The 230,686-nt window shown below is 32.2% G+C and carries 229 protein-coding genes, 20 pseudogenes, 2 riboswitches and 1 other annotated feature (2 of these 252 only partly in view); of the genes and pseudogenes, 192 read left to right on the top strand and 57 right to left on the bottom strand.

The window, feature by feature from the left end; all coding sequences use genetic code 11:
- On the top strand, positions 1–476 hold the 3' portion of the coding sequence (gene hlyIIR, locus AC0L0O_RS12100; protein WP_042511262.1) for a hemolysin II regulator HlyIIR. The gene continues 130 nt to the left of window position 1, outside the view; 476 of the gene's 606 nt are visible here — the last part of the coding sequence; the start codon falls outside the window, past its left edge; it ends in the stop codon at positions 474–476.
- Between the two features lie 141 nt (positions 477–617).
- Here the strand turns inward: hlyIIR and AC0L0O_RS12095 are convergent, their stop codons facing one another.
- Entirely contained in the window at positions 618–2,096 is a 1,479-nt protein-coding gene (locus tag AC0L0O_RS12095) for an Lsa family ABC-F type ribosomal protection protein (protein ID WP_000061781.1), read from the bottom strand.
- A 1,010-nt stretch (positions 2,097–3,106) separates the two neighbouring features.
- On the opposite strand from AC0L0O_RS12095, the gene AC0L0O_RS12090 reads away from it, so the two are divergent.
- Together AC0L0O_RS12090 and AC0L0O_RS12085 are read left to right on the top strand one after the other, a co-directional pair.
- Positions 3,107–5,836 (top strand): EAL domain-containing protein, encoded by a 2,730-nt coding sequence (locus AC0L0O_RS12090; protein WP_375361067.1) that lies wholly within the window; start codon positions 3,107–3,109, stop codon positions 5,834–5,836.
- Positions 5,837–6,591: 755 nt separating this feature from the next.
- Positions 6,592–6,921: pseudogene (locus AC0L0O_RS12085) on the top strand (hypothetical protein); the annotation flags it as partial.
- A 54-nt stretch (positions 6,922–6,975) separates the two neighbouring features.
- Here the strand turns inward: AC0L0O_RS12085 and AC0L0O_RS12080 are convergent.
- A pseudogene (locus AC0L0O_RS12080) lies at positions 6,976–7,098 on the bottom strand (YolD-like family protein); the annotation flags it as partial.
- On the opposite strand from AC0L0O_RS12080, the pseudogene AC0L0O_RS12075 reads away from it, so the two are divergent.
- From AC0L0O_RS12075 to AC0L0O_RS12035, 9 genes and pseudogenes are all read left to right on the top strand, one after another.
- A pseudogene (locus tag AC0L0O_RS12075) lies at positions 7,098–7,280 on the top strand (Gfo/Idh/MocA family oxidoreductase); the annotation flags it as partial. The pseudogenes AC0L0O_RS12080 and AC0L0O_RS12075 overlap by 1 nt on opposite strands.
- A gap of 138 nt (positions 7,281–7,418) precedes the next feature.
- Positions 7,419–7,545: pseudogene (locus tag AC0L0O_RS12070) on the top strand (M4 family metallopeptidase); the annotation flags it as partial.
- Between the two features lie 576 nt (positions 7,546–8,121).
- Positions 8,122–9,321 carry an FAD/NAD(P)-binding oxidoreductase gene (locus tag AC0L0O_RS12065; protein WP_000857331.1) on the top strand — a complete coding sequence of 400 codons (1,200 nt, stop codon included), beginning with the start codon at positions 8,122–8,124 and terminating at the stop codon, positions 9,319–9,321.
- Between the two features lie 66 nt (positions 9,322–9,387).
- A complete protein-coding gene (locus AC0L0O_RS12060) occupies positions 9,388–10,824 on the top strand; it encodes an MBL fold metallo-hydrolase (protein ID WP_000925308.1) in 1,437 nt (478 codons plus the stop codon).
- Positions 10,825–10,931: 107 nt separating this feature from the next.
- Positions 10,932–11,171, top strand: a pseudogene (locus AC0L0O_RS12055) (metallophosphoesterase); the annotation flags it as partial.
- A gap of 209 nt (positions 11,172–11,380) precedes the next feature.
- The gene (locus AC0L0O_RS12050) at positions 11,381–11,632 is read left to right on the top strand and encodes a hypothetical protein (protein WP_000548621.1); all 252 of its coding nucleotides are present in this window, start codon (positions 11,381–11,383) and stop codon (positions 11,630–11,632) included.
- Positions 11,633–11,816: 184 nt separating this feature from the next.
- Positions 11,817–12,542, top strand: coding sequence for an ABC transporter ATP-binding protein (locus tag AC0L0O_RS12045; RefSeq protein WP_134189159.1), 726 nt, complete (start codon positions 11,817–11,819; stop codon positions 12,540–12,542).
- Complete coding sequence (locus AC0L0O_RS12040) at positions 12,539–13,558, top strand: ABC transporter permease (protein WP_428888796.1); 1,020 nt, start codon at positions 12,539–12,541, stop codon at positions 13,556–13,558. Before AC0L0O_RS12045 ends, AC0L0O_RS12040 begins: the two co-directional genes overlap by 4 nt.
- A 24-nt stretch (positions 13,559–13,582) precedes the next feature.
- Positions 13,583–14,236, top strand: coding sequence for a TetR/AcrR family transcriptional regulator (locus tag AC0L0O_RS12035; protein ID WP_000711168.1), 654 nt, complete (start codon positions 13,583–13,585; stop codon positions 14,234–14,236).
- A gap of 121 nt (positions 14,237–14,357) precedes the next feature.
- Here the strand turns inward: AC0L0O_RS12035 and AC0L0O_RS12030 are convergent, their stop codons facing one another.
- Positions 14,358–14,657: a WGxxGxxG family protein gene (locus tag AC0L0O_RS12030; protein WP_000728162.1), complete on the bottom strand. Its 300-nt coding sequence runs from the start codon at positions 14,655–14,657 to the stop codon at positions 14,358–14,360.
- A 232-nt stretch (positions 14,658–14,889) separates the two neighbouring features.
- Between AC0L0O_RS12030 and AC0L0O_RS12025 the strand changes: the two genes are divergently transcribed.
- The 13 genes from AC0L0O_RS12025 (at position 14,890) to AC0L0O_RS11965 (ending at position 27,042) form a co-directional block, all read left to right on the top strand.
- Positions 14,890–15,858, top strand: coding sequence for a YbgA family protein (locus AC0L0O_RS12025; RefSeq protein ID WP_001248630.1), 969 nt, complete (start codon positions 14,890–14,892; stop codon positions 15,856–15,858).
- Positions 15,859–16,074: 216 nt separating this feature from the next.
- The gene (locus AC0L0O_RS12020; protein WP_000397269.1) at positions 16,075–17,220 is read left to right on the top strand and encodes an acyl-CoA dehydrogenase; all 1,146 of its coding nucleotides are present in this window, start codon (positions 16,075–16,077) and stop codon (positions 17,218–17,220) included.
- A gap of 15 nt (positions 17,221–17,235) precedes the next feature.
- Positions 17,236–18,573 carry an acetyl-CoA carboxylase biotin carboxylase subunit gene (locus AC0L0O_RS12015; RefSeq protein ID WP_473785762.1) on the top strand — a complete coding sequence of 446 codons (1,338 nt, stop codon included), beginning with the start codon at positions 17,236–17,238 and terminating at the stop codon, positions 18,571–18,573.
- A gap of 26 nt (positions 18,574–18,599) precedes the next feature.
- On the top strand, positions 18,600–18,815 hold the full coding sequence (locus AC0L0O_RS12010) for an acetyl-CoA carboxylase biotin carboxyl carrier protein subunit (protein ID WP_001985297.1): 216 nt from the start codon (positions 18,600–18,602) through the stop codon (positions 18,813–18,815).
- A 21-nt stretch (positions 18,816–18,836) separates the two neighbouring features.
- A complete protein-coding gene (mvaB, locus tag AC0L0O_RS12005; RefSeq protein WP_000775424.1) occupies positions 18,837–19,748 on the top strand; it encodes a hydroxymethylglutaryl-CoA lyase in 912 nt (303 codons plus the stop codon).
- A gap of 4 nt (positions 19,749–19,752) precedes the next feature.
- Complete coding sequence (locus AC0L0O_RS12000; RefSeq protein WP_000939785.1) at positions 19,753–20,541, top strand: enoyl-CoA hydratase; 789 nt, start codon at positions 19,753–19,755, stop codon at positions 20,539–20,541.
- 2 nt (positions 20,542–20,543) lie between these two features.
- Positions 20,544–22,085 carry an acyl-CoA carboxylase subunit beta gene (locus AC0L0O_RS11995; protein WP_473785761.1) on the top strand — a complete coding sequence of 514 codons (1,542 nt, stop codon included), beginning with the start codon at positions 20,544–20,546 and terminating at the stop codon, positions 22,083–22,085.
- A 49-nt stretch (positions 22,086–22,134) separates the two neighbouring features.
- A complete protein-coding gene (locus AC0L0O_RS11990; RefSeq protein WP_000806491.1) occupies positions 22,135–24,075 on the top strand; it encodes an AMP-binding protein in 1,941 nt (646 codons plus the stop codon).
- Positions 24,076–24,244: 169 nt separating this feature from the next.
- A complete protein-coding gene (exsK, locus tag AC0L0O_RS11985; RefSeq protein ID WP_000535710.1) occupies positions 24,245–24,574 on the top strand; it encodes an exosporium protein ExsK in 330 nt (109 codons plus the stop codon).
- Between the two features lie 120 nt (positions 24,575–24,694).
- On the top strand, positions 24,695–25,237 hold the full coding sequence (locus tag AC0L0O_RS11980; RefSeq protein ID WP_002036363.1) for a GNAT family N-acetyltransferase: 543 nt from the start codon (positions 24,695–24,697) through the stop codon (positions 25,235–25,237).
- 68 nt (positions 25,238–25,305) lie between these two features.
- Positions 25,306–25,848: a nucleoside/nucleotide kinase family protein gene (locus AC0L0O_RS11975; RefSeq protein WP_088125846.1), complete on the top strand. Its 543-nt coding sequence runs from the start codon at positions 25,306–25,308 to the stop codon at positions 25,846–25,848.
- Complete coding sequence (locus AC0L0O_RS11970) at positions 25,841–26,581, top strand: alpha/beta hydrolase (protein WP_428888800.1); 741 nt, start codon at positions 25,841–25,843, stop codon at positions 26,579–26,581. The genes AC0L0O_RS11975 and AC0L0O_RS11970 overlap by 8 nt, the downstream gene beginning before the upstream one ends.
- A 2-nt stretch (positions 26,582–26,583) precedes the next feature.
- Positions 26,584–27,042: a DinB family protein gene (locus tag AC0L0O_RS11965; RefSeq protein WP_000288267.1), complete on the top strand. Its 459-nt coding sequence runs from the start codon at positions 26,584–26,586 to the stop codon at positions 27,040–27,042.
- A gap of 58 nt (positions 27,043–27,100) precedes the next feature.
- On the opposite strand, the gene AC0L0O_RS11960 is transcribed toward AC0L0O_RS11965, so the two are convergent.
- The 3 genes from AC0L0O_RS11960 to AC0L0O_RS11950 form a co-directional block, all read right to left on the bottom strand.
- A complete protein-coding gene (locus AC0L0O_RS11960; RefSeq protein WP_375361060.1) occupies positions 27,101–28,117 on the bottom strand; it encodes a D-alanyl-D-alanine carboxypeptidase family protein in 1,017 nt (338 codons plus the stop codon).
- 181 nt (positions 28,118–28,298) lie between these two features.
- The gene (locus AC0L0O_RS11955) at positions 28,299–29,456 is read right to left on the bottom strand and encodes a sensor histidine kinase (protein WP_001243299.1); all 1,158 of its coding nucleotides are present in this window, start codon (positions 29,454–29,456) and stop codon (positions 28,299–28,301) included.
- Positions 29,446–30,141: a response regulator transcription factor gene (locus tag AC0L0O_RS11950; RefSeq protein ID WP_428888802.1), complete on the bottom strand. Its 696-nt coding sequence runs from the start codon at positions 30,139–30,141 to the stop codon at positions 29,446–29,448. The genes AC0L0O_RS11955 and AC0L0O_RS11950 overlap by 11 nt, the downstream gene beginning before the upstream one ends.
- A 191-nt stretch (positions 30,142–30,332) precedes the next feature.
- Here AC0L0O_RS11950 and yqeK point away from each other — a divergent pair, with 191 nt between their 5' ends.
- From yqeK to AC0L0O_RS11915, 7 genes and pseudogenes are all read left to right on the top strand, one after another.
- Positions 30,333–30,941 carry a bis(5'-nucleosyl)-tetraphosphatase (symmetrical) YqeK gene (gene yqeK, locus AC0L0O_RS11945; protein ID WP_000965869.1) on the top strand — a complete coding sequence of 203 codons (609 nt, stop codon included), beginning with the start codon at positions 30,333–30,335 and terminating at the stop codon, positions 30,939–30,941.
- A gap of 12 nt (positions 30,942–30,953) precedes the next feature.
- A pseudogene (locus AC0L0O_RS11940) lies at positions 30,954–31,515 on the top strand (DUF3885 domain-containing protein).
- Positions 31,512–32,249, top strand: coding sequence for a 5'-methylthioadenosine/S-adenosylhomocysteine nucleosidase (gene mtnN, locus AC0L0O_RS11935; protein ID WP_000218299.1), 738 nt, complete (start codon positions 31,512–31,514; stop codon positions 32,247–32,249). Before AC0L0O_RS11940 ends, mtnN begins: the two are co-directional and overlap by 4 nt.
- A gap of 16 nt (positions 32,250–32,265) precedes the next feature.
- The gene (locus AC0L0O_RS11930) at positions 32,266–32,901 is read left to right on the top strand and encodes an SDR family oxidoreductase (protein ID WP_000446319.1); all 636 of its coding nucleotides are present in this window, start codon (positions 32,266–32,268) and stop codon (positions 32,899–32,901) included.
- A gap of 93 nt (positions 32,902–32,994) precedes the next feature.
- A complete protein-coding gene (locus AC0L0O_RS11925; protein WP_131370474.1) occupies positions 32,995–33,843 on the top strand; it encodes a GNAT family N-acetyltransferase in 849 nt (282 codons plus the stop codon).
- 107 nt (positions 33,844–33,950) lie between these two features.
- Positions 33,951–34,325: a hypothetical protein gene (locus tag AC0L0O_RS11920; RefSeq protein ID WP_001059015.1), complete on the top strand. Its 375-nt coding sequence runs from the start codon at positions 33,951–33,953 to the stop codon at positions 34,323–34,325.
- A 170-nt stretch (positions 34,326–34,495) separates the two neighbouring features.
- Positions 34,496–37,177 (top strand): M4 family metallopeptidase, encoded by a 2,682-nt coding sequence (locus AC0L0O_RS11915; protein WP_428888803.1) that lies wholly within the window; start codon positions 34,496–34,498, stop codon positions 37,175–37,177.
- 292 nt (positions 37,178–37,469) lie between these two features.
- Here the strand turns inward: AC0L0O_RS11915 and AC0L0O_RS11910 are convergent, their stop codons facing one another.
- Positions 37,470–38,696: an AraC family transcriptional regulator gene (locus tag AC0L0O_RS11910; protein WP_042511250.1), complete on the bottom strand. Its 1,227-nt coding sequence runs from the start codon at positions 38,694–38,696 to the stop codon at positions 37,470–37,472.
- A gap of 572 nt (positions 38,697–39,268) precedes the next feature.
- On the opposite strand from AC0L0O_RS11910, the gene AC0L0O_RS11905 reads away from it, so the two are divergent.
- The 10 genes and pseudogenes from AC0L0O_RS11905 (at position 39,269) to AC0L0O_RS11860 (ending at position 52,420) form a co-directional block, all read left to right on the top strand.
- Positions 39,269–40,930, top strand: coding sequence for a SpaA isopeptide-forming pilin-related protein (locus AC0L0O_RS11905; RefSeq protein WP_080773592.1), 1,662 nt, complete (start codon positions 39,269–39,271; stop codon positions 40,928–40,930).
- Positions 40,931–41,022: 92 nt separating this feature from the next.
- The gene (locus AC0L0O_RS11900) at positions 41,023–41,826 is read left to right on the top strand and encodes a class C sortase (protein ID WP_080773652.1); all 804 of its coding nucleotides are present in this window, start codon (positions 41,023–41,025) and stop codon (positions 41,824–41,826) included.
- Positions 41,827–41,979: 153 nt separating this feature from the next.
- Positions 41,980–44,214 carry a SpaA isopeptide-forming pilin-related protein gene (locus AC0L0O_RS11895; protein WP_473785760.1) on the top strand — a complete coding sequence of 745 codons (2,235 nt, stop codon included), beginning with the start codon at positions 41,980–41,982 and terminating at the stop codon, positions 44,212–44,214.
- Positions 44,215–44,444: 230 nt separating this feature from the next.
- A pseudogene (locus AC0L0O_RS11890) lies at positions 44,445–44,896 on the top strand (class I SAM-dependent methyltransferase).
- Positions 44,897–45,075: 179 nt separating this feature from the next.
- Positions 45,076–45,555 carry an SRPBCC family protein gene (locus AC0L0O_RS11885; protein ID WP_042511245.1) on the top strand — a complete coding sequence of 160 codons (480 nt, stop codon included), beginning with the start codon at positions 45,076–45,078 and terminating at the stop codon, positions 45,553–45,555.
- Positions 45,556–45,634: 79 nt separating this feature from the next.
- Positions 45,635–48,805, top strand: a complete 3,171-nt coding sequence (locus AC0L0O_RS11880; RefSeq protein ID WP_042511243.1) for an ATP-binding cassette domain-containing protein — start codon at positions 45,635–45,637, stop codon at positions 48,803–48,805.
- A 389-nt stretch (positions 48,806–49,194) separates the two neighbouring features.
- Positions 49,195–49,536, top strand: a complete 342-nt coding sequence (locus AC0L0O_RS11875) for a PadR family transcriptional regulator (RefSeq protein WP_016087774.1) — start codon at positions 49,195–49,197, stop codon at positions 49,534–49,536.
- On the top strand, positions 49,533–50,063 hold the full coding sequence (locus AC0L0O_RS11870; protein WP_001246003.1) for a DUF1700 domain-containing protein: 531 nt from the start codon (positions 49,533–49,535) through the stop codon (positions 50,061–50,063). Before AC0L0O_RS11875 ends, AC0L0O_RS11870 begins: the two co-directional genes overlap by 4 nt.
- Complete coding sequence (locus AC0L0O_RS11865) at positions 50,044–51,489, top strand: serine hydrolase (RefSeq protein ID WP_000786168.1); 1,446 nt, start codon at positions 50,044–50,046, stop codon at positions 51,487–51,489. Before AC0L0O_RS11870 ends, AC0L0O_RS11865 begins: the two co-directional genes overlap by 20 nt.
- A gap of 121 nt (positions 51,490–51,610) precedes the next feature.
- Entirely contained in the window at positions 51,611–52,420 is an 810-nt protein-coding gene (locus AC0L0O_RS11860) for a MerR family transcriptional regulator (protein WP_000472607.1), read from the top strand.
- 96 nt (positions 52,421–52,516) lie between these two features.
- On the opposite strand, the gene AC0L0O_RS11855 is transcribed toward AC0L0O_RS11860, so the two are convergent.
- Entirely contained in the window at positions 52,517–53,743 is a 1,227-nt protein-coding gene (locus tag AC0L0O_RS11855) for an MFS transporter (protein WP_000767282.1), read from the bottom strand.
- Between the two features lie 510 nt (positions 53,744–54,253).
- Between AC0L0O_RS11855 and AC0L0O_RS11850 the strand changes: the two genes are divergently transcribed.
- The 4 genes from AC0L0O_RS11850 (at position 54,254) to AC0L0O_RS11835 (ending at position 57,154) form a co-directional block, all read left to right on the top strand.
- Positions 54,254–54,496 (top strand): hypothetical protein, encoded by a 243-nt coding sequence (locus tag AC0L0O_RS11850; RefSeq protein ID WP_001985306.1) that lies wholly within the window; start codon positions 54,254–54,256, stop codon positions 54,494–54,496.
- The gene (locus tag AC0L0O_RS11845; RefSeq protein WP_428888807.1) at positions 54,493–55,245 is read left to right on the top strand and encodes a class I SAM-dependent methyltransferase; all 753 of its coding nucleotides are present in this window, start codon (positions 54,493–54,495) and stop codon (positions 55,243–55,245) included. The genes AC0L0O_RS11850 and AC0L0O_RS11845 overlap by 4 nt, the downstream gene beginning before the upstream one ends.
- Before the next feature lie 248 nt (positions 55,246–55,493).
- Complete coding sequence (locus AC0L0O_RS11840; RefSeq protein WP_042511233.1) at positions 55,494–56,288, top strand: VOC family protein; 795 nt, start codon at positions 55,494–55,496, stop codon at positions 56,286–56,288.
- Positions 56,289–56,404: 116 nt separating this feature from the next.
- Positions 56,405–57,154, top strand: coding sequence for an aminoglycoside phosphotransferase family protein (locus AC0L0O_RS11835; protein WP_042511232.1), 750 nt, complete (start codon positions 56,405–56,407; stop codon positions 57,152–57,154).
- 82 nt (positions 57,155–57,236) lie between these two features.
- Here the strand turns inward: AC0L0O_RS11835 and AC0L0O_RS11830 are convergent, their stop codons facing one another.
- Entirely contained in the window at positions 57,237–58,184 is a 948-nt protein-coding gene (locus AC0L0O_RS11830; protein ID WP_428888808.1) for a phosphotransferase enzyme family protein, read from the bottom strand.
- Between the two features lie 321 nt (positions 58,185–58,505).
- Here AC0L0O_RS11830 and AC0L0O_RS11825 point away from each other — a divergent pair, with 321 nt between their 5' ends.
- Positions 58,506–59,600: a helix-turn-helix domain-containing protein gene (locus AC0L0O_RS11825; RefSeq protein WP_428888809.1), complete on the top strand. Its 1,095-nt coding sequence runs from the start codon at positions 58,506–58,508 to the stop codon at positions 59,598–59,600.
- 14 nt (positions 59,601–59,614) lie between these two features.
- Here AC0L0O_RS11825 and AC0L0O_RS11820 read toward each other — a convergent pair whose 3' ends face one another.
- Positions 59,615–61,306, bottom strand: coding sequence for a M3 family oligoendopeptidase (locus tag AC0L0O_RS11820; RefSeq protein WP_042511228.1), 1,692 nt, complete (start codon positions 61,304–61,306; stop codon positions 59,615–59,617).
- 161 nt (positions 61,307–61,467) lie between these two features.
- Here AC0L0O_RS11820 and AC0L0O_RS11815 point away from each other — a divergent pair.
- The 3 genes and pseudogenes from AC0L0O_RS11815 to AC0L0O_RS11805 form a co-directional block, all read left to right on the top strand.
- Positions 61,468–62,060: pseudogene (locus AC0L0O_RS11815) on the top strand (DUF4030 domain-containing protein).
- Positions 62,061–62,130: 70 nt separating this feature from the next.
- Complete coding sequence (locus AC0L0O_RS11810; protein ID WP_042511227.1) at positions 62,131–63,501, top strand: aminotransferase-like domain-containing protein; 1,371 nt, start codon at positions 62,131–62,133, stop codon at positions 63,499–63,501.
- Positions 63,502–63,521: 20 nt separating this feature from the next.
- Positions 63,522–63,776, top strand: a pseudogene (locus AC0L0O_RS11805) (carboxypeptidase regulatory-like domain-containing protein); the annotation flags it as partial.
- A gap of 105 nt (positions 63,777–63,881) precedes the next feature.
- Here AC0L0O_RS11805 and AC0L0O_RS11800 read toward each other — a convergent pair.
- Entirely contained in the window at positions 63,882–65,561 is a 1,680-nt protein-coding gene (locus AC0L0O_RS11800; protein WP_473785759.1) for a DUF6044 family protein, read from the bottom strand.
- Between the two features lie 697 nt (positions 65,562–66,258).
- On the opposite strand from AC0L0O_RS11800, the gene AC0L0O_RS11795 reads away from it, so the two are divergent.
- Complete coding sequence (locus AC0L0O_RS11795; RefSeq protein WP_041185069.1) at positions 66,259–66,462, top strand: hypothetical protein; 204 nt, start codon at positions 66,259–66,261, stop codon at positions 66,460–66,462.
- Positions 66,463–66,489: 27 nt separating this feature from the next.
- Here AC0L0O_RS11795 and AC0L0O_RS11790 read toward each other — a convergent pair whose 3' ends face one another.
- Positions 66,490–66,732, bottom strand: coding sequence for a hypothetical protein (locus AC0L0O_RS11790; protein WP_000582703.1), 243 nt, complete (start codon positions 66,730–66,732; stop codon positions 66,490–66,492).
- Between the two features lie 111 nt (positions 66,733–66,843).
- On the opposite strand from AC0L0O_RS11790, the gene AC0L0O_RS11785 reads away from it, so the two are divergent.
- The 4 genes from AC0L0O_RS11785 (at position 66,844) to AC0L0O_RS11770 (ending at position 70,927) form a co-directional block, all read left to right on the top strand.
- Positions 66,844–67,770, top strand: coding sequence for a zinc-binding dehydrogenase (locus AC0L0O_RS11785; RefSeq protein ID WP_000437345.1), 927 nt, complete (start codon positions 66,844–66,846; stop codon positions 67,768–67,770).
- 219 nt (positions 67,771–67,989) lie between these two features.
- A complete protein-coding gene (locus AC0L0O_RS11780) occupies positions 67,990–68,157 on the top strand; it encodes a hypothetical protein (protein WP_000344134.1) in 168 nt (55 codons plus the stop codon).
- Positions 68,158–68,545: 388 nt separating this feature from the next.
- Positions 68,546–69,175: a class I SAM-dependent methyltransferase gene (locus AC0L0O_RS11775; protein ID WP_000397604.1), complete on the top strand. Its 630-nt coding sequence runs from the start codon at positions 68,546–68,548 to the stop codon at positions 69,173–69,175.
- A 273-nt stretch (positions 69,176–69,448) separates the two neighbouring features.
- On the top strand, positions 69,449–70,927 hold the full coding sequence (locus tag AC0L0O_RS11770; RefSeq protein WP_000768123.1) for a UDP-N-acetylmuramoyl-L-alanyl-D-glutamate--2,6-diaminopimelate ligase: 1,479 nt from the start codon (positions 69,449–69,451) through the stop codon (positions 70,925–70,927).
- 144 nt (positions 70,928–71,071) lie between these two features.
- Here AC0L0O_RS11770 and AC0L0O_RS11765 read toward each other — a convergent pair whose 3' ends face one another.
- Positions 71,072–71,773, bottom strand: a complete 702-nt coding sequence (locus tag AC0L0O_RS11765; RefSeq protein WP_001079463.1) for a class I SAM-dependent methyltransferase — start codon at positions 71,771–71,773, stop codon at positions 71,072–71,074.
- A 196-nt stretch (positions 71,774–71,969) separates the two neighbouring features.
- Here AC0L0O_RS11765 and AC0L0O_RS11760 point away from each other — a divergent pair, with 196 nt between their 5' ends.
- The gene (locus AC0L0O_RS11760) at positions 71,970–72,140 is read left to right on the top strand and encodes a DUF2197 domain-containing protein (RefSeq protein WP_000551046.1); all 171 of its coding nucleotides are present in this window, start codon (positions 71,970–71,972) and stop codon (positions 72,138–72,140) included.
- Positions 72,141–72,259: 119 nt separating this feature from the next.
- On the opposite strand, the gene AC0L0O_RS11755 is transcribed toward AC0L0O_RS11760, so the two are convergent.
- The gene (locus AC0L0O_RS11755) at positions 72,260–72,688 is read right to left on the bottom strand and encodes a cell wall hydrolase (protein WP_001128411.1); all 429 of its coding nucleotides are present in this window, start codon (positions 72,686–72,688) and stop codon (positions 72,260–72,262) included.
- Positions 72,689–72,833: 145 nt separating this feature from the next.
- On the opposite strand from AC0L0O_RS11755, the gene AC0L0O_RS11750 reads away from it, so the two are divergent.
- The 3 genes from AC0L0O_RS11750 to AC0L0O_RS11740 all read left to right on the top strand — a co-directional run bounded on the left by AC0L0O_RS11750 (position 72,834) and on the right by AC0L0O_RS11740 (position 75,562).
- The gene (locus AC0L0O_RS11750; RefSeq protein ID WP_473785758.1) at positions 72,834–73,745 is read left to right on the top strand and encodes an acetamidase/formamidase family protein; all 912 of its coding nucleotides are present in this window, start codon (positions 72,834–72,836) and stop codon (positions 73,743–73,745) included.
- A 129-nt stretch (positions 73,746–73,874) separates the two neighbouring features.
- Complete coding sequence (locus tag AC0L0O_RS11745) at positions 73,875–74,582, top strand: response regulator transcription factor (protein WP_000238981.1); 708 nt, start codon at positions 73,875–73,877, stop codon at positions 74,580–74,582.
- Entirely contained in the window at positions 74,579–75,562 is a 984-nt protein-coding gene (locus AC0L0O_RS11740) for a sensor histidine kinase (RefSeq protein WP_000620169.1), read from the top strand. Before AC0L0O_RS11745 ends, AC0L0O_RS11740 begins: the two co-directional genes overlap by 4 nt.
- Before the next feature lie 302 nt (positions 75,563–75,864).
- Here AC0L0O_RS11740 and AC0L0O_RS11735 read toward each other — a convergent pair whose 3' ends face one another.
- Complete coding sequence (locus AC0L0O_RS11735) at positions 75,865–76,491, bottom strand: DUF6518 family protein (RefSeq protein ID WP_428888812.1); 627 nt, start codon at positions 76,489–76,491, stop codon at positions 75,865–75,867.
- A 543-nt stretch (positions 76,492–77,034) separates the two neighbouring features.
- Here AC0L0O_RS11735 and abc-f point away from each other — a divergent pair.
- From abc-f to AC0L0O_RS11705, 6 genes are all read left to right on the top strand, one after another.
- The gene (gene abc-f / locus AC0L0O_RS11730) at positions 77,035–78,663 is read left to right on the top strand and encodes a ribosomal protection-like ABC-F family protein (protein WP_033681190.1); all 1,629 of its coding nucleotides are present in this window, start codon (positions 77,035–77,037) and stop codon (positions 78,661–78,663) included.
- A 9-nt stretch (positions 78,664–78,672) separates the two neighbouring features.
- Entirely contained in the window at positions 78,673–79,266 is a 594-nt protein-coding gene (locus AC0L0O_RS11725) for a GNAT family N-acetyltransferase (protein WP_072181116.1), read from the top strand.
- Positions 79,267–79,650: 384 nt separating this feature from the next.
- Complete coding sequence (locus AC0L0O_RS11720) at positions 79,651–80,187, top strand: DUF3267 domain-containing protein (RefSeq protein WP_000469926.1); 537 nt, start codon at positions 79,651–79,653, stop codon at positions 80,185–80,187.
- Between the two features lie 313 nt (positions 80,188–80,500).
- The gene (locus tag AC0L0O_RS11715; protein ID WP_001982451.1) at positions 80,501–81,271 is read left to right on the top strand and encodes an ABC transporter ATP-binding protein; all 771 of its coding nucleotides are present in this window, start codon (positions 80,501–80,503) and stop codon (positions 81,269–81,271) included.
- The gene (locus tag AC0L0O_RS11710; protein ID WP_000144187.1) at positions 81,246–83,177 is read left to right on the top strand and encodes an ABC transporter permease; all 1,932 of its coding nucleotides are present in this window, start codon (positions 81,246–81,248) and stop codon (positions 83,175–83,177) included. The genes AC0L0O_RS11715 and AC0L0O_RS11710 overlap by 26 nt, the downstream gene beginning before the upstream one ends.
- 67 nt (positions 83,178–83,244) lie before the next feature.
- Positions 83,245–83,913: a lipoprotein BA_5634 family protein gene (locus AC0L0O_RS11705; RefSeq protein WP_000831676.1), complete on the top strand. Its 669-nt coding sequence runs from the start codon at positions 83,245–83,247 to the stop codon at positions 83,911–83,913.
- A 76-nt stretch (positions 83,914–83,989) separates the two neighbouring features.
- Here AC0L0O_RS11705 and AC0L0O_RS11700 read toward each other — a convergent pair whose 3' ends face one another.
- The gene (locus AC0L0O_RS11700) at positions 83,990–84,316 is read right to left on the bottom strand and encodes a DUF3914 domain-containing protein (protein WP_001165506.1); all 327 of its coding nucleotides are present in this window, start codon (positions 84,314–84,316) and stop codon (positions 83,990–83,992) included.
- A 253-nt stretch (positions 84,317–84,569) separates the two neighbouring features.
- Here AC0L0O_RS11700 and AC0L0O_RS11695 point away from each other — a divergent pair, with 253 nt between their 5' ends.
- From AC0L0O_RS11695 to AC0L0O_RS11655, 9 genes are all read left to right on the top strand, one after another.
- The gene (locus AC0L0O_RS11695; protein ID WP_000517037.1) at positions 84,570–85,811 is read left to right on the top strand and encodes an esterase/lipase family protein; all 1,242 of its coding nucleotides are present in this window, start codon (positions 84,570–84,572) and stop codon (positions 85,809–85,811) included.
- An 87-nt stretch (positions 85,812–85,898) separates the two neighbouring features.
- Complete coding sequence (locus AC0L0O_RS11690; protein WP_473785757.1) at positions 85,899–86,942, top strand: homoserine dehydrogenase; 1,044 nt, start codon at positions 85,899–85,901, stop codon at positions 86,940–86,942.
- 121 nt (positions 86,943–87,063) lie between these two features.
- Positions 87,064–88,512: a MocR-like pyridoxine biosynthesis transcription factor PdxR gene (gene pdxR / locus AC0L0O_RS11685; protein WP_000471625.1), complete on the top strand. Its 1,449-nt coding sequence runs from the start codon at positions 87,064–87,066 to the stop codon at positions 88,510–88,512.
- A gap of 4 nt (positions 88,513–88,516) precedes the next feature.
- Entirely contained in the window at positions 88,517–89,431 is a 915-nt protein-coding gene (gene ddlB / locus AC0L0O_RS11680; protein ID WP_001982146.1) for a D-alanine--D-alanine ligase, read from the top strand.
- Between the two features lie 72 nt (positions 89,432–89,503).
- Positions 89,504–89,609, top strand: a riboswitch (TPP riboswitch).
- Positions 89,610–89,732: 123 nt separating this feature from the next.
- Positions 89,733–90,422 carry a thiaminase II gene (tenA, locus tag AC0L0O_RS11675; protein ID WP_000144491.1) on the top strand — a complete coding sequence of 230 codons (690 nt, stop codon included), beginning with the start codon at positions 89,733–89,735 and terminating at the stop codon, positions 90,420–90,422.
- A 193-nt stretch (positions 90,423–90,615) separates the two neighbouring features.
- On the top strand, positions 90,616–91,077 hold the full coding sequence (locus AC0L0O_RS11670) for a hypothetical protein (RefSeq protein ID WP_001982105.1): 462 nt from the start codon (positions 90,616–90,618) through the stop codon (positions 91,075–91,077).
- Positions 91,038–91,268: a hypothetical protein gene (locus tag AC0L0O_RS11665; protein ID WP_000381010.1), complete on the top strand. Its 231-nt coding sequence runs from the start codon at positions 91,038–91,040 to the stop codon at positions 91,266–91,268. The genes AC0L0O_RS11670 and AC0L0O_RS11665 overlap by 40 nt, the downstream gene beginning before the upstream one ends.
- Before the next feature lie 377 nt (positions 91,269–91,645).
- Positions 91,646–91,810, top strand: coding sequence for a hypothetical protein (locus tag AC0L0O_RS11660; RefSeq protein ID WP_001099235.1), 165 nt, complete (start codon positions 91,646–91,648; stop codon positions 91,808–91,810).
- A gap of 83 nt (positions 91,811–91,893) precedes the next feature.
- Complete coding sequence (locus AC0L0O_RS11655) at positions 91,894–92,106, top strand: hypothetical protein (protein WP_001148160.1); 213 nt, start codon at positions 91,894–91,896, stop codon at positions 92,104–92,106.
- A 172-nt stretch (positions 92,107–92,278) separates the two neighbouring features.
- Here AC0L0O_RS11655 and AC0L0O_RS11650 read toward each other — a convergent pair whose 3' ends face one another.
- The 3 genes from AC0L0O_RS11650 to AC0L0O_RS11640 all read right to left on the bottom strand — a co-directional run bounded on the left by AC0L0O_RS11650 (position 92,279) and on the right by AC0L0O_RS11640 (position 93,840).
- Positions 92,279–92,485, bottom strand: coding sequence for a hypothetical protein (locus AC0L0O_RS11650; protein WP_000437061.1), 207 nt, complete (start codon positions 92,483–92,485; stop codon positions 92,279–92,281).
- Between the two features lie 647 nt (positions 92,486–93,132).
- Positions 93,133–93,597 (bottom strand): hypothetical protein, encoded by a 465-nt coding sequence (locus tag AC0L0O_RS11645; RefSeq protein WP_000796386.1) that lies wholly within the window; start codon positions 93,595–93,597, stop codon positions 93,133–93,135.
- Between the two features lie 108 nt (positions 93,598–93,705).
- On the bottom strand, positions 93,706–93,840 hold the full coding sequence (locus AC0L0O_RS11640) for a hypothetical protein (RefSeq protein ID WP_001051664.1): 135 nt from the start codon (positions 93,838–93,840) through the stop codon (positions 93,706–93,708).
- A gap of 337 nt (positions 93,841–94,177) precedes the next feature.
- Here AC0L0O_RS11640 and AC0L0O_RS11635 point away from each other — a divergent pair.
- Positions 94,178–94,834, top strand: a pseudogene (locus tag AC0L0O_RS11635) (pPIWI_RE module domain-containing protein); the annotation flags it as partial.
- An 83-nt stretch (positions 94,835–94,917) separates the two neighbouring features.
- Here the strand turns inward: AC0L0O_RS11635 and AC0L0O_RS11630 are convergent.
- Positions 94,918–96,027: a site-specific integrase gene (locus tag AC0L0O_RS11630; protein WP_000675872.1), complete on the bottom strand. Its 1,110-nt coding sequence runs from the start codon at positions 96,025–96,027 to the stop codon at positions 94,918–94,920.
- Between the two features lie 545 nt (positions 96,028–96,572).
- Between AC0L0O_RS11630 and AC0L0O_RS11625 the strand changes: the two genes are divergently transcribed.
- From AC0L0O_RS11625 to AC0L0O_RS11615, 3 genes are all read left to right on the top strand, one after another.
- Entirely contained in the window at positions 96,573–97,724 is a 1,152-nt protein-coding gene (locus AC0L0O_RS11625; protein ID WP_000265315.1) for an AimR family lysis-lysogeny pheromone receptor, read from the top strand.
- A 37-nt stretch (positions 97,725–97,761) separates the two neighbouring features.
- The gene (locus tag AC0L0O_RS11620; protein WP_000720287.1) at positions 97,762–97,908 is read left to right on the top strand and encodes a hypothetical protein; all 147 of its coding nucleotides are present in this window, start codon (positions 97,762–97,764) and stop codon (positions 97,906–97,908) included.
- 154 nt (positions 97,909–98,062) lie between these two features.
- Positions 98,063–98,191, top strand: a complete 129-nt coding sequence (locus AC0L0O_RS11615; protein ID WP_000836785.1) for a hypothetical protein — start codon at positions 98,063–98,065, stop codon at positions 98,189–98,191.
- Between the two features lie 35 nt (positions 98,192–98,226).
- Here the strand turns inward: AC0L0O_RS11615 and AC0L0O_RS11610 are convergent, their stop codons facing one another.
- Positions 98,227–98,580: a helix-turn-helix domain-containing protein gene (locus tag AC0L0O_RS11610; protein ID WP_000491234.1), complete on the bottom strand. Its 354-nt coding sequence runs from the start codon at positions 98,578–98,580 to the stop codon at positions 98,227–98,229.
- 199 nt (positions 98,581–98,779) lie between these two features.
- On the opposite strand from AC0L0O_RS11610, the gene AC0L0O_RS11605 reads away from it, so the two are divergent.
- From AC0L0O_RS11605 to AC0L0O_RS11535, 15 genes and pseudogenes are all read left to right on the top strand, one after another.
- Positions 98,780–98,971 carry a helix-turn-helix domain-containing protein gene (locus AC0L0O_RS11605; RefSeq protein WP_000854271.1) on the top strand — a complete coding sequence of 64 codons (192 nt, stop codon included), beginning with the start codon at positions 98,780–98,782 and terminating at the stop codon, positions 98,969–98,971.
- Positions 98,972–99,027: 56 nt separating this feature from the next.
- Positions 99,028–99,294: a helix-turn-helix domain-containing protein gene (locus tag AC0L0O_RS11600; RefSeq protein WP_000522028.1), complete on the top strand. Its 267-nt coding sequence runs from the start codon at positions 99,028–99,030 to the stop codon at positions 99,292–99,294.
- On the top strand, positions 99,294–99,458 hold the full coding sequence (locus AC0L0O_RS11595) for a hypothetical protein (protein ID WP_000390289.1): 165 nt from the start codon (positions 99,294–99,296) through the stop codon (positions 99,456–99,458). The genes AC0L0O_RS11600 and AC0L0O_RS11595 overlap by 1 nt, the downstream gene beginning before the upstream one ends.
- 29 nt (positions 99,459–99,487) lie before the next feature.
- Complete coding sequence (locus AC0L0O_RS11590; protein WP_001241124.1) at positions 99,488–99,664, top strand: hypothetical protein; 177 nt, start codon at positions 99,488–99,490, stop codon at positions 99,662–99,664.
- Positions 99,665–99,670: 6 nt separating this feature from the next.
- Positions 99,671–100,546, top strand: coding sequence for a DnaD domain protein (locus AC0L0O_RS11585; RefSeq protein ID WP_000024614.1), 876 nt, complete (start codon positions 99,671–99,673; stop codon positions 100,544–100,546).
- On the top strand, positions 100,515–101,318 hold the full coding sequence (locus tag AC0L0O_RS11580; protein ID WP_042988683.1) for an ATP-binding protein: 804 nt from the start codon (positions 100,515–100,517) through the stop codon (positions 101,316–101,318). The genes AC0L0O_RS11585 and AC0L0O_RS11580 overlap by 32 nt, the downstream gene beginning before the upstream one ends.
- A gap of 15 nt (positions 101,319–101,333) precedes the next feature.
- Complete coding sequence (locus AC0L0O_RS11575; RefSeq protein WP_000332454.1) at positions 101,334–101,528, top strand: hypothetical protein; 195 nt, start codon at positions 101,334–101,336, stop codon at positions 101,526–101,528.
- A 25-nt stretch (positions 101,529–101,553) separates the two neighbouring features.
- A complete protein-coding gene (locus tag AC0L0O_RS11570; RefSeq protein WP_000805161.1) occupies positions 101,554–101,727 on the top strand; it encodes a DUF3954 domain-containing protein in 174 nt (57 codons plus the stop codon).
- Between the two features lie 14 nt (positions 101,728–101,741).
- A complete protein-coding gene (locus tag AC0L0O_RS11565; RefSeq protein WP_000811867.1) occupies positions 101,742–101,996 on the top strand; it encodes a hypothetical protein in 255 nt (84 codons plus the stop codon).
- A gap of 12 nt (positions 101,997–102,008) precedes the next feature.
- A pseudogene (locus tag AC0L0O_RS11560) lies at positions 102,009–102,427 on the top strand (hypothetical protein).
- A gap of 15 nt (positions 102,428–102,442) precedes the next feature.
- A complete protein-coding gene (locus AC0L0O_RS11555; protein ID WP_042988685.1) occupies positions 102,443–102,937 on the top strand; it encodes a nucleoside triphosphate pyrophosphohydrolase family protein in 495 nt (164 codons plus the stop codon).
- An 18-nt stretch (positions 102,938–102,955) separates the two neighbouring features.
- Positions 102,956–103,246 (top strand): hypothetical protein, encoded by a 291-nt coding sequence (locus tag AC0L0O_RS11550; RefSeq protein ID WP_473785756.1) that lies wholly within the window; start codon positions 102,956–102,958, stop codon positions 103,244–103,246.
- Between the two features lie 62 nt (positions 103,247–103,308).
- Complete coding sequence (locus tag AC0L0O_RS11545; RefSeq protein ID WP_001047563.1) at positions 103,309–104,049, top strand: hypothetical protein; 741 nt, start codon at positions 103,309–103,311, stop codon at positions 104,047–104,049.
- A gap of 301 nt (positions 104,050–104,350) precedes the next feature.
- Entirely contained in the window at positions 104,351–104,662 is a 312-nt protein-coding gene (locus AC0L0O_RS11540; protein WP_000402045.1) for a hypothetical protein, read from the top strand.
- A 116-nt stretch (positions 104,663–104,778) separates the two neighbouring features.
- On the top strand, positions 104,779–105,051 hold the full coding sequence (locus AC0L0O_RS11535) for a DUF3947 family protein (RefSeq protein ID WP_003291232.1): 273 nt from the start codon (positions 104,779–104,781) through the stop codon (positions 105,049–105,051).
- Between the two features lie 421 nt (positions 105,052–105,472).
- Here AC0L0O_RS11535 and AC0L0O_RS11530 read toward each other — a convergent pair whose 3' ends face one another.
- Positions 105,473–106,042 carry a cupin domain-containing protein gene (locus tag AC0L0O_RS11530; protein ID WP_001199849.1) on the bottom strand — a complete coding sequence of 190 codons (570 nt, stop codon included), beginning with the start codon at positions 106,040–106,042 and terminating at the stop codon, positions 105,473–105,475.
- A 1,758-nt stretch (positions 106,043–107,800) separates the two neighbouring features.
- Here AC0L0O_RS11530 and AC0L0O_RS11525 point away from each other — a divergent pair.
- From AC0L0O_RS11525 to AC0L0O_RS11500, 6 genes are all read left to right on the top strand, one after another.
- Complete coding sequence (locus AC0L0O_RS11525) at positions 107,801–107,923, top strand: DUF3983 domain-containing protein (protein WP_000803282.1); 123 nt, start codon at positions 107,801–107,803, stop codon at positions 107,921–107,923.
- A gap of 116 nt (positions 107,924–108,039) precedes the next feature.
- Entirely contained in the window at positions 108,040–108,210 is a 171-nt protein-coding gene (locus tag AC0L0O_RS11520) for a hypothetical protein (RefSeq protein WP_000866170.1), read from the top strand.
- A 27-nt stretch (positions 108,211–108,237) separates the two neighbouring features.
- Entirely contained in the window at positions 108,238–108,720 is a 483-nt protein-coding gene (locus tag AC0L0O_RS11515) for an ArpU family phage packaging/lysis transcriptional regulator (RefSeq protein WP_473785755.1), read from the top strand.
- Positions 108,721–109,263 carry a site-specific integrase gene (locus AC0L0O_RS11510; protein WP_001012118.1) on the top strand — a complete coding sequence of 181 codons (543 nt, stop codon included), beginning with the start codon at positions 108,721–108,723 and terminating at the stop codon, positions 109,261–109,263.
- A gap of 213 nt (positions 109,264–109,476) precedes the next feature.
- The gene (locus AC0L0O_RS11505) at positions 109,477–110,427 is read left to right on the top strand and encodes a nucleoside hydrolase (protein ID WP_001170291.1); all 951 of its coding nucleotides are present in this window, start codon (positions 109,477–109,479) and stop codon (positions 110,425–110,427) included.
- 394 nt (positions 110,428–110,821) lie between these two features.
- Positions 110,822–111,040, top strand: a complete 219-nt coding sequence (locus AC0L0O_RS11500; RefSeq protein ID WP_000930961.1) for a hypothetical protein — start codon at positions 110,822–110,824, stop codon at positions 111,038–111,040.
- A gap of 558 nt (positions 111,041–111,598) precedes the next feature.
- On the opposite strand, the gene AC0L0O_RS11495 is transcribed toward AC0L0O_RS11500, so the two are convergent.
- A complete protein-coding gene (locus AC0L0O_RS11495; protein WP_319611325.1) occupies positions 111,599–112,873 on the bottom strand; it encodes a hypothetical protein in 1,275 nt (424 codons plus the stop codon).
- Between the two features lie 410 nt (positions 112,874–113,283).
- Between AC0L0O_RS11495 and AC0L0O_RS11490 the strand changes: the two genes are divergently transcribed.
- The 26 genes and pseudogenes from AC0L0O_RS11490 (at position 113,284) to AC0L0O_RS11365 (ending at position 136,251) form a co-directional block, all read left to right on the top strand.
- Positions 113,284–113,496, top strand: a complete 213-nt coding sequence (locus AC0L0O_RS11490) for a DNA translocase FtsK (RefSeq protein WP_319611324.1) — start codon at positions 113,284–113,286, stop codon at positions 113,494–113,496.
- Between the two features lie 40 nt (positions 113,497–113,536).
- Entirely contained in the window at positions 113,537–113,929 is a 393-nt protein-coding gene (locus AC0L0O_RS11485) for a hypothetical protein (RefSeq protein ID WP_000003259.1), read from the top strand.
- The gene (locus tag AC0L0O_RS11480) at positions 113,916–114,128 is read left to right on the top strand and encodes a hypothetical protein (protein ID WP_000773605.1); all 213 of its coding nucleotides are present in this window, start codon (positions 113,916–113,918) and stop codon (positions 114,126–114,128) included. The genes AC0L0O_RS11485 and AC0L0O_RS11480 overlap by 14 nt, the downstream gene beginning before the upstream one ends.
- A 133-nt stretch (positions 114,129–114,261) precedes the next feature.
- On the top strand, positions 114,262–114,516 hold the full coding sequence (locus AC0L0O_RS11475; RefSeq protein ID WP_001198484.1) for a hypothetical protein: 255 nt from the start codon (positions 114,262–114,264) through the stop codon (positions 114,514–114,516).
- Positions 114,506–114,883: an HNH endonuclease gene (locus AC0L0O_RS11470; RefSeq protein ID WP_001139457.1), complete on the top strand. Its 378-nt coding sequence runs from the start codon at positions 114,506–114,508 to the stop codon at positions 114,881–114,883. The genes AC0L0O_RS11475 and AC0L0O_RS11470 overlap by 11 nt, the downstream gene beginning before the upstream one ends.
- A gap of 128 nt (positions 114,884–115,011) precedes the next feature.
- Positions 115,012–115,515 carry a phage terminase small subunit P27 family gene (locus AC0L0O_RS11465; RefSeq protein WP_000242933.1) on the top strand — a complete coding sequence of 168 codons (504 nt, stop codon included), beginning with the start codon at positions 115,012–115,014 and terminating at the stop codon, positions 115,513–115,515.
- Between the two features lies 1 nt (position 115,516).
- On the top strand, positions 115,517–117,211 hold the full coding sequence (locus AC0L0O_RS11460; protein ID WP_000621129.1) for a terminase large subunit: 1,695 nt from the start codon (positions 115,517–115,519) through the stop codon (positions 117,209–117,211).
- A 188-nt stretch (positions 117,212–117,399) separates the two neighbouring features.
- Positions 117,400–118,653: a phage portal protein gene (locus AC0L0O_RS11455; RefSeq protein ID WP_000577482.1), complete on the top strand. Its 1,254-nt coding sequence runs from the start codon at positions 117,400–117,402 to the stop codon at positions 118,651–118,653.
- Positions 118,640–119,350: a head maturation protease, ClpP-related gene (locus AC0L0O_RS11450; protein ID WP_001259162.1), complete on the top strand. Its 711-nt coding sequence runs from the start codon at positions 118,640–118,642 to the stop codon at positions 119,348–119,350. The genes AC0L0O_RS11455 and AC0L0O_RS11450 overlap by 14 nt, the downstream gene beginning before the upstream one ends.
- A gap of 37 nt (positions 119,351–119,387) precedes the next feature.
- Positions 119,388–120,560 carry a phage major capsid protein gene (locus AC0L0O_RS11445; protein WP_000361133.1) on the top strand — a complete coding sequence of 391 codons (1,173 nt, stop codon included), beginning with the start codon at positions 119,388–119,390 and terminating at the stop codon, positions 120,558–120,560.
- A gap of 20 nt (positions 120,561–120,580) precedes the next feature.
- The gene (locus tag AC0L0O_RS11440; RefSeq protein ID WP_000244596.1) at positions 120,581–120,859 is read left to right on the top strand and encodes a head-tail connector protein; all 279 of its coding nucleotides are present in this window, start codon (positions 120,581–120,583) and stop codon (positions 120,857–120,859) included.
- Positions 120,856–121,179: a phage head closure protein gene (locus AC0L0O_RS11435; RefSeq protein ID WP_001068018.1), complete on the top strand. Its 324-nt coding sequence runs from the start codon at positions 120,856–120,858 to the stop codon at positions 121,177–121,179. Before AC0L0O_RS11440 ends, AC0L0O_RS11435 begins: the two co-directional genes overlap by 4 nt.
- Positions 121,172–121,609: an HK97-gp10 family putative phage morphogenesis protein gene (locus tag AC0L0O_RS11430; RefSeq protein WP_000763222.1), complete on the top strand. Its 438-nt coding sequence runs from the start codon at positions 121,172–121,174 to the stop codon at positions 121,607–121,609. Before AC0L0O_RS11435 ends, AC0L0O_RS11430 begins: the two co-directional genes overlap by 8 nt.
- Positions 121,606–121,965: a tail completion protein gp17 gene (gp17, locus tag AC0L0O_RS11425; RefSeq protein ID WP_000609198.1), complete on the top strand. Its 360-nt coding sequence runs from the start codon at positions 121,606–121,608 to the stop codon at positions 121,963–121,965. The genes AC0L0O_RS11430 and gp17 overlap by 4 nt, the downstream gene beginning before the upstream one ends.
- Complete coding sequence (locus AC0L0O_RS11420) at positions 121,966–122,574, top strand: major tail protein (RefSeq protein WP_000896774.1); 609 nt, start codon at positions 121,966–121,968, stop codon at positions 122,572–122,574. It begins immediately after the preceding gene.
- 49 nt (positions 122,575–122,623) lie between these two features.
- On the top strand, positions 122,624–122,941 hold the full coding sequence (gpG, locus tag AC0L0O_RS11415; protein WP_000779130.1) for a phage tail assembly chaperone G: 318 nt from the start codon (positions 122,624–122,626) through the stop codon (positions 122,939–122,941).
- A gap of 29 nt (positions 122,942–122,970) precedes the next feature.
- Positions 122,971–123,147: a hypothetical protein gene (locus tag AC0L0O_RS11410; RefSeq protein WP_000344045.1), complete on the top strand. Its 177-nt coding sequence runs from the start codon at positions 122,971–122,973 to the stop codon at positions 123,145–123,147.
- Between the two features lie 15 nt (positions 123,148–123,162).
- Positions 123,163–124,443, top strand: a pseudogene (locus AC0L0O_RS11405) (phage tail tape measure protein); the annotation flags it as partial.
- Between the two features lie 260 nt (positions 124,444–124,703).
- A pseudogene (locus AC0L0O_RS11400) lies at positions 124,704–127,274 on the top strand (phage tail tape measure protein); the annotation flags it as partial.
- A gap of 13 nt (positions 127,275–127,287) precedes the next feature.
- Positions 127,288–128,778: a distal tail protein Dit gene (locus AC0L0O_RS11395; RefSeq protein ID WP_000517329.1), complete on the top strand. Its 1,491-nt coding sequence runs from the start codon at positions 127,288–127,290 to the stop codon at positions 128,776–128,778.
- Positions 128,775–132,641, top strand: coding sequence for a phage tail spike protein (locus AC0L0O_RS11390; RefSeq protein WP_473785754.1), 3,867 nt, complete (start codon positions 128,775–128,777; stop codon positions 132,639–132,641). Before AC0L0O_RS11395 ends, AC0L0O_RS11390 begins: the two co-directional genes overlap by 4 nt.
- 93 nt (positions 132,642–132,734) lie before the next feature.
- Positions 132,735–132,971, top strand: coding sequence for a hemolysin XhlA family protein (locus AC0L0O_RS11385; protein WP_071735835.1), 237 nt, complete (start codon positions 132,735–132,737; stop codon positions 132,969–132,971).
- Entirely contained in the window at positions 132,971–133,210 is a 240-nt protein-coding gene (locus tag AC0L0O_RS11380) for a holin (protein ID WP_071735836.1), read from the top strand. Before AC0L0O_RS11385 ends, AC0L0O_RS11380 begins: the two co-directional genes overlap by 1 nt.
- Positions 133,207–134,271 carry an N-acetylmuramoyl-L-alanine amidase gene (locus AC0L0O_RS11375; RefSeq protein ID WP_087963737.1) on the top strand — a complete coding sequence of 355 codons (1,065 nt, stop codon included), beginning with the start codon at positions 133,207–133,209 and terminating at the stop codon, positions 134,269–134,271. The genes AC0L0O_RS11380 and AC0L0O_RS11375 overlap by 4 nt, the downstream gene beginning before the upstream one ends.
- 335 nt (positions 134,272–134,606) lie before the next feature.
- Complete coding sequence (locus AC0L0O_RS11370; RefSeq protein ID WP_001030730.1) at positions 134,607–135,395, top strand: sulfotransferase family 2 domain-containing protein; 789 nt, start codon at positions 134,607–134,609, stop codon at positions 135,393–135,395.
- Positions 135,396–135,480: 85 nt separating this feature from the next.
- The gene (locus AC0L0O_RS11365) at positions 135,481–136,251 is read left to right on the top strand and encodes a sulfite exporter TauE/SafE family protein (protein ID WP_001026996.1); all 771 of its coding nucleotides are present in this window, start codon (positions 135,481–135,483) and stop codon (positions 136,249–136,251) included.
- A 39-nt stretch (positions 136,252–136,290) separates the two neighbouring features.
- Here AC0L0O_RS11365 and AC0L0O_RS11360 read toward each other — a convergent pair whose 3' ends face one another.
- The gene (locus AC0L0O_RS11360) at positions 136,291–136,968 is read right to left on the bottom strand and encodes a sulfotransferase family protein (RefSeq protein WP_254905615.1); all 678 of its coding nucleotides are present in this window, start codon (positions 136,966–136,968) and stop codon (positions 136,291–136,293) included.
- Positions 136,969–137,299: 331 nt separating this feature from the next.
- Between AC0L0O_RS11360 and AC0L0O_RS11355 the strand changes: the two genes are divergently transcribed.
- The 4 genes from AC0L0O_RS11355 (at position 137,300) to AC0L0O_RS11340 (ending at position 140,857) form a co-directional block, all read left to right on the top strand.
- Positions 137,300–138,988, top strand: a complete 1,689-nt coding sequence (locus tag AC0L0O_RS11355) for an RNaseH domain-containing protein (RefSeq protein WP_134188706.1) — start codon at positions 137,300–137,302, stop codon at positions 138,986–138,988.
- A 208-nt stretch (positions 138,989–139,196) separates the two neighbouring features.
- Entirely contained in the window at positions 139,197–139,970 is a 774-nt protein-coding gene (locus tag AC0L0O_RS11350; protein WP_000732202.1) for a DUF3959 family protein, read from the top strand.
- A 126-nt stretch (positions 139,971–140,096) separates the two neighbouring features.
- Complete coding sequence (locus tag AC0L0O_RS11345; protein ID WP_001982159.1) at positions 140,097–140,513, top strand: DUF3995 domain-containing protein; 417 nt, start codon at positions 140,097–140,099, stop codon at positions 140,511–140,513.
- A gap of 140 nt (positions 140,514–140,653) precedes the next feature.
- Entirely contained in the window at positions 140,654–140,857 is a 204-nt protein-coding gene (locus AC0L0O_RS11340; RefSeq protein WP_000878365.1) for a hypothetical protein, read from the top strand.
- Between the two features lie 297 nt (positions 140,858–141,154).
- Here the strand turns inward: AC0L0O_RS11340 and AC0L0O_RS11335 are convergent, their stop codons facing one another.
- On the bottom strand, positions 141,155–141,367 hold the full coding sequence (locus tag AC0L0O_RS11335) for a hypothetical protein (protein WP_000416830.1): 213 nt from the start codon (positions 141,365–141,367) through the stop codon (positions 141,155–141,157).
- Positions 141,368–141,661: 294 nt separating this feature from the next.
- Here AC0L0O_RS11335 and AC0L0O_RS11330 point away from each other — a divergent pair, with 294 nt between their 5' ends.
- From AC0L0O_RS11330 to AC0L0O_RS11305, 6 genes are all read left to right on the top strand, one after another.
- On the top strand, positions 141,662–142,666 hold the full coding sequence (locus AC0L0O_RS11330; protein ID WP_000565704.1) for a DUF1835 domain-containing protein: 1,005 nt from the start codon (positions 141,662–141,664) through the stop codon (positions 142,664–142,666).
- A 146-nt stretch (positions 142,667–142,812) separates the two neighbouring features.
- Positions 142,813–143,217 (top strand): hypothetical protein, encoded by a 405-nt coding sequence (locus tag AC0L0O_RS11325; protein WP_000282678.1) that lies wholly within the window; start codon positions 142,813–142,815, stop codon positions 143,215–143,217.
- 159 nt (positions 143,218–143,376) lie between these two features.
- A complete protein-coding gene (gene cypA, locus AC0L0O_RS11320) occupies positions 143,377–144,612 on the top strand; it encodes a cytochrome P450 (RefSeq protein WP_001240952.1) in 1,236 nt (411 codons plus the stop codon).
- Between the two features lie 268 nt (positions 144,613–144,880).
- Positions 144,881–146,164, top strand: coding sequence for an MFS transporter (locus AC0L0O_RS11315; protein WP_000106372.1), 1,284 nt, complete (start codon positions 144,881–144,883; stop codon positions 146,162–146,164).
- Complete coding sequence (locus tag AC0L0O_RS11310; protein ID WP_001069232.1) at positions 146,154–146,786, top strand: Vat family streptogramin A O-acetyltransferase; 633 nt, start codon at positions 146,154–146,156, stop codon at positions 146,784–146,786. The genes AC0L0O_RS11315 and AC0L0O_RS11310 overlap by 11 nt, the downstream gene beginning before the upstream one ends.
- A 70-nt stretch (positions 146,787–146,856) precedes the next feature.
- Positions 146,857–147,012, top strand: coding sequence for a DUF1540 domain-containing protein (locus AC0L0O_RS11305; RefSeq protein ID WP_000046091.1), 156 nt, complete (start codon positions 146,857–146,859; stop codon positions 147,010–147,012).
- Between the two features lie 101 nt (positions 147,013–147,113).
- Here AC0L0O_RS11305 and AC0L0O_RS11300 read toward each other — a convergent pair whose 3' ends face one another.
- Positions 147,114–147,611: a PadR family transcriptional regulator gene (locus AC0L0O_RS11300; RefSeq protein WP_000289109.1), complete on the bottom strand. Its 498-nt coding sequence runs from the start codon at positions 147,609–147,611 to the stop codon at positions 147,114–147,116.
- Positions 147,612–147,751: 140 nt separating this feature from the next.
- Between AC0L0O_RS11300 and AC0L0O_RS11295 the strand changes: the two genes are divergently transcribed.
- The 6 genes from AC0L0O_RS11295 (at position 147,752) to AC0L0O_RS11270 (ending at position 156,815) form a co-directional block, all read left to right on the top strand.
- Positions 147,752–148,966, top strand: a complete 1,215-nt coding sequence (locus AC0L0O_RS11295; RefSeq protein ID WP_001982498.1) for a cytochrome P450 — start codon at positions 147,752–147,754, stop codon at positions 148,964–148,966.
- Between the two features lie 113 nt (positions 148,967–149,079).
- Positions 149,080–149,658, top strand: coding sequence for a cysteine dioxygenase family protein (locus tag AC0L0O_RS11290; protein WP_000954461.1), 579 nt, complete (start codon positions 149,080–149,082; stop codon positions 149,656–149,658).
- Between the two features lie 177 nt (positions 149,659–149,835).
- Complete coding sequence (locus AC0L0O_RS11285; RefSeq protein WP_000766366.1) at positions 149,836–150,687, top strand: Cof-type HAD-IIB family hydrolase; 852 nt, start codon at positions 149,836–149,838, stop codon at positions 150,685–150,687.
- Between the two features lie 476 nt (positions 150,688–151,163).
- Positions 151,164–152,951 carry a PAS domain-containing sensor histidine kinase gene (locus AC0L0O_RS11280; RefSeq protein ID WP_000994077.1) on the top strand — a complete coding sequence of 596 codons (1,788 nt, stop codon included), beginning with the start codon at positions 151,164–151,166 and terminating at the stop codon, positions 152,949–152,951.
- A gap of 222 nt (positions 152,952–153,173) precedes the next feature.
- Entirely contained in the window at positions 153,174–155,300 is a 2,127-nt protein-coding gene (locus AC0L0O_RS11275; RefSeq protein ID WP_087963738.1) for a peptidoglycan D,D-transpeptidase FtsI family protein, read from the top strand.
- A 336-nt stretch (positions 155,301–155,636) separates the two neighbouring features.
- On the top strand, positions 155,637–156,815 hold the full coding sequence (locus tag AC0L0O_RS11270; RefSeq protein ID WP_000932126.1) for a macrolide family glycosyltransferase: 1,179 nt from the start codon (positions 155,637–155,639) through the stop codon (positions 156,813–156,815).
- 49 nt (positions 156,816–156,864) lie between these two features.
- On the opposite strand, the gene AC0L0O_RS11265 is transcribed toward AC0L0O_RS11270, so the two are convergent.
- A complete protein-coding gene (locus AC0L0O_RS11265) occupies positions 156,865–157,545 on the bottom strand; it encodes an aspartate/glutamate racemase family protein (protein ID WP_000864377.1) in 681 nt (226 codons plus the stop codon).
- Between the two features lie 153 nt (positions 157,546–157,698).
- Positions 157,699–157,814, top strand: a riboswitch (SAM riboswitch).
- Between the two features lie 139 nt (positions 157,815–157,953).
- Here AC0L0O_RS11265 and AC0L0O_RS11260 point away from each other — a divergent pair.
- The 4 genes from AC0L0O_RS11260 (at position 157,954) to AC0L0O_RS11245 (ending at position 161,249) form a co-directional block, all read left to right on the top strand.
- A complete protein-coding gene (locus AC0L0O_RS11260) occupies positions 157,954–158,502 on the top strand; it encodes an ECF-type riboflavin transporter substrate-binding protein (RefSeq protein WP_001081091.1) in 549 nt (182 codons plus the stop codon).
- A 10-nt stretch (positions 158,503–158,512) separates the two neighbouring features.
- Complete coding sequence (locus AC0L0O_RS11255; RefSeq protein ID WP_087963739.1) at positions 158,513–160,213, top strand: ABC transporter ATP-binding protein; 1,701 nt, start codon at positions 158,513–158,515, stop codon at positions 160,211–160,213.
- On the top strand, positions 160,206–161,006 hold the full coding sequence (locus AC0L0O_RS11250; RefSeq protein ID WP_000282898.1) for an energy-coupling factor transporter transmembrane component T family protein: 801 nt from the start codon (positions 160,206–160,208) through the stop codon (positions 161,004–161,006). Before AC0L0O_RS11255 ends, AC0L0O_RS11250 begins: the two co-directional genes overlap by 8 nt.
- Before the next feature lie 135 nt (positions 161,007–161,141).
- On the top strand, positions 161,142–161,249 hold the full coding sequence (locus tag AC0L0O_RS11245) for a YjcZ family sporulation protein (RefSeq protein WP_000120182.1): 108 nt from the start codon (positions 161,142–161,144) through the stop codon (positions 161,247–161,249).
- Positions 161,250–161,341: 92 nt separating this feature from the next.
- Here AC0L0O_RS11245 and AC0L0O_RS11240 read toward each other — a convergent pair whose 3' ends face one another.
- Together AC0L0O_RS11240 and AC0L0O_RS11235 are read right to left on the bottom strand one after the other, a co-directional pair.
- Positions 161,342–162,610 (bottom strand): sensor histidine kinase, encoded by a 1,269-nt coding sequence (locus AC0L0O_RS11240; protein ID WP_001012261.1) that lies wholly within the window; start codon positions 162,608–162,610, stop codon positions 161,342–161,344.
- A gap of 87 nt (positions 162,611–162,697) precedes the next feature.
- Positions 162,698–163,579, bottom strand: coding sequence for a serine/threonine protein kinase (locus tag AC0L0O_RS11235; protein WP_000651943.1), 882 nt, complete (start codon positions 163,577–163,579; stop codon positions 162,698–162,700).
- Between the two features lie 127 nt (positions 163,580–163,706).
- Here AC0L0O_RS11235 and AC0L0O_RS11230 point away from each other — a divergent pair, with 127 nt between their 5' ends.
- The 9 genes from AC0L0O_RS11230 to AC0L0O_RS11190 all read left to right on the top strand — a co-directional run bounded on the left by AC0L0O_RS11230 (position 163,707) and on the right by AC0L0O_RS11190 (position 173,911).
- A complete protein-coding gene (locus AC0L0O_RS11230; protein WP_000437679.1) occupies positions 163,707–164,219 on the top strand; it encodes a GrpB family protein in 513 nt (170 codons plus the stop codon).
- A 170-nt stretch (positions 164,220–164,389) separates the two neighbouring features.
- Positions 164,390–165,379: a zinc-binding dehydrogenase gene (locus AC0L0O_RS11225; protein ID WP_000644533.1), complete on the top strand. Its 990-nt coding sequence runs from the start codon at positions 164,390–164,392 to the stop codon at positions 165,377–165,379.
- A 261-nt stretch (positions 165,380–165,640) separates the two neighbouring features.
- Positions 165,641–166,240, top strand: coding sequence for an undecaprenyl-diphosphatase (locus AC0L0O_RS11220; RefSeq protein WP_001110150.1), 600 nt, complete (start codon positions 165,641–165,643; stop codon positions 166,238–166,240).
- A 316-nt stretch (positions 166,241–166,556) separates the two neighbouring features.
- Positions 166,557–168,695 carry a penicillin-binding protein gene (locus AC0L0O_RS11215; protein ID WP_000549346.1) on the top strand — a complete coding sequence of 713 codons (2,139 nt, stop codon included), beginning with the start codon at positions 166,557–166,559 and terminating at the stop codon, positions 168,693–168,695.
- A 210-nt stretch (positions 168,696–168,905) separates the two neighbouring features.
- Positions 168,906–169,164: a binding site (T-box leader), on the top strand.
- A gap of 65 nt (positions 169,165–169,229) precedes the next feature.
- On the top strand, positions 169,230–170,468 hold the full coding sequence (locus AC0L0O_RS11210; protein ID WP_000793324.1) for an MFS transporter: 1,239 nt from the start codon (positions 169,230–169,232) through the stop codon (positions 170,466–170,468).
- Positions 170,469–170,578: 110 nt separating this feature from the next.
- Complete coding sequence (locus AC0L0O_RS11205; protein WP_003297624.1) at positions 170,579–171,601, top strand: serine hydrolase domain-containing protein; 1,023 nt, start codon at positions 170,579–170,581, stop codon at positions 171,599–171,601.
- Positions 171,602–171,605: 4 nt separating this feature from the next.
- Entirely contained in the window at positions 171,606–172,199 is a 594-nt protein-coding gene (locus AC0L0O_RS11200) for a GNAT family N-acetyltransferase (protein WP_000350629.1), read from the top strand.
- Between the two features lie 199 nt (positions 172,200–172,398).
- Entirely contained in the window at positions 172,399–172,905 is a 507-nt protein-coding gene (locus AC0L0O_RS11195) for a DUF3189 family protein (RefSeq protein ID WP_000576325.1), read from the top strand.
- 199 nt (positions 172,906–173,104) lie between these two features.
- Positions 173,105–173,911: a DegV family protein gene (locus AC0L0O_RS11190; protein ID WP_000831945.1), complete on the top strand. Its 807-nt coding sequence runs from the start codon at positions 173,105–173,107 to the stop codon at positions 173,909–173,911.
- A 119-nt stretch (positions 173,912–174,030) separates the two neighbouring features.
- Here AC0L0O_RS11190 and AC0L0O_RS11185 read toward each other — a convergent pair whose 3' ends face one another.
- On the bottom strand, positions 174,031–174,603 hold the full coding sequence (locus AC0L0O_RS11185; RefSeq protein ID WP_000684430.1) for a DJ-1/PfpI family protein: 573 nt from the start codon (positions 174,601–174,603) through the stop codon (positions 174,031–174,033).
- A 606-nt stretch (positions 174,604–175,209) separates the two neighbouring features.
- Between AC0L0O_RS11185 and AC0L0O_RS11180 the strand changes: the two are divergent.
- The 4 genes and pseudogenes from AC0L0O_RS11180 to AC0L0O_RS11165 all read left to right on the top strand — a co-directional run.
- Positions 175,210–175,562 (top strand): annotated as a pseudogene (locus AC0L0O_RS11180) (helix-turn-helix domain-containing protein); the annotation flags it as partial.
- Between the two features lie 96 nt (positions 175,563–175,658).
- Positions 175,659–176,621, top strand: a complete 963-nt coding sequence (locus AC0L0O_RS11175) for a helix-turn-helix transcriptional regulator (RefSeq protein ID WP_001124134.1) — start codon at positions 175,659–175,661, stop codon at positions 176,619–176,621.
- A 74-nt stretch (positions 176,622–176,695) separates the two neighbouring features.
- On the top strand, positions 176,696–177,328 hold the full coding sequence (locus tag AC0L0O_RS11170) for a type 1 glutamine amidotransferase family protein (RefSeq protein ID WP_001193570.1): 633 nt from the start codon (positions 176,696–176,698) through the stop codon (positions 177,326–177,328).
- A gap of 357 nt (positions 177,329–177,685) precedes the next feature.
- The gene (locus AC0L0O_RS11165; RefSeq protein WP_000197717.1) at positions 177,686–178,444 is read left to right on the top strand and encodes a DUF975 family protein; all 759 of its coding nucleotides are present in this window, start codon (positions 177,686–177,688) and stop codon (positions 178,442–178,444) included.
- Positions 178,445–178,776: 332 nt separating this feature from the next.
- Here the strand turns inward: AC0L0O_RS11165 and AC0L0O_RS11160 are convergent, their stop codons facing one another.
- On the bottom strand, positions 178,777–179,082 hold the full coding sequence (locus AC0L0O_RS11160) for a hypothetical protein (RefSeq protein ID WP_000836223.1): 306 nt from the start codon (positions 179,080–179,082) through the stop codon (positions 178,777–178,779).
- 660 nt (positions 179,083–179,742) lie between these two features.
- Here AC0L0O_RS11160 and AC0L0O_RS11155 point away from each other — a divergent pair.
- From AC0L0O_RS11155 to AC0L0O_RS11140, 4 genes and pseudogenes are all read left to right on the top strand, one after another.
- A pseudogene (locus AC0L0O_RS11155) lies at positions 179,743–180,910 on the top strand (serine hydrolase domain-containing protein).
- Between the two features lie 305 nt (positions 180,911–181,215).
- A pseudogene (locus AC0L0O_RS11150) lies at positions 181,216–181,621 on the top strand (IS4 family transposase); the annotation flags it as partial.
- A gap of 424 nt (positions 181,622–182,045) precedes the next feature.
- The gene (locus AC0L0O_RS11145; protein ID WP_000690166.1) at positions 182,046–183,269 is read left to right on the top strand and encodes a methyltransferase domain-containing protein; all 1,224 of its coding nucleotides are present in this window, start codon (positions 182,046–182,048) and stop codon (positions 183,267–183,269) included.
- Positions 183,270–183,381: 112 nt separating this feature from the next.
- The gene (locus AC0L0O_RS11140) at positions 183,382–184,686 is read left to right on the top strand and encodes an MFS transporter (RefSeq protein ID WP_000157720.1); all 1,305 of its coding nucleotides are present in this window, start codon (positions 183,382–183,384) and stop codon (positions 184,684–184,686) included.
- Between the two features lie 40 nt (positions 184,687–184,726).
- On the opposite strand, the gene AC0L0O_RS11135 is transcribed toward AC0L0O_RS11140, so the two are convergent.
- Positions 184,727–185,425 carry a hypothetical protein gene (locus AC0L0O_RS11135; RefSeq protein ID WP_000035795.1) on the bottom strand — a complete coding sequence of 233 codons (699 nt, stop codon included), beginning with the start codon at positions 185,423–185,425 and terminating at the stop codon, positions 184,727–184,729.
- 507 nt (positions 185,426–185,932) lie between these two features.
- Between AC0L0O_RS11135 and AC0L0O_RS11130 the strand changes: the two genes are divergently transcribed.
- Entirely contained in the window at positions 185,933–186,733 is an 801-nt protein-coding gene (locus AC0L0O_RS11130; RefSeq protein WP_149283166.1) for a GNAT family N-acetyltransferase, read from the top strand.
- A 45-nt stretch (positions 186,734–186,778) separates the two neighbouring features.
- A pseudogene (locus tag AC0L0O_RS11125) lies at positions 186,779–187,207 on the top strand (glycerophosphodiester phosphodiesterase family protein); the annotation flags it as partial.
- Positions 187,208–187,376: 169 nt separating this feature from the next.
- Here AC0L0O_RS11125 and AC0L0O_RS11120 read toward each other — a convergent pair.
- Positions 187,377–187,838, bottom strand: coding sequence for a DUF2306 domain-containing protein (locus AC0L0O_RS11120; RefSeq protein ID WP_000021731.1), 462 nt, complete (start codon positions 187,836–187,838; stop codon positions 187,377–187,379).
- A gap of 102 nt (positions 187,839–187,940) precedes the next feature.
- Between AC0L0O_RS11120 and AC0L0O_RS11115 the strand changes: the two genes are divergently transcribed.
- A complete protein-coding gene (locus tag AC0L0O_RS11115; RefSeq protein WP_000495188.1) occupies positions 187,941–188,471 on the top strand; it encodes a DUF4269 domain-containing protein in 531 nt (176 codons plus the stop codon).
- Between the two features lie 44 nt (positions 188,472–188,515).
- Here AC0L0O_RS11115 and norG read toward each other — a convergent pair whose 3' ends face one another.
- Complete coding sequence (gene norG / locus AC0L0O_RS11110) at positions 188,516–189,952, bottom strand: efflux pump transcription regulator NorG (RefSeq protein ID WP_473785753.1); 1,437 nt, start codon at positions 189,950–189,952, stop codon at positions 188,516–188,518.
- Between the two features lie 145 nt (positions 189,953–190,097).
- Between norG and AC0L0O_RS11105 the strand changes: the two genes are divergently transcribed.
- The 16 genes and pseudogenes from AC0L0O_RS11105 (at position 190,098) to AC0L0O_RS11030 (ending at position 202,658) form a co-directional block, all read left to right on the top strand.
- Positions 190,098–191,012 carry a DMT family transporter gene (locus tag AC0L0O_RS11105; RefSeq protein WP_001106998.1) on the top strand — a complete coding sequence of 305 codons (915 nt, stop codon included), beginning with the start codon at positions 190,098–190,100 and terminating at the stop codon, positions 191,010–191,012.
- Between the two features lie 138 nt (positions 191,013–191,150).
- Positions 191,151–192,512, top strand: coding sequence for a family 8 glycosyl hydrolase (locus tag AC0L0O_RS11100; protein WP_428889055.1), 1,362 nt, complete (start codon positions 191,151–191,153; stop codon positions 192,510–192,512).
- Between the two features lie 54 nt (positions 192,513–192,566).
- Positions 192,567–192,793 (top strand): annotated as a pseudogene (locus AC0L0O_RS11095) (nucleoside hydrolase); the annotation flags it as partial.
- 75 nt (positions 192,794–192,868) lie between these two features.
- Positions 192,869–193,327 carry a GNAT family N-acetyltransferase gene (locus AC0L0O_RS11090; RefSeq protein WP_001025603.1) on the top strand — a complete coding sequence of 153 codons (459 nt, stop codon included), beginning with the start codon at positions 192,869–192,871 and terminating at the stop codon, positions 193,325–193,327.
- A 22-nt stretch (positions 193,328–193,349) separates the two neighbouring features.
- Positions 193,350–193,796: an NUDIX domain-containing protein gene (locus AC0L0O_RS11085; RefSeq protein WP_000790759.1), complete on the top strand. Its 447-nt coding sequence runs from the start codon at positions 193,350–193,352 to the stop codon at positions 193,794–193,796.
- 202 nt (positions 193,797–193,998) lie between these two features.
- A complete protein-coding gene (locus AC0L0O_RS11080; RefSeq protein ID WP_001071381.1) occupies positions 193,999–194,265 on the top strand; it encodes a heterocycloanthracin/sonorensin family bacteriocin in 267 nt (88 codons plus the stop codon).
- 101 nt (positions 194,266–194,366) lie between these two features.
- Positions 194,367–195,383, top strand: a complete 1,017-nt coding sequence (locus AC0L0O_RS11075; RefSeq protein ID WP_428889058.1) for a serine hydrolase domain-containing protein — start codon at positions 194,367–194,369, stop codon at positions 195,381–195,383.
- 31 nt (positions 195,384–195,414) lie between these two features.
- Positions 195,415–195,558, top strand: coding sequence for a hypothetical protein (locus AC0L0O_RS11070; protein ID WP_070172649.1), 144 nt, complete (start codon positions 195,415–195,417; stop codon positions 195,556–195,558).
- A 284-nt stretch (positions 195,559–195,842) separates the two neighbouring features.
- Positions 195,843–197,051, top strand: coding sequence for an L-lactate MFS transporter (locus AC0L0O_RS11065; RefSeq protein WP_000815146.1), 1,209 nt, complete (start codon positions 195,843–195,845; stop codon positions 197,049–197,051).
- Between the two features lie 273 nt (positions 197,052–197,324).
- Positions 197,325–197,942: a cadmium resistance transporter gene (locus AC0L0O_RS11060; RefSeq protein WP_428889059.1), complete on the top strand. Its 618-nt coding sequence runs from the start codon at positions 197,325–197,327 to the stop codon at positions 197,940–197,942.
- A gap of 200 nt (positions 197,943–198,142) precedes the next feature.
- Positions 198,143–198,361 (top strand): annotated as a pseudogene (locus tag AC0L0O_RS11055) (GNAT family N-acetyltransferase); the annotation flags it as partial.
- 214 nt (positions 198,362–198,575) lie between these two features.
- The gene (locus AC0L0O_RS11050) at positions 198,576–199,019 is read left to right on the top strand and encodes an NUDIX hydrolase (RefSeq protein ID WP_000757635.1); all 444 of its coding nucleotides are present in this window, start codon (positions 198,576–198,578) and stop codon (positions 199,017–199,019) included.
- Between the two features lie 31 nt (positions 199,020–199,050).
- Positions 199,051–200,181, top strand: a complete 1,131-nt coding sequence (gene dnaN / locus AC0L0O_RS11045; protein ID WP_000394439.1) for a DNA polymerase III subunit beta — start codon at positions 199,051–199,053, stop codon at positions 200,179–200,181.
- Between the two features lie 22 nt (positions 200,182–200,203).
- Complete coding sequence (locus AC0L0O_RS11040; RefSeq protein WP_000276540.1) at positions 200,204–200,716, top strand: NUDIX hydrolase; 513 nt, start codon at positions 200,204–200,206, stop codon at positions 200,714–200,716.
- A 97-nt stretch (positions 200,717–200,813) separates the two neighbouring features.
- A complete protein-coding gene (locus AC0L0O_RS11035; RefSeq protein WP_001242967.1) occupies positions 200,814–201,752 on the top strand; it encodes a hypothetical protein in 939 nt (312 codons plus the stop codon).
- 72 nt (positions 201,753–201,824) lie between these two features.
- Positions 201,825–202,658, top strand: coding sequence for an alpha/beta fold hydrolase (locus tag AC0L0O_RS11030; RefSeq protein WP_098639174.1), 834 nt, complete (start codon positions 201,825–201,827; stop codon positions 202,656–202,658).
- 54 nt (positions 202,659–202,712) lie between these two features.
- Here the strand turns inward: AC0L0O_RS11030 and AC0L0O_RS11025 are convergent, their stop codons facing one another.
- Positions 202,713–203,675 carry an MBL fold metallo-hydrolase gene (locus AC0L0O_RS11025; protein ID WP_075395966.1) on the bottom strand — a complete coding sequence of 321 codons (963 nt, stop codon included), beginning with the start codon at positions 203,673–203,675 and terminating at the stop codon, positions 202,713–202,715.
- Positions 203,676–203,971: 296 nt separating this feature from the next.
- Between AC0L0O_RS11025 and AC0L0O_RS11020 the strand changes: the two genes are divergently transcribed.
- The 3 genes from AC0L0O_RS11020 (at position 203,972) to AC0L0O_RS11010 (ending at position 206,684) form a co-directional block, all read left to right on the top strand.
- Positions 203,972–204,949, top strand: a complete 978-nt coding sequence (locus tag AC0L0O_RS11020; RefSeq protein WP_095842876.1) for an LAGLIDADG family homing endonuclease — start codon at positions 203,972–203,974, stop codon at positions 204,947–204,949.
- A gap of 135 nt (positions 204,950–205,084) precedes the next feature.
- Positions 205,085–206,170: a hypothetical protein gene (locus tag AC0L0O_RS11015; protein WP_000494905.1), complete on the top strand. Its 1,086-nt coding sequence runs from the start codon at positions 205,085–205,087 to the stop codon at positions 206,168–206,170.
- 118 nt (positions 206,171–206,288) lie between these two features.
- Positions 206,289–206,684 (top strand): RidA family protein, encoded by a 396-nt coding sequence (locus tag AC0L0O_RS11010; RefSeq protein WP_001169722.1) that lies wholly within the window; start codon positions 206,289–206,291, stop codon positions 206,682–206,684.
- A gap of 721 nt (positions 206,685–207,405) precedes the next feature.
- On the opposite strand, the pseudogene AC0L0O_RS11005 reads toward AC0L0O_RS11010, so the two are convergent.
- From AC0L0O_RS11005 to AC0L0O_RS10985, 5 genes and pseudogenes are all read right to left on the bottom strand, one after another.
- Positions 207,406–208,220 (bottom strand): annotated as a pseudogene (locus tag AC0L0O_RS11005) (YwqG family protein).
- 78 nt (positions 208,221–208,298) lie between these two features.
- Positions 208,299–209,924 carry a DnaJ family domain-containing protein gene (locus AC0L0O_RS11000; RefSeq protein ID WP_375361387.1) on the bottom strand — a complete coding sequence of 542 codons (1,626 nt, stop codon included), beginning with the start codon at positions 209,922–209,924 and terminating at the stop codon, positions 208,299–208,301.
- Between the two features lie 88 nt (positions 209,925–210,012).
- A complete protein-coding gene (locus AC0L0O_RS10995) occupies positions 210,013–210,378 on the bottom strand; it encodes a hypothetical protein (RefSeq protein ID WP_000432679.1) in 366 nt (121 codons plus the stop codon).
- A 265-nt stretch (positions 210,379–210,643) separates the two neighbouring features.
- Positions 210,644–211,015, bottom strand: a complete 372-nt coding sequence (locus AC0L0O_RS10990; RefSeq protein ID WP_000765923.1) for a YxiJ-like family protein — start codon at positions 211,013–211,015, stop codon at positions 210,644–210,646.
- A 12-nt stretch (positions 211,016–211,027) separates the two neighbouring features.
- Positions 211,028–211,879: a patatin-like phospholipase family protein gene (locus tag AC0L0O_RS10985; RefSeq protein WP_000789270.1), complete on the bottom strand. Its 852-nt coding sequence runs from the start codon at positions 211,877–211,879 to the stop codon at positions 211,028–211,030.
- 179 nt (positions 211,880–212,058) lie between these two features.
- Between AC0L0O_RS10985 and AC0L0O_RS10980 the strand changes: the two genes are divergently transcribed.
- On the top strand, positions 212,059–212,436 hold the full coding sequence (locus tag AC0L0O_RS10980) for a PH domain-containing protein (RefSeq protein WP_000522465.1): 378 nt from the start codon (positions 212,059–212,061) through the stop codon (positions 212,434–212,436).
- A gap of 121 nt (positions 212,437–212,557) precedes the next feature.
- Here AC0L0O_RS10980 and AC0L0O_RS10975 read toward each other — a convergent pair whose 3' ends face one another.
- The 5 genes from AC0L0O_RS10975 to AC0L0O_RS10955 all read right to left on the bottom strand — a co-directional run bounded on the left by AC0L0O_RS10975 (position 212,558) and on the right by AC0L0O_RS10955 (position 216,346).
- Entirely contained in the window at positions 212,558–213,031 is a 474-nt protein-coding gene (locus tag AC0L0O_RS10975) for a GNAT family N-acetyltransferase (RefSeq protein WP_375361386.1), read from the bottom strand.
- Position 213,032: 1 nt separating this feature from the next.
- On the bottom strand, positions 213,033–213,554 hold the full coding sequence (locus AC0L0O_RS10970) for a YfiT family bacillithiol transferase (protein ID WP_000999077.1): 522 nt from the start codon (positions 213,552–213,554) through the stop codon (positions 213,033–213,035).
- 16 nt (positions 213,555–213,570) lie between these two features.
- A complete protein-coding gene (locus AC0L0O_RS10965; RefSeq protein WP_375361385.1) occupies positions 213,571–214,098 on the bottom strand; it encodes a GNAT family N-acetyltransferase in 528 nt (175 codons plus the stop codon).
- Between the two features lie 63 nt (positions 214,099–214,161).
- On the bottom strand, positions 214,162–215,484 hold the full coding sequence (locus tag AC0L0O_RS10960) for an FAD-dependent monooxygenase family protein (protein ID WP_473785752.1): 1,323 nt from the start codon (positions 215,482–215,484) through the stop codon (positions 214,162–214,164).
- Positions 215,485–215,566: 82 nt separating this feature from the next.
- Entirely contained in the window at positions 215,567–216,346 is a 780-nt protein-coding gene (locus AC0L0O_RS10955) for an undecaprenyl-diphosphate phosphatase (RefSeq protein ID WP_001104269.1), read from the bottom strand.
- A 132-nt stretch (positions 216,347–216,478) separates the two neighbouring features.
- Between AC0L0O_RS10955 and AC0L0O_RS10950 the strand changes: the two genes are divergently transcribed.
- Positions 216,479–216,685, top strand: coding sequence for a hypothetical protein (locus tag AC0L0O_RS10950; protein ID WP_000265467.1), 207 nt, complete (start codon positions 216,479–216,481; stop codon positions 216,683–216,685).
- A gap of 53 nt (positions 216,686–216,738) precedes the next feature.
- Here the strand turns inward: AC0L0O_RS10950 and AC0L0O_RS10945 are convergent, their stop codons facing one another.
- The 4 genes from AC0L0O_RS10945 to AC0L0O_RS10930 form a co-directional block, all read right to left on the bottom strand.
- Positions 216,739–217,119, bottom strand: a complete 381-nt coding sequence (locus AC0L0O_RS10945; RefSeq protein WP_001048950.1) for a nucleotide excision repair endonuclease — start codon at positions 217,117–217,119, stop codon at positions 216,739–216,741.
- A 77-nt stretch (positions 217,120–217,196) separates the two neighbouring features.
- Positions 217,197–217,760 (bottom strand): GNAT family N-acetyltransferase, encoded by a 564-nt coding sequence (locus AC0L0O_RS10940; protein WP_000282933.1) that lies wholly within the window; start codon positions 217,758–217,760, stop codon positions 217,197–217,199.
- A 27-nt stretch (positions 217,761–217,787) separates the two neighbouring features.
- Positions 217,788–218,360 (bottom strand): hypothetical protein, encoded by a 573-nt coding sequence (locus AC0L0O_RS10935; protein ID WP_428889062.1) that lies wholly within the window; start codon positions 218,358–218,360, stop codon positions 217,788–217,790.
- A 181-nt stretch (positions 218,361–218,541) separates the two neighbouring features.
- Positions 218,542–219,972, bottom strand: coding sequence for a PQQ-dependent sugar dehydrogenase (locus AC0L0O_RS10930; RefSeq protein ID WP_375361383.1), 1,431 nt, complete (start codon positions 219,970–219,972; stop codon positions 218,542–218,544).
- A gap of 137 nt (positions 219,973–220,109) precedes the next feature.
- Between AC0L0O_RS10930 and AC0L0O_RS10925 the strand changes: the two genes are divergently transcribed.
- Complete coding sequence (locus AC0L0O_RS10925) at positions 220,110–220,367, top strand: hypothetical protein (RefSeq protein ID WP_000173562.1); 258 nt, start codon at positions 220,110–220,112, stop codon at positions 220,365–220,367.
- A gap of 91 nt (positions 220,368–220,458) precedes the next feature.
- A complete protein-coding gene (locus AC0L0O_RS10920; RefSeq protein ID WP_000026329.1) occupies positions 220,459–220,638 on the top strand; it encodes a hypothetical protein in 180 nt (59 codons plus the stop codon).
- 112 nt (positions 220,639–220,750) lie between these two features.
- Here AC0L0O_RS10920 and AC0L0O_RS10915 read toward each other — a convergent pair whose 3' ends face one another.
- The 8 genes from AC0L0O_RS10915 to AC0L0O_RS10880 form a co-directional block, all read right to left on the bottom strand.
- Positions 220,751–221,413, bottom strand: coding sequence for a protein kinase family protein (locus AC0L0O_RS10915; protein ID WP_428889149.1), 663 nt, complete (start codon positions 221,411–221,413; stop codon positions 220,751–220,753).
- Between the two features lie 307 nt (positions 221,414–221,720).
- Entirely contained in the window at positions 221,721–222,158 is a 438-nt protein-coding gene (locus AC0L0O_RS10910; protein WP_001202584.1) for an NUDIX hydrolase, read from the bottom strand.
- Between the two features lie 202 nt (positions 222,159–222,360).
- Positions 222,361–223,476 carry an NAD(P)/FAD-dependent oxidoreductase gene (locus AC0L0O_RS10905; RefSeq protein WP_000844366.1) on the bottom strand — a complete coding sequence of 372 codons (1,116 nt, stop codon included), beginning with the start codon at positions 223,474–223,476 and terminating at the stop codon, positions 222,361–222,363.
- 125 nt (positions 223,477–223,601) lie between these two features.
- Positions 223,602–224,255 (bottom strand): YdeI/OmpD-associated family protein, encoded by a 654-nt coding sequence (locus AC0L0O_RS10900; protein WP_000022235.1) that lies wholly within the window; start codon positions 224,253–224,255, stop codon positions 223,602–223,604.
- Between the two features lie 147 nt (positions 224,256–224,402).
- Positions 224,403–225,170, bottom strand: coding sequence for an arylamine N-acetyltransferase family protein (locus AC0L0O_RS10895; protein ID WP_000202767.1), 768 nt, complete (start codon positions 225,168–225,170; stop codon positions 224,403–224,405).
- 138 nt (positions 225,171–225,308) lie between these two features.
- Positions 225,309–225,812: a MepB family protein gene (locus AC0L0O_RS10890; protein WP_001058773.1), complete on the bottom strand. Its 504-nt coding sequence runs from the start codon at positions 225,810–225,812 to the stop codon at positions 225,309–225,311.
- A 108-nt stretch (positions 225,813–225,920) separates the two neighbouring features.
- The gene (locus AC0L0O_RS10885) at positions 225,921–226,289 is read right to left on the bottom strand and encodes a DUF4180 domain-containing protein (RefSeq protein WP_000403460.1); all 369 of its coding nucleotides are present in this window, start codon (positions 226,287–226,289) and stop codon (positions 225,921–225,923) included.
- 136 nt (positions 226,290–226,425) lie between these two features.
- A complete protein-coding gene (locus tag AC0L0O_RS10880; RefSeq protein WP_001982103.1) occupies positions 226,426–227,118 on the bottom strand; it encodes an HAD family hydrolase in 693 nt (230 codons plus the stop codon).
- A 261-nt stretch (positions 227,119–227,379) separates the two neighbouring features.
- Between AC0L0O_RS10880 and AC0L0O_RS10875 the strand changes: the two genes are divergently transcribed.
- From AC0L0O_RS10875 to AC0L0O_RS10860, 4 genes are all read left to right on the top strand, one after another.
- Entirely contained in the window at positions 227,380–227,916 is a 537-nt protein-coding gene (locus tag AC0L0O_RS10875) for a DinB family protein (protein WP_001167109.1), read from the top strand.
- A 201-nt stretch (positions 227,917–228,117) separates the two neighbouring features.
- Positions 228,118–228,300, top strand: a complete 183-nt coding sequence (locus AC0L0O_RS10870) for a hypothetical protein (protein ID WP_000273223.1) — start codon at positions 228,118–228,120, stop codon at positions 228,298–228,300.
- A 453-nt stretch (positions 228,301–228,753) separates the two neighbouring features.
- Positions 228,754–229,755 (top strand): alpha/beta hydrolase, encoded by a 1,002-nt coding sequence (locus AC0L0O_RS10865; protein ID WP_001982446.1) that lies wholly within the window; start codon positions 228,754–228,756, stop codon positions 229,753–229,755.
- Between the two features lie 631 nt (positions 229,756–230,386).
- On the top strand, positions 230,387–230,686 hold the 5' end (the start) of the coding sequence (locus AC0L0O_RS10860; RefSeq protein ID WP_000857933.1) for an alpha/beta hydrolase. The gene runs 657 nt beyond the window's last position; 300 of the gene's 957 nt are visible here — the first part of the coding sequence; its start codon is at positions 230,387–230,389; its stop codon lies off the right edge, out of view.

The following is a 230,686-nucleotide window of genomic DNA, read 5'->3' as shown; positions in this document are numbered from 1 at the left end:
CTTCATACTATTTTAATGGGAAAGAAAACCTGTATTATGAGGTATTTAAGAAATATGGCCTTGCTAATGAGTTACCTAATTTTCTTGAGAAGAATCAATTTAATCCTATTAATGCTCTAAAAGAATATTTAACAGTCTTTACTACACATATAAAAGAAAATCCTGAAATTGGCACATTGGCATATGAGGAGATTATTAAGGAAAGTGCAAGATTAGAAAAGATTAAACCGTATTTTATAGGTAGTTTTGAACAGTTAAAAGAAATATTGCAGGAAGGGGAAAAACAAGGAGTATTTCATTTCTTTTCTATAAATCATACGATACATTGGATCACTTCTATTGTTTTATTTCCAAAGTTTAAAAAGTTCATTGATTCTTTAGGAACAAATGAAACGAATGATACAAATCATGAATGGATGCCAGAAGATTTGGTGAGCAGGATTATTTCTGCTTTAACAGATAAGCCTAATATATGAATTGCTCAGTGTTTATGAATCCTAATTTTCCTATTAAAAAGCCTAATTTCTCAATGTATTGTAGAGAAATTAGGCTTTTTCGACATTTCATTCAAATACTTTATAAACTAATGGCTTGATTTATTAATGATTCGAGTGAAGTCACATAGATATAGTTTTAGTTGCAACTGTTTGTTGAAATGCCTTATCATGCTCAACAATAACCATTGTAGGATTAAATTGTTGAATCAGCTCTTCAATTTGCATACGTGAGTAAATATCTATAAAATTTAGCGGTTCGTCCCAAATATATAAATGAGCTTTTTCACATAAACTTTTAGCGATAAGCAGTTTTTTCTTTTGTCCACCAGAATAATGAGATATATCTTTTTCAAATTGAATTCGGTCAAAGTCCATCTTTCGTAAGATGGATTTAAATAACGTCTCATCAATTTTTTGCTCTTCAATATAGTCTGATAGTGATCCCTTCAAATGAGAGGTATCTTGTTGGACATAGGAAATGGTGAGTCCTGTACCTAAAGTAACTAAGCCTGTATACTGTATCGATTGCCCTAGAATTAGTTTTAGGATACTACTTTTCCCGCTCCCATTCTTGCCATCAAGTACAATTCGGTCATCTTGTTCAACTATGAAGCTAATCGGCTCATTCACAACTTGGTCATCGTACTTAACAGACACGTCAGCCAAAATAACCAATTCATTTGACTTAAACTTCAATGCTTCTAATTTTAATGACTCAGTTTTCTCCACATTTTTTAGTAATTTTGACTTTTCTTCAATAACTTTTTGCTGCCTTGATTCGAGGTTTTTTGCTCTTTTCATCATCTTAGCTGCTTTATGTCCTACAAATCCCTTATCCAACTTAGAACCTGAATTCCTTGTTCCATTTTTTGAAGCTTCTACATCGTGAGACCAACTTGCTGAACGCTTGGAAGACTGTTTTAATCTTCCTATGTCTTTTTGTAGACGATCATTTGTAGCTTGTTCGTGCTCTTGCTGTCTATCAAAATTTAATTTCCAAGAAGAATAGTTCCCGCTTTGAACTTCAATATTCGCTCTATTTATAGATAAGATATGGTCAACGCATCCATCTAAAAAGATTCTGTCATGTGAAATTAAAATAAACCCTTTTTTCTTCCTTAGATAATCAGAGACTATTTTTCTTGCATCAGTGTCTAGGTGGTTTGTTGGTTCATCAATTAATAGAAATTGGCCCTCATTTAAAAACAGTGCAGCAAGCAACACCTTTGTTTGTTCTCCATTTGATAAAGTTTTAAACGGTCTGTACATGACCTCGGCATCAACATTTAAATAGGATATTTCACGTAGAAATTCCCAACCTTCTGCTTGGGGGCAAATTTCTTCAAGGATTTCATGAGTAAATTTGTTCTTATCTGCAACAGGGTAGGGGAAGTAATTGAATTCTACCGAAGCAAGGATTTTTCCACTATACTCATAATTCCCTAATAATAAATTAAGGAATGTCGTTTTACCTCGTCCGTTTCTACCGATAAATCCTAGTTTCCAATCCGTATCTATTTGAAAGTTTACATCTTCAAAAATATTATCAAAGCTACCTGGGTATGAAAAAGTTAAGTCTTGAACTTTTATCATTGACATAATAATTCCTCCTTTATATATCGAAACGTTTCATATAAAGTCGGAACATCCATCCATTTTTTAATTGCTCTATATAAGTTTGATGGATATTAACGACTTATATAGAGCATTACATGTGTAACAATAGTGTCTGAATTAGCCATTTTTCCCGCTCCTTTATTTGTTAGGTAAATTTAGCGATTAATAAATTTCAACTTACATAAAAGGGAATAAAAAAATCCCCCAATTATTAATCGGAAGGATTAGTCTGTCTCTTATACTTAATAAGTACTTATTAATCATTTGAATCATGACAAATAAAGTATGAAATGAATTATAAAAATGGATAGACTAACCCTATATTTTGTAGTTTGAAGTTATAAAATTCAAATTAAAATATAAATTAGTTAATCATTATTCATCCATCATTCCTTTCATATTTCTATTTTTAGGGTAACATTCTTTTTGTGGAGATGCAATATCATCTTCACTTAATGCTAGATCATGTATAATTGTTTGGCTAATTAGATATAACAATACATCTTTTTTTATAAACATCATATTTTGTTCAAAATGTCGCGTCTTTTGTCCATTAAAAGGTAGCTATTTGAAATTGACATTACCTCCTAGTTGTAACTATAATTGTTACAGTAGGTTTGGTAATTTCATTCGAAATTCTAAGTTTATGATAGTATATCTTCCTTCTTTCTAAGGGTGTCAATTAGCGACTAACTATGTTGCAATGGAAGCTTAGATTCTATCTCATATTCAAAGAATAGTTAATTTGTATCATTCAAATTAACGATGAGCGAATACTTAAAAAACACATTTTACATCTTATTCTTTGGGGAATCCTTAGTTGAAAAATGGAGAATATCTGCGGGAAGCAAATAAGACTGTAGTATGTAGAAAGAAAACTTTTAAAAAGGTAATAATAAGGAATGATAGGTAACACTTAGTTTAATGAATACGAGTTGTGCCGTATCAAGTCATTTTAAAAAAGTCTAGAAAAAATCAAGAAGGTGATTCCATTGCGTAAACATTCACATGTGCAATTTTATGTATTGATATTGGCTTTAGTAGCTTATTTAAGCTTTTGCTTTATATTTTTATTTGTTTTTCCGAATGAGTATTTTGTATCAGATTTTAATATACGACTATCATCCTTAGTTGTTGAAATTACTGTATTTATCTCATTACTTTACTCGATAGCATCAAGAAAAATTAAACTAGGAGTCTTTTGGGTTTGTATTACTATTGCAATAGGGTGTTTCTTGATAGGGAATTTTATATCAGCTTTTCAAGTACTTAATGTAGAATTACCAATTCAAAATTTTAATATCTCTGATGTGTTTTTGTTGTTTTTCTTATTCTTCTTTCTCTTTGCGTTCTTTTATAAAATCATGATGGAATGTAACAAATGGGAGAAAGCGTATTTACTTTGTGATTTATGCATTGTTGTTACTGCTATTTTTACATTAGAGTGGTACCTATTTAATAAACCTTCTGCAAATATCTTATTCTTTTCAATTGGAGATGTTTTTCTTTCATTTATTTTTCCGATTATAGATTTATTGCTTCTATTACTTGGAGTTACACTAATCTTTCGACCTGCTATTTTCAATGCAAAAAGTAAATTGTTTATTTTTATCCTAGTATTAACTGGATTTGCTATTACGGACTACTTATATTTTTACTTACAAGATGATTTGTCAGATCGTTCAGTTATATTATTAAGGTGTTTGTATAGAGTTTTTCTATTATTTATCGCTATTGCTGCGACTATCCCAAGGAGTGTATCTTCTAAAAGAAATTATTTTATTATTAATCCGACATTTGGAAAGAAACTTCTTGTCATATTCCCTTATCTTGCAGTTGCAATCTTAATTGGTTTTACTTTGAAAGAGCAAACTTCTTCATCTACACTGATTACGGGAAATTGTATTGCCTTTGTATTTGTACTGATTCGTCATATAATTGTACGCATGCAAAACAAAGATTTAACCGAAACATTAAAAGTGTTTAATAATCAATTAGAGCAAAAAGTATTTCAAAGAACAGCAGATTTAATAAAAAAATCTAATGATTTGGTAAAAAATCAAGAGAGGTTTAAGTCCTTATATGAGTATCATCCAGACCCTATATTAACTATTGATCCAAATGGTACCGTTTTAAATATAAACCAGTCTGGAAGTATATTATTAGGGAAGGACAGTGCTGCATTAATAGGAAAAGAGTGCTTCTCTATTTTTTTAGATGAAGATAAACCTGAATTGGAAGCAGCCCTAAAGATGGGGAAACGATGTAGTTCGTCTTCTTTACAGTTACGTGTGAAACATAATAATGAGAAGGATATATATTTTTGGTATGTCACTATTGTTCCTATTATGATAGAAGGACAAACTTTTGGGAGTTATGTAATGGTAAAAGACATTACGAAAATGAAGCAACAACAAGATAAGATAAACTATCTAGCATTCCATGATACAGTGACGGAGATTGGAAATCGAATATTCTTCCAACAAGAATTAGAAAAATCCATTGAACGTGCACAAAAAACGCAGGGTGAATTTGGACTCTTGTATATAGATTTAAATCGTTTTAAGACCATTAATGATACAATGGGACATTCAATTGGTGATAGTGTTTTAAAAGAAGTTGCTAAACGTTTTAGGACATGTCTGTCACCGTCTATTCCTCTGGCTAGAATAGGGGGAGATGAGTTTGCAGTCTTAGTCCATAACCACACAGAACAACAGCTATTGGATTTATGTGAAAATCTGTTTCGTATAACTGAAAAACCATTTGTAGTCAATCAGCATAGTTTTTACTTATCTCTTAGTATAGGAATAGCAGTGTATCCGTTTGGAGGAATAAACACTACTACACTTTTACAACATGCTGATATCGCCATGTATAGCGCAAAGGAAAAAGGTAACAATGCTGTTTGTATGTACGACGAGACATTATCTCAAAAAATAACAAGACGATTACAATTAGAACAGGATTTACCGAATGCAATTGAAAATAATGAGTTGTTTTTATTATATCAACCACAAGTTGATAGTAAGGCAGGTAAGGTTATTGGTGCAGAGGCTTTAATACGTTGGCAACATCCAGAGCTTGGGCTAATTTCACCTTTTGAGTTTATACCTATCGCGGAAGAAACATCGCAGATTATTTCAATTGGGAAATGGACGTTACAGGAAGCGTGTCGGCAACTGAAAGAATGGCATTCTGCAGGCTATTCAAATTTAAAGATGGGGATAAATTTATCAGCTATAGAGTTTGAACAGAAGGGCTTTGTTCAAACAGTCATATCTATTATAGAAGAAGTAGGGGTACCAGCTAACTCGATTGATTTGGAATTAACAGAGCGTATTGCCATGGTAGATGAAAAAGAAACTTTATCGAAGTTAAAAGCATTAAAATCATATGGTGTACATTTATCAATTGATGATTTTGGTACAGGCTATTCTTCATTAGCGTATTTACCTTTGTATCCAATTGATACTTTGAAAATTCCAAGAGAATTTGTGAATAGGATTGGAACTTCAAATGATGGAGATGAAATTATACAAACTATTATTTCGTTAGCCCATACTTTAAATATGAAAGTAATAGCAGAAGGGGTAGAAACGAAGGAGCAATTAACAGTGTTACAACAAAATGCATGTTATCTAATTCAAGGGTATTACTACAGTAAGCCTGTAAATGAAGATGAATTTATTAATTTTTTAAATACGACACATAACAAATAATTCCCAAAAATATATATGAAGTAAAGTGAGAAGACGTTCTACTCATATGGAGTAGAACGTTTTTCTTATATTTATTTTCAGCAGAAATGCAGTTAGGTTTCTGTTTTTGAGAGTAAATTTAGTATTTATATTCTCAGAATCAAATTTATCGTGAACTACACGCCACTTAGCAAAGCCTGAAGTGGGAGATTCTCAGTTCGAAAGTAAGCTTTCGGCTCCCTGATCGTTACTTAGGGATGTTCCTCCCTAGATGTGCTTCGTATAATCGCTCTTTTGGTACAATTGATATTTTACGCAGGAACCAAATGGCATGGGTTTTCGCACTTCATTTTCTTCCTTCAACGTCCTATATCAAGTTATCAAAGGACTTCATATAGCTAGTTTATATGCCGAATTGATATTTATCTTCCACCTATCCTTGGCTACGTCCTTCGCGCTTGAGGAAGGAGAATTCTTTTGGGGAATACGTTGAAATTTAGAAAGTATCTTTATTCAATTATCCTAATTGTGTAATGTGCGGTTAGATTGTTCGTTTATTTGATTCTATTTATTCCCACACCTTCTTGTGTTGTGGTTGAGTTGTAGAAGCAAGTTACGTCTTGTTTCAATTGTGAAAGGGCTTCTTTGAGTCGATTAGTGTATATATAGCTTATTTCGCTATGCACATTGTTAATCGACTTGAAGAAGCCTTTTTTGTACTGTTTTCAAGTTCGCAGGCTGGATTATGAATCTTAACAAATTACAAGAAAGAGGAGATATTTGTCATGGTTATGGCATTAATTACAAAGAATGGTCAATGGATGAAGTGGGCAACCGGAAGTATGATTTTCTCATTTATTAGTATGATGTTTATGAGACTAAGTGTGTATTTCCTGTTCAGTTCTGATGTATTTTCGTTTATGAAAATCTTTACAGATTTTTTAGACCTGTTTAAAGGAACAGCACTCATTTTCACATCATTTATGTTAACCACGGGTATTCGTCTAAGAAGAATGCATGAGAGTACGAAACAGCCTGAGTATTACCGTTGGTCCAACCGTGTTATAACGGGCTCTTGTTTGCTGTGTGTATTCTTTCTTATCTGATTCCCTTGCATTTTATATTCTCCTTTATAATACTCCAAAGATAATCACCTAAATCTATTTTACGTCTATTATATTAGGAAATTGTATTGTCATCTTATTATAGAAAGCATCAGTACATATGATAGAGCTATGTAATGGATCTATATTGATAACGGTCATATAGTTGGTGAGTAAATAAAAAGAATAGCGCTTTTAGGAGAACTTCGTTTACTTGGCGAGATGATTTTCAAAGTAATAAAACTAGTGGGGCCTTGGGAGATTTGGGAATCCATCTAATAGACTTATTATGGTTTTTGTTCGAGAGTGATTTTAGAAAGGCTACCGTTCGTACTAAAATTAAAATAAATGTTATGGAAGAATTATTTCAGTTCAGGTTTCAATAGAACTTAGTTATTAGGAGCGCCTGAAAAGAAAACAGATATGAGTAAAATAATCTCTTCAAAATATCTAAGAGCATGTTTTGACCTGAAATATTATTTTAACTTTATTTTATAGAAACTCATTCTAGCGATTTTAAATAAGCTCGTACTGCTTTATTAAAAATCTGCGGCTGATTATGATGGCTATGATAGTGTAACGTATAAAGCCATAGAAAATGCTTGGAATCAGGTTGGTGTAAAATAATTTAATTTAGCTACTATAGGCTAAGAATTTTAGCTATTAAAACTGAAAAAAGAACACACTTGTATAATGATATGCTCCTCATTAGGTAGACAGATAAAAAGTAAAAATCTGTTTATCTAAGGGGAGTATTTTTTAAGGGCAGAATAAAATATTCTAAAGCTAAAAAATTGTTGGTTTTAACTTTTTATAAAGATGGTTATCATTCAATAGTTGACGTTACGGCAAAGTTTTCTGTTAATTCTGGAGCGATTAGAGCCTGGAAAATAAGCTATGAAGTGAATGGTGAAGACGGCTTAGAAGAAGTACTTTCTTGGAAAAAGGGGATAAAGATAGATTTGAGCGTAGAGAGAAATTGTCATTAAAGTAAGATAGGACAAAGACTAGCATTGAGAAATATAAAAGATGGAAGTAACATAGGGGAATTACGCATAAAGTAAGATTGACGATTAAATTAACAAAATTTTCATTTTAATCAAATAAATACATGGTGTTTTTAACTTATAATAATGTTACTACGATGAAAATACGGCTACTAATTAATTATTTTAAAAATCAATTTTAGATAGGAAGAGGATAATGAAGACCAGAGATAGTTATAAAATTGTTGTAATTGGTGCTGGGACTGCTGGAATATCTTCTACTGCACATTTGTTACGAAATGTACCCCTATTGAAAGAAAGTATTGCAATTATTGATCCATCAAAAAAACATTACTTTCAACCACTATGGAGTTTAGTAGGGGGAGGAATTGTATCAAAGGAAAGCACGATACGTGATCAAGAATTGCTTATTCCAAAAGGGGCAACATGGATCCCTAAAAGTGTTGTTAAGTTGTTTCCGGATGAAAATAAGCTACTTTTAGATGATGGACTGCTGCTTGAGTATGAAATTCTTATTGTAGCAGCCGGTATACAAATAAATTGGGACGGTATTAAAGGTTTAAAAGAGTCTATTGGAACTAACGGGGTTTGTAGCAATTACTCTTATAAATATGTTGATTCTACTTGGAGAGAAATTGAAAAATTTAAAGGAGGAAATGCGGTTTTTACCCACCCAAATACTCCTATTAAATGCGGTGGTGCTCCACAAAAGATTATGTATTTAGCAGAAGAGTATTTTTCTAATAACGGTGTAAGAAACAAAAGTGAAGTAATGTTTTATACTGCGAATGCTAACATATTTCAGGTTCCACGATATGCTAATACATTAGAACAAGTACTAGAAAGAAAGCAAATTATAACGAATTATAATAAAAACTTAGTAGAAATTATTGCCGAAAAGAGAGAAGCAATTTTTGAAGATACGCAAACACTGAAAAGAGAAACCGTACCATACAGTATGATCCATGTTGTTCCACCAATGGGGCCACCTAATTTTATTAAAGAGAGTGAAATAAGTGATTCTCAGGGCTGGGTAGATATAAAACCTTATACTTTGCAACATGTACAGTATAAGAATATTTTCGGACTCGGAGATTGTACCAATTTACCCACCTCTAAAACTGGAGCGGCAATTCGAAAACAAATACCTGTATTAAAACAAAATATTATGGACGTACTTAACGGAAGAGACTTGCATGCTAAATATGATGGATATACATCGTGCCCCATTGTTACAGGTTATAAAAGTCTTATACTCGCTGAATTTAACTATGAACATGAGCCTCAAGAAACATTTCCGTTTAATCAAGCGAAAGAACGATATAGTATGTTTTTACTTAAAAGATATATGTTGCCCTATATGTATTGGAACTTTATGTTGAAAGGGATCCTATAGGAGAATATAGAAAGCGGTTACAAATGTTGAAAAGTAATTTGAAATAACTATTTGGAGGGTATAGCTATGCTTTTAAAATATTTTTATGATGAAAAATTAGCACATGCTTCCTATTTAGTCGGTTGTCAGAAGGAAGGTGTAGCAATTGTAATTGATCCAGGTCGCTATATAGAACAATATATAGAATTTGCTAAGAAAGAGGGGATGGAAGTAATTGCTGCGGCTGAAACTCACATTCATGCAGATTTTCTTTCTGGATCTAGAGAACTTTCTACTCTTTATCATGCCAATTTATATGTATCTGATGTAGGTGATTGTAATTGGAAATATCAATATCTTAACGAAGGTCAATACAATTTGGTTAGAGAGGGCACAGAGTTTAAAGTAGGTCATATAAAATTTAATGTAATTCACACACCAGGGCATACACCTGAAAGTATTTCTTTTTTAGTAACTGATACAAGTCAAAATAACTATACGAATGATAAGCCAATAGGAATATTCACAGGTGATTTTATATTTGTTGGAGATATAGGAAGACCCGATTTATTAGAAACTGCTGTAGGTATGAAAGATACCGCAAAAATAGGAGCAAAACAATTATTTGATTCGATACAAAAAATAAAAACACTCCCTGATTATTTGCAAATATGGCCATCACATGGTGCAGGAAGCGCATGTGGAAAAGCATTAGGAGCAATTCCAACTTCTACCTTAGGTTATGAAAAGATGTTCAATTGGGCATTTCAGTGTAATGAAGAAAGTGATTTTATATCGACTTTATTGACGGGGCAGCCAGAGCCTCCAAGGTATTTTTCTTTAATGAAGAATTTAAATAAGTATGGTCCGCCCATTCGTAAGAAAAGAGAGATTTTTGCTATTAAAACAGTAGAGGAACTTCAAGGAGTTATGAGGAGCGTTCAGCAAATAGTTGATATAAGGGATGTAGAGAGTTTTGCTTCTGGTCACATCGAGAAATCAATTAACATACCGTATAACAATTCCTTCACAACCTGGTGTGGATGGTTACTAGATTATAAAACAGAAACTTTAATCATTCTAGATGAGGAAAAGGTTAGAGTGGAGGAGGTTATTAGAGACTTTGAATCTATTGGTCTAGATAATATTATTGCCTTTGCACCCTTACAAGTAATACAAAGACTCGATAGATTTGAAAGTTACAAAGAAAAAACATCGATTGAATTATATCCGCATATAAAGGATGGTAGGGTTAAGGTAATTGATGTACGTAGTAAAAAAGAGTGGGACGAAGGACATCTTCATGATGCAATACATATCCCTTTAGGAAATCTATTGAAGCAGCTAGATTGTATACCAAAGGATTGCCCAATCGTTTTACAATGTCGAACCGGATTACGTTCCGCTATAGCAGCTAGTATTTTACAGAGAGCTGGTATAAAGGAAGTAGTTAATCTAAAGGGAGGATTTCTTGCATGGAATAAAGAAGAGCTTCCTTATACAACTTGTAATCTCAATGTGTAGGGAAATAATTTTTATTAATTTATCTGATAAGGAAAATTACGGATTACATAGGAGTATATCTATAAATAGGAGAAATAGATAATTTATTCTATAGATCTAAATTTATTCAGTATTATGCTGATGAGGAAATGGATATAGTTTTATCAGGCCACGCTCAGGGTGGACAATTTAAGTTACTATTTATCAGCAAATTAGTGGCTCTAAATCAAGGTGTTTTACCTAAACATACAGCTGGTTTATATGAAGAACAAAATACGTCTATGGTAGTAAGTAGAGGATTAGGTAATAGTAACATTCCGCAAAGAATTTTTAATAGGCCAGAACTTGTAGTCGTACAGTTAAATTGAACTGTACGACTTTTCTATACAGAAAAAATAGGACATGTGCATTTTATACAAGTTAACATTACAATTTTGTTAAAAATTTTCTACGTTACATAAAGTAACAAAATTTGACCTGAAGAGTTTGTTATAGTGTAAATAATCAAAAAATTAAAAATTAGTCGAGTGAAAAGTGTGATAAGTAATTCATGTAAAAAACTTAAAGGGGTGTACACATGCATAAAGAATATGAAATTGAAGAGTATACGGCGATTGAGGAACAAATACATTATTATTGCAAATGTTTATTAGTAAGCCATCCTGATCAAATTATAAAGTATTTAGAAAAAAGGTTAGAAAAATATGCAGAAACATTACAATATGCACATTTATATCCTGACACAGTTATTTTACCGTTACAGCAATTAGTTATCGAATATTCTTTAGATGTTGCTAGAATTAGGAAATATATGAACTTAAAAACGTAAAGTAAAATATATAATTTAAATGAAACAGAGTCGACTTTAGGAAATGAAATTCTAATGTCGACTCTGTTTCATTGTTTAATATTGTTGACGGAAAATCATACTAATCAATGAAGTTTGACATATAATTACGCAAGAGTAAAATAAAAGTGAGTAATCACTCATTTTGGAAAAGGGGGAAGAATACGTGCAGCAACCTTCCATTATTTTACGGACTGTATCCAAAAGTTTTGGGAAAAAAGAAGTTTTACACAATCTTTCATTACAAGTTAAAAAAGCAGAGATATTTGCCTTAGTTGGGCCTTCAGGTTCAGGGAAAACGACTCTTATTAAATTGATTGCGGGTATTAATGAGGCAACGGAAGGTGAAGTGATTGTTAATCATACTAATATGCCTAATTTAAATGAAATGAAAAGAATTGGTTATATGGCTCAGGCTGATGCATTATACGAAGAATTATCAGCATATGAAAATGCAGATTTTATGGCAACGATGTATGGATTAAAGGGAAAGCATAAAAAAGAAAGAATTGAAGAGGTTTTTGATCTCGTACAATTATCACAACATATGAAAAAACAAGTGCAGCATTTTTCAGGCGGGATGAAGAAGCGTTTATCATTAGCAATAGCCCTTCTTCATGAACCTGAAATATTAATTTTAGATGAACCAACAGTGGGGATAGATCCGCTTCTTAGAAAAACGATCTGGGAAAAATTTTATGCTTTGAAAAAGAAAGGCACAACCATTATTGTAACGACACACATTATGGACGAAGCTGAATTTTGTGAACGCCTAGGGTTAATTAGAGAAGGAAAGCTAGTTGCGACTGGTACAACTGAAGAATTGAAAAAGCGGGTATCATCAGGAAGGATTGAAGATGTCTTTTTGTTGGAAGAGGTGGCTGAATCATGAGAGTAACCGGTGTAATCATTCGTATTATTCGCCAATTTTTTCGAGATAAACGTTCGTTAGCGATGATGTTTGGGGCACCTATGTTATTACTTTGGTTATTGTCGCTAGTGTTTACACAAAAGGACTATGTACCGCATATTGCTGTTGTTGATATGCCCGCTCAGTTAGTAAAAGTGATGAAAAATCAGGAAGCGTCAATTTATGAATATAATAAAGAAAAGGCAATGTCTGAGCTAGAAAATCAAAAGGTAGATGCAGTCATTCGTTTAGAAAATGGAAAAATGAATATTGTATTAGAAGGTAGTGATTCGTCAAAAAATCGTGCTGTACTTCAAATATTACAAAAAAGTACAGAGAAGAACGATATATCGATAATGAAACCTGAAGTGAATTATTTACATGGCTCTAAAGACTTTACAATGTTTGATGGGCTTGGCCCTGTATTGATTGGTTTCTTTACATTTTTCTTTGTATTTATTTTATCAGGGGTGTCTTTCGTAAGAGAACGTTTAAGCGGTACGTTAGAAAGGTTATTATCAACTCCAATTAAAAGATGGGAAATAGTTGTAGGATATATTATTGGTTTTGGGATCTTTGCATTTATACAATCCATTATAATTGTAAGTTTTTCAGTTTATATTTTAGACTTGTATGTAGCTGGCTCTATATGGCTAACGCTACTTATTACATGTATGCTTTCTTTAACGGCATTAACTTTAGGGACATTTTTATCAGCATACGCAAATAATGAATTTCAAATGATTCAGTTTATACCGCTTGTCATTGTGCCACAAATATTCTTTTCTGGTTTGTTTCCAATTGAATCGATGAATAAGTGGCTCCAAATGTTAGGGAAATTATTTCCGCTCACATACGGCGCTGACGCAATGAGACAGGTGATGATTCGAAATCAAGGATTTACAGAGATTGCATTAGATTTAACTGTTTTACTATTTTTCTCAGTATTATTTGCAGTAGGGAATGTATTTGCATTAAAGAAACATCGAAAAATATAATGATGATACAAAGGGGTATTATAGATGAAGAAGGATTGGCTGGAAGAATTAATTGCCGCAACAAATACAGACAAACGAAATGAACGTCAAATGCGTATATTAGAGGCGGCTGTTGATATGTTTGGAGAAAAAGGTTATGCTTCAACTTCAACAAGTGAAATTGCAAAACGGGCTGGTGTAGCGGAAGGAACAATCTTCCGCTACTATAAAACGAAAAAAGATTTATTATTAGCAGTTGTCATGCCGACATTAATGAAGTTTGCTGCACCATTTTTCGTACAAGCATTCGCAAAGGAAATATTTAAATCGGAGTATGAATCATATGAAGGGCTTCTAAGAGTTGTTATTCATAATAGATTTGACTTTGCAAAAAAGCATTTTCCAATGATAAAAATATTAATTCAAGAAGTGCCATTTCACCCGGAACTGAAAAATGAAATACAACAGTTAGTTGAAACAGAATTACTTTTACATTTTAAAAAGTTGATTGAAAAGTTTCAAGAAAAAGGGGAAATTATTGAAATGCCCCCAGCTACTGTTTTACGACTTACTTTATCAGCTGTATTAGGTTTATTATTAACACGGTTTTTATTATTGCCTGAAGAAAAATGGGATGATGAAACTGAAATTGAAAATACGATTCAGTTTATATTGTACGGATTAACGCCACGAAATTAATCGTCGAAGTATGAATTACATATGTTACATTTAAGTAAAATAATAAATCGCCTTTAAAAAGGCGATTTATATTTGTTATATTTTTGATAAATAAGTACTTGTTTACTAAAAACATTCTAAATTAACGTACTTCTTTGTCTCTTCTTCTAAGACCTAATAATCCTGCTAGTCCTAATAAACCGAGCCAAGCCCAATTATTATTTCTATCACGATTATCATTTAAATCATTTGTTGTATTTACATTTCGAGTTCTTACATCATTATTAACTCTGTCTAAGTTATTGTCATTCACTCGAGTTGAAATATCAGTGTTATTAACTCTATTCATATTAGTTCCATCGTATTCAGCATGGGCAGATGTACCTAAAAACATAATAGAAAGTGCTAAAACACTTACAATAGATGATAATTTTTTCTTCATAACGCTCCCTCCTTTCTTACATATTAATTTCTCCAGAGCATGTGTGTATTATTCGTTTCACAGTTTCTAAACCGTCATTATAAAGGACACATTTATAGAAAATAGAGTTGAATGATTGCTAATATATTATTGGCTATATATTTATCATAAAATTAAATGCATCAAACTTTGCTTAAAATGTTAATATTAGTACAATTTATATTATACGGACTAGCATTAAGGAGGTAATGAAATGCGACAATTTGCAAAACCTACAATCGTTGTAAGTAAATGTTTAGAGTTTGATGCTTGTCGTTATAATGGAGAGATGATTCCGGATGTAACTATACGAAATTTGCAGCCATTTGTTACATTTATACCTGTTTGTCCAGAAGTCGAGATTGGATTGGGGACTCCTCGTGAAACGATACGCATTGTAGAAGAAAAAGGGGTGAATAAACTTGTGCAACCGTCTACAAGAGAAGACCTCACTGAAAAAATGGAGCAATTTTCAAATGAATTTTTACAAACGTTATCAGATGTGGATGGTTTTATTTTAAAAAATCGTTCGCCAAGTTGTGGTACGCGTGATGTGAAAATTTATTCTGGTTTTGAAAAAGCACCAGCAAAAGGGAAAGGACCAGGCTTATTTGGTGGTGCAGTAGTAAAAAAATTTTCGCATCTTCCAATTGAAGAAGAAGGCAGATTGTCGAATTTTATTATTAGAGAGCATTTCTTTACAAGGTTATTTACAATCGCATATTACAAGATGATTAAACGTAATAAAAATATGAAAGACCTCGTATCGTTTCAGTCGGATAATAAATATTTATTTATGGCATATAATCAGGTGAAACAAAAGGAATTAGGGCGTATTATTGCAAATCAAAAAAATGAAACGATCGAAGTTGTATTTGAAAACTATGAGAAGACTTTATATGAATTATTTATGCGCACACCCCGCTATACATCAAATGTAAATGTATGTGAGCATATTTTTGGATACTTTAAAACAAAGCTGAAAAAACAAGAAAAAGATCATTTTTTAAATTTAATACAAAAGTATATAGAAAAGAAAATTCCGCTTAGTAGCTTACTTGCAATTTTAAAATCATGGGCTCTTCGATTTGATGAAAAGTATTTATTAAGACAAACATATTTCGAACCATATCCTGAAGCTTTAGTAGAGATTTCAGATTCAGGTAAAGGTAGAGATTATTAAACATAAAATTACATAATTCGACAAGAAAACTCCTATGTTGTTGTAGAACAATGTAGGAATTTTTTTGTGCATTAGTACAGAATCTGTTTTAAAATTAAATTATGACAGAATTATAACAATTATCTAACTAATGTTCTTGTCTTTTCATTCGTAATGTTTGTAGTAGAAACTCGCACGCTGTCGAAACTCAATATTCGATAAGGGGTGTGTAGCGGAATGGAATTTACTCTAACTCGCGAAAAACAAATGATTAAAGAAATGGTACGTGACTTTGCTGAAAAGGAAATCGCACCGAAAGCTGTGTATTATGACAAAACTGCAGAGTTTCCATATGAAACATTTCAAAAAATGGGCGAACTAGGATTATTAGGCATCCCATTCCCAGAAGAGTATGGAGGTTCAGGTGGCGATACAGTATCGTACGCGTTAGCAGTTGAAGAAATTGGTCGTGCTTGTGGTGGAACAGGATTAAGTTACGCTGCAACAATTTCATTAGGTGCTTCTCCAATTTATTATTTCGGTACAGAAGAACAAAAACAGAAATATTTAGTTCCAATGGCATCAGGCAAAACTTTAGGTGCTTTCGGATTAACTGAGCCGAATGCTGGATCTGATGCAGGTGGTACACAAACAAAAGCTATATTAGATGGAGACGAGTATGTTATTAGTGGTGAGAAGTGTTGGATTACAAATGCTGAGTATGCAAATACAATTATTGTAACCGCTGTCAACGGTATTGAAGAGAATGGTAGAAAACGTATTTCTGCATTTATCGTACCGACTACTAGTGAAGGGTTAACGATTTCAAGCCCTTACGATAAGATGGGCGTACGTGCTTCTAATACTTGTGAAATCGTACTTGATGGTGTACGTGTACCAAAAGAAAATATTCTTGGTGATGTAAATAAAGGATTTAAACAATTCTTATATACACTTGATGGAGGACGTATTTCAATCGCAGCATTAGCTGTTGGTATTGCACAATCTGCATTTGAACGTGCATTGCAATATGCGAAAGAACGTCAACAATTTGGAAAGGCAATTTCTAATTTCCAAGCGATTCAATTTAAATTAGCTGATATGGCGACTGAAGTAGAGCTAGCACGTAATTTAGTACATAAAGCAGCTTGGTTAAAAGATAACGATAAACCTTTCGGTAAAGAAGCGGCTATGGCAAAACTTTTCGCATCTGAGGCTGCTAGTCGTATTGCAAATCAAGCGGTACAAATTCACGGTGGATACGGCTATATGCGTGAATATGAAGTAGAACGACATATTCGTGATGCAAAACTATTAGAAATTGGTGAAGGAACTTCTGAAATTCAACGTCTCGTAATTGCTAGACATTTAGGATGTAGATAAAAAGGAGGAATCACTATGTTTCAAAAAATATTAATTGCTAATCGCGGGGAAATCGCAGTTCGTATTATGAAAACTTGTCAAAAACTTGGCATTCGTACTGTTGCTATTTATTCTGAGGCAGATGAAAATGCCTTACATGTAAAAATGGCAAATGAAGCTTACTTAGTGGGTGGGCCGCGTGTCCAAGAAAGCTATTTAAACCTTGAAAAAATAATTGAAATAGCGAAGAAGACAAATGCCGAAGCAATCCATCCGGGATATGGATTATTATCTGAGAATCCATCTTTTCCAATACGTTGTAAAGAAGAAGGAATCGTATTTATCGGTCCATCAGAAGAAATCATTACGAAGATGGGGAGTAAAATCGAATCACGTATTGCAATGCAAGCTGCAGATGTCCCAGTAGTTCCAGGTATTACTACAAATATTGAAACTGCTGAAGAAGCGATTGAAATTGCGAAACAAATTGGTTATCCATTAATGTTGAAGGCATCCGCAGGAGGCGGAGGCATTGGAATGCAGTTGATGGAAACTGAGCAAACGCTCACCAAAGCATTTGAAAGCAACAAAACAAGAGCACAAAACTTCTTCGGTAACGGAGAAATGTATTTAGAGCGCTATATAGCAGACGCGCATCATATTGAAATTCAGCTTTTAGCAGATACACATGGTAACACAGTGTATTTATGGGAGCGTGAATGTTCAGTACAACGCCGAAATCAGAAAGTGATTGAAGAAGCACCTTCACCATTTTTAGATGAAGATACACGAAAAGCGATGGGTGAAGTTGCTGTACAAGCTGCTAAAGCCCTAGGTTATACAAATGCTGGTACAGTTGAGTTTCTTGTAGATGAGCAGAAGAACTTCTATTTCTTAGAGATGAATACGAGATTACAAGTAGAGCATCCAGTGACAGAAGAAATTACGGGTTTAGATCTTGTAGAACAACAACTTTTAATTGCATATGGTGAGAAATTATCGTTTACACAAGATGATATAAAACGTAGTGGTCATGCCATTGAGGCACGTATTTATGCAGAAGATCCGAAAACTTTCTTCCCATCACCTGGGAAAATTACAGATTTAACGCTTCCAACAAACGTACGTATTGATCACTTTTTGGAGAATCAAGTAACGATTACACCTTTCTATGATCCAATGATTGCGAAAGTCATTGCTCATGGTGAGACTCGTGAAGAAGCAATTTCAAAATTACATGATGCTTTAGAAGAATTAAAAGTAGAAGGTATTAAAACAAACACGTCAATGCTACTGCAAGTATTGGAAGATGATGTGTTCAAAAGTGGTATTTATACAACGGGTTTTGTAACGAAACAACTTGTTAAAAAATAAGATTTAAAAATACTAAGGGGGAAAAAATGATGACGAAAGTATATGCATCGATGGCAGGAAATGTATGGAAGATTGTTGTAGGAGTAGGAGATACAGTAGAGGAAGAGCAGGATGTCGTCATTTTGGAATCTATGAAAATGGAAATTCCAATCGTTTCAGAAGAAGCTGGCACAGTTATGAAAATTAATGTGCAAGAAGGCGATTTTGTAAATGAAGGAGATGTATTACTAGAAATTGAATAGGGAGATATAGGGGGAAGCGAATTGAAACTACCTAATTTTGCTGTCATTAAAGAAGTCGGGCCACGTGATGGCTTACAGAATGAAAAAAAGATTGTTGGCACAAAAGATAAAGTAAAATGGATTCAACTACTTACAGAGGCGGGATTATCGTACGTTGAAGTTTCCTCATTCGTTCACCCTAAATGGGTCCCTGCATTGGCAGATGCAAATGATGTGTTTTCAGAGCTGAAAAGGGACCCAAATGTTACATATGCAGCGCTTGTTCCAAATCAAAATGGTTTGGAACGAGCTTTTTTGCAAAATGTAGATGAGGTGAATGTTTTTTTATCAGCAAGTGAATCTCATAATAAAAGTAATATTAATAAATCCATTAAAGAAGCATTAGTTGTAATTGAAGATATAACAAAACAGGCATTATTCGAAGGCAAAAAAGTAAGAGGCTATGTGTCTACTGTATTTGGATGTCCTTATGAAGGGGATATAAGTGCCATAGCAGTTGACGAATTATGTGATCAACTATTTTCATATGGCATTTATGAAGTGTCTCTTGGCGACACAATCGGAGTAGCGAATCCGTTACAAGTAGAGCGAGTATTAGAGCATTTATTAAAGAAATATGATGCTTCGCAGTTTGCAATGCACTTCCATAATACGTACGGAATGGCTCTTGCGAATGTAGTAAAGTCTTTAGAATATGGCATTACAACATTTGATAGTTCTTGTGGTGGTCTTGGCGGCTGTCCATATGCACCAGGAGCATCAGGAAATGTTGCAACTGATGACTTAGTTCATATGCTCCATAAGTTAGGGGTCCAAACGAATATTGATGAAGAGAAGTTATTAAGAGCGAGTCAATTTATTCAAAGTAAATTAAATATCCAATTACCGAGTCATGTGTATAGAGCGCTTCAACATAAAACGATAAGTAGGTGAGAAGATGCTACAATTACAAAATATTTCAGTTGATTATGCAACACCGCACGTTGTAAAGATTTCATTAAATCGTGAAAGACAAGCAAACTCATTATCTTTAGCGTTATTAGAAGAGTTACAAAACATATTAACTCAAATAAATGAAGAGGCAAATACTCGTGTAGTTATTTTAACAGGTGCTGGTGAAAAAGCGTTTTGTGCTGGTGCTGATTTAAAAGAACGTGCTGGCATGAATGAAGAACAAGTTCGCCATGCTGTTAGTATGATTCGCACTACTATGGAAATGGTTGAACAATTACCACAGCCAGTTATTGCTGCTATAAATGGCATCGCACTTGGTGGTGGTACGGAATTAAGTTTAGCTTGTGATTTTAGAATTGCGGCTGAATCTGCAAGTCTTGGTCTTACTGAAACTACACTTGCAATTATACCAGGAGCAGGTGGTACGCAGCGTTTGCCAAGATTAATTGGTGTTGGTAGAGCGAAAGAATTAATTTATACAGGAAGACGTATTTCGGCACAAGAAGCGAAAGAATATGGTCTAGTAGAATTTGTTGTACCAGCTCATTTACTTGAAGAAAAAGCGATTGAAATAGCAGAGAAAATTGCTAGTAATGGTCCCATTGCTGTTCGATTAGCGAAAGAAGCAATTTCAAACGGTATTCAAGTTGATTTACATACCGGATTACAAATGGAAAAACAAGCGTATGAAGGTGTAATCCATACGAAAGATAGATTAGAAGGATTACAGGCATTCAAGGAAAAACGCACACCAATGTATAAGGGGGAGTAAATATGATAGACCAAAAACAACAATCGAATACATTTGAAGAACGAGTTGAAACGATTAAACAAGGCGGCGCACCAAAATATCATGAACAAAATAAAGCGAAAGGTAAACTATTCGTTCGAGATCGCTTAGCTCTTTTATTTGATAATGGTGAATATGTAGAAGATGCATTATTTGCAAATTGTGAAGAAACGGGATTACCTGCTGATGGTGTTATAACGGCAACGGGAAAAATACATGGTCGTACTGCATGCGTAATGGCAAATGATTCTACGGTAAAGGCTGGATCATGGGGCGCACGTACAGTTGAAAAGATTTTACGTATTCAAGAAACGGCAGAAAAATTACGTGTTCCGTTATTTTATTTAGTTGACTCTGCTGGGGCGCGTATTACGGATCAAGTTGAAATGTTCCCAGGGCGCCGCGGTGCAGGAAGAATCTTCTATAATCAAGTGAAATTATCAGGTAAAGTTCCGCAAGTATGTTTATTATTTGGACCTTCTGCAGCTGGTGGCGCATATATTCCAGCCTTTTGTGACGTTGTTATGATGGTAGAAGGGAATGCTTCTATGTATTTAGGATCTCCTCGTATGGCTGAGATGGTTATCGGTGAAAAGGTAACTTTAGAAGAGATGGGCGGAGCTCGTATGCATTGCTCTATATCAGGATGTGGAGATGTTTTATGTAAAACAGAAGAAGATGCGATTACACAAGCAAGACAATACATTTCATATTTTCCAAACAACTACTTAGAAAAGACTCCATTGGTTACACCTCAAGAACCGAAACAATTCGATAAAACGTTAGAACAAATCATTCCAGAAAATCAAAATGCTCCTTTCAATATGAAAAATCTTATTAATAGAGTTATTGATGAAGGTTCTTTCTACGAAGTGAAAAAATTATTTGCTCAAGAACTCATTACAGGTTTAGCACGTATTGATGGTAAGCCAGTAGGTATTATTGCAAATCAACCGCGAATGAAAGGCGGTGTATTATTCCACGATTCAGCTGATAAAGCAGCAAAGTTTATAAATTTATGCGATGCATATCATATTCCGTTATTATTCCTTGCAGATGTACCTGGATTTATGATTGGTACAAAAGTGGAACGTGCTGGTATTATTCGTCACGGTGCAAAAATGATTTCTGCAATGAGTGAAGCAACTGTACCGAAAATTTCTATTGTTGTTCGTAAAGCATATGGTGCTGGTTTATATGCGATGGCAGGTCCAGCCTTTGAACCAGATTGCTGCCTAGCATTACCGACAGCTTCTATTGCGGTAATGGGTCCAGAAGCCGCGGTCAATGCTGTATATGCAAATAAGATTGCAGCTTTACCTGAAGAAGAGCGTGATAGCTTCATTGCTGAAAAACGAGAAGAGTATAAGAAAGATATTGATATTTACCATTTAGCATCAGAGATGGTCATTGATGGTATTGTTCATCCAAACAATTTAAGAGAAGAGTTAAAAGGACGATTCGAAATGTATATGAGTAAATATCAAGTATTTACGGATCGTAAACATCCTGTTTATCCAGTTTAAAAGCCCTATTTAGGGCTTTCTTGCTCAAAAAGTTAAGGAGGGGAAAACATTGAAACAAGCAGTTTGGTTTCCAACAGAAGAGTATAAAGAAAAAACACGCTTATATGGTTGGATGAAATCATTGGGGTATGAAGATTATGAAACGTTTTATAATAAATCTATTGAAGAAACAGCTTGGTTTTGGGGAGAAGCTGAGAAAGCGGTTGGCTATCAATGGATGAAACCTTATACAGAAGTGTTAGACCTGCAAAATGGTACGCCGTTTGCACAGTGGTATAATGGCGGAACATGTAACGTTGTAGAATCAGTGTTATCACGCTGGCTTGCAGATGATGAAACAAGAACGCAACCAGCACTTCAGTATGAAGGAGAAAATGGAACTTCAAAATCATTTACATATGAAGAACTTGATAGCTGGGTAAGTCGCGTTGCAAATGGTTTGAAACATGCGGGTATTGAAAAAGGCGACCGAGTAACAATTTATATGCCAATGATTCCAGAAACAGTTGTTGCGATGCTAGCTGTAATGAAAATCGGAGCAATTATTTCACCAATATTCTCAGGATTTGCGTCTGATGCAGTCATGACACGCGTGCAAGCAGCAGGATCAAAGATGATCATTACTGCAGATGGTTTTTCACGCCGAGGTAAGATTGTTTCATTAAAAGATGAAGTAGATAAAGCTTGTGAGCATTGTCCAACTGTTGAAAAAGTCGTTATCGTGCGCCACGCAGGAAATGATTTTACACCGCATGATTATGATTTCTCATGGAGTACGTTAGAAAAAGAAAAGCCATTTGTACATGCTGAAGAAATGCATAGTGACGATCCGTTAATGCTCATTTATACATCAGGTACAACTGGAAAACCGAAAGGGACCGTACACACTCATGCTGGTTTCCCTTTGAAAGCAGCATTTGATGCAGGGTTTGGGATGAATATAAAACAAGGCGACCGTGTATTATGGGTAACTGATATGGGCTGGATGATGGGACCATTTTTACTATTTGGCTCTCTCATTAATGGAGCAACGATGGTTATGTATGAAGGTGTTCCGGACTTCCCAGAAGCAGATCGTTTATGGGAGACAGTTGATAAATATGAAATTACACATCTCGGTATATCACCAACATTAATTCGTGCGTTAATGGCAAAAGGTGATGAGTATGTAAATAAACATTCGCTTAAGAGTTTAGAAGTATTTGCCTCAACAGGCGAGCCTTGGAATCCAGATCCTTGGATGTGGCTATTTGAAACGGTTGGAAAAAGTAATGTGCCAATTTGTAACTATTCAGGCGGAACTGAAATTTCAGGTGGGATTTTCGGGAACGTCCTTATTAAACCAATTGCACCGATTAGCTTTAATGCTTCTTTACCAGGGATGGCGGCGGTTGTGCTCGATGATCAAGGTAATCCAATTCGCGATGAAGTTGGAGAATTATGTTTAGAGAAACCTTGGGTTGGTATGACGAAAAGTTTCTGGGAAGACGATGAGCGTTACGTGAACACATATTGGTCACGTTTTGAAAATAAATGGGTTCATGGTGACTGGGTGGTTTATGATGGTGAGCAATATATTATTACAGGACGCTCAGATGATACGCTAAACATTGCTGGAAAACGCATTGGACCTGCTGAATATGAATCTATTCTTGTGAAGCATAATGATGTCATAGAAGCTGCCGCGATTGGTGTACCAGATGATGTAAAAGGTGAAGTTTGTCATTGTTTTGTAGTATTAAGAGATAATGTAACATTTACAGGAGAATTAAAGAAAGAATTAATGAGTTTAGTAAACTCTCATATTGGAAAAGCATTATGTCCAAAAGATATTCACGTTGTAGAAGATTTACCGAAAACGCGTAATTCTAAAGTAATGCGACGTGTCATTAAAGCTGCTTATCTAGGGAAAGAATTAGGTGATTTATCATCACTTGTAAACCCTGAAGTAGTGCCATTTATTCAGGGATTGCAGTCTAGTAAATTATAAAATTAAGGCATGTATAATGTGAACTGACCTCTAATAATTAGAGGTCAGTTTTTATGTATACAGAATAGTTTAGTACATGTGTTTGTTTTTTCTTTTCTATGTTTTTGCCTCGTACACTTTGAAGCTAGTGGACATACTATATTAATAGAAATGACTAGGGGGTGAGATTTTGGGATCTCGTTATAGTAATTCTAGAAAAAAGTGTTCATGTAAACAGTGTTCAGGCAAACAGGATGATTGTTGGGATGTTTTTGAAGAGTGTAAAAAAGAACATGAAGAGCAAAATAAGGCATGTGACTGTTGCTGTGTACAAGGAATTAGAGATGAGCTGAGAAAGTTAGTAAACAGATCAGTGCGTATTACAACAGGAAGTAATAATTATGCAGGAACTGTTTCTTCAGTTACTTGTGATGTTGTAAAGCTTGCTAATAGTGCTGGGGTAGTTACAGTAATTATTTCAGTTTGTAAAATTGAAGCGATTGAACCACTGTTAACATAAGAAACATGGCATAATGGGGCTATGTTTTTTGTAAAGCCATTCTTATGAATGGCTTTATTTTCATTTCGTATAAAAGGAGAATATATTCTATATATAGAAATAAGTTTGAGTAAATATAGAATGGTGTATGAAAGGAGAATGAAGTTGATTAAATTAGAACCCTTCAAACGATCCGATTTCAAACAATTAATAAACTGGATTGATTCCGAAGGTTTTTTAATACAATGGTCAGGAAATGCATTTACATATCCCCTACATGAACAACAATTAGAAAAATATATAGAAAGTGAAAATACACTTGCATTCAAAGTAATAGATGAAGAGACTAAAGAAGTAATTGGTCATATTTCACTTGGGCAAATAGACCATATAAATAAATCTGCAAGGATTGGTAAAGTACTAGTTGGTGATACGAGAATGAGAGGACGTTCCATAGGGAAGCATATGATGAAAGCAGTACTTCATATTGCATTTGATGAATTAAAACTACATAGAGTAACGCTTGGTGTTTATGATTTTAATACATCGGCTATTTCATGTTACGAAAAAATAGGATTTGTAAAAGAAGGCTTATTAAGAGAGTCGAAAAAAGTAGGGGAGACATATTGGAATTTATGGGAAATGAGTATGTTAGAATATGAATGGGGCGATAAAAAACAATAGTTGTTTATAATTATGTTATGTCGATTAAAAGGGGTATGGTGGGAATTTATGAATAAAAAAAAACGAAAATTATTACAATTGCAGCTGTTTCAGGAGGAGGTAAAACTACTGTTACAGAAAGATTAACTCATAAATTAATGAATTCAAAAGCACTATATTTTGATAGATATAACTTTGATAACTGTCCTACTGATATTTGTAAATGGATTGATGATGGAGCCAATTATGATGAATGGGTACTCACACCATTAATTAAGGATATTCAGCATCTTATACGAGATAGTAATGTAGATTATATTATTGTAGATTATCCTTTTGCATACTTAAATAGTGAAATGCGACAATTCATTGATGTAACTATATTTATCGATACGCCTTTAGATATTGCAATGGCTAGAAGAATTTTGCGAGATTTTAAAGAAGATACAATAAGTGAAATACATAATGATTTAGAGCATTATATAAACTATGCTAGAAAAGCCTATTTGGAGGCACTTCATACTGTAAAGCCAAATTCAGATATTGTGTTGGATGGAGCATTATCTGTAGATCAAATAATTAATCAAATTGAAGAAGAACTTTATCGGAGAGAAGTGATCGCCAATGGTTAAAAGTATAGAAAAATATGTACAAGTTGATGATTTTAAAATGTATTCAAAAGTATTTCAAGGAAAGAAGTTGCAGCCAGTTATTATAATGGAAGCAGGTTATGGTGATTATTCAAAGGCATGGGACCTTATTGCTGAAGAATTGACGGAATATGGGACGGTACTCACATATGATCGAGCGGGAGTAGGGAAAAGTGGCAAGAGTTCCAAGCGACGTATTAGTTCTGAAATGATAAAAGATTTGAGAAGTTGTTTAGAGCAATTACAATTGAAACCACCTTATATTTTTGTAGGACATTCTTTTGGTGGTATAAATGCACGTGTATTTGCGAATTTTTATCCCGAAGATATGTCGGGAATCGTTTTGGTTGATGCGACACCGGAAAATTATAAAGAAGATTTTTTGCCAATCATGTCACTGGAATTTCAGGAAGCTTACTATAAACAGTTTGTATATGAAAGTTCTTATGAAGAGTTTATGTTTAGTCTAAGTGAAGCAAATAAACATTGTCAGTCAATGAGAAATATTCCACTTGCCGTATTAGTTGCTGGTAAAAAAGCCTATTATTCGCAAGAAGCACAAATGAAGTGGTTACAATTGCAAGAAGAATTATTACGCTTATCAAACAATCATACATTTGTAATTGCAGAACAAAGTGGTCACTATATTCAAAAAGATGAGCCTCATTATATTATAGATGCTGTTAAATGGATAATTGAGGTAGAGGAGAGATAAAAGTGTATACTTTATTTCAATACAATTGGCAAGTGAGAGATGATTGGTTTAAGTGGTGTGAGCAACTTTCAAAGGAAGAATTACTCCGTAAGCGTATTGGTGGTGTTGGAAGTATTTTAGAAACATTATTTCATATTGTAGATGTTGAGTATAGCTGGATTAATGCCCTTCAAGAAAAAGAAGATTGTGCACCGCAGTTTAAAGAGTATCAATCTATCCAAAAAGTGAAAGCGTTATCTGGTTTATATAAAAGAGAATTAGAAGATTTTTTACAAGTATGGTCAGCTAACTTAGAATGTAAAATATTAAAAGCTTCGTGGACAGATAAAACATATACATATGGTGAGGTCTTAAGGCACGTAATTGTACATGAAATTCACCATATCGGTCAGTTATCTATATGGGCAAGGGAGTTAAATCTTCAGCCTGTTTCAGCGAATTTAATTGGAAGAGGACTATAGTTTTAAAAAACGGCTTGCACTGTAAATGCAAGCCGTTCTTTATATATAAGAAGATTTCCTAGTTGAAATCCTCGGATTTTTTCTGACGTATATGTAAAAACATTAAAATTGTAATAATAAAGAAAATCAACAATGTTTGTATGATCAAATTTTTAAACTGAAGCAAAATTGCCCAAGAGGTAACAGCATCTTTAAATGCTTGAAGTGCAGAGTATGAGGAGGGATTAAAGCCGTACTGTAGTAATTTTTTTGTTTCAATAAAAGTACTGTTTTCATTATCGGCGTCTAATATTACTGAAATAAGTCTAGTATCTCCTCGTTTTGCTGTACTGACAAAACTATAATTACTATTAGTTGAAAAACTAGTTTGTAAGCCATCAACGCCTTGGAGTTTAATGTTTTTATTTAGGGAATAAATCATTTTATTGGTATTGAAAACTTTGGTATCTTTGAAGGTGAACTGGTAAGAGGTTAGTTTTGTAACGTTCAGTACATCTGGAAAGTCTGTTACTAATCTTGTTGCTAGTTTACCAACTTCAATTGCTGTTGTAGTTGAAAGTTTATTTGTACCGTTATTCATTCCAGTAGCGTTTAGAAACGGAGATGGTTGTGATAACTTTAGTTGTTTTGCTTTTTCATTCATTAACTGAGTGAAATTATCTTCGTTTCCAGCAATGTGTTCTGCAAGGGCAAGTGTGGAACGATTATTCCCTGTCAATAACAATGCATGAAGTAAATCACGAACCGTTGTTTTATCTTTCGAAGTTACTTGTATAGGACTCGTTTCTGCTCGGAAAACTTCGTTACTTATTTTTACTACTTCATCTAACTGTATATTTCCTTTATCCAGTTGTTCTAGTACGATATATTCTGTCATTAATTTAGATAAAGTAGCCGATTGTATAGAAGTTTCTTCATTTTTTTTATAAACAACTTCACCTGAATTGGCATCTATTAAAATAGCTGATTTAGCTTGAATAATGGGACCATTTACATAAAGATAAAAATATAAAACGATAAGAGCGGTAATAACAAAAGATAATAATAAAATTGTGATTTTTTTTAAGAATTGCATAAGCGATCCTCCTATTATGACGTCGATAATAATATTGTAAAAAGGAATACTTAATTAGGAAGAAAGAAAAGGTAAAGAATTTCTAAAGAATTATAAAGGATTATTAAAATTTGGATGTTAATGGAAAATGAAAGATCCAATTTCTTATATCATAAGAAATTGGACCTAAAATTAAGCTGTATTAACATTTATATGGTTGTAGCTTTACAGTGAATGTTGTTTTTTTGTCATCACTATACACTTCAATTGTTCCTTTATGCAACTCTATAATACTTTTTGCAATTGCCAATCCGAGTCCAGATCCACCAGTGTTTGTAGAGCGCGATTTCTCAACGCGATAAAAACGTTCGAAAATATGAGGTAAATCGGTACTTGGAATAGGTTGGCCATAATTGGTTATATCGATTGCGATCATATTATTATTTTCATAAGCAGTAATATCAATATAATCACCATCGTTACCGTAAGCGATAGCGTTAATAATTAGATTTTCAAATACGCGCACTAATTTGTCCCCATCAGCTAATACCATTAACTTCTTTGATGGGAAAAAGGGGCGACAATCAATATTAGCCTCTTGAAGCTGTATTCGAAATTGAACGGTTAATTGTCCAAGAAGTTCTACAATATCAATAGGGACAGAATATAAACTTAATTCTTTATTTTGAACACGTGTATATTCAAACAAATCATTCATTAATGCATTAAGACGAGTTACTTTGTCGTAAATGACTTGTATATAATGCCGTAATTCCACTTCATCTCTATAATTATCATGGTGGATTAAATTTACGTATCCAACTATAGAGGTAAGAGGAGTACGTAAATCATGCGATACATTTGTAATCAGTTCGCTTTTTGCTTGTTCTGCCTGTCTTTCTTCATCAATCGAGACTTTCAATTGTTCAACAATTTGATTAACCCCGCTTGCTAACTCTTCTAGATAATTATGGTTTACGATAGAAACTTTATGATTGAAGTTTCCATTTGCAATATAGCGAATCTCTTCTATCATTTTTTTAATACAAGTTTCATAGTAAAGCTTTCTTTCATGACGATAAAAAATGTATAGGTAGGATGAGAAAATAGAAAATAAAAATAAATAAGAGACAATCATCATCCATAGAGATTCTTTTATTCCTTTATATTTTTCATAACCAAAAATTCTAATGAATTCTTTGCCAAGTTCGCTTAACGTAAGCGAACTCTCGATTACACTCGTAACGAGGCGATATATAATTAATTCAGTAATAGGAGTGAGTGTGATAGCTAATAAGAGCCAAAAAATAAGTTTCCATTTTGGGATATCTTTTAATATATCAAATGCTTCATTTCTCAATTTTATAGCCTACTCCCCAAACAGTATGAATAAATTTTTCTCCATTCATTCCTGTTTCAAGCTTATCTCGTAAATTACTAATGTGGACCATTACAGTTTTATTTGAACCATAACCATCTTCATTCCAAACACGCTCAAATATTTCTTCAGAACTAAATACTCTTCCTGTATTACTCGCAAGTAAATATAAAATATCAAATTCAATAGATGTAAGCTTAATATATTCGCCATTTACTTTCACAGTATGATTATGTTTGTGTATTTCAGCGGAACGAATGCGAATCATACCATCTTCATTTTTGGGAGAAGAAGCATTTTGGAAAGATGATCGTCGAAGCAAAGCTTTCACTCTAGCTACTAATTCTAATGGATTAAATGGTTTAATCATATAATCATCGGCGCCTGTCATAAGTCCTAATATTTTATCCATATCTTCTGCTTTTGCACTCAGCATAAGAATAGGTACAATATTATTTTCACGAACTTCTTGGCAAACTTCTAATCCATTTCGTTTTGGCATCATAATATCCAAAATCATAAGGTCAACTTCATATGTAGAAATCATTTGTAATGCTTCATCACCATCATATGCTTTATAAATGTTATAGCCTTCATTTCGCAAATAAACAGCAAGTAATTCGACAATTTCTTTATCATCATCAATAATTAATATATTTTTATTCATTATGTAGTTCCTTTCCTTACAAATCATTAACATTACTATAATATCAAACATTTATGTACTTGTAGCGATGATTCTGTATAAAATTTCATGTAACGTATTAAAAAAGGGATTACAACATTTATAACGAATACAAATAAAAAGGATATTTAAATACAACGTTATATTGAAAGTTAGGAAGAAGGGGACATACGATGTTATATAAGGATATATATTCATTTACTCCAACTGGAAAGATTGAAACTGATATAAAAGCTTTTCTATTAAAATACAATAAAGAAGTTACATATAAACATTCAATTCGAGTGGCAAATGAGTCTCGTAAAATTGCGGTTATGTATCATGTAAATGAAGAAAAGGCAGCAATTGCGGGATATTTACATGATATTAGTGCAATTTTTCCAAATGAAGTACGGATTACAGTTGCTGAAGAATTTGGAATAGATTTATTAGAAGAAGAACGAAAATTCCCAATGATTATTCATCAAAAACTTTCGAGAGTAATCGCAAAAGAGATATTTAAAGTGCATGATGAAAAGACTTTAAATGCAATTTGTTGCCATACCACACTGCGTAAACATGCAACGAAGATGGATTTAGTGTTATTTGTTGCTGATAAAATAGAATGGGATCAAAATGGGGCACCACCATACTTAGTAGAGGTAAAAAAGGGGTTAGAAAAATCTTTAGAACATGCGGCTTTTGCATATATTTCATATTTGTGGGATAGAAAAGACACGTTGAAAGTTTTACACCCTTGGCTAGAAGATGCATATTGGCAGTTAAAAGAAATTGTAGAGTAGAAAGAATATAAAATACAGTTAAAAGAATATATGAATGAAATATTTACTGGTGTTACATTAGTACCATACAAATAATAAACACTTATTTGAAGATATATTTTTAAAAGAAGATAAAGTGTTTTTAATAGCAAATGTTTATTGGCTTAAAAAGGGAAATGTAAAAAATCCACAGAAAATAAATATATAGTCGATTTATTCAAAAAAGATATTTAAAGTATCATACAAGACAAAAAACAATACTTTTTTATTTGAAGATGAAGAAACTACCTTGTATTGTACATATCAATTTTCATTAAAATATTTCGCTGGTGATATAAAGTATAAAAGATTTATTCAAGCAGCGAATCATGAAGATTTACCAGGTCTTTATCCTAGTTTAGGACGCAAAAAAGAAATTTCTTATCCAGATGTATTTCTCATAAATGCAACAAAAGATATTATCATGTTTATGTATGATGATAGAGGAAGTGAAGTAATTTCGAAGAATAAAGAAACAATACGAAATTTATATGAGAAATATAAAGAGTGGATTCCAGATTATAAAAGAGAAAGCATAGATAAATTATTTAAATGACAGTGAGGGAAGTGAAGTTTGTAATGAAACGTATTGCAATCGTAGCCGCTTGGGAACCTGAACTTACGTATTTGCATCAATCTTATCCAAGTGAACGCATTGAAAAAAGAGCCGCTTGGGAATTTCATTTTCATACTATAAATGATCTGGAAATTATTTCAGTTATAACTGGTGTTGGGAAGGTAAGTTGTGCTAGTTGTGCACAATTATTAATTAGTGAGTTTCAGCCAGATGAGTTGTTTATGACAGGGATATGCGGGAGTTTATCAACTAAGGTGAAAAATGGTCATATTGTAGTGGCACTAAACGCCATACAACACGATGTCACTGCTGCTGGTTCGGGCGAAGATGTTTTTAACTTATATAATGGTAGAACAGCACCTATTGAAACAACAAAATCACTTGTAAGAAGAATAAAAAAAATACGATCTTATGATCTGATTCATTTCGGGACATTTTTATCTGGAGATCAACGTATCCGTAGTTCGGAAATGAGATATTTACTCCATACTGTATATGGGGCATTGGCAGTTGATCAAGAAGTGGCAGCTTTTGCTTATGTATGTCAAATCAATAAAAAACCTTTTTTATGTTTAAAAGCTGCTTCAGATCAAGCAAATGATAAAACGAAAGAGGAACAAAAAATCTTTAAAATGTTAGCATGTGAACGAGCTTGTGAGCATTTAATTGCTTTTTTACGTGTGTATGAGATCAATGTAGTAAATCATAGATAGTAAGAGGGGCTTAATATTGGAAAGTACAAATAAAATAGCTATTTTGGGTGCGAACGGAAAAGCCGGAAAAATTCTTGTAAATGAAGCGTTAGAAAAGGGATATCAAGTAAAAATATTAACGAGAAACTCTACAAATACAGAGAAAATAAATGAAAATATAGAGACTATTATTGGGGATGCACGTAACTTTTCAACGATACAAGACTTACTTCAAGGTTGTAGTGCTGTAATTAATGCAGTAGGTCAACCGAAAAATGAATCTTACATTTTTAGTACAGTAACGAAGCATATTTTAGAAGCGATGAAGGAGTCTAAAATAAAAAGATATATTCTAATTTCCGGAGGTTCTTTAAATGTTACGGGAGATCAGAAGGGAATTGTAAATAAAATAGGAGCTACTTTGTTTAAATTGTTTTTACCAAAAATGATGCAAGATAAATATAAAGAATTACAAATTATCCAAAATAGTGAGGTAGATTGGACAATTGTTAGATTACCATTTGTTATAGAAGGAAATGGTATTGGAAATATAAAAGAGAGTTTAGTTGATATGCCAGGAATCAAAATACAAAATGGCGATATTGCACCGTTTATTATAAAACAAATTAATAGTGATAGATATGTAAGGAAGTGTCCGTTCATTTCAAATTAAGTAGTAGAATTCAAAATTAAAGTACGATATGACTAATAGATCTTATGTATTTGAACGTTAAGTTTAACACGAGTAAGTGGGGGATAATTTTATATGATTCAATATAAAAGATGCAGTGAAGTAAATATAGATTTAGTGTATGAAGCTTTTAAGGATGGGTTTTCAGATTATATTATTAAGATGGAAGTTTCAAAAGAAGATTTTATAAAAAGGTTTTTTGGAGCTGAAGGGAATTCGTTAGAACACTCGTTTCTTGCTTTAGATGGTGACAAGCCAGTTGGTGTAATACTTGGTGGGATAAAGGATTATGAAAATATAAAAACAATGCGCTGCGGTACATTAGCGGTTCATCCGAATTATCGTGGTGTTGGTGTGAGTCAAAAATTATTTGAACTGCATAAAGAAGAGGCGCTTCAAAATGAGTGTAAGCAACTTTTTCTTGAAGTCATTGTAGGTAATGACCGAGCGATTCGTTTTTATAATAAATTAGGATATGAAAAAGTGTACGATCTATCTTATTATAATTTAAAAGATATGACTAAAATAATGCTTAAAGAATGTAAAGGAATTGAAGTAAAACAATTAGAATTCCCTGCTTTTAAAGTTGAAATTCAGAAATGGTTACACTTCCATATAAACTGGCAAAATGATATGGATTATATCGAAAAAACAAATCATACATTTTATGGTGCATATGTCGATAATGATTTAAAAGGTTCTATATGTATAAATGAACAAGGTAAAATTAGTTTTATTTTCATAGACAAAGAGTATAGAAATCGTGGTATTGGATCAAAATTATTACAAGTAGCAAGAGATGAGTTGAATTTAGAAAGCTTATTAATTAGTTTTCCAAACAACAGTTTACTGGAAGGGTTTGTAAAGAAAACTGGATTTAAAAAGAATTCTTTAGCACAATATGAAATGTATGTATTGCTGTAAAAAGCGGAAGGAATTATTCTTTCGCTTTTTATTTTTGTACTATATTGATATTTTACTTTGTATAATATTCTTTTTTTATGTAAAATAGATAGGATGGAGGGGATGAAATGAATAATGGATTAAAGTTTAAGATTTTTGAATTGCATTGTTTCGTTCAAAAGACTTATTCTGATATGAAAATAGCATGTGATATTGCTATTTATCAAGAAAACACTTCTAAATATTTAATTTCATTAGGTTTTTTAAATAAATCATATATGACTTATATAGAAGCAAAAAGATTTTATCGTGAAAATGAAGAACTTGTAAGTGTAGAATTTGATAATTTCTTTGATACATATGATATATTAGAACAGGAGTTAAAAAAAGTTATTTCAACTGAAGATAAGAATCCTTCAGTATTACATAGTAGATTTGATCAGTTTCAGCAGAAAGTTGAAAATATAAATGACCTAATAAAAGTATTGCAAAATGCTCGTTAATGAATGCTTTTTCTGTTTTATATAGAAATTATGCATTGAAAAGATATTAGGTATATTACATATTGAAGAGGTGACTTTTGTTGATTACAGAAGTCATCTTTTTACATTAGAAATAGATTGTATAAATTTTAGTAATTTCATATTTTAGGAAATCATAAGAGGGAAATAACATGAAAAATAAAAAAGAAATAGCTATAGTTGCATTAACAACAGGATTGGTTTTAACAAGCATAGTACCATACGGGATAGGTTATGCAGAGGAAACGGGTCAAATGCAAGTTGATATTCAAGAGGATTCGTTCCGTACAGGTGAACTTACAAAACCATCAAAAAAAACGCCAGAGAGTGTAGTGAAAGATGCACTTAAGGAAAAAACGGAGCATGTTTTGTCTCCAAAACAAGTTAGTGGAGACAAAGGGGTAGATTACAAGGTCCTTCAAAAACGTGGTTCATATGATGGGACTACACTTGTGCGTTTGCAACAAATATATGAAGGAAAAGAAGTATATGGACACCAATTGACTGCTCATGTAGATAAAAAGGGTATTATTAAAAGTGTTTCAGGGGAAAGCGCACAAAATTTAGAAAAAGAAGATTTAAAGAATCCTATTAATTTATCAAAAGAAGAAGCAAAACAATATATTTATAAAAAGTACGGAAATGATATTAAATTTATTTCTGAGCCAGAAGTTAAGGAAGTTATTTTTGTTGATGAAAATAATGGACAGGCTAGCAATGCATATCAAGTTACATTTGCGGCTGCCACACCAAACTATGTATCTGGAACTTATTTAGTGGATGCCCATAATGGTGTTATGTTGAAAAATACGTTACAAGAATCCGATTTAAAAGTAAGTGAAGAGCAAGTTGAATCTTTAAAGGAGAATAAAAAAAGCAATTCCATATCATTAACTGGAACAGGAAAAGATGATTTAGGGATAACTCGCATATTTGGTATTTCTGAACAGAGTAACGGAAAATATGCGCTTGCTGATTATACAAGAGGGCAAGGAATTGAAACGTACGATGTAAATTATAGAGATATTAATTTTGAAGAAAGATATTATCCTGGTATATTAGCAACTAGCACTTCAACAACCTTTGATGATCCAAAGGCGGTCAGTGCTCATTTCTTAGCAACAAAGGTATATGATTTTTATAAAGACAAATATAAGCGTAATAGTTTTGATAATAAGGGGAAAAAAATAGTATCAGTTGTACATGCATGGCATTCAGGAGAAACAGATGACCCTAAAAATTGGGGGAATGCATTTAGTGCTAATATTAACAATGTGAGTATGCTTATATATGGTGATCCAATGGTTAGAGCGTTTGACATAGCGGGCCATGAATTTACACATGCGGTTACATCTAGCGAATCTAATCTTGAATTTTTCGGAGAATCTGGGGCAATTAACGAGGCATTATCTGATATTATGGGAACGGCTATTGAAAAATATATAAATAATGGGGAATTTAATTGGACAATAGGAGAACAAAGCGGATTCGTTCTCCGTGATATGAAAAATCCATCTTCAGTCAAATTTTTTGATGGAGTACCGTACCCAGATGATTATAGTAAATACAGTGATTTAAACGGAGAAGATAATGAGGGCGTTCATTTTAACTCAAGTATTATTAATAAAGTCGCGTATTTAATTGCACAAGGCGGCACTCATAACGGTGTAACTGTAAATGGTATTGGTGAAGATAAAATGTTTGATATTTTCTATTATGCAAATACTGATGAATTGAACATGACTTCTAATTTCTCTGAATTAAGATTAGCGTGTCTTAAAGTTGCAACAAATAAATATGGAGCAAATTCAATTGAGGTTGAAACGGTCCAAAAAGCTTTTGATGCAGCAAAAATTAAAGGACCAGTGAAAGAAGACGAAAAAACTGAGGTAAACCAAGTCCCAGAGTTAACTGTACCACTTACAATTACACTACGTGTAGGTGATACGTTTGACCCGATAAGCAATGTAAAAGCTATTGATAAAGAAGATGGTGATTTAACAACTCGAGTAAAACATAAAGGTGATGTAGATACTTCTAAACCAGGCAAATACATTGTGGATTACTCTGTCATTGATTCTCAAGGGGGCAATGCAGCGGCTACGCAGACAGTAATTGTAGAGGGGAATGAAGAAATATTAGATTTAAACCCTACATTAACAGTACCTACTGCAACGACGATTCATATAGACGATTCATTCGAACCTATGGCAAAAGTATTAGCTATTGATAAAGAAGATGGCGATCTTACTTCTAAAGTAAAAGTTAATGGTGAAATAAATACCTCTAAAGCTGGTACTTACGTATTAATGTATACAGTGACAGATTCTAAAGGACATGAAGTTTCTGCAAAACAAACTGTAACGGTCAAAGTTAGAGAAGAAGTTAAAAATGAAATACCAATACTAAAAGTACCTGCTACAACTACAATTACTGAAGGAGACCATTTCAACCCAATGGTAGGTGTATCAGCTACTGATAAAGAAGACGGGGATCTTACTTCTAAAGTAGCATATGAAGGTATTGGAGATACTACTAAAGCTGGTACTTTTGAAATAATATATAGTGTCACAGATTCTGTAGGTAATGAGGTACATGCAATACAAAAAGTATTAGTGAAGGATAAAGACACTAGCAAAGCTAAAGGTCTTGCTAATAACAGTGATAACGGTAATATCCCGAACAACAGTAATTCCGATAAAAAAGAAACTACATATAAAGAACTTCCAAATACGGGTGCAAGTACAACTAATAGTGCAGCAATGGGCATATGGATGGTAGTTGCAGGTACAGTGCTCACTTTAGTTCGCAAATTTAGAAGGATACAAAAATAATAGTAGGAATTATTTCTCACACAATAATTATTAGAAAAATTTTTTACTTAATAAGATTTTAGTATTTAAGTGGTGTATTTTGCTTCTATAAAACTTTGCGTTCGGACGCTATTTTGCCTACAGACCTACATTACATATAAAACACGTTACTATTCTTTTATTTGAATGAGAATAGTAACGTGTTTTTTTGATTTAAAAATAGCCTAAATTCAAAAGGTCATGAATGTGGAAGTAATTTTAATCTGCCATTGATAAGTTACTAAAAACACTTTGTTTTAATGAAAGTTTAACTCTATATGACAACATGAGATTTTCGGTATTTACCAGGTGTTTCGTTAGTGAATTTTTTAAAAATTTTAGTAAAATAGCTTTGATCACTAAAGTTGAGCGAAGCACATATGTCTGATAAGGGATAGGTTGTGAAAGTTAATAATTTTTTTGCTTCTTCAATTCGTTCACGTTGAATGTACTCAATTAATGAAATACCGACTTCTTTTTTGAATAATATAGATAAATAATCTGAATTTACGTTTGCAAATTTAGCAAGTTGTTTAACAGATATTTGATTGTAAATATTTTTAAAAATATAGTTTTTGCAAATAGCGATAGTCTTTGAGTGTTTCTGTACTTTTTGTGCTTTTACACAGTCTGCAAAAGTACAGAAAACATCTCTTAATAAATCCCAAACAGATTCTGTGTCTTTTAAATCCTCTGTCTTTTGGATGTGTAGATCGTAAATCTTGTAAGCTATCGCGGAAGGGAGTCCTCCTTTTATAGCATATCTAGTAGCAAGTGTGATGGATGAAATACAAATGTTTTTATGACGTCTTAATTGATGGAATGAAGATAAGGATGAAAGAGTCACTTGTTGGAATTCGTAATAATATTTGAGTACGCTTTCTTTATCCCCGTTTTCTATAGCTCCAAGTAGTTGGTTCTCTATATACAAATTATGACAGATAGATTCATTTTTTTGCATTGAAATATATACATCCTCGTTTAAGATACTGCTATGACTTACATGAAATGAGTCATTGTTATTTGAAAAGGTACTTACATCTGAATTTTTTTTATAGAGAATGTTATAGAACAATATTGCTATATTTACAAAGAAATTTTGATCTTTGACTGACAATGAAAAATAATGATCTCTTGTTCTTTTATAATTCGAAATAAAATTAGGGTTACTATCCACTTTACTTGTAGAAAAATTTACATGTGTCAAAGGCCCAATAATAACAGTACCGTTCACCATATAATGGCTCTTTATGTGAATTAAAATGAAGTGTCCTAAATATTGGTGAGTTCTGAAGATAGGTGAATTATTTGAATCATTTTTTTGAAAAAGCACATGTAACTGTTCTATTCTTGATTTATAGAACGAATGTGAATCATCTTTTGATGTAAACTCTAAAAGAATATTTTTGTTGCAATCTAAAAAACAAACTGGAATTTCAAAAGATTGGAAAAACATATTACAAATGTACTCTATCTCAACTAGACTGAGCTTTTTAGTCATATTATTCCTCCTTACAGTTGTGCGTAATAGTTGAATGTTTATATATTCCTTTTTTATAAGTAGAAACGGAAAAACTTTATCTATAAAAATTATAAACTTCTAAGAATAATACCATAATTTAACATGAATATCACATATTATTTGAATATACAGGTAATAGTTTTAGGGAGTAACGTAACATATGAATTGTCACACTTATTCGTTGTTCATTGCTTATATGTATCAAAAATGATTAAGATTAGATTTTAAATAGGGATAGGAAGGGAGAGATTAATGAATTGAAGTTAAGTTAAGTAATTAATGAAAATTAGCGATAGAAGTTAATATGTAACTATTTTTGAAGTAGAGATATAAGTGTAATTCAGGGGGAAAACTACATATATCATACGGAGAGACAACGTAATAATAGAAAATAAGAAGAGTGAATAAGTGATTGTAAAAAATGGATTGTTGGACGACTATGTTTTAGGTTACTCGTTTAAATCTGGTACTTGGCACACTGTTACTTTTAAGAGGGTAATAGTAATAAAGAGATTTTTAAAATGATAGAAGTAGTAAAGGAGATAAGAGAAATGAAAAAAATATTTAGTTTGCTTTTAGTATTTTTCTTAACATTTTCTACATGGTCTAGTGTATTAATAAAGGCAGCTTCACCATCTAAAGGTACTTTAACGATTCATAAATATGAACAAGAAAAAGATAGCGCACCGGGTCTAGAAGGTGATGGCTCTGCAAATCAAGAGGTATCAACAAATGCGAAACCGTTAAAAGGTGTAACGTTTGAAGTGAAAAGGGTTGCGTCGTTTGAAAAAATTTCAAACGATGGGAAAATCGTAAAAGAAGATGTGAAGCCTGTAATGGGAGCAACTCCAACTCAAGTAGTAACAGATGATAATGGACAAGCTGTATTAAAAGATCTTCCGCTAGGACGTTATGAAGTGAAAGAAGTGGCAGGACCTCCGCATGTTAACCTAAATCCAAATACGTATACGGTGGATATTCCATTAACGAATAAAGAGGGTAAGGTGCTAAACTATGATGTTCATATGTATCCGAAAAATGAGATTAAACGTGGTGCAGTTGATTTAGTAAAGACTGGTGCAAATGAAAAAGCATTAGCAGGTGCAGTATTCTCTTTATTTAAAAAAGATGGTACAGAAGTGAAAAAAGAATTAGTAACAGATGGTAATGGGCATATTCGCGTGCAAGGATTAGAGTATGGGGAATACTATTTCCAAGAGACAAAAGCGCCGAAAGGGTATGTAATAAATCCGACTAAACGCGAGTTTTTTATAAAGACCTCCGGAACTATTAACGAAGATGGAACAATTACTTCTGGTACAGTAGTTAAAGTAAAAGTGCAAAACTATGAAGAACCAAATATTGATAAAAAGATTAACGGTGTTTTGGAAGCGTTACCAATAAATCCATTAACTAATTACAATTATGATATCAAAACATTAATTCCAGAAGACATTAAAGAATACAAAAAATATGTAGTAACAGATACTTTGGACAATAGTTTAATGATTCAAGGAAAACCAGTCGTGAAAATTGATGGAGTGGAAGTAAATGCAAGCATTGTAGAGGTAGCTGTAGAAGGCCAAAAAGTAACAGCTACAGTAAAAGATTTCACAAAGTTAGATGGTAAAAAAGAATTTCATTTACAAATTAAATCACAAGTAAAAGAAGGAGTACTATCTGGTTCGGAAATTTTAAATACAGCAAAAATTGATTTTATAAATAAAAATGATGTAATTGGAGAAAAGGAATCTAAACCTGTAGTTGTTGTTCCGACAACTGGAATTATAGAGTTAACAAAAGTTGATGGTGCTGATAAGAAGAAATTAAAAGGTGCAGAGTTTGTACTTAAAGATAAAAATGGAAAAATAGTTGTTGTGGCAGGTAAAGAAGTCACAGGTGTATCAGATGAAAATGGTGTTATTAAATGGACTAACATTCCGTATGGAGACTATCAAATTTTTGAAACGAAAGCACCAATTTATACAAAAGAAGATGGTACAACAGCTTCATATCAATTATTAAAGAACCCTATTGATGTAAAGATTAGCGAAAATAATCAAACGGTTAAATTATCGATAGAAAATAATAAAAGTGGATGGATTCTTCCAGTAACGGGTGGTATCGGAACGACTCTTTTTACTGTACTAGGCCTTGCGTTAATGGTTACAGCGGCATTTGTTTTCTTTAGAAAAAAGTTTGCTAATAATTAAGGTTTAAGGAACATGTAAGCAAGTGATGTGAAAAGGGGAGAAGCAAAATGCTTCCCTCTTTTCAATATTATAGTATATACAGAGGTGGAAATATGAAACGAAATCTTGTTTTAGGAGGTATTTTTTTATTAGGATTAGGTATTTTTTTATATCCTACTATTAGTAATTGGTTGGCGACTCGTGCACATTATTCTGAGATTAGCTCCTACGATAAGAAGATTAAAACACTACAAAAGAAAGAAGTTGAGCGTAGAGAAAAAGAAGCAGCCGAATATAATAAACAAGTTCAAACCTCCACGAAAACATTTGCAGATCCATTTTCTGAAGAAAAAAATAATCATCAAGCGTATGCCGATGCATTAAATTCAGGTGATGTAATGGGGTATATTGAAATATTGAAAATTAATATAAAACTGCCAATCTATCAAGGGACCTCTGAGGAAGTATTGAGTCGCGGGGTAGGTCATTTAGATTATTCTTCACTTCCGGTAGGTGGAGAAAATACGCACACTATTTTAACAGGGCATCGTGGTTTACCATCAGCAAAATTGTTTACAGATTTAGATAAGTTGAGTGAAGGAGATCTTTTTTATATTCATTCTTTAGACAAAGTTCTTGCTTATAAAGTAGATCAAATTAAAGTAGTGTTACCACACGAAACGGACGATTTAAAAATTGTGGAAAATAAAGATTATGTAACATTAATTACATGTACGCCTTATGGAGTAAATACAAATAGATTACTGGTTCGAGGTGAGCGTGTGGAATTTAATGAGAAAGAAAAACAAAAAATGCGTAAAGAGATATTTATGTTTAATAAGTGGACTGTAGTAGTCTTAATCCTATTATTATGTTTGTTTCTAGTCGTAATTTATAAGAAAAAATTAACTCGATAGAATGAATTTATTTATTCTGTATTAATGGGCAGTGAGACCGAAAATCCAGAGATAAGTAAAAAAGGTATATAGAGGGTAAAGTAAATCCTCACTGAAAAAAGTTTCACTTTATGCGACTGTAGAAAAAATACGGTAAAGGTGGGAACAAAGGAATTGAGGTTACAATTAAAGTTGGTAAGTATTCATTTTATGGTTTTGTTAATGTTATGTGTAAGTTTTGTCGTATATGCACCAAAAGAAGCATATGGATCCACGACTAACTTAGAAGGTCTAGGGGATATATCGCGTTATAATGCTGTTGTCTTTGGTAACCATAAAGCAGTAGGTGGCGATATTGAAGGAGCAATTGCAGTTCAAGGTGATATGGATGCATCTGGTTATACGATTGTAGGTGCAGCAGCGGGAACATCTAATATAGTTGGGGGAAAATGGGATGATGAGAGATATCCATCCTTGTTATTGTCTGGAAAATTTAAAAAATCAAGAGAGGAATCTTTTATCATTCAAAATGGAATAGTCGTAATGACAAAAGAGAGTGATCCAGATTGTATCATACAATCTTCTTATGATCGTATCGTTTATAAAGAAAAACTAGAAATTGACGCGAAATTTAATGAATTTCAAAACATAGTTAGCCAAGTCAGTAAAAATGCAGGTCAATATAAAACGAATACCCCAATTCCAAATATGAGTTATGGAATCGGAAAAGATATAAACAATCCTAATATTTATATTTCATCAGAATTGATAGGGAAAATCGATTTAGATATAAGAGATGTCTTTTTACCTAATGCTAAAGGAAAAGATTTTATTGTTATGTATTCTGATGCAATAGAGGTTACATTTAAAAATGGGTCTATTCTATATGACACGAACAATATTGGAAGGGCTACGGATATAATTCCCACATCACAACCCTATTCTCCTGATTCACCATTTACTGAGCTATACAGTAAAATGATTTGGGTTTTTCCTAATGCGAAAAAGATCACAACAGAAGGATATGGTGTTGTTGGAAGTGTGTTTGCTCCCAATGCTGTATTAGAAACAAAAGGCGGTTCGATTAATGGACAAGCATTTGTCGGTGCGGTACAACAAACTGGTGGATTTGAGTTTCACAATTTCAAATTTAACTGGAAACATTGGAACAAGCCTAGTATAGGAAAAGTAAAAATAAAAAAGGTTGATAGTAATAATGATAATAAAAAATTGGTGGGAGCAAAGTTTAAAATTGAAGATTCAAAAGGAAAAATAGTTGGAGAACTAGTAACAAATGAAGAAGGAGAAGCGATATCAAAAGACTTACCAATAGGAAACTATACCCTTGTAGAAATAGAAGCGCCAAAAGGTTATGAATTATTAAAAGATAAAATAACTGTAAAAATAGAAAAAAGTGCAGTAGTAGAAATTAAAATAGGAAATAAGAAATTGCCAGATCCAATGGGAAAAATGAAGTTAGTGAAAGTAGATACGAGAGATAAAAATAAAAAGCTAGCAGGAGCAAAGTTTAAAATTGAAGATTCAAAAGGAAAAGTAGTTGGAGATCTAGTAACAAATGAAGAAGGAGAAGCAATATCAAAAGAATTGCCAATAGGTAACTATATCCTAGTGGAAGTAGAAGCGCCAAAAGGTTACGAATTATTAAAAGATAAAATAGCTGTAAAAATAGAAAAAGATGTAATAGTAGAAATTAAAATAGGGAATAAGAAATTACCAGATCCAATGGGTAAAATGAAGTTAGTAAAAGTAGATACGAGAGATAAAAATAAAAAGCTAGCAGGGGCAAAGTTTCATATTGAAGATTCAAATAAAAAAGTAGTTGGTGAGTTAGTAACAAATGAAGAAGGAGAAGCGATATCAAAAGAATTGCCAATAGGTAATTATACTCTAGTGGAAGTAGAAGCACCTAAAGGTTATGAATTATTAAAAGATAAAATAGCTGTAAAAATAGAAAAAGATACAGTAGTAGAAATTAAAATAGGGAATAAGAAATTACCAGATCCGACTGGGCAATTTGAAATTGAGAAAGTTGATGATAAGGATATTAATTTAAAACTAAAAGGTGCTGTATTTCAAGTCTTAGATAAAGAAGGTAAAGAAGTTACTAGATTAACAACGGATGAAAAAGGAAAGGTGATTTCCGACCAGTTAGTACTTGGAAAGTATACGATTAAAGAAATAAAAGCGCCAAACGGATATATGTTACTTAGAGATTCAATAGAAATAGAAATTACAGAAGCGGTAAGGACACAAAAACTAACAGTGAAAAATGTGAAAAATAATTGGGTAATTCCTAATACTGGTGGTAGCGGAACAACAAGTTTTTACGTGACTGGTTTTGTGCTAATGTTAGGTGTGTTATGTTTATGTAAGAAAAATCGTATATAAATAGTATAAAAACAGTTGTTTATTATAAACGGATTCCATAAAGTTAGAAAATAGTGGTGTTAGAAAAATTTACAGCATGAGTTCGGTATTGTACTGGACTCATGATATTAAAATTGTTGAAGAAGGAAGGATAATAGTAAACGTAGAATATACTAATAAATTAAAATGTCTATGAGGTGAAACTGAAGGCAATAAAACAAGACGAAATTAAAGTAGTAGTCGGAGCTGGAATGTTTAATAATAATCCAGGTTGGATTCAAACTCAAGAAGATGAACTTAACTTATTAGATAAAGCTACGTGGGAAGAAAGATTTGAATACAATTCTATTTCAGGTATTTTAGCTGAGTATGTATGGGAACACCTTACGTTTGAAGAAGGTGTAAGAGTAGCAAAAATTTGTTATGAATTTTTAAAGCCAGTAGGGCACATCCGGTGTGGTGTTCCTGATGCATTTTTCCGAGACGAAGCATACCAAAATATAGTTCAAATAGGCGGACCTGGTCCGAAAGTGCTGGATTTGAGGTAGTTTTACTTGAATATTGTGATGAAAAGGGTCTTTTTTATTACAACGAATGGGATGCAAACGAAGGTGTTATTTTCCGTTCGAAAAGATATGATTCTAGAAATAAAGGCGATAAACTTGGTTTTCCATCGTTAATTGTCGATGCGATTAAGCGGTAAGTCATTCAATAAAAGCAAGAGTTAATACTATAATTTCATGAGTCGCAATTGCGGCTTTTTTTATTGGTATGTAATATGGAAGAGGCTATTTATGATAATTTAAAGATTTATTTTATATATAAAATCGGTTAAAATAAAATAAGAACATACATTCCGTTTGGAGGTAGGAGGCAATATATATGATAGCTGAAATTCAAAAAGTAACCGATGGATATATTGTAAAATTTGAACGCCAATTTCCATATAAGATAGAGGAAGTTTGGTCTGTATTAACAGAAAACAGTAAGCTTAAAAAATGGATGTCTAATTTACAGATTGAAAGCCTTAAAACAGGTGGAGTAATCAAGTTTGACATGATGGATGGATCATTTATAAATATTGATATTTTAGAGTGTCAAATAAACAAAGTGCTTGAATTTACTTGGGATAAAGATCGTGTCCGATTTGAAATACATAAAGAAGAAAATGGTTCTATTTTATTTTTTAAAGAATTCATTCATGAGTTAACAGATCATACACCGAAAGATATAGCTGGTTGGCATATTTGTTTAGATCTTTTTTCTGCCGTTCTAGAAGGCGAAGAAAAAGAATTTTCTAAAGATAAATGGCAACAATGGTTTGAAATATATAAGGAAAAGGTTATTGAAGTGAGAGGATAATTACGTAAGAGAATATATTTATTGTGTAATTATTATATTTTAAAAATGGTTTTGATGAAAAATAAGAATAGAGGTTAATATGAAAGTAAATCAATTAATTGCTAATAATATTAATAAATTAGATACTGATATTCCATTTAATAAGTCGTTTGGAATCGCTGGTTTATCAGGATCGGGTAAAACAACTTTTTGTCAAACGATTGGCGAAGAATCAAAAAAACGATTAGTTTCATTATTACCAAAGGCTGAATATCAATATTTATTTCCTAATATTATGGAAACGAATTTTAGTGCAATTAAGATGGAGGATATGCCTTTAGTACTTTTTCTAGGAAAATCATCGATTTCTTCCAACCCACGTTCAACGATAGGTACTCATACTGGTGTATTTACTGAAGTTCGCGAAAAACTTGCAGAAGTATTTCATCTTTCCCCTGAGGTTTTTTCATTTAATAATCAGTTAGGTTGGTGTACTGGTTGTAAAGGCCGAGGTACTACTAAAAATATTGAGTGTAAAAAATGTAAGGGAAAGCGTTATAGCGAAGAAATCGAACAACATACTATAGATTTATTTGCTAAACCACATACAATTTCAAATATTAATGATTTAAGTGTTGAGTCTATTCTTTCGTTAGCAGAAGTGTTAAATATTAGTGAAGCAAAACAACATATACTGCAAAATATTATTAACATGAACATTGGTTATTTAACATTAAATCGAATTATGGGTACGTTGTCAGGTGGAGAGTTAACACGACTTTACTTGGCGGAATTCATGGCAGTAAGTGAAAATGCTGTCATTATTATTGATGAGATTTCAGTTGGACTTGATCATGAAACATTGTTACAAATATTAGAAGAGATCAAGCAGTTAGGGTGTAAAAATCAAATTTGGCTCATTGATCATTCAGATACAGTATTGGATACAACAGATAAACAATTGTTCTTTGGACCTGGTAGCGGAAAATATGGTGGAAAAATTGTGAAAGAATCACCAAGACCAAAACCAAAACTGTGGGATCTAAATAAAGAAGTACCAACAGAATATTATACATTCCAAGAATTATATTGTCGTAATATCCAAATGGCGGAGTTTCAAATTCCTAAAAATAGGCTTGTAACGGTTACAGGAGAATCTGGATGCGGGAAATCTACACTTGTTAACGAATGTTTAGCTACAGATTTCATGAAACGATATCCAAAAGATAAATTAGTTATGGTAGGACAAGATCGAAATCAATCCATTACAAGTCGATCAACTGTAGCCACTTTCCTAGATATTAAAAAGAAGTTAACAAAGTATAGCGAAGAAATTGAGGATATTTTTGAGCGTTCGATTGAGGATATTATAGATGAACTTCCCAATGAAGATATTGCGTATAAACGCTTGAGTCTACTCATAAAATTAGGACTTGGTTATTTAACGTTAGAACGAAAAACACAAACATTATCAACAGGTGAGTTCCAATGTGTTCATTTAGTTTCGGAGTTATTTGCAAACACTAGAAACCCACATACATTATTTATTTTTGATGAGCCTTCAAAAGGTTTATCACAAAATATTTTAAATCAATTTATTGATAGTGTTAGAGGGATATTGCAAGATGAATCAGTTTCTATCATTATGATTGAACATAATAGTTACATGTTAGAAAGCTCTGATTATATTGTAGATTTCGGGAAAAGACAGCTTGAAGCTATAAATCATCTTGATGTAGTAAGTCATGAAGATTATTATCGTCAAAAAAGCAGTGTGAATACTGCTGAGCAAATTCATATTTCTTCAGCGCTTAAGCAGAAGGAAGGCGTCCACTATTTAGAAGAAAATCATATTAACTATTTTAAAAATGCCGAAAACATTTATAAGGGTGGTATTTTAAAAAGTTTATCATCAATGGCGCGATTAATTTATGGTGAATATGAATCGGATACAATTGCACCTGTTATTGCTATTGATCTTGAAAGACATTTATATAGTCAATATAGTTTCTTATATGAGATTGGTGGACTAATTAATCATATTGTAGCTGCTCATCCAACTAATAAAGATACGAGAAGTTTTGATTTCTATTCCCAGGACAATCATTGTCCATCTTGTTCTGGACGTCTTCAAATTGAAGTTTTCGATAAAGATATTACAATTCAAGATAAAAACGTTCCATTTTGGGATGGCTTATTCGATCCGGAAATCATGAAAGTATTAAAATTTTATCAATATGAAAAAATAGAATTTTTATTTGAAGAAATTAAAAATGAGCTTGGTCACGATTTATCAAAGAGCTATAACGATATGTCAGAAGAAGAAAAGCATACGTTTTGGTACGGATATTTTGAAAAATCATTTTATGATAAAAAAGGAAAGACACGCAGAACATGGGTAGGATTTAATACAATTATTGGTGGATATATTGTTATTTCAAAAGCAGCCATTAAAGAAGAAATTAAGTCTTCTAAAGAAATGATGACATGTCCAATTTGTGAGGGAACGGTATTAAATCATCATAAACCGCTTAAATTTGGTAACTTCGATATTCGTGAAATTATCAATCAACCAGTTGATGATGTGTTGAAAGTAGTCGGTGATTTACCTGCACTTCACAAATTAAAGTCTATAGTTGGTGGCGATATGAGATTGACAGAAGATGTTTCTTTATTGCCAAGAAAAGCACAAGTTGCGCTGAAAATGTTTGAATTAGAACAGGCAAGCTTTTCAAACTATGAAATGGTGTTACAAAATGTTTTACCATTCTGGGACGAAATAAAAGGAAATATTGAATCCATTAGTGTTAATAATCAAGTAACTGTTTGTGATTTTCTTAATGTTTATGAAACGAGAGAAAACATTATAGATAAGTATTTCACAAATGGTAAATATAAAAAACTTACGTATGTATACGAAGCGTTTGGATACAAAAAGTTAGTTACCCAAATTAATAAAATTAAAAAAAGTAATCCATGTCCATTTTGTAAAGGAAAGAAAGTTATAACAGAAGATAATCTACATGATGGTGTGTTTAAACTAACAATTCCATGTGTAACTTGTACTGCAACTGGTATTAATGACGAAGGACTAAAAGAAGTTGTTGAGGGTGTGGATGTACAAACATGGTTAACTGGAAAAGTTAGTGATGTTGTGGATGAGAACTTATTAACAGAGGCAGTTGCGCAAATACCAATTTTTAATCGTATTCGTGAATTGGATAAACGAGATATGATGGCGGTTTATGAATGTTTGGAGAGTAATCAGTAAAGTTTTATTAGTTTATGTGTTATTAACATAACTTATATAAAACATATATTCTTTATAATGTTCATATTAACGCAGTATGAGTATTACAGAGTAATGAAAGAAGATCCAATTTCTTAATGTGAAAATTAAGAAATTGGATTTTTTAGTATTTTATGTCCTGTATAATTTATTTCAAATAAGATGAATATACGGAAGAGATATAAGAAATAAAAAGGATGAACAGTTAATATATTATATAATTATTATACAATAAAAGTAATTATCAAGGGTGATAACAGTTCGTAAGTGATGTTATTGCTTATTTAATATCTTTGGTATTTTGTCTGATTATTTAAATTTAACAGAAATATATACTTGAATGAAGTATATATTTCTGTTAAATTTATCCTATGGATAGAACAAGTTTAATTAAAGGTCATTTAGAAATGTGTGTATTATCTATTTTGTCAAAAAAGAAAAGTTATGGTTATGAGATTATGAAAGAGCTAGAAGTACACAATTTAAAGTTGAAAGGAGTAGGAAGTATTTATCCAATTCTAACTAAGTTGAAAAATCAAGAGTGGGTTAATACTTATCAAGAAGTAACAGACAGTGGTAAAGTTAGAATTTATTATGAAATTAATGAAAACGGTAAAATACGTCTTGAGAAGAAAATTAATGAGTGGTTAGAATTGCAATCGGATATTCAAACATTATTAAAAAGCGGTTTGAAAGGAGACCTTCTGAAATGAGGAATAGATTGATAGGTAAAGAACAGCAATTTTTAACAGACGTACTAAAAGAATTAAAGAAATATGATATAAGTTTAGAAGAAAGGGATAATATTAAGCGACAAATATTAGAACATATTCAAGAATGTCGTGAACACGGTGAAGATAGTATAGATGATTTAGGTACACCTCAATTATTTGTTCAAGATTTTTTAGAAATAAATGAAATTGATTTACAAGTTAAAATGAAACAACTTCAAAATGAAAAGGAAAAATTCAACAAATTTATGTTACGTGGCATATTCATCTCAGTTATTACTTACCTCAGCTCGCAAAGTATATTTTCAATATTTTTAACTGAATCATTTAACCCAACTAATAGTAAAAATGAATTTCAGTATAATCTTTTATATCGCATATCAGAGAATCAATGGTGGAACGCATTATTAATAATGACTAGTTTGACACTCTCTGTAGTAGTATATATTAGCTTAGTAAGTTATAAAAAAAGAAAGCATCTAAAGTATAATGAAGAATGCGATCTATAAAGTCTTTCTAATTTGTATTCTTTGTAATGTATTTATGCTATGTATCACACATCCAAAAGTTTACGCTCAGCAAAATGTTAAAGTTACATTAGATAAGTATATTGAAAAATTTATAAAGGAACAGAATATTCCAGGAGCTGCTGTTGCAATTGTACATAATAAAGAAGTATTCTTCACAAAAACGATGGGGGTTACTGGAGAATCTGAAAAAAAGGTAACTAGTAAAACGCCATTTGCAATCGGCTCAATAAGTAAATCTTTAACAGCTTTAGCTATAGTGAAATTAATAGAAGATAAAAAAATAAAATTAGAGGATCCAGTTCAACGATATCTCCCCTGGTTTAAACTAAAAAACCCTCAAATATCCTCAACTATAACAATCCAACATCTACTAACTCATACAAGCGGAATCAACACATATGAGGGCTTAGCATTATCAGATAAGCAATCCAAAAGTTCTACAGCATTAAAAGAAAATGTAATGAAGCTTTCAAATGTAAAAGTAACTGCTCCACCAGGTGAGAAATATCAATATAGTAATGCAAATTATATTGTTTTAGGCGCACTTATTGAAGAAGTCACAAATGAAACATATTCATCATATATGGAAAAGTATATTTTTCAGCCGTTAAATATGAATGGCGCGGCAGCAAGTAAAGAAACTGCATATAAAAAAGGTTATTTAACAGGTTATCAGTCTTGGTTTGGCATTCCAAGAAAAAGTGTAGTGTCCTATGATAATGCCGGGGCACCGTATGGCTATATTACTGCAAATTTAGAAGATATGATTCAATATATTATGTTTTTGAATCGTCCAGAGGATGCTCAATTATTAAAGCAAGAAAATATGCATCTTTATCTATCACCACTTTATAAGATAAATTCAGAAAAAAGTTATGGTTTTGGATTAAGAACAACAAATATAAATGAAAGTGAAACGATGATTTGGCATTCAGGATCAACGCCCGATGCTCGTGCAGAATTATTTACTTTAAACGAAAGTGGCTGGAGTGGAGTAATTTTAACAAATAAAAATCATGTATTAGAAGAAACAGCACTATCAGTATTGAAAAAGGGTATTATTAGTATTTTGAATGGAGAAGAACCGGTTGATATCCCTAAAAAAATACCATTAACACAAATTATTTTGTTGGTAGTTACACTCATACTTTTCATAATATCAATTATGTTAATTAAAAAGTATAAACATATGAAAACTGTAAAAAAGGTAATTTGGTTATTCATAGGGAGTCTATCCCTATTATTATCTATTATTTTTATCCCACTGCTTACTTATAGTACGAGTTCACCTTGGCGTACGATTAAAATATTTGCGCCAGACGTAGCTTTATTTACAAGTATTAGTGTAACTTTATTAGCTGTTAACGGACTAATATCAATTCTTATAGCTTTAAGAAGGAAGTAAGTAGAAGGGGAAAGAATGAAAGAAATATAAGTTAAGTGTTAGAAACAGTTGACTCTCACACAATGTCATTGTTTAAGATGAAGTTGAACTTCGAAGTAGATGTAATTTATAGGAGGAAATCATGTTTAAAATAGGAGACTTTTCAAAACTATCTTCCATTAGTATACGTATGCTGAGACACTACGATAAAGTGGAATTATTACAACCAATAAAAGTTGATGAGCAGAGTGGATACCGATACTATTCAGCAGCCCAATTAAAGAAAGTAAATCAAATTCAAACGTTAAAAAATATGGGATTTAATATCGCTACCATTAAAGGAATAATAGAATGCGATAATATAGATGGTATTAAGGAGCAATTTTTAAATCGTAGTGCTCAAATTAAAGAAGACATGACTAACCTCAAAAAACAATTACGTCTCCTCGAAGATTCAATGAAAACGATGAGAGAGGATGTTGTTGAGATGAATTACCACGTTTCAATAAAAGAAATTCCAGAAAGATATGTAGCCAGTGTTAGAAAGGTTATCCCATCATATAATTGTGAAGGCGATTTATGGACCATGTTAATGCAAGAAATTCATATAAAAAATATTAATATGGCCCATCCGAGTTATAGTATCGCTGTCTTCCATGATCAAGAATACAAAGAAAATGATGTAGATGTAGAAATACAGCTAAATATCTTAGGAAAGCATGAAAATACAAAAGATGTTTATTTTCAAAAAATAGAGCCAATCAAAGTAGCTTCTGTAACAGTAAGCGGAAGTTATGAACAAATGACAAACGTAAATGAAGCAGCCGCAAAATGGATTGAGACAGAAGGTTACGAATTAGCAGGCCCGATGTTTAATATTTATCATGTGAGCCCAGCAATGGAATTGGATCCTAATAAGTGGGTTACAGAAGTTTGTTATCCAGTTAAATGATGATAAAGAAAAAAGGCATTATAATATGCCTTTTTTCTTTATAAACTTATCCATAAATTTTAATTAACCAATCATACATAATTATCTTTCCTTCCATCATAGCTTTCGTATCGGACTACATAGTGCAATAAAAACTTCAAGTAACTTCGTAAAGGAAGCTAAAGCAAATACATACACTGGATTATAAGCTGAAATAATGCCTCCTACTAATGCCCCGAGTGGCATAGCTAATCGTGTAAGTACACGTGAAAACCCTAAAACTTTTCCTTGCATATTTGATGGAACTGTTTCCTGACGAATTGTGGCTACAATTGTATTCCATGCAATATTACAAGTCATTGCAACACCGAAAGCAATTCCGGGAGCGAGCCAATATGTGCTCCAAAGTGCAAAAGTTAAGCCAATTGCCCCAACAAATAAGAGTAAAGGAATTAGTATGTCGCGCTGCAACCTTTTTTCTAAAGGAATTGCAATCAAGCTTCCTAAAAGACCACCTATTCCAATTAATGAATAATTAACCCCACTTTGTTCTGGGGTAAGTTGTAATGTGGATAATAAATAATACATGAATACACCTAAAACCGCACTTGCTCCAAAGTTTCCTATCATAGCTTGAAAAGATAAAGCTAAATTTAAGCGGTCATTTTTGAGCCATGTAAATCCATTAACCAAATCAGATAGTACATTTTGAAGTGTATTTTTATCTTCGCATTTTTTATTTGTGGTTTTCATAGACGGTAATAACATCACAGCAACTAATGTAGCAATAAATGAAAGAACATTAATCCAAAGCAACTGAAAGCCGCCAATAAAAGAAATGAAAACCCCAGCTATCATTGGACCAAATAAACTAGCCAATTGATTGACCATTTGATAGAAAGAATTGGCCTTCGTTAAGGATGCTCCGGCAATTTTCGGGATGACTGTAACAGTTGTTACATCAAAAAGCATGGAAATAACTGCTAACATAAAAGTAATTATGTATAAATGCCAGATTTCTAATAGGTGTAATGAATGTAGTATTGGTACAAAGCTTACTAAAATAATGTTGGTAATATCCGCTACCAAAAGTAACTTTTTTCGATCATAACGATCAATTATTACACCAACTAAAGGGCCAAATAAAACGATTGGTAATACGTTAATAGCAAATAAAGAACTCATAATTACAGCTGAACCGGTTAATTGATAGGCAATCCAAGGTAACGCAAAAGTATAGAATGAGTCTCCAATTCGTGAAATGAGTAAACCAAAAATAAAAATCTTGTATTCTTTAGAAAAAGTTGTCTTTACGGTAAGGCTACGTTCTTGTATAAGTTTCACACTGTTTATACCACCTTTATTATAGAGGAATTTGAAAATAATCCGTCCAATATTTGTTGTATATATAATTCTGTAATTTTTTGGTGAATCCTACTTTTTATATGTATTTTAAGAAGGAAATAAAAATGAAGAATGTAAAAGCAGTCTGTACTGTTTTAGATAGTATGTGTGGTTGAGGGGGATTTAGATTGTACAGATAAATAAACTATAAAAAAATTATGTAAACTAATTATGCGGATGAAGTATAATTTTTCTTATAATTTGTATTTTATAATATATAATGGAAATTAAGAACATTTTAGTAGTTGTCGAATGAATTAAGGACGGTTATTTGAAAGGAGTGATGTGTTATGAACAAACAGAAGAAAATAAAATATGAGGTAAAAATAGTTTGAGTATGCGTATCATGCCTCTATAAACTACGTACGCTCAAAGCTAGGAGCAGGTCGTTTCAAAGCACCTGAAGAATATGAACTGCATGCACAAATTACAAGCGAAACGAATGTGTATGTGTTAGCCGGAATTGCTTTTGCCTTTATTGGCGGGAAAAATGATAAAAGCTATGAAAAATGGGAGAGCACACTAGAATTATATAATATGTGTAAAAAAGCTCTACATAAAGAAAAAAATAAAAGATACCGCACTGTTCAAGCGTTTTATGAAGATTGGCTGGCATATATAGGGGAAATTGATGGATCATTTTCACAAAGAATCAATAGCATAAGCATTAACAAAGGGGAAAATACAAAATGAACGAATTAGAGTATAAAAACTTTTATGATAAAGTAGGAAGAGTAAATGGTTGGGATTTTAGTAAAATAAAATGTGAAACTGTAGGAGATTCATGGGATTTTTACGGAGAAGTGAAAGAAAGATGTAAACTTTCAGACACTCTACTTGATGTTGGTACAGGTGGAGGAGAGAATGTACTTAACATAGCATCTTCAGCTAAATTGTTAATTGGAATTGATAATTCTAATGGCATGATTGAAACGGCACAGTCCAATTTTAAAAAATCAGGTGTACAAAATGTTGAGTTTTTTCAAATGGATTCTGAAGCGTTAACGTTTCCGCCTGCCCATTTTGATATCGCTTCTAGTTGTCACGCACCGTTTATAGCATCTGAGTTAGCAAAAGTAATGAAACAAGGTGCTTTTTTCTTAACACAACAAGTTAGCGAACATGACAAATTAAATCTGAAAGAAGCATTTGGCAGAGGACAATGCTTTGGTGAAAGAGACGGAACTTTAAAAGAAAAGTATATGAGGGAACTTATTAGTACGGGATTTGAAGTCGTGCAAGTACGTGAATATGATGTTACTAATTATTATAGTACGACTGAGGATCTTATTTTCTTATTAAAACATACGCCTATTATTCCTAATTTTGGAGAAGAGGAAGAGGATTTTAATATTTTGCAAAAGTTCATTAAAGCTAATAGTTATGAAAAAGGTATTCGTACGAATTCAAAAAGGTTTATGATTATTGCTGTTAAAATATAATATATTTTAGCGTAAGAGCTGCTTTTCTTGTATGGAAAAGCAGTTTTTTTATGTGAAAAAGAATGCAACGAAAATTTTAAAATATACCTTTATTGATGATGGATATCAAATGAAAAACTCTTGAAGCTAACGTATTTCATACTAAAGTTGTAGTTTTTATATGAAAAATCCATCCTTCCGTTTGATTTTATCTATTTATAATTGTAATACAATACGAATAGATAATAAGAACCAAGGGGGAATGTAACGTGATTACACATATATCAGACATAAAACTACAAACGGTTTCCATAGAAGGGGTAAAACAAGTTTATAAAGACATATTATCTTTTCCAATAAAAAAAGAAACGACATCATTTATTCAATTTGAAGTAACACCGTACACTACAATTAGTTTTCAAGAAGTATATGAACCAATTGCATCTGCGCACTTTGCTTTTGAGATTCCATATTCAAAATTTCATGAAACTGCAAGATGGCTTGAAAAGTCTGGATTACTCATTGTGAAATGGAAAGATGGTCATACAATTGATGAAGAGAGCGGCCGATTCAACTTATATTTCAGAGATGGTGATGGAAATCTACTCGAAATTATCGCACATAGTTATGTTAAAGAAGATGTATTAGTACCGCAGTCACCTTTAAACATTTTATATATAAGGGAAATCGGTCTTCCCGTTAAAAGTGTACCTGTATTTACGGAATGGTTGAAATTAAATCTAAATATGAAAACGATGGAAGATGGGGATATTTTTAACTTTGTTATAGGTGGCACTGCATATATTGTTGCAACCTGGTGGCAGCGACCGTGGATTCCAATCGCAATGAAAGCTTTACCACCGAAAGTACATGTTTCTTTCGGAACACCAGATCAAGCATTTTTACAACGCATACAAAATAACTTGAAGAAAAATAGTGTTCCATATGAATGTAAACATGATGAAGTATCATTTATTCAGCAAGGATATTCATTTACTATCTTGCATACACCAAATCTCCATGCTGATATTCCAAGTAAATTAAACTTACCGCTTTCTATTTAAGGATGGAAAGTGGTAGGTTTTTTGTATCTTCGTGAAGAAGGTTTTTGTTATGTTTACAGTGAATGTAAAGAAAGGGAAAAGGCACTATTCAAATTTATTTTATGGAGGTAAACGAAATGAATCTAGATAATCTGATTGCAAAAGGGAATACAGCAGAAATTTATCTATATGATAATAAGATTGTAAAATTATTTAAAGATTACCTCTCAGATACAGAGTCTATGAATGAAGCGAAAAAACAAAAATACGCTTATTCATGTGGGCTACCAGTTCCAAACGTATTTGAAGTGACAAAGATACAAAATAGACAGGCAATTATTATGGAATACGTAAAAGGGGACAGTATTGGTGATCTCCTGCTTAATAATTTAAATGAAGCAGAGCGTTACATAAATATTTGTGTTAACGAACAAAAAAAGATTCATTCTATTTGTATGAACACAGATGAAATAGAATCAATGAGAGTAAGGTTAGAGCGACAAATAAAATCTGTACATAAATTAGATGAAAAGCAAAAGGGAAATATATTGAATAAGTTACATTCAATTAAATTTGAACCTAGATTATGTCATGGGGATTTCCATCCATTTAATCTAATTTTGAGTAAAAAGAATGTGAATATTATAGATTGGGTAGATGCTAGTTCAGGTGACATTCGTGCAGATGTGTTTCGAACATATTTATTATATGCGCAGTCTCATATAGAATTAGCGGAAATGTATTTGCAAATATATTGCAATAATACCGATTTAACAAGAGGTGAGATCTTTCAATGGGCTCCTATTATTAGTGCAGCTAGATTTTCTGAGAAAGTGTCTTCGCAAAATGAAGTGGATTTGAGCAGACTATTGAATCAGTATTTATAAGTTATAAAAAAGGTTGTCTAGTAGCTAATTAATAAACACTGTTGTTTAACTAAAGTTTCCTTGTAGTTAAACAACAGTGTTTTTAAATATTGATATACGTATATTTATTTTCAATCTTCATCCTATAAAGGTTTATTATCCGTACTTGTTCCTCAGTTAATTCTTCTTTATCCCAATACATATGCATTAAACTATATTCAAAAATCTCCTTTAATTTTATAAACAATGGAAACTTGTCTATCATTTCTTTAGGTAGTTCATTTTCTTCTTGATACCCTTCAAATAGTGCTTTTGTAATAGAATGCTCATAGTCAACGATATTCCCATTTCCAGTAAATGGATATTCTATCGCACTATAAATAGGAACTGCTAAATCGAATAGGTAAAAATGTTTTTCGCAATCTTGAAAATCAATCATTGTTATGGTTGAATTATTTTCAACTAAAATATTTTCTAGCCATAAATCTCCGTGAATTAAGCCGTAATTTGAAGTGGATTTTTGTAGCTCTTTTATAGAATTTAAAACTTCAGATGCAATTTCACTAATAGTAGTTTCTTCTTTAGGAATATACTTAAGGAAATTATATTCCTCATTCTCATACCAGTCGTTAATATATTTAACCGGTTTAGCCTTTTCAAAGATTTTAGATATACGATGTAATTTTCCGATTTGTTGACCAAGCTTTTTAAATATAGTAGAATTCCATTCGCACTTTGGTAAATGTATACCAGGCGCAGCTTTATATAATACGGCAAAAATCTCTTTATCTAATGTTAACTTTTCTACAAAATTTCCTTGTAAAGAAGGGAGTATTGGTGGAACAGCTAAACCATTTTCGTATAAAAAATTCGTATATGTAACTTCTTCTAATTGTTCTTCATACGTTTTATAGTTTGTAATTCTAATGAAGTATGTACCTTGTTCTGTGAGACATTTATACATTTCATTTGTTATTGGTGTAATGTTAATAAAATTCAACGGATATAGTTCATTTATGAATTGAAGTATTTCTTTTTCTAGTTTGTTCATTGTAACGTCCTTTCTAAACTTTTATTTTTTAATTAGAGAATTAAAAGAATCTTATTTTACAAAATTCTAGTTTCATTTTTGAAATCCTTTAAAATGAAATATGATGTAAATTGACCTTTAATAATTAGTTAGGTCTTGCCAGCACACGAATTAACACTAAATTGAAAAATGAATAGAAGGTATGTCAAAATAAGATAGGTAAAAAATATAAAACTAATACTCATATTTAGATTTTACAGAATGGCTCATGTTATAAAACACAAGAAATATCAAAAGAAAGAAACGTATTTTTCCTATACTTTTAAATAAGGAGTGAAGGGAATGAATGAACATATACAGCAGATAATTGATTGGATTGAGCGCAATTTGAAAAAGGAATTTTCATTAGATGAATTGTCCCGTTATATGGGGTATTCTCCTTATTATTGTTCTTTTAAATTTCACCAAGTAACGGGTTTCAGTATTAGACGCTATATTCTTCTTAGAAGGTTATATTTATCTATAGAAGATTTAAAGAATGGTAGGAAAATAATTGAGATCGCATTGGATTATGATTACTCTTCCCAAGAGGCTTATAGTAGAGCTTTCAAAAATGTTTTTGGAATGAATCCAAGAGAATACCAACTTAGCAAAATGCCTATTCAATCATTTGTTAAACTCAATTTAAATAATGAAGGGGCGTTTAATGTGAATATTTCTAGAAAAATAGAGGTTGAACAGTTGCGAAATAGGAAGAGTGAGCTATTTGATAAAGAGGTACTTAACATATTAAATGGTCAACTTATGTATGAAGAATTTAAAAACGAAAAGCTAATGGGTGATTCTGATTATGCACCATTTAATGAAGCGATGTGTGTAAACCGAGTTACTACACTAGTTTTTGATGAAGAATTTATTAAGACAAGGGCAGCAGGACATAACAGTTCAGTAGAAAGTTACACAAATAAGGTTATAGATCCATTAAAGAAACTTTTTACGAAAGAGTATAAATGTATTGTTTTATGGTTTGGTGAAGATATGTTCTGCCAAATGAACTTACTTACCATACTTTCATACCTTGAACATTCTCGTTATGAGGGGAAGTTATACTTAAATAGCTTCAGAGAAGATGAATTTAAAGTAAATCAAATTGAACTTGAATTAGGAAAATATTCTTCGGTATACAATGAAGTATTAGTAAATCATAAAAAGACTTTCTATAAGGTACCACCTGTAATGTATCAGGCTATAGATTTATATTTAGAAATGCTAAAAGAAGATAATGCAGTAATAAAATTCATCTCTAGAAATAAAGATTTATCAACTCGTGAATTATTAATAAAGTTGTTTCATCTTTTTCCAACAATCGGATATGGAGATACTCAGTACATAGAGCTGATTAATAAAATAAAGAAGAAAGCTACACCTAAAATATAGGTATAGTTTTCTTCTTATAATTGCTCAAGGAATTCTAATTCTTTTTCTACAAATAGCATTAATTCTTTAATTGTTTCGCCAGAAAAATCAAAACGAATACCGGCTGCTTCATACACTTCTTTTATAGATTGCGAGCTTCCTAGTGATAATGCCTTTTTATAATTTTCTAGTGCTTGCTTAGGATCCTCTTTATATTGTTTATACATTTGTAATGCACCAAGTTGGGCGATTGCATATTCAATATAATAAAATGGTACTTCAAAAATATGGAGTACAGGTAACCAACTCGTTGCTATCCAGTTTTCGTAGCCATCAATATGTATGACGTTAGACTGATAATGTTTTTGAAGTTGTAAGTATTTCCCATTTCTTTCTTCAGAAGTATGAGTTGGATTCTCATACAGCCAGTGTTGAAATTGATCGACAATAAGCATAACAGGTAAATATGAAATAACATCTTTAAAGTAGTTGATTTTTGCTTGTTTTAAATCTTTTTTGTCTGTATAGAAGGTATCCCAATAATTAAGCGAGAATAATTCCATTGTCATACTGGCTAGTTCAGCTGTTTCAGCTGGAATTTCTATATACTGTCGTAATTTTAATGGTTTTATAAGTTCGTTATGAATACTATGACCCATTTCATGTATAAAAGTGATAATATCATCTTGTGTATAATTTAAGTTCATAAAAATATAAGATAATTGTGAAGCTGGTAAGTACTCACAAAAGCCTCCAGCTGCTTTTCCTTTGCGGCTTGTTAAATCAAGACAATCGTGTTTATACATTCGGTTTAATAGTGTTGAAAATTCAACATCTAGTTTATTAAAGATATGAGTGCTCTTTTCAATTAAATCATTTTCATTTGCAATTGGTTTAAGTACTTTTTGATCTGGAGTTACAGCTGATACATCCCACGGGCGAAGCGTATCCACTTGCAGTTTCTCTTTTTTCTCTAGTAATATTTTATCTTTAAGAGGCACAACATACTTACGTATGGATTCAGCTAGTTCATAGCAATCTATCGCTGAATAATCAAAACGCTCGTATTTTTTGAACATATAATCGCGATAATTCTCTAGTTGAATATTTTTTGCTTTTTGATGGCGAATTTCAATTAATTGATTTAATATGTTTTGGAGTTCTTTTTCAACAGATAAAAACTGTTCAGAAATAATGGTTTTTGCCTTTTTACGGATGTCACGATTCGAATCTTGTAAATACGATTGTAATTCTGTTATCGTTTTTTCTTCTCCGTCCCAAATAGCACTTAATCCTCCAGTGATTTCAAAGTACTCTGTGACTAATTTGTCTTCCTTTATTTCTAATTCGATATTGTCCTCACAAAATAACTTTTGAGCATTTTTTATTTTTGCATCTAATAAACCATATAGATTAGAATCTAATTCCATTCGAAAAGGTGACTCTAAATATTTATTATCCAATAAATTTTGGTACCGCTTTAAAAGTGGCTTTACAAATTGTTGATCATGTTCAAAAGTATCTTTTATTTCTTCATCATCCGTATTACATTGAAAGGCGATATAATGTGATCTTAATTGTTCTTCGATTTCCCAAATCATTTTTGACTGCTCTTTTAACCAATTTTCAAGGTCTAGTTTTGAAGAAATCATTTTGTTTAATAAAGACGAAAGAGTTTTTTCTAATTGTAGTACATTACTAATATCAATCGTATTTACACGTTGCATTATATATCCCTCACTTTTTATGTATTCATGGAGATATTCTATTTATTAATTGTAATTCCCTTTTTAAGAGGAGAAAATGTGAAATAATGTTAAATTATAGAAGGTATTTATATGTGAAAGTAAAAGTTTATCGTAAATGAAAATTTACGGAGGGAAGTGCAATGAAAAGAGGAAAGAAGTTGATTGTATTTTTATTTTCAATTGCTTTATTGTGTGCTTGTGAGCCTGAAATGGAAGAATCTAAAAGTGAAGATTCTATAGTTATGGGTATTGCTACAGCGACAGTCAAGCAGGAATCTTTTTTTAGTGCTGCTATATGGGATGAAAAAGCAAGAATAGTAGATTTAGAGATTGCTGATAGCGAAAATGCTAACGAAATAAAAAAAAAATTAATAAAAGATTGCAAATTCAAGGCATTATGTCCTATAAAGTAAATATATCTAAAAGAAACAAGGAGATTGTAAATGCAGAACAAAGATGGCAGTTAGTTTTTGGACAGATATTTGATGACGTATTCAGAAAGAATGGATATGAAGGGTTTGGGATTCAGCAAATAAATTATAAAAAGAATCAACCTGTTACCATTGATATAAAAACTAAGATTAGAGATGATGAAGTAGGGGCAAGAGAATTTGGACAGAAAATAGAAAAAGAAGTTGAAGGTGTACTTAAAACAGAAGCAGTAAAGAAATGGATTGAAAATGATTCATATGCTATTGGGATTTACGATATAGAAGATCGGAAAATTAACTAATTGAGGAATGGATGGTATATAAATAAAAAGTCGGTGTAATTAAATATAGAATTGCTGAAGGAGGTGTAATATGTATAAGTATTTACATATTTTAAACGATATAGAAAAAATGATTCAAAATGGAGCGATAAATGAAGGACAGAAATTACCATCAATACGGTCACTTGTTACGCAATATGAATGTAATAAGGCGACAGTTATACGTGCGCTTTATGAATTGGAAAAGCGTCATATTATATATTCTGTCCCTCAAAGTGGATACTACGTTGTTAAAAAATCAGGGAGTACTATAGAAAATGACGAGATAATTGATTTCGCTTCTTCAGCACCAGATCCAGATGTTTTCCCATATTTAGATTTTCAGCATTGCATTAATAAGGCTATTGATACTTATAAAAATGATTTGTTCGTATATGGAACGCCAAAAGGATTACCATCTTTAATTCCAGTCATTCAAAAACAGTTGGCAAATTATCAAGTGTTCACGAAAGAAGACAATATTTTTATAACGTCAGGAGTGCAGCAGGCACTTGCAATATTAACTTCTATACCATTTCCAAATAAAAATGAAACAATATTAGTTGAACAACCAACGTATCATTTATATATAGAATATCTAGAAATAAATAAAGTTCCAGTAATCGGTATTAAACGTACGAGTGAAGGTATTGATTTAAATGAATTGGAGCGTATTTTTCGAACGGGTAAAATAAAATTCTTTTATACAATACCAAGATATCATCATCCACTTGGAACTTCTTATTCTAAAGGTGAGAAAGAAAAAGTCGTACTATTGGCTAAGAAATATAATGTATTTATAGTGGAAGATGATTATTTAGCAGATTTAGAAACAGATTCAAAAGCCGATCCGTTATATAGCTTGGATCATGATAATCATGTCATATATTTGAAAAGTTATTCGAAAATTATTTTCCCTGGTTTACGAGTTGGTGTAGCAGTTATTCCACCGGTTATTTCGAGTGCTTTCCATACATATAAAAAGGTTTTAGATATTGATAGCCCGATGATATCCCAAGCTGCTTTAGAAATTTATATAAAGAGTGGTATGTTCGAACGCCATAAAAATAAAATTAAATCTTCCTATAATAATAGATCTAAAAAACTAGCTGAAGCATTAGAAAGAATTCATAGTGAAAATCCGCTTTTATTCACATATAAAAAGCAAAATACAATTGGAATCCACACTTGTTTAGAATTACACAAAACGAGTATTTCTGAAATGTTATTCCAAAGATTAAATGAAATGCAAATATGTATTGATACGATTGATAAAAATTATGTGAGAGGTTTTCCGAAACAAAGACTATTAAAGTTGAACGTATCGAATGTAAAGGAAGATAGGATTGAAGAAGGAATTCGTAAAGTAATGGAGGAAATCAAACAAGCTGAACGTCTAAATTTTCAATTTAAAAAAGAATAAAATGAATAAGGAGGTTTGTTGTGAGGCGTAAAATAATTCTCTTGTTTGTGTGTATCGCTGTAATAATTGGAGCTATGATTGTAACGAAATACTATAAAAAAGATGATCGATGCATTGCAGTTGGTAAGTATTCAAGAGGTATTATCATAGATCAAAATAACGAACCTATATCTATATCCAATGTGAAAATTTATGAAGATTCTATTAAAGGCGGGGAACGCAGTATTTCAAATGCAGAAGGTGAATTTGAAGTACTGCATGGTGTTTGTGGTGAGTAGTTCAATTTCATACAAATAGTAAAAACCAAACTAATATTGCAGTTAAATATTAGTTTGATTTTTTATAAATTTATATCGAGAGATGTAATCTAATGTACTTATCTATATTGCTTTATATAAATAAATTTTCCAAGCGGATGTCTTTGATATAAATATTTTCTCGAGGGATAAATTGTTTTTTACTGCATTTTCAATAGGGATAGCAGAAAATATGTAACGACCACCCATTTTTTTAAAATGATCTATATTTAGTTCTACATTTTTTAACCGTTTTTTCGAATTTTTCTTAAACATATAGTGTTTTCCAAGTTCATCGGTGAAAATATAACAACGGCCACCCCATTCGTCAAAATACGTACGAATCGTTTTATTTTTCGCTAGTTCCTTCTCAATTATTTTTCGGAATTCATATTTGTAAGATAGAGGATAAAAATTGTTGTATGTGTCAAGTGTATAGAACCCATTGTACTGAGCGATAGCTGGATGTAAACCGATATTAGCGATACGGTACTGTTCCACAGATAAACCTATGTACTCTTTTATCTCCTTAAATTGTTTTTCTGCAAAAAATTCTTTTACTGAAGGTTTATTTTGATAAACAATTTCTTCATTATAAAAGCATAACAAAATAATTTGGGCTATTATAATACTTGTTGTAGCATGTCTCCATACTTTCCCTTGTAACCATAAAACTTTTAATCCAAGAGCGAATAGAACATAAATAACTAACGGGCGCAAAAAATGATAACGTGCAAAATTAAATGTATCTAAAATGTGAAATCGTTTTGTTAATGGAAGCCAGCCTTTATAAAACCAAAAAGCATACCAAATTGATAAAAATATGTTAAACCAGAACAAAAAAATAAAGACTTTTTCTTGCTTCCATCGTTTTGTAGTAATGATAAAATACAACGCAATAAGTATTGTAGGTAAAATAACAAATGTATGGACTGTCATGACATGGGTATGTCCTAAAAGAAAATTTTTCACTGTAAGTCGGAGAGACCGCCATAACGATAATCTTGCATGAAAATATTCATCTCTACTGTTAGGTGCAGTTGATAAAAAGAAGGAAGTTACTAAGCGATATTCTACAATCATGTAAATGAGCGTCATATAAATAATTGAAAAAAGAAAACGAAAGTTCCATTCTTTTTTTACTACTAAGTCAACTAACCAGAGTATCCCTATGCTACTTAAAAAAAAGAAAAAACCTAAAACAATACTCGAATATAGAGGGATTAGAGTAAGTACGAAATAGTTCTTCCACAATTTTTCCCCTTTTCGAATATTTAAAAATGCCCAAAGTGCAAGAGGCATTCCCAGAGTACTAAGCATTCCTGATGGCCAAAAAGGGGTAAGAGCAAAAGTTAATGAAACTCCTATTGAAATGACCATCCATTCCTCTTTTGGTAAAAAATGATGTTTTAAAAGTACATACATGCCTATAAAAGCAATCACTCTTGTAATTGTCTGACTTAATACATAAGCAACCATATTTGGAAAAAAAGCATACAACCATACAATACCACTAAATTCTGTGTTAAAGGCGTTTCTTGACAATTGATTATTTATCACCTGTGGAATTGTACTATTAATCGGACCTTGTATCTCTCCACTACATGTCAAAACCTTATACCAGGACAAATTGGAATCAAGATTATCATGAATGCGAATATGCGCATTTTCTCCAAGAATAAATAAAGGAGACAAATAGAGAATGAGTATAATTGTTGCAAAAACAAACAACTTTCTTTCTTTTTGATTTTGGTTTAAAAACATTGTTCGCACCTCAAAGGATTCTCAAAAAGTTTACTTATAAAATTTCCAAAATGGAAGAAATTATCCCTGGTTGATCAAGGTGCTATAAATTTAAGTGGTAGATAGGAGGGGAAAACAACAGATGGGAATGGTATTGTTTTATAATCCTGATTCATTTTATAAAAAAGAAAAGTCTATCCTTATTGTTAAAGAAAGGATCTATATATTACGGAGAAGATTTTTTATAAGAAAACAATAAACCTAACAATTTGTATAGCCCCTACTTTTTTAGTTGTAGTTTTCTCGTGGGGAAAGAAATATAACAGTTGTGAATATTGATACTATGCAACAATCTTCAAAAATTAAAAAGAGAGTTAACATTTAAGGGGTTCAAAGGCTAAATTGCAGTCATCATTTAATTTAGATTATAAAAATTTCGAAATAGTTCTTATTTTTAAACGAAAGAGCGTTTGTCAAAGCGCTCCTGATTAAAACTAATAAGGAACAAGAATCACACATTATATTTATACATATGTTTATTTGGATTTTTTGTATTTGTTGAAAAGGTATTATCCCTTACTAATTAATGGTATTGTTAGAGTGTAGAATATTCCATATTAACTGCTCGTAAAGGCTTAGTTGGTTCAGCTAATAATCAGAGGGGAAAGGTCCCTTTTGATTATCTTTTCTTATTGTAAATAGGAGGATGATGAAGTTTATGGTAGTACGTATAGTCGATGATTTACAACAATTATCGTTGTTACTTATGTTTTTAAGTACATTTATATTTTACAGATACTTAAAGAAGGTTAAACGAGATAGAAAATTGACTGGTTTTGAATGGACAATGTATTTTGTCACTCAGTTTGCGACATTAATTTGGGCAATGACTTATTTTATTAAACACTTAGCTGAATCGTAATTTCTATTCACTCGATCTAGTTTACTGTTATCTAGTAGGGATATAAATATAGTCTGTATCTAAATCAATGACAACATCGCTCAAGACGTCTTCTTGTAATAACTTTTGAATTTTTTCATAATGATACCGTACACAAAATAAGTTTAGAAGTTCTTCATTAGATATCTCTTCATTTTTTACATTTAAATACATTATTATTAACTCGTTAAGAGAACGGTTACGGCCAAAAACATACTCATTTATACCATATCCATCAAATTCAATTATCATTTTATCACTGTTGGGTGCTAGTCAACGTTATAGCTTAAATTTTAGATGAATTTATTATACATTGTTTTAAATTTAGTGAGAATATATTTTTATAAAATGAGAGGGTCATAAATGGAACAAAATAAATTAGTTTTAGAAGGACCAAAATACCTTAAGTGGAAAACGTGTAAAATAAAGTCTATACAGGATGATGAAATTATCGTTAAAACAATTGCAGGGGCAATAAGTATTGGAGCAGAGTTACCGCAGTTTAAAGGATCCGATGTTACAGATATGAATCCTATTTATCCAAGAAAAACTGGATATGAAAGTTATGGTGAGGTTATTCAAGTTGGGAATAAAGTAACAAATTTAAAAGTAGGTGATAGGGTAGTTTCTTTTTATGGACATGATACGATAGGAATAGTTAAAGGGGATAAAGTAATTCGAGTGCCTAGTTATATAGAACCTAAAGATGCCTTATTATCTATTCTTTCGTGTGATGCTGCTAAAGGCATATTGAAACTAAACCCACGACAGAATGAAAAGATACTTATAACTGGAATGGGAGTTATAGGTTTACTTGCTTGTTATTTCTTAAAATACTATGTAGGTGTTAAGCATGTAGATGTTGTCGAACCTAATAAAAATAGAAGAGATTTTGCAAAGAAGTTTGGTGCAAAAAACATATATGAATCAGAAGAACAAATAAAAGAAGCATTTCATTACGGTTTCGAATGTTCTGCTACAAATAGCGGATTTCATACATTACAAAAAGCACTTAAAACTAATGGACAAATATGTATACTTTCTGATGGTAATATTGAAGAATTAACATTAACCGCCGATTTTTATCAGAAAGAATTGCAAATCATTGGTTCAAGTGATGGGTATGATTATCAAAAACATGCAGATTGGTTTTTTAGTCAAATAGAACAAACACCATGGATAGAAGAGATTTTTCAACATGAAATACAATATACAGAACTCATTCAATGTTTTGAGGAATTAAATCAAGGAATAATTACCCCTTTAAAAGTATTTGTCTCATATAAATAATGAACAAAATGACCAGGTACCGCATAGGCCACGTATGTTTCGACATTAATATGATAACAGAGCACGGAGTAACATGTACGGTTTTTTTAAATAGGTACAATGGCTTGTGTAAACAGAGAATGGTTTTTGCTCTTTCATTATGTACAAATAGTATATTATCTTTCTCAATGTACATATTAAGTAAAGTGTTTAATATCATACATAAAAGGGGGGGATAATATGGATGAAAATAAGAAAAATGAAGAATTGATTAAATTTAAGAAACAATGGTTTAATGAAGATAATCAACCAGTAGCTGGTATAGAGTTAACTTTACCGCCGGATATAGGCAGCATGTTAGACTCCAAATCAGTTGATGATGAAAGTGGAAAAAGTAATAATGAATAAGTTTAATCTATACGCATCCATTCGGGTGCTTTTTATTTTTTTGAAAATAGAAGATGGATCATCAAATCCTTATTGAAAAAAGATTGAGTTAAATAGATCTATTTTCAATATATGTAAGTTTTGATTTTCACAAAAAGTTTAATTGAAATTCATTTAGAATGATAAAGGGTTAATAAAAAGAGTGGCTTTTACACCAATCTTTATATTAGATATAGGCTTAGTATTATGCTATATTCAATGGAGCCAAGATGAATAAGGTAAGTGGTATGAATAGAAGAAAAAACTATATAGCAACAACACCCTATAACAACACCCTATAACAACAACACAAAAAACTTGCCTTTAATTTAATACTAAAATGGATTGAAAATAAGGAGATAGAAACATAATGGAATTTTGGGAATCAAGCTTTATTGAGAAACAAACGATGTGGGGATTTGAACCTACAGAATCAGCAATTTTGACAAAGGATTTTTTTCTAGAAAAGAACGTTAAGGACATATTAGTTCCGGGTATTGGATATGGCAGAAACGCAAAGGTGTTTATTAATAATGGTATAAATGTAACTGGAATTGAAATTTCACAAACAGCTATTGATTTAGCGAAACAAAACGGATTAGAAGATATTAGTATTTATCACGGTTCGGTAAACGAAATGCCTTTTGATACTAATCTTTACGATGGGATATTTAGTCATGCACTTCTTCATTTGCTGAATGACCAGGAAAGAGAGAAATTTATTAAAAATTGTTTTAATCAGTTAAAACCGGGTGGATATATGGTTTTTACAACTGTTTCTAAAAAAGCTCCAATGTACGGAAAAGGAAAACAGTTGGATAAAGATTATTATGAGATAATGGAAGGTGTGAAAATGTTCTTCTATGATTCTGAATCTATAAAACAAGATTTTAAAAAATATGGACTAGTACAAGTTTCGCAAATTGATGAACCAAATAAGAATATGGTCAATAAACCTTCAATCAATTTCTTAAAGATAACATGTAAAAAAGAACGATAACTAAAAGTTATTAAGAATGATTAAATATGTTTATATATTAATTATGCACAAATAAAGAGGACAAGCATATAATATAAATACCTTTTAACTTTAAGTAACCTTAACTTTCGTTAAGAGGGTATCTCAAAATCCCCAAAAGGGCACTTGCGGAAACAAGTGCTCTTTTATTTATTAAGGGTGATTAAATTTAGTTCAAAAAATATGGAATTTTAAACCATTGTTTTTATACAAAGTGGTAAACTTAATAAGGTAATATGTAAGGGGGCGGGGGATTTGAAACTAAAAGAGCTGGCGAATTTGTTATTGGTTAAAGAAACTATTGGCGATATGAATGTAAAAATTACGGGATTAGAAATGGATTCTAGAAAGATAACTAATGGTAACCTATTTATATGTGTATCAGGTATCGATGGTTTTCTTGAAGATCGACATCAATTTGTTGAAGATGCAGTGAAAAATGGTGCTGTAGCGCTAATTGTAGAAAGAGATGTAAATATTGAGATACCTAAAATAATTGTTAAAGATGCTAGGTATGCTATGGCAGTTATTGCGTCACATTTCTATGGTTATCCATCTAATAAAATGAAGTTAATTGGAATTACAGGGACAAATGGGAAAACAACTACTTCCTATTTACTTGAAAAAATTTTAAGTGATTATGGATATCACACGGGGCTCATGGGGAATAACGGAGTGAAAGTGGGTTCAAAATGGTATCCTACTGATATTAATACGCAAGAACCTCCAACACTTCAACGGAATTTGCAAATGATGAAAAATCAAAATGCAGATTATTGTGTTATGGAAGTTACGTCACAAGGGTTACATATGGAAAGAGTTAAAGGGTGTAACTTTAAAATAGCTGTTTTCACAAATTTAACACAAGATCATTTAGATTATCATGGAACATTTGATGAATATAAGCATGTAAAAAGTCTTCTTTTTGCGAGATTAGGAAATAATTTATCTACTATAGATAAAAAAATAGCTGTTTTGAATGCAGACGATCCATCGGTAGAATACTTTAAAAAAATTACTTCAGCTGAGGTTATCACATATGGAATACATAATGGAGCAGATGTTCAAGCGAAGAACATAACTTTAAGTCCAAAAGGAATTCGTTTTTTAGTTTCGTCCTTTAATGGCGAAATAGAGGTTAGCCTTAATCTTGTAGGTCGTTTTAATGTTTATAATGCATTAGCAGCAATAACAGTTGCATTGGTTGAAGGTATTCCGCTTACAAACATTAGTGATAGCTTATCTAACTTAAAGAGTATTGAAGGTAGAATGGAAATCATAGATGAAAATCAAGATTTCCTTGTAATAGTGGACTATGCTCATACACCGGATGCGTTAGAAAATGTTCTCTCTACAATTAGAGAGTTTGCAAAAGGTAAAATTATTACTGTTTTCGGTTGTGGTGGAGATAGAGACGCAAAAAAACGATCTATAATGGGTGGAATTGCTGGAAGTTATAGTGATTTTGTTTTTATTACTTCTGATAATCCACGTTCGGAAGATCCGCAGGCAATAATGAAAGATATTGAAAAAGGATTTTCGCAAAATAATAATTTGAATTATAAAGTGGAAGTAGATCGTGAACTTGCAATTAATCACGCAATAAACATGGCATCTTCTAATGATATTGTTTTGATTGCAGGGAAAGGGCATGAAACGTATCAAATTTTAAAAGATTCAACTATTCATTTTGATGATAAAGAAAAAGCTCGACAAGCAATTATTAATAAATGAATTCAATTACTAGCTGAATAGTATTTCTAATAAAAATAATGTTTTAGATGAAGTAATAACAAAGCAATTTTTTGAAGAATTTATAATTGAAAGGTAAGGGTGTTTTTATGAATATATGAGGGAAAAGCCTTACCTTTTATAGTTTTATTTCTGAAAAACAAATGTTATAGCATTTGTTTTTAATTGAATATGCCTTTCATCGCGAACAATATCATAGACTAATTCTTTTATTTCAACTTCAATTTCTTTCCATTCCTTATAAATACTTTTTAATAGATGTATCATATCTTCAGTAGGAAGGTTAATTTCAATTAAAGCATCTAATTCTTCATTTGTATGTAAGTCAATTTCTTGTATGTTCGAGTTAATAATTAAACAATTAATACCGCCACTTTTTGTACCTTCTTTCATAGAATAGAGCACGTTTTTTAAATCTTCTTCTGATTGAACATGCTCTAAACTGGATACTGCAACGATATAATCATAAGTATTAGGTTGGATATAGTAGTTTTCAATTGCTGCTTGTTCTGTTTTAATATTTTTAATTACTTCATATTCTTTACTATAAGTTTGTAATTTTGTTAAAGCGGAAATAAGTAAATCGACACATGTAACAGTGCCGCTAGTATTTTGTATCTTTTGTGCAATGGGAATACTATTTCTTCCGACGCCAGAGCCGAGGTCAAGTACTTGCAAGTTGTTTTGTCCTTCAAAGTGATCCATCAAGTCCATAACTGTTTTAACCGGTTTGTACAGCCAAGAACCAGTTTCAAATAGTTTATATTGTTCATAGCAAAGGTCGTGATATTTCTTTTCTTCTTGTCTTATGTAATCGATACGATTCATAGTGTTTCAACTCCAATACTTTCATTGCAACATGATCCTTCAGTTGAAAATTATTGAAAAAGGTGTAAACCTCACTTTTAATGATATTTATATAATTCCATAAAAATTTAGAAAAACCTTTTATTAATAATATATGGATATGGGAAAAAAGCCTTCTCAAGTTGCTTGATGATAGGTTATAAATACGAGGAGGAAAATGCATATGATGTTTTATGAAATTGTTTGCTTTTCTTGTAAAAATATATTTCGTGTTTATGAAGGTAGTGAAAAATATAAGCGATTTAAAGAGAAACCAAAAGGGGTATATTGTTGTGATGAGTGTAGCCACAAAATTCAATTAGAAGCTATAAAGAATTTTTTTAGATAATTCTATGATTTTAATTTAGAAAAGTATATCGAAAAATCCATCACATTATTAGACTACTAGAACTTAGTTAAAAGTAACGCAAGTACCCAAAATTCTAAGTACTTGCGTTCCAAATTTTACTACCGTGAATACAATTTCGGACATTCATTACCACTAGGTTCATAAAAACAATGACTTTTAAACTGTCCTACAAATGGCTGGTTATACCATTCGGGCGGACAAGCTCCAACTGGACGGAAATACCAAAGAGCCCATCTTGCTGGCCAGCGCCACTCACCTTGTAAAACTTTTCGTGCGATTTCTTTTTCTGATTCACGAGCACGTTGATAAAAATATCCGTATTGCACTGCTTCAAATCCACCGGGGCTTTGATATACAGCATCACGTACAGAACGAAGTTGTTTAAAATCTAAGCAATCACAAAATACACGGTTTACTACTACGCAACCAACAAGTTGTTCACCTTGTCGGCCTTCGCCTTCAGCTTCAGCACGTATTAATCGAGCAAGTAAGTCAACATCGCTTTCGTTATATGGAATAAGGGGCATAGTGATACCACCTTTCTGTTATAGTAAAGAGTGTATGTTTTTAAATAAGCTTGGTGCTTTTTCACATAAAATTAACATTTCAAGAGGAGCTTGTCTGAAAAAAGCTAATTAGTAATAGTAGATAAATATAAAAGGGAGAGGTATTATGTATCGAATTCATAAAGAACATATCATTTACGCAATGTCATCAGAAAATAAACCATGTATGGAAGTAGAAATTGGGAGTCGCCTTATATTTGAAACATATGATTGCTTTGAAAATCAAATTGATTCTGAAGATGTTGCGTTTCAAGAATTAGATTGGAACCGAATTAATCCGGCGACTGGACCTGTATATATCAGTGATGCAGAGCCTGGTGACATATTATCCGTAACGATTGAAAAGATTCAAATTGCAGAGCAAGGTGTTTTAACTACAGGTACGAATCTTGGTGTAATGGGTGAAGAGCTACATGAAAATACAGTGAAAATTGTCCCAATACATAATAAATATGTTTTGTTTTCGAATGAACTACAAATCCCAATTAATCCAATGATCGGTGTAATTGGAACTGCTCCAAAAGAAGAGAGTATTTCATGTGGCACACCGCATGATCACGGCGGGAATATGGACTGTAAAGAGATAAAAGAAGGGACAACATTATTATTACCTGTAAATGTTCCTGGTGCTCTATTAGCATTAGGCGATTTACACGCAGCGATGGGTGACGGTGAAATTGGTGTTAGTGGAGTAGAAGTTGCTGGTGAGGTGACGGTAACAGTTCATATTATAAAAGGAAAGAAATGGCCATTACCAATGGTTATTCAAAAAGAAAAAATAATGACGCTTGCTTCAGAGCAATTGCTAGATGATGCAGCGAATCGTGCTGTACGTAATATGGTGACATTTTTACATGAAGAATTAAAAATGTCTAAAGCTGATGCCACGCTTTTATTATCAGCTGCCGGTGATTTAAAAGTTTGTCAAGTTGTGGATCCGCTTAAAACGGCACGAATGGAACTAAGTATGGACTATGTGGAGAAGTTAGGTTTTGACTTTAGTAAAATTTCATATTAAATAAGAATAATAAAAGAAGGATGCTTTTGTATAAAAGTATCCTTTTTTGATTTACGGATTATATAAAAAAAGGTAGTATTTATTTTATATAATTGAATATAAGATTGCGGATCGATAAAGGAGTAAATAATGGTTAAAATTATGATTGTAGAAGATGATATGAAAATAGCAGAATTATTATCAACACATGTTGCGAAATACGGGTATGAAGGAATTATTGTATCTGATTTTCAAAATGTATTAAATATTTTTTTAGAAGAACAACCAGAGTTAGTTTTATTAGATATTAATTTACCGAGTTTTGATGGGTACTATTGGTGTCGTCAAATTCGCGGAGTTTCCACGTGTCCGATATTATTTATTTCAGCTCGTGAAGGTACGATGGATCAAGTTATGGCGTTAGAAAACGGTGGTGATGATTTCATTTCAAAGCCATTCCATTACGAAGTGGTAATGGCTAAAATTCGAAGTCATTTAAGACGTGCTTACGGAGATTATGCACCGAAAGTAGAAGATCGGATGGTTGAGCAACAGGGACTTTGTTTATATCCCGAAAGGCTTGTATTGAAGCTTAGGAACCAAGAGATTGATATAACGAGAAACGAAGCTATTTTATTAGAAATGTTAATGAAAAATTATCCGCGTGTAGTGAGTAGAGAGGTGTTATTAAATAAATTATGGGATAGTGAATCCTATGTTGATGATAATACATTAAGTGTAAATACGACACGTGTGCGAAAGAAGTTAAAAACGTTACAGATTGAGGATGCGATTGAAACAATTCGTAGTGTTGGATATAGATTGCATATTACTTGGGATACGGGTATGGAAAAATGATAAGGCTGTTTATACGTGATCATATACCACTTATTTGTTTTACAGCAATTCAACTACTATCCATATTTCTCGTATATTGGTTTGATGGGTATAACCATACTGCAACGGCATTATACGCAATGTTTTTAGGTGCCTTTTTTATGGTAGGTTATTTAATATTTCGTTACTTTACACATCGTTCTTTTTATGAGCGTTTAGCAAACCCGATGCAATCTTTAGATGAATCTGTTCAAAATTCTGATTTTGCAGCTATATCTGCTGCTCTTCAACACTTGCTTGAGGTACAATATCGCCATTATCAAAATCAGCTTCAAATACAAGAGAGAAAAAATAATGATCATTTAACTTTTATGAATCAGTGGATTCATCAAATGAAAACACCTTTATCTGTCATAGAATTAATTACACAAGATGAAGTTGATCCACGCTTCGAAAGTATAAATGAGGAAACAGATAGACTGAAAAAGGGGTTAGAGATGGCATTGTATGTTGCACGTTTAGAAGCATTTACACAAGATTTTTATGTAGAAAAAGTACAGCTATATAAAATAGTGAATGATTCTGTGCATGAACATAAACGTTTCTTTATCCGGAATTTTGTATATCCAGAGCTTAAAGTTGAGAAAGATATTACTGTAGAAAGTGATGCGAAATGGTTACAATTTTTAATTGGACAAATACTATCGAATGCGATTAAATATTCATCTGGTAGTAGAGAGAAGATTAAAGTGAAAGCTTGTAAGGAAGGTAATACAGTCATACTTGAAATTGCTGATAACGGTGTAGGCATACCGAAGCAAGATTTACCAAGAGTATTTAAACCTTTCTTTACAGGAGAAAATGGCAGAGATTTTAAAGAATCAACTGGAATGGGGCTATATCTTGTATATGAAATTACGAAACAATTAGGACATAGTGTAGAAATCCATTCAGAAGTTGGTAAAGGTACCGTTGTACGTATTAAATTTTTTAATGTGTAAAAATATGTAATCTAGGCTAAAGAACTTTGGAGATAAGTTTTTTAGCCTTTTTGTATAGCGGTTATATGAAATGGCAAAACGTTATATTAGTATGTATAATGACACACTAATAAATACGATTGTTAAATTTGGAGGATTTAATAAAAAGCTGATAAATATTTTTGTAAGAAAAAAGCCATCCCTTTGAAAGAGATAGCTTCATGGATCCTATCCTATGTATAAGTATAATGTTCGAATACGTGATATGTTTTGTGGACTATAATACAATTAGTCTTTTGTTTTTTCATGATACAGTATTGTAATTAAGTAAACAAACTTAATAAATTATATCCAATTAATCCTAAAATAGTGATAGGAATCATCATTAAGAAAGAAGACACACGATAAGCATTAGAGCGTTCTAATACAAGAATCAAGATAATTCCGACTATCACTTCCGTATATCCAACAGGTAACATGTAACTGTAATCTTCAAAGTTTAATAGAATGTGAAGTCCGTCCGTTACAAAAACTCCACTTAAAAGTGCGCTTCCGAATTTATGAAGTGGAGTTGTCGTATCTCTCCATAGAAAACCTGCAATTCCAAAGATAGTTCCTCCTATACATGCACATACAATCCATACAGATATAAAATAAATCGAGTGAGCTACATTTTTAATAACTATTGCATAACCATAATAGCCTAATACCATACCGAGTAGTGCAAGGATACCAGAAAGCATAGCTGTACGCTTAGAATAACTAAGGCTAGCCACGAAAAAGGATGGAACTAACCAAACGCTTCCTAAGTTAGCTAATGAATGCCAATTTCCTGGAAGTATACCTTGACCTAATTTAGTTAGTATACCAACAATTATCCCTACTACAATCGGGAGGAGAACGATTCTTAAAAATATATTTAATTTTTTGATTTTTAATGTCCTGTCCATAAATTCAATCCTTATATTAATATTTTCTGCAACTATATAATAGCTTATTAAAGGGTAGTAATCAATGATAATTTATTGAAAAACAATAAGTTATTATTGGGTAACGAATAATATTTTATTTTTATATAATAGAGAGTTTAGAAGTTTTTTACTGGGGAATTCTAAAGGACGTATTACAATTAATGTAATTTGTGCTTGTTCAATATGAAGTTAAAGAATGATAAATAAGCCTAAAAGAAAGCAATCTTTTTAACAGCACAAATAATTGCATTTACTCATACAGTATTAGTATGGTACAATATGGTTATTAATGACGGAAAGGAATGATGGGTGGACGATGATTAACTAATCTTATTTTTAAATGTTGAAATTCAATAAATTTCAATTTCTAAAAAATAGGATTAGTCTGCCCGATTTCCATACAACGGTATTGCTATTTATGTTGCGCAATAGTTTATTTGGGTATAAATATTTTAACGACTAATCCTGCCAAATTTATTTGGGAGGATTTTTTATTCTCCCTTAATGAAAGGGATCGGTATTATGAAAGAACTATTAAAATTAAATGATGTTTATGTTGAAATAAAAGAAAATATGTTGTTAGAGAAAATGAATGTGACAGTAAAACAAGGGGATGTTATCGGATTAATCGGTAAAAACGGTGCTGGTAAATCAACGTTACTTCAATTAATAAATGGGAAGATTGAACCTTCAAAAGGTACTGTTGAATGGATGCAAATGAATATGACAACAGCATATGTTGAACAAGAAAAAGAAACTTTCGTTAATAAAGATATAATTGCAAAAGAAGCAGAATTGCTTGCGAAATGGGGCGTGCCAACGAACGACTTTCATACTTTAAGTGGTGGTGAAAAGCTGAAAGTACGATTAGCAAAAGGATTTGCTAAAAATCCTAATGTCTTAATATTAGACGAACCGACAAATCATTTAGATGAGATGAGTACAGAATTTCTCATTAAGCAAATTAAAAATATGAAAGGTACAGTTATCGTCGTATCACATGATCGATATTTTTTAGATGTTGTAGCGACTAGAATATGGTCAATTGAGGATAAGAAATTAATTGACCATAGCGGTAATTATACAAGTTATATGAAAGCACGTGAGCATAAAAGAATGACACAGCAGCGTGAATATGAAAAACAACAAAAAAAGATAGAACAAGTAGAAACTCATATAAAAGAACTAAGTTCATGGTCACAAAAGGCACATGCGCAGTCTACAAAACAAGAAGGAGTTAAAGAATTTTATCGTGTAAAAGCGAAGCGCATGGATGCACAAGTGAAGTCGAAACGAAAACGTCTCGAAAAAGAGCTAGAGAAAACGAAGGTAGAACGTGTGAAAGAGGAGTATTCAGTTGAATTCTCTATTCAAGCGAGTAAAAAAGTAGGAAAACGTTTCTTAGAAGTAAAACAATTGCGGAAAAAATTTAATAATCGAATATTATTTGAAAACGTTAATTTTACAATTCAACACGGTGAGAAGATTGCGATTGTTGGACCAAACGGTAGCGGGAAAACAACTTTACTGAAGATGATTATGGGAAACGAAACTGCTGAAGGAGAAGTATGGATTTCACCATCAGCAAACATCGGTTATTTAACACAAGAAGTATTTGATTTACCGCTGGAAAAAACACCAGAAGATTTATTTTTCAAAGAGACGTTTGAAGAAAGAGGAAAAGTCCAAAATTTAATGAAACATTTAGGGTTTGAATCTTCCCAATGGAAAGAGCCGATTCGATATATGAGTATGGGTGAACGAGTAAAATGTAAGCTAATGACTTATATTTTAGATGAAAAAGATGTACTTATTTTAGATGAACCTACGAATCACCTTGATCTTCCTTCACGTGAACAGCTTGAAAATACATTAGCTGAGTATAACGGAACACTCGTTATCGTTTCTCACGATCGATATTTTCTGGAGAAAACAACTAATACAAAGCTTGTGTTTGTAAACAATACAATACAAAAGCAGCTCGAAGAACCTACGAAAACAAGAGACGAAATCGAAGAGCTACGTTTAACATTAGAAACAGAGAGACAAGAAGTATTAGGGAAATTAAGCTTTTTAACTTCTAAAGACAAAGAATATAAAGCACTGGATGAACGATTTATGGAACTTACGAAGCAGATTAAGGCACTTTAATGTATTAACATGGGAGAAGAGAAATTGACTACGTTATTTAGAATAGATTATGGAAAAATATACCTACAAGAGTTTACAGTCGAAGATGCAGAGAATATTTATAACATATCCAATCAACTGGAAATAGAAAAATTTTTGCCAGACTGGAAATCAACGAAAGAACAAAGGATTAATTGGGTTGTAAATTATGAGATACCAGAAAATAAAGCTTTTCTTCATGCAGTGAGAATTACGACTAACATAGATGATCACATATTAAAACTAGGAATATGTAAGAAAACCACAAATGAATTTATTGGATGGTGCTGCACAGGTATAAAAGATGAACTCCCTGCACCGAATGGAGAGATTATGTATGCTGTTTCAAGCGAATATCATAATAATGGTTATGCAACGAAAGCGACAAAAGGACTGGTTGACTATTTGTTCGAAAAAACGAAAGTAGATGTCCTTAACGCAATTGCTTTAATTAACAATGTAGCATCAAATAAAGTTATTGAAAAATGTGGGTTTATTTATTTGAGTGAACAGGAGATAGAAAATCAACTATATAATCATTATCAATTAAGTAAATCCGAATGGATAAAAAATATTGCTCTGTAAAAGAAATTAAACCGAAATCATTAAAAAGCTTAAAGCTAAAACTCTAAGCTTTTTTACATTCAAATGTATCAGTTAAGCATATTAAAGAGTAGCTTCTGGATAAAGTTGCTTTTTACCAAAAACAGATGCATCAAGTTGTATGTGCGAGGACTATTATATAAGCATCGTATTTAAAAAGGTATTTGGAAAATTTTGTCGAATATGTGTGCCTATGAAAACAATAAATTTTTACTCAAATCATCCTACAAATGAATGACTTTAGGCTTTAGTAGAAGAATTTATGGCAAAAGTGCAGGCGAGCAAAGGTGTGAATTTAAAATTAACGGTTGAGTGTTAGTGGATTACATGTTTTTAAATATGAAATTATTTAAATGAGGGAGGGGAATGTTTATTATAATTTGGTTTCGTCACTTACCACAGATAAGTATGGATTTGTCAGAATGGACTCCTTTTATACAAAATAATTGGCATCGAAAACATTATATGAAATTTGTATATGTACTTCAAATCATCATTTTTCTAATACCGTATTACTTTGGAGCAGATTTCACCCACATTAATATATTTTATCTCATCATCATAGGCATTTGTGTCTTTATTATTCATGAATTTCTACACGTTATTGTTATAAAGAAAAAAGGTGATATTAGCTTAACGTGTAGTGGAATATTTTTTTGGTTAAATACAAATGCAATTCTATCCAAAATAAGATTTTGGATCTTTATGAGTTTGCCTATTATTGTATTATCGGTCGTTCCTGCCGTTATATCGTTCTATATATCAGGAAATATTAAATCAATCATTTTATTTATATGTTGGATAAACGCAATAATTTCCGCTTCAGATATTTACAATTCATTTTTAATTACGATTAAACCGAAGAACTCAATTTTTTGTAGAGGTTATTATAAAGTGAAATAGTATTAAAAGAGTAACTCAAAAACATATCAACGAAAGGCAATAGTTAAAAATATAAATTTAGGTAGTAAAAGACCGATAAAGCAATCGGTCTTTTCTCAGTATATAATAAAGATTTCATATACATTGTAATTCCTGCTACTATACAATTAATATAAGATAGGTATGCGTTAATTTTAGTTTAAAAATAGTTTTATTATCAGTTTTTTTAGAAATCTTACAAGCGTGTAAGATAAATGAAAGATGAATCAATATGAGATGTAAGACAATTCATTTACACTCTGTTATGAGACGTGCAAATGAAGGGAGAATATACATGGAAATTTTACATGCAAAAAGTATTAGTAAAGTATATAAAGGGAAAGTACCTTATAAAGCATTAGTTGATATTGATTTATCAATTCAAGAAGGTGAATTTGTAGGGATTATGGGGCCATCTGGTAGTGGGAAAACAACGTTATTAAATATGGTATCTACTATTGATTCTCCATCGTCGGGAGAAATTTTAATAAATGGAACAAACCCTTTCCAATTATCATCAGAAGATTTAGCGTTATTCCGCAGAAAACAATTAGGATTTGTTTTTCAATCATTTAATCTTCTTAGCACACTTACTGTAAAAGAAAACATCGTATTGCCGATGACTTTAGATGGTGTTTCTGTGCAAGAAATGAACAAACGAGTGGAAGAGATTGCAGAGAAGTTACATATTACAGATATATTGAGTAAAAGAACGTTTGAAATATCAGGGGGGCAAGCTCAAAGAACAGCAATCGCTCGTGCAATCGTTCATAAACCGCAATTATTACTTGCTGACGAACCAACAGGGAATTTAGACTCTAAATCTTCAAATGATGTAATGGAGATGCTTGATACTCTTAATAAAGAAGAAAAAGCTACGATGATGTTAGTTACACATGATCCGTATGCTGCGAGTTTTTGCAGTAGAGTAGTATTTATTAAAGATGGTCAACTATATAACGAAATTTATTGTGGTGAAAGCAGACAAGCCTTTTATCAAAAGATTATGGATGTTCTTTCTTTGTTAGGAGGGAAAAGGCATGACTTTTCGTCAGTTCGCATTTAATAATATTTTTCGTAATAAGCGTACATACGTTGCCCATTTTTTAAGTAGTACATTTTCTATTATGGTTTTCTTTACATATGCTCTTTTATTATTTCATCCTGATTTACAAGGTGAATTGAAATCAACAAGTGCAACAATGAGTGCATATGGTACGATGGGATTTACAATTTCGCAAGGTTTGATTTTTGTATTTTCATTTTTCTTTATTCTATATTCAGTTAGTTCATTTTTAAAAACTCGTAAGAAAGAATTTGGCATATTAATGATGCAAGGTATGTCAATGAGACAGTTTAAGAAATTATTATTAATTGAAAATATGTTGATTGGACTTGGTTCAATTTGTATAGGGATTTTCATTGGACTCATATTTTCTAAACTAGTCTTATTGATAAGCGCAAGTGTATTAATGATTAATAATGGTTTGCCTTTTTATACACCAGTGAAGGCTGTATTATTAACAGTAATCACTTTTCTTTTCTTATTTTTCATTGTTTCACTATTTACATTTAAAATGGTAAAAATAACGGAACTTGTGGAACTTATTCGAGCAGAGGAAAAACCAAAACCTGAACCGAAATCTTCAATTTTATTATCATTGCTTTCTTTAATTAGTATAGGATATGGATATTTCTCAGTATTTCGCTTTATTTCAAGTTCCAGTTTTACTACGCTCGGAATGGGTGTCCTACTAGTAATTATAGGAACGTACTTTTTATATACACAGTGTAGCGTTTATATATTACATCTTGCTAAAAGGAGAGAATCTTTCTTTTTAAAAAGAACAAATATATTAACGTTTTCTGAATTAATTTACCGTATGAAAGATAATGCAACGATGTTTTTTATTGTATCTATTATTTCAGCAGTTGCATTTACAGCTATTGGTACAACAGCTGCTATTGGTAATAGAAATTTAGTGTGGATGACAAACCCATATACATTTCTGTATGAAAGCTCTGAAAACAACAAATTGGTAGATAAACATCTCTCTATTATAAAAAAACACCTCTTGGATGCAAATATTCCGTATCGAATGGCTTCATCTTCAAGTAAATTTACAGAAAGTAACGTAAATGTATTGAAATTAAGTGAATATAACGAACTTACGAGAGCACTCGGGTACCAACATGAAACGATTGAAAAAGAAGATGAAATTTTACTAATCCCTGGGAGGGTGTCACAAAAGCAAGAATTTAAAAATGGTGACTATAAAAAAAATATTGAAGTCATTCAAGGAGATTGGACAAAGACATTTCGTGTGAAGAAAACTGTAGAGAATTTAGTTTTACCACATGATTCTAGTAGTATTTATATTGCTGTTCAAGATCATGTGTATAATGAAATTCCTCTGACGAGTAATCCAGAGGATAAAGATATTCAATATCGTACTTACGGATTTGTTGTAGATGATTGGATAAGAACGAAAGAGATTTCAAATCAATTAAAGAGTATATTCGATAAAGATCTTAGGGACAGTGATTTCTACTTTGTAGCTTTAACATTAAACTTGTTGGAGGCAAAGCAAAAGAATGGTTTATTACTTATGGCAAGTGTTTTAGTCGGAATCGTTTTCTTTACATTTGCTGCTAGTTTTATTTATTTCCGATTATACACTGATTTGGACCGTGATCAACAACAATATAAAATGATTTCGAAAATGGGATTAAGTAAACAAGAGTTAAAAAAAGTTGTAACGAGACAGTTATTATTAATGTTCTTCTTACCGATTGCTGTTGCGGTGATTCATACTGTAGTAGCGTATACGGCACTGCAACAATTAGTTAGTTTTTCTATTTTAAATAGCTCGATTGTTATTTTAATTTCATTTATATGTATACAAGTTTTATATTTCTTTATTACTCGTTGGCGTTACCTACAAAAGCTTTATAAGACTATGGAGCAATAAAGGATATCAACTAATAAAATTACAGAAAAGCATGTAAAAAATGATATGAATTATGAAAGGAACCGTGATGAAAAGAACTTTAACTATTTTTATGTTAACTATAATATTTTTAATAAGCTTTAGTGCATGCTCTAAGAAGGATAACTCGTTTCCTGCAAACGGTGTATTAATTATTGGAGATGAAAATAATATTTCACCAATTATTAATCGTTATCAAGAAATTACGAAAGAAAATGAAGTGTTTTCTGTGAAAAAAGGTGAAGTTGGAAATGGACATGTATTAATTTTAAATGAATCTACAGCACTAGCACTGATTAAAGAAAAAATTTTTCATAAACGAGGTAATGGCTCCAATTATATTTTAGATACGTTACCAAAATTCCCAAAAGAAGGATCGCTATTGTTTACAAATGAAGACGAAAAGACTATGAAAAGTATTAAAATAGAAGGAAACGAGATTCCTGTTACATACGATAGTGACACTTGGATAGGTAACACCCGTAAATATCCAACGCAATCGTATGTGATTGTAGCAAAAAATAGCGTATATAAGGAAATAAAAGCAAATGAAACAAAAATGCATCTTCTTCAATTTAAAAAATCTATAGGTGACGAAAAACCTAAAATGTCGACAGATAATACAATGGTTAATGAAAATGTCAAAGTAAAAAAGCTAATTAAAGGTTTGGAAGGAGAAGTATCTTTTCAGTTTGTAACGATTGGAGAAAAATCTTAAAAAAGAGTTCGAGCTTGATAGAAACTTTATCAAGCTTGAACTCTTTTTAGTTTATAGACTATTCATATAAAAAAGATTACATTACTTCATTTAATCGAGTCTCGTTTGTTTCCTCAATCGCATTTGTATTTTGAGCTTCTTTTTCTTTACGAACTTTTTGTAGCATTTCAAGGATGATCCATAAAGGAACACCTTTATCTTTTAACATCTTCCATAAATCTAATTCATTAAATTTATGCTCTGGCTGTTTCATTTCTTTTTCGGATGAACGAATATCGAACTTGATAGGATCATTTACTTTCTTACTTTCAAGTTTAGTAGAAGAGATAGTATTATGCTCAAGATTAGATGGAGTTATTTTAGTAGGTTGAGACAATGTATGAATATTTGATCCGATTTGCATGATTTTTCCTCCTTTTGAAGCAATGAGATTAGTTTTCTTATGGTTTTTAAATCTTTTTAACATGAGGAAACTATATCTAATTATAAATTCAAATAAACAGATTTACAAGTTGTATTGTAAAAAGTAAATATTTATCAACATTTGTATATGTTTTCTATATATACAACGTATATAAAATACTTTACATTATGTTTAAGTTATTAAAGCATGCTGTATAGCGAAAAATGTAAACGTTTTATTAGGGGGAGAAAGTATGGGGAAGTTATTTTTTAAAATATGTTTTTTTGCATTAGTGGCTGTTTGTTCATTGGTAGCGAAAATAACATATGCTGAAGAGAGACAACAAAATAATTATCCGATCATTTTAGTAAATGGTTTTGCCGGATGGGGTAGAGAGGAAATGCTAGGGGTTAAATATTGGGGTGGTGTTCATGATATACAAGAAGATTTAAAACGCAATGGTTATACAGTTCATACCGCAGCTGTTGGACCAGTTTCTAGTAACTGGGACCGTGCATGTGAATTATACGCCCAAATTAACGGTGGAACAGTAGACTACGGTGCCGCACATGCTGAGAAACATGGACATAAGCGTTTTGGCAGAACTTATAGTGGTTTTACGCCGAATTGGAGTGAAACAAATAAAATTCATTTAGTTGGGCATAGCATGGGTGGACAAACGATTAGAACATTAGTACAGCTATTAAAAGAAGGCAGTTATGAAGAAAAAAATTATGTAAAAAATCACCCAAACACCAAAATATCACCACTATTTGAGGGCGAGAAATCATATGTTCATAGTGTTACAACATTAGCAACTCCTCACAACGGTACAACACTTGCGGATGGTAGTCTTCTACTACCGTTCGTTAAAGATTTACTCATTACAGCTGCAAGTTTTGGAGGAAACGATAATTTATCACTATATGATTTTAAATTGGATCAATGGGGGTTAAAAAAGAATACTGGAGAGTCCTTTTTCCAATACAGTAATCGTATTCTAAATAGTTCAATTTGGAAAAATACAAAAGATATAAGTCAATGGGATTTAAGTACAGATGGTGCAAAGGAGTTAAATAATTGGGTAAAGACGCAACCGAATGTGTATTACTTATCCTATAGTGGACATGCATCACAAGCGGCACCTATAACGGGTTTACATTTGCCTCATATAACGATGAATAAAGTGTTAATGGGGAATGCATTTTTCTTAGGTTCCTATGCAAGGTATGAAGAAAATCGTCCATTAATTGATACTACTTGGTGGCAAAATGATGGTGTAGTAAATACAAGTTCTATGATTGCACCTTCTTCTAATGCTACTGTAAATAATAATGAGTCATTGCAGATTGGGAAATGGAATCATATCGAAACGAAAGCAAATTGGGACCATCTCGACATGGTAGGATTAAGTGTTTCGGACACGTTAGGTTTTTCTAGCATTCAAGAGTTTTATAGAGCAATTGCTGAAAAGTTATCACGTTTACCGAAATAGATAGTAATAAAGCGCTCTCGATGGAATTCGAGGGCGCTTTATATTATATTGAAAGAGGGCTTTGGTAGAAAAATATAGGGGGATATTATGAAAATTAAAGTTGTACTATCAGGATATGGAACAGTAGGAAGAGAGTTTATAAAATTATTAAATGAAAAATATTTATATATAAATGAAACGTATGGAATAGATTTAGTGGTAAGCGGTGTATTAGGCAGAAATGTTGCAATACATAATGAAGATGGATTATCTATTCATCATTTATTTAGATATGGTGGCGGTAGCTGTGCAATTGAAAAATATATTGAACATCATCCAGAGGAACGTGCAACAGATAACATAAGTGGTACAGTGCTGGTAGAATCAACAGTTACAAACCTTAAAGATGGAAATCCTGGGAAACAATATATAAAACAAGCGATTGAGAAAAAAATGGATATAGTAGCAATTTCAAAAGGTGCGCTAGTTACAAACTGGAGAGAAATAAATGAAGCTGCAAAAATCGCAAATGTACGAATTCGATACAGTGGGGCAACTGCTGCGGCATTACCAACACTTGATATTGGTCAATTTAGTTTAGCTGGTTGCCATATTGAAAAAATAGAAGGAATATTAAACGGGACAACAAATTATATTCTTTCGAAAATGACTGAGGAAGATATTACATTTGAAGAAGCACTGAAAGAAGCGCAAAGTAAAGGAATTGCTGAAACGAACCCAATATTAGATGTAAGTGGTTCTGATAGTGCGTGTAAATTGTTACTTTTGACAAACAGTTTAATGGGAACAGAGAATAAGCTTACAGATATACATATTAAAGGAATCGAACATGTTACAAAACAACAAATTCGAAATGCGAAGGAACAAAATAAAATTATTAAATTGATAGCATCAGCCTATAAAGATAATGAAGGTAATGTGAATCTAAATGTTGAACCGTACAAATTACATAAAAATCATCCGCTAGCAAATGTAAATGGAACAGAAAAAGGGATTACGTTCTTTACAGATACGATGGGCCAAGTTACTACAATTGGTGGTGCATCAAATCCACGCGGAGCCGCAGCAGCAGCTTTAAAAGATATAATTAATTTATATCGTAAAGATTTGTCACGTATTAACAGGGAGTAAAGTTACTAATTGATTAAAGTTGTATTTTATAAAACCGTACCGCCCTTTATAAAAAATACATATGCAGTGGACCTTTTGAGAATGAAATAAATATGCAAAAATAATTGCAGGGGGTAAGAATTTGTTTAAAGATTTTAAAGTTGTGAAAGATCGTCCCGTTTATATTCAATTAAAAGATTATTTAAAGAAGATGATTATGAAAGGGCATTTGCTCGGGGATCAAAAAATTCCTTCAACAAGGGAACTAAGTGAATTACTTAGTGTAAGCAGAAACACTGTACTCGCTGCTTATGCAGATTTAGAGCAAGAAGGGCTCATTTATGCAGTTAAAGGAAAAGGAAATTTTGTTGCGAAGGTTGATATATCGAACACTTCGTCTGTTGAAATAGATTGGAAAAATAAACTTAATACAGTTACCTTATTGGCTGATGAATTAGATTTAATGAAACATGGTGTGCGCTGGGAAAAAGGAATGATTGTTTTTAACAGCATCGCTCCGGATGAAAAGCTATTTGATGTGGAAAATTTCAAAAGAGCTTTTCTTACTCGTATGTCCATTGAAGGTGATGTCGTATTAAACTATGGATACGCAAAAGGTTATAGACCGTTAATGAATTATCTACTTCATTATATGGAAATGAAAGGTGTAGATATATCGAACAAAGATATTTTAATTACAAATGGATTTACAGAAGGATTAGACATTGTAATATCCTCGTTGTCAAAGAAATCAGGTCGAGTTATTTGTGAGAATCCAACTCACCATGCTGCGCTGAAGCTATTCCGCTTACATGGCCTTGAAGTTCATGGTATTGATATGAATGAAGATGGTATTGATACGAATCAAGTTGAAAAAAGCTTGCGTGAAAAAGAGTTTGATTTTGCGTATTTAATTCCTTCCTATCATAATCCAACCGGCATTGTGACGAGTTCAGAGAAAAGAACGGAACTGATGAGATTATTTTCAAAATATAAGATTCCTATTATAGAAGATGGATTTAATGAAGAGTTACGTTATTCAGGTTCACATTTAGCACCATTATTAACTTTTGCTGGTGCTGGTAATAATGTGATTTATATTAGTAGCTTTTCAAAGGTACTTTTCCCTGGCTTGCGTGTAGGCTGGATCATTGCAGATAAAGAACTAATTCATTATTTAGAAAGTGTGAAAAGAGCAAGAACAATTCACACATCTACTTTAGATCAAGCTGTTCTATTTCAATATTTACATGAAGGATATTTTGAAAAATATTTAAAAAAGGCAAGATCTGTTTATAAGAAAAAATATGAGTTAGCTGTTGGGATGTGTAACGAGTACATTCCGTTTCAAAGAATGACCGGTGACGGTGGACTTCATTTATTTATAGAGTTAGAAGAAAAAATTCATGCTCGTACGCTTTTACAAAAGTGTTATGAGCAAGGGGTTACATTTTCTCCTGGAGATGTTTTTTATTCTAATGGAGAAGGAATAAACACATTTCGATTAGGATTTTCACGTCTGAAAGAAGAAGAAATAGTTCGGGGAATCAAAATAATCGGTGATACAATAAAAAATGAAATTTGGAGTTGAGGAAATGAGAATTGGCGTTATTATGGGAGGAGTATCCTCTGAAAAACAAGTATCAATTATGACTGGAAACGAAATGATTGCAAATTTAGATAAAAATAAATATGAAATCGTACCAATTACGTTAAATGAAAAAATGGATTTAATCGAAAAAGCGAAAGACATTGATTTTGCGCTGCTCGCATTACATGGAAAATACGGAGAAGATGGGACAGTTCAAGGAACGCTTGAAAGTTTAGGTATTCCTTATAGCGGCAGCAATATGTTATCTAGCGGTATATGTATGGACAAAAATATTTCGAAAAAGATTTTACGTTATGAAGGAATAGAAACGCCAGATTGGATTGAACTTACAAAAATGGAGGATCTGAATTTTGATGAATTAGATAAGTTAGGATTTCCGTTAGTAGTAAAACCAAACTCTGGTGGTTCAAGTGTTGGAGTAAAGATTGTCTACAATAAAGACGAATTAATTTCAATGCTGGAAACTGTGTTCGAATGGGATTCTGAAGTAGTAATAGAGAAATATATAAAAGGTGAAGAGATTACATGTTCCATTTTTGATGGGAAACAGTTACCTATCATTTCAATTCGGCATGCGGCTGAGTTCTTTGATTACAATGCGAAATATGATGACGCTAGTACAATTGAAGAAGTTATCGAACTTCCAGCTGAACTTAAGGAACGTGTAAACAAAGCATCACTGGCGTGCTATAAAGCATTAAAATGTAGTGTTTATGCAAGGGTTGATATGATGGTGAAGGACGGTATTCCATATGTAATGGAGGTTAATACATTACCAGGGATGACACAAGCAAGTTTACTACCAAAAAGTGCAGATGCAGCGGGAATTCATTATAGTAAACTATTAGATATGATTATTGAAACTTCATTAAGAGTAAGAAAAGAAGAAGGGTTTTAAGTAACGGTATTATGAATACTTTTGACAGTAACAAGAAGTATGTTATGATGAATACGATACGAAAATAAAATATTTATCCACTAGGGGGGCCTATTATAGGCTGAGATCAAATTGGAATTTGAGACTCTTAGTACCTGATCTGGTTAATGCCAGCGTAGGGAAGTGGGAAAGACATTGCTATTTCATGTATAAATACTGTCAATTTCACTTTCTTTACGCCTGTAAAGAAAGTTTTTTTATTATAAAGCGTTAATTGCTGTGGATAAATACTTATATGAAATGGATTATTGGAGGGAATCAAATGACTTTTTCACAATCATTACGTAAAGAAGTAGATTCAATTTGGGAAGCTAGTTTTCATCATCCTTTTGTAAAAAAACTCGGTGAAGGAACGTTAGATTTAGCTAATTTTCGCTATTACGTGCTTCAAGATTCCTATTATTTGAGTCACTTTGCTAGAGTACAAACATTAGGAGCTGCAAAAGCGCTTGAATTAGAAACGACTGCTCGCATGGCACATCATGCTCAAAATACATATGAGGCGGAATTATCTTTACATGAGAACTTTGCGAAGAAACTAGGGATTACACAAGAAGAAAAAGATAATTTTATCCCTGCTCCAACTGCATATGCATATACTTCACATATGTACCGTGCTGCGTATGAAGGACATTTAGGCGATATTATTGCAGCAATTTTACCTTGCTATTGGCTGTATTATGAAATTGGTGAGCGTTTAAAAGAGTGTCAGCCAGAAGAGCCGATTTATAACGAATGGATTTCTGCTTATGGATCTGATTGGTTCCGAACATTAGTTGAAGAGCAAATTACACGATTAGATGCAATAGCTGAAAAAGTGACAGAGTCTGATCGTAAGCGTATGAAACAGCATTTTATTATAAGTAGTCAATATGAATATTCATTTTGGGAAATGGCTTATACTTTAGAAAAGTGGCCGGTAGATACAGAAGTAAAAGATGTAATAAGATAAAGAAAAGAGGTATTGCTATACGTATGTATGGACAATACCTCTTTTTAGGTTTTTATAAAATCATTGTAAAAATCACAAATAAAACACTCCTTTATATTGTAATTACTTTTAATTTTTATAAAGGTTATTGGCGTTGTTGATGAAAAAGATTCACTTCAAAAAGAATTGAGAGAAGTATGGCAGAAACAAAGTTATGCTTGGAGGCGGAAGTGCACTCAAACTCATGCAAGCTCAGTTTCAATATCGTGATGAGGATTACAATACATTATTTAATGAATTTAAAGCAATTATGGAAAAGAATCATGAATTAAAGAATGACCTTTATGTATGTCAATGTACGTGTTGCAGAAGAACAACCGCGAAAAAACGTGCACACCGGCTTGAAGTTACAAAGTCGATCACAAGCGCTCGTTATAGCGCTCAAGGCAGTTTTGTGTTGGATGGTATGAAAAAACTGACAAAAGGAGTACGAAAAGAGCTACATACCAGATTGGCGAAATTATCGAACAGAAATGTAGACGTTGTCATTATAATCGCTCATCCAACGAGAGTTTTAGTGTTAATGAATGTAAAGTATGCCCGACTGGTGATGAATTACGTCGGTTGGGCAGATATTTGGATACACAACCTAAAAAGAATAGTGGACCGAGAATAGAAAAATCGAGTGGTTTAACACCTGAGGTTGTCAGGAACTTAAATATACAAGGAATACCGGATAAGGATTATGATCCTAGCCCCTCGTATGTCGGAAAAAAGAAAAAACATTGGAAACGAGTGGGGATTTGGAAAGGTCCAACTGATATGAGAGAAATAAAAAAGGGTAGAGCGAATGGTAGAAGTAGTTGATGTGAAAGGGATGGCGGATACTTAAAAGTTTCATAAAATAGTTAAATTAATAAAAAGCAGTTAGCTTTCGCTAGACTGCTTTGCTCCCTAATGTAGTCTTGTTATGTAATTTAGATGAAGATACTACCTACTAGGAATAAAGCTCCTAGCAGAATTAGAAAATCCACTAAAATTAAGAACTGATTTTTCTGTGGCTTTCGAAGTTCCTTTACCAAGCTAAAAACTGCACTCATTCCGAAACAAATATATATAAAAATCATTATTGTTCCTGACATAATTAACACTTCTAATATATTGATAACTTAATTATATTACGAAATACATGTACATGTAAGTTTGTAACAAAATCTTTATTTTAAAGAAAGCGAGAGGAAGAAATGAATACAGTAACAGTTAATATTCAAACAACAATTATTAAAGGAGCGTTAACAGGGGGTTCCAGAAGAGTTGTAGGTTTTGATAGTGAAATGGATATGGTAAGCATTGAGGCTGATGAAGATACTTTTATTGAAACTAAATCAGGAAATATTAAGCAAAATTAGTACAAAATCGTTATTTGAGAGAAAGGGATTATCTGAGATGAGTTTCAGCTAATCCCGAACCAATCATAGAAAGGAGAATGTATATGCAAGCGAAGACAATACCTAGAATTATTAAACTAATAAAAGCAAATGTTTTGGCTGTACCTTTCGGAGCCAAAATAGCCAAAACAATTGAGATAGGTATCAAAATTAAAGGAGGATCGGCAAAATACAGATTGAAAAATAAGAATGCAGTTAAAAATATTGAAATGAAACCAAAGTATTCTCTCATTACGTTATCCCTTCTCGAAAAGTAAATAATACAGATTATACCATAGAGAAAGTGAATCAAATTGATTTTTCAATAAAAACGCTATTTGAAAGTAAATAACCGTAAAAACGTCAGGCAACCAATTAAGTTGCCTACTACGTTCTTGAATGGTAAATGATAGATTTCTCAACAAAAGAGAGAAATAAAGAAAAATGTTTTTAAATGAAATTCATAAAAGTTTGATAGGTACTACCGAGGGAAAATACCGTAGCTACCGCATGGGCAGTCCATTTAGGCATATTTAATTTTAATATGGTGTTGTATAAGATTCCATATACGATACAAATGATTAATACAAATGCAATTAATTGAAGTGCTAATAGAAATAGTGGCTGTTCTAAAGCACTAAAGTAAAGTTGTTCCATTAGTTGATCACACCCCTTATTTAATATATTAATATAATTAAATTGAAAGTAAAGGTATTTTTTCTATAAAGTTCCAAATGTATGAAGTTATAGGATTGGAAAGTGAATTTGAACAAAAACGCTATTCTAATAGGAAACGAGGGTGTGTAATGGAGCAATTATTGATATGTGTTTAAGTGAGTTTCTTGAAGTGTTTGCAGTATACGAGGGATTCGCTAAAGCGGCAGATCAAGAAAATATACAAAGGAAGATTATAGAAACAATGCTTAAAAAAAGAGAAGCCCTTAATTAGGTCGCTCCTCTTAATGCCAATATAAAATAACCATTCCATTATAATGTATAAGTATGAAATGTTTAACAATTATCTTCATGGTAAAAATTTCATTTTGTAGAACAGGGGAATGGATATGTGTACTTATGGGGAAAACGCAGTTAAAGAGTTCTTTAAGAAGCAAGAACTGGAACGAAATATAAAAGCAGCTAGAAAAAGCTAACTGCTCCGTGAATAAGAAGAACACAATAGTCATTCGTATTCAACTTTGGGGTATCTATAATATTAACATATTTTAGGATTCTTAATAAAAAAGGGGGTGAGGGAGTGTAAGGAAAAAAACTTTATATAAAGGTCCTTTTGGCGATTTAATCTATTAATTGCAGTCGTGATAATATTCATCACAGGAATCGTTACTATCGTTACAGCAGATACAAAATGTTTTTTGTACAAATAAACTAACTATACTAGTAGGACCTTCCTGTTTGGTAAGAGTAAGACTTTGAAAATCTTCAACTTGAAATATTTTTGTTTGAACAGGTTGTAATGTAGTAGTAATTGGTATGCTAGACCTTCTTGTTAGAATAGTTACTTGAACGGGTGCACTCATACCGACAACGAATAACTGAATTAATGTTTTGTTATGATTGTTTGTAAAATCCTCAAATACAGTTTGTGGAGCGGTGGTTTCAAGGAAAACAGACACAGGTATATTTCCATTTGCATTTTCTGCAGAACCAGCTATCGTATGAGTTTCAGTAAAACAGTTGTTTTTTTGATCGTTCGAATGCGATTGGTTTTTATAATATTTTTTACCATCTTTATAAAAGTAATCAGCCATATGAATTTAAAGCTCCCTTCTATTAGATATCTATATAATCTATTTAATAAAGCGAAGTAGTGCTTGTACAACATAATAAAATCCGCTCTCGTAAATTACCTGAAAATGTTATTTGAAAATTAAAGAGCGCCAATTAAGGGCGCTCCTTATACCGATTGCTTTATCGATTTCTCGATAACTTTCATTTTCGTTCAAATAACGTAGAACGATTTGTATTTTTTCATCAGCTGTAAATTTAGCCATAGAAAAACTGCACCCCCAATTGTTAGACTGTGTCAAACAATTGGGGTGCAGTTCAACTTAAGGTGTTCTTTTGTAGTTTTATTGTAAAGTTATTGTAAATGATAAATACAATACATTATGTATATTGTATAATTCAAATGTATAGAGATATATGATTTCGGAGGTGCTGGATATGATAACTACTTTTAATTTTTAAAAGGGGCGTTTTGGTAATGTTTTATTTGGATAAATAGTTTTTACTTTTCTTTTAAATACTTGGTTTAAATTAATTAGATTAAGTAATTATTTTTCTAGTTTTTGTTGATTAAGAAAAATGAAGAAAGGAAGTAATCATTTTATGGAAAAATTAAAGTTGTTAACATTTGAAAATATAGTAGAGCCTCTTTTAAACGAAAGTGTATCATTTATATATTTTCCTATTGAATGGCTTGATATTGTAGAGATACATTATAAGACATTTTTATTAACGAGTAAGTTGAAACGATTGAATGAAAGATTATATGATATGTTTTCTGATATATTATTTATTCAGCATAATCCGTATGTATTAAATGAAAATACACCATGGATTGTATCGAAAGAACCTATTAGAAAAGAACAACTCGATTATATTTTTCAAAGTTGGTATGAGATTATTCATGATTGGAAACCTAATAAATTAATAGAATCGCCAAAATATGAATGGCATTACGATTTAATTTCTAATTTAACCGTATTACATGATAAAGAAGTATATTCTAAGTGGGTGCCCGCTTTAATTTCACATATTTTTTGTGAACGTCCTGTACAATTAGAAAATATAAACGAAGAAGATATATATTTTTCTCCTCTTAGAACACAAAATATTTGTGAGGCGATGTCAGAGCCTATTAAAGATGAAAAAACACAAGACTATTTTGCCTACGTATTTCGGTTCGAATATATAACACGCGGAGGAGAGAATATTCCATTATTAAATGTTTCAATTGGAATTCGGAGATTTTATCAAGAATATAAGATGATAGGTTAAAAAAACCTTGATATAACAACGTTTGTTTGACCTATTTTTATGAATTGCAAACATTTTGCAAACATAAGTTATCCAAAGATGCTTTTACCAAAGTTTTTAACGGCTTCTTCTTGCATGTTCGGTAAAACATGAGAATAAACACTCAATGTCATTGAAATGTCTGTATGACCTAATCTTTCACTGATAATTTTAGGATTAACTCCTTGCTTCAATAGTATAGTTGCGTGTGTATGTCTTAGATCATGGAATTTAATTTCTTTTACGCCTGCATTGTGTATCGCTCTAATAAAATTTTTTCTGAAATTTGCTTTTTTTATAATCATCCCAAACTCATTACAATTAATTAAATCAAAATCTTGATAAGCAGAACCAAGCCTTAATTTCTCTTGATTAATTAAAACCTTATGCTTTTTTAAGCATTCTATAGTTTCTTTAGGTACAGGAATGGTGCGTTTTGAAGAATTTGTTTTTGCCGTTTTTTTGATTTTATTGTCATGGCCAGATGTTTGGTTTATTGTAACGGTATGTTTTTCAAAATCAACGTCCTGCCATCGTAAGCCTAGAACTTCACCCATACGCATACCTGTAGTTATTGCAAGAAGATACCCAATGTGATATCGTGATTCTTGTGAATGCAAAAGAAACTTTTTTACTTCTTCCTCTGTCCAAGTTTGGATAGAGGTTCTTTCTTTTTTAGGTATCTCAGCAAAATCAGCTGGATTTCGAGAAATAATATTTTGTTTTACAGCGAGATTTAAAGCGCTCTTTAAAATTCTATGCATAAGCAGAACAGAATTGTTTGCAATACCTTTATCTATCGCGGTTTTATAGCACTTTTGAATGTGCATAACATTTAATTTATGGAGTGCGACCATTCCAATACTAGGTATAACATGTTGGTTGAGAAATGCCCTATAGCCGACAAAGGTACTCCTTTCTATACTCATACTTTTAATTTCTAACCAGTGATTTAGGTAGTCTTCTAAGGTAACTTTAGACGGCTCTATAAAAGTCCCTTCATTCAACTCTGTAATTTTCTTCGCAACATCAGCCTGTGCTTCTTTTTTTGTCTTATATCCAGAAAACCATTTCTGTCTTCTTTTTCCTGTCTCTGGATTAGGTCCGATATCAATAACAATACAATACTTATTTCCTCTTTTTCGAATATGTCCTTTCACTTAAAACACTCCTTCATTTGTTTTGAATCATGTTGTATAAGTCTAGTTGTAATTTTGCTGCTATGAAAATTACATATTTGGACATATCAGCGATGGATATATTTTACCATATAAAAATAAATTCAGTTATAGGGTAGAGTTTTCATTTGTTGTTAAAAAATATTGAAATATCTACTCTAGTTATCAAATGCAATATTGCATATTTTATTGAGGCTCTAAAAAACAAGACGTATATTAATATTTTCAACTTTCTCAAGTATTTTCAGAATATGAGAGAATAGATGTTTGGGTTATTTATGATAGAATATTCTTAATAATATAATTTGACGGAACGAAAAAGACCCATATCGTGTGTAATTGTGCTGGGAACACTTTTACACCGTTTGCCCTAATTGTAGTAGGGAAAACATTTGCCATGAGCCTTTCAGTTACGACTATGCGTAACATATACGGCTAGTTATAACACAGCCTTTAGATGTATTTCATCATTAAGGTGCGTTTTCATGATAGGGAAGTGTGTCTTGTTCCAATAAGGGGGACAAAACATGTGGAAAGCTCTAAATCAAATTGAAAAAGAGTTATGTGCAGCTGGAATAAGGAAAAATAAACTAGCAAATTATTGGGGAGTTAGGCCAAGTACTGTTACAAAAATTTTTAAAGGTAACACAGACATGAGTTTTGGCTTTCTTTCCAAAACAGTTATCCTATTAAACAAAGGCATACAGGTTCAAGAAAATCTATTAATGGATTATATATATGTAACGAAACCAAAATCAGAAAACTTACGTGAGGCAATGGAAGATTTAGCTTTAAGAGGAAAGTTTAATCTATTAATTAGTATTATAAATAGTGAATCACAATCAAAGGTAGCAGAAAATAGAGAATTTGCTAATGTGTATCGAATTATATATAAAAGATATATAGGTGAAATTGATGCTGCACAGTACCATAAGGCATTAAGCCTGGAAAGTAAATCAATAAGAACAATAGAGATGGAAGTGTTAATTGAAATTTTATTATGTCAAGCGCAATATCAATCGGGTAACTTTACTTCTTTAATTGAGCGATTAAAATCTCTTGAAATAAAAATAAATAAAATAAGTAATAGGTACATTCGAGAATGTTATAAATTACGATATAAAGAAGCAATTGCCGTTACTTCGTTGCAGGGTGGTGAAGTCATTGAAGCAAGGCATGTTAGTATGGAATTATTAGATGACCTTGAATGGGATAACTTTTTTTCTTTTCCAAAAGTAAATGCATATTTAAAGTTAGGTGAATCGTATATTTTTTCAGCCAGTGAATATGAGAGATCAAGATATTATTTGGAAAAGACTCTAGAAGTGATAGGAGATAGTAAGAATAATGGAATTGAGAAAAAAAGAAAAATGGTACAACATACATTATCATTTCTAAAGATTCATCATGATAAAGAAATTAGTAGCTTAGATGTTGTTCATTTAGGTGAACTAGCATATTTAAAGATTAAACAAGGTAACAAAATGGAGGCGAGAAAACTATTGAATCAATTAAAAGAGAAGAATGGAAGTTTAACAGACATACAGACTGCATATTTAGCTTTAACATATGAAGGTACTAAAAAAGAAGAGTTAATGAAACGTTCTCTTTTGATGTGTCAAAAGTCAGGGAATATATTTTATTCGAATTTACCAAAAATGCACTTGGGTTTAATTTGAATAATTGGTATAATTGTCTTCGGAAAGAGGTGAAATAATGAAAAAAATAATTAAAATTATTCCTGCACTATTAATAGCTGCTACATTATTTATTAACACTGATTCTATAAAAGAAAAACCTAGTACAAATGATCCAAAACCTACAGTTCAACAAATGATGGTTGACCCTGGTGGTGGTTGGTAAAATACATAATAAAAGTTTATATATATTACAAATGACATCGTCTTAATTGACGATGTCATTTGTAATTTTGGGAGAAATTTCTTTTTTTGCTGAAAAAAGAAAAAAGAAATTTTTGTAAAAAAATACAAAAACACAAAGAGGGAGATAGAAGAAGATGAAGAGCAAAGAAGGGGAAGTTAATCTAATTAAACAAGCTTTATTACTTTTGCAAAAAGAGGATGATCCGAAAGAGGCATTATTTTCTATCTGTTTGAGTGAAACAAAAAAAGAAAAAGTTATGTAAAAAAGACTATCTAACTTTTTGATAGTCTTTTTACACTACATATTTCCTTTAGATTTCTCGTAGTTCACAAACATCTCTAATTGTTCTAATGCTTTTTTTCGTTGTTCTTCGGGTAAATCATTAATGATTTGAAGAATTTCGTGTGCTTCTTTTGTTAGCTGTAAATCTTGGCCCGCTGTTAAATCTGGTGAATCAGATAAACCTAACAAATAATCCGTTGTTACTTTTAAATAATTTGCTATCTTCTGAAGTGTACGTGTACCGGGTGCTTTTTTCCCTTCGACATAATTATAAACAGAAACATGACTAACACCAATTACATCAGCTAGCTGTTGTTGGGTGATGCCCTTCTTTTCAATTAATGATTTTAACCTCTCATGACTAAACATAATAAAAAACACCCCAAGTTTATTTTATATGAAATTATTTTTTTAAATCACTATTATGGTGTCACACTGTCATTATATATTAACTATCAGTTAAGTGGAAAGGTAATTTTTTTAAAAAAAGTTTTGGGAAATGCTTGAACTTAACCTAAAGTTAAGTTAATATGTAAATAACAACAAAAACGGAAGAGAGGAGTTGTTTATGAAAACTCTAAAACAGCTACGTGTAGAACAGGGATATACATGTAGGGAAGTAGCTGAAGCCGTAGGTATTACTGAAGTTTATTATTGGTATATTGAAAACGGGAAGCGTCGACCTTATTATGATTTAATTGTAAAAATTGCTGAGTTTTTTAAAGTGAAGCTAGATGCAATCAAAATTTTTTGTCCGTAACTTAACTTAAAGTTAAGTTGTGTTTGGTTAAGTAAATTAGAAAGGAGCAAAACAAAATGGGATTAGATCAAATCATTAAAGAGTCAATTCGCGAAGTTGTTCGGGAAGAAATTCAAGCAGCTTTAGCTTCATTCCAACAACAATCACAACCAAACAAGGTAATGCGAGTAAAGGAAGCAGCAGCTTTCTTAAACATAGCGGTTTGTAGGATGTATGAATTAGCAAATCATCCTAAGTTTCCAGTGATAAGAGAAGGGCGTAAACTACTTTTTCTACAAAAAGATTTGGAAGCATGGTTAGAAGCACAAAAGGAGGTGATCTAGTGGAAGATACAACATCATTAGTAGCATTCGCAATATTTATCGCATTTAGTGTATTGCTACTTTACATTACTTACGAACCAATAAAACGGTGGGCTTGGAGTGACGTAGAACAAAATAAAAAGACCCATGGCAGTGGGTCCTTTAAGAAAAAACACTTGTTATAAGTATATCACGGAAAGTAGGGAAATAGTACATGCGTTTAACTGAATATCAAGTGCTATTACCTAATAAATTCTGGAACTTAGCAGAGAGCAAGGATGAATTAAAAGAAATGATTGAACAGTATTTCAAAGTTGGTTATCCGCATTATGAAATTCAACGAATAATCAAAAGTGGACAAGCATATGTGGCAGTTTGTATCAGGAGGTAAATATTTATGGCAAACGTAGTAACTGAAATTGGTGGATTAAATTTCAAAGGTAATGTAGTGGATCATGAATGGTTTAATTACATCACTTTTAGTAATGGTAAGCCTCACATTGTAGCAATTATGGTATTGAGCGAGATCGTCTATTGGTATCGTCCTACAGTTATTCGAGATGAATATACTGGCAAGATTACTTATAAGAAAAAATTCAAATCAGATAAGTTACAAAAGAGTTATCAGCAATTAGCAGAAACATTTGGGTTTTCAAAACTACAAGTTAAACGAGCTTGTGACTTATTAGTGGATATGAACTTAATCATAATCGAATTTAGAACAATCATTGTAAATGAAATCACTTTAAATAATGTAATGTTCGTTGAGCCTAAAGTAAGTGAAATAAAAAGCATATCAAGTATGTATCAACAAGTCGAAGAAGACCCTGTTGACTTTGAAGTAAAGAGGGTAGTCACTTCAAAATCAGGTACCTCTTCATATAAAAGTAATGAAGCTCCTGACTTTAAAGTAAAGACAAATACAGAGATTACTACAAAGAATACTACAGAGAATGTAAGTAGTAGTAGCATCTTCTCTTTCTACGAAAATAATTTCGGTATTTTAAATTCATTCATAGCTGAGAGTATTTCGGAATGGGTAAACGATACAAGCGAGGAACTGGTACAGGCGGCTATGGAACGTGCTTTAAAACAGCAGAAGAAATGGAATTATGCTGAGGGCATTTTAAAACAGTGGGTTAACCATAACGTGAAAACTTTAAAAGATGTTGATGCTTTGGAAACGGAATATCAACGAAATAAAGGAGTGAAAAAACGTGTCGGAATCAATCGGAAGAGTGATGACTCGGATAGTGAATACATCGGCTTGTAGTGAAGAAACGGAAGGGTATACATGCGAACACTGTAATAAATATATCGCAGCAATTACTGTAGAAGTTCCGCAGTTACGCATTAAAAATAAAATACTCCCTACATGTGAGTGTGTTGTAGAACGTGAAGAAGCTAAAATACGTGAAGCTCAAAATTTTGCTAAGAAGAGAGAAATAGAAAAGTTGTTCAGCATTAGTAACTTAGGAGAAAGGTTCTCCAAAAGTACATTTGAATCGTTTCTAGATAGAAATGGATCAGAGACAGCTTATAAAGTTGCAGTGAAATACGTGAAGACTTTTAAAGAGTGGAACGGGGAATCATTGATGCTTTGGGGAGAACCTGGTAATGGTAAAACACACTTAGCAGCCGCGATTGTAAATGAGCTTTCTAAAAAAGGATACATCGTCGTATTTCAAAGCGTTCCAGAACTCTTACAACGCATTCGAAGTACGTTTAACAGCGAAAACAAAGAAAATGAAACACAAATTATGAGAGCACTTTTAGAATGCGACTTACTTATATTAGATGATATTGGAGCGGAAAAAACTACGGAATGGGTAGAAGAAAAATTGTTCAATATCATTGATGGTCGGTATAGAAAAGAACTTCCTACTCTGTATACGAGTAATTTAGAACCCAAAGAATTAAAACATCAAGTTGGCAAACGTTCATATGACCGAATGGTTGAAACAAGTCTAACTGTAAAAAATGAAGCGGCTAGTTATAGAAGAGAGATAGCGAAACAACGTTTACAAAGGTTTATTGAAGTATAAAAGGAGGAAATAAAGATGTGCGCATTATGTCATGATACAGGGATTATTCGTAAAGAAACTTATCCGGGTGTAATTGAAACGAACGGCTGTAATTGTGAAGTAGCAATTCAGCAACAAGTAGAAAATGATAAGTGTTGGCAAGCGTGGTTAATAAAATTTGAGTCAATGAAACAAGACTTACAACGTAAGCATCAACAAAAAGTTAGCTAACAAGAAAAAGGAGGATTTCAGTCGTATGAAGCCTACGAAAATTGAAATCGATGTTACTGATAATAAAATTTATGTGGTTAAAAATGGTGAGGTTACTCCACTGAATCCTCCAGTAACAGGGTTTGGGGAACAAGTAATCACTTGGCAAGGTGGGAAAGTTGATCGTGTTTCAACTACCATCACAGAAAAAATAAAATAACTGGGGATGCGATTATGAAGCAATTAACTATTGATGATGTTATGGGTAGTTTCAACTATGACGCAATAAGTACCAGTGAAAAGTTTTTGAATCCAAGCTACGAAGTGCATTTTTACGATAAAGAGGAACGGCAAAAGATGGATTGTTTTGATGCTAAAACTGAAGTTGAAGCTTGGAATGCAGCTATAGAAGAGTACGGGAAAGGTATTCAGAAGATTAGGATAACTAATTCGAAACGTACTAGAGCAGAATTTCTGGAACTAGATTAGGAGGGGAAATTGATGGCTTTCAATCGATGGTTAACTGATGAGGAATATCAGCAAGCAGAAGCAAATGGTTTTAGTTGAAGGGTTCTTTACATGAGAATGTACAGATACGGTTGGGACTTACAAGAAGCTTTGACTACACCACCGAGAACATATTGGCATATGAACGAAGGAAAATACAATAAATGGTTAAAATTAGCGACGGAAAATGGAATTAATTCAAGCACCTTTTACAGTAGGGTAAATAACGGTTGGGACCTAAAGATGCTTCAAGTATTCCAACCCGCAAACAAACTGATAGGAAGGAGCTTGTTAAGATTGCTGAATCAAACGGCATAAGCGCTAGTACTTTCAGATCTAGATTGAGTTATGGATGGGACCCGATAAAAGCAGCGACAACACCAGCTAAGTCTAAAAATAAAAATATTAGTTAAGAGGAGTAGATGAAAATGAAAGTTATGGAAAATGGTGTATTGGAAGCAACTAAATTAATTAGTGAAGCTAGAAAAGGTGAACAGGTTATAAAAGAAGCTACGGTTTTACAGATTGCAAGTATTTTATCAATCGGGGAATTAAACGATTATCAAGAAGTGACATTACGTACTTGGAATAACAAAACTGATTTTGGTGGACGTGTTTCAAATGCGGCTTTAGGACTTACGGGAGAGGCTGGTGAGGTTGCTGATATCGTAAAAAAAGCAATTTATCATGGGCATAGTTTTCAACCATCGCATGGTCCAGGAGAAGAGGATGGAAATACTCATAAATTAGCCTTAGAGCTAGGGGACATTATGTATTATGTATCAATTATGGCGCACGAACTAGGATATACGTTACAAGATATTGCTGAAATGAATATTGCAAAATTAGCTAAAAGATATCCGGATGGATTTAGTCGAGAAGCAAGTCAAGCACGTGTCGATGTGAAATATGACCAAATTTGAATTTTGTATGAAAGTGAGATGATTTTCTTGAAGAATAATTACAAATTTAAAATGTGGGATTGGGACGAAGGGTGTTTCTATGCCATTCCAAAAGAAAATGTTGTAGAAGCGATCTACTTTGCTTGGAATTACGAATTCGATGTGTATGAGATTGAATCAGGTGAAATGGTTTTTGCGGGTCATCTAGACAATGAAGAAAACTCAGAGATGTTAGAAAAATATGGATTAAGAGTTATTGATGGAGAAAAATACCGCAATCTACAAAACATTGAAACAGGTGAAATTTATAAGGCGAGCTGGGAGAAATAAAGCAATTAAAATTTAACCAAAGCGTTATTTGAATATAAAACAAAAATAAGGGAGCGATAATAATGAATTTAGAAAATAGCATTAAAGACGTGATTGGCAAGAAGTTAGCAGAGGGAATGGTTGAGAAGTTAATTGAGGAACAGTTAGAAAAAGGCATTAACAATGCATTAGGAAGTTTATTTGGATCTTATGGCGATTTAACAAAAGTGATTGAAGAAAAAGTGAAATCGGTTATGGTTCCATATCTAGAAAAATATGATTACTCGAATTATATAACTAAATTAGATAGCGTAATGGTGGATGTTTTAAAGAATTCAGCATTAGAAAACAAAAAGTTATTAAGTAATTTCCAAGAATTAATGATACCTGCAGCAGAAAAAGAAATTAAGGTAACAGACTTATTTGATAAATGGAAAGAACATGTTGAACAAAATGTAGAAACAGATGGATTAGAAGTTGATTACGATGATGAACCAACGTATGAATATGTGGATGTTAGATTTGAAGTAGTTGAGGATGATGACAGGGATTGGAGTTCCTTTAAATATGCAACATTAGTATTTGAATGTGATCATGATGAGAAAATGAACTTTGCCATTCGATTATCTAAATGGAAATCAGGAAAAGGTGAAGGATGGGACATGCAGTATGATAATGTTCCTGATTTAAAATCTTTAAGAAATTTAAACTCATTTGAACTGCTATTAATGAAAATGAATCAAGATCGTACGCAAATAATTCTTGATGAAATAGATGACAGTGATTCCATCGTACCAGAAGAAAGACCAGAGTTATCTTATTAATAATAGGCAATTGGTACTGTACTTACCTAGCGATATTAAAGAGGTTTTTTAAAAAGTACAGTACCAATTCAATAGGATTCTAAAATCAAACAAAATAGTTATTTGACTGAGATAGAGAATGAAAATAAATAGAACCTGTTAATTATAACAGGTTCTAGCCAGAGCCATAGGCTCAATTACAGGAACTACAGTCTACTGGGGGGTAGTGTAATTCCTAGTTAATATTAAAGTATGTTAAAAAAATTTAAATATGATTAATCAAATGATAACTATACAAAATTCTTATTCGGAGGGGAACGGAATGGAGATTGAAAAATTAGCAGAAATTATCGATGCAAATGCAAGAATGGCATTTAATCATACCTTGAGTGCTGTAACAGCAAGATCACAAAAGCAGTTTGAAAGAATGAAAGAAATTGAAATTGGTGATTTAGTTACCGAAACATCTTCAGCTTTCGCATATGCAGCAATTCATCGAGTTGGATACTTAGAAAACAGATTTAAAGGTGATGATGGATGGGAACATTTCATTATTAGGAAATTGGACGGTAAAACGATGGATTGGTCAAACTGCTCATTTATTAAAGTTTTTGAGGAATATGTATTCAATTAATATTACAAAATCCTTACTTGATAGCTAATTAGTAAATTAAATTCTGATTTAACACTATAAATTTTATCTTCATAATATGTTTTGTAACGATTCATATGAAAGCGAGCTGAATGATAATGCTTTATTCGAATATAAGTAATCAAATTAGAGTACATTCTCATGGTGCAGTTGGGGTTCATGCTATAACACATAGTGCCGCACATAGTACAGTTGAAGCTGTTCATCAAGCGTTGCAAATGCAACAACAAATGTATGAAAGTATGCAGCCGCCTATGTATCTGGATATGCAGCCATACTATATACCTAGTGGATATTATAACCCTACAGGAATTTCAGGGGATGGGATATATTTTTCAACAATCCCTTATGGAACTGTATACGATTTATAGAAAGGTTTTAATTGTTAAATAGGTATTCATTTGTAATAAAGATGTTTACTAAATGTGTATAAAGAAAGAGCACCTGACCAGGGTGCTCCGTCCAAAACTATGAATAACAATCCATAATAATATACGTGGCTTTTGCCTAATGGTGACGGAATTTAATAAAATCTTTATTTAAATAAAAAGAGCGCTAATCGAGAGCGCTCCTTATACCTCATTATAACGACAGTGACGAACTCACATTATATAGAAAGGCACTATTATTGTATGTCATGGTATGAGGTTAGTGAATGGATTTAGATGAAATCTTTATTTAAAAATTAAAGAGTGGTTTTTAAGGGGCTCTCTGACTAAGAGTTATTTTAAATTTTTTATGGTTTTGAAGTATTTAAGCAATAATTTTGTTTAAGACTAAGACAATTTCTTATTAGTAATACCGATTTGTTTCACTAGACATGGCAATCGCTTTTGTTTCATGAACTGTACCATAGGGATGCTCTGGAGGTGCATATATAGAGTAAATTTTAAGTGGTGTATTCCCTATATTGATTACATTATGCCATTTTCCAGCAGGTATCATAATCGCATAGTCATCATAGACCATTTCTTGAAAATCTAATTTATCTTTGCTATCACCCATTTGAACGAGTCCTTGACCTTCTTCAATGCGTATGAATTGATCAGTTGTAGGGTGTACTTCTAAACCTATGTCATCGCCAACATTAATACTCATTAAAGTTACTTGTAAGTTCTTTCCTGTCCAGATAGCGGTTCGGTAAGTATTGTTTTGTTTAGTGGCTTGGTTAATATTCAATACAAATGGTTTAGCTCCATAATCTGTTAATCTAACATATTCACAACAAGGATTCCGGTTGTGGTCCCAAGCATTATTGTTGTAACTGTAATAATAAGGATTCCAACCGAAAATCCAATTATTGTTATTCCAGAAGCAATCCATTGAGCTTTGACATTGATAATAACGTGGATTATATTGCATATCCAAGCTCCTCTCATGATTTTATCATTTCCTGTTTATCCTATGCTGTTGTCTATTTATAGGAATGCAGAATGAGAGGAAATGGGCAGTAATAAAAAATACAAACAAACTTTATTATTTTTCCAGGGAAAATAAAAGTAACAAGTTAATAAAGGATGTAAAATTTGTATAAAAAATTTAATAAAATCGTTATTTAAAAGTAAATAAAAAAAGAGCACACATATACGTGTGCTCCTAGAGTAAAAGGTTTGAACGTATGGACTGGAGTGCCCTACACAATAATATATGCTTGTCTGATTAAAAGATGAAAAAACTTTAATAAAGTCGTTATGTAATAGCGAAATAAAAAGAGCACTTACAGAAGTGCTCTTGGTAAAAATTCACTATCCCTCTTGCTGGTAAAGGGTACATGGTATTATATGTGATGTTTTGATGATTGTGAAACATTTCTAATAGAAAGGCTCTTTTTATTAGTAAACAAATTAAAAAGAGCCTGTTTGTGAGGGTAGGCTCTTTTTAGACAAAGCTAATAGTAAAGTTGTGTAGAGGCTATCTATATAATACAAAATTAAATTCAGTAATTCTATATGTTAGAAGTTGAAAAAGAATTTTGTGTACTAAATAAGAGTGCTGTATACAAGTGCTCTTTAAAAGGGGGCTCCTATGAGAAAAAGAATGGTCTGTTAGTGGTGATATATGGGTACTCACTTAAATGGTGACAAGCTATTTAATATGAAAAGAGCAGCTAGCAAAAGCTAACTGCTCTCAAAAGATAAGAAGGAAGTTCAATAATTAAGTGTATTTATAGTATGGACAAGATTTGAGGATTTATTCAAGTGCGCTCCTTATCTTCAAATGATTGGGTTTTAGTTAATTAGTTTTTAACCAATATGCTATTTTAGTGAGTGCTTATCATAACAAAAGAGGACCTGCTATGTGTAGCAAATCCTCTTCTAAAATGGCAAAGAGTAACTCTTACCTTACTCTTTGTTCACATAATACATGATTGTCACTTGAAATTCAAGACTCTTTATATTGAGAAAAAAGAAGTTCCATTTTAATAAAAATTTCATTTTGTCATAAATAAAAAGGCGGTTGTTTCCGCAACCACCTTTTTATAAAACAGAGCAGCTTTTTCAAATATAAAATATGAATGATACTGGGAAAAAGTTATAGGATGTAAGCCTATTTTTATAATTCAAGTGACGAGCTCAAATTATAAGAAAGGACTAATTTATTGTACGAAATATTGTTTGGAACGGTTACAAATAAAAGAGCAGCTAGCAAAAGCTAACTGCTCCAATCATGGAATATGGTTCGAAATGGGTTGTCTGCAGTATTGACGGAATATTGAGTTTTATTCAGGGGAGGAAGAGAAAAATTAGTAGTGCATGTACATGTCATATAGATAAAGATAAGTGTTTGTGGTGTAGCACAGGAGTTTATTGCAGTACGTTCGGAACGGAAAAATCTCAAGGAGCTTCAATGAATTTTCCTGACGGTAAAGTAATTAGGTTCCATACATCAAATATGGAAGAAGCCCATAACTTAGCGGATATGTTAATAGGGATGGAGGTAAAGGGGAATGAAGGAATGTAAATATTGTGGAGATGAAATAGAACGAGGATACGAGGGATATGACGAGGGAGTTTGTGAGATTTGTTATGCAGAAGATTTATTTGATGAATATGGGGATTAACGTAACGGGATAAAAAACCAAACAAAATAATCCTTTGAATAGAAAGTGAGGTTAGCAGAATGAAACCTTTGAAGAAAAGAAAAATTAGAAAAGCAATTGCTCGTCGCACAAAAGAAGTGGAGAAGTATCAAGTTAATAAAGCTTGGAGAAACATCTTTGTACAAGCTGGCATTTTAAAGTAAAGCAAACAGAATATAGTCCGGCTAGAAAACTAGAGGACACCAATTCATTAAAGCAGCAATTAAAGCTGTTTTAGGAATAGGTGTCCTTTTTATTTTGAAAAGGGAGATGGGAAAATATGAAGGTATTAAAAGAGCAATTACGTGAGTGGAAAAAGCGATCGAATCAAACAAAAAAGAAAACTAAGAAGAAACGAAAAGAGAAGTTAAGCACTCGTGACATTGAAGGTTTAATGGGTATTCATGGTCCACGTTATGAACGTAGACGCGGAGCTTTAAGACAAAAGTAATTTAAAAATAAAAAGGAGTGGTCTTACATGACTAAACAATTATCTTTTTTACCAAAAATCGATAGAACAGCGACACAGAAGGAATTAGAAGGTGTGTTGGAAAGTGTACGTATACATAGACAATTTGGGATGATGCGTAAAGAAATGAAAGTCACTCCTTCTTATGAAATACGTGAGCATGGTCCTACACATACAGTTGGTAAGCCATTAGAAGATGTTGCTATAGCAAATATTCAGCAAAGTAAAAGAGAAGAGTGGCTTGAAAGAATGTCAGTACGTATTGATCAGTTTCTAAATCGATTAGGGAACGGACGTGCAGGAAGCATTCAAAGAGATATTATTTATAAACGTTATTTAGAAGAAGAGTACGTATGTGATTACATGGTTTATAACGAAATAGGGATGTCAGAGCGTACCTATCGACGTTGGAAGTCTAAAGCGTTTTATAAACTTGCTTTTGCACTTTGGTTAGAAGTTTACGAGACAGAAGAAACGGGAGGTAATGAATAAATGAATTTCGTTCAACCAATACGTGATCCAGAGAAAATACAACAAATTAAAGAGTATTTAAAAGAAAAGAGTGAACGTAATTATATCTTGTTTGTAATGGGAATTAATACAGGTTTACGTATTAGTGATATTCTAAAACTGAAGGTTGGTGACTTAAAGGGAAGCCATATCTCAATACGTGAAATGAAGACAGGTAAGCAGAAACGTATTCAGATTACTGCCGCATTAAGAAAAGAGTTAAAGTGGTACATTGAAGATATGGAAGATTATGAGTATTTAATTAAGAGCAGACAAGGAAAGAATCGACCAATCGGAAGAAGCATGGCATATAAAATACTTAGTACTACAGCAGCAAAGTTTGATTTAGAAGAGATTGGGACACATACATTACGTAAGACATTTGGATATCATATGTACATGCAGACAAAGAACATAGCTTTGCTGATGGAGATATTCAATCATTCAAGTGAACGAGTAACGTTAAGGTATATAGGAGTAAACCAAGATGCAATGGATAAAGCAATGACTAGGTTTAAAATCTAATCATTGATTTTTTGTTCAAGGATAGCAACACATGCTTATTGACTTAAGAACAGAAACTTATGCTTGAACATAAAATCAAATTTAGATGAGCAAAGCTATTTCAAGTGAATAGAATCCACTCTTTAAGAATACATAAAAAATATATGTACAAGCGTAGTCTAATCATTACATCATTGGTGAAAGTAGAATTCTATAAATTTTGGAGGAAGAGATATGCAAAAAAAGGTTCTCCTGTTTACAGATTTAGGGATTGATGATGCGTTTGCTATACTGTACACCTTTTTTCGTAAAGACATTCAACTTGTAGGAATCGTGGCCGATTATGGAAATGTATCAAGAGAAAATGTAATAAGAAATATTAACTATTTAAAGTACATTGCGGGAAGAGAAGAAATACCTGTATTCCTTGGTGCTTCTGTACCGTTGACAGGTATATTGATTCAGTATTTCCCTGAGGTACACGGAAAAGTTGGATTAGGACCTATTATTCCACCTGAAATTTCATATCCAGTTTATCCTTTAAATGATATTTATCAAATTATAGAATCAAATTTAGAAGATCTTACAATCATCAATTTAGGAAGACTTTCTTCGCTAGCTACGACTTTTGTATTGAATTTAGAAACAATGCGAAATGTAAGAGAATGCATTTGCATGGGGGGAGCTTTTTTCTATCCAGGTAACGTAACTGCTGTGGCTGAAGCTAATTTTTACGCAGACCCTTATGCAGCAAACTTAATTCTGCAACATGCAAAGAACTTGACAATTATTCCTTTAAATGTGACCCAACATGCGATTGTTACACCCGAAATGGTCCAGCAAATCGATGCATTTCATGGGAATACACAGGATCTTGCAGGGCTCATCATTAAACCTATGTTAGATTATTATTATAATTTTTACTCCAAGTCTAATCCAGGTATAAGTGGAAGTCCTATGCATGATTTTGTAACAGTATGGTATTTGCTGAATAGAGAGGCTGTTAGCCTTTCGAGAGTACCCATTAAAGTAATTCCTGATCAAGGAGAAGGGTTTGGTCAAAGCATTGCAGACTTTCGTTTTGTTACCAATCCAGGCTATAAAACGCATAATGTAGCTTTTCAGTTTGATTATGAAAGGTTCAGGAAGGATATTATGGAAACGTTCTTAAAGAAGAGAGTGTAAAAGACTTTGTTCATTTTATTTAACCTATAGGAATCCAACTTTTTAGGTTGAAATTCTGGCTGTATTTCATCACTATCAAGCTAATAAAATAAAATCCTGCTAAAAATAAAAATCCACTGACTATTTAAATTAATTAAATGCAGTGGATTTTTATTTTGGGATTACATTAAAACTTTAAATTGGTGCCCATGTTATTCTACCCCATTCTATACAGTTACTCATTTTTATTATGTTGTGTAACTCAAAAGAGGAAGTGTTATGAAGCTATGAATATCAAAGGCTGTAGCATTTGGCTTAGTTACACAAAATATAAGATATGGGTAACTGGTAGTATCAAGGAATTGCATGGTGTATATACATAAATATAAAATATATGGGGAGGTAATTGGCGTTCATGTTAAATGAAGAGCTATTAGAAGCAATAATTAAATATAAAAGGAATATTGGAAGGAATCCTAATATGTTAAAGCTAAATCCAACTTATTTTAGAAGTATCTTAGAAGAATTGAATTATCCAGAATGGATTATTGAAAAGAAGATAACGGAAATGAAAAAAAGTATCTTCGGTGTACCAGTCGAACTAATAGATGAGGTTGAAAAATTTGAAATATAAAATAAGTGGCAGAGTCGTGACCGCTTTTTGGCAGGAAATGTGCCGGTTGTTTTGGAATTAGCGTGATATATTTGTATTGTGAGAAGTGGCGGAAAACACGACTCACTATGTTGTTTCTAAATTTCTAAACGGTTCATAATGACGGCACATAAAATCCGAAACCAGCAGATGGTACTGATTGGATGTTACCGTTAATAAGGAGAGCTTTTGCTCTTCTTCCAGTTACTTAATAATGTTGGCGTAGATGAATGTAGCAACATTAGGGAATTGGAAAAAGAATAAAACTTCACGTACCGCAATCGAAATATAAATTAATAATTGAGAGAAAAGCATCCATTCGGGTGCTTTTTATTTTGGTGAGAGAAAGTTTTTTGTAGTGGAAAATGTAAAATATATTCATTTAAATTTTAAGGGGAAATATTGTGAATAATTTAAGATGCTGGAGAGGTTATGTTAAGTAAACAGATTATTAAAACTAAAAAAGCCAGCTAATGGTAGATGGCTTTTTAGTGAAAGTAAAACCAAATTAGAGATTCTTTATTTTTGAAATATCTATTATTACGATTTAATAATTGGTAGGATGAATTTAATAAAATCATCATATTTTTCTTGAGTTGCTTGTTTGTTTTCATTTGTTTTCTTCTTGCTTTTTTGCAGAATTTTAATGTTTGCAGTATCAAGTGAATATTCTAGATGTACAGTTGCGAATCCAGAAGGGAGTGTCTTTTGAATTTTTAAGTATTCAATGGCTTTTCGATTTAATAAAACAGGTAGATTGAGCCAATAAAGATTGTTGGTTGATATACATTTATCACCGTTGTCCATAATCTTTATTTCTGCATAATTTAAGTCCTTTTCATGTCTTGAATTACGAAATTTTATTCCAACTACATCTCCTAACTCACTATCATTTAGTGTTGATGCAATTATTGACATAACACCGTTAGAAATATAATCTTTTGGTGCTATACCATTATTTTGGGGAACAGAATATTTTTGACAGATAACCTTGGTGAAATTTTCGATTTCTGTTGTAAATTCGGATAATTTTTCATTCACAATATTCCTTTTATTAACTAATAGGAGCTCTTCTAAATCAAAAAGCTTATTTTTAAATTTACTAAATGGAGTGTATTTAATTTCTGGATTAAAGTGATCTAAAAAAGTTAGAGTATTTTTAATTCTTCCAGACATTGTACTGAATTCTGGAGATTCTTTTACAATATTGTCAACGTCACGCAAGCGAATGTGTAATAGTTCATTGAGAAAATCAATATCTATAATTGTAGGGAAAATAATTTTTTTGGACTCATTTCTTTTAGATGCTGTATTTAGTACTTTTGTATCTAATAAAAGTAGTCTAAGAAGCTCTATTTGTTCATCTTCGATTTTTCTATATCCACAAACAATAAAGTCTTCATGAGTATCTGAATTATCTATGTTACTTAGAATTTTTGGTTGCTTGGGTATATTCCATGATTGAAATAATTGTTGAGAAAAATTGGATTGGTTTAAATTAAATGAGCTTGTATCAAGTTTGAATAAATATGAATTTAAAAGTGAATCCTCTAATAATGAAAAGAGTATATCATCTAGATTAGATTCATTAATAATATTATGCTCTACACCATAAATTAAAGTCTTAATTATATAATCGGGTATAGATTCATTGCTGTTTTGGTCAGTATTATTTTCTTGACGTAATTGATTGTAGACTTGATTAAATTCGGGAAAAACATTATAAAATTTAAGTTTTTGTAGCATTGTTTTTTTTTGGAAATAAGGGTGAAAAAGGGATAATTTTTCGCTTAATGTTAATTTTGATTTAGACATGTTATCTTCCTTTCAAAAGGTGATGAGAATCTGAATGTGTGTAGTATTAAGAATTTTTCTTTTCTAGGAGAGTTTTCAATTAAAAGTATTTGTCAGAAGTCTAAAAACGATATCTGTTGGCACTGTATTTCAAATAGATAATCATATTTATTCTGTAGGAAACGTTATTATAAAGTGTGATAGGACACTTTTATTAGAAGTTTATGAATCACCTCCAAAAAAGAGAAAACTCTCTTGAAAAATAAGGGATTCGACAATTATTTCCTTTTTTCCTGCTGAGATTCAATAATTAATAATAATTATTGAATAAATTGATTAATAATAAAAAAATAATATGAGTATGTGATTTTATATTGAGATAAAAAGCACTAATTTCAATGATTCGTATTATTTAAAGGGAGGAAATAAAAATGGAATATAAGATTAATGAAGTTGTAGAGAGCTTATATGAACCAGCGAAAGAATGTGTAATCGCAATGCAAGCTGCATCAGTATCTATGATACAACGTAGATTTCGAATTGGGTACGTAACTGCAACTAAGATTATTAATCGTCTTGAAGAAAATGGGGTTATTGGACCATACGAAGGAAGTAAGCCAAGGAAAATTTTAATTAATGAATAGCACCCATTAGGGTGCTTTTTATTTTAGAGGAGGATGAAAGATGAGTGAACAAAAGAGTGCGTTATCAGTGAAGGTAGAAGTTGATACAAAAGAAGCAAATCAAAATATTAAAGAATTAACTGCTGCGGTTAATGAATGTGCAGAAGCATTCGAGAAGTTAGAACAGGTTACGGATAGGTTTACTAATAAGAGCTATTCAATTGAAATAGAAGTTCCTATTCTTTTAAATGGAAAGCAAATAGCTGAAGCGATTACTAATGTAAAAAAGTCTGAACTAATTCAAAAGATTAATGACAGCAAATCGGTAGGAATGGATTCTAAAGTTTGGCTTTCATTAGATGGAAAAGTAACTCTTGAATCCATAGTTGAACATACAGCTGATTCAATCCAAGGTCGTGTAATTAAAGGAAGTGAAATAAATGAAACTAAATAAACAAGAACAAGCGGTTGTAATTGGCACATTCATTTCGATGTTAGGAACAGATCTTGTAAATGAGCGTATCGATAAACAAAAATTAGAAAGTGTGCTTCCTATCTTTAATGAGATGGAAGATAACACAACACCGAAGCAAAGAAGAGAAGCAATGGTTAGTTTGCTCGATAAAACAATAGATGAATTTTTAAAACAATAGCCATAAAAAAAGGAAAAGCAACTCGCATGGGGGCGAATCACTTTTCCAGATGGCAATGTTAAGTTCATTATAACAATTTGTATTTATTTATAAATTAATAATCAGAATATTTTTTTGAAGGAAGTGAAGATAGATGCAAGTCTACTGTTCTAACTGTAATGAAGATTACGATATGCAACCACAAGTAACACAGCTTCCAAAAAAGATTGAGAAGTGTTTCTATATTTGTCCTCATTGTGGCCATGAGCATGTTGCTGCATATGTGAACGATAAGATTCGTAAGCACCAAGCGGATATAGCTAAGTGTCATGAAAGGATAAATAAAAAGAATCTGGCCATCGGGGATGAAATGAAACGGTTAAGAAAGAGGATGGAAGGTGCCAAGTAAACCATTCAAGCCGTGTAAGTCGTTAGGTTGCAATGAACTGACACGAGATAAGTATTGCGCTAAGCATATCGAAAAGGAAAAAGAAACCGTAAGATATTACGACAAACATATTCGAAACAAAAGCTCACGTTCATTCTACAACTCAAGACTGTGGAAGGATATGCGTGAGCTTATTTATCGTAGAGATCATGGTCTATGTGTTCAATGTAGAAGTAAGGACATCATTAAGATAGGTGATGTAGTCGATCACATCATACCTATTCGTGTTGATTGGTCAAAACGATTAGAACCATCTAATTTACAAACACTTTGTCATGCTTGCCACAATAAGAAGACAAAAGAAGATGAAAAGAAAAACAAAAAATAATTCAAAAGAAAAAATTCATAAACACCCCCCAACATGAAAAGGCAAAAGGCGACTCCCTGGAGACCGCCGCCTAGCTTTCCGTATAAAAAGTTCGTTTTATTCTATAAAAGGGGGTTCAGCCAAGGGAGGTGGTTCTCATAGGAAGGAAAGCGAAGCCGATTAATTTGCATTTATTAGAAGGTAATTCAAATCGATTGACAAAAGATGAAATTGAGCAGCGATTAAAAGCCGAAAAACAGTTACAAGCAAAAAAGGATAAGGTAAAGCCACCAACGTGGTTAGATTCAGTTGCAAAGAAAGAGTTTAGGAGAATTGCTGGTGAATTGCTGGAGCTAGACGTTATTACAAACATAGATGTGAATGCATTAGCAACGTATTGCGATGCTTATTCTGACTATGTTGAATGCACCAAAATTATCCGAGAAGAAGGACTCCTTGTTGAATATACCAATAAGGCAGCTGAAACTAATAAAGTTCCACATCCACTACTTACAAAGAAGAAACAATTGCATGAACAGATGAAGACTTTGGCTGTTGAGTTTGGCCTTACACCAAGTGCAAGAGCGAAAATTGTTATTCCAAATATAAAACAAGGTCCGAAAACAAACGTAGAGAAGGAGTTTGACGTATAACATGATCAGACAATGGATGTTGGACTACTGTGATGATGTATTAAATGGTGAAGTTGTTGCTTGTCAGAAGCATAAACAAGCTTGCAAACGATTTTTAAGAGATATTGAGCGTGAAGGTTCTGAAGATTTTCCATATGTTTTTAAGGAAGAAAAAGCGCTTCGTTTCTTAAAGTGGATGTCTCTTTTTAAACATACAAAAGGAAAATTAGCAGGTCAGAGAATTGAACCACATTCCATACAAATTTTTGTATTTAGTAATATTTACGGATGGGTTCATCGTAATACAGGATTAAGGCGATTTAAAAAGGCGTATTGGCAAGTTGGGCGTAAAAACGCAAAGTCTCAATCTTTAGCGTGTGTAGGCTCTTATGAAGCAATGGCATTTGGTGAAAATATGTCAGAAGTCTACATTGGTGCTACGAAAACAGAACAAAGTAAAATTGTCTGGAATGAAATTAAAGCACAAATGAATGGATGTGAGGATTTAAAAGGAAAGTTCAATATTGCGTATGGGAAAATTGAACACCTTAAAACGGATTCTTTTATTTCAGCGCTATCAAAAGATGCTGGAAAATCTGGTGATGGACTGAATGTTCAGTGCGGAATTATTGATGAATATCATGCACACCCTACTTCTGAAATTTATGATGTTCTGGTGTCAGGTTCAGGGGCTCGTCCTAATCCACTCATGATGATTATAACGACAGCTGGTTTCAATTTGAGCCATCCTTGCTATCGTGTAGAGTATCAATATGTTTCTAAGATTTTGGACCCTAATATTGATATTGAAAACGAAGAATATTTTGTCATGGTTAATGAATTAGATAAAGATGATGAGATTACGAATGCAGAAGTGTGGGAGAAAGCAAATCCAATTCTATGTAGTTATGAAGAAGGACGTACTTTCTTAAAAGGAGAACTTCAATCAGCCCTTGATGTACCTGAGAAAATGCGTAATTATCTCACGAAAAACATGAATAGATGGGTAGATATGAAAGAAAATGGCTACATGGATATGCAAAAATGGAAAGATTGCAAAGAAACTGTGGAATTATCCGAATTAAAAGGGTTAGAATGCACAGTAGGTGTCGATTTATCAGCAAAAATTGACTTAACAAGTGTAGATTTTGAATTTAAAAAGGATGATACGTATATTGTAATTAGTCATAGTTTTATGCCGGAAGATACGTTGCATGAGAAAAGAAAAACAGATAAAGTTCCGTATGATCTTTGGATACAGCAAGGGTGGATTACAACAACACCTGGTGCGGTAGTTGACTATGAATATATTAAAAGACATATTAAAACCATGGAAAAAGAGAATAAATTTAAAATAAAAGAAATATGTGCTGACCCTTGGAATGCTACGCAATTCATGCAAGACATGGAAGCAGAAGGGTATACAGTGGTGGAAATACGTCAAGGAATGGCGACTTTATCAGGTCCTACAAAGGATTTTCGTGAACAAGTTTATCAGAAAAAAGTCATTCACAATAACAATCCAGTGTTAAATTGGGCTGTTAGTAATGCTATAACAAAACAGGATGCCAACGAAAACATCATGTTGGACAAGTCAAAAGCAACAGAGAGAATCGACCCGATAGCGGCTGTTATTAACTCACATGTTCGGTGCATGCTCAATTCTGGTGAAATGGACTTAAATTCATATATTTTAAGTCAAGATTTCTCATTCTAGGGGGAATGACATGCGATTCTTTATATTTTTTATAAGTATTTTAGAAGATATTCTATTCGTTTCGGGGTTATCCATTATTGTAGGGACGACTTTTTTTATTAATCCGATTTATGGATGGTATCTGTTAGGAATTATTCTCACAATGTTGGGGGTGGTAATGATAAGAAGATAGAAAGGAGGTGAAACTTTTGATTTTTCGGCAGTTATTTAGAAATCAGGATACCACAGATTTGAAAAATCCTTCTCCCTGGTTTAAAAGCTTATTTGGCTATCAAGCCGCAAGTGGTGAAAAGGTAACAGTTGAATCATCTTTAGGTGTCCCAACAGTTTATCGATGTATTAATATCCTTGCAAATAGTGTTGCGATGCTTCCTTTTCAAACGTTTAAAAAGACAGCGAAGGGAAGAGAACGGGATAAGGCGCATCAAGTGTCGTTTGTTTTGGAAAGACGCCCTAATCCTTACCAAAGCCCATTTAAATTTAAACATCTAATCGAAACACATCGCAATACATGGGGAAATGCTTATATAAATATTCATTGGGGTGTGGATGGAAGACCAAAAGAATTGTGGGTATTGAATCCGGCTGTTACAACCCCAAATGTGGACCTGAAGACAAATAAATTATGGTACTTTACTAGTTTGCCAGACGGTACACCTGTAAAAATACCTGATGATGACATTATTCATCTTACTACATTGTCTACTGATGGTTTAAAGGGGAAACCACCTATCCAAATTGCAAGAGAATCAATAGGCAGCTCACAGGCGGCACAAAAGTTTAAAGGTAAGTTCTTTACAAACGGTGCAGCGCATAGTGGGATATTAAAAACGCAACAAGCACTTGGCAAAGAGGCGAAAGATGTACTTCGTGATGCATGGGAAGAGGCAAATACAGGATTAAATAATGCTCAAAGGATTGCAATTTTAGATGCTGGTTTAGAATTTGAAAAGGTTGGAATGCCTTTGAAAGATGCTCAATTTATTGAAGGTATGAAATTTGATAAAGGTGAGATTGCGAACATCTTTAATATTCCTTTGCACATGATTAATGAGTTAGATCGTGCTACTTTCTCTAATATTGAGCAACAAGCGCTGGATTTTATTCAAAATACATTGAGTCCAATTCTTATTCAATATGAGGAAGAGTTTTCTTATAAAGCATTTTCATTTAATGAGCAAAAACGATATTACTTAAAGTTTAATCTAACAAGTTTATTACGTGCTGATTCTAAATCAAGAGCAGAATTCTACAAAATTATGTTAGACGCTGGTGCTTTCTCAATCAATAAAGTGCTAGAACTAGAGGATATGGATGGGATTGGGGAATACGGTGATAAACATCGTGTTGATTTAAATCATGTATCTATTGAAATTGCGGATGAATATCAATTAGCGAAAGCAAATGGAGGGGCACTACAGAAGGGAGGTGAGGACGATTAAAGACGTATTTACTATTAAAAATCAAACGGAATCATCAGCAGACCTATTTATTTATGGTGACATCATAAATAATACAGGTTGGAAATGGGATGATTCTGACATTATGCCTGATGATGTAAAAAATATCTTAGGGCAATTGGATGATAAAAGTAACCTTAATATCTATGTAAATAGTGGTGGTGGTTCTGTATTTGCTGGTTTAGCCATTTATAACATGTTAAAGCGCAATAAAGCACAAAAAACTGTTTATGTGGATGGTGTTGCAGCTTCTATTGCTTCTGTAATCGCCCTAGCTGGTGATCGTGTTGTTATTCCTTCTAATGCATTCTTAATGATTCATAAGCCTTGGACATATGCAGTTGGAAATGCAATTGATTTCCGAAAAGCAGCAGAGGACCTTGATAATATTGAATCAGGAATCATGAATGTATACAAAGAGAACTTAAAAGAAGGTATTGAAATTGAAGAAATTCAGCAATTAGTAGATGCTGAGACTTGGTTAAGTGGTGAAGAAGCTGAAAAATACTTCAATATAGAAGTTGTGGAGGCAAAAGAAGTCGCAGCTTGTAGTAGTGATTACTTTGATAAATATCAAAAAACACCAAATAAGATTGTAGCAAAAGCTCCTTCTATTCCAAAGAAGGACAATAATGAACAATTAAAAATCCAAAATGCACTAGACCTGTTAGAACTATAGGTCTATTTTTTGTGCCAATATAAGGAGGAAATACCGAATGGATAAACGTGAACAAGAATTACGTCAAAAAGTTGCTGACTTAAAAGCGAAAGCAGAAGAGTTTAATAATAGCGGTAAATATGAAGAGGCAAAGGCAAAAATCGAGGAAGCAAAAAGCGCAAAAAATGAATTAGATAATTATTTAGCAATGATGCAAATTCAAGTTTCTGACCCTGTAAATTCACAAGCAGGAGTTTTACCTCCATCATCAGTTAAAAACGAAGACCCATCGTACAAAGAAGTATTTATGAAAGCTATCCGTGGTCAAAATTTAAGTCATGAAGAAGCAAGCGTTATGCAGGAATACAAAGCGGCCTTATCTGAGAATTCAGGTAAAGATGGCGGCTATATTGTTCCAGAAGATATTACGACAACTATTAATCAATTAAAACAAACGGTTGATAGCTTAGAACAATATGTAAATGTACAACCTGTCACAACAAACAAGGGTGCTCGTACACTAGAAAAACGTGCAGCATCTACACCTTTTGCGCCATTATCTGAGTATGGCAAACCAAATGCAATGCAAGAAATTGCTTCTCCTGAATTCGATCGTTTATCTTATGCTATTGAAGATTACGCAGGCTTCTTACCGGTGCCAAATGATTTATTAGATGATACAGATCAAGCTTTAGAAGAATATTTACGTCAATGGATCGCTAAAAAATCTATTGCTACTCGTAACTACCTAATTTTACAGGAACTTAACAAATTGACAAAGGTAGATTTTGTGGATTACAAAGGCATTAAAACAGCATTAAATGTTACATTGGACCCAGCTTTTGCAGCCGGAGCTAATATTTTCACTAACCAAGATGGATTCAATTACTTGGATCAATTAGAAGATAAAAATGGTCGTCCGCTTCTTCAACCAGACCCAACAAATCCAACACGTAGTTTATTGTCAGGAAAACCGGTTATTACTTTATCAAATAAGACAATTGCTACAGATAAAGATGGGAAAGCGCCTTTCATTGTTGGTAATTTAAAAGAAGCCATTATTCTTTGGGATAGAAAACAGTTATCTATTGATATGACCAAAGAAGGCGGAAATGCTTGGAGAACAAATACTTCTGAATTCCGAGCGATTGAGCGTGAGGACGTTACATCATGGGATACAGAAGCAGTTGTGTATGGACAAATTACGGTTGCACCTAAAACAGGAGCTTAATAAGGTAGGAGGTGTCCTTCTTGGTACTAACATTAGAGGAAGCGAAAAAGTATCTTCGTGTGGATGGTGATGAGGAGGACGATCTCATTACATCTTTCGTAATAGCAGCTGAAATGTATATTAAGAATGCCACAAGTAAAAATGTAAATTTAAAAAGCGAGCTTGCTAAATTAGCAGCTCGTATTTTAATTGCTCATTGGCATGAAAATCGGGAAGCGGTTGGAAAAGCTGAACAACTAGCATTTAGTTTGCAGTCAATATTAGTCCAATTGCAATATTGTGTAGGTGATTCCACATGAATCCAGGTAAATTAGATAAACGTCTTACATTCCAAATAAAAGACGATGATGCAAGGGGCCCAGACGGTGATCCGATAGAAGGTTATAAGGATTCTTTTACTGTATGGGGCTCTTTTACTTTCTTAAAGGGACGAAAATACTTTGAAGCAGCGGCAGCTAATAGCGAAATCCAAGGCGAAACAGAAATTCGATATCGTGCTGATGTGAACGCTGATATGAAGATTAAGTACAAGAACGTAATTTATGACATTATTTCGGTTATTCCAACTGAAAAACACACTTTATCAATCATGTGGAAGCGTGGTGGAATGAATGGCTGATGGTGTTGATTTTTTAGGTTTTGATCGCCTGATATCTGAATTAGAGCAGATGGGTTTACGTGGAGAAAAGATTGAAGATAAAGCCCTTGCAGCTGGTGGTGAGCAAATTCGAAAAGCTATTGCAGAAAGAAGTGAACCGAGAAGTTCAAGTCCTAAGAAACCGTCCAAAAGTGAACCTTGGCGTACAGGCCAACATTTGCTTGATAATATACGCGTTACGAAGGCACGAATGGAAAATGGTGTGAAAACGATCAAGATTGGAATAGACAAAGCGGACCGTTCTCCATATTTCTATGGAAAGTTTTTAGAGTGGGGTACTTCTAAAATGCCAGCACATCCATTTATAGAACCAGGTTTTAACGCTTCTAAAGCGGATGCGGTACGTGCTATGACAGATATCTTGAAGAATGAAATGGGGCTGAATTTATGATAAATTTACGCCCTGAAATTGTACAAGCTCTTGAAAATAATCAGGAGCTTGTTTCTTTATTAGGTGGAAAACGTGTGTATTATCGTAAAGCCAAAAATGCTGAAGAGTTTCCACGTATTACGTTTTTTGAATTAGACAATAGGCCAGATGGATTTGCAGATAATGATGAAAGTGAAAGTGAAATCACATTCCAAATCGATATTTGGTCAAAAGGTAGTACAACAGCAATCCACCAAAAAGTGAATGAGGTCATGAAAAGTATTGGTTTCTCACGTTATAAGGTTGCTGATTTATATGAAGAGGATACGAAAATTTTTCATTACGCGATGCGATTCGCGAAAGGAGTGGAGTTATAGATGGCTGGAGAAGTTATTAAAATTAGTTCAACTGTCGGTGTAGATAGTCTTGTTTATGCAAAGTCATTGAAAGATGACGTAACAGGTATTGATTACAGTACGGTAAAAAAAATGGAAGGTGCAGTAAAGGTTAAAACATCTAAAAAAGTAGCTACCGAGATTATGTGGAGCGACAATAAAAAATCGGAAATTGCTGAGTCTGATGGTGAGGTTGAGGTTGAAATTGAAGTTCGAGGATTGTCATTATCAACAAAGGCAGACATTGAGGGATTTCCAGAAGTTACAGATGGTGTATTAGACGAAAAACGAGAAGGAGAAAAGCCATATTTAGCAATTGGATGGCGCTTTTTAAAGGCTAATGGAAAATATCGATATGTTTGGTTATTAAAAGGGAAACTTTCACAAGAAGAGGAAGAAGCTGAAACTAAAAAAGATAAGCCAAACTTCCAAACAACTAAACTGAAAGGTTCATTTATTGAACGTGATTTTGATGATAGAACTAAATTCACAGCGGATGAAGATGAACCTACGTTTACAAAAGCTATCGGAGATAACTGGTTTAAAAAGGTATATGAGAAACCTGTGGCACAACCACCAGCAGGAAAGTAAGAGGGAGCAAAAGCTCTCTCTTTTTTATTAAATTTAGGAGGAAAAAACTATGAAATTAACCTTAATGATTAATAAAGAAAAACAAACTTTTAATATGCCGGAATTTATTCCAGCCCGCCTTATTCGTCAGGCTCCTGAACTTGCTGAAATCCCAAACAATCCTGGTCCAGAAGATATGGATAAAATGGTTCAATTCGTGGTGAAAGTTTATGATGGTCAATTTACATTAGATCAGTATTGGGATGGTATTGATGCCCGTAAATTCTTATCGACAACTTCAGATGTAATTAACGCAATTATAAGTGAAACTGTGGAAGCGGCTGGGGGTAGGACTGGATCTAAAGAAGAAGAAAACCCAAACGCATAGAGGGAGGAGGGCTAACGTTCAGTGAGTTTATGGACGAGCTCTACCTCTCTTTATTACGTCAAGGGTATAAACATCATCATATCGATAATGAAATGGATATTTGGCATTATTTAAAGCTGAATCAAAAGAATCGTGAACAAGGTGATTCAAATAGGGAAAATGCAAGCTCTAATGAAATAGAAGTTCCGGCAGAAAACATTATTTAATGAGGGGGTGAGACTATGGCAAATGAAATGAATAATTTGGTCGTTAGGCTTTCCCTTGATAATGTAAACTTCCGACAAGGTATCGCGAATTCAGGACGTGCGGTCAGAACATTACAGAACGAATTAAAATCTGTGAGTACAGGTATGGGTGGTTTTGCTAACGCTAGTCAACAAACGCAAGCGAAAATGAATACACTCAGTAGGCTCATTGATGCGCAAAAAGAGAAAGTTAAAGCGTTACGACAAGCCTATGATCAAAATAAGGCTAAATTAGGTGAAAATGATGCAGCAACCCAGCGATATGCTTCGCAAGTTAATAAAGCAGTTGCTGATTTAAATAGATTTGAAAATGAATTAAAGCAAGTAAACCGTCAAGCTGAACAAAAAGGGATGGATAAGTTAAACAACTCTTTAAAATCCCTACAAGCTGAATTTCAGTCTATTACAACAGGTATGGGCGGTTTTTCTAATGCGACAGAACAAACAAGGGCTAAAGTAGATGTTTTATCCCGTATGGTAGATAAACAAAAAGAGAAGATTAGGGAACTTCAACAAGCCTATAATCGTGCTAAAACAGAAGAAGGCGAAGCGAGTCAATCAGCACAAAGATACGCTGAACAAATTCATCGGGCAACAGCTGAACTGAATCGATTTGAAACTGGATTACAGCAGTCAAATCGTGAATTAGAACAGCAAGGCAATCGTCTATTGAACTTTGGTAATCGCATGGAGACATTAGGTAATCATTTGCAAAATGCTGGTATGCAAATCGGTATGGTATTTGGTGGTATGACTTACGCAATAGGTCGGGGCTTAAAATCAGCAATCACTGAATCGATGAACTTTGAGCAACAAATGGCTAATGTGAAAGCTGTATCGGGTTCTACTGGCGAAGAAATGAAAAAGTTAAGTGAATTGGCTGTTAATATGGGGGAGACAACAAAATACTCCAGTGTTCAAGCAGGTCAAGGTATCGAGGAATTAATAAAGGCTGGTGTTAGCTTACAAGATATTATTAACGGCGGATTGGCAGGTGCCCTTAACTTAGCGACGGCAGGGGAATTAGAGTTAGGTGAAGCAGCCGAAATTGCTTCAACAGCTCTGAATGCATTTAAAGCAGACCATCTTTCAGTTGCGGATGCTGCCAATATTTTATCTGGTGCAGCCAACGCCTCCGCAACTGATGTAAGAGAGTTAAAATATGGACTTTCAGCTTCATCAGCAGTAGCAGCAGGGGCTGGAATGACGTTTAAAGATACAGCTACAACTTTGGCGGTATTTGCTCAGAATGGGTTAACAGATAGCCCCGTTGTGAAGAAATTCGCAGCGTAAAGGACGTGAATTCGGTGAAAGCTACGGTGAAAACTATGCTAATACCGAGCCAAGCTGGATAGGAATATTCAGAAGGTGTAGAGACTAGAGGAAGTAAGCGAGAACCGTTGAAACCTCCACGAGCGCGTTCCATCCTAGCGTGGAAGACGAGGATGATGATATAGTCCGATACTCCAGTGAAAATTGGAGAATATGAGATAAAGAGCTCATATATAACAAATGTAAAAGGTTCTGATGCAGGTACATCTTTAAAAACAATGTTAATGAGGTTAAATCCTTCAACAAAAGAAGCATATAACAAAATGAGAGATTTAGGACTTATTACTTATAATGCACAGGCTGGTTTTGATTTCTTAGTTAAAAACGGTATTCAACCAGCTTCCAGAAATGTAGGGGATATAGAAGTAGCTTTAGAACAATATGTAATGAAAACAGAAGGTGTAACGAAATGGAATGATAAATGTGATACAACATTTCGTGAATTAGCAACAAGTTCAGCTTTCTTATCATCAAAATTCTACGATCAACAAGGGCATATTCAAAGTCTAGAAAATATTTCAGGGACACTTCATGAATCGATGAAAGATTTGACAGACCAGCAACGAAGCATGGCTTTAGAAACATTATTTGGTTCGGATGCCGTACGTGGTGCGACTATTCTCTTTAAAGAAGGAGCAAAAGGTGTTAATGAGATGTGGGATTCCATGTCTAAAGTTACGGCAGCTGATGTTGCAGCCACAAAGATTGATACGTTAAAGGGACGTCTTACATTACTAGATTCAGCATTTTCTACAATGAAAAAAACAATTGGTGATGCACTAGCTCCTGTGGTTAGTGTTTTTGTTGCTGGTCTACAAAAGCTTGTAGATGGATTCAATGCATTACCTGGTCCTGTACAAAAGGCAATTGCCATTACAGGTGGTATTGTTCTTGCTTTAACAGCTGTGGCTACAGCGATAGGTGTTGTTTTAGCAGCGTTTGGAATGATTGCTTCAGGAATTGGTTCTTTATCTCTTGCATTAGCATCAGTCGGTGGGATTGCTGGAATTGCGGCTGGAGCAGTTGGATTCTTAGGAAGTGCGCTTGCGGTTTTAACAGGACCAATTGGTCTAGTAGCGGCCGCTCTCATTGGAACTGGAGTTGTTGCATATAAAGCATATCAAAAAGCAACAGAAGATAGTATCGATTCAGTAGATCGCTTTGCTACAAATACAGAAGGGAAAGTAAGTTCTTCCACAAAGAAAGTACTTGGTGAGTATTTCAAGCTGTCTGATGGTATTAGACAAAAGTTAACTGAAATTAGATTGAATCATGAAGTAATAACAGAAGAGCAGTCGCAAAAGTTGATTGGTCAATATGACAAATTAGCTAATACAATCATTGAAAAAACCAACGCAAGGCAGCAAAAAGAAATTGAAGGGCTTAAAAAGTTCTTTGCTGATTCGTATGTATTAACCGCTGAAGAAGAGAACAAACGAATCGAACAGTTAAATCAGCACTATGAACAAGAGAAGCTAAAAACACAAGAGAAAGAAAATAAAATTAAAGAAATTCTACAAACGGCAGCCAGAGAAAATAGAGAATTAACAACATCCGAGCGGATCTCTTTACAAGCATTGCAGGATGAAATGGACAGAGTTGCTGTTGAGCATATGTCTAAAAATCAAATGGAGCAAAAGGTTATTCTTGAAAATATGCGTGTGCAGGCTAGTGAAATTTCAGCTAGACAGGCAGCAGAAGTTGTAGAGAATAGCGCAAAGGCAAGAGATAAAGTTATTGAAGATGCGAAAAAGACCCGTGACGAAAAAATTGCTGAGGCAATTCGTCAGCGTGATGAAAATAAAACAATCACTGCTGATGAAGCGAATGCAATCATTGCAGAGGCAAAACGTCAATATGATAGTACAGTTTCTACAGCTCGAGATAAACATAAAGAAATTGTGAGTGAAGCAAAAGCGCAAGCTGGTGAACATGCAAATCAGATAGATTGGGAAACTGGCCAAGTAAAATCGAAATATCAAGCTATGAAAGACGATGTTATTCGAAAAATGAAAGAAATGTGGTCGGACGTTACCCACAAATATGAAGATATGAAAAACTCTGCAAGTAACAAGGTAGAGGAAATAAAAAATACAGTTTCGAGAAAATTTGGCGAAAAAGTCCAAGCGGTAAAAGATAAGATGAACGAAGTGAAAAGCGGTATCGAAGAAAAATGGAATACAGTCGAAAAATTTTTCAGTTCTATAAATTTACGTTCCATTGGTAAATCAATCATAGAAGGTCTTGGAAAAGGAATAGATGATGCTTCAGGAGGTCTATTTAGCAAGGCTGCTGGAATTGCAAGTGATATTAAAAAGACTATTTCTGGAGCACTAGAGATTAACAGTCCATCTAAAGTGATGATTCCAGTTGGTAGCGCGGTTCCAGAAGGTGTTGGAGTTGGTATGGATAAAGGGAAACGGTTTGTTGTGGATGCAGCAAAAAATGTAGTCGGAACTGTTAAGAAACAAATGGGGAATATGCCATCTGTTTTTGATTTTGGATTCCAAACAAATCAATATAGTATCCCGCAAAATACATTTAGCGATTTCAGTGGATATATGCAACCGCAATTATCTTATAACAATCCATCTATGGCAAAAACAATATTCCCAAATAGACCAGGTGGAGAACAAGAACTGAATTTAACCGTAAACATGACTAATGTTTTAGATGGAAAAGAGCTTGCAAACGGAAGTTACACCTATACTACAAAACTTCAAGATCGTGAACAAAAAAGAAGATCGGAATTTTAAGGGGGGAAGCACGTTGGGGAAACTCAATTTTACTTTTAATAATATTAGAAAAGATTATATTCAAATGCTAGTTGGAAGAAAACGTCCTTCATGGGCTCCAGTAAAAAGAAGATTAGTTAGAGTCCCTCATCGCGCAGGGGCTCTTTTACTTAATACAGAAACGGAGGAACGTCGTATTGACGTTCCTCTTGTTATTAAAGCGAAAAAAGATATGGCAGATTTACAAAAGTTAAAAGAAGATTTAGCGGATTGGTTATATACAGAGCAACCCGCTGAACTTATTTTTGATGATGAGTTAGACAGGACTTATTTAGCATTAATTGATGGTTCTGTCGATTTGGACGAAATAGTCAATAGAGGTAGAGGTGTTATTACTTTTGTTTGTCCAATGCCCTATAAATTAGGGAAAACAAATACTCACAAGTTTACTCAAGAGTGGTCTACAGAAACAACTTCTTATTTTACTAATAAAGGAAGTGTAGAAGCTCCACCTTTAATTGAAATGACTGTAAAAAAACCAAGTACCTTTTTAGATGTATGGTTTGGAGAGTATCCGCATAATCGTGATTATTTCAGAATAGGCTACCCTCTGACTGTGGAAGAAACCACGGTACAAGAACGAGAAAGAGTCATGTGGGATGAAATGGTTACTCCTATAGGGTGGACACCTGTTACTGGACAATTCGAGGAAATGAAAGGGACAGGTAGTTTTAAATCAAGAAATGGCCATGCGCTATATTGTGAAGATTACGGAAAAGAGACAGGATTCTACGGTGCCATAGCCAAGAAGAATATTCCGAGCGGCCCATTACAAGACTTTGAAATGGAGGCATGGGTGACTTTAAAGTCCAAAAACATAGGTGAAATGGGACGTGTTGAAGTTTTTCTTTTAGATGAGACGAGTAATGTGGTATCCCGCATCAATATGAATGATCTATATGCGACTGCTGAAATTACAAGGGCACATATGACAATTGGAAATAGCGGAACACCCAATAGTTTTCGAAAAATAGTTGATACAAGTGGATTCTATTCGACTACATTTAACCAATTCCGAGGACGTTTACGTATTGCAAGGCGGGGTAAGGTTTGGTCTGTATATGTGGCTAAGTTTATAGATGGTACAGAAAAAGATGGTGCTTCACTTGTAGAACGTTGGATTGATGAAACAGGAAATCCGATGACAGAACGTAAAATTGCACAAGTTATGATTGCGATTTGTAAGTGGGATAATCATCAACCTATTAACGAAATACAAATTGATGATTTAAAGATTTGGAAGGTAAACAAAGTTCCATCTAACGCACAACCATATATCTTTGATACTGGAGATAAAATTGTTATTGATACTGAGAGAAGTCTTGTCACAATCAACGGAAAGAATGCAATCAATATAAAAGAAATCTTTAGTAATTTCCCTGTCGTAATACGTGGTGAAAATCGTATCGATATAATGCCACCTGATGTAAATGCAACAATTAGTTATAGGGAGAGATATAGATGAGAACACCAAGCGGAATTTTGCATGTTGTGGATTTTAAAACGGATCAAATCGTCGCAGCTATCCAGCCAGAGGACTATTGGGATGACAAACGGCATTGGGAACTAAAAAATAATGTTGACATGTTGGATTTCACCGCTTTTGATGGAACAGACCATGCAGTTACGTTACAACAACAGAATCTTGTTTTAAAAGAAGTTCGCGATGGAAGAATCGTACCATATGTTATTACAGAGACTGAAAAAAATTCGGATAAACGATCTATTATCACATATGCTTCAGGAGCTTGGATTCAAATTGCTAAATCAGGGATTATAAAACCACAACGGATAGAGAGTAAGACGGTCAACGAATTTATTGATTTAGCACTCTTAGGTATGAAGTGGCAGCGTGGAGTTACTGAATATGCTGGATTTCATACAATGACCATCGATGAATATATGGACCCACTCACTTTTTTAAAGAAGATTGCATCTTTATTTAAACAGGAAATTCGATATCGTGTTGAGATTAAAGGTTCAAGAATCATCGGTTGGTATGTAGATATGATTCAAAAACGTGGGTATGATACAGGCAAAGAAATAGAATTAGGAAAAGATTTAGTTGGTGTTACGCGTATTGAACATACACGTAATATTTGCACTGCTTTAGTTGGATTTGTAAAAGGTGAAGGTGACAAGGTAATCACTATTGAAAGCATTAATAAAGGCCTACCCTATATCGTAGATGCAGATGCATTTCAAAGATGGAATGAACACGGACAACATAAATTCGGTTTTTATACACCAGAAACAGAAGAATTAGACATGACTCCAAAACGTTTACTGACGCTTATGGAAATAGAATTGAAAAAGCGTGTCAATTCCTCAATCTCTTATGAAGTGGAAGCGCAATCGATTGGTCGTATTTTCGGCCTAGAACACGAATTAATTAACGAAGGCGACACTATCAAAATTAAAGATACAGGGTTTACACCTGAATTATATCTTGAAGCGCGAGTAATAGCTGGAGATGAATCTTTTACAGACCCAACGCAAGATAAATATGAATTCGGAGATTATCGTGAGATTGTTAATCAAAATGAGGAATTAAGAAAAATTTACAATCGTATTCTTAGTTCGCTTGGCAATAAACAAGAAATGATAGACCAGCTAGATAAACTAGTGAACGAAGCTAACGAAACCGCTAGTAATGCAAAGAAGGAGTCAGAAGCAGCAAAAGCACTAGCTGAAAAAGTACAAGAGAATATTAAAAATAATACCGTTGAAATTATAGAATCTAAGAATCCACCAACAACAGGTCTTAAACCTTTTAAGACGCTTTGGCGTGATATTAGTAACGGAAAGCCCGGTATTTTAAAAATATGGACAGGTACAGCGTGGGAATCGGTTGTACCTGATGTTGAATCTGTAAAAAAAGAAACATTAGATCAGGTTAATAAAGATATCGAAACCACAAAAACAGAGTTAAATCAAAAGGTTCAAGAAGCACAGAATCAAGCAACAGGACAGTTTAACAAAGTACAGGAAGGTTTACAAGGTGTTAGCCGTACAATTTCTAATATCGAAAATAAACAAGGTGAAATCGATAAGAAAGTAACTAAGTTTGAACAAGATTCAAGTGGATTTAAAACTTCAATTGAATCGTTAACTAAAAAAGATGGTGAGATTAGTGATAAATTAAGTACGGTAGAATTAACTGTGGAAGGTACAAAAAAGACGATATCTGATGTACAGCAAACAACAGGTGAACTAAAGCAAACAACAACTGAAATTAAAGAGCAAGCAGGGAAAATCACCGAAAAGTTAACAAGTGTAGAAACAAAGGTTAATAACGATAAGGCTGGAGGACGTAATCTTTTATTAGATTCAAATATTAAGTATGAAAAAACAGATTATCTAATCAATCAATATTCTCTAACTGAAAATTTCTTTGCAGGTGAGGAATATACCTTTGTAATTAAGGGAAGTGTCCCTCAAGGTCAGAAATTTGGGGTTTGGCAGAATGGTGGTTCGAATAATGTTGGATATGCAACAAGTGTTTATGCTAATGGAATAACGTATGTAACCTTTAAAGCTGTTGCGGCTACAAGTGGAAATGAACGAAAGTTAAGTTTATATAACTATCCAAGTAATACTACAAAAGCCGTTGTAGAATGGGTTGCTCTGTATAAAGGGAACAAACCACAGGATTGGACACCAGCTCCAGAAAACCAAGTAACAACTGATGAATTCACAAAGAAAACAACCGAGATTGAAAAAGGTGTAGATGGCGTAAAAACTACTGTAACAAATGTTCAAAACAGCCAAGCTGGATTCGAAAAGCGTATGTCTAATGTGGAGCAAACAGCAAGCGGACTATCCTCCACAGTTAGTAATTTAAATAATGTAGTATCCGATCAAGGGAAAAAGCTTACTGAAGCGAATACAAAACTTGAACAACAGGTAACCGCAATTGGAGCAAAAGTTGAGCTTAAACAAGTAGAGGATTATGTTGCTGGGTTTAAGATTCCTGAGTTGAAGCAAACAGTTAATCAAAATATACAAGATTTATTAGATGAATTAGCTAACAAGCTTGCAACTGAACAATTTAACCAGAAGATGACTATGATTGATAACCGTTTCACTATTAATGAACTGGGTATCAATGCTGCAGCAAAAAAGACAGAAGTATATACGAAAACGCAAGCAGATGGACAATTCGCTACAGGTTCTTATGTAAGAGATATGGAAACGCGTCTTCAGTTAACTGAAAAGGGCGTTAGTATATCCGTAAAAGAAAATGATGTAATAGCAGCCATTAACATGAGTAAAGAAAACATTAAGTTAAATGCTGCACGAATAGACTTAGTTGGTAAAGTTAATGCTGAGTGGATTAAAGCTGGATTGCTGAGTGGTTGCCAAATTAGAACATCAAATACGGATAACTACGTTAGTTTAGATGACCAATTCATACGTCTCTATGAAAGAGGAGTTGCTAGAGCATTTCTGGGGCATTACAGAAGATCAGATGGTGCAGTCCAACCGACTTTCATCTTAGGTTCAGATGAAAAGACTAACGCTCCAGAAGGTACTTTGTTTATGTCTCAAGCAGGTGCAGGATGGTCAGGGGCTTATGCGAGCATTGGTATTAGCAATGGCATAGTTGATGGTGCAGTCCAAAAGTCTGTGTATTGGGAGTTGCAAAGAAACGGGCTAAGTGTTCTAAACGCTAATGATTACCATGTTTTTTATGCAGGGAATGGGAGTTGGTATTTCAGACGAGGAAAAACTGGATTATATCAAACTTCGTTAGTCGTTGAAGATAATAGTACAGAGTCTGATTTAAGATTACCTAATGTAACTATACGTAATAGTCGTGCAGCGGGATATACAGGCGTTATTCAATTGAAATCCTCTGTTACTCAAAATGGCTGGGGTGCTGTTCAAGGGAATTTTATGACTCCTTCATTACGAGAGTATAAATCTAATATCCGTGATATCTCTTTTTCCGCCTTAGAAAAAATTAGAAGTCTTAAAATTAGACAATTTAATTATAAGAATGCTGTAAACGAACTATACCGGATGAGAGAAGAGAAAGGTCCCGATGATACACCATTGACAACAGAAGACATTAAAACATACTACGGTTTAATCGTAGATGAATGTGATGAAATGTTTGTGGATGAAAGTGGGAAAGGGATTCACTTATATTCATATGCATCCATTGCAATGAAAGCTTTACAGGAAGTTGATGTAACAGTACAGGAACAGGAGATGGAAATAGCAAATCTAAAATCACAAATAGCTAGTCAAGAAGATCGGATAGCCCGATTAGAAGAATTATTACTACAGCAATTAATAAATAAGAAACCAGAGCAGCCATAAGCTGGTCTTTTTATTTTGCACAAAATATGGCTTTTATAAGAAAAGAGGGACAAATTGATGTCTCTCTTTTTATTTTGAAATGAGGTGGTCAAAGTGGAAGGGTTACAAGAAGTAAGAAGTGATGTTCAAGAAATAAAACAAGAAATTAAGGAAATAAGGTTAGAGGTTAAAAGTTTGGAAATACGTACAACAGGTAACGAGAAAGATATTGATAATATCAACAAGCAATTAGATAAAATCAGCGCAAATACTACCTGGATTTTACGACTTATAGTTGGTGGAATTATTGGTGGTATTCTCACTTTCTTAATGAAAGGGGGTGGTATGTAATGGTTAGTTTAGCTGTAATGATTGGAATTGTAGTTGGTCTTTCACAAATCGTAAAAAAAATTGGATTACAAACAAAATATGTTCCGTTATTAAATTTAACGCTTGGCATTGTGCTAGGCGTTTTATTTTTGGACAGAGATATCAAAACAAATGTATTTCAAGGAATCATCATTGGTCTATCAGCAAGTGGATTATTTGACCACACAAAAATTATGAAAAAGGATGTTGATTCTAAATGAAAAAGACAATGAAACATATTACCTCGTTTCTTATGATTCTAGTACTTGCCGTTTCGTTTGCTACAAGTGCTTTTGCTGATAGAACACTTATTATTCCGGATTTACCGAAACAACCATACCGTAATGGTGTAGGTGCTTATGAGGGTGTTGTAGCACATTCTACAGCAACACCAGAAGCACCAGCTATTAATATTCAAAAATATGAGTCTCGTACATGGCGCTCAGCATTCGTACATTATGCAGTTGATTGGAATGAAACAATCCAAATTGCGGATACAAAATACATTGCTTATGGTGCGGGACCAGGAGCAAATAAACGATTTGTTCACGTAGAATTATGTGAAACAAAAGATTATGAGAAATTCAAACGCAGCTATGATAAATACGTTAAGTTATTAGCTAAAATCTTACGTGATCGTGGATTATCTGTAGAAAAAGGATTATGGACTCACTATGATGTTACAAAGTATCTTGGCGGTACAGATCATGAAGATCCACTTGATTACTTACGTAGTCATGGAGTTTCAGAAGCGCAATTTAGAGCAGATGTACAACGAGCATACAATAATTCTAATGTTGATGTTTCTGTACCGGAGAAGCCATCTAAACCAGCGGAAGTTCCAATGGCTGTAACAGACGGAATCGCGTATATTGAAGGTTACAATGTTAACTTACGTAAAGGACCTGGTACAAGTTATTCTAAGATTCGTCAGTTAAACAAACCAGAAGCTTATGTTGTATGGGCTGAAAAGGGTGGTTGGTTAAATCTTGGTGGCGAACAATGGATTAAGAACGATCCATCTTATGTAAAGTTTAGCAAGAAAAGCACTGTGGATTCCTCTATTGTAGGTAAACGCGTTGTTTCTAAAGTTAATAATCTACGATTCTATGATGCTCCATCTTGGCAGGATAAAGATGTTGCTGGTTCTGTAGATGAGGGATTAGGTTTTACAATTGATGCGAAAGTAAGTGTAAACGGCTCTCCACAATACAAAGTACACAATAGTAAAGGTATAACATATTATGTAACAGCAAATGAAGCTTATGTATATGTGAAGTAATTTTTATAAAAGAATAGTTTTATGAAAAAAAGAGCCGCCTTAAGGCGGCTTTTTTAATTTATATCAACTAATTCATAGAATTTAAATTCTATATTTAACCTGGAAAGCTTCCGTATAATATACAGTTTTCGTCTTTAGTTTAAAATGTAAAACACTTATAGTCGTTCTTTTACATTTTAATAAATGATTAATTAGATTTTATATACTAGGTTTTTATAAAAAAAATTAAGTACCTTTACAGTGATATAAAAATAAACTGGTATGAGTAGATAACATTTTATTCTTATATAGGTAAGAAATATTATGAATAATGAAGGTAAAGGAGATCTCTGTTGATGAATAAAGATCTTAAAGCGTTAATTGAATATGGTGAACGTATTCCGCATTTCCAAAAGGACTTTCCAATAATTTTATTTTGGAGTCACAGGAGTGGTTGTACTTCCCTTGCAAACTGGTTTTTTTTTCAAATTGGGTTATATGAGGAAGCAATGAAATTTGCACCATTTATTCACTACTATGAATTTGATATATACAAAAATAGAACTGATTATTACGTAGATTTAGAAATAGAACTCTTGGAGTTAAAAAAAGATACAATAAAACTTGTACGAAATCCTTATAAAAGAGCTGTAAGCTCATTTTTGATACTTTATGATAACCCTTACGCTTCGGAACAGTGGGAGGGAATTAGAGAGTATTTTTATAATGATAAAAATATACCAAAAGGAATTTCATTCAAGCAATTCTTATACTATGTAAAGGCTATAGGACCTAAATCGAGTCAGTTGGATCAACATTTTTCACAACAATATATTGATGGAGAAGAAAAGGTCATCAAACAAAATATAAAGCTAGAAAACTTTAATACAATAATTCCGAAGTTAGAGAAAAAATATGGATTACTTTCTTCTGATATATCACTCCTTACAAACTCCACACATCATAGAACACATCAAATGATTTATAAAGGAAACTATGCAAATAAAGATATTACAGATCCTCAATTCCCTTCATTACCAACATATCAAAGTTTTTATGATGAAGAAGCTATAAAGCTTGTCTCAGAAATATTTAATGACGATTTTGAAGCATATGGATATAAGAAGAATGAAATGAATTTCTAACTAATGTACCTAAATCTTGATATATAAAGTCTCTTTAAAAATAACAACCATTATTAAAAGCCATCAGTATGGAAGGGGCAATATAATGAATATTTCTATTATAATGATGGGTTTAATTATAGGGGGATTAGTTGGATCAACAGGAATAGGAGGGGCTGCATTATTAACTCCGTTTCTTCTCGTATTAGGTGTAAGCCCTTCTGTAGCTGTTGGTACAGATCTAGTATATAATTCTATTACTAAAATGTTTGGGATATCACAGCACTGGAAACAAAAAACCATCAATTTTAGATTAGTAAAATATTTAGCTGTGGGAAGTATACCTAGTGCAGTTATTGCAATAATAATTCTTCATTTTTTACCAATTCTTCACCATAATCGCGAGGGAATTATAAAATATATGTTAGGATATATTTTAATTCTTGCTGCAATCTCTATTATTATAAAAAACTTATACTATAATGAAGCTTCATATAATTATTTTCAAAAACGGACTATAGAACAAAAAAAGAGTCTAACGATTTTTATTGGCGTAATACTCGGCTTTATCGTTGGACTCACTTCGGTTGGTTCAGGTTCTTTATTTGCTATTGCAATGATATTTTTATATCAACTGAAGCCACCTGAATTAGTAGGAACAGACATTACACATGCTTTTGTATTAGTTACTGTTGCAAGCATAATAAACATAAATTTAGGAAACGTAGATTATATTTTATTAATTCAGTTGCTTATGGGTTCTATCCCAGGAGTCATACTTGGTAGTAGGTTATCTACTAAAATCCCTGTGAAACCACTTCAAATGATTTTAGCTGTTATTATTTGTATTAGTGGATTAAAGCTAATTATGATGTAATAAAATATTTTTATATAAATAGATTTTAAAACCATCACTTCAGTAATGCTTCAATTTTTCATCTAAAAAACTTATAACTTTATCAATATTATAATTTGCCTTTCTATCCATTCTAATATTAATTTGTTTTACAAATTCTTTCGGATTTGCTAGCAATTCATGGAAGTGAATATCTATAATGTCTTTATTTTCATACTCAAGCTGTTGTCTATAAAATATAAGATTTTTATGATACTGATTTAAAATATCAGAGGCTCTTTGTTCATTTATTTTATCCCTGTGAATAAGAGAAAGTACGGATTCTTGTATTGGACGCCAACTAAATATATAAGTAACGTCTACTAAACATTCTAAAGGGGTTTTCCATATATCAAACGTTAAGCAGATTCTAGGATCTTTTAAGCCCCATACTGGTTTAGTTTGTTTATTTATAAAAGATATTATATTTTGTAATAAATTAATGGGGTATTTTGTATTTTCTCTTATGGGTGGATTATCCCATGTAGTATTAACTGAATTTAGAATTTGATCATTTAGATTTACAAAATGAATATTTTCAAAATAACCTTTGGGATTGGTAGCAGAAGGTTTTAATAAGTAATCTCCCATATGTATTCCTAAAGTATGTAATACTCCAGCTGCTGCACTAGATCCAGAACGATGAGCAGATAATATTAAAAATAATTTACTGTTATTAGTACCGTCCAAAACAGTCACCCCCATTTGATATTGTAGATATTAAATTTTTTCTTATTAGATACATTATGAAAACAGGATTTGTTCGAGAACTTTTATTCGTTCCTTTATAATTTTTATCTTTTATAGGTATCAAATACAGAGAGAAGAAACATAAAAAAAGTGCTAACAAGTTTGCAAACGAACTTGCTAACACCCATACAGAATAGACACAAATTATCACTGATATGTCGTCTTTGAAACTAGCTTCAATCAATTAAATCGCACTTATACAAAATGCTCATAAAAACAGTCTTAATATCAAGAATATAATCATCCAGATATTTCTTTGCTTTTGAGACGAAAACGGGGCATGATTTTAATTTCTACTCCGGAATTTGCATCGAATAATAACAAATTACGGTTTGTAAAACTAAAAGTACAACAAGCTACAAACGGTATTAAATGGATTAAGATATTTAGGAATTTAAAAGATGATTTTCATATAGGTGGAGAAGTTGAATTGGAGCATATTCTTCAATATCCGAAAGATTATATGCTAGGAACAAATCTTAGAGTATTGCTTCCATACAATGAGAGAATATATAAAGTTCAAGGTACTAAAATAAAACCAGGTATAAAAGTAAAGGAAAGAGAGTATCTATTTAAAGCGTTTCAGCAAAAATTCGCTTATTTCACATTGATACCAGAATGTAAGAAACTAGAAACAAATAATGAAAACGAAATATTCCCTTTAATTGCTCCGAAAGGATTAGAGACTATAACGTTAGAAATATGGTCTGAAAAAATATCGTTGGAAGTAGAACAAGCGTTATTTGAAAGTGAAATGGTGTTAGCTCAAATCAGTGAGTCATCATATGTATTACATGCAGATACTCCAGTATTGTTAAAAATAGTAAGATGTAATATTGAAAAAGTATTGCAAAATCCATATAAGATGCAATATTGCCAGAAGTATAAAACGGATTTAGTAGAAGATGTTATGAAAGCGGTTTATGCTACTGCAGGTAAGCGCAATGATGCGACATTGGTGTTAATTGCAATGAAAAATTGTGATGGACGTGAAAAAATTGATCCAAAGCAAATTATTAGAGAAGGATTTGCACGAACAAACCGTATTTCAGCATTTATTAATTTATTTATAGGCCAAAGTGTATCTCGTAAAACGATTATAAATGGTATTTTTAGTTTATTAGAACAAAGAGGATTTTTAAAACGTAGTTGGAATAAGATAAATTTACCTTGTACATATGTTAATTTATCAATTGAACGAATCTCGAAATTTGATTTCTTACCCATTTTTTCACAAATAAAAGGAAAAGAAATTTCATATAAATTATATGGGAATACAGAGTGGCAAACGATTGATTATTTATTGTTAAATGTAAATAAACATAATGCCTTTTTACCGCAGCCTTCAAAAAGAAATGATATGGGCATTCAATTTAAACAATTTGTTTCTGAAACATTAACGGAAGTTTTACAACATGCAAAAGAACAAAATGAGCAAGTATACTTCATAATAGATGCGAATGTAAGAAAACATTGGATAAAAGAGTTACAAAATGAAAAAATTGATATAGATACTTTCCCTGACATTGTTCCAGATGTGCTAAAGGTTCCAAACTTAAATGCTGTAAGAATAAATGCATCTTTTGATGTGCCAAAATACGGTGTGATAGAATGTGATGATGTACTGGATAGTACAAGTTTATATATAGATCAAAAAGGAATGTATTATAGCACTGGTGAGTATTCGTCTAATGGTAGTGAAACCTTACATCGATATATACTTGAAATATTCCCGCTAGGCGTAAAAGCTGTTGAAAGGAACTATATTGCCAAAATGGTACATTACATGTGCTGTAATTCAAGTATGCTTTTGGAAAAGAATATACACATGCCATATCCCATGCATATGGCGAGAGTAATAAAGAACTATATGACGGATATAGATGCAAGAGAGTTTAAAGAGTTTGATGATGAATTGGATGTAGATATTATAAAAATAGAAAAGAAAGATTCGATTATTCGGATTTAAATAATAGTAGATAAATCCTGTTCATTATATCGGTCAGGATTTGTCATTTTTTCATGTAAATAAGGATATCTTTTGTCATGTATCTTTTCTTTTACATATTTACTTTATTTCCATACAGGATTAAGATGTTTTTTAGAAATAAAAAACTACATCATACGGAAAAGCTATATGAATTGACTCAAAAGAAATTTGAAAGGAATGAGGAATTGTGAAGAAATTAGATGTGCTATTAATGCTATTGAGCGGCCTCTTTCCAGTTGCAGGAATTTTAAAGCAAATCCCACTAGAACAATCTTTATATATTGGAGGCCTCTTATTTTTTACTAGTTTCGGTAGTTATTTTGCGAAAAAAATATATTCACGTATATGTAGTTGGATAGCGTATGCGCCATTTATTACATTATTGTTAATCATTTGGCATCAAGATATTTCAACTAGTTCAATAATAGCGAATGCGAAAATTGCCGCTTGTATCGCTTTAGTCCCATGTTTATTCCGTTTTCGTACATATGGACTTACTTTCGGTTTATTTGCATTATGGTCCGCTTTACTTTGGGATATGAAAGAAGTACAGTCGTTAGTCATACTTGAACGTATGTCTAGTTTAATGACAAGCAATTTCAAATATATCATGCTTTTAGTTGGTGGACTTATATTTGGTGGATTACTTGCAATGTTAATTTACCGCAAAGAGAAAGATGATAATAAAGAAAATATAAATCTATTTAAACAAAAAAAGAAACGCAAAAAATTATCCTTTAAGATTCCACTTCCAAGATTACCGAAATTTAGGATGAAATTATTTAAGTTTGGTGGAAAAGTATCTAAACGAAAAACGCCAGAAAAAATACGTGAGCATAATTACGAAGAATCAGCTCCAGCTGCAACATATGAAATGAAAGAGCAAATACATCAACATAAAGAAGGTACGGCTCAAGGACAAACAAGGATGGAACGTCGTAGAAATAGGTATAATGCATAAGAGATTTTAGTAAACCTTTAATGATTTATCATTAAAGGTTTTTTTGTAATTACATATAGATTGCTAATGAGAAATTTATAGCATAATCTAAAGCAGAGGACTCCAATAAAATAATGGGAGGATAAAATGCTTATTATTATATATATTGCCGTCAGTATATTATTTTTAGTTAGCTTTTTACATGTTTACTGGGCTTTCGGAGGTAAGTGGGCGACAAATAGTGTTATTCCAACTAAAGATGGAGAAAAGGCGTTTACACCAGGTGCAGGAATGACATTGATCATTGCGTTATTATTAAGTATGGCAGCAATAATTTTATTACAACAAACTAATATTGTTCATTTTGCATTTCCTAATATTATTGTTCAAATGGCATCCTGGGTGTGTATGATTGTATTTCTCATAAGAGTAATTGGTGAGTTTCATTATTTTGGTATTTTTAAGCGAAAAAAAGATACCCAATTTGCTAGAATGGATACTGTTTTATATATACCACTTTGTGCATTTTTATCTTTATCATTCTTATTAGCAATTATAACTTGAACATAAAATAGTGGCTGTTTTCTTCAAAATAATATAAACGTGAATTGGCAAATCTAAAAGTGAAAAATCTAGGAGTAAATAAAAAGGATGTAAGCGCCTTTTTACCGAATTATAGATTATTATGAAAGGCGGGTGACACTATGAAGTACGTAAAAGTCAGTATGAATGGTGGAAGTGAACACAAATTTTCGATGACTTTAGCTCGGTTTGAAGAACTTATTACAACAGAGAATGGGCTATTAGAAAATAAATTAGTTAGCATTGAAAATGTAATGATTAATCCTACTAATATATCTTCTGTAGTTGAAAAAATCGGTGTACCGGCTAAATTTATGGAAGCTTAAAAATGTGTACATAAAAAACATCCAGGGGGATGTTTTTTATATGATAATTGTACAATGGATATTTGAACAAATTTTTTAACGATACCTATGCATGTATGAAGTAGCTGGATATGATATTTAATATATGCACAATAAAATAAGTACAAGCATATATTAAATAGTAGGACAAGATCTTCGCGTCCGAATCAATACTCAGAAAAAAACTCTAATCACATTAGGGCATCCCAATAGCAGGGTGCTCTTATTTTTTATGAAAAATGTAGCTCTACAATGGCTTCGTTTCAATTATAGTTTTCTTTAACCTTTAATTTTAAACTTATCTTTTACGTTAATAAAAATTAAGAATAAAATGACAGCAATAATTAAATTAGACAGATAGAAATTTTGGTGAAACAGTAGTTCAAAGGTAACATCAAGTATATACAATAAAGCGACAGCAGGTAATATACAAATAAATATAAATCTCCAATTTTTTAAATAATGTTTATAATTAGTAAGTACTTTTTCCATTAATATTTCTCCTGTATTTTTTATTTTCTATATAATTATACATTCCAATTAAAGGATTTAACAAGTGTTTAAAATTTATTTAGCAACTATTGTGATTTTGTGTGATTGATAACGGGGAAGCAAAAAATATTTTAGGTCTATAAGTTGAGGAGGAGCTGGAGAAAGATTTCATTAAAAACTTAGATAGCTGTATTAATCAATGTAAGAAATGATTTGACTAAAAAGCTTTTAAAGAACGACAGTAAAATGATACACTATACTCTACGTTATTTTGAAATGAATAGAGGGATTTACGTGATAGATAAAATTAAAAACGTTGTTGATGATATGTACGAAGATGAAGCAAAACATTTACTTCAAAGTATTCTAATACAGTTAGATGTATTAGACGGGAATTATAATGAAGATATGATAAAAAATTTAACGAGTATTCCTAAGCAATTAACGAATGATACAACTCAGGAAAAGAACATAAGTGAAAGTATACACATTCATATCGCTTTTGATGATTCAACAGCCGGTTGTTTAAAATATATGTTGAAACAGGAAGGGTTACTCGAGGAGAGTGTGGTTTCATTCTCTGAATTTTTTTCAATTGGGCCAATACATCAATTACATACAAATGAAGGTCAGTTAGCAAGAAAAGAATGGTTAGTAAACAACTTAACCGCTTATGATAGTTATTTTGAAGATGAGTATTTACCAAGATTTAAGAAAACGGTAGAAGTTCTACATTCAATTCCGCATGAAACACCAATTACCATTTGGAAGGCAAATAACGCGCATGAACATGTAGGCTTAAGTTTTGTAATTGCGCAATTAAAAGATAAGAAAAACATTCGATTTATAAATACGTCTGAAGCGAGTAAAGAAATATTAAAACAAGAGTATGATATTCGTGGAACTGGAGAATTAGCGCCTGAAAGTTTAGCCCTAATTCAAAAAAGTTTTGTAGAACTGCCGTATTTAACTATGGAGAAACGTATGCAGTTTGAACATGAGTGGGATAGTCTATCGAAAAGTACGGAATTTTTAAGAGTTTGGACAGACAATGAAGTGCATTCTGTACAAGAAGATTATTTTGATCAATTTATAATTGAATGTGCGAAAAGTGTAGGTGCTGATCAAGAATTTCTAAAAGCTCCGATAGTAATTGGTGAAGCACTTGGTCTTGTAGAGCAGTTAGTTGGCGATACGTTTTTAGAATATCGCTTAAAGGAATTAATTAAACAAGAAGTATTTGAATTTGTAGGTTCACTAGATGAAATGCGCTTTTATAGTGTGAAGTTAAGGAAATAATAAATACATTTTATGTTTAAAAACCTCGTATTTTTAAAAATGCGAGGTTTTTAAAATGAAGTTGGGCTATAACATAAGCTTCCTTTAGAGAGCACATCACATATGAATGTTAAAGGTACTGAATGAAAAGAAGGTGATTTGTTAATATGTATAACCAACAAAATTATCCATATGATCAAGCGATGTATTATCATCCGCAAAACTACGGATATGAAGCTACAAATGAAGTGAGAGATATGGAACAAGAAGATTATAGACCAGATGATGCGGAAGATGCTCCAACGTCACCACCACCGTCACAAGCTCCATCGTTACCATCTACATTTGCTTCTCCAGCACAAGCAGGTAATATGAAATCATGGATGTGTAACTGTTTAGGAAGATGGGGATATTTACGTTTACATCGTCCTGGTCCTTTCGGAAGAGACTTATGGTTCTTTCCGACTGAAGTGAGAAGAAACGGAGTATCAGGCTACACTTGGCAAGGTGGTCGTCGTCGTAAAGTAAGTTACCGCTATCAACAAATTAGTAATTATATGTGCTTTGCATAAAGAAGAGTGAGAGAGTAGAAGTATTTTACTCTCTCACTTTTTTATTTTTCAATATATGAAGTAAGATTTTGTGTAAAAATTTACAATTTTCACGTTTTTATTAGAGTATAATGCATATGTTGGTTGGTTTTCAAAAACAAATGAGAGTGAGGGAATACAATGGCAATGAAAAATAAAGTTGGGCTAAGAATAGAAGATGGCATTAATTTAGCTTCAGCCCAGTTTAAAGAAGATGCGTATGAAATTTATAAAGAATCTAGAAAAGTGCAACCTGTCTTATTTGTGAATAAAACTGAACTAGGGGCGGAGTGGCTTATTACAAGATATGAAGATGCTTTACCACTATTAAAAGATAATCGCTTAAAAAAAGATCCGGCCAATGTGTTTTCTCAAGATACATTGAATGTGTTTCTTACTGTTGACAATAGTGATTATTTAACGACGCACATGTTAAATTCAGATCCACCTAACCACAATCGTCTGCGATCACTTGTACAAAAAGTTTTCACACCGAAGATGATCGCACAATTGGAAGGTAGAATTCAGGATATCGCAGATGATTTATTAAACGAAGTTGAACGAAAAGGTTCATTAAACCTTGTGGATGATTATTCATTCCCATTACCAATCATTGTAATAAGTGAAATGCTCGGCATTCCAAAAGAAGATCAAGCGAAATTTAGAATTTGGTCTCATGCTGTCATTGCTTACCCAGAAACACCAGAAGAAATAAAAGAAACTGAAAAGCAACTATCTGAGTTTATTACATACCTTCAATATTTAGTTGATATGAAACGAAAAGAGCCGAAAGAAGACTTGGTTAGTGCTTTAATACTTGCAGAAAGTGAAGGACATAAACTTAGCGCTCGAGAACTATATTCAATGATAATGTTATTAATTGTGGCGGGACACGAAACAACGGTAAATTTAATAACAAATACAGTATTAGCGCTTCTTGAAAATCCGAATCAATTACAGTTATTAAAAGAAAACCCAAAATTAATTGATGCAGCTATTGAGGAAGGATTACGATATTATTCTCCAGTTGAAGTAACAACTTCAAGATGGGCAGATGAACCTTTTCAAATTCACGACCAAACAATTGAAAAAGGAGATATGGTTGTCATTGCATTAGCTTCTGCAAACCGTGATGAAACCGTATTTGAGAATCCGGAAGTATTCGATATTACTCGCGAGAACAATCGTCACATTGCTTTTGGTCATGGTAGCCATTTCTGCCTAGGCGCTCCACTTGCTAGGTTGGAAGCAAAAATTGCTATTACTACTTTGTTTGAGAGAATGCCTGAACTACAAATAAAAGGGAATCGTGAAGACATTAAATGGCAAGGTAATTATTTAATGCGTTCTTTAGAGGAATTACCATTAACATTCTAGAATATTTATTGTAAGACATGCATACATAGAAAATGATTTACATAGAGTATGTATGTGTTATTTAAATTCGAAACGGAAGGGTGAAAACATCCCAATGATCAACTAATTCTATTTGTAAGAGATCTTCGTTAAAAAACGAAATATTCTTCTGAATAGGATTAGTCTGTACATTTATAGAAAAGGGATGTATTTCGCTCTGCGAAAAATATAGTCTTTTCATATGATTTGTGCTGCCTCCTGTTCAGAACATGAAATAGGAGGCTTTTTTATGTCGACAAATGTAGAAATGAAACAAAATAATGGGGTATCACAAGTATTAAAAAACAGGTTTGTACAAGGAATTTTAGCATCAGCATTATTTTTACAAATTGGAATATGGGTTCGGAACTTTGCGGTATTACTATATGTAATGGAAATGACAAAAGGTGATGCTTTTGCTATCTCGATGATTTCAGTTGCGGAGTTTGCTCCAATTTTCATCTTCTCCTTTATTGGTGGAACGTTTGCTGATAGGTGGAAGCCGAAAAAGACAATGATATGGTGTGAAACGTTAAGTGCTATTTCAGTATTTGCTGTATTAATTACTCTAATGTTTGGAACGTGGAAAATCGTATTTTTTGTAACGCTTATTTCTGCAATCCTTTCTCAGTTTTCTCAACCATCTGGAATGAAATTATTTAAACAGCATTTATCGGCAGAACAAATCCAATTAGCAATGTCTATTTATCAAACAATATTTGCGATATTTATGGTTTTAGGACCGATTCTTGGAACATTTATTTTTCATAGTTTTGGAATTTATATTTCAATTATTATTACAGGTATCGCTTTTTTACTTGCAGCAGCGGTGTTGTTATTTCTTCCGAAAGATCTTGAGAATGATAATGAGAAGAAAGAAATCACTCTGTTACAGGAAATGCTTGATGGTATTAAGTATGTCAAAAAGAAAAAAGCATTAACTTTGCTAGGGCTTTGCTTTATGGCAGCAGGACTAGGGATAGGATTAATTCAGCCATTAGGTATATTTATCGTAACTGAGCAATTAGGACTGTCAAAAGAGAGTTTACAATGGTTACTAACAGTCAATGGTGCAGGAATGATTGTTGGCGGTGCTTTAGCGATGGTATTTGCAAAAAACGTTGCGCCTCAAAAGATGTTAATTATCGGTATGCTCGGTCAGGCGATTGGCATCGGTATTATAGGTTATTCGACAAATTTATGGGTAACACTTACAGCGCAACTTTTTAGTGGGTTAGCTCTTCCATGTATCCAAATAGGTATTAATACGCTCATTATTCAAAATAGCGATACAGATTTTATTGGTCGTGTAAATGGCATTTTAAGTCCACTATTCACCGGTTCAATGGTAGTAACGATGAGTATTGCTGGCTCATTAAAGGAGATGTTTTCATTAAGTATGATGTATGAAGGAACGGCTTTCCTATTTATAATTGGATTATTGTTTATTTTACCTATATACAATTTAAAGCCAACGATAGTAATAGAAAGTGAAATAAGTGGTAAAGGAAGTGCTATACAAAATGAATCCTAATCCAAATGTTAAATACCCTATTGAAGGAAATCAAAACGTCCATTTTATAAAAAATACAATAACAAAAGCTAATATACTCGTTGGAGACTATTCATATTATGATGCGAAAGATGGAGAAACATTTGAAGATCGAGTATTACATCATTATGAATTTCTTGGAGATCGCCTTATTATTGGAAAGTTTTGTTGTATTGCAAGTGGAGTTACCTTTATTATGAACGGAGCGAATCATCGGATGGATGGGTTTTCGGCATATCCATTTAATATATTTGGAAATGGGTGGGAGAAGTATACACCTAATTTGTCTGATTTACCTTACAAAGGCGATACAGTTATAGGAAATGACGTTTGGATCGGTATGGATGCAACCATTATGCCTGGAATAAAAATAGGGGATGGTGCAATAATAGCAGCTAAATCTGTTGTGACGAGAGACGTCGCACCATATACAATTGTTGGCGGAAACCCTGCAAATAAAATAAGGGAGAGATTTTCAAATGCAATAATAGAAGAATTATTACAAATTCAATGGTGGCATTTTGATATTGAAAAAATAACTGAAAATATAGGTGCTATTGTACAAGGAAATATAGAGCCATTAAGAAAGCTAAAAAGGGAATAAAAAATGCATAACAAAGAGTATCATACCTCCGAATTTTGTTAATGATAATAGAACAAGGAGGTGTGATACTATGGCACAAGACGTTTTATGTGAAGTAAACAACTGTAAATTTTGGGCTAACGGTAATAAATGTAGCGCAGACGCAATTTATGTAGTAAGTCATAAAGGGAAACAGGCATCGACTACAGAAGAAACAGATTGCAAAACTTTCGATCCGGAAGTATAAATTTTTGAAGGGTAGCCAAATCGTGGTTGCCCTTTTATTAATTATAGTATTGATAATAAATCTCATTTTCATTCATTGTTTTTAACTTTTCTTTTATTTTTTCATATTTTCTTCATAAGTGATGTAATCCAGAGCAATTCATGTTCGATACGTGATTTACTAAATTCAATGACTTCTGTAATAAAAGGTGAGTTAGCATCTAGAGATTGAATAGCGGTAAGTTGTTTATGTAGTATGTCTTGGCGTATTGTTAAAACTTCTTTTCTAGCTTCATAATCAAGCTTTTCAAAAAGCGCGATACGAACAAGAAATTCTATATTGTTTGTCGCGAGTTTTTCGGGAAACTCGCGCAACATTTCAGAAAAGATTTCTTCTCCTGTTTCAGTTATGTCGTACATATTTCGATTGGGCTTACCGACTTGTGTATGTACTTTTTTCGTTATAGCCCCCATATTCTCAAAACGTCGAAGAGAAGGATAAAGCATATTATGATTTAATTCAAAATTCTCTCCTAACCGATTTTGAATATTTTTCTTTATTTCATACCCATATTTTGGCCCTGACGTCAATTCTGCGAGCAATAAAATATCAACATACATAAAAATCCCCCTTATTTATTTCTCAAGTTCTCCTACGAAAAATGCCCTTTAGTATATGTTAAAATAACATATGTTAGATTATACAACTTTGAACTACCGACCTATCACTTTTATTGTAAAAGAAAAGGGAGGAAAGGACTATGGCTTCGCCTGAAAATGTGATTTTAGTTCATGAAATTTCAAAGCTGAAAACGAAAGAAGAATTGTGGAATCCGTATGAGTGGTATCAATTTATGAGGGATAATCACCCAGTACATTATGATGATGAGCAAGATGTTTGGAATGTTTTTTTATATGATGATGTAAATCGAGTCTTATCGGATTATAGCTTATTTTCAAGTAGAAGGGAACGAAGACAATTTGCAATCCCACCTTTAGAAACTAGGATAAATATTAACTCTACTGATCCACCAGAACATCGTAACGTACGTTCTATCGTTTCTAAAGCATTTACTCCAAGAAGTTTAGAACAATGGAAACCTCGAATACAGTCTATCGCAAATGAACTTGTAAAAGATATTGAAAACTGTAGTGAAGTTGATATCGTTGAACAGTTTGCTGCTCCTTTACCTGTTACCGTCATATCCGATTTATTAGGAGTGCCAACAACTGACCGTAAAAAGATTAAAGCATGGTCTGATATTCTATTTATGCCGTATAGTAAAGAAAAGTTTAATGATCTGGATGCAGAAAAGGGGATAGCACTAAATGAATTTAAAGCATATCTTCTACCGATCGTTCAGGAAAAGAGATACTATTTAACCGATGATATTATCTCTGATTTAATACGAGCTGAATATGAAGGTGAAAGATTAACTGATGAAGAAATTGTTACTTTTTCTTTAGGCTTATTAGCCGCGGGTAATGAAACAACTACAAATTTAATCATTAATAGTTTTTACTGCTTTTTAGTGGACTCACCTGCAACATATAAAGAAGTAAGAGAAAAGCCTAAATTAATTTCGAAAGCGATTGAGGAAGTATTACGCTATCGCTTTCCGGTTACATTAGCTAGGAGAATTACAGAGGACACCAATATATTTGGACCTTTAATGAAAAAGGATCAGATGGTTGTTGCGTGGGTTAGTGCAGCAAATTTAGATGAGAAAAAGTTTTCACAAGCATCTAAGTTTAATATACACCGAATAGGAAACGAAAAGCATTTAACTTTTGGTAAGGGCCCTCACTTTTGCTTAGGGGCACCACTTGCGCGTTTAGAAGCTGAGATTGCATTAACTACCTTTATAAATGCTTTTGAAAAGATAGCATTATCTCCATCATTCAATATAGAACAATGTATATTGGAAAATGAACAAACTTTAAAATTCTTACCTATCCGCTTAAAAGCTCAATAAACTGTTCAGCAAGGTGCAAATTTACTGTACCTTGTTTTTTTATTTCTCAATTGTAAAATTTTAGTTGGTTATTTAGTATGGAGGTGTGTGAAAAAGAATGGAGGAGGACGCTTATGTTAACGTGTAATGGAAGTAAAACGTTTCAAACATTTATTAAAGCTGTAACGGATTTAATGGATAGTAATTTATTAGAAGATCAAATTGTTTGTGCGATTGAAAAATTACTAGAAGAACTTTTAGAAAAGAAAACATGGCTTCCGTTAGAAAAACAGAAGGCGAATTCAGCTCAATATGCACGACACTTGCTATATGAAGATCCTTTAAATCGTTTTGAAGTATTAGCTCTTGTATGGAAAGATGGACAATCGACTCCTTTACATGATCATGATGGCACATGGGGAGTAGAAGGCGTATTTACAGGAAGAATAATGGTGCAGAACTTTATACAAACGAAGCAGCTTGAAAATTCACTTGTTTATTTAACTCATACAGGAAATCTTTATTTGGGAGAAGGAGAAACAGATAAAGTCATTCCACCAGCTGATTGTCATATTCTTGAAATAGCAGAAAATGAAAGCGTTGTCACTATTCATATTTATGGAAAACGTTTAGAAAAGTTTAAAATATATGTCCCAACTGAAGAAAAGAATGTGTACATGTGTGAGACGAAATATATTAGTTATAGTTCATAGTTTAAAATCAGAAGCTTTTCTTTAAAAAGAAAAGCTTCTGATTTTATTTTTAATTATTTCTTGACCTGAAACGCTTTTCATAAATTATAAATAAGGAGTACTTCACGAAATCAGTATGAAAACGATACCTTTCGTTTAATATAAATTCGTGTATATATAGAAAGTGGTGAAGAAATAATGAAATTAATCGCAATTGATTTAGATGGAACCCTTCTTTCGGGGAATAAAATGATTAGTAAAGAGAATGCAGAAGCGATTCGAAAATGCCAGGAAGCGGGCCATGTTGTGGCAATTTGTACAGGACGTTCTATAGTCGACATTGAACGATTGTTGCTAGAAGTGAATTTAGAGTGTCCAATTATTGCTGAAAATGGTGCGCTTATATATAAAGATAAAAAAATGATGAAACGATATCCAATTCAAAATATGCAAGCACTTGAGATTGTGAATTATCTTGAAGAGAATGGTTTATATTATCAGCTTTATACTGATAAAGGTGTGTACGTACCAGATTATGGAGTAGAGAGTGTACGTAATGAAATAGAATATGTGAAGAATTCAAAAGAAAATTTCGACTTGAAAGAATTAGAAACGATTGCAGCATTATACCTTGAACATACAGCGTTTCTTAGTGCAGAAAGTTGTAAACCAATTGTAGAAACTGATATACACGTGCATAAGCTTTTACCATTTTCTTATGACATGGAAAAATTAAAAAAGTTAAAAGAAACGTTTCTGCATAATACGGATTTAGCAATTACATCTTCATATTGGCATAATTTAGAGATTAATCACCGAGATGCTCAAAAAGGAAATGGACTATATACTTTAGCAGAACATCTGAATATTCCAGTTGAAAATACTGTAGCAATAGGTGATGGGCTGAACGATGTATCTATGATGGAAAAAGCAAATATATCAATTGCAATGGGAAATGCAGTTGAAGAAATAAAAGCGATGTGTCAATACGAAACATTGACTAATGAAGAACACGGTGTCGCACATGCTTTATATAAATATGTAATGTAATATAAAAAGAAAAAAAGAATCTAAATAGATTCTTTTTTTCTTTTTATTAGGGGTAAGGTATTCTATGAGATTCATAGAAGCCTTATTACATTTTATTATATAGAATATATTGGAATAAATGTTTATATTTTTCATACTAATTGTGAAAATTTTATGAACTTTATATTTAATGTATTTTTATACTGCTACTAGTGCGTATGAATCCATGTTAAAACTTAACGAATGAAAGGACGTTAAGGAGAGTTTTTGCAACAAAGAAGATCATGATTGGATCGGATAATAGTCAATCGGAGATGAATAAAACTTACTAATTAGAGTTTCAAATTGGACGGATATTCTTTTCTGATTTTAATTGAAAAATAAAATTTATTCGAATAATTATTCTTCAGCTATATACCTATAGGCACATTCTTCGTATAATGGAGAAGTATGAATTTTAAATTTGTATGAATTTTACATATTGAGGTGAAAAAGGAATGAATGCGCGGCTAATGGAACTTATTGATGTGAGTACAATAGAAACCATGGCAGAACAATTTTATCAATTAACCAACATATCACATCAACTTCTTGATGCTGAAAAAGAATGTATATTTTCATTTGGAATAAATGAAAAGAAAATATGTAAACTTCCCAAAATTGAAATCCCCATTTTTTTATACAATCAATATTTAGGATCTTTTGTTGTATGGTCTCAGAAAAGCGAAATTTTCAATTGCCAAAAATACTTTGAAATGCTTTCAAATCTAATTATAGATGGAGCAATGAAATGCTTTCAAAGTAAAAATACAACATTACTTACTCGAAAAGAGGAGGAACTACATACAATCCTACAAAACATGCCTGTTATGGTTGATGCGCTTGATTATAATGGAGACTTTGTTTTGTGGAATCGCGAATGTGAAATTGTAACAGGATATACTGCGGAAGAGGTAATTGGAAATCCAGACGCACTTCAATTACTGTATCCTGATCATAATTATCGTCATGAGATACAAAAGAAATTTTTGACTCGTGGAAAGAATTTTAGAGATTGGGAAATGCGCTTAACATGTAAAAATGGTGAAATTAAAACGATAATGTGGTCCAATATATCAGAACAGTTTCCTGTAAGTGGATTTAGCTATTGGGCTGTTGGTGTAGATATTACACATTTAAAAGCAATAGAAGAGAAATTAAAACAACAAACGTCTGAATTGGAATTAATTTTTCAAGCTTTACCAGATTTATGTTTCTTAACAGAAGATGATGGAACAATTATTGATTATAAAGCAGGATCCCCCACAAAATTTTACGTACCCGCAGAAGCTTTTATGGGAAAAAAGTTTTACGAAGTATTACCATCTTCAGTAGCACAAAAACTTCAAGAAGCAATTTGTCAAGTAAAAGAAAAAGGAACAAATGTAATTGTTGAATATCCACTTACAATTAATGAAAGTATCGATTTCTTTGAAGCTAGATGTTTACCTTTATTGCATGATAAAATTATGATTATTGTACGGGATATTACAGAGCGAAAAAAGACAGAAGAATTGCTAAATAAATCAGATACACTTGCAGCAATCGGTCAATTAGCAGCTGGTGTAGCTCATGAAGTTAGGAATCCATTAACAGTCATTAAAGGGTTTATACAGTTATTCCAAATTAATAAAGAAGATCAAGAAAAATATTTTGATCTAATGCTTTCTGAAATTGAAAGAATAGAAGCGATTCTTCAAGAGTTTTTGTCGATTGCTAAAACAGACGAAATAAGTACCGAAAAGAAAAATATTTATCAAATATTTAAAAATGTCGTCTCATTAATAAATACAAAAGCAATTATGACAAATATTCAAGTTGAATTATATACAGATTCCAAAGATATAATCATTGAATGCTCAGAAAATCAACTGAAACAAGTATTTATTAACATTTTGCAAAATTCGATCGAAGCTATGCCAGATGGCGGAAGAATTTCAATTCACATAAAAGAAATAGGTAAAGATGGTATCATTATTAGTGTAATTGATAAAGGAATAGGAATACCCGAAGAAAGAATTAAAAGATTAGGTGAACCGTTCTATAGTACGAAAGAAAAAGGTACCGGTATTGGATTGATGTTAAGTTATAAAATTATTGAAAGTCATCAAGGGAATATAAGTATTATGAGTGAGGTTGGTGTCGGGACAACAGTAACGATTTACTTGCCAAAAATTCAGAGTAAAAAGCCTTTATCAAATTATGGTGATAGATTAGAATCAATACGTTCAATTATTAACTCTTAAATTATTAAATACCCAATAACGAAAAGTTAAGCTTTTCGTTATTGGGTATTTTTGTATTTAATTTAGAAAACTTTACCTTTTCTTTAGATTTGCTTTAATTTCTATTAAGTTTTTATCAATATATTAGTATTTGTGCAAGGTAATGTATAGAAAACGTACATTACTTTTAATATATAGATTCAATTATTAATAGAAATACAGTGAGGAGGAGATTATGCCAAGGTGAAAAAACAAGAGAAAAAAAGTGGTAGAGCAGTAACAATGCGGTTAAACATTCTATTTTTTTGTGTATTTATATTATTTTCTGCCATGATCATACAATTAGGTAAAGTACAAATTATCGATGGTGAGACGTATAAAAATGAAGTAGAGAAGAGAGAAAATGCAACGGTAAGCCTTTCTGTCCCGCGTGGAAAAATATTTGATCGAGAAGGGAATCCAGTAGTTGATAATAAGTCTTTACGTACAATTACATATACAAAGATGAAAGGTGTAAAATCAGAAGAAATATTAAAAACAGCAAGACAACTTGCAGACATAATTGAAATACCACAAGAAGATATAGATAAACTAACTGAGACGGATAAGAAAGATTTTTGGATGCAATTAAATCCGATACTAACCGAAAAATTAGTATCTAAAAAAGAAATAAATAAGTTCAGAGATAAAGATATTACCGGGAAAAATTTAGATAAAAAAATTGAAGAGTTAAAAAGAAAACGAGTTACGGATAAAAATCTTCAGGATTTAACAGATAAAGATATAAAAGTGTTAGCTATTAAAAGTAAGATGACTTCTGGTTATCAAATGGCTCCACAAATTATTAAAAAAGACGTTAGTGAAAAGGAATTTACTATAATTAGTGAAGGTTTGGCGAATCTCCCAGGTGTAGACGTGTCGGTTGATTGGGAGAGAGTGTATGTGAATGATGGATTATTCCGATCCGTTCTTGGAAATGTTTCTAATTCTGATGAAGGATTACCAAGTGAACGATTAGATTATTACTTAGTACGTGATTATAGCCGAAATGATAGGGTTGGAAAAAGTTATATCGAGCAGCAATATGAAGATGTACTTCATGGTACAAAAAAAGAAGTAAGAAGCGTTGCAGATAAACAAGGTACTACAATTAGAACGGAGACAATTTCGGAGGGAAAGAGCGGTAAGAACTTAACTTTAACAATAGATATGGAATTACAGAAAAAAGTAGAAGAAAGTATAGAAAAAATATTAAAGGCATATAAAGGATCAGAATCCATGTTGGACCGTGCTTTCGTTGTAATGATGAATCCGAAAAACGGACAAGTATTATCAATGGCTGGGAAAAGACTTGTAGAAAAAGACGGGAAAACAGAAATTGAAGACTATGCATTAGGTACAATGACTAGTTCATATGAGTTGGGATCAACAGTTAAAGGTGCCACAGTTTTAACTGGATTTGAAACGAAAGCTATAACACCAGGTACTTATTTTTATGATGCACCTATGAAGTTTAAAGGTACTAGGGAGAAGAAGTCTTGGAAAGAGTTTGGAAATATTGATGATTTAAGAGCGTTACAAGTCTCTTCAAACGTTTATATGTTCCATACAGCATTAAAAATTGCAGGTGTGGATTATGTGAGAAATAGTTCATTAAATATTAAACAGGAATACTTTGATAAAATGAGGTACTATTTTAGACAATTCGGATTAGGTGTTCCAACGGGTATTGATTTACCGAATGAAACAGCTGGACAAATTGGTAAAAAAGATAATCAACCTGGTTTCTTATTAGATTACTCAATTGGCCAGTACGACACGTATACACCACTTCAGCTCGTACAGTATATTTCAACAATTGCAAACGGCGGATATCGAATGAAGCCACAAATTGTTCAAGAGGTAAGAGAGCAAACTTCGCAAAAAGATGAGATTGGTAAAGTTGTGCATGCAGTAGAACCAATAGTTTTAAATAAAGTTGATATGAAAGAGGAATATATAAAGCAAGTAAAAGAAGGATTTAGAAAGGTATTCCAAGATGGAGATGGAACAGGAGTAAGAGCGTTCCAAAAAGCATCTTATAAACCAGCAGGTAAAACAGGAACAGCACAGACAGTATACGGTGGAGAAAGTGATATTGGAAGAAATGAAAAGGGCGAGAGAAGAGAATGTTATAACTTAACGTTAGCAGGGTATGCGCCATATGATAATCCAGAAGTAGCGTTTTCCGTAGTTGTGCCGTGGGTTATGAATGATAAATCTGGTATTAACTCTGATATTGGAAAAGAAGTTTTGGATGCTTATTTTGAATTGAAAAATAAGCGATTGACTGGAGAAACTTTACAAAAAGATAGCTCTCAAGAAGGTTAAAACATATGAAATAGTATAGAAATTAGAGTCGTTTAATTTAGGGATAGATTCAAAATGGGTGATAGAAAGGTAAAAACATTCTATCAATTGTTCACGTTTTATAAAAAAAATCATATATTGATAGCATAGGACAAGCTGAAAAGCTTATTCTAACCTCACAGAACACTCCTTATCACGGTTAGGCATCTACTTATGTAGATGCCTTTTTTAATTAAATAACTGATAATTATTTATCAATCTAAAGTAGCAAGTATATTAGGACTATTAGGGGAAGATTGACGGTAATCATTACAGTATGATTAATAAGAGTGTTGAAATGTAAGGAGTGAGAAAGAAATGCTAAATATTTTAATGATTAATTTTCCAGCAGAGGGACATGTAAACCCGACATTAAGTTTAGTCAAAGCCTTTACTGAACGGGGGGATCACGTACACTATATTACAACAGAACACTTTAAAGGCAGAATTGAAGATTTGGGAGCTACTGTATATACCCATCCAGATTTATTAAAGGATATTTCTATTGATACTGAAACTTCATATGGATTGAACTCTTTCTTTCATGTACATGTTCAAACTTCTTTATATATATTAGAAATTACGAAACAATTATGTGAAAGCATTAATTTTGATTTCGTAATTTATGATATATTTGGTGCTGGAGAGTTAGTAAAGGAGTATTTACAAATTCCAGGCATAGTTTCTTCTCCTATATTTTTAATTCCTACTGAATTTTTGGAGACTTTACCTTTTCATCCTAATGCAGAAATACCATTCCAACCTGATGAAATTTCTGAACAGTTACTATATCGAATGGAACATGAATTTGGAGTAAAGCCTAAAAACAATCTTCAATTTATGCATAACAAGGGAGATATTACTCTTGTGTACACAAGTCGTTACTTCCAACCTAATAGCGATTTGTTTGGAGAAAATAACATTTTTATTGGACCAAGTATTTCAAAGCGTAAAACAAATGTAGAGTTTCCACTTGAATTGCTTAAAGGTAAGAAAGTTATTTATATTTCAATGGGGACACTGCTTGAAGGACTTGAACCATTCTTTAATACTTGTATTGATACTTTCTCAGATTTTAAAGGGGTAGTTGTAATGGCAATTGGTGATAGAAATGATCGTTCTAAAATTAAGAAAGCGCCAGACAATTTTATAATTGCTTCATACGTACCCCAATCAGAAATATTAAATGAAGCAGATGTTTTTATTACACATGGCGGCATGAACAGTGTACACGACGCTATTTATTTTAATGTCCCATTTGTCATCATTCCACATGATAAAGATCAACCGATGATAGCACAAAGATTAACTGAGCTTGAAGCCGCACATAGGTTATTGAAAGAGCATGTTAATGTACAAAGTTTAAAAGAAGCGGTAACAGACGTACTTTTAAATGAAAAGTATAAACATGGTATACGAAAATTAAAAGATAGCTTTTTACAATGTGGTGGTGCAAAAGAAGCAATCTCAGTTATTAAATCTCTATTAAATAAATAGTGTAAATCATATAAAAGCATAGAGGCTCAACCTTTATGCTTTTATATGATTATCCTGCAAACTGCACAGCAGTATTTGCATGTAAAAAAGCAGTATCAAACACAGGAACAGTAAGATCGTTTTGGGAAATAAGCAGTGGAATTTCGGTGCAGCCTAGTAGTATACCTTCTGCGCCATTTTGAATTAATGATTTTGTAATTTGTAATAGCTTTTCTTTTGATATTTCTGAAATAATCCCTTTACTTAATTCATTTAAAATTACATGATGAATAAAATTTCTGTCCTCTTCATTTGGGATGATTGTCTCAATGTTATAGTTTGCTAGTCGTGATTTATAGAAGTCTTGTTCCATCGTTTGTTTCGTACCCAATAGTCCGATACGCTTAATATTCTGTTCTACCATTTCTTTAGCACTTATATCACCAATATGAAGAAGCGGGATGGATATTGCACTTTCTACCTCTTCAGCAAATAAATGGACAGTATTAGAACACATTAATAAACAGTCAGCTCCAGATTTTTCAACTTTTTTTGCAACTGTGACTAATGCATTTTTCACTTCTTCATATTGATGATTTTGTAATAAAGTAGTTACTTCACCAAAGTCCATGCTATATAAAACAAGCTTTGCATTTTGATCATATTGAGAGAGTGTAAGTGTATTAATATGTTTATAATATAATGATGTAGATTCCCAACTTAGTCCGCCAATTAAACCAATTACTTTCATCGTACATTCCTCCCGTAACTATTTTAAATTTATTATTTCATAATTCCGATAAGAATACAATGATTTAAACGTACCGTTGAACAAAAAATAAAAATAATTAGAAAAGTGTTGAAATTTATACTTCTTAATGCCATAATACGAATTACAAATTAATACTTATCCAGAGAGGTGGAGGGAACGGCCCTATGAAACCTCAGCAACCCCTATGTAAATGCATAGGAAGGTGCTAATTCCGCAGAGAACACGTTGTGTTTTTTGGAAGATAAGAGGATTCTTGAACGTGAAAGAAAATGACCTCTTATGTAAGAGGTCATTTTTTGTTGTATAGAAAGGGAGTGTCGATGCATAATTCATTTTCAAAATAAATATAGAGTAATAAAAGTTGACTATTAAGAGAGGGGAATTATAATGAACAGATTATCAACAAAATTAGTAGTAGCAATCGGAATTGGATCAGCATTATACGGGATATTAGGACTTTGGGGATTTTCTATTGCTCCAAATACATTTATTAAACCTGCATTAGCTATTTTAACCGTTTTTGGAGCGTTATTTGGTCCAGTAGCAGGACTGTTAATAGGACTTATCGGTCATACCGTAACAGACATAATCGCTGGCTGGGGTATTTGGTGGGGATGGGTTATTAGTTCAGGCATTATTGGCTTTACAATGGGGTTCATTCAAAAAAGAGTTGGCTTTAGTGTGAAAAACGGGACATATAATAAGGGAGATATTTCTTATTTAGCCATTACTGGCTTAATTGGAATTGTCATTGCTATTATATTTGCTGGGGCATTCGATATTATTGTGATGGGAGAACCGTTTGATAAAATTGTTATACAAGTGTTAGGTGCAACAATTGCTGACGTTATTGTATTTTTAGTTCTTGGATTGCCAATTACAATAGGCCTAGCTAAATCGAATAAGAAACATACACATTTAAAAATTGAAAAGTAGGGATATTAAAATGCAACCAATTATTTCTTTTGAACAATTCAACTTTCAATATAAGCATGCAGCGCAGCCCACTGTTAAAGACATTACATTTCATATATATCCTGGGGAAAAAGTGCTAATTGCTGGACGAAGTGGTTCAGGGAAATCAACGTTAGCTCATTGTATGAATGGGCTAATCCCATTTTCTTATGAAGGGACTAGTACTGGTAATATTTTAATTGCTGGAAAAGACCCGAGGAAAAAGAGTGTTTTTGAACTGAGTAAACATGTAGGCACAATTTTGCAAGATCAAGATGCACAATTTATTGGTCTTACAGTAGAAGAAGATGTAGCCTTTTATTTAGAAAATGAATGTGTAAATCAGGATGAAATGAAAAAGATTGTCTCGGAGTCATTAAAAAAGGTAGGGATGCATACTTTTCATAAACAAAGTCCGCATGAATTATCTGGAGGGCAAAAACAAACTGTTTCTTTAGCGGGTTTGTTAACAACAAATGCTCCTATGTTATTGTTCGATGAACCGTTAGCAAATTTAGATCCAGCTAGCAGCTTACATACAATTGAACTTATTAAAAATATACATAAGCAATATAATAAAACAATTGTAATTATTGAACATCGAATAGAAGAAATGTTAAATCTGGATTTAGATAAGATCATTTTAATTGATGAAGGGGAAATTGTTGCGATCGACACACCAGAAAGAATTTTAGCGTCAAATATATTACCCTCAATCGGATTAAGAGAACCTATGTACATAGAAGGATTAAAAAGATTACATTTTGATAGTAATAATGACGTAATATATCCACTTGAAAATCTTCATAAGGAAAGTATTAGTGGCGTAATAAAAGAGTGGATGGAGAAAAAAGCTTTTTGTAAAGATACTCCTACAAAAAAAGAATTATTGAAAGTAGAGAATTTATCATTCTCATATCCTAATAAACAAAAAGGATTAGAGAATGTAAATTTATCCATATATGAAGGAGAAATTGTAGCAATTTTGGGCCATAACGGAGCTGGAAAATCAACATTAGCTCATAGTCTTATAGGAATAAACAAAACAAAAAATAGCAGGATTTTAATTGATGGAGTAAATATCAATTCTTGGTCTATACGTAAACGCGGTGAGATTATATCTTATGTCATGCAAAATCCAAATCATATGATTACACAATCTACTGTTATAGAAGAGGTTTCATTCACATTAAAATTAAAAAAGGTTTCAAAGGAAGAAATTAAGTTTAGAGCGGAGGAAGCGTTAAAAATTTGTGGTTTGTATCCATTTCGAAATTGGCCAATTCAGGCGTTAAGTTATGGACAAAAAAAGAGATTAACGATTGCATCTGTACTAACAGCAAATCCAAAACTTATCATATTAGATGAACCGACAGCGGGACAAGATTATTATCATTATAAACAGTTTATGTCGTTTATTAGAAAATTAGCTAAAAAGGGAATATCGTTTATTTTTATCACACACGATATGAATCTTGCATTGGAATATGCAGACAGGGCAATAGTTTTACACGAAGGGAGAATTATTGCGAATCATACCGCGTCCATTGTATTAGGACATCCAGCAACGTTACAAAGAGCGAACTTAAAGGAGAGCTCTTTATTCAAACTCGTTAAATTTAGTGGTATTGCAAATCCTGAAAAATTTATGGAACTTTATTTTGATGATATTAGGAGGGAGGAAGGTGTATAATACATATTTTCATCGCATGGATGGAGCAGTGAAATTGTTCTTATTTATTTTTTGTATGACGCTTACTTTTTTATTTTTTGATTTTCGCGTATTGTTATTTTTATTTTTCATTGGATGTATCGGACTTGTAGTTGCTAAAATTCCATTTCGTAAAATTTTTATTGTTTTTAGTGTTATATTTACATTTAGTTTATTAAATTCTGTCATGATTTTATTTATTACACCAACCCATGGATCTGAATTAACCGGATTGTATACTTCATTTATGTATATTGTATATGCAACAATTACATACGAAACATTATTTTATACAGCTACACTTTCGTTAAAGTATTTTACGTTATTACCATTTACACTTATTTTAATTTATACGACTAATCCAAGCGAATTTGTGAGTAGCTTAAGTAAATTTCGAGTTCATTATAAGATTATTTATGCAATAAATATTGCATTACGTTATATACCTGATATTCAATCTGAATATAAAGTTATTAAACATGCCCAAGAGGCGAGAGGAGTAGCTTTTGAAAAAGGAGAAGCAAGTTTATGGATTCGTATGAAAAACCGTATCTTAATTTTTTGGCCTTTAATTATTCATTCTCTAGAGAGAATCGATACAGTTTCAAATGCAATGGATTTAAGAGGATTTGGAAAGAAGAATACACGTACGTGGTTTTATACAAATAAAGCGAACAGCGGGGATTTCATTGCTTTATTTATAGGTGTTTTTATTTTAATTACTGCAGTATATTTAAAGTTACATGTATTTCAAAATTTCTGGTATCCATTTTAAAGCACTCTCAAATGAGTGCTTTTACTTATTTTTATATAGACATGCTCAAAAAAGGGATATTTACATAATGTATAATACGAACCAGTTAAAATGATCAACTACCTATTAGTTTTCAAACCAAAAGGAGGAGAAAATATGAGTTACGGTGGTTCTTGTGGTTTTGGTGGAGGTTTTGCTTTATTAGTTGTGTTGTTTATTTTATTAATTATCGTTGGATGCAGCTGCTGGGGCGGAGGGTACTAATTTCTAATTAGTCTCCACAAATGTAAACTAAAAAAACATAGAAGATACTTATGTATCGAAACAAATAAAAAAGGAGCATAATTGCTCCTTTTTTATTTGTTATCAGATGAGTTCTGACTACATTTCGGAAATGTAATTGTTAAAGTGGTACCTTTATTAACGACGCTTCGGATTCTTAAACTACCTTGCATCGTTTCAATGATCTTAACAGCAACCATTGTACCTAAGCCTGTACCTTTCGTTTTTGTACTAAAATACGGTTCACCAAATCGATTTACTTGCTCTTGTGACATACCAATTCCGCTATCTTCAATACGTATGATAACCTTATTATTACTAATAGATGAGGAGATATTTAAAGTACCGCCATTAGGCATTGCTTCAATACCATTTTTTATTAAATTTAAAAAACATTGCTGAAAGTGCTGTTTATTACCAACTATTGTTGCCATAGAGAAATCTTTTGTAATATGTATTGTATTCATATTACATAAAGGTAAGATCATATTAATAACTCGATTTAACTCTTGTTCTACTGAAATCTCATCTAATTTTTCTGAAGCAGGTTTGGCAAACGTTAAATAATCATCAATAATTCCTTGAGCACGATGTAATTCTTCTAGTATATGCTTAATATACTCATCTCTTGATTCTGGAGTTAAATTTGGTGTTTTTAAAAGTTGAGTAAATCCTTTTACGACAGTTAAGGGATTTCTTACTTCGTGCGATATACTAGCAGCGAGTTGGCTAACAATCTCCATTTTTTCCATTTTAATTAACTTCGATCGCATACATAATGCATCTTTTAAAACTTCATTAAAATAAACGACAAACAACATTAAAATAGTTGGTAATATTATGAAATAAATAATATACAAATTATTCACTTCAAAATCTGATAAAGTTAATACAATTACAGTTGTAAATATTGCCAGAAAAAATGTTAAAAACATTGCATAAGTTACTTTGATTTTTCTATTATACGTATTAAATTTTGCGGATGCGAATGCTGTAATGATAAACATTGTGCCATACACTACTATTGTTAACATACTAAATCCATAAAATGAAAATCTTGTAATTAATAAAATAGCAAACAATGTTATACCGACAGGAAAGCCACCATAAAGCGTACCTATTATAACGGGTATTTGTCTTAAATCATGAATACAATTTTCATCCATATAGATAGGATAACGCATACATAAAATAAGAGGGATACTCGTACAAAGTATAATAAGTAGTTTTTTATATTTCTTTAAATAGCGCCCGCTATCATATATAAAATAAAAAATAAATATACTACTTAAAATGTATAAAAGGTTATTTAACACGTGTTGATTGATATACACAAAGTTCATAATATCTGCCTCGTTATTTTTATTTCCTTTTCATATATATTATCATGATAATAGTATAAACTATATATTTGTTTGAATAATATAGGTTTATATCTTTTTAGTATTTGACACGCTTACCCACTCTTCATAAAATTCTTTAACTGATGCATATCGTTCGGTTCGGTTTTCATTTACTGCGCGATACGCTATTTCATATAAATCCCTACTTGCTTCCCATTCTGTAAAGGAGCGCTCTTTTCCACCACCTAAAATTGCGAAAGCCATTGCCCCCATATTAAATACATTTGTTCTCGAATCAATTATAGCGTTTAGCTCAAATTCTTCAGGAGACATAAAACGCGAGGAACCCCATAATCTTCCCATTTTATTCACAAATGGTTTTTTTGAATATAAATCAATATCACAAATCTTTGTCTCATTTGTGTGAAAATCATATAAAATACTACCGTCATAAAAATCTATCGCTACGTAGTTTTTCTTTTCGACATATGTATGGAAAGAAAAAATGGAATTTAAAGATTGAATCCGTTTTATAACAGGTAAATGCTTAAATTTATAAAATGGAGAGTTTGGATTTTTATATTTGTCAGGAGGCGGGAAACTCCAATGCGAATGAAGACATTCACCATCAAACCAATCAAAAATTAATACATATCCAGATTGAACTGGAAAATGATCGATTAGTTTTATAAGTGAGTCATGCATTAATTCCTCGTATAGGGAAACTGAACTTTTTAAGCGTTCAATAGCGTCTTTCATTGTTCCTTCATATGCAATTGTTCGTGCCCCTGCATATTTAATAAATTTCTTATGTCCGTCTCTTTCTACACCGAAAGATAGGTTACCTGAATCTTGTTGGTCAAAAACCGCAAATACGTTTCCTAATTTCAATAGCCAATCAAAATTATGATGTTCTTTTAACTGGAATGTAACTTGATTCAACTGAATTTCAACTGGAATATCTTTCATATTATACCTCGCATTTATTATAATTAAGTTATATCTTTCAGTATTCGACACATTTTGTAAAAATCCTATGTGAATCACATGAATTTTTGTAAATATAGTAATAAATAATTATAAGAAGGTGGATAAAATGGAACAACAAATCGTTATTAAACCATATGAAAAAGAGTGGCACGAAGAGTATTTAATAGAAAAAGAGAAATTTATTTCTTTATTCGGGGAAGATTGTATTGCTATTGAACATATAGGGAGCACATCTGTAAAAGGGCTAGGAGCGAAACCTTTAATTGATATGATGATTGGCGTAACAGATTTGCAAATTATCGAAAAGTGGATTGATGATCTATTAAAAATTGGATATGAGTATGTTCCAAAAGAAACATCTAATTGGCGTTTTTTTAGAAAGGGAAAATGGAGAGCGGGTACCCATCATTTGCACGTTTATATTTATAATAGTGACGAATGGAAAAACAATCTTTTATTTCGAGACTTTCTAACGAAACATGAGTGGGCACGTAATGAATATAGAGAATTAAAAGAGAAACTTGCAGCTACATATCCTTTTGATCGAGGTTCATATACAAGTGCAAAAGCGCCGTTTATTCAAAATATATTTGAATTGGCTAAAACTCAAAAAATTTAACATTACAGATTCTTATTAAAAAATTTAAAAAACCTCCTTCCTATGTTATTTATAGGGAGGAATTTTTCTTTTGTTATAACGATATACATTATTTCTAATTATTAGAGACAGATTAGTTTATTTATTTCGATATTTCTAGTACATTGAAAATATTAAGGGGGAATTAAGCAATGAAAGCAATTGTACATCAATATAAAAAAGGGGTAGAGGGATTAGAAAATAAATTCTTATCTGAAACACATCCTAATGCCGGGGAAGTAAAAGTAAAGTTAAAAGCAGCAGGATTAAATCATAGGGATTTATTTATTATAAACAATAGAAAAGAAATGGATCTACCGTTAGTAATAGGATCAGATGGTGCAGGTATTGTTACAGAAATAGGAGAAGGTGTTTCAGCTGATTTATTACAAGCCGAGGTTATTATTAATCCTAGTATTGGATGGGAGAATATCGCCGAAGTACCAGAGTTACCAGAGGTATTAGGGGGACCAAAAGATGGAACGTTTGCTGAATATGTAATAGTGCCCGCTGAAAATGTAGTGGGAAAACCGTCATATCTTACTTGGGAAGAGTCTGGCGTTTTGGCTTTATCGGCACTGACTGCATATAGAGCGCTTTTTACAAAGGGTAGATTGAAGTGTGGAGAACATGTTTTAATTCCGGGGATAGGCGGCGGTGTAGCGACATTTGCCATGTTATTTGCAAAAGCAATTGGCGCAAAAGTAAGTGTTACGTCAAGGGTAGAAAACAAAAGAAAGTTTGCCGAAACATATGGCGCAGACTTTTCTTTTAATAGTTCTGGAAATTGGGAAGAGAGTTTATGCGGAGGAAAAGTAGATTTAATAATTGATAGTATAGGTCCAGCAACATTCATAAAATACTTTGATGTATTAAACCCAAATGGGAGAATTGTTAATTTTGGTGCAAGTTCAGGAGATAAAATAGAATTACCTTTAAGAGCGTTATTTTATAACCAAATTGATATTATGGGAACATCTATGGGTAGCCGTGAGGAATTTGATGAAATGATTAGGTTTATAGAGAAATATAAGATTAAACCAATTATAGATAAAGTTTATTCGTTGGAAGAAGCAATTCAAGCGTTGAGCCGTATGGAGCAGGGAGAACAGTTCGGTAATATCGCTCTACGTATGGAATAAAAATATGATTTAATAACCTATGTTTTTATATGTATATGTTATGTAATATATACACTTTTAGTTAGTGGATTATATGATTTTAAAGGTTTTTCCATCATATATATTTTTAATGCATGTAAATAGTTACATAATTGTCAAATGAAAAATAGTAACATGAATAAAGTGAAAATCTAAATGTGTGTAAATGTTGTATACTGTGTAAATCAAGTAAACTTGTATCTTAATTTCAAGTAAAACAAGAAATTATAAGGAGAGAGTAATGTGAATTACACAGTATTTCAATGGATAAACAATTTAGCAGGTACATCTGTACTCTTAGATAAGGTAATGATTGCTATTACAAATAGTGCTGCATATGTGGCTATTCTATTCATGCTTATCTTATGGTTTCATAACGGAAAGAAAGAGAATGCGATAAGAAAACAATATACAGTGTTGTATACGACACTTTCAGTAATAATTGCATTGCTAGTAAATGTTTTTATTCATTTAGTATACTATCATCCACGTCCTTTTGTATCATATGATGTGAATCAATTAGTACCCCACGCAGAAAACTCATCCTTTGTTAGTGATCATTCTGTACTTGTATTATCGATTGCATTCATGTTTATTCTTAGAGGAGAAAAGTTAAGATATATTGCACTTTTGTGGGCAGTATTAGTTTGTATATCACGTTTGTATGTAGGTGTTCATTTTCCTTTAGATGTAATAGGTGCGGCTGTCATAACGATTTTAACAAGCTGTTTATTATTGCAGAAAAAACGTATATTTGAACCAATAGCAAAACTTGTTTTCAAAATGTATGCATTCGTAGCGAAACGAATTCGTTTTTTAGAGAAATATAACCATGTAGCTTAAATTTCATAACTAGCCTTTTATAGCTTAGGAAAAAATCCCCCTTTGGAAATTCAGAGGAGGATTTTTTGTTGTATACAAGTGAATAGATTACTTGCAATAACAATTTGAGTGTTATGCAAAAAAAGAGAATGAATATTCTTAAATTTCACGTACTGTATTTTAAGTATTTAAATAAACTGACAATAACTATAGCTAGTTTCACATTGTTTTAAAGGAATTCATACGAAAACTTCGAAACATATAGTATTGAAAGTAAAAATTACATATTTTAAAGCGCATCTTTGCATGTATCAATTAAAAAAGAAAGGAGCGAAATATGCATAAACTTCAAACGAATAAAGGCGCGCGCTATTTTATGATTGCTTTTATTGTTTTGTTTCTTATTATGCTTTTGCGTTTTTTCTATATTCAAGCCGTAGGGGTCGTACATAATGTGAATGTAAAGGATCTTGCAACGGAACAACATAATAAAAATGGTATTTTGGAAGCAAATCGTGGCACAATATATGATCAAGCTGGAAAAGTCTTAGTTCAAGATTCCACAACGTATCGTGTTGTTGTGAATTTGAAAGGTAATGGCAAATTGAAAAATAAAGATGAAACCGCAGCGCAATTAGCTGATGCGCTTGAAATTAATAAAGAAGATGTGTTAAAGAATTTCCATGAAGGGCGTACGCAAGTTGAAATTGGAAAAGTTGGTCGAAATTTAACGAGAGAAAAGAAAGAACAAATTAGAAAGTTAAAAATCCCGGGTGTATCTTTTATGCCTGAGAAAGCAAGGGTGTATCCGAATGAAGATTTTGCATCTTATATACTTGGTTTTGCTAGACCAGACGATAAAGGAAATACAGAAGGGAAATTTGGACTTGAAAAAAGTTTGGATAAATATTTGCGCTCGACAAACGGGAATATAGAGTATGTGGGAGGGCGAGGAGGTATCCCGCTTACAAATGATATAGGAAAAATAGAACCTGCTAAACATGGAAATAACGTATATCTTACGCTTGATAAACAAATTAATAGTTTTTTAGAAGAAGCGATGAATAAGGCGCAAGATCACTATGATCCTTCTATGTTATTAGGTATCATAGCGGATCCAAAGACGGGGAAAGTGTTAGCTATGTCTAGTAAACCTAGTTTTAACCCTAATAAAGGGGATATTGAATACTTTTTAAATGATCCAATCGCCAATGCATATGAACCAGGTTCAACGATGAAAGTATTTACGTTAGCTGCAGCAATTAATGAAGGGGTATATAACGGAAAAGAATATTTCCAATCCGGAAAATATGCAGTTGGTTCATCTGATATAAAAGATCATAATGGTGGATTTGGATGGGGATCTATTACATTTGATGAAGGTTTTGAAAGATCATCAAACGTAGCTTTTTCTATTTTAGAAGATCAGTTATTAAAACCAAATAAATTTAAGCAATATATGAACAAATTTGGTTTCAATCAAAAAACTGGAATAGATTTACCTGGTGAAAGTAAAAATACTTTACTATTAAATACACAAATTCAACAAGTAACAACTTCTTTCGGACAAGGTTCTACAGTAACTCCAATTCAATTAATCCAAGCCGCTACTGCTATAGCAAATGACGGAAAAATGATGCAACCATATATCGTTGACAAAGTTGTAAATCCAACAAACAAACAAGTTATTATGGAAAATCAACCGAAAGAAATTGGGAATCCGATAAAAAAAGAGACAGCGGACAAGGTAAGAGACTTAATGGAGCGTGTTATTACGTCTTCAAAAGGGACTGGTACAATGTATAAAGTGGATGGTTATCCAATAGGAGGTAAGACAGGAACAGCGCAAATTCCGAATCCTGAAAATGGACGATATATGGAAGGGAAAGAAAATTATATTTTTTCATTTTTAGGTATGGCTCCGATTGATGATCCGGAGTTAATTGTATACTTGGCAATTAAACAACCAAAGTTAAAGGGAGACGAGTATGGAGCTCAGCCGCTTGCTGAAATATTTAAACCAGTTGTGAAAAATAGCCTTGAATATTTAAAGGTGAAACCATACACAGAAAAACAAATGGCCGATGCAACGGAAAAATCCCAATTAAAAGTGCAAAACTATGTGAATCAATCCATGGATACGGTAGAGAATAATGTAAAAAAAGAGAGGCTCCAACCAATAACTTTAGGAGAAGGAAAAATAATAAAACAATATCCGCAGTCTGGCGAAGTAATGAGTGAAGGAGATCGAATATTTTTATTAGGAAAAAACGCTACGATGCCCAATTTACAAGGTTGGTCAATGCGTGATGTGATGTATTTTTCTAAACTATTAAAATTAGATTTAAAAACTTCAGGTACGGGATATGTAACAAGTCAAAGTATCAAAAAAGGACAAGCTATACAAGAAGGCGATGTATTGGAACTAGAATTAGAGCCACCGTTACAACCGTTAACAGAGGCAAATACAAATTAATTAGGATATGTGAAGGGTCTATATATAATAGACTCTTTTTTTAATGGTTTAAGTAATTTCACGCACCGTAATTTTTAGAAAAAATAATAAATAAGATTTTTAACAGTTACTAAAACAAAAAAACTTACATAAATAGTGAAATGACGCAACTATAAATATCTGATTATTTTATATTTACAGTTAAAATAAACTGTGATAATATGGAAAAAATCAAATGCAGTGAAGAGAAGAGTAAATAAGATGAATTTTTCACAGAGAGCTCCATTTAGCTGAAAAGGAGTAAAAATTCTTTATTGAACCAAGCCTCTGAGCAGCGCATCGGAATCTATTAATAGAGGGTGGTGTGACGGGAGCTCCCGTTATAGAGCTATGGTATAAGCATGAATGAAAATGCAGTACCAGATAAGGTTAATATGGTGACATATTAACAAACTAGGGTGGCACCGCGATGATAAATCTCGTCCCTAAGACTAAAAGTCTTGGGGGTGGGATTTTTTTATTGGTTTAAAACAATTTGAAAAGCGGGGGCCTAAAATGAAAAACTTACTTAAAGATTGGAAATATCCTTTATTACTACTGTCCGGAGTTGGTATTGCAAATTTAGGGGCATGGATTTACTTAATAGCACTGAATGTACTTGTCTATCATATGGGTGGTTCAGCCTTAGCTGTTGCTACTTTATATGTAATTAAACCATTGGCTGCTTTATTTACAAACGCTTGGTCAGGAAGTATGATTGATCGTTTAAATAAACGAAAATTAATGATCCACCTCGATATATATCGCGCGGTATGTATCGCTATTTTACCTTTACTTCCATCACTTTGGATGGTTTATGTATTTGTATTCTTTATTAGTATGGCAAATGCAATTTATGAGCCAACTGCGATGACGTATATGACGAAATTAATACCAGTGGAACAAAGACAACGTTTCAACTCATTACGTAGTTTAATAGGATCTGGGGCTTCTGTAATTGGTCCAGCGATAGCGGGGTCATTGTTAATAGCAAGTACACCAGAGTTTGCTATATATATGAATGCTATAGCATTTCTCTTATCAGGAGTAATTACATTGCTGCTACCTAATCTTGATAAAAAATCTGATAGTCATACATCAAATGACACATTATCTTTAGCTATACTAAAAAAAGATTGGAACATCGTTTTAAATTTTAGTAAAAAATCTTTGTATATCGTTTTCGTGTACTTCTTATTCCAAGGGATGATGGTGTTAGCTGCCGCAAATGATTCACTTGAATTGTCATTTGCGAAAAAAGTTTTATTTTTAACAGATAGTGAATATGGCTTTTTAGTTAGTATTGCTGGAGCTGGATTTATTTTAGGAGCAATAACAAATACAATTTTATCAAAAAAACTAACACCTTCATTATTAATTGGGATAGGATCATTATTCATCGCAATCGGTTATATAATTTATGCTTTTTCAAATGGGTTTTTAATAGCTGCTATCGGATTTTTTATTTTATCTTTCTCTATGGCGTATGCAAATACAGGGTTTAATACCTTTTATCAAAATAATGTCCCTGTCCATATAATGGGACGGATTGGGAGCATATATGGATTATTTATTGCAGGTATCACCATTTTAATTACGATTTTGTTCGGAGTTGCCACTCAATTTATTTCTATACAACTTGTGGTTATTGTAGGTTCTTTAGTAATGTTATTTATTACTATCATCTTGTGTGTGTTTACTTTATTGCCATCACATTCTAAAGTGCATTCTTCTGAATCAATACATTCGAAATAATTCTCTTAGTTTTGATTTAAATCTTACGATGTTCAATAGGAGGGTTATCCCTCCTATATATGGAAATATAAGAAAGGAGAACAATATTGATAAACGAGGGTGATTTTGTAATGAAAACTAAAGATCAAATAGATAACATTGTAAAAGAAACATATCGTCATATAGATTTCTCTGGAGTAATTTTAGTGAAAGAAAAAAAGGGCATAGTCTATGAAGAGGCGTTTGGTTATGCAAATCGAAATGAGTGTATAAACAATACGCGACAAACTAGGTTTGGAATTGCTTCTGGGTGTAAAATATTCACAGCTATCGGTATCTGTCAACTTGTTGAAAATGGGGTAATTACTTTTCAAACAAAGTTAAAAGAGTGTTTAAGTGTTAACTTTCCAAACTTTAATGAAGATATTACAATACATCACCTTTTGACGCATAGTTCGGGTATTCCAGATTATTTTGATGAAAGTATTATGGATAACTTCGAAGATCTTTGGAAACAAACACCTATGTATTTATTAAAAAGTTTAAAAGACTTTTTACCATTATTTCAAAACAGAGATATGATGTATGCACCAGGAAGTAAGTTTCACTACAACAATGCAGGTTTTATCATACTGGGATTAATAATCGAAGAACAGACAGGACTTACATTTACGGAGTATATAGAAAAAAACATATTTAATCCAATTGGTATGAATCATTCGGGCTATTTTTCTTTAGATAGATTACCAAGGCAGACAGCTCTCGGATATATAAAAGATGAAATTAGCCAGACATGGAGAACAAATGCTTACTCTATTCCGATAAAAGGTGGTTCTGATGGTGGAGCTTTTATTACTGCGTCAGACATGCTGAAGTTTTGGGAAGCGTTATTTAACTATGAAATTATAAGCCAAGAATATACAAAAATACTTTTAACTCCTCACATCCAAGTAAATAATAATCAATCTTATGGCTATGGAATATGGATTGAAACAAGAGAAAACAAGATATTCAAATATCATGTAATGGGATATGACCCAGGTGTCAGTTTTCGCTCGGCCGTATATCCAGACTTAGGAATTACATTAGTTATTCCGTCAAATAAAGGAACAGGACCCGAAAAATTAATGATAGAAATAGAAGGGAGTTTTTAATTATATGGATATAGAAATTAGAGCGTATAGAAAAGAGAATGAAGCTGGTTGGGTACGTTGCCGTGTGTTATCTTTTTTAGATACAGCTTATTACGATAATGTATTTAGAGAAAAGGAAAGATATGAACATCCGGCTATAGAACTAGTAGCTGTATATGAAAATCAAATTGTAGGTTTACTAGATATCGAATATGAATTAGAAGAACGTACAGTATGCTCAAGAGGAACTGGTCTTGGCGGCATGATTTGGCATATTGCAGTTCATCCAGATTTTCGTAGAATGAAAATTGGCAATCAACTATTAAATGAGGGAGAAAAGTTAGCGAAAGAACGTAAACTAAATCGATTGGAAGCATGGACTAGGGACAATTTATGGGTTCATGGTTGGTATGAAAAGAATGGATTTGTAAAAGTAGATTCCTATTTACACGTATATAGCGATCATACAGATGAGATAAAAGGTGTAATAAAAAGTAATATAGATCAGTTATATCCAGTTCAAACATTTGCTCATTATACAGGTGAAAATAAAGAAGAAATAAGAAAACAATTTAAACGAGTTCATGATTGTTTTTGTTTTGAAAAGAATTTTAACTAACAATTTATAAGGGTTAAAGGATATATCTGTTTTAAATAAATATGACTGTTGCATGATGTGCCATAATAAATAGACAAGATATACTCAAAAAATATATAACGAATTAACAAAAAACTGTAAATACATTCATTACTTGTTTATCGATGTTGTGAACGGTAATACTAAATAACATTGAACTTTTATAACAAGGGATGATTATATGATATTCATTTACACGGATTTCGGTGGAACACATTCAACTGCACTCGCTGCAGCTTATCATTTAAATAAATTACCAACGGATCGTAAACTAACAAAAGAAGAAATATTAAATGTAGATTACTTTAATAAATTGAAAACCGAAGATATGGGGAAAATTATTTTTCATGGAATAGATGAAAATGGTAATCCGGTTTATACGATTGGATGTGGTGCATCAAAAGTCGTTGTACCTGCGATGAAACATTTAGGAGAGATCCTGCAAAAACATTATCAAAGTCATGAAAAGATTATTTTTTCTAATACATCACCAACAGTGCCTTTACCAATGACTTTTGGCGGTCTGTTTTCTAGAAGATTTCATATTGACTTTATCGGTGTACCACTACTTATATGGGGTGCAAAACTTAGTTGCGATAACGTACAAAGACTTGTTAGTTATACGAAAGAAGCCGGGCGATTAACAAATGATTATGTTGTGATTTTAGATAATGAAACTTTTAAATAATGTAAGATAAAAAGAAAATCGAGCAAATTTCTTGATTTTCTTTTTTATTTGTGAAAAAGACAAGAAATATTCACATTTATCATCTATCTACTATAGCCAAAACAATAAAGTCCTGTTACTATTACAGGGATATTCTCTTTTCATAACATAAATATATAGAAAAATTAGAAAAGAGGAATTGAATTAAGGGAGGAACAACATGAAGCGTGTTGCTTGGATTACTGATAGTACAACTGCGAGTTTTACAACAGAAGGAGATAACTTTGTTATCCCAATTGAAGTTATTATTGATGGTGTGTCGTACAAAGATTGTGAAGAAGGTGTGCGTGAGCGCGTTTATAATGCTTTAAACGAAGGTAAAACTGTCACTACATCACAGCCTAACATAGGGGAAATGGTAGAATTATTTTCGAAATGCAAAGAAGAATATGAAGAGGGATTTGCAGTTGCTATTAGCGGAAAAGTAAGTGGAACCTATCAAAACATGAAGTTAGCTGCAGAAATGGCAGGTTTCCCATTAACGGTATTAGATAGTGAAACAACAAGTTATCCAATGGATGAACTAATTAGAAAAGCGAAATCGTTATACAATGATGGTATGACTTTACAAGATATACACAAAACATTAGTAGATGAAAAAAGAAGACCTTTCCATGTATTCCCGAAAAGTTTAAAAGGTCTTTACGCAAGTGGACGTGTAAAGGGAGTTCAATTTTTACTTGGAAGTTTATTAAGTGTTAACTTAATATTAGAAGTAAAAGGCGGAGAACTTTTACTTGAAAAGAAAGTTCGTAAAATCCAAAAATGTCGAGAATACATTAAAAATGAACTTGAAAAAGAATTACCAAAAGTACTTCACATGTTCCATGCTAACGATAAAGATGGAGCTGAAGAATGGATTGCAGATATTAGACAAGCATTCCCTGAAATGGATTTCAAATTATATCCATTACCAATTTCATTTGCGGTACATGCAGGTGAAGGTACAATAGCAATTAGTTATTAAGAAGAAAACCCGTGAATAATTCGCGGGTTTTTTTATTTGAAAATGTGGACACACCACGTCTACATTAAACAAAAGAATTCATTTTATCGTTTCGAGGACTAACCGATCACTCGACTTGATTAAAAATATAAACCTTTGCCTACTGGCTGAACAGTTTCTAGTACGATTTCAACCATTTCTTCATTAATTAGAGTTCTTATAATCCAAGCTGAGAGTTCTTGAGCAGCAAAACAACCCGCAGCAGTTGAAATGTTTCCTTCGTTTACGAAACTTTTTTCAATAACGTCTACACCAAATTCTTTAAGTTGTTCTACTGCAGATGGATATGTAGTTGCTTTTTTGCCTGTTAGCAATTTTTTAGCTCCTAATAGTAGTGAACCAGAACACATAGATCCTATTAATTGTTTTTGAGGATCTATGTGAATGCTATTAATATATTGTTGATTTTTATATAAATCTTGTATACCTTTACCGCTTGCAAATATTACAGCGTCAGCAGAAGGAAGATCAGAGATACTTCCTGTCATGGGAATGCGCAAGCCAGACAAGGATATATGAGTTTCTTCCGTTCCTAAAAGCTGGACATCCCAATCAGAAATACCGCCGACTAAACGTACACGATTTAATAAATCCCATGGTAGAAAAACATCTATATCAGTAAAGTTATCGAAACAGACGATTGCAATTTTCATTTCCTAACCCTCCACTTATGTATATCATTTTATTTATAATATAAACATCTCCTTTTTATGTTCTATATCAAGTTATAAATCCCTGTATATTACACGCAGAGGAGGGAGAAGAGGTGTAGTGATTTTTTAACTCCTCTAAACATAAACAGGTATAATATCTTTTTCTTTGTTTTTATCGATTTTTTGTACAAAACCAAGATCTGTAGTAATAACTAGTAAGGTATTTAGGATGAAAATCTTTAAAATTCTCAAGGAAATAGGTGTAATTTATCACATATACAAATAGAAATAAAAACGTCATCCTTTCTTATAAATTCACAGATAGAACACATTTTTATTTTTAGGGGGCATTGTTTCATTAACTTGCTAATCTTATATATAGATTAGAGTAATCAATAAATTATATGATTTTTATAATTTCCGTAAAAAAATTTTGACGTATTTATTTTTTCAATATAAAATAATATCCATTCATCCAAATTTAACCAATATTATATAAAAGATATATCTTTTTAGCTTTAGGGGAAAGGTTAATATGGAAGCAAAGAAACTAGTTACGCTCGCAGTACTATTTATGCTATTACACATGTCAGTTCAATTAACTAGAATTCTTCAAGGCAATTCCAGCAACTGAACGAAATCGGAATGGATATTATTTTTGAAGAAAAAGTTTCTGGAACAACAAAATTTAAACTCCTTAAAAGATATATGGTTGGATTTCTCAGAAGAACATCTCTACAGTCAATTCTTAATTACGGTTATGGCAATTAGAACGTGATCTTATTCATATGTAGCAGCGTGAAGGAGTTGAACTGGCTAAGAAAGAAGGAAAGTTTAAATGTCGGTTAAAGAAGTACCATAAAAATCATGCAGGAATGAATTATGCAGTAAAGCTCTATAAAGAGGGGAATGGGACTGTAAATCACATTTGTGAAATTACAAATGTGTCTAGGTCCTAATGATATAGAAAGCCATTGGAAAGGAACAGTTGATGAGTTATACCAAAAATCAGAAATATATAATAGAAAATAAGTTTCATATAGAGGTGGAATTATATGCCTAAAATTGACAATATGCTAGCAATTCTATGGATGCTTCGTTCAGGTAAAAAAATTACTGCAAAGCAAATTTCAGAAAAGTTAGAGATAAATGTAAGGACTGTGTATCGTTATATTGATACAATTTCAACTAGTGGCGTACCTATAATTTCAGAACCAGGACATAACGGTGGATACACTTTATTGAACAATTTTATAGAGGCTCCTCTTTTTTTTGATTTTGAGGAGCAAACTTCACTATATCACGCTGCTGTTTTTGCAGAAGAAGCCGGATATTATGGAGGTGAAGCATTAAATAGGGCTATTTCAAAACTAAGTAAATACTCAAATCAAGAGCAAGAAACAAAGATAAACCAACATTTAACTAGTCTTGAAGTAATAAGTCGATTAAGTTCACTCTCTATAGAAACTTTTTTGAAGGAGTTGGAGCAGGCCGTAGCTGACGGGTACTCAGTAAAAATTCTTTACTATAAAAGTGGCGAAAAGCAATTAAATTATAGATTGGTCGATCCATACAGAATTATCTATTGGAATAATAAGTGGTATGTGATTGGATTTTGTCATCTTAGGAATGATATCCGTAGTTTTAGAGTAGATCGAATTGAAAGTCTAATGCGAACCGAAAATAAGTTTAACCAGCCAGAAAATTTTTCAGCAAGTGACTTTTTTATAAAAAGTCTTCTTCCAACTATAGAAGATAAGGAAGATATTATTTCTTTGGTTATTAATGGGGATAAAAGTGTATTGGCTGATATTTGCCAACATTGGTTTTTAGGACATTATTTACAAGAACGAACTTCAAATCAAGCAGTTTTTCTTCTTGAAAAAGATATGATACATAAATATGTACCTTATTTACTCTTGCCATACAATAAATCTATCAAAGTTATTGAGCCAATAAGTCTTAAGAATAGAATTATTGAAGTTCTGTCTGAATTAATAAAATTTCATCAAGTATGATAACTTCCCTGACGTTAACTGTCAGGGAAGTTATATTATAATAGCTACATAAATTGAGATTGGAGTGTTGTTGGATGCAAACAAAAAAAGCTTTTCTATATGTATTTGATACAATGTCAGACTGGGAATATGGATATTTAATTGCTGAACTAAACTCAGGAAGATATTTCAAAAAAGATTTAGCACCTTTAAAAGTAATTACAGTAGGAGCTAATAAAGAAATGATAACTACTATGGGAGGACTGAGGATAAAACCAGATATTTCCCTTGATGAATGTACTCTTGAGAGTAAAGATCTTTTAATTTTATCAGGAGGGACTACTTGGAGTGAAGAAATTCATCAACCTATTTTAGAAAGAATTGGCCAAGCTTTAAAGATTGGCACTATTGTTGCTGCAATTTGTGGTGCAACTGATGCCCTCGCGAATATGGGATACTTGGATACTAGAAAGCATACAAGTAATAACTTAGAATATACTAAAATGGTATGTCCTAACTATAAAGGAGAAAAGTTCTATGAGTTGGGACCTGCGGTATCTGATGCGAATTTAGTTACTGCATCAGGAATAGCTCCTCTGGAATTTGCAATGGAGGTACTGAAAAAAATAGATGTATTTACACTAGATGCATTACATTCATGGTATAACCTAAATAAGACTCATAAACCTGAATACTTCTTCCAGTTAATGAATTCAATAAATAAATGAAATAACTAAAAAGCTCAATTTCTCTATTTTGATTTGCAGAGAAGTTGGGCTTTTTAATTTGGCATTCCCTTAGCTTGATCAGTATTTTCCTGATGCTACCCCATGCCCATCAAGCTAAGGTTTTGAAGTACCCTCTAAACAAAAATGTCTAAATATATAGAATTTTTAACAAAAATTCATAATTATGTTATATAATGATGTTAACAAACCATATTTCAGGCATTACCCCCGATTGTGTAGAACAAATAATTTTTCGATGAGCTAAAGTATTTGGCTAAAAGAACTTGTAGCGGGGCCTGCTACAAGTTCTTTTATGTTTTTAGTAAGGCAAAATAAGAAAAAGGAGGGAATACAAGTATGACAAGAAATTTTAAGAAAGCAGCACTGAATTCGTTAGATGGAAAATGGGGGGTAGGTATAGGAGTATCAGCTTTATTCTATTTTGTACCAACCTTAAGTGCATCGGCAATCGCCACTTTTATGTATTTAATATTTGTACTGTTTATCGGGATAATTGGCCCTGATGCACTATTTATTTATTCAATTGGTGGGCAACCACAAGTAGATCCAGTAGCACTTGCTGTACTTATTCTAAGTTATATTGGTTTAGGTGGGGTTTGTTTCCTAATTTATAGTCTCATACAAGGTATCTTCAATTATGGATATTCTGTTTTTACTTTACACTTAGGGAAAAAAGAAGATGCTAAGGTAGACGATGTATTTTCGGGATTTAAAAAGAAGAATGTGTTTAAATCAATGAAATTGGGGCTGTTGCAAGCTATTTTTCTTTTTTTATGGAGTCTCTTATTAATTGTTCCAGGTATTATTAAATATTTTTCTTATTCCATGTCGTATTACATATTAGTAGAGAATCCTGATTATACAGCAAGTGAAGCAATGAGAGAAAGTAAAAGAATAATGAAAGGACAAAAACTAAAGTTATTTGTTGTTTGGTTATCATTTATTGGTTGGTTTTTATTAGCTGCATTTATTGGAATGTTTACATTTAATCTATCATTTATTTTTATTTCTCCTTATTACAACACAACTGTCTCACATTTTTACTTAGATTTAATTAAAAAGCAGGATATTGGAGAAGCGAAGGTAAGTATATAAATAGAAAAAAAGTATGTTTAAGGTGAAAAATATACGTAGTTGACAGTGGATATGAGTTTAAGCATATCCACTTTTTAATATTATATTAAAAGTCTTAAGCTGCTGGTTATATCCAGATTAATATGATTTGAGTTAGGATACCGCAAACGTGTTGCAAGTTAGATGGAATAGGTATAGCACTACATCACTTGTAAGCTACGGTTATATAGTCCTCCCGAACAAAGAATATCCCTTTATAATTATTTATAAGTATTTAATTCAGCTTTATCAATCATATACTTACCTACCTTTTGCTTTTAATATATCATAGTAAAGACAGAAATTGATTATGGCTATAATTCTATATAGGCTTTTTCTCCACCTGGAATCTTGAATGTATTTACAGCAAATTCTTTAATTATATATACCTTTATCGCTTCAAAATCCTTACCAAAAGCGAGAGATGGATTTTTTAAGAAATATATTATTTTTTCCTTGTCATAGATTCGGGCTGTAATTATTTCTTTGTCCGAGTGAAACGATAAATTGACTCCTTTGTAAAAATATTCGTAGTATCCCTCTTCATCCTGCTCACTCTTATCTTCAAAAGGAACAGATTCAATATAATATATATTGCCATTTAAATTTATTGATTTCATACAGCATTACTCCCTTTTCAAGAATATCCATAAGAAATTATATAGTCTCTGTCTATCATACCAAAAATAGGGAATCTACTTTTAAAATTTATAAAGAATATATAGGATCAAATTAAAATCTTTATATTATTTTTCATAATAGGGGTCACCATATGTGCCCATCAACTTAAGAATTAATTGTTCCCCAAAACGAAAAAAGAAACATAGAAGTGAAAAAACCCTGTTTTTCTTTTTGATAAATATATTTATTGGAAAATACTTTGAACTTTCGGGTACAGATGCTCCTTCTATCCTATTATAGAAGCTATTTTGAACGTAAGTAATTTGTAAGGAATAGGTAAGAAAAAAGAGATTTTCATTGTGTAGGATAAAAATATAAGGAGGTGTGAAAGGCGGAACAGATATGACTTATATATGAAGAACAAACCTGTAACAAGAGTGTTTCAAGGAAAAGAAGTAATTTCTGGGGTTAACATACATGTGGAAGAAAAGGGATTTACCGTTTGTTAAGACAGAATAGCCTTTGTAAAAATAATAATTATGAATATGATTACGAATTTAATTATGACTTTTTTGTCATTGTTGGAGATGATAGCTGTGTGATTAATACGAAACAGCAAGCAACTAGCTTTACAATTTAAATAAAGGAGAGGATGCTTTATGAAAACATGCAGTAAAATTACATGTGCAAGTCTATCACTTTTAATAGCTGGAAGTTCCCTGTTATACATAACACCAGCCTCAATTGTAAAAGCAGAACCCACGCAAAATGTATCTAGTTCGTTACAAACAAGTAATCAAAGCGATCGTACTTCCGTTAAGAAAGCAATGCGGGATTCACTCCAACTTGGATACCCTGGAATACTCGCTCAAATTTCTAAGGGTGGTAAAAATTGGAGCTATGCGGCCGGGATAGCGGATCTGAGAACCAAGAAGCAGATGAAAACAGATTTTCGCTTTCGTATTGGCAGTACGACGAAGACATTCATTGCAACAGTTCTACTTCAATTGGCTGGAGAGAACCGCTTGAATCTAGATGACTCCATCGAAAAATGGCTACCTGGCGTCATTCAAGGAAACGGATATGATGCTAACCAGATTACGATTCGGCAAATATTGAATCATACAAGTGGGATTGCTGAATACTTAAAGTCAAAAGACTATGATATTATGGATACAAAAAAATTGTATACGGCTGAAGAATTAGTAAAGATGGGAATTTCTCTTCCACCAGACTTTGCTCCAGGTAAGGGCTGGTCTTATTCAAACACAGGATACGTAATACTGGGTATCCTTATTGAAAAAGTAACTGGAAACAGCTATGCGGAAGAGGTTGAAAATCGGATTGTTGAACCGCTCGAATTTGTCGAATACATTCCTACCTGGTAATTCAACTGTTATTCCAGGTACCAAACATGCCCGTGGATATGAAAGATATGACGGAGAAAGTGAGCTAAAAGACGTTACTTATTCTTACCCAGGTAGCTCGGATGGAGATATGATTTCTACTGCTGACGACTTAAACAAATTCTTCTCTTACTTACTCAGTGGCAAATTACTGAAGGAACAGCAACTAAAACAAATGCTTACTACAGTTCCTACAGGAATTGCTGAAATCGGCAGATATGGTCTTGGAATCTATGAAACTAAACTTCCAAACGGTGTCTCGATATGGGGACACGCAGGTGCCTCTCCAGGGTTTTCTACTTTTGCTGGAGGCACACTTGGAGGCAAGCATACATTAGCCATCAATTTGAATGGCCATGAAACTAGTTATAGTCCTTCTGATCCTTTTAAAAATATTTTACTTGCTGAATTTAGCAAGTAGTCAAAAAGGAAAGTAAAGTAAATCTTTTTATAGATAAAAATATACCTTTTTGGTTCAAAAAAATAACCTCTTTTTAAAATTTTTTTGAAATTAAGGTGGTAAATGCTATCAAGCTAATATTTTAAAATATCCTCAAAACGAAAATTTTCTTCGTTTTGGGGAACTACCAATTTCTTAAGTGGATGGGTATGTGGTACTACCCTGTGATTTGAACCATAACTTTGCCATTTTGGCAAGGTTATGGTTCTTTTTGTTTACGGCAAAGTTACGATTCCATTTTCTTTAGAAAATTAGATGAACCTCTTTATTCACTTCGTTGCCAGATTGAAATTTTGTTTAAAACGTGGAAATCATTTTTTGGAATTGATGAATGTAAAAATATTAAAAGAAAACGCCTAGAGTACCATTTATATGGACAATTCATCGGCATTCTCCTCTGTTCTTCTACGATGTTTCAATGCGACAGTTTTTGCTTGAAAAACAAAGCAGGAGCTGAGTGAATATAAAGCGATTTATATGATTAAAGATTACTTTCCGTTATTGTTTCAAGCGATATCCATTGGCACAGAAGAACTTTTGAAAATTTTTCATCGTCTTTATCTACTACTCAAAAAGAACGGTCGTAAATGTCATCGGTATAAGGAAGTGACTTTCTTTAATATTTTGAGGATTGTGTATAAAACGATGGTGAAGCATAGACAAGCTGCCTAGCAAAAAAATCAGATTTTAACAGGCTTCTTTAGTATGCTTACTTTACTATTGATTGTTAATTTTGAACCAAGGATCGTTCCATATTTAGTAGGTTACTCGTTTAGCTTGATGGGCATGTGACGCTACCCATATGTAATCTTCTACAGTAATCCTACTCTAATAGTACAATAAAGTAATGCTATAATGTCCATTTATAAGTACATTTCATTAAGTAGAAAATAATAGATCTATTGAGGTTTAATATTTTTGATACTCATAATTTGACATACATAAAACCAAAAGTTGCATGTTATATTATTAGGCACAACAATATAAATAATACCATTTGTTCATTCCGTAAATAATGTTGATAAAAAAGGGGAAAGGATTTTTAAAGATAAAAATAGAAATCTATATAAAAAAATATTTAAATGGTAGGGATATTATGAAAATCGGTAGGTTTGGAGAAGTAAATAACTTAAGTATTGATACAATTAGACATTATATGGATCTCAGTCTCATTATTCCTGAAAAAAAGGGGGGACACTATTTTTTTGATGAGTATTGTCAAACAGATTTAGAACTTATTTTACATTACAAAGACCTAGGATTTAGCTTGAATGAAATTAAAGAACTATTTTTTTATAAAAACTTAGCGAAATCTATGAATTACGAAAAAGATACTTTTTACCAATCTTTATTTAAACTGAAATATGACAAGATGGAACAGGAAATAGAACTTTTGGAGAAGAAACGGGATAAATTAAAGAGAGTGTTACATGATTTATTATTAACAAATGAAACTTCTAATTCAATTATAGGGATAGATTTAAGTGTACTACATTTACTGACATGTTCTAAGTGTAGCAAAAAATTAATTCTTCAAGATGGAATTATTAATAACAATCAAATTATTGAAGGAAAGTTAATTTGTAATTGTGGAGAAGAATACATTATTACTTCAGGAATTATATCTGCTGGTAAATTATTTAAAGCAAATGAGCAAACGTCACTTGAAAATATTATTTCGGATTATATTCATGAAACTGATAATGCATATTTGGAAAATATGCATAGAGAAGGGGAATGGGCGAAAAAGAAACTAATACATTTAGATTTAAATAACAAATTAATACTAGATATAGGATCAGGACTTGGGTTCTTTTTGAGGAGCATTTATGAAGAACTACCCGAAGATTGCCTATACATCGCAGTAGATAGAGATTTCAATAAACTTTTATTTTTAAAAGACGTATTAGCGAGAAAAAATCCGAGAAGAAATATTCTCTTTATCTGTGCGGATTTTTTGAACATCCCTATTCAAAATCGGTCAGTAGATATTGTAATTGATCACTCTGGTACGAGCAATTATAGTTTTGAGCATGAGGATTTTTTACTTCACGAATTAAATCAACTTTTTAAATCTGATTGTTATTTATTAAGTTTATTTATTTTATTTAAAAATTTCAGCTTAAATAGCCAAATTACAAATAACTTTCGAGCAAATTTTACACTTTCAAAAATAAAGAAAGAACTCCAAAATCTACAGTTTCAATCCATTGATGAAAGTACTTCAAATTATTTGAAACGAGGCGGAAAGTACGAGGATTTCTTTGTTCAAGGTGAAGAAATTTATACATATTCATTTTTCGGAAAAAGGTGGGGTTAACCCCATCTTTTATTTATTTCCCCTTAAAATTATTCAAATCGTCCATATTGCGATTGGGTTGACCCAAGAACTTACAATGTACGTAAAACAAAATTAGGCAGGGGGAAAAGTTATGGCAAGTTTACGGTTACATATAGAAAATAAAAAAAGCAACCAAGAACTAAGAAATATTTGTTTATATTCAATTGCAAAAACCGTATCAATATTCGGTAGCTCTATTTATAGTTTCGCCTTAGGATTGTATGTATTACAAATAACCGGATCGGCTTTAAATTTCGCGATTACGCTTATTTTAGGAACGATTCCAATGATTGTTATGAATCCATTTGCCGGTGTAATTGCTGATAAGGTTGATAAAAAGAAACTCGTCGTTTGTATGGATGTACTAAGCGGATGCTTATTAATAACCGTTTATATATTAAGCGGCTATTATGGGTTAAACTTATTCATCATTTATACTACTACCTTTCTTATGACAGTATTTACAACATTTTTTGGAATAGGTTTAGAGGCTGCAAAACCAAATATCGTCTCTAAAGAGAGACTAATGAGTCTTAACTCTATAAGTAAAATTATCGACTCTATATCCTTAATTCTAGGGCCTATGTTAGGGGGCATTGTTTTTGCAGTCTTTGATATGAAAACTTTTATAATTATTAACGGTATTTCATTTATCCTTTCGGCTATATCCATATTGTTTATCAACTTTAAATTGTGCGAGCAATACATAAATAAGGAAAGTTCAATAAGGGAAATTAATTTTATTAAAGATATAAAGGAGGGATACTCTTACTTAATGGAGCGGGAAAGCTTAAAAAATACGTTTCGTATTTTAATTTCACTTAATTTTTTCCTAGGATTTGCTGTAACTGTTCCATTGCCATACATTATTAATACAGTTCTCAATCTTAGTTCTAAACATTTTGGTTTGATCCAAGGGACTTTTCCAATAGGTATGATAGTTGGTGCAATAATAGTAAAAAAGATAACGAATCGTTTTTCTTATTCCTATCTATTGAAAAAAATAAGTTTTATGGTGGCAATTTTTATGATAGTTTCAGGTGCACCTGTTCTATTTAAAAGTATTGAAGTGAATAAAATTGTATTTGTGACTATGTACTGCGCCATTATGTTCTTTTTAGGGTTAATGATAGCATTAATTGATATCCCTTTAATTTATTTTATGCAAAGAGAGATTCCAGATGAATATAGGGGCAGAGTACTTAGTATTGGATTAAGTTTAGGTAAAATGATGCAACCGATAGCACTGGCATTATCAGGTCTATTATTAAATCATATTCCAGCCTACACGCTTCCAATTGGAGGAGGGATCGTATTTCTTATTTTGAATCAGGCTTATTCAAGTAAATTGAATTTAGAAATTCATTCAAAAGGGTATAGTGTTGAACGTAATTAAATAATATTGAAATAGCGCAGGATCATTATCCTGCGCTTATCTATCGTAATTCTGCTGTTTTTCTAATAACAATCTTATCAATATCATCTTCTTCATCACCAATAAATAACCCGCGTTCTTTTAAATACGCCTCAAAATATAAATCTGCTTCTGCACGTTCATCATACGGTTTTATAGATAGAACGAAGCCTAACTTGTTTTGTTCCTCTAAATGAGAAGTGGAGATGTAAGCCGGTACATTGTGACGTAAAAAAAGTTCTTTAACTGGAATAATCATATCTTTCATTAATTTTGTTAACATACCCATTTCAAACTCGAAATTAAATCGATCTATACTACATAAATCAGCGAATACTACACCAATAAAACCTGTATTATATACTTCTTGATATTCTACTTCTTCGTTACCGTAAAAATTCTTTTCGATTAAATAATTTATAAAGTAAGCAACACCGTCACTTTGTTCAAAAGGCTTCGTTGAAAGAACAAATCCGATTTTCTTTTGTTTATGTAAATATACACATGACATGTATGCTGAAATATTATGTTCTTTAAATAGAGAACTCGTTGCTCCAGAGAGACCATCTAGTACGTGATGCACAATTTGAAGTTTTTTACGAGCGAAATAATAGGATTTCTTTTGTAACTCCAATGTATCAATAAAGACAGAGCCGATAAAGCCTGTATTTGAAATAATAGGTGTTTGCTTTTTTCTTCCTCTGCGCTTTGCTTGAGCCATTGTAAAAATCATCCCTTCATGTACAATTAAAATAAAAAGAACGTTTGTTCGTATATTTATATTTTACTATTAAAACGCTCTAAAGTAAAGGGTTTTTGACGAAAAAACAACAAAAAAGACACCTGTAAAAGGTGCCTTAAACGTTGTAGGGAAGAGGGTTCATCCCAACTATTTATATTATGATACAGAAACAATCTCTTCCGTATCTTCTACATCTAAATGACAGTCCATTGTACGAACATCTTGATCTTCATGACTTCCGAAATAAATAGTAATTTTCATATGTATCGCTCCTTTATTCTAGGAATACCTAAAATAATTACTAGTAATGTTAATATTTATTATATACCACTTTTTTCATTCCGACAACGTTATATCTTATTTAATTCTTTTAGGAGACAAAGAGTGATTTATAGAGATATTTTTATAGAAATAGGTATATTTCTTATATGTTATATTTAATACTGAAAGATTTGAATTTGAATTTTTATGAAAGGGGCAAAATGAATGAATTTTAAAAAGTTACTAATAGATAATTTTACATATAAAACTTCATATATTGCGCGGCAGGCACAGGGAATGAATGTAAAAGAAACGAAGGGTTACATTGCTGTCGACTGTGGTTTACCTGCAGATACTTTTAATATCATTACTTTACTAAACAATAATGTAACGGAAAATATCGAGAAATTATATAAGGAGGTAGTATACTATAATCAAAAGAAATGTCCAATGAGTGTTTGGTTTTGGGACGAGAAGCTAGAGGGGAATATAAAGAATGAATTAATAAAGCTTGGATTAAAAGAAACAGAACAAAATACCGCGATGGTAGCAAACTTACATACAATACTTCCAACAATAAACATGCCAGAAGGTTTTACGATACAAAAAGCATCTTCTTTAGGACAAATTAAAAAGTTTGGAGAAGCGTTAGCTAGTCTATTTGGTACATCAGAGGAAGGGCAATATGTACAAGCATTCTACAATCAAACTGCTTCTGCCCATTTATGGAATAGTGAAAATATGAAACTGTACTTAGGGTTTTATAAAGATGAAGTCGTATCGGTTGGTTCATTAGTATGTACACTAGATAGTATTGGTATTTATGATATAGCAACGAAAGAAGAAATGAGAGGAAAAGGATTTGGTTCTACTATGTTTCATTACTTGCTGCAAGAAGCAAAGGAATTAAACGTTGCTCAATGCGTATTACAAGCTTCACCTGATGGGGTTAATATTTATAAAAAGGCTGGTTTTCAATCTGTTGGACAAATGACGGTATTTGAAAATCGACATTTATTTGAATAAATTATCCAAGCCAAATTGCTTTTATGTAGGGGTTAATACATCATTATGAAAAAGATATATATCGTTACAATCATTTGCACCTTTATAGTACTAGGTACTTTTATTTTTCATAAAGTAAATGAACTTAAGTACACGAAAGCTATTAATCAATCAAATCATATAAAAAACATTGCACATAGAGGGGCTTCTGCGTATGCGCCTGAACATACAATAGCAGCATATAAATTGGGACAACAATTAAAAGGCGATTATATAGAAATAGATCTTCAAATGACAAAAGATGGACATTTAGTAGCTATGCATGATGAAACAGTAAATCGTACTACAAATGGTACAGGGCTAGTTAAGGAACATACATTAGAGGAATTAAAGCAATTAAATGCAGGTTCTACTTACAATAAAAAGTATCCAAATTTAGCAAAGAAAGAATATGAAAATGCTAAAGTTCCAACACTAGAAGAAGTAATTGAAATTTTAACGTAATAGTTTATAGAAAAAGAATCCAATACTTTTATTGGATTCTTTTTATTTAGCTATAAGTGACTAACTTAAAGCAGTACAATTTTGAACTTATTAATAAAATATTACATTGAGTATAATGTTTTATAATAATCATCAGAAAGTAACGAAATTGTAATGAATTTTAACTACGCTTTTTATATTTTTTTGATACACTGGCTACGAGAGGAATACCGATTAATGTAGGTAAAAACCAAAACCATATAGGCGGCAATAAATTAATAATAGGAATATGAATACCGATGTTTACTAATAACGCGGTAACGGCACCAATATAAGAACCTAACATACCTCTAATATGGTGATGAAGCCAATTTTTCCAACGTTTTTTTCGTGCAAGGTAGCCATAAATCGCAAAAGCATAAGAGAAAATTGCTACATAAAATAAATATGCGATTTTATCCCAGTTTATAATGGATAATATAATTGCAGTAAGGGTGATGACCACATAGGATGCATGATATATTTCACCCCATTCCGTATGTTTTCCTTTCTTCTTTTGTGCAACCATCGCTAAAATACCGGTAATTAAGCATATTGTTCCAAATAATATGTGGATGGTTAAAAGAATGTTAAAAATGCTCATAATAATTCCTCCTTTTTTATTTTTATAGTATTGCAGTATAGGAGAAAAGTTGAAACGTATTGTTTATTCACGTTAATATGTTGAAATGAAGGAGAGACTTCCATGTTTACATCTATTACATATTTACAATCAGGGAATGACAAGCAACAAAAAGTATATGATGTTTTAAATAAACTAAACATAATGGAGGATTTAGCTTTGTATAGCCCCGTTCTTTGCGGGACAATTCCTATAAGAATGGATACGCTTCAATCTGACTTAGATATAGTAATGGAAGTACATAACTTTGATGTTTTTGAACAAGAAATGAGATCTTTATATGGCTCTTATGAAGGGTTCAGGATAAAAAAGAAAAAAATTAAAAATACCGAATCGATAAAAGTAAATTTTGAATTTGAAGGTTTTGAATTTGAATTATTTGCTCAGCCTAAGCCAGTTCGTAACCAAAATGCATATAGACATATGATAGTAGAGCACATGTTATTAATGCAGCATCCCCATATAAGGGAAGAAATTCTTCGCTTAAAAGAGAACGGTTTAAAAACAGAGCCTGCTTTTGCTCAAGTATTAAACATTAACGGGGATCCTTATGAAGCACTTATTTTATTAGGGCAGGAAATGAGATTGTGGTAAATAAGATACATAAAAACTCCTCTATAGAAAAAGAGGAGTTTTTGTTATGCCGTTAGCTTACGAATTAATTCACTCAACAATTTAATCCCGTTAGTCATTTGCTCTGAAGAAGCATATCCATATGATAAACGAATATACCGGTCTGATTCTTCTTCATATATACGTCCTGGATTTAAAAGAACTCCTTTTGATAGTGCCTCTGAAAATAATTTCTTCATCGGAATGCTAGGTATTACCTTTAGCCATATAAAAAATCCACCACTAGGTATATCCCAGGTGGCAATATCTGCACAATACTTATGTAAAGCTCGTATCATTATTTGTCTTCGTTCTTTTAGTTTAATTCTTACGTTCGCTACATGTTCCTCATAAAATCCTTTATTTATCCATTCAGCAGCAACTCTTTGGGATAAAGAGCTTGATCCATAATCTGTTTGCATTTTTATATCTGATAATCTATCAATAACTGGTTCTGGACCGATAACCCATCCAATTCTAAGTCCTGGGGTAAGCGTCTTAGAGAGACTACCGATATATAATACATGTCCATGTTTATCCCTTGATTTTAAAGGAGCTGGGGGCGGTGCATCAATCCATAACTCGCGGTAAATATCATCTTCAATAATAGGTAACTGTTCCTTTTCACATATTTTTAATATTTCTTTTCTTCGCTCTTTAGACATTAATATGCCTGTTGGATTTTGAAAACAAGGAATTGAATATAAAATGTTTTTCTTCTGACTGTATTTAATTCGTTTTAATAACTCGTTAGGTAATATACCGTGAGGATCCATAGATATACCAGATAGATTAATATTTGCTGATTGAAATACATGAAGTGAATATAAGTAAGAAGGTTGTTCAAGTAAAACGGTAGACTCTCTATGTAAAAGACCAATTGATATTAATTGCAATGCTTGTAATGCACCCGAGACGATTAATATGGAACCCGGTGATGCATGTATTCCAAATGATTTTACGTATTTACTTATTGCTTCACGTAACGGATAAAACCCTTTTTGTTCCTCATATCCAAAATAATCTAATTCCTCACTTACTTTTTTCATAATGGACTGCATCGTTTCTAATGGAAAAAGATGAGGAGCAAGTTCGCCTTTACTAAGATGGATAAGTTTGTTATTTGCTTCTGCTTCATTTATTTCTCGTACCATTAACTTGCTTGGTTTATGAATACCAGCCTTTACATATTCACTCCAATCAGGTGGTGGATTCGTCGCTAATAATGACCATGTATTATTTGTTACAATTGTTCCTGCTCCAATTTTCCCTTGAATCAATCCATCAGCCATAAGTTCATCTAGTGCAGTTATTACAGTGCTGCGATTTACTTGAAATAATTTCGCTAACTGCCTTTGACTAGGGATCTTACTTCCAATTGGCCATTCTCCATTTTCAATTTTTTCTTTCATATAGTCTACTATTTGCTGATACTTAGGTAGTTTTTTACTAGTGGTCATCAAAAAACTCCTTTGCTCACTTGAAAAATGCCAAGTGGTTGGTTTTTACGATAAAAAACTGGTTGAAGACATTGTATCAACTATTAAATATGATGGGAAGAAATAATTGGTAATTATAAAGTGGTTGGTTTGAAGGGGGAGAGAAAATATGAATTATAAAAAATGGGATTTACGCATTATATGTGCTCACGCTTTTACGATTCTTATATGGGGATCTGCTTTTCCAGCAATCCGTATGGGGCTTGAATCTTATACGCCTGAGCATCTGACTTTACTACGTTTATTAATTGCTTCAGTTATACTTCTTTTGTTTTCCTTTATATATAAGTTACGGCTACCAGATTTAAAGGATATCCCAGCCATTTTTATATTTGGTGCTTTAGGATTTACTTTTTATCACATTGCACTAAACTATGGTGAAAAAACAGTAAATGCTGGATCTGCAAGTTTAATTGTTTCAGTCACGCCTATAGTAACGGCAATATTCGCTTCTGTTTTTATGAATGAAAAAATGAAATTAAATGGTTGGATCGGTGGTGTAATTAGTTTTATAGGAATTGCTTTCATATCATTTAGTCAAGGAGATGCTATTCAATTAAATAGTGGGGCATTATTTATATTATTAGCAGCGATTTCAGAAAGCTTATTTTTCGTTTTCCAATCTTCTTACTTAAAAAAGTACGGTTTCTTGCCATTTACCATATATACAATTTTATCTAGTACGGTATGTATGCTTATTTTCTTACCAGGAATGTATCAAGAAATACTAGTAGCTCCTCTTGAAGTTAACTTGAGCGTTATATATTTAGGTGTCTTTCCAACAGTACTCCCATATATTGCATTGGCCTATATTATATCTCGTGCTGGTGCTTCTGAAGCAACAAGTTCTCTATATTTAACGCCAATAACTGCATGTTTTGTCGCTTGGATATGGTTAGGAGAAGTGCCAACTTTAGTTTCGATAATTGGCGGAGGGATTACTATACTTGGAATTGTGATTGCTCATATACCAGTATTAAGAAAAGAAAAACATAGCAATTTAGCAAATAATCAATCCGTATAATGTAATTAAATAATGATTTTATGATACTTTTTTATATAGTTTCTTTCTTATGTTGATAAATATAATATTTTGTATTTCAGTTAAATATTGTATGTTACATTTTATGTAGTAAGCATTTTAAAAGGAGCTGACAACATAATGAATGGAAAAAGAAATATTTTTACATGTATTTCTATTGTAGGAATCGGACTAGCTAGTTTTTCTAATTCTAGTTTCGCAGCAAGTGTAACGGACAATTCAATACAAAATTCTATTCCTGTAGTTAATCAACAAGTAGCTGCTGCAAAGGAAATGAAACCATTTCCCCAGCAAGTTAATTATGCAGGTGTTATAAAACCGAATCATGTTACACAAGAAAGTTTAAATGCTTCTGTAAGAAGTTACTACGATAATTGGAAAAAGAAATATTTGAAAAATGATTTATCTTCTTTACCTGGTGGTTATTACGTAAAAGGAGAGATTACAGGTGATGCGGATGGGTTTAAGCCACTTGGAACTTCAGAAGGTCAAGGGTATGGGATGATAATTACAGTATTAATGGCTGGTTATGATTCGAATGCTCAAAAAATCTATGACGGTTTATTTAAAACAGCAAGAACTTTTAAAAGCTCTCAAAATCCTAATTTAATGGGATGGGTTGTCGCAGATAGTAAAAAAGCACAAGGTCATTTTGATTCTGCTACTGATGGGGATTTAGATATTGCGTATTCTCTTCTTCTTGCTCACAAGCAGTGGGGATCAAATGGAGCAGTTAATTATTTAAAAGAAGCACAAGACATGATTACAAAAGGTATTAAAGCTAGTAATGTTACAAATAATAGCCGACTAAATTTAGGAGATTGGGATTCTAAAAGTTCACTTGATACGAGACCATCTGATTGGATGATGTCACACCTTAGAGCATTTTATGAATTTACAGGTGATAAAACTTGGCTCACTGTTATTAATAATTTGTACGATGTTTATACGCAATTTAGTAATAAGTACTCTCCAAATACAGGACTTATTTCAGATTTTGTTGTAAAAAACCCACCACAACCCGCACCTAAAGGCTTCTTAAATGAGTCAGAATATACAAATGTATATTATTATAATGCTAGTCGAGTACCTTTAAGAATTGTAATAGACTATGCGATGTACGGCGAGAAGCGAAGTAAAGTCATTTCTGATAAAGTATCTTCATGGATTCAAAATAAAACGAATGGAAATCCTTCTAAAATTGTGGATGGTTATCAATTAAACGGATCCAATATTGGTAATTATCCAACTGCTGTATTCGTTTCGCCATTTATTGCTGCAAGTATAACAAATAGCAATAATCAAAAGTGGGTAAATAGCGGTTGGGATTGGATGAAGAATAAGAGAGAAAGCTATTTTAGTGATAGTTATAATTTATTAACTATGTTATTTATTACAGGAAATTGGTGGAAACCTATACCTGATAATAAAAAGACACAAAATCAAATAAATGATGCAATTTATGAAGGATACGATAATTAATTAAAATTGAGAATGGTTACTTAAGAAAGGAATTAGCATACGCTAGTTCCTTTTCCATCTATTGAAGGACCTTTGTTACATGATGTGGTTACTATAAGTAGATTAGTTAACTCAAGTTTTTTAAATTTGCGCACCATACAGTGAATGTAGATACAAACGGAGATACGAAAGGACAAACATTTGCTGATTTTTGCCCTAGCTTAATATCTAAAGGGGCCCGTATATCATTAGAAATAGGTGAACATAAATTTATTCAAGATTTTATAAAAATTACGTTATAGGTTGTTGTCGAAAAAGGAAATTATTTCACTACGTTGAATTAAAAATATATCCTCTTTATAAAGGAGCTTATCATATTGAATATCCAGTTAAAGGTTGTTACGAGAGAGAATTGGGAAGATGCTTTAAAGCTGCAAGTTAAAGATAATCAGACGAAATTTGTTCCATCTGTAGCAGTTTCACTTGCTAAAGTATATATAAAACCAGATGGGGACGCTGTAGAATACCAACCATTTGCGATATACAACGGCGATCTAATGGTTGGTTTTGTTATGCATGCTGTTGTAAAAGAAACAACTGATATGTATTGGATAAACGGATTTATTATCGATCAAAAGCAGCAAGGTAACGGTTATGGAAAAGCGGCATTACAAGAAAGTATATACTTAATAAAAAATACGTTTAAGGCGTGTAAAGAAATTAGATTAACAGTACATAAAGATAATATCTCTGCAAAGAAATTATATGAAAGTTACGGTTTTCAACCATTGGGACATGATTATGATGGTGAGGAAGTTTATCGTTTATTCGTTTAACAATGAATGGGAGGAATAACAATTGAAAAATAAATTTCATCATATTGTACGAGCTGTTATGATAAAGGATAAAAAATTGTTAGTAGCTGAATATATTGGCCATCATTATTTTCTACCAGGTGGTCATGTTGAAGTTGGCGAATCAGCTGAGAGTGCATTAATAAGAGAACTACAAGAAGAACTTGGAGTAAATTGTAGTATAAAACAATTTTTAGGAGTCATAGAAAACCAATGGCAAGATAAAGAAATGCTTCATCATGAAATCAATCATATTTTTGAGATAGATTCAGAAGAGTTACATATTGATTTCATACCAAAATCTAAAGAACCTCATTTAGCGTTTCACTGGATAGATTATAATCGAGACGCTTTACATACTTATAAAATCATGCCAGCACCTTCCGTTAAAGAGTTACTAGAAAGAAAATTAAGTGATGAACTACTAAACTGTTGGATTAGCAATTTTTAAATACCTCTATTAATAGTAAATCTGTCCAGCAAAAAGTGATTAAGAAAATAGGCTAAGAAACAAGGTACATCACCTAGTGTAAGTTCATATTTTGTTGATGTACGCATTCAAGTATATAGCCATTTGTTTCTACTTTGTTTATTAAAATTTATTAACTTTAATTTTTGGACGGAATTTATATTGATAAATGGAGGGTTTTATAATGAATCAGTTTCAACAAGAATTACAATCATTAAACCTTAATGATTATCAAACTGGTAATGTTGTGTATTGGGATCCACAACAAAGTCAATATCCATACTACTATATTCAAGACGATGCACGTCGTTGCGGCGGATGCGGAGGTTGTGGTGGACGCTGTGGCGGATGTGGCGGCAGATGCGGTGGTTGTGCAGGTCGTTGCGGCGGATGCATAGGTTGCGCAGGATGTTTCGGTTGCTTTAATTGCTGGAACTGGTGGATCATTTAAGTATAGAACATCAAAGCTACTTTGCTTGAAGGAAAGGTGTGAAAACTATTTTGCACTTTTCTTTCAAGCTGTAATTTTTGTGTATATCAAGGGGGATTTATTTGTATACATATGATAAGTTAATTTCTTGGGTAGAGGATATTAAAGAAAAAAATCATAGTTCTGCAACAGCACTTTGTATTATAAAAGATAACAAAATTGTACTAGAGCATTATAGTGGATATCACTCAAATACATCGAGAAATGAAAAAGTAAGCGCATCTTCACAATTTAACGTTGCTTCTGCTAGAAAAAGTTATTTAGGATTAATGATAGCGTATGCGCTTTACGAGGGGAAAATAAACTCTATTGATGATGAAGCGATAAAATATTTTAAGGACTTTGATCATGCATTGCTTGGTAAAACAACGATAAGGCATTTAGTAACACATTCGCACGGTTTAGGAGAAACGAATGACGGAAAAATTTTTCGTGAATTTGAACCTGGACAATCTTGGGCGTATAGAGATATTAATGTAAGAATGATGACACGTCTTATTTATCAGCTATATAACAAAAGTTTTCCTGAATTGTTAAAAGAGCGTGTGTTTAAACCTGCTAATTTCCAAGAAACAGGATGGAGAATACAGCAAGATGATAATTTAGTTGCAGTTGTTGATGATCCAAATAAAGACGCAATTAGTGAAATTGGTACAGTAGATGACGGTACTGAAAAAAATCTGTTTGTCTCCGCTAGAGAATTTTCACAGTGGGGCAACCTTCATTTAAATCAAGGTATGATAGATGATAAACAAATTGTTCCAAAAGAAGTTATAAAAATCGCTACGAGTTTGCAGAGTCCAACATATGCAAATAAAGAGCTACCACAAAATGGCTTGTTTTGGTTCGTTCAAAATGAACCTGCACAATTAAGTGAACTAGGCGAACATGTACCAAAAGGCTCGTATCAAATATTAGGAATTACGGGACCAACTATATTAGTAATACCTGAATATAATGTAGTTGTTGCGAAAATGTATAATAAAAGATACAACTACGGCGGTGATAATTATTTATATTATTTACGTGAATTTAGTAATTTAGTCGTTGATACATTTCGTAACAGTAATAGGGCATAATTACTCCTATAACAAAAAGGAGTGATTGAAAGTGAAAGATAAAGTGAACAAAAATAAAAAGCAAAATATAAAAGGTGTAAATACAGAGCAAAATGCGATCTATAGCGATCCAAAAGATGCAGCTAATATGCAAACGGTACCGCAGCCGAAAGATTTTGATGAAATTGAATATTAATTTTTCGTTTATCCGACCATATGATGAATCAAAAATACATCTTAAGTCCCATCACATGATTGAAAACTTTTGGTACTCTATATACATAAGCATTTGAAAATGTCTTATCTTAACAAAGCTTTCTTTAAGTAAATCTAATATAACCTGCAAAAAGACACTTCATAATGGAGTGTCTTTTTGTGTACATGAATTCAATTTCCATTTTTCATGCAGTATCTTGCTTTTTATGATGGTTATACTAACTGTGAAAATTCATGTCACGATAAAAGAAGGGGACAGTTAGTATGAAACAAACTTCTATAAATCCGTTACTAATTGTTCTAGGTACAATCATTGTTCAAATTGGCCTTGGAACAATTTATACATGGAGTTTATTTAATCAGCCCCTTGTAAGTAAGTTTGGATGGAACCTTAATTCAGTTGCTATAACTTTCTCCATTACAAGCTTCTCTTTATCATTTTCAACATTATTTGCAGGAAAGTTACAGCAAAAATTAGGGCTTCGAAAACTCATCGCTACTGCAGGGATTGTGCTGGGACTCGGTTTAATACTAAGTTCACAAGTTTCCTCCTTACCATTACTATATTTATTAGCTGGTGTAGTAGTTGGTTATGCCGATGGAACTGCTTATATCACATCACTATCTAATTTAATTAAATGGTTTCCGAATCGGAAAGGGCTTATTTCAGGTATATCTGTATCAGCATATGGAATGGGCAGCTTAATCTTTAGATATATAAACGGAAATCTTATCGATAATCTTGGTGTATCACAAGCATTCTTATATTGGGGTATTATCGTATTACTTTTAGTGTTAATTGGATCGTTCTTCTTACGTGAAGCGATTGTAAGTAATGCTGTAACTGAAACATTACACAATGACTATACTCCGCGTGAAATGATGGGAACGAAACAAGTATATCTCTTGTTTTTTATGTTATTTACATCGTGTATGGGTGGTCTGTATTTAATCGGTATGGTAAAAGATATTGGGGTACAACTCGTTGGACTTAGTGCAGCAACTGCCGCTAACGCTGTTGCAATGATTGCAATTTTTAATACAGTAGGTCGTATTGTTCTTGGAACGTTATCAGATAAAATAGGTCGAATGAAAATTGTCTCTGCAACGTTTATTATTATAGGTTTGTCAGTCTTTACTTTAAGTTTTATTCCGCTAAATTACGGAATCTATTTTGCTTGTGTAGCAAGTGTCGCCTTTTGCTTCGGTGGTAATATAACTATATTCCCAGCTATTGTCGGAGATTTTTTCGGATTAAAAAACCATAGTACAAATTACGGGATTGTCTACCAAGGTTTTGGATTTGGTGCGCTTGCAGGATCATTTATTGGAGCGATACTCGGGGGATTTCAACCAACTTTCATTATAATCGGTGTTTTAAGTGTTATTTCCTTCATTATTTCAATATTAATCCGTCCACCAAATGCAGAGAAGAAAAATGAACTAAAACATTTACATCGGAAAGTAGCTTAATACAAAAAAGAGTCCTAATATAGGGCTCTTTTTTGTGTAGAGAATAGAGTTATTTAATTTAAAGTGAAATGATTTGAGAAGCAATAAAGTTGTTTATTTCTTGATGAACTAAGTAGCAGATGCGTAGAATATTCATATTGTTTTATAAAGGAACTAACATGTTGTTAAAAAACATATAGAAAATTACAGTTAACCAACTTTGTGATGGAACGTGCACTTCATTCATAGATCATTATTTTCTTATAAGTTTACAATGAAAGTAGTTGGCTTATATTGATTACAACCATAATTTCTTCTGTTGTGGCATTCGCTACAACAAATATTGATGATATTTTTATACTGCTTGTTTTATTTTCACAAGTAAGAACAGAAGTACTTAGGAAAGAAGATAGAGCTGTCCGCGAAAAAGCTATGAGAAAAAAACTTTATATTGCTATTGGACAATATGTGGGGTTTAGTATGATTATTTTTCTAAGTATCGTTGGGTCTTTAAGCTCTTTTTTCATTCCTGTTTCGTGGATTGGGGTATTAGGATTCGTGCCAATTTATATGGGTGTTAAAGGACTATTCTCGCTTCGTTCTAACAAAAGTAATAAAGTCATTGATAAAGCTTCTAGTTCATTATTTAAAGTAGCTGCGATTACATTAGCTAATGGAGCTGACAATATACCAATGTTCACTAGTCAATCCTTGGAAGCAAATATCGTTACATTAATTATCTTTTTTTGCATGATAGCAATATGGTGTTCTATTAGCTACACATTGTTAAGAGCTCCTATTTTAGCTAAAGTACTTGAGAGAAATTGTCATATTATCGTTCCAATCGTTCTAATTGGTTTAGGAATGTTCATTCTTTTTCGCAGTAATACAATTGAATTATTGTACTTATAAGTTCAAACTAACGGAATTTTTAAGTAAAAAGAATCAAACGTGGTAAAAAGCCGTACTACAAATAAAATGTAGTACGGCTTTTTTAAGTTTTAGTGAAATGAAACCGTGCACTACGACAATTAAGTTAGACAGGATATTACGATTATTAAATTGAATAGATACTTTAAAAGGAGCGTGATATTTAAAATGAAAATAGTAAAACAGAAGAATATAGACACGAAGGTTATGGAACCAAGTTAATAAAACGTATTGAAGAATTTGCAATTGAAAAAGAGTGTAGCCTAATCAATTTAGATACTTTTAGCTTTCAGGCACCTGCTTTTTATAAAAAACATGGATATAAAGTAATTGGAGTAAGTGAAAATCACCCTAAAGGGCATAATCGATACTATTTGGAAAAAAGGTTAGAAAATATATAGAATCCCAAAATGAATCAATCAAATCATAAAGAGCGTACGTTGAATAATTACTTTCAAAATACGTTCTTTTTATTTAGAAATGAAGGGGGATCGATTATTACCTTTACTAAGGATAGATAAATGAAATACTCTATTAATTTTTTTATATTTTAAAACGATTAAATGGTAGAATGTAACAAAGACAGAAAATTCTCGTTATTGAAGGTGGACTTAGATGAAAAAAGTAAATGTTACATATGCGCTTTTATACGATAAAACAAATGAAAAGATCTTAATGGTAAAAAACAAAGGGAAGAATGGTTCTTATTACACACTACCAGGTGGTGCAGTTAAATTAGGAGAAACGTTAGAGGAGGCAGTCATTCGAGAAGTGAAAGAAGAAACCGGTCTACATATAACTGTAAATGGTATTTGTTACATTAGCGAAGCTTTTTTCGAAGAGAGAGGACACCATGCAATATTCTTTAATTTTTTAGGTGAAATAATCGGAGGGGAAACAAATATAACAAGGCCAAAAGAAATTGAAGAGATTACTTGGATGGAATTACATATAGCATCACCGCATTTACGTATACCAGAACATTTAGTAAATATGTTAAAAAAGAAAGAAACGGTACCTTACTTTTTTAACGGAACTATCGTTCATCAATCTTCATAAAAATATTATTTCATTTTAGGTGGGGGAAAAGATGGAGTTTATCGTTAATCACAAACATTTTACACAAGCACTTTCAGATGTAAGTAAAGCAATATCAACGAAAGCTATAATTCCTATATTATCTGGCATAAAAATAACAGCAGATCAATCTGGGATTACTTTAATCGCAAGTAATTCGAATATTTTCATCGAAAAATTTATACCTAGTGCTATAGATGACGAACAAATTACGACTATCTTACAAGCAGGAACAATTGTTGTACCTGCAAAATACTTCATTGAAATTATAAAGAAAATGCCAAGCGATATAGTAATAAAAAGTAAGAATGAGCAAACAATTACCATACAATCAGGAGAAATCACATTAAACTTAAATGGCTTTCCAGCGAATGAATTTCCTAACGTACCACAAATAGACGATCATACAGAAATACAAATAGAAACAAAACAATTGATTGATGCGTTTAAACAAACAGTCTTTGCAGTAGCGAAAAATGAATCTAGACACGTTCTTACTGGCGTACATATCGAGTTAGACCATAACAAATTAATATGCGCTGCAACTGACTCTCATAGATTAGCTATACGTGAAACACTAATTTCTACTAATATGAAAGCGAATTGTATTGTACCAAGTGCAACCATTAATGAGCTTTTAAAATTAATGAACAGCAATTTAGAATTCGTTTCTATTTATCTATCAGAAAGTCACATTATTTTTACATTCGGCACAACTACGTTATATTCACGACTAATTGAAGGGAAATATCCTAATATTTCTACTCTCATTCCAAATGAATTTCAAACCGTCATTAACATAGATAGACAAAGAATGTTACAAGGGGTAGATCGATCAAGCTTATTAGCGAGTGAATGGGCAAATAACAATGTTAACTTAGAAATTGTAAACGAATCTACAATTCAAATTTCTTCTAACGCTTCTCAGATCGGAAAAATATCTGAGAAGCAACAGATAGATGTAATTCAAGGTAAAAAACAATTAAATATATCTTTCGATGGACGATTTATGTTGGATGCTTTAAGGGCAATAAAAGAAGAAACGGTTACTTTAAGTTTCAGCGGTTCTATGAGACCAATATTAATTGAAGCAGGGACACAATCTGCAGCAATCCATCTTATATCTCCAGTAAGAGCTTATTAAAAACAGAGTAAGGAATCACATTATGTACAAACACACTTTATGTTTCATAAAAAGAAATGAAGAGATACTTATGCTAAATAGAAAATATGACCCTGTAAAAGGGTTATGGAATGGTGTAGGAGGAAAGATAGAAAAGGGAGAAACACCTTTAAAAAATGCAATTCGTGAAATAAAAGAAGAGACTAATATAAAAGTTACGCATGACCAAATTCAATTTAAAGGCATTATTAAATGGGAGGATTCTTCATATTCTGGCGGAATGTATGTTTATCTAGTAGAGCTACTTCATGAATTTACATATCACACTCCAAAAAAAGTCTCAGAAGGAATTCTAGATTGGAAAGAGATTTCTTGGATTCTAAGTGACTATAATTACGGCGTAGGAGAGATGATACCTAAATTTTTAGTTGAAGTGCTCCACAATGAATTAATATTAGAGCACAATTTTGTTTTATCTAATCATAAATTAATAGATTATAGGAATAAAGAATTAGCTAAGCAGGATAACTCTATAGATAATATAATTCCATTATAAAAAGTAAGAATCGTAATCTATCATACACAACAAAGTAATTATCACCTAAATATAAAAGCCATAGATTATTCGAAGAGTAGCTAAGGAGAAAATTTATATGAGGATGAGTGTGATGAAGAAAATAATTATTATACTCGTAGGTATCGTTCTAATTACTATTGCTTTTTATCAATACAACCAAAAAGATGGTTTAGCTAAAAATGATAAGGTGTATGTAGAAGACTTTAAAGGTAAAAATGATACAAACAAAATACAATCTGCTATTAATAAAGCAGAATCTAGTAAAATTAAAACAGTATTGCTTGATGATAAGAAGTATAAAATCACGTCACCAATCGTAGTGAAACAGGGTGTAAAGTTATTATTTGGTTATGGAACACAATTTGTTGTTGAAGGTAATTTTAAAGTTCTAGAATTAGAAAAAAACGCGTCTATTGAAGGAGCTTATATAGCTATAGACGATCCTACATTTAATTCTGAAGTTATATATTTAGACGGCAAAAATAAGTACTATAACACTTGGCACAAAACACAAGTGAAAGATATAAATATAATCAATTGGACAGAAACGAATAAAGGTACTGGCATTTCTTTGTATTCTGGTGGGCAGGAAAATGAAATTTCATTTATTAATTTTGAAAATATAAAAGTTGTAGGGATGGAAACTGGTGTGAAATTAGTAGCAAAGAAACCACAATTTGGACATGCATGGATAAATGCCAACCGTTTTATGAACTTCTCTCTTGAAGATTGTGTAAATATGATTTATATGGATAGTAATGTAACAACGCCAAATGAAATTAGTGGTAATCAATTTACAAACCTTCAAATACAACCTTCAAATAAAACGAAAAGTATTGTAAAGGTAAGTGGACAGCATAACGAGTTCCATGGAATGGTGTGGGATTTACAGAAAATCAATTACGAAAACGAACTCATTGAACTAACTGATAAGAGCATGAATACATTGATTAAAATGTCCAGTGTACCAGAAAATAGAATTTTAGATGGCGGAAAAGCTAATATAGTAAAGTAATAATTTTATTTATGAATTTACTTCTAAAAAGCAGATAGAAATAAAATTCTAGTTTTAGACAGGAGATTCGATATGTGGACAACAAATATTATCAAAACTCCAAGAGGAAAGTTTGAATATTTTCTAAAGGGAGAAGGACCTCCACTTTGCGTTACTCATTTGTATAGTGAGTATAATGATAATGGAAATACTTTTGCAAACCCATTTACTGACCATTATAGCGTATATTTAGTTAACTTAAAGGGATGTGGCAATTCAGATTCAGCAAAAAATGACTCTGAATATAGTATGACCGAAACGATTAAAGATTTAGAAGCGATTCGAGAAGCTTTATATATTAATAAATGGGGGTTTGCTGGTCATTCGGCAGGAGGGATGTTAGCTCTTGTATATGCGACTGAAGCACAAGAAAGTTTAAAGAAAATAATTGTTGGTGGCGCAGCGGCGAGTAAGGAATATGCATCTCATAAAGATAGTATATACTGTAGTAAAAATGTGAAATTTAATAGAATCGTATCAATTATGAATGCATTAAATGATGATAGTACAGTACAAGAAGAAAGAAAAGCATTAAGTAGAGAGTGGGCACTTATGTCTTTTTATTCTGAAGAAAAGCTTGAAGAGGCATTAAAATTGCCGAATAGCGGAAAGACAGTTGGCAATCGGTTAAATTATTTTAGACAAGTTGAATATAAAGATTATGATGTTCGTCAGAAACTTAAATTCGTAAAAATCCCAAGTTTTATATACTGTGGTAAGCATGATGTACAATGTCCCTACATATTTTCTTGTGAAATAGCAAATTTAATCCCGAACGCAACATTAACTAAATTTGAAGAAAGTAATCATAATCCATTCGTTGAAGAAATAGACAAGTTTAATCAGTTTGTCAACGATACATTATAATCAATAAGTAAAAAGCGAATCTTTTATATAAGACAGATTCGCTTTTTATTATAATTAGACTTTTTGCCACCAAGCATACCTAGGATAGTCTGTAGATTTTAACGTAATAGATTCGCCAATTTGAGGTGTTGTAATTTTAACTCCTAAACGGTTCGCTTCCTTCGTAACACGTTCTATTGGGTCACTCCATTCGTGTAATGCTAATGTAAAAGCACCCCAATGAATCGGAAGAAGTAATTCTCCTTTTACATCAATATGAGCTTGTACTGTTTCTTCAGGTAACATATGAATTGCAGACCACCTTGGATCATATTGCCCGCATTCCATCAATGTAAGATCGAATGGACCATATTTATCACCAATTTCCTTAAAGTGAGGGGCATAACCGCTATCACCACTAAAGAAAATTTTAGTCTCTTGACCAAGAATAAGCCATGAACACCATAATGAACAATCTCTATCTGTCATACCTCGTCCAGAGAAATGCCTTGCAGGAGTACATACTAACTTAATATTATCAAACGCAATTTCGTCCCACCAATTATGCTCACTAATTTTACTAGGTGAAACACCCCATTTAATAAGATATTGTGCAACTCCAGTTGGAACATAAAAGTGCTTTGTGCGATCTTTTAACTGCATAATACTTTTATAATTTAAATGATCATAGTGATTATGAGAAATGATAATCGCATCAATTTCTTGAAGGTCTTCACGTTCTAAAGAAAAGGTACCGCTATAACGTTTACTATTAAACAGAGGAAACGGGGAAGAGGTATCTCCAAACATCGGGTCTAATAACAATTTTTTACCTTCTATTTTTAAAAGAGAAGCAGAATGGCCAAACCATGTCAAACTCTCTAAAGATTCATTATCTTTATTTGATAAAACAATCGGTAAATTCTTTATAGGACGTAGCTTTGTCTTCGTTTTTAAGTAATCAGTCATTAAACCTATAATATCTTTCGGTTTAAAACTTACATCAGTATGAATTTGATTTATAAATTTCTTTTTCATTCGTTCTCCTTTTTACGTTTAACACTATACGTATGTTGTTATTGTAGCTATCTGTAGTTTAAACGAAATCATTTTACCTTTCACCTTAAATACAGTACATTTCATAAATTTGTCAAATTCATTATTTGTGTATATAAAATGTAAATCCTACAGCAGCAGATAAAAGGAATATGAAGTAAATGTAAATTGTTTTAATTTAGTAAAGTTCTTCTTATAAGCAACAAAGAACATATGTTTTGTTGTATGTTATAGAAGAAAATATGTCTCTAATTATTAAAGGGAAGGAGAGGATGTAAGTGCAAATAGAGAGAAAAAAGAAATCAAAATGTAAACTATCAAAACCTGAAATCATTCATCTGTATGCGGAAGGGAAGGGTACCTCAGAAATCGCTATGCTTGCTAACGTATCTGCCAGGTATATTCGTATGGTTCTATCAGATAGCAACGTACCAAGGCGCGCTATAGGCAGTTGGAAGAGAAAATATGACATAACAGAAAATTATTTTAAAATGTGGTCAAATAATATGGCTTATATTTTAGGGTTCATAGCAGCGGATGGTGTTATACAAAAAGAAAATCAATGTGTCAGTGTATCACAAAAAGAAAGTTATATTTTAGAAGATATAAAAAAAGAACTAAAAACAAATCAGCCGCTATACCAAAACAAAAAAACAGGTGTATATATGCTAAATATTAATAGCAAAACAATAAAAGATGACCTTATGAACATACATGGAATTATGCCATGTAAATCTTTTAACATTGAATTCCCTTTCGTACCAGAAGAATATTTACATCATTTTGTTCGTGGATATTTTGATGGGGATGGTTACGTCAAGTATGAAACTTATACAGTAAGCTTTGTAGGAGGATCATATAGCTTTATGAATTCTTTAAATCAGGTACTACAAAATCATAATTTACCAGCCGAATTACTAAATCAAAATAAACATTATCGCGTCATTTTAACCGGAAGAAAACCAATACAACTATTTTCAAAGTGGATTTATAAAGACAAAGATATTTATCTGCATAGAAAATATGAAGAATTTCAGAAAGAAAGTCTAAGTCTAGATCAATTAAAAGATCGAAAGCTAAAAAGAACTCAAGCTGCTGTTAAGCAGAGAAAACAAAATTTCCTTAAGGAATATATGAAAAATAAATGTATCGCTAAAACTTGTTCCATTTTAGAAATAAAGGAACCAACTTTTAAAAGTTGGCTAAAAAATGATAATCAATTTAAAAAAGACTATGAAAGAATTCATTCATTATAAAAATGTAAGAAACCTTAGTATATCTATGCTAAGGTTTTTAATTTGGGATTATTAGAGGACACTCATTTTCGTTTATAGAACTTAATAAATACATAGATTTTACAATGAATTTATTAGTAAGGGAGGGAATATGAAATGTTCACTAATAATAGTCCGGAGAATATATTACATACAGCTTATGAAGCAAAAATGATTTCGTCTGGAGATAATTCGCCATCTATAAAAATAAAAGGAACGAAACTTCAATATTTACTTGTATTGATTCATCTTGGTTTTGAGTCAAATGCTATAAAAATGATGTTAAATTGGACGAATGATGAATTTGAAAAGCGCGTTAATTTATTAGAAGCAGAGGGGCTATTGAAACAAATAGGAGGGAGGTACTATCCAACGTGTATGATTATAACAGCTTGTGAAGGAGAAAAGCTTTATAACCTTTGTGAACCTCTAATTAAACCAACACTTAAGATCTTTGAAAACTATTCAAGTCATATTGAAGATATTTCAAAAAGAATCGACACGTTTAATCATTTATCTAGAGAATCTTATAGTCTTTTATTGTATAGTGGTGTGTTATTAGATTTTGGACAAATAAATTACATTGAAGAAAACTATTTAAAAAAGAAACGACCTTTAAGAAATAAGAAACGATATTATTATGCTATTCAAGAACAAGAACTAACAGATATAGAGGCTTTCGGGATGTATGGTAATACGTATTTAGATTTAGGAGAAGTTCAAATTGGTCTTTATGGAAATTCTCGATATTCAACATTAAATTTAATAACAGCAGATAACGAAACATTTAAAGAATATTTTCAAAACAATAGTACCGATATTAATTATAAGAAAAAACAATTAGTAAAAGGTTTCGTAGCAGCAGATAGACAAAAAAACTTACATTTAAACGTAGTTTACGAAAAATTAGGCTTATATCAAAATTCACAACCTGTTATCCCTGTATTTAAATCAACAGACTTATTTATACTTAACGAAATTGCAAACACAATCAGTGAAGATTTAGTCTTATTATTCAACGAAAACGATAAACCTTTAAAACAATACTTTGCCAGCAGCAGATACTCAAAAGAAATTACTTATGAAGAGTTTTTTATCTGGTGGTATCACTTTTTCTATACAAAAGTAACTGAAGAATTAATAAAACAAGGTGTAATTATAACAAGCACCCAAAAAAATCAAACGTACATAATCCATCAATAATTTTAAATTAAAGTGCTAATATACTTTTACAAATGTAGCAGCTGAATGGTAAATAAGGGATAATCTGAATTTAAAATCTAATATAAAGAAAATAAGATATTCAAAGAGGAGAAGAGCCATGCAAAAGAAATTTATCAATCCAAAAACGATGCCACCAACTTTTGGATACTCACATGTAGTGGAAGTTAGTAACGCTAAACGAACGATTTACATATCTGGACAAGTAGCAATTAATATAGACGGTCAAATTGTTGGAATTAATGATTTAGCTACACAAACACGACAAGTATTTGAAAATATTAAAATCGCATTAGAAGCGTCAGACTTAAATTTCAATGATGTAGTAAAATTAACATTTTTCTTAACAGACATTTCTCAAATGGCCGTTGTTAGAGATATTCGAGATCAATACATTGACACTAATAATCCACCAGCAAGTTCAGCTGTCGAAGTTAGAAAGTTAATTAACGATAACTTATTAATTGAAATCGAAGCAATTGCTGTAGCAAACTAATTTTAAAAACTTATTATGAATCATATCCATGCAATTCGTTTAATGTGTTCATTTAAAACGAATTGCATTTTTATTGTCTTAAATATAATTTATATCTGGAGACATTATCATCAACAACTCATAAAACAACAACAAATAAGCACACAATTGATTACACAGAATGAATCTGATGAAAAGGGAAGCGTAACAATATAAACTAACATATAATAAGTTTATTACTTTTATCCAGTTAACATAATATATATTATAGGCAGTTATAGAAACAAAGCAATATCAGGTATCAAAACCCAAGTAAACTATACTTAATGAGACGAAACAGAGATTTTTAGTGAGATTCACATAAAATCTTATTTAAACGCATTTATACAGTTTTTTATCGTTTTTTAGTTATAAATTTATCACAGCAAATCTTAATTGATGATTGATTAAGATTTAACGAATCAAAAACATTTTTGATCAGTAATAATTTTTATGCGGAAAAATCTTTTTTACAAAATATAAATTAATAATTTTATTTTATGTTTTACTTTATAAATTTATTGCTATTTACACACGTTTTACAACTTTACAGTATTTCTTGTTATTTCTGTTATTTACGCTTGACTTTTATTATTCCTATTATTTTACACTCTAGTTAACATAACGTTTATTTTTAACATAAAAAAATCTCCCTCACCTTCAGGAAGATTTTTTAGCTTGCTAGTATTTCATTTATATCTTTTTAGTAGCAATCCCAGTTGTAAATAACATTGGAAAATTTAGATTTAACAAATCTTCTTTTTTAATAAAGAAATTAGCCACACCAGAATCTCCCCACATAATATTTAATGAGTCGTCTGTATCGATTTGCAGTAATAATATATCATGTTGTTGGTATTTTTCTTCCCATTCTCTCGGATCTGTCTGTGTGAAAAATGGATAACCACCAATTTTATGTCCGAAATCTTTACATAAATCATCATATAGTTCGCCTAATTCTGTATTATTTTCTTCATCAACAATTTCTTCCCAATCAATATCCTCACTAAACATCTTTTCAAATCGATAATCTCTAGATGTTATGGGTTGATAATCTAATTCAAATTGTAATTTTGCTGCTTCAGGTATGATAAAGTCTTCTAATTCTAAAGTGTTTAAATAACTAAAATCAGTAATTACCTTATTTAAATCTTCTATAATTGTAGAATGATAAATAATTCGAAAGTCTTTTTGGATTGTTGGGTGATCAAAATCTGCTCCATAAAGCTCATCATCAGCACTTACGAAAAACTGCAATATTCCTTTTTGGGGCATATATTCAACATGCGGAATTTCTTCAAAGTTTAACTGCGCAAGTAACATCATAGGTTGTCCATTTGAATCTTTAGGATGCTCTTGATTTATAGGTAAATACGGATAACCACCAAACTTACTCTCAAAAAGAGTTGTCTCTGCTTTCGTTCCAGCCACTTTAATATACGGTTTTACACTTTCTTCTAAAATACTACGATATTGCTCTAGTTCTTTCGGAATTTGAAGTTCATACGTATTTTTCATCACATTTGCCTCCCTTTAATAATGAATTGAAAATGCCTTACTTAATTATATAGCAAGAGATAGCTTTATTAAAAATTGTTAAAAGTCCGTTTTCACCCTCGTTTTTTGCGCACTTGGTGGACAAAGTAGGTTATGTTCTAAAACCTTTTTATTAATAGTTCGAATTAAATCCGCTGTTTCTGCAGTATTTGTATTTTCTTTTAGTTTTTCTTTTAAGTTATCAATTTCCTTTGAAAGCTCAATCCACCTAGGTAAAACATGATTATTTTTCAAAGTTCTATACAATTGTTTTTCAGGATTGTACGAAAGATCTTTATCAAGATTCAGTGGTTTCCCTTTACCAGATAAATGATCGAAAGACCCTTTCTTTTCTGCCTCTTTAACGATAGAACTAATATGATCCTCATACGTATAGGACCAAACTTTCTCATCTTTTACTAAAATCTCTTGCTTTTTTAGTTTTTTATCTAGTTCTTCTTGATTCATAGATTCTCTCTCCTTTTTATTTTTTAGTGTCGTTTTTGTAAGTTCTAATGCCCTTAATCCATCGAATAGCTTTTCTCGCCACCACACGCTATCATGTCCGCCTTGAAACTCTTCATAAGTGGTTGGGTATTTCTTTTCTTCTAAAGCTTTATATAGCCGTCTATTAGTCGTTAAAAGAGATTCGTTTTCAAGTTCACCTACTGCTATGTAAGAATTGAGATGAGTCGCATTAGAATCTATTGATGAAATTTGATTTTCAATCCAAGGAATTGTATTTTCATAATCATCCTTTTTCCAATGTACGGATCCAGACATTGACAACACATTTCCGAAAATATGTGGATTTTGAAGTGCTACATAAAAAGCGGCTAAGCCACCAAGGCTGAAACCAGCAATTGTTGTATGTTTTGCTTTTTGATACACATGATATTTAGTTTGAATCCATGGAAGTAATTCCTTCATTAAAAATGTATTCATTTTATCGTTATAAGTTAGCTCTTCTAATCGATCAACAGGATCTATAGCAACAGCAATACAAGATGGGATTTCTTTTTCGTAAATTAAATAATTAAGTGTTTTTGTGATTGAAAGGTCATTAATGAATGAATTCCCATCAAATACAATGAGAAGTTCTTGAAGATGTGAAGTGTGAGAATAATCATGAGGCGTATAAATATGAATTTTACGTGTGTTATTTAAAATCGAACTATAAAAAGAATATGTTTCAATCTTTCCGGATGGATAATGATTTGAAGGAAAACGACTGCTATACTGCACGTCCATATCTATTTTTAACACAGACGCTTTATTGGCACCTTCTCCAAATACATTTTCATTGAATGGGTCTAGTCGGTACTGTTCACTACGCTTTATCCAATCATTTTTGAAAAAATCATTTACTGTAAAATAATAAGTTGAAATAAACCTCTTATTCGTCTTAAACGTAACATACCAAATATCTGTCTGTAACAATCGTTGTAATTGATTTACAGACAGATCCCAACCAGGAAAACTACCGACTACATAAACATTTTCAGTATTTTGATCACCTAACCATATATACGTTATAAGTTTATACTGATTATCTATAGGACATTGTTCTACTAGTGGTGTATGATTTGACTTGATTTCATGCAAAAAAGTATAAAGAGCTTTTTCATTTCCATTCTTTAAGTGATTTTTAAGCTTCTCTAACTTAGGACTGATTATTGTAGTCACCTCTCTTCCTCCTTTGTAGTATTCTATATGTAGTTTTCTCATTAGAATCCCTATATAAAAGTAGTCGTAAGTTATGTGTTTAGAGAAGTTATTGATTAGAAAAATGATCAATTGCTTGAATAGAAAGTTCCAATGATTTTATTCTTCTTTCTAAAAGAGTTCTTTGAGGACTCCCGAGCTTTGACTTAACATAAATCTTTTCAATTGATGGAAGCAAACCAATTAGAACATTTCGAGCGTCTGCTAAATCCTCTTGCGTGTAATGATGGGTTTCTTGATTCCAAATACGTTCTAACATAGCTAAGCCGATACTAGCTGCTTTGAGTCTTTTTTTCACTAAAGTAGTGTTTGAGCCTTTTTGAGTCATCTGAGATAGTGCATTTTCAAGTTTACGGATTGTTGACTGTAAAGATTTAATTGATTCTACTTTATCTACATTTGATACGTTTTCCATATTAAACCTGTCCCTTCTTCATTTCTAAATTAGTTTTCTTGATATTTGATAATACCATTAAGAAATGAATTTTACTCGAAATATTTGAATTTGAGTTGGACATGAATTGAAAGGGAAACAACTAACAAACTTCTCTCTCCTCCCTCACACATATTCTATATGTACTTCTTTTTTCTCGTTAAAATACCTACATGGATAAGTTGTAAATATTGTATATTTTATGAACAAAAAACGTACAAGCAGCATCACTTGTACGTTTTAATTTTTATTCAGTAAGATAATAAAGTAATAGCTTACGGGTCTTTTCATAATTCATGAAATCTCTATATAAAATGGGATACTTCATAATCTCTGTTTCTAGAAAACAATATTGTGGAAACCATTCAAAAAACGATTTCCTTAGCCATTTTATTTGATTGAACACAATCTCCTGTTCATTGTTATTAAGTACGTAACTTAAAGTACCTGCTGTATGCATCCAATAATAATTTAAATCAGCGCTTATACAATCATCTTCTGTAAACATATTATTAAAATCTTTTCGTATTTTTCGAATGTCACAATTCGGAAACGGTTTATACAGTGGGCTATGCATTTTCTGCAATTCCTTAAAAATAATTTGTTTTCCTAACTTCAACTTTCCACCCCTTTATTTCTCTATCCAATTTAATAAGTTTTCATAATGATATTGAGCATCTGTATAACCAAGATTATATAAATTAACGAGCTTTTCTTTACTTCTTTCTATTCCGCTTATTGGAAGCTGTACGCTAGGCTGAATAATATAAAAGTTGTCTTTTTGTTTTATTTGATGCATATAAGATATCGTCTCATTATAAAAACGATAGTGTTCTACTAAAGATTGTGCGATATTCGGATATTTCCTATATAAAATTTTAGCTAGGCCTGAAAATTTATTACGTTGCTTCTCATATCCTTCTGGTTTTGTCATAATTACAACATTCTTTTCATAACCATCAGCTTGCGCTTTTAAAACCGGTATAGGATCTATAATCCCTCCATCTAGCAATTTGCGATTATCATATTCTACAACAGGCGCTATAAACGGCACTGAGCTAGATGCACGAATGATTTTTAAAATATCATTTCCATGTTCTGCTTTATTATAATAAATAGCTTGTCCTGATTCGCAATCAGTCGTCCCTATAACAAACTGTTCATTTGAGTTTAAGAAAGTTTGAAAATCAAATGGGACAATTTTATTAGGTACTTCATCAAATAAAAAGTCCATTCCAAATAATTCGCGTTTTCGAATTAAATTTCTATAAGATATATAACGGTGATCTGCAACTAACTCTGTATTTACTTTTTTATTTCTCCCTTTTTGACGTGACAAATAAGTTGCTCCCATACAAGCTCCAGCGGATACGCCAACTACATAAGGAAAGAATAAGTTCTTTTCCATAAAATATTCGAGTACGCCTGCCGTATATAAACCTTTCATTCCTCCGCCTTCTAATACTAAACCAATATTTTTCATGCTATATCCCTCTGCTTCTTTTTTCTTACTTACATATTAGCATAAGATATTAAGATGAGGTTATATAAATGAATTGCAATAATAACCAGAAACTACTAAAGTAATGTCATAATTTCTTAGTAAATAGCATGGTACAATATAAGTAACACATTCCACAAATAATGGAGGAGGAATTTCCTATGGGTTTATTTAGCGGTATTTTAGGAAATGCATCAAATGCGAGTACAGAAAGTGTAGAACGTGATTTAGAGAAGATTATGTTAGATGACGAGAAAGTAGAACATGCTTATAAATTAATTCGTGATTTAATTGTATTCACAAATCGTCGTCTTATTTTAGTGGATAAACAAGGGATATCAGGTAAAAAAACAGAATACCATTCTATCCCTTATAAAAGCATTACACAATTCAGTATTGAAACAGCTGGGCATTTTGATTTAGACGCTGAACTGAAAATTTGGGTATCTAGTTTGAGCACGCCAATTACGAAAGAATTTAAAGGTGACGATAGTGTTTTAAGCATTCAAAAAGCGTTGGTAACATATACGACGAAATAGTTGATTTTTGCATGTTTATTCATTTTAAAAATTACTAATCCGAGTATTTTGGAAGAATATACATCAAAGTTGTATATTTAATCTAAAATAACATAAAAAGGTAAAGCGTATTTTAAATGCTTTACCTTTCTTTTTTGTAATGAATAAGTGTAGTTTTATCATTTAATTTCTTTATTACTTCTGTTCTTTTATACCCCATTTTTTCGTATAGAAAACAATTTCTTTCTTCTTCTAAAATCGTAGCAAGTTCAAAACTTTGTGCTTCTGGAAACATCTCTTCAATTAAAATAAGTACCTTCTGAGCAATTCCTATCCCTTGATAGATTGGATGAATAAACATTGGACTGATCCAAAATTTATAAGGTAGTTCTTTTTGAGATATACATATCGCTCCAACAAGTCTTGAGTCTATTATCATTTTATGAAAATTACTGCTGGGATTATTTATTCTAAATATAGTTTTTTCAATAGATTCATTTGCTGGGTTTGTTTCATAGTCTTTATATTTATTTAATAAAGGGTGAAATGAGTCTATTTGCATTTGAAATAAAACTGCTGCATCACTTTCTGTTGCCTTCTCTAATATAATTTTCATGTTACCAATTTAGTCGTTTTCTTAATGAAGTTATATGAGCTGTATGATGACGTCCGTGCCATGCGTAAAGTCCTATTGCAGCAGCAAGTTTTGTTTCACCAGTCTCTGGATGGTTAAATGTCTTTTCTAGATCTTCAAGTTCTAAAGAATATAAAAGGTTAACCCATCTTTTATGTAATGACTCTAACATTACTAGTGAAACATCTACTGGTAATTTAGAATCAGGTAATTCTGCCCACTTCTCTTCTTTATATGGTTTAATCGTTGGATTCTTTTCTGTTAGTGCTAATTTAAAACGTATGTAGCTATTCATATGGCTGTCAACGACGTGATGGACTACTTGACGAACTGTCCATCCACCAACGCGATACGGTGTGTCTAACTGCTTCTGATCTAAATCTTTAATTGCCTTCGTTAATTCATTAGGTAAATCTTCAATTTCTTGAATCCATGTATCTATCATTTCTTCCGTTATAGGACGTTTGTATGTAAATTGCCCAATTGGATAACGTAAATCATTCATGAATAAGTCCCCCTTATTATAAGCGCGAAGTATTTCTCCAAATATAATGTACAAAATTCACCTGTTCTCCATTTAATTGTACAGATGTTGTATCTGCTTCGTTTTGATAAGAAGAAAATCCGCTTTTTTCTAGTACAATTTGTGATGCGAGATTATTAGAAGTTGTTTTAGCATGAACCTCATTAATTTTATTATTTTTCGCTACGCCTAAAATTAATTTTACAGCTGCTGTTGCAACTCCTTTTTTAGTAAATTTTTCTCCGACCCGATACCCTAGCGAACTAATTCGAGTTTCTGCATCTATATCTACTAAATTTATTCGTCCTACAATTTCTTTCTCTTCATTACGAATTAAATAAAAATAAGAATTCCCATCTGCCTGTTCTATTAATAAATCGTCTAGTAGTTTTTGGAAATATTCAAATTCAAAATATTCTGAGCCGCGATTTGGTACCATTGTTTCAAAAAAAGATTTATTCGTAAGTTCAAACGTAAATAAATCTTTAGTATCGTCTTTCTTTAATTGTTCTATGTATATTTTCATTTCGATTACCCCTTCTATATCTACTAACTGTTATATATTCTTTTTTAATCAACTATTTTCCTGCTATTTCTTTCGTTTCAGTAACACAGCAAGTAGTACTTTTGGATGAAATAGGTGAAATGGACTACGAATTAAATTCATCACTTTTACTAATCGAATATAAACGTCAGAATCAGTTGCAGATAGTTGATATATTTGTTTCGTATACCATAGTTGAAATTTTTGCTTTATCGTTAATTCTCTTTTTAGCTGAGGATGACGTGATATTTCCGTTGTTGTCATTTCCCAAGGGGTTTCTATTATAGTAGCTGCCTTTTTATAAAATTGTTGTGTAAATGTTTTATCAAGTTGTTTTCTACCTTGCAGAAGTAATTGCAACTGGCGAGCTTCCATAGCAGCAACGGAAACACCTTGACCGAAAACACGATCAAAACGACAATGTGCATCTCCAACGACTAATAATCCTTCTGGCATATTTGTAGTGAGATCAAATCTCCGACGTACTTGATAAGGAATGTTATACGTTTTGATATCTGAAATTGCCACAGCTTTGTTAAGGAAATCTGTAACATTAGAAATTGATAGATTTTCAGCAAAATCATAAAACTCATCATCTGTTTGTGGTGCTTTCTCATTTGCGTATCCACTGAAAGTAACAAAATAACGATTATCTTCTATCGTTTGAATAAGAACGCCATAAGGATTATCAGGGAAACTTGGAGACATTAGCATATTACAGCAGTCTAACTCCTCATTTTCTTCAAGTTTGAACATTTTCGTTGCGTAAAATAAATTAATACGAACTTTCTCTTCTTGTACTTCAATTTCGCATTCTCGTAACCACTCTATACTTTTTGAACTAAATCCACTTGCATCAACTATAAGATCTGCATGAACTTCTTCTTGTGCGTCTGTCTCTAAATATTTAACTTTTACTCCACACACTTTGTTAAGCTTTTCATCTACCAATAACCCTTTAACCAATGTTTTATATTTAATAGTAATATTTGAAATTTGATGTATTCGTTTTTGGATATTCCATTCTAGCAAAGGACGACTTTGTTGAATCATATGTACTTCCCCTATGAATGGCTGTTTCCATAAACCAAATTGATGCCATTTTAAATCACGAGTAAAGTTATTTACGATACTACCTGCTTCTATTAATTCATTCGTAATATTAGGAAACAATTCTTCAATTGCGTTTTCTCCACCTTTTAATAACACATGAGGATGATTACTTTGTGGAACTCTTTTTCTCGAAGACTTTCCATCCCATCTTTCACCAGCTTCTATAATGATTACTTCTTTAAAAGAAGTTGATAGAGCTTTTGCTGCGAGTTTTCCTGCCATACTTCCGCCAATAACGATAGCCTTATTAAACATATTTTCCCCCTTCATAAAAAGAGATCCTGCCTTGTATGAATGAAACAGGATCTTAAACGAATTAACTTCTTTATCATTATACTTAAAATACATCAGTAAATTGCAACGTTAAAATTAAAATACCTAATCCCCATACGTAATACGCGAATACTTTTAAGGAGTGACGTTTTAAATATTGAATCATCCATGAAACGGCTATGTAACCGAAAAATGCAGCTGATAACGTTCCGACAATTAAAGATGTACTAGAAATAGATTCTGCTTTCCCTTGAAAAACATCTACAAATTGCAAAATGATTGCTCCGACAATGGCTGGAGTTGATAATAAAAAAGAAAAGTAAGCCGCAGTTTCGCGGTCTAACTTCCTCCATAATGCAGCGACGATTGTCATACCAGAACGAGAAATTGCCGGAAAAATAGCTGCCGCTTGAAATGAACCGATGATAAATGCGTCTTTATATGTAATGTCGTCCATTTTTTTACGACCATTCTTTTGTTTATCTGCCATGTAGAGAAAGAATCCTGTCACTAAAAACTCCCAACCAATCGTAATACCTGTTTTTGAAATATCCTCAAAAAAGTCTTTAAATAACAACCCGATTACAACTGCGGGTATCGTCCCAACAATAAGTAATAACATCAGCTTTGAAAACGGATTTTTGATTAAATATATAAATTCTTTTTTGTAATAAATAAACACCGCAAGTAAAGTCCCAATATGTAGCATCGTATCTAAAAACAATCCTGCTTCATCTAATTGAAACAAATGCCTTCCTAAATAAAGATGACCTGTACTACTTATCGGTAAAAACTCTGTTAAACCTTGTATGATCCCTAATATAAAAGCTTCTAACCAATTCATGATGGTCCCCTTTCTTGTTTGCTTGTACCAATATATGAAGGTTAAATTTTCGATATGAAAAAAACTATATTTCTCTATGAATTTACTTTCAATTCATGGATATATATGTAAAAAGGGATGAGGAGGCTTACTATGTGGAAACATACAAAATTCGGCAATGTATTACTGTGGATAGGACCTATCCTTGTATTTGTAGGGTTATGTATGACGAATGTTATTTCTGATATTCCTTTCTTTTTTGGAAAACATAAAACAATTGGAATTGTACTTATATGTATAGGTGTAGTTTGTTTTATTGCTGCTAATCATTTAAAAAAAGGAGGCAAATATGAGGACTAAATCTAAATAAAAAAACAATCCCAGTATATATGCTAGGATTGTTTTTTTATTGCTTATTTATAGAATACTTTCTCAACGTTATATTTTGCTTTGTATTCGTTAATGATATATGTTTCGTAAATTTCTCTTTCTGTTGGATCTTCTACGATACATGCATCAATGCGGTATACTTCATCACGGTGATTTTTAATTGGTGAAACATTGTCTTCGAAATGCTTCTTAATACGTTGTCTAATTTTACGAGCTTTACCTACGAAAAGTAGTTCGTCATTAATATTGTAAAACATAAAAATGCCGCCTTTATCTCTAGGGAACAAGTGGAAGTCGATAAAACCATTGATTGGCGTAATTCTTGGCTCGTCTCCTCTAATAACTTGTTTACGTTCAGTAATTGTAACATCAACTTCAGGGATACTAATTTTAATCAAGTTCATTCACGTCCTCTTTTATTATAAAGATAAATAATAGCATACATATGTAAGAAAAGCTACGTTCAAAGCCATATTTCATTTTATAATTCAAATATTATAGGTGTATCATATAAACTCTTCTTCCAAATCATATGATCACTTGATTCTCCCCAATAATCCTTTAGTACATAACTAGGCTCTCCAAACTTCTTGGTCCATATACTTTGCGCTTTTTTGTAGCCACTATCTAAACAGTATTCTGTTATTCCTCTGCTAAGTAACGTAAGAAACATTGTATGTAGTAGGAAACTCCCGATACCCTTTTTTTGATACTCCGGCAGTATAAAAACAGTTCCTATTTCATACAAATCCTTAAGTACACCGCCTGTACAACTATTAATCAATGTACTTGCTGGACCAACTTCGATTGTACCAATGATTTTATCGTTATTTGTATCTATTGCTAATAAAAAGTAACGTTTTTCTCCATTACTATCAAAATCATTTTTTAAATATTGCTTTTTCGTGTTAATTTCATTCTCTATGTCATCCGATAATTGTGATAAACCTTCGTCTTTAAAGGTATTCGTAATAACTATACGAAAAAATGAGTGAAGTTCCTCTAAATCATCCGAATTTGGTCTCCTAATTTCAACGTTATACATGTTTTAAATCTCCATTCTATGCAATTGTTAAAACAATACTTTATATAACCTATTCAACAATATTCTACAAAGCCCTGCATAGATCCAGCAGTATAGAAAGCTCAGTATAAATATTGATAAAATAATTTTTATATCCATAATTGTATGAATAGTAGGACCAAGTACGGGAAAGCGAAAAATATCTAGAACAATCGTAATTCCTATAAGTAGACAAATCGCAGAAAAAGAAATTACCCAAATTCTCCTCTTGAATTGTATAAAGGAAAGCCCTAAGGCTATACCTAATAAGCCTGTAGTAAAGGGAAAAACAATTAGTTCACTTGGCTCAATAATAAATAATAGGAGGATAGTAAGAAGATAAGAAAGTACTCCCTCACGAATAGAGTAGCAAATAGCCAAAAAAATTGGTAACGTCGCAAAAGGGCTAATAAATAACCCTATACCAGGAATTAAGTTACCTGCTGCTTGAAACATGGTGGCCAAAGCACTCATTAAAGCTGTAATGACTACTTTATTTGCTAGGGATAATTTTCTTTTATGAACAAAGTCCCCATTATTCTCTATCATAAGTTGACACCAATAACGTACAAATCGATTCATCAAAATACCCCCTAAAGATATCTCATTCATCACTTTCTATCTTATTCATACACTAGTGGTTTATGAGCTGCTTTCTACCTGTACAATAGAAGTTTATACATAGAAGGCTTTAGGGGGACAAATCGTGCGTTTTGAAACAAATTGAACTCCTTATATTATTAAACTAGGAGTGTATATCGTATTAAGGGATAATTTCAAAAATGGTACCTTTGTTAAAATCAGTTACTTTCATAGAACCGTAAACTCCTAAATATAGCCTAGTTTGATCCAAATTTGTTCCTAAACTCATATAATAAGCTGCTTGCGTACCAAAATCATAATCAGTTTCAATAACATGAAAATCAGTATGTTTACCATCTGTACCTGCTCTAGTATATGCTAATACACCTTTAACTGGCGGCCGAGACTCTTCTTTTCTAGCAAGGTCGGTAAACACAACGCTACCATTTAAATTCGGGATTGCAGTTCCCATATATGACTGAACTCCTGTTAGAGAAGTCCCGCCAAACTTATCTGGTCTCGGGTCTTTATGAAAATAACTAATGAGTGGCTGAATTCGCTTCGTTGATGTTTCTATTGTTTCATTATAATAAGTCATTGTTCTTTCGTCTAAAGTAGGATTCTCTGTACAGTGCCTTATAAAAGAAGTAGGTAATTCTCCTTCCCATCCTCTCCAACCAAAATTAATAAATCTATCTTGATTGGGGGTGAGTCTCATTACATGCATTTGAACAAGTTCGGTAACCGGTATTGGTTTATATTGAACAAATGAAAAAATAGACTCTACAATATCTTGCCCGACATTACCGGCGTATTTGATATATTGATTATAAAATCTTTGGAATGAAATACCGGTTATATTACGAACACCTTTCGCAATTAATGTAAGTGTTTCTTGTATAGATAGAGGAAGTTCATTAAAGCGTGTAACGACTGGAGGATTATTTATGAATGTATTTTTACTTACATCGATTTCAATAATTTTACCTGCTATTTCTAAATCATCTTGGCTTAAATTGAACGGATCATAACCCGAGCCACCATCTCCATTTGTAAAAACAAGTTTCCCCGTCTCTGGAGAAAAGTTTAAAGTATTTACTCCATTATGATTAAAAAATGGGCGTTTTATATTAAGTAATGTTCTACGTTTTTGAGGGTGACCGTTTGATTGTAAAATCCATTCTTCAATTGTATCGATATGATCATATTGCGTATCTCTATTTAGCCATTTTAAATTTAAAGTTTTCGGGTCACAAGGATTCGGTTTAAATTGTTCAGAAAGTGCACCTGGTCCTTGGGTTCCAGCGACGGAATAATGAAGATAAAATAAACCGTTTTGATAAAATTGTGGATGAAATGCTAGTCCAAGCAATCCTCGTTCATCATAACCACTACTAGAAACGCCTTCTTCAGATGTACCTAAATTTATAATTTGTTGACGAATATTTAAAAATGTTTTTATGACGCCATCTCCTATGTAGAAAACCTCTCCTAATTGCGTTGCGATAAATAGCCTTTCAGCCGATTCACCTGGAAGAATTGCTGTTTTTATTACTGTGGGTAAATTTATGTTATGAACAATGGGTCGTAAACGAACTTTAACTTTTGTCAATTAACTTTACACCCCTTTATATTCTTTTTAATAGAAGAATATGATTAGAGTAATCTTATTAGTATCAAATAAGTCGCATTCCTTTTTATTACAATTTTGTATATAATATAATTATAAATAAATTAGGGGGCTACCTTATGACACTATTACTACAAATCATCTTACCACTTATAGTTGCACTATATTTATTTACCCTCTATCGTAATACAGCTATTGGAAAAGCCGCTTTTCTTTTAGCAATCATTATTGGAATTTATGGATTAGAGAACATTTTTCAACATGCTCATCTAACAGATCATGTTATTTATCCATATTGGGGCAGTTTAAAGGCAGTTATTATTGTTTTATCAGTCGTATTTCTATTTAAAAAAGGTGGTTTAACAGGAGAAAACTGATTTGTAATACTGTACATATTTTCTAGTTAAATTGCTTTCATTTTACAAAAGAAAATATGTTTATGTAAAAACAAAAAGGAAGGTGTTACATATGTCCATAAATATTATCTCGATAGTATCTATAATAATTTGGATTGTGTTAATTACAGAACTAATAAAACCTTCAAAAGAACAAAGTGGACGAAAAATAGTAATGTTATTAACTGCTGGTTGCGCATCAACATTTATTTTAACAGTTTCATTTATTCAAAATATCTCGTTTTGGAATTGATAGTGATATAACTAATAAAAATATGTATACATAAAAAAGATTAGGACCGTACATATCTAATATGTATGGTCCTTTCGTTTGCTATTGGTTCAGTTATTAGTATGTAATCCTTTTACAATTTGAATTTCTTTTTAAGCTTCTTATATTTTCTATACGAACGTCTAACAATGTTTAACATAAAATACGGTATTTTAACAGGGAAAGGAAAGTTATAAATGAAAGGCAAATAAAATGTAAAATATGCCTTTTCTAAATCTTTCCACTTACTATCTTCTTTTGTTTTTAAGAAATCAGATACATCGACTACATATCCCCTTCCTTTTTCCATCATCACATTTTTCCCGTGAACATCACAGGGGATTAATCCTTGTTCTCTTGCATACTCTAAAGCTTTATTGATATCAAGGATCACCTGCTTAGGAATTTTAATCCCTTTATGAACAGCATCGTATAAGGTAATTTCTTTTAAACGTTTCAATACTATGAAATTTTCCCCTTTATAAATAAGCTTTGAATAAGAAGGATGATTTCCGATTCTGCGGTATACTTCTGACTCTTTTTCAATTCCTTCTCCTTCTCGTGCATAAACTTTCACTACCCAATCTTTGTATTCTTTGTGCATGAATACTGCGGCATAATTACCTTTCCCTAAACACTTCCAAAGTCTAGGAATATCTTTAACTACTACAGGCTCGGATTCATCCTCGCTTCTTATGCTTACCTCTTTTAATAATTCATTCTTTATCAATCCCACAAAACAATTTATACTCATCATTTCCACTCCGGTTTTGCTAAAAGTGGGCCTGCCCACATTTTAACGAAAATATACACTAAGCGAATTTTAGCATAAAACGGGTCATCTTTCTTCTTAAAATAAAAAATGACTCGTTCTATTTGAACTGTTGAATACTTAATATGTATTCGGTTATTCATAGTCAACAACCGTGCAACATAAAAATATTTCTAACTATTTTCATTTTTCCAGAGGCAACTGTATAGAAAAAAACTTGCTATATATGAAGAATAGCAAGTTTTTTAATTGTTCAATTCTTGTTCCACTAACGTCTTGGCTAATACTTTTACTATTTTAATAGTCTTTTATTTAATTCCCACAATGCTGTTTTGTTGCTATCCCATTTCAAAAACTTTACTGCCTCCTCAAAGCATAACCATTTATAATGTAAGTGTTCTTTAGATAATGAGATGTGTTTGTTAGGTACTTTAACTCCAAAAGAAAATTCTTTTATTACATAAACTTCATCTCCCCAAAGGAATCCTCCAACTACATCCTCTACTGGTAGTGAAGACACAGAATCTAATTGTATATATGGACATTCTCTTGTAATACCAGCTTCTTCAAACGCTTCCCGTTTTGCTGATTCAATAGGAATCTCACCATCTTCTCCACCACCAGCTATCCCTTGCCAATAACCATAATCACTTCGGTTGAAAATCGCATATTGAATAGAATCTTCAATTTTTATATAAGGAAATATCAATACTTGATATGGTGCTCTCATTACTTAACCTCCTCTCAAAAAAAGCTTTAAATAAATAGAAATAAAGAGCAAACATCACAATTCTACATTAATAATGCAAGTTTATGGTGTCGGCTCTTTATTTTTAAAGAATTTTATTTTTCATAAACAGTCTTACTCTTAACGGAGAAAAAACTGCTTATTTCCTTCGAATTTGCTTAGCGTGTTTTTTTCATACCCGATATTATTCAATTGCGCCTGCAACGTCATAATCATTTAAATCTAACTCAATTGGTTGTCCTAGCGCTAATTTAGCAAGTTCTGAACCTAAATATGGACCTGCAGTTAAACCTGAAGCACCTAATCCGTTCGCAACGAGAATGCCCTCAAAGTTAGGAAGTGGTCCAATAACAGGTAAGAATCCTGGCGTGAATGGTCTGAATCCAACTCTTGTTTCAAGCATGGTAGCATTTTCTAAGCCAGGTGCAACTGTTAATGCTTTATGGAATACTTCATGTAAACCACCAGCCGTAACACGATGATCGAAGCCAGTTTCATTTTCATGGGTAGCACCAATTACGACATGGCCATTATCAAATGTTAAAATGTATTGATCATTTGGCGGCATAACAACTGGCATATTTTCTGTTGCTGTATTTTCCATTTGCAGGTGAACAATTTGTCCTTTTTGGAACGTAACTAAAAAATTAATTCCTAATGGGTTTAAGATTTCGTTCGCCCATGCACCTGCCGTTACAATAACCTTTTCTGCTAAAATTGTTTCATCGTTTACTTTAACACCCGTAATATGATTACCTTCACGGACTAATACTGCATCGCCTTTTATAAAAGTTGCACCATGTTTTTTCGCAGCGCTTATTAATGCGTTGCGTAATAATCTTCCATTTACTCGTGCAGCACCACTAATATGAACACAACTATATTCTTCTGATAATGCTGGGAATAATTTTTTCGTTTCTTCAGCTGATAAACGCGTAATTTCACCAATCTCTGGTGCATCTTCACGACGCTTGTAAGCTCGCTCTTCCATTTGATCTAGTTTTTTCTCATCAATATGTAAACTAATTGCACCTACACGGTTATAACCTGTATCCGTTTCACCGTCTTCTTCTAATTGCTGAATTAACGAAGAATAGTAACGGGCACCGCCTTTAACGATTTTATACCATGCTTTATTACGACGTTGCGAAAGCCATGGACAGACAATACCTGCTGCTGCATCTGTTGCTTGACCTACTTGTTGACGATCCACGATAGTAACGTTTGCGCCAGCTTTAGCAAGATGGTAAGCAGTAGACGCTCCTAAAATACCAGCTCCAACTACAATATACGATTTCATTTCAAACACCTTTTCTCTTTTGCTAATTATTTAAATATAAGAACATACTTTAGTATACTGAAAGGAATCCTTTTTACAATGTGCCAAGCTCAATTAATTGTTGCATCATTGTGAATTACCTAGTTTTACTTTTTCTTTTTACGAAATAATTCAATTGTTTTATATCCTTGTGAAAGAACTTCGATCATTTTCTCAAGACGTTTTTCACGTGTTTTTTCTTGTTTTACAGAAAATAAATTACGTGCCCAATCTTTTTGATATCCAGGTGTTAAACTTTGATAAAACTTAAGTTCATTTGGATGATTTGCTAGCAATGCTTCGACATCTTGAATTCGATCTGCATAATCAGCTACACATTGGCTCATTGCAGGCGTTTTCGTCACTTTTTTCTTCTCGCGCTTTAAACCTACAACGGTAAAGATGTCATCCATACTTACCATTCGAGCAAATTTAATTTCGCTTTCGCCCACATATCCATCTTCTCCAACGTTTAATGCTGGAAACATCTCATCACGGTGAATAAAAGTACTGTAGCGAGAATTACCCTTTTTCGGATATGCGAAGAATATGTATCCTTTTTCAATTAGTAATTCTTCATTACTAATAATAAAATTTGTTTGTTTCACCATTTCATCTAGTGTTTCTACAAAAATAAAAATAGCATCGTGTTCTTTTGAAAATACAGTTTCTTTTCCTGTAAAAACTTCGTAATCACTTGGCTCATTAATAACAACCATATTCGTATACTTATTAAGTTTCAATTTATCGATAATTGACATGAAGATCTTCCTTTACATTCAAAATTCATTGTTATACTTTTTCATACTGTTCTAGTGTATTATATCTATTAAGAAAATCAAACTTTAATAATTGTTTTAAATTAAAATAACCGATTCTTCATAAGAACCGGCTAGCTATTTGTTTTATCATAACTCAATAGCAAATAAAGTATATAAAAGCTCTTTATATTGATCTTCTGTAATTTCACGTTTCGCTTTTTTACCATGAATCATTTCAGTTAAACTAGTATTTGTTAAAGAGACATGGCCAGAATTCGTCAATTTGACTGCAATTGGTCCTTTATTGAAAATAGATTTCTCATCTTCTACTACTCTTTTTTGAACATCATTCACTACTACCTCATCAATGATACGATTATAAAAAGCGTGACATACTTTCCACTCACCGTTCGTATCTTTTCTTTCTAGAACGTAATTCCCTTTACTCGTATCTTTTTGTCTCACTCGATACGTACCATTTTTAGAAGAAACAGACTCACCAGTAAAAGGTACAGGGACTAGAGGTACTAGTGAAGCAATACCTACATCAATTACGTATCGTACTTTATCATAATTTAGAATAATCGTTATATGTCCATTCTCAAGTGCCCATGCGTTTATATCATTTTTATATACGGTACCTAATGCGAGTTGTACATCATAACCACAATCTTTTAAAAAGTAATAAAAAAGCGTATTTAATTCATAACAAAGTCCGCCGCGGGATCTACTTAAAATTTTATTCTGTAAATTTTCCATAGTAATTGTATTCGTGTTGCTTGCTATAACATCTAAATTCTCAAATGGTATAGTGTGTGCAAATGCAAAGAGAATTGTATTTAATTCTTCAAACTTTACCTCAGTACGCTTTGCAAGATTCAATCTTGTAAACAGCTTATGTTGTAGACTTGTCATAGTTAGCACCCCTTAAAATATATAAGTTAAAATAGTATATGCTGATTGTAAATTCGATGGGGTACTAAAACAATGTACATTTCATTTAACTGTACCGGTACAAAAAGTAAAACTCGCAAGATTACTTAAGATAAGAAGCTACGAATACAAATGTAATAGTTTGTCTATAGGTAAATTATTATGATCGCTTAAATCAACAAAATACTGAAGCTGCCACATTTGGCTCTTTTTAGCTTGGTTGCTAACAGGGGTATCCCAGATCGGATAAATCCTCATGGCCATCTTGCCTTTTTGATTTTGTGTTCTCAAGATTTTTTCTTTAAGAAGAATATCTTTAGGGAAAATAAATTGTCCTAGTTTGTTATCATCTATACAAGTAATAATTAATAAGTCAGGAGCAGCGTCATAAGAGAATGCTTGATTTTGCATATCGTCATCTTTCTCCCAAAAAGAAACAAATTGACCAATTTTATTAGGAGTAATTTTTGATTTTCTAAAACGAATGGTTTTGTTATTTAAGTGAAATAAACATCCTGCATATTCTGCGTTTTGCTTTTCTTCTTTTAGATTCGTAATTATTAAATTGTTAGGTTTGTAAACTATATTGTTTAAATGTCGGATTGTATCATTAAAATTGTTCAAGAAAACTCCCCCTTTATTCATTTCTTAGTTTACCACAAACGTCAGTTCTTCTATATCGTATATAATCATGAACTAAGTGAAATCGGGGGATTTAGCAGGATATAATTATTACTTTAATGTACTTAGTTTTTCAATTGCTTGTTGTTCAGTTGCTAAGTAAAAAATATCTTTACCTTTATTACATTCATAAATAAAATCCTTTAAGCTTTTACTAGTATACATAGAGAAATCTCCAACAATAGCAAATTTCACCTTGTAGTTTATAAACTTTTGAAGGATATCGCCCGCAAGACGTGTTTTTAGATCAAAGAAATCTTCACTTATTAAAGATTTATGGATAATAATATGCTTCGCATCTACCTCATATTGAACAGTTGCCATAGTATCTAATGCAGATTGAACATCGGATATTAATACCTTATCATTTCTAATGACCGCAATATTGATTCCATCGATTACTACTTTCTTTATTTCCATAGTCTCACCCCTTTATAATTTACACAGTATAAGTAAAATTGTTTTACAAAACTTCGTATTAATCATAGATTAAATTAGCCGCAGCTATTAAAATCGCCTCTATTTTTTATTACTAATACGGTCAATGAAATTAATTTTACTTGTTAAAAAAATATTGTGGCGTAACATAACTTAACAAGCTATCCAAAGTGTTAATCTCGGCATATGGTTGTATTTTGGTAGTATTCTTAATTTTCTGATGGTTAAACCACACACCTTTTATATTTGCATTTTGAGGACCAGCAATATCCTTTTCTAAGTCATCCCCAACAAATAAAGTATTTTCTGGCTGTACATTTAGCTTATTTAATGCTAACTCGAATATACGTTTATCCGGTTTACTAAATCCCACTTCTTCAGAAATAATGATCGTATCAAAGTAATTGTTTAAATTTGTGTTAATTATTTTAGCCTTTTGCCTCTGCGTTGAGCCATTTGTTATAATTCCAACTTCAAAGTGCTTCTTTATATGATTTAAGAAATGGATAGTATTCTGGTCTATTGAAAAACATTTTGGGAAGTTTTCATTCCAAAAATCTTGGATATAATTGCGTGGCAATTTATACTTCGGCGGGAATTCATCAAACAATGATTCTAAAACTATCGTTTTATCACTCATGCCGTATTCTCTTTTATCATATTCTTTGAATTTCCGTAGCATATTGTTTTTGATTGTATCACTAACATCCTCATAACACTTTTCAAAAAGTAATAAAAACAGATTATCTACTGCTTTATCCCTATTAAGTAACGTATCATCTAAATCAAACAGCATAGCTTTATAACCTATCAAATAACTTCACAACCTTTCTATATTTCCTAGTTATTATCAAAAGTAATCACAACACAATTCATATCAAAGAACTCGTAATAGAATGATATTCTAAGAGTTAAATTAAAAATCCTTTTTCAGTTTGTTAAATGATGTGAAAGTATATGATTTCGACTAAGGTAGTATATGATTTTTTATTTTAATTTCGAACTTTCAGATTAATCCGAACCCCTTTTATGATAAGCTGTACTTAAAGATTAAATATAAAAGATGATTCGTATGCAAATTAGACCAAAGGCAAGTGAATATAACTCTTATTATGCAACGTATATTAACTTAGTATCAGACGGAAATATCATACAAATTTTAGAACAACAAATAGAGGAAACGAATCTTTTATTAAAAGAGATTTCTGATAGTGAAGGACTTTTCCGATATGCTCCTACTAAATGGAGTATAAAAGAAGTAATTGGTCATATAGCAGATACAGAACGTATTATGGCGTATCGTTTGTTATCTATCGCTCGAGGCGAGACAGCGGAACTTCCAGGCTATAACGATGATATGTATGTTCTTAAAGCTGCTTTTGATAAACAATCTATGCAAGATCTTCTTAAGAATTTAATAGTTGTTCGGCAATCTACCCTGCATTTACTTAGAAGCTTAGATAAAGAAGCTTGGTCACAAAGAGGATATGCGAATAATTCTGAAGTTACAGTTCGTGCATTTGCATACATCATTGCTGGTCATGAGCTTCATCATCTTCAAATTATAAAAGAACGTTACCTTGGTTCTGATTTATATCCAGCAACTTAATATTTGAAGAAAAAGAGTCCTATTTATGTAGGGCTCTTTTTCAGTATTTATAACGGATTAGCGCTTAAAACCATGGCAATTAAATGTCTTTATTCACAAAATTAACCACATGATATTTTTGCTATCCCCTCTTATTCTGTACATAATTTTCTTTAGGCTGATATACTATAAACACAATAGTTCTGGAAAGGTGATGATATTATGTATGAACAACAAAATAATAGAGATAGAGATCAAAAAATGATATTTTCTATGCAAGGAGTTCCCACAAATAAAATTAACATGCATCAATTACCTAAATGGATTAGAATTTTTGGCTATTGTGCGTTTGGTTGGATGATAGTATTTAGTTTAATTATGATTGTAGGTTTAATTGTGCAATAACTATACAGAGTAGGTGAACGGGACGATATTTAGGTCATACATCTAGGTAATGTCCCGTTTTTATGTGTAATTATCCCATGATATAAGTAACCAAATATAATAAAACGGGAACAACAAACTATTTTAACATTCAGTACAGGGAGACCATTTTGATTATGGCTTGATTTTATTATAAATCAAATTTTACCTGTTCAAGAAAAGCTAGAACACAAATTCAAAAACGCAGTCGTTGTTGAATATTGGTAAGGAGTAGTCAATTTAAGAAAGAGGGTTTAGCTTGATTTAATGTATGTAACATAAAAAAAATATTCATTGTATAATATAATATACAAATTTATCACCTGTGTTTATAATTCAAGCACCTACTATTAGGGAAAGAGAATATTTTCCAATTAATTTAAAACATATATCTTGTCTATGTTTTAAACAATATGTATTTTGGAGGAGGTTAATTTGATTTTTTCAAAACTCATTGATCGGTACGCCTTATATGATTTACACAAAAAAAGAAGTGTTGCGTTTCAGTTTACTTCCCTTTCTAACACTTCATTAAATATAAAGAACATAGAATCTTTTTATAAAGTAAAACCATCACATATTCCTTTTGGCATTAAGCATTTAAATCAGGAAAATGAATACATGATTGGGCAATTCAACTATAAAAGCTCGGTTCAATCAGGTGATTCACGCAACGACTCTGTAACTGGGGAATTATTCTTACATAAAAATGAAGATGCACCTCATGTTATCTTTGTTCACGGTTGGAGAATGGATTCTAACGAGCGTGTGAAAAACATATTCCACGATCATATGACCAGCCTGAAGTGGAATATGTATTATTTCACTCTACCCTATCATTTTGAAAGAAAACCCGATCAATCTTTATTCAGTGGAGAGTATATGGTAAGTGCAAATATTGAACGAACAGTACAAGCAACTAGACAAGCGGTAGCTGATTTACGAGCTTTGATTAAATGGATTAAAGCAAACAAAAATGGTCCCATGATTCTAATAGGGATTAGTTTAGGCGGATTTATTACTAACTTAACCTCTCTTGTTGAAGAAGAAATTGATGTGTTAGCATCCATTTTCTATGCAAATCGACTTTCTTATTCTATTTGGAATACAATTCCGGGTAAATTTATTAGAGAAGACTTGGAACATCATGGTGTTACGTATGATGATTTAATAAATTATTGGAAAATCACTGAACCGAGTCAAGCATTGCCAAAAGTAAAAAAAGAAAATATTTTATTAATTTCAAGTAAGCACGATCTATATGTGCATTCTGAGGATACAGACTACTTGTGGGAATCTTGGGAAAGACCTACACGATATATTTATACATGTGGGCATGCCGGGATCGTTCTTAAACGTAAAAAAATTGCAACTGATACTATCAATTTTATTCAAAATCGATTGAACTCCCCGCACTTATCCAACGCCATGCCTTAAAACGCGAGATTACTAAGTACAAAATCTTATACTTATATTGTTATATTTTTTACTAGTCACCTTTGTAAATCTTAGCCCCAAGCCTTACACGATTGAAAATGAAATAAAATAAATAACTAAGGAACTAATTTACCATATGGAAAAACATTGCTCAGCATTTTCACCAGTGGTTCCTGTATATGCAATATTACATACAAAAATCTTTATTGATTACGTTATTAATTTAAAAATAAATTATTCATCCATTAATCTATACCATCCGTATTTACAGTTATGGATACCCTAATTACATATGAAAAAGAGAGAAGAACATTGGTTAGTTCTTCTCTCTTTGTTTATTTTTAAGATAACTATCTATAAAATTTTGCTTTTCATAATTCTTCATGAGTCTAGAAAAGAAATTTTTCTAATGTACATAATTACAACGCCATTAAAACCCTTTGCTCTTAAATCCACTACTTGTATTATTGATTGCATGAAACTCCTTCTTGAGAAAGGTTTTAATTTCCGAATATTCTGTTGACTGTTATAACATATCCAATTTACAATTTAATTGTGGTGTTCTTTCACAATTAAACTACTTAGAATACACTTCATTTATTTGAAAACAATTACAAATAGAGGTGCTAAAATGAAAACTAGAGTAAATCCAGAATTATTACAAGGGTTAGAGATGTTTCCGGATCTCGATTTACGCCCAGAAAATTTGCAATCAATCAGAGAAGGAATAGCTCAAATGAGACCACCTACCGTTGTTGATGACTCCCTTTCTTTAATAGATAAAGTCATTGTTGGGCCTGATGATAATCCGTTACCATTACGAATTTATCGTCCAAAATCAAATCATGAATCTTTACCTGTCTTATTATGGATACATGGTGGAGGTTATATCTTAGGGTCTATAGATGATAACGATGATACTTGTATGAGG

Source organism: Bacillus sp. GS3m_15504, from assembly GCF_055825275.1.
The sequence above is the reverse complement of the archived record's forward strand: the minus strand, read 5'-3'. Positions and strand labels throughout refer to the sequence as shown.

What these genes read in the sequence shown, in the direction of transcription:
- AC0L0O_RS12095 (WP_000061781.1), bottom strand. Translation starts at nt 2,096, where the DNA reads ATGTCAATGATAAAAGTTCAAGACTTAACTTTTTCATACCCAGGTAGC.
- AC0L0O_RS12065 (WP_000857331.1), top strand. Translation starts at nt 8,122, where the DNA reads ATGAAGACCAGAGATAGTTATAAAATTGTTGTAATTGGTGCTGGGACT.
- AC0L0O_RS12060 (WP_000925308.1), top strand. Translation starts at nt 9,388, where the DNA reads ATGCTTTTAAAATATTTTTATGATGAAAAATTAGCACATGCTTCCTAT.
- AC0L0O_RS12050 (WP_000548621.1), top strand. Translation starts at nt 11,381, where the DNA reads ATGCATAAAGAATATGAAATTGAAGAGTATACGGCGATTGAGGAACAA.
- AC0L0O_RS12040 (WP_428888796.1), top strand. Translation starts at nt 12,539, where the DNA reads ATGAGAGTAACCGGTGTAATCATTCGTATTATTCGCCAATTTTTTCGA.
- AC0L0O_RS12035 (WP_000711168.1), top strand. Translation starts at nt 13,583, where the DNA reads ATGAAGAAGGATTGGCTGGAAGAATTAATTGCCGCAACAAATACAGAC.
- AC0L0O_RS12030 (WP_000728162.1), bottom strand. Translation starts at nt 14,657, where the DNA reads ATGAAGAAAAAATTATCATCTATTGTAAGTGTTTTAGCACTTTCTATT.
- AC0L0O_RS12025 (WP_001248630.1), top strand. Translation starts at nt 14,890, where the DNA reads ATGCGACAATTTGCAAAACCTACAATCGTTGTAAGTAAATGTTTAGAG.
- AC0L0O_RS12020 (WP_000397269.1), top strand. Translation starts at nt 16,075, where the DNA reads ATGGAATTTACTCTAACTCGCGAAAAACAAATGATTAAAGAAATGGTA.
- AC0L0O_RS12015 (WP_473785762.1), top strand. Translation starts at nt 17,236, where the DNA reads ATGTTTCAAAAAATATTAATTGCTAATCGCGGGGAAATCGCAGTTCGT.
- AC0L0O_RS12010 (WP_001985297.1), top strand. Translation starts at nt 18,600, where the DNA reads ATGATGACGAAAGTATATGCATCGATGGCAGGAAATGTATGGAAGATT.
- AC0L0O_RS12000 (WP_000939785.1), top strand. Translation starts at nt 19,753, where the DNA reads ATGCTACAATTACAAAATATTTCAGTTGATTATGCAACACCGCACGTT.
- AC0L0O_RS11995 (WP_473785761.1), top strand. Translation starts at nt 20,544, where the DNA reads ATGATAGACCAAAAACAACAATCGAATACATTTGAAGAACGAGTTGAA.
- AC0L0O_RS11980 (WP_002036363.1), top strand. Translation starts at nt 24,695, where the DNA reads ATGGTGTATGAAAGGAGAATGAAGTTGATTAAATTAGAACCCTTCAAA.
- AC0L0O_RS11970 (WP_428888800.1), top strand. Translation starts at nt 25,841, where the DNA reads ATGGTTAAAAGTATAGAAAAATATGTACAAGTTGATGATTTTAAAATG.
- AC0L0O_RS11960 (WP_375361060.1), bottom strand. Translation starts at nt 28,117, where the DNA reads ATGCAATTCTTAAAAAAAATCACAATTTTATTATTATCTTTTGTTATT.
- AC0L0O_RS11950 (WP_428888802.1), bottom strand. Translation starts at nt 30,141, where the DNA reads ATGAATAAAAATATATTAATTATTGATGATGATAAAGAAATTGTCGAA.
- yqeK (WP_000965869.1), top strand. Translation starts at nt 30,333, where the DNA reads ATGTTATATAAGGATATATATTCATTTACTCCAACTGGAAAGATTGAA.
- mtnN (WP_000218299.1), top strand. Translation starts at nt 31,512, where the DNA reads ATGACAGTGAGGGAAGTGAAGTTTGTAATGAAACGTATTGCAATCGTA.
- AC0L0O_RS11925 (WP_131370474.1), top strand. Translation starts at nt 32,995, where the DNA reads ATGATTCAATATAAAAGATGCAGTGAAGTAAATATAGATTTAGTGTAT.
- AC0L0O_RS11920 (WP_001059015.1), top strand. Translation starts at nt 33,951, where the DNA reads ATGAATAATGGATTAAAGTTTAAGATTTTTGAATTGCATTGTTTCGTT.
- AC0L0O_RS11915 (WP_428888803.1), top strand. Translation starts at nt 34,496, where the DNA reads ATGAAAAATAAAAAAGAAATAGCTATAGTTGCATTAACAACAGGATTG.
- AC0L0O_RS11910 (WP_042511250.1), bottom strand. Translation starts at nt 38,696, where the DNA reads ATGACTAAAAAGCTCAGTCTAGTTGAGATAGAGTACATTTGTAATATG.
- AC0L0O_RS11905 (WP_080773592.1), top strand. Translation starts at nt 39,269, where the DNA reads ATGAAAAAAATATTTAGTTTGCTTTTAGTATTTTTCTTAACATTTTCT.
- AC0L0O_RS11900 (WP_080773652.1), top strand. Translation starts at nt 41,023, where the DNA reads ATGAAACGAAATCTTGTTTTAGGAGGTATTTTTTTATTAGGATTAGGT.
- AC0L0O_RS11885 (WP_042511245.1), top strand. Translation starts at nt 45,076, where the DNA reads ATGATAGCTGAAATTCAAAAAGTAACCGATGGATATATTGTAAAATTT.
- AC0L0O_RS11880 (WP_042511243.1), top strand. Translation starts at nt 45,635, where the DNA reads ATGAAAGTAAATCAATTAATTGCTAATAATATTAATAAATTAGATACT.
- AC0L0O_RS11875 (WP_016087774.1), top strand. Translation starts at nt 49,195, where the DNA reads ATGGATAGAACAAGTTTAATTAAAGGTCATTTAGAAATGTGTGTATTA.
- AC0L0O_RS11870 (WP_001246003.1), top strand. Translation starts at nt 49,533, where the DNA reads ATGAGGAATAGATTGATAGGTAAAGAACAGCAATTTTTAACAGACGTA.
- AC0L0O_RS11865 (WP_000786168.1), top strand. Translation starts at nt 50,044, where the DNA reads ATGAAGAATGCGATCTATAAAGTCTTTCTAATTTGTATTCTTTGTAAT.
- AC0L0O_RS11860 (WP_000472607.1), top strand. Translation starts at nt 51,611, where the DNA reads ATGTTTAAAATAGGAGACTTTTCAAAACTATCTTCCATTAGTATACGT.
- AC0L0O_RS11845 (WP_428888807.1), top strand. Translation starts at nt 54,493, where the DNA reads ATGAACGAATTAGAGTATAAAAACTTTTATGATAAAGTAGGAAGAGTA.
- AC0L0O_RS11835 (WP_042511232.1), top strand. Translation starts at nt 56,405, where the DNA reads ATGAATCTAGATAATCTGATTGCAAAAGGGAATACAGCAGAAATTTAT.
- AC0L0O_RS11830 (WP_428888808.1), bottom strand. Translation starts at nt 58,184, where the DNA reads ATGAACAAACTAGAAAAAGAAATACTTCAATTCATAAATGAACTATAT.
- AC0L0O_RS11825 (WP_428888809.1), top strand. Translation starts at nt 58,506, where the DNA reads ATGAATGAACATATACAGCAGATAATTGATTGGATTGAGCGCAATTTG.
- AC0L0O_RS11820 (WP_042511228.1), bottom strand. Translation starts at nt 61,306, where the DNA reads ATGCAACGTGTAAATACGATTGATATTAGTAATGTACTACAATTAGAA.
- AC0L0O_RS11810 (WP_042511227.1), top strand. Translation starts at nt 62,131, where the DNA reads ATGTATAAGTATTTACATATTTTAAACGATATAGAAAAAATGATTCAA.
- AC0L0O_RS11800 (WP_473785759.1), bottom strand. Translation starts at nt 65,561, where the DNA reads ATGTTTTTAAACCAAAATCAAAAAGAAAGAAAGTTGTTTGTTTTTGCA.
- AC0L0O_RS11795 (WP_041185069.1), top strand. Translation starts at nt 66,259, where the DNA reads ATGGTAGTACGTATAGTCGATGATTTACAACAATTATCGTTGTTACTT.
- AC0L0O_RS11790 (WP_000582703.1), bottom strand. Translation starts at nt 66,732, where the DNA reads ATGATAATTGAATTTGATGGATATGGTATAAATGAGTATGTTTTTGGC.
- AC0L0O_RS11785 (WP_000437345.1), top strand. Translation starts at nt 66,844, where the DNA reads ATGGAACAAAATAAATTAGTTTTAGAAGGACCAAAATACCTTAAGTGG.
- AC0L0O_RS11780 (WP_000344134.1), top strand. Translation starts at nt 67,990, where the DNA reads ATGGATGAAAATAAGAAAAATGAAGAATTGATTAAATTTAAGAAACAA.
- AC0L0O_RS11775 (WP_000397604.1), top strand. Translation starts at nt 68,546, where the DNA reads ATGGAATTTTGGGAATCAAGCTTTATTGAGAAACAAACGATGTGGGGA.
- AC0L0O_RS11765 (WP_001079463.1), bottom strand. Translation starts at nt 71,773, where the DNA reads ATGAATCGTATCGATTACATAAGACAAGAAGAAAAGAAATATCACGAC.
- AC0L0O_RS11760 (WP_000551046.1), top strand. Translation starts at nt 71,970, where the DNA reads ATGCATATGATGTTTTATGAAATTGTTTGCTTTTCTTGTAAAAATATA.
- AC0L0O_RS11755 (WP_001128411.1), bottom strand. Translation starts at nt 72,688, where the DNA reads ATGCCCCTTATTCCATATAACGAAAGCGATGTTGACTTACTTGCTCGA.
- AC0L0O_RS11750 (WP_473785758.1), top strand. Translation starts at nt 72,834, where the DNA reads ATGTATCGAATTCATAAAGAACATATCATTTACGCAATGTCATCAGAA.
- AC0L0O_RS11745 (WP_000238981.1), top strand. Translation starts at nt 73,875, where the DNA reads ATGGTTAAAATTATGATTGTAGAAGATGATATGAAAATAGCAGAATTA.
- AC0L0O_RS11740 (WP_000620169.1), top strand. Translation starts at nt 74,579, where the DNA reads ATGATAAGGCTGTTTATACGTGATCATATACCACTTATTTGTTTTACA.
- AC0L0O_RS11735 (WP_428888812.1), bottom strand. Translation starts at nt 76,491, where the DNA reads ATGGACAGGACATTAAAAATCAAAAAATTAAATATATTTTTAAGAATC.
- abc-f (WP_033681190.1), top strand. Translation starts at nt 77,035, where the DNA reads ATGAAAGAACTATTAAAATTAAATGATGTTTATGTTGAAATAAAAGAA.
- AC0L0O_RS11725 (WP_072181116.1), top strand. Translation starts at nt 78,673, where the DNA reads ATGGGAGAAGAGAAATTGACTACGTTATTTAGAATAGATTATGGAAAA.
- AC0L0O_RS11720 (WP_000469926.1), top strand. Translation starts at nt 79,651, where the DNA reads ATGTTTATTATAATTTGGTTTCGTCACTTACCACAGATAAGTATGGAT.
- AC0L0O_RS11715 (WP_001982451.1), top strand. Translation starts at nt 80,501, where the DNA reads ATGGAAATTTTACATGCAAAAAGTATTAGTAAAGTATATAAAGGGAAA.
- AC0L0O_RS11710 (WP_000144187.1), top strand. Translation starts at nt 81,246, where the DNA reads ATGACTTTTCGTCAGTTCGCATTTAATAATATTTTTCGTAATAAGCGT.
- AC0L0O_RS11705 (WP_000831676.1), top strand. Translation starts at nt 83,245, where the DNA reads ATGAAAAGAACTTTAACTATTTTTATGTTAACTATAATATTTTTAATA.
- AC0L0O_RS11700 (WP_001165506.1), bottom strand. Translation starts at nt 84,316, where the DNA reads ATGCAAATCGGATCAAATATTCATACATTGTCTCAACCTACTAAAATA.
- AC0L0O_RS11695 (WP_000517037.1), top strand. Translation starts at nt 84,570, where the DNA reads ATGGGGAAGTTATTTTTTAAAATATGTTTTTTTGCATTAGTGGCTGTT.
- AC0L0O_RS11690 (WP_473785757.1), top strand. Translation starts at nt 85,899, where the DNA reads ATGAAAATTAAAGTTGTACTATCAGGATATGGAACAGTAGGAAGAGAG.
- ddlB (WP_001982146.1), top strand. Translation starts at nt 88,517, where the DNA reads ATGAGAATTGGCGTTATTATGGGAGGAGTATCCTCTGAAAAACAAGTA.
- tenA (WP_000144491.1), top strand. Translation starts at nt 89,733, where the DNA reads ATGACTTTTTCACAATCATTACGTAAAGAAGTAGATTCAATTTGGGAA.
- AC0L0O_RS11670 (WP_001982105.1), top strand. Translation starts at nt 90,616, where the DNA reads ATGCTTGGAGGCGGAAGTGCACTCAAACTCATGCAAGCTCAGTTTCAA.
- AC0L0O_RS11660 (WP_001099235.1), top strand. Translation starts at nt 91,646, where the DNA reads ATGAATACAGTAACAGTTAATATTCAAACAACAATTATTAAAGGAGCG.
- AC0L0O_RS11655 (WP_001148160.1), top strand. Translation starts at nt 91,894, where the DNA reads ATGCAAGCGAAGACAATACCTAGAATTATTAAACTAATAAAAGCAAAT.
- AC0L0O_RS11650 (WP_000437061.1), bottom strand. Translation starts at nt 92,485, where the DNA reads ATGGAACAACTTTACTTTAGTGCTTTAGAACAGCCACTATTTCTATTA.
- AC0L0O_RS11645 (WP_000796386.1), bottom strand. Translation starts at nt 93,597, where the DNA reads ATGGCTGATTACTTTTATAAAGATGGTAAAAAATATTATAAAAACCAA.
- AC0L0O_RS11640 (WP_001051664.1), bottom strand. Translation starts at nt 93,840, where the DNA reads ATGGCTAAATTTACAGCTGATGAAAAAATACAAATCGTTCTACGTTAT.
- AC0L0O_RS11625 (WP_000265315.1), top strand. Translation starts at nt 96,573, where the DNA reads ATGTGGAAAGCTCTAAATCAAATTGAAAAAGAGTTATGTGCAGCTGGA.
- AC0L0O_RS11620 (WP_000720287.1), top strand. Translation starts at nt 97,762, where the DNA reads ATGAAAAAAATAATTAAAATTATTCCTGCACTATTAATAGCTGCTACA.
- AC0L0O_RS11615 (WP_000836785.1), top strand. Translation starts at nt 98,063, where the DNA reads ATGAAGAGCAAAGAAGGGGAAGTTAATCTAATTAAACAAGCTTTATTA.
- AC0L0O_RS11610 (WP_000491234.1), bottom strand. Translation starts at nt 98,580, where the DNA reads ATGTTTAGTCATGAGAGGTTAAAATCATTAATTGAAAAGAAGGGCATC.
- AC0L0O_RS11605 (WP_000854271.1), top strand. Translation starts at nt 98,780, where the DNA reads ATGAAAACTCTAAAACAGCTACGTGTAGAACAGGGATATACATGTAGG.
- AC0L0O_RS11600 (WP_000522028.1), top strand. Translation starts at nt 99,028, where the DNA reads ATGGGATTAGATCAAATCATTAAAGAGTCAATTCGCGAAGTTGTTCGG.
- AC0L0O_RS11590 (WP_001241124.1), top strand. Translation starts at nt 99,488, where the DNA reads ATGCGTTTAACTGAATATCAAGTGCTATTACCTAATAAATTCTGGAAC.
- AC0L0O_RS11585 (WP_000024614.1), top strand. Translation starts at nt 99,671, where the DNA reads ATGGCAAACGTAGTAACTGAAATTGGTGGATTAAATTTCAAAGGTAAT.
- AC0L0O_RS11580 (WP_042988683.1), top strand. Translation starts at nt 100,515, where the DNA reads ATGACTCGGATAGTGAATACATCGGCTTGTAGTGAAGAAACGGAAGGG.
- AC0L0O_RS11575 (WP_000332454.1), top strand. Translation starts at nt 101,334, where the DNA reads ATGTGCGCATTATGTCATGATACAGGGATTATTCGTAAAGAAACTTAT.
- AC0L0O_RS11570 (WP_000805161.1), top strand. Translation starts at nt 101,554, where the DNA reads ATGAAGCCTACGAAAATTGAAATCGATGTTACTGATAATAAAATTTAT.
- AC0L0O_RS11565 (WP_000811867.1), top strand. Translation starts at nt 101,742, where the DNA reads ATGAAGCAATTAACTATTGATGATGTTATGGGTAGTTTCAACTATGAC.
- AC0L0O_RS11555 (WP_042988685.1), top strand. Translation starts at nt 102,443, where the DNA reads ATGAAAGTTATGGAAAATGGTGTATTGGAAGCAACTAAATTAATTAGT.
- AC0L0O_RS11550 (WP_473785756.1), top strand. Translation starts at nt 102,956, where the DNA reads ATGATTTTCTTGAAGAATAATTACAAATTTAAAATGTGGGATTGGGAC.
- AC0L0O_RS11545 (WP_001047563.1), top strand. Translation starts at nt 103,309, where the DNA reads ATGAATTTAGAAAATAGCATTAAAGACGTGATTGGCAAGAAGTTAGCA.
- AC0L0O_RS11540 (WP_000402045.1), top strand. Translation starts at nt 104,351, where the DNA reads ATGGAGATTGAAAAATTAGCAGAAATTATCGATGCAAATGCAAGAATG.
- AC0L0O_RS11535 (WP_003291232.1), top strand. Translation starts at nt 104,779, where the DNA reads ATGCTTTATTCGAATATAAGTAATCAAATTAGAGTACATTCTCATGGT.
- AC0L0O_RS11530 (WP_001199849.1), bottom strand. Translation starts at nt 106,042, where the DNA reads ATGCAATATAATCCACGTTATTATCAATGTCAAAGCTCAATGGATTGC.
- AC0L0O_RS11525 (WP_000803282.1), top strand. Translation starts at nt 107,801, where the DNA reads ATGAAACCTTTGAAGAAAAGAAAAATTAGAAAAGCAATTGCTCGTCGC.
- AC0L0O_RS11520 (WP_000866170.1), top strand. Translation starts at nt 108,040, where the DNA reads ATGAAGGTATTAAAAGAGCAATTACGTGAGTGGAAAAAGCGATCGAAT.
- AC0L0O_RS11515 (WP_473785755.1), top strand. Translation starts at nt 108,238, where the DNA reads ATGACTAAACAATTATCTTTTTTACCAAAAATCGATAGAACAGCGACA.
- AC0L0O_RS11510 (WP_001012118.1), top strand. Translation starts at nt 108,721, where the DNA reads ATGAATTTCGTTCAACCAATACGTGATCCAGAGAAAATACAACAAATT.
- AC0L0O_RS11505 (WP_001170291.1), top strand. Translation starts at nt 109,477, where the DNA reads ATGCAAAAAAAGGTTCTCCTGTTTACAGATTTAGGGATTGATGATGCG.
- AC0L0O_RS11500 (WP_000930961.1), top strand. Translation starts at nt 110,822, where the DNA reads ATGTTAAATGAAGAGCTATTAGAAGCAATAATTAAATATAAAAGGAAT.
- AC0L0O_RS11495 (WP_319611325.1), bottom strand. Translation starts at nt 112,873, where the DNA reads ATGTCTAAATCAAAATTAACATTAAGCGAAAAATTATCCCTTTTTCAC.
- AC0L0O_RS11490 (WP_319611324.1), top strand. Translation starts at nt 113,284, where the DNA reads ATGGAATATAAGATTAATGAAGTTGTAGAGAGCTTATATGAACCAGCG.
- AC0L0O_RS11485 (WP_000003259.1), top strand. Translation starts at nt 113,537, where the DNA reads ATGAGTGAACAAAAGAGTGCGTTATCAGTGAAGGTAGAAGTTGATACA.
- AC0L0O_RS11480 (WP_000773605.1), top strand. Translation starts at nt 113,916, where the DNA reads ATGAAACTAAATAAACAAGAACAAGCGGTTGTAATTGGCACATTCATT.
- AC0L0O_RS11475 (WP_001198484.1), top strand. Translation starts at nt 114,262, where the DNA reads ATGCAAGTCTACTGTTCTAACTGTAATGAAGATTACGATATGCAACCA.
- AC0L0O_RS11460 (WP_000621129.1), top strand. Translation starts at nt 115,517, where the DNA reads ATGATCAGACAATGGATGTTGGACTACTGTGATGATGTATTAAATGGT.
- AC0L0O_RS11445 (WP_000361133.1), top strand. Translation starts at nt 119,388, where the DNA reads ATGGATAAACGTGAACAAGAATTACGTCAAAAAGTTGCTGACTTAAAA.
- AC0L0O_RS11435 (WP_001068018.1), top strand. Translation starts at nt 120,856, where the DNA reads ATGAATCCAGGTAAATTAGATAAACGTCTTACATTCCAAATAAAAGAC.
- AC0L0O_RS11430 (WP_000763222.1), top strand. Translation starts at nt 121,172, where the DNA reads ATGGCTGATGGTGTTGATTTTTTAGGTTTTGATCGCCTGATATCTGAA.
- gp17 (WP_000609198.1), top strand. Translation starts at nt 121,606, where the DNA reads ATGATAAATTTACGCCCTGAAATTGTACAAGCTCTTGAAAATAATCAG.
- AC0L0O_RS11420 (WP_000896774.1), top strand. Translation starts at nt 121,966, where the DNA reads ATGGCTGGAGAAGTTATTAAAATTAGTTCAACTGTCGGTGTAGATAGT.
- gpG (WP_000779130.1), top strand. Translation starts at nt 122,624, where the DNA reads ATGAAATTAACCTTAATGATTAATAAAGAAAAACAAACTTTTAATATG.
- AC0L0O_RS11410 (WP_000344045.1), top strand. Translation starts at nt 122,971, where the DNA reads ATGGACGAGCTCTACCTCTCTTTATTACGTCAAGGGTATAAACATCAT.
- AC0L0O_RS11390 (WP_473785754.1), top strand. Translation starts at nt 128,775, where the DNA reads ATGAGAACACCAAGCGGAATTTTGCATGTTGTGGATTTTAAAACGGAT.
- AC0L0O_RS11380 (WP_071735836.1), top strand. Translation starts at nt 132,971, where the DNA reads ATGGTTAGTTTAGCTGTAATGATTGGAATTGTAGTTGGTCTTTCACAA.
- AC0L0O_RS11375 (WP_087963737.1), top strand. Translation starts at nt 133,207, where the DNA reads ATGAAAAAGACAATGAAACATATTACCTCGTTTCTTATGATTCTAGTA.
- AC0L0O_RS11370 (WP_001030730.1), top strand. Translation starts at nt 134,607, where the DNA reads ATGAATAAAGATCTTAAAGCGTTAATTGAATATGGTGAACGTATTCCG.
- AC0L0O_RS11365 (WP_001026996.1), top strand. Translation starts at nt 135,481, where the DNA reads ATGAATATTTCTATTATAATGATGGGTTTAATTATAGGGGGATTAGTT.
- AC0L0O_RS11355 (WP_134188706.1), top strand. Translation starts at nt 137,300, where the DNA reads ATGATTTTAATTTCTACTCCGGAATTTGCATCGAATAATAACAAATTA.
- AC0L0O_RS11345 (WP_001982159.1), top strand. Translation starts at nt 140,097, where the DNA reads ATGCTTATTATTATATATATTGCCGTCAGTATATTATTTTTAGTTAGC.
- AC0L0O_RS11340 (WP_000878365.1), top strand. Translation starts at nt 140,654, where the DNA reads ATGAAGTACGTAAAAGTCAGTATGAATGGTGGAAGTGAACACAAATTT.
- AC0L0O_RS11335 (WP_000416830.1), bottom strand. Translation starts at nt 141,367, where the DNA reads ATGGAAAAAGTACTTACTAATTATAAACATTATTTAAAAAATTGGAGA.
- AC0L0O_RS11325 (WP_000282678.1), top strand. Translation starts at nt 142,813, where the DNA reads ATGTATAACCAACAAAATTATCCATATGATCAAGCGATGTATTATCAT.
- cypA (WP_001240952.1), top strand. Translation starts at nt 143,377, where the DNA reads ATGGCAATGAAAAATAAAGTTGGGCTAAGAATAGAAGATGGCATTAAT.
- AC0L0O_RS11315 (WP_000106372.1), top strand. Translation starts at nt 144,881, where the DNA reads ATGTCGACAAATGTAGAAATGAAACAAAATAATGGGGTATCACAAGTA.
- AC0L0O_RS11310 (WP_001069232.1), top strand. Translation starts at nt 146,154, where the DNA reads ATGAATCCTAATCCAAATGTTAAATACCCTATTGAAGGAAATCAAAAC.
- AC0L0O_RS11305 (WP_000046091.1), top strand. Translation starts at nt 146,857, where the DNA reads ATGGCACAAGACGTTTTATGTGAAGTAAACAACTGTAAATTTTGGGCT.
- AC0L0O_RS11300 (WP_000289109.1), bottom strand. Translation starts at nt 147,611, where the DNA reads ATGTATGTTGATATTTTATTGCTCGCAGAATTGACGTCAGGGCCAAAA.
- AC0L0O_RS11295 (WP_001982498.1), top strand. Translation starts at nt 147,752, where the DNA reads ATGGCTTCGCCTGAAAATGTGATTTTAGTTCATGAAATTTCAAAGCTG.
- AC0L0O_RS11290 (WP_000954461.1), top strand. Translation starts at nt 149,080, where the DNA reads ATGTTAACGTGTAATGGAAGTAAAACGTTTCAAACATTTATTAAAGCT.
- AC0L0O_RS11285 (WP_000766366.1), top strand. Translation starts at nt 149,836, where the DNA reads ATGAAATTAATCGCAATTGATTTAGATGGAACCCTTCTTTCGGGGAAT.
- AC0L0O_RS11280 (WP_000994077.1), top strand. Translation starts at nt 151,164, where the DNA reads ATGAATGCGCGGCTAATGGAACTTATTGATGTGAGTACAATAGAAACC.
- AC0L0O_RS11270 (WP_000932126.1), top strand. Translation starts at nt 155,637, where the DNA reads ATGCTAAATATTTTAATGATTAATTTTCCAGCAGAGGGACATGTAAAC.
- AC0L0O_RS11265 (WP_000864377.1), bottom strand. Translation starts at nt 157,545, where the DNA reads ATGAAAGTAATTGGTTTAATTGGCGGACTAAGTTGGGAATCTACATCA.
- AC0L0O_RS11260 (WP_001081091.1), top strand. Translation starts at nt 157,954, where the DNA reads ATGAACAGATTATCAACAAAATTAGTAGTAGCAATCGGAATTGGATCA.
- AC0L0O_RS11255 (WP_087963739.1), top strand. Translation starts at nt 158,513, where the DNA reads ATGCAACCAATTATTTCTTTTGAACAATTCAACTTTCAATATAAGCAT.
- AC0L0O_RS11245 (WP_000120182.1), top strand. Translation starts at nt 161,142, where the DNA reads ATGAGTTACGGTGGTTCTTGTGGTTTTGGTGGAGGTTTTGCTTTATTA.
- AC0L0O_RS11240 (WP_001012261.1), bottom strand. Translation starts at nt 162,610, where the DNA reads ATGAACTTTGTGTATATCAATCAACACGTGTTAAATAACCTTTTATAC.
- AC0L0O_RS11235 (WP_000651943.1), bottom strand. Translation starts at nt 163,579, where the DNA reads ATGAAAGATATTCCAGTTGAAATTCAGTTGAATCAAGTTACATTCCAG.
- AC0L0O_RS11230 (WP_000437679.1), top strand. Translation starts at nt 163,707, where the DNA reads ATGGAACAACAAATCGTTATTAAACCATATGAAAAAGAGTGGCACGAA.
- AC0L0O_RS11225 (WP_000644533.1), top strand. Translation starts at nt 164,390, where the DNA reads ATGAAAGCAATTGTACATCAATATAAAAAAGGGGTAGAGGGATTAGAA.
- AC0L0O_RS11215 (WP_000549346.1), top strand. Translation starts at nt 166,557, where the DNA reads ATGCATAAACTTCAAACGAATAAAGGCGCGCGCTATTTTATGATTGCT.
- AC0L0O_RS11210 (WP_000793324.1), top strand. Translation starts at nt 169,230, where the DNA reads ATGAAAAACTTACTTAAAGATTGGAAATATCCTTTATTACTACTGTCC.
- AC0L0O_RS11205 (WP_003297624.1), top strand. Translation starts at nt 170,579, where the DNA reads ATGAAAACTAAAGATCAAATAGATAACATTGTAAAAGAAACATATCGT.
- AC0L0O_RS11200 (WP_000350629.1), top strand. Translation starts at nt 171,606, where the DNA reads ATGGATATAGAAATTAGAGCGTATAGAAAAGAGAATGAAGCTGGTTGG.
- AC0L0O_RS11195 (WP_000576325.1), top strand. Translation starts at nt 172,399, where the DNA reads ATGATATTCATTTACACGGATTTCGGTGGAACACATTCAACTGCACTC.
- AC0L0O_RS11190 (WP_000831945.1), top strand. Translation starts at nt 173,105, where the DNA reads ATGAAGCGTGTTGCTTGGATTACTGATAGTACAACTGCGAGTTTTACA.
- AC0L0O_RS11185 (WP_000684430.1), bottom strand. Translation starts at nt 174,603, where the DNA reads ATGAAAATTGCAATCGTCTGTTTCGATAACTTTACTGATATAGATGTT.
- AC0L0O_RS11175 (WP_001124134.1), top strand. Translation starts at nt 175,659, where the DNA reads ATGCCTAAAATTGACAATATGCTAGCAATTCTATGGATGCTTCGTTCA.
- AC0L0O_RS11170 (WP_001193570.1), top strand. Translation starts at nt 176,696, where the DNA reads ATGCAAACAAAAAAAGCTTTTCTATATGTATTTGATACAATGTCAGAC.
- AC0L0O_RS11165 (WP_000197717.1), top strand. Translation starts at nt 177,686, where the DNA reads ATGACAAGAAATTTTAAGAAAGCAGCACTGAATTCGTTAGATGGAAAA.
- AC0L0O_RS11160 (WP_000836223.1), bottom strand. Translation starts at nt 179,082, where the DNA reads ATGAAATCAATAAATTTAAATGGCAATATATATTATATTGAATCTGTT.
- AC0L0O_RS11145 (WP_000690166.1), top strand. Translation starts at nt 182,046, where the DNA reads ATGAAAATCGGTAGGTTTGGAGAAGTAAATAACTTAAGTATTGATACA.
- AC0L0O_RS11140 (WP_000157720.1), top strand. Translation starts at nt 183,382, where the DNA reads ATGGCAAGTTTACGGTTACATATAGAAAATAAAAAAAGCAACCAAGAA.
- AC0L0O_RS11135 (WP_000035795.1), bottom strand. Translation starts at nt 185,425, where the DNA reads ATGGCTCAAGCAAAGCGCAGAGGAAGAAAAAAGCAAACACCTATTATT.
- AC0L0O_RS11130 (WP_149283166.1), top strand. Translation starts at nt 185,933, where the DNA reads ATGAATTTTAAAAAGTTACTAATAGATAATTTTACATATAAAACTTCA.
- AC0L0O_RS11120 (WP_000021731.1), bottom strand. Translation starts at nt 187,838, where the DNA reads ATGAGCATTTTTAACATTCTTTTAACCATCCACATATTATTTGGAACA.
- AC0L0O_RS11115 (WP_000495188.1), top strand. Translation starts at nt 187,941, where the DNA reads ATGTTTACATCTATTACATATTTACAATCAGGGAATGACAAGCAACAA.
- AC0L0O_RS11105 (WP_001106998.1), top strand. Translation starts at nt 190,098, where the DNA reads ATGAATTATAAAAAATGGGATTTACGCATTATATGTGCTCACGCTTTT.
- AC0L0O_RS11100 (WP_428889055.1), top strand. Translation starts at nt 191,151, where the DNA reads ATGAATGGAAAAAGAAATATTTTTACATGTATTTCTATTGTAGGAATC.
- AC0L0O_RS11080 (WP_001071381.1), top strand. Translation starts at nt 193,999, where the DNA reads ATGAATCAGTTTCAACAAGAATTACAATCATTAAACCTTAATGATTAT.
- AC0L0O_RS11065 (WP_000815146.1), top strand. Translation starts at nt 195,843, where the DNA reads ATGAAACAAACTTCTATAAATCCGTTACTAATTGTTCTAGGTACAATC.
- AC0L0O_RS11050 (WP_000757635.1), top strand. Translation starts at nt 198,576, where the DNA reads ATGAAAAAAGTAAATGTTACATATGCGCTTTTATACGATAAAACAAAT.
- dnaN (WP_000394439.1), top strand. Translation starts at nt 199,051, where the DNA reads ATGGAGTTTATCGTTAATCACAAACATTTTACACAAGCACTTTCAGAT.
- AC0L0O_RS11040 (WP_000276540.1), top strand. Translation starts at nt 200,204, where the DNA reads ATGTACAAACACACTTTATGTTTCATAAAAAGAAATGAAGAGATACTT.
- AC0L0O_RS11035 (WP_001242967.1), top strand. Translation starts at nt 200,814, where the DNA reads ATGAGGATGAGTGTGATGAAGAAAATAATTATTATACTCGTAGGTATC.
- AC0L0O_RS11030 (WP_098639174.1), top strand. Translation starts at nt 201,825, where the DNA reads ATGTGGACAACAAATATTATCAAAACTCCAAGAGGAAAGTTTGAATAT.
- AC0L0O_RS11025 (WP_075395966.1), bottom strand. Translation starts at nt 203,675, where the DNA reads ATGAAAAAGAAATTTATAAATCAAATTCATACTGATGTAAGTTTTAAA.
- AC0L0O_RS11015 (WP_000494905.1), top strand. Translation starts at nt 205,085, where the DNA reads ATGTTCACTAATAATAGTCCGGAGAATATATTACATACAGCTTATGAA.
- AC0L0O_RS11010 (WP_001169722.1), top strand. Translation starts at nt 206,289, where the DNA reads ATGCAAAAGAAATTTATCAATCCAAAAACGATGCCACCAACTTTTGGA.
- AC0L0O_RS10995 (WP_000432679.1), bottom strand. Translation starts at nt 210,378, where the DNA reads ATGGAAAACGTATCAAATGTAGATAAAGTAGAATCAATTAAATCTTTA.
- AC0L0O_RS10985 (WP_000789270.1), bottom strand. Translation starts at nt 211,879, where the DNA reads ATGAAAAATATTGGTTTAGTATTAGAAGGCGGAGGAATGAAAGGTTTA.
- AC0L0O_RS10980 (WP_000522465.1), top strand. Translation starts at nt 212,059, where the DNA reads ATGGGTTTATTTAGCGGTATTTTAGGAAATGCATCAAATGCGAGTACA.
- AC0L0O_RS10975 (WP_375361386.1), bottom strand. Translation starts at nt 213,031, where the DNA reads ATGAAAATTATATTAGAGAAGGCAACAGAAAGTGATGCAGCAGTTTTA.
- AC0L0O_RS10970 (WP_000999077.1), bottom strand. Translation starts at nt 213,554, where the DNA reads ATGAATGATTTACGTTATCCAATTGGGCAATTTACATACAAACGTCCT.
- AC0L0O_RS10965 (WP_375361385.1), bottom strand. Translation starts at nt 214,098, where the DNA reads ATGAAAATATACATAGAACAATTAAAGAAAGACGATACTAAAGATTTA.
- AC0L0O_RS10960 (WP_473785752.1), bottom strand. Translation starts at nt 215,484, where the DNA reads ATGTTTAATAAGGCTATCGTTATTGGCGGAAGTATGGCAGGAAAACTC.
- AC0L0O_RS10955 (WP_001104269.1), bottom strand. Translation starts at nt 216,346, where the DNA reads ATGAATTGGTTAGAAGCTTTTATATTAGGGATCATACAAGGTTTAACA.
- AC0L0O_RS10950 (WP_000265467.1), top strand. Translation starts at nt 216,479, where the DNA reads ATGTGGAAACATACAAAATTCGGCAATGTATTACTGTGGATAGGACCT.
- AC0L0O_RS10945 (WP_001048950.1), bottom strand. Translation starts at nt 217,119, where the DNA reads ATGAACTTGATTAAAATTAGTATCCCTGAAGTTGATGTTACAATTACT.
- AC0L0O_RS10940 (WP_000282933.1), bottom strand. Translation starts at nt 217,760, where the DNA reads ATGTATAACGTTGAAATTAGGAGACCAAATTCGGATGATTTAGAGGAA.
- AC0L0O_RS10935 (WP_428889062.1), bottom strand. Translation starts at nt 218,360, where the DNA reads ATGAATCGATTTGTACGTTATTGGTGTCAACTTATGATAGAGAATAAT.
- AC0L0O_RS10925 (WP_000173562.1), top strand. Translation starts at nt 220,110, where the DNA reads ATGACACTATTACTACAAATCATCTTACCACTTATAGTTGCACTATAT.
- AC0L0O_RS10920 (WP_000026329.1), top strand. Translation starts at nt 220,459, where the DNA reads ATGTCCATAAATATTATCTCGATAGTATCTATAATAATTTGGATTGTG.
- AC0L0O_RS10915 (WP_428889149.1), bottom strand. Translation starts at nt 221,413, where the DNA reads ATGATGAGTATAAATTGTTTTGTGGGATTGATAAAGAATGAATTATTA.
- AC0L0O_RS10910 (WP_001202584.1), bottom strand. Translation starts at nt 222,158, where the DNA reads ATGAGAGCACCATATCAAGTATTGATATTTCCTTATATAAAAATTGAA.
- AC0L0O_RS10905 (WP_000844366.1), bottom strand. Translation starts at nt 223,476, where the DNA reads ATGAAATCGTATATTGTAGTTGGAGCTGGTATTTTAGGAGCGTCTACT.
- AC0L0O_RS10900 (WP_000022235.1), bottom strand. Translation starts at nt 224,255, where the DNA reads ATGTCAATTATCGATAAATTGAAACTTAATAAGTATACGAATATGGTT.
- AC0L0O_RS10895 (WP_000202767.1), bottom strand. Translation starts at nt 225,170, where the DNA reads ATGACAAGTCTACAACATAAGCTGTTTACAAGATTGAATCTTGCAAAG.
- AC0L0O_RS10885 (WP_000403460.1), bottom strand. Translation starts at nt 226,289, where the DNA reads ATGGAAATAAAGAAAGTAGTAATCGATGGAATCAATATTGCGGTCATT.
- AC0L0O_RS10875 (WP_001167109.1), top strand. Translation starts at nt 227,380, where the DNA reads ATGCAAATTAGACCAAAGGCAAGTGAATATAACTCTTATTATGCAACG.
- AC0L0O_RS10870 (WP_000273223.1), top strand. Translation starts at nt 228,118, where the DNA reads ATGTATGAACAACAAAATAATAGAGATAGAGATCAAAAAATGATATTT.